217 protein-coding genes and 1 tRNA gene (2 of these 218 running past the window's edge) are annotated in these 222,057 nt (G+C 67.0%); 135 read left to right on the forward strand and 83 right to left on the reverse strand.

Annotation, left to right across the window (positions count from 1 at the left end; all coding sequences use genetic code 11):
- The 21 genes from AC07WJ_RS09940 to AC07WJ_RS10040 all read left to right on the forward strand — a co-directional run.
- Positions 1-98: the 3' end of a hypothetical protein gene (locus tag AC07WJ_RS09940; RefSeq protein ID WP_494934398.1), read on the forward strand. It extends 463 nt beyond the left edge of the window; the window shows 98 of its 561 coding nt (coding positions 464-561); the start codon falls outside the window, past its left edge; its stop codon occupies positions 96-98.
- Positions 99-151: 53 nt separating this feature from the next.
- Positions 152-364, forward strand: a complete 213-nt coding sequence (locus tag AC07WJ_RS09945; protein WP_494934399.1) for a hypothetical protein — start codon at positions 152-154, stop codon at positions 362-364.
- Positions 365-523: 159 nt separating this feature from the next.
- Positions 524-727, forward strand: coding sequence for a hypothetical protein (locus AC07WJ_RS09950; RefSeq protein ID WP_494934400.1), 204 nt, complete (start codon positions 524-526; stop codon positions 725-727).
- The gene (locus AC07WJ_RS09955; RefSeq protein ID WP_494934401.1) at positions 727-1,173 is read left to right on the forward strand and encodes a MucR family transcriptional regulator; all 447 of its coding nucleotides are present in this window, start codon (positions 727-729) and stop codon (positions 1,171-1,173) included. The genes AC07WJ_RS09950 and AC07WJ_RS09955 overlap by 1 nt, the downstream gene beginning before the upstream one ends.
- Complete coding sequence (locus AC07WJ_RS09960; protein WP_494934402.1) at positions 1,170-1,598, forward strand: hypothetical protein; 429 nt, start codon at positions 1,170-1,172, stop codon at positions 1,596-1,598. The genes AC07WJ_RS09955 and AC07WJ_RS09960 overlap by 4 nt, the downstream gene beginning before the upstream one ends.
- A 126-nt stretch (positions 1,599-1,724) precedes the next feature.
- The gene (locus tag AC07WJ_RS09965) at positions 1,725-2,201 is read left to right on the forward strand and encodes a helix-turn-helix domain-containing protein (RefSeq protein ID WP_494934403.1); all 477 of its coding nucleotides are present in this window, start codon (positions 1,725-1,727) and stop codon (positions 2,199-2,201) included.
- 70 nt (positions 2,202-2,271) lie between these two features.
- Positions 2,272-3,498 carry a hypothetical protein gene (locus AC07WJ_RS09970; protein ID WP_494934404.1) on the forward strand — a complete coding sequence of 409 codons (1,227 nt, stop codon included), beginning with the start codon at positions 2,272-2,274 and terminating at the stop codon, positions 3,496-3,498.
- A gap of 10 nt (positions 3,499-3,508) precedes the next feature.
- On the forward strand, positions 3,509-3,883 hold the full coding sequence (locus AC07WJ_RS09975) for a hypothetical protein (protein ID WP_494934405.1): 375 nt from the start codon (positions 3,509-3,511) through the stop codon (positions 3,881-3,883).
- Position 3,884: 1 nt separating this feature from the next.
- On the forward strand, positions 3,885-6,059 hold the full coding sequence (locus AC07WJ_RS09980) for a portal protein (protein WP_494934406.1): 2,175 nt from the start codon (positions 3,885-3,887) through the stop codon (positions 6,057-6,059).
- Positions 6,056-6,295 (forward strand): hypothetical protein, encoded by a 240-nt coding sequence (locus tag AC07WJ_RS09985; protein ID WP_494934407.1) that lies wholly within the window; start codon positions 6,056-6,058, stop codon positions 6,293-6,295. Before AC07WJ_RS09980 ends, AC07WJ_RS09985 begins: the two co-directional genes overlap by 4 nt.
- A gap of 31 nt (positions 6,296-6,326) precedes the next feature.
- A complete protein-coding gene (locus tag AC07WJ_RS09990; RefSeq protein WP_494934408.1) occupies positions 6,327-7,364 on the forward strand; it encodes a hypothetical protein in 1,038 nt (345 codons plus the stop codon).
- A 12-nt stretch (positions 7,365-7,376) separates the two neighbouring features.
- Entirely contained in the window at positions 7,377-8,336 is a 960-nt protein-coding gene (locus AC07WJ_RS09995; RefSeq protein WP_494934409.1) for a DUF5309 domain-containing protein, read from the forward strand.
- 78 nt (positions 8,337-8,414) lie between these two features.
- A complete protein-coding gene (locus AC07WJ_RS10000; RefSeq protein WP_494934410.1) occupies positions 8,415-8,855 on the forward strand; it encodes a hypothetical protein in 441 nt (146 codons plus the stop codon).
- Positions 8,855-9,160: a hypothetical protein gene (locus tag AC07WJ_RS10005; protein WP_494934411.1), complete on the forward strand. Its 306-nt coding sequence runs from the start codon at positions 8,855-8,857 to the stop codon at positions 9,158-9,160. The genes AC07WJ_RS10000 and AC07WJ_RS10005 overlap by 1 nt, the downstream gene beginning before the upstream one ends.
- Positions 9,160-9,768, forward strand: a complete 609-nt coding sequence (locus AC07WJ_RS10010; protein ID WP_494934412.1) for a phage adaptor protein — start codon at positions 9,160-9,162, stop codon at positions 9,766-9,768. Before AC07WJ_RS10005 ends, AC07WJ_RS10010 begins: the two co-directional genes overlap by 1 nt.
- Positions 9,765-10,421 carry a hypothetical protein gene (locus tag AC07WJ_RS10015; protein WP_494934413.1) on the forward strand — a complete coding sequence of 219 codons (657 nt, stop codon included), beginning with the start codon at positions 9,765-9,767 and terminating at the stop codon, positions 10,419-10,421. Before AC07WJ_RS10010 ends, AC07WJ_RS10015 begins: the two co-directional genes overlap by 4 nt.
- The gene (locus AC07WJ_RS10020; RefSeq protein ID WP_494934414.1) at positions 10,421-12,082 is read left to right on the forward strand and encodes a hypothetical protein; all 1,662 of its coding nucleotides are present in this window, start codon (positions 10,421-10,423) and stop codon (positions 12,080-12,082) included. Before AC07WJ_RS10015 ends, AC07WJ_RS10020 begins: the two co-directional genes overlap by 1 nt.
- Positions 12,079-12,492: a GNAT family N-acetyltransferase gene (locus AC07WJ_RS10025; protein WP_494934415.1), complete on the forward strand. Its 414-nt coding sequence runs from the start codon at positions 12,079-12,081 to the stop codon at positions 12,490-12,492. Before AC07WJ_RS10020 ends, AC07WJ_RS10025 begins: the two co-directional genes overlap by 4 nt.
- 219 nt (positions 12,493-12,711) lie before the next feature.
- Positions 12,712-13,731 carry a tail fiber domain-containing protein gene (locus AC07WJ_RS10030; protein ID WP_494934416.1) on the forward strand — a complete coding sequence of 340 codons (1,020 nt, stop codon included), beginning with the start codon at positions 12,712-12,714 and terminating at the stop codon, positions 13,729-13,731.
- A complete protein-coding gene (locus AC07WJ_RS10035; RefSeq protein WP_494934417.1) occupies positions 13,724-16,384 on the forward strand; it encodes a phage tail tip lysozyme in 2,661 nt (886 codons plus the stop codon). The genes AC07WJ_RS10030 and AC07WJ_RS10035 overlap by 8 nt, the downstream gene beginning before the upstream one ends.
- Positions 16,381-18,000 carry a hypothetical protein gene (locus AC07WJ_RS10040; protein ID WP_494934418.1) on the forward strand — a complete coding sequence of 540 codons (1,620 nt, stop codon included), beginning with the start codon at positions 16,381-16,383 and terminating at the stop codon, positions 17,998-18,000. The genes AC07WJ_RS10035 and AC07WJ_RS10040 overlap by 4 nt, the downstream gene beginning before the upstream one ends.
- Positions 18,001-18,125: 125 nt before the next feature.
- On the opposite strand, the gene AC07WJ_RS10045 is transcribed toward AC07WJ_RS10040, so the two are convergent.
- From AC07WJ_RS10045 to AC07WJ_RS10055, 3 genes are all read right to left on the reverse strand, one after another.
- Positions 18,126-18,446, reverse strand: coding sequence for a hypothetical protein (locus AC07WJ_RS10045; protein ID WP_494934419.1), 321 nt, complete (start codon positions 18,444-18,446; stop codon positions 18,126-18,128).
- Between the two features lie 330 nt (positions 18,447-18,776).
- Positions 18,777-18,917, reverse strand: a complete 141-nt coding sequence (locus AC07WJ_RS10050) for a hypothetical protein (protein WP_494934420.1) — start codon at positions 18,915-18,917, stop codon at positions 18,777-18,779.
- 73 nt (positions 18,918-18,990) lie between these two features.
- Positions 18,991-19,476, reverse strand: a complete 486-nt coding sequence (locus tag AC07WJ_RS10055; RefSeq protein WP_494934421.1) for an Arc family DNA-binding protein — start codon at positions 19,474-19,476, stop codon at positions 18,991-18,993.
- A 37-nt stretch (positions 19,477-19,513) separates the two neighbouring features.
- On the opposite strand from AC07WJ_RS10055, the gene AC07WJ_RS10060 reads away from it, so the two are divergent.
- From AC07WJ_RS10060 to AC07WJ_RS10120, 13 genes are all read left to right on the forward strand, one after another.
- The gene (locus AC07WJ_RS10060; RefSeq protein WP_494934422.1) at positions 19,514-19,690 is read left to right on the forward strand and encodes an Arc family DNA-binding protein; all 177 of its coding nucleotides are present in this window, start codon (positions 19,514-19,516) and stop codon (positions 19,688-19,690) included.
- A 142-nt stretch (positions 19,691-19,832) separates the two neighbouring features.
- Positions 19,833-20,099: a hypothetical protein gene (locus AC07WJ_RS10065; RefSeq protein WP_494934423.1), complete on the forward strand. Its 267-nt coding sequence runs from the start codon at positions 19,833-19,835 to the stop codon at positions 20,097-20,099.
- Between the two features lies 1 nt (position 20,100).
- Positions 20,101-20,430, forward strand: coding sequence for a hypothetical protein (locus tag AC07WJ_RS10070; protein WP_494934424.1), 330 nt, complete (start codon positions 20,101-20,103; stop codon positions 20,428-20,430).
- A 127-nt stretch (positions 20,431-20,557) separates the two neighbouring features.
- Positions 20,558-21,232, forward strand: a complete 675-nt coding sequence (locus tag AC07WJ_RS10075) for a hypothetical protein (RefSeq protein WP_494934425.1) — start codon at positions 20,558-20,560, stop codon at positions 21,230-21,232.
- Entirely contained in the window at positions 21,229-21,738 is a 510-nt protein-coding gene (locus AC07WJ_RS10080; RefSeq protein ID WP_494934426.1) for a hypothetical protein, read from the forward strand. Before AC07WJ_RS10075 ends, AC07WJ_RS10080 begins: the two co-directional genes overlap by 4 nt.
- A 466-nt stretch (positions 21,739-22,204) precedes the next feature.
- Positions 22,205-23,125 carry a phage tail protein gene (locus tag AC07WJ_RS10085; protein ID WP_494934427.1) on the forward strand — a complete coding sequence of 307 codons (921 nt, stop codon included), beginning with the start codon at positions 22,205-22,207 and terminating at the stop codon, positions 23,123-23,125.
- Positions 23,126-23,135: 10 nt separating this feature from the next.
- Positions 23,136-24,443, forward strand: coding sequence for a DUF2793 domain-containing protein (locus tag AC07WJ_RS10090; protein WP_494934428.1), 1,308 nt, complete (start codon positions 23,136-23,138; stop codon positions 24,441-24,443).
- Positions 24,444-24,456: 13 nt separating this feature from the next.
- On the forward strand, positions 24,457-25,035 hold the full coding sequence (locus tag AC07WJ_RS10095; protein WP_494934429.1) for a hypothetical protein: 579 nt from the start codon (positions 24,457-24,459) through the stop codon (positions 25,033-25,035).
- A gap of 92 nt (positions 25,036-25,127) precedes the next feature.
- Entirely contained in the window at positions 25,128-25,952 is an 825-nt protein-coding gene (locus AC07WJ_RS10100; protein WP_494934430.1) for a glycoside hydrolase family 19 protein, read from the forward strand.
- Positions 25,953-26,002: 50 nt separating this feature from the next.
- A complete protein-coding gene (locus AC07WJ_RS10105) occupies positions 26,003-26,500 on the forward strand; it encodes a hypothetical protein (protein WP_494934431.1) in 498 nt (165 codons plus the stop codon).
- The gene (locus tag AC07WJ_RS10110) at positions 26,497-26,781 is read left to right on the forward strand and encodes a hypothetical protein (protein ID WP_494934432.1); all 285 of its coding nucleotides are present in this window, start codon (positions 26,497-26,499) and stop codon (positions 26,779-26,781) included. The genes AC07WJ_RS10105 and AC07WJ_RS10110 overlap by 4 nt, the downstream gene beginning before the upstream one ends.
- A 238-nt stretch (positions 26,782-27,019) precedes the next feature.
- Positions 27,020-28,534: a glycosyltransferase family protein gene (locus AC07WJ_RS10115; protein WP_494934433.1), complete on the forward strand. Its 1,515-nt coding sequence runs from the start codon at positions 27,020-27,022 to the stop codon at positions 28,532-28,534.
- Between the two features lie 70 nt (positions 28,535-28,604).
- Positions 28,605-28,925, forward strand: coding sequence for a hypothetical protein (locus AC07WJ_RS10120; protein WP_494934434.1), 321 nt, complete (start codon positions 28,605-28,607; stop codon positions 28,923-28,925).
- Between the two features lie 255 nt (positions 28,926-29,180).
- Here the strand turns inward: AC07WJ_RS10120 and AC07WJ_RS10125 are convergent, their stop codons facing one another.
- Both AC07WJ_RS10125 and AC07WJ_RS10130 read right to left on the reverse strand, forming a co-directional pair.
- A complete protein-coding gene (locus AC07WJ_RS10125) occupies positions 29,181-29,504 on the reverse strand; it encodes a hypothetical protein (RefSeq protein WP_494934435.1) in 324 nt (107 codons plus the stop codon).
- Positions 29,505-29,515: 11 nt separating this feature from the next.
- Positions 29,516-29,728, reverse strand: coding sequence for a hypothetical protein (locus AC07WJ_RS10130; protein ID WP_494934436.1), 213 nt, complete (start codon positions 29,726-29,728; stop codon positions 29,516-29,518).
- Between the two features lie 94 nt (positions 29,729-29,822).
- Here AC07WJ_RS10130 and AC07WJ_RS10135 point away from each other — a divergent pair, with 94 nt between their 5' ends.
- The 7 genes from AC07WJ_RS10135 to AC07WJ_RS10165 all read left to right on the forward strand — a co-directional run bounded on the left by AC07WJ_RS10135 (position 29,823) and on the right by AC07WJ_RS10165 (position 37,905).
- Positions 29,823-30,074 (forward strand): hypothetical protein, encoded by a 252-nt coding sequence (locus tag AC07WJ_RS10135; protein ID WP_494934437.1) that lies wholly within the window; start codon positions 29,823-29,825, stop codon positions 30,072-30,074.
- Between the two features lie 46 nt (positions 30,075-30,120).
- The gene (locus AC07WJ_RS10140; protein WP_494934438.1) at positions 30,121-30,858 is read left to right on the forward strand and encodes an SOS response-associated peptidase family protein; all 738 of its coding nucleotides are present in this window, start codon (positions 30,121-30,123) and stop codon (positions 30,856-30,858) included.
- Between the two features lie 3 nt (positions 30,859-30,861).
- Positions 30,862-31,128 (forward strand): hypothetical protein, encoded by a 267-nt coding sequence (locus AC07WJ_RS10145; protein ID WP_494934439.1) that lies wholly within the window; start codon positions 30,862-30,864, stop codon positions 31,126-31,128.
- Positions 31,129-31,374: 246 nt separating this feature from the next.
- Complete coding sequence (locus tag AC07WJ_RS10150; RefSeq protein ID WP_494934440.1) at positions 31,375-32,859, forward strand: sigma-54-dependent transcriptional regulator; 1,485 nt, start codon at positions 31,375-31,377, stop codon at positions 32,857-32,859.
- Positions 32,860-32,980: 121 nt separating this feature from the next.
- On the forward strand, positions 32,981-34,660 hold the full coding sequence (locus AC07WJ_RS10155) for a L,D-transpeptidase family protein (protein WP_494934441.1): 1,680 nt from the start codon (positions 32,981-32,983) through the stop codon (positions 34,658-34,660).
- A 291-nt stretch (positions 34,661-34,951) separates the two neighbouring features.
- Positions 34,952-36,826: a peptidoglycan L,D-endopeptidase MepK gene (locus AC07WJ_RS10160; protein WP_494934442.1), complete on the forward strand. Its 1,875-nt coding sequence runs from the start codon at positions 34,952-34,954 to the stop codon at positions 36,824-36,826.
- Positions 36,827-37,014: 188 nt separating this feature from the next.
- Entirely contained in the window at positions 37,015-37,905 is an 891-nt protein-coding gene (locus tag AC07WJ_RS10165; protein ID WP_494934443.1) for a DMT family transporter, read from the forward strand.
- Positions 37,906-38,049: 144 nt separating this feature from the next.
- On the opposite strand, the gene AC07WJ_RS10170 is transcribed toward AC07WJ_RS10165, so the two are convergent.
- A complete protein-coding gene (locus AC07WJ_RS10170) occupies positions 38,050-38,295 on the reverse strand; it encodes a DUF2312 domain-containing protein (protein WP_494934444.1) in 246 nt (81 codons plus the stop codon).
- Positions 38,296-38,422: 127 nt separating this feature from the next.
- On the opposite strand from AC07WJ_RS10170, the gene AC07WJ_RS10175 reads away from it, so the two are divergent.
- The 9 genes from AC07WJ_RS10175 to AC07WJ_RS10215 all read left to right on the forward strand — a co-directional run bounded on the left by AC07WJ_RS10175 (position 38,423) and on the right by AC07WJ_RS10215 (position 45,210).
- Positions 38,423-39,313, forward strand: coding sequence for a DMT family transporter (locus AC07WJ_RS10175; protein ID WP_494934445.1), 891 nt, complete (start codon positions 38,423-38,425; stop codon positions 39,311-39,313).
- Between the two features lie 65 nt (positions 39,314-39,378).
- Positions 39,379-40,029: a DUF1036 domain-containing protein gene (locus tag AC07WJ_RS10180; protein WP_494934446.1), complete on the forward strand. Its 651-nt coding sequence runs from the start codon at positions 39,379-39,381 to the stop codon at positions 40,027-40,029.
- A gap of 107 nt (positions 40,030-40,136) precedes the next feature.
- Entirely contained in the window at positions 40,137-40,283 is a 147-nt protein-coding gene (locus AC07WJ_RS10185; protein ID WP_494934447.1) for an aa3-type cytochrome c oxidase subunit IV, read from the forward strand.
- 102 nt (positions 40,284-40,385) lie between these two features.
- Positions 40,386-41,609 carry a Re/Si-specific NAD(P)(+) transhydrogenase subunit alpha gene (locus tag AC07WJ_RS10190; protein WP_494934448.1) on the forward strand — a complete coding sequence of 408 codons (1,224 nt, stop codon included), beginning with the start codon at positions 40,386-40,388 and terminating at the stop codon, positions 41,607-41,609.
- 10 nt (positions 41,610-41,619) lie between these two features.
- The gene (locus AC07WJ_RS10195) at positions 41,620-42,102 is read left to right on the forward strand and encodes a proton-translocating transhydrogenase family protein (RefSeq protein ID WP_494934449.1); all 483 of its coding nucleotides are present in this window, start codon (positions 41,620-41,622) and stop codon (positions 42,100-42,102) included.
- A gap of 10 nt (positions 42,103-42,112) precedes the next feature.
- The gene (locus tag AC07WJ_RS10200; RefSeq protein ID WP_494934450.1) at positions 42,113-43,513 is read left to right on the forward strand and encodes an NAD(P)(+) transhydrogenase (Re/Si-specific) subunit beta; all 1,401 of its coding nucleotides are present in this window, start codon (positions 42,113-42,115) and stop codon (positions 43,511-43,513) included.
- A 72-nt stretch (positions 43,514-43,585) separates the two neighbouring features.
- Positions 43,586-43,879 (forward strand): DUF3303 domain-containing protein, encoded by a 294-nt coding sequence (locus tag AC07WJ_RS10205; RefSeq protein ID WP_494934451.1) that lies wholly within the window; start codon positions 43,586-43,588, stop codon positions 43,877-43,879.
- A gap of 11 nt (positions 43,880-43,890) precedes the next feature.
- Positions 43,891-44,373, forward strand: a complete 483-nt coding sequence (locus tag AC07WJ_RS10210; RefSeq protein ID WP_494934452.1) for a GNAT family N-acetyltransferase — start codon at positions 43,891-43,893, stop codon at positions 44,371-44,373.
- Between the two features lie 36 nt (positions 44,374-44,409).
- Positions 44,410-45,210: an alpha/beta hydrolase gene (locus AC07WJ_RS10215; protein ID WP_494934453.1), complete on the forward strand. Its 801-nt coding sequence runs from the start codon at positions 44,410-44,412 to the stop codon at positions 45,208-45,210.
- Positions 45,211-45,242: 32 nt separating this feature from the next.
- Here AC07WJ_RS10215 and AC07WJ_RS10220 read toward each other — a convergent pair whose 3' ends face one another.
- From AC07WJ_RS10220 to rpsU, 3 genes are all read right to left on the reverse strand, one after another.
- Complete coding sequence (locus tag AC07WJ_RS10220) at positions 45,243-45,626, reverse strand: hypothetical protein (RefSeq protein WP_494934454.1); 384 nt, start codon at positions 45,624-45,626, stop codon at positions 45,243-45,245.
- 156 nt (positions 45,627-45,782) lie between these two features.
- On the reverse strand, positions 45,783-46,661 hold the full coding sequence (locus AC07WJ_RS10225; RefSeq protein ID WP_494934455.1) for a tetratricopeptide repeat protein: 879 nt from the start codon (positions 46,659-46,661) through the stop codon (positions 45,783-45,785).
- A 220-nt stretch (positions 46,662-46,881) separates the two neighbouring features.
- On the reverse strand, positions 46,882-47,124 hold the full coding sequence (gene rpsU / locus AC07WJ_RS10230; RefSeq protein WP_494934456.1) for a 30S ribosomal protein S21: 243 nt from the start codon (positions 47,122-47,124) through the stop codon (positions 46,882-46,884).
- Positions 47,125-47,488: 364 nt separating this feature from the next.
- Between rpsU and AC07WJ_RS10235 the strand changes: the two genes are divergently transcribed.
- The 8 genes from AC07WJ_RS10235 to AC07WJ_RS10270 all read left to right on the forward strand — a co-directional run bounded on the left by AC07WJ_RS10235 (position 47,489) and on the right by AC07WJ_RS10270 (position 55,852).
- Positions 47,489-48,184 (forward strand): DUF1013 domain-containing protein, encoded by a 696-nt coding sequence (locus AC07WJ_RS10235; RefSeq protein ID WP_494934457.1) that lies wholly within the window; start codon positions 47,489-47,491, stop codon positions 48,182-48,184.
- Between the two features lie 129 nt (positions 48,185-48,313).
- Positions 48,314-48,970 (forward strand): histidine phosphotransferase ChpT, encoded by a 657-nt coding sequence (chpT, locus tag AC07WJ_RS10240; protein ID WP_494934458.1) that lies wholly within the window; start codon positions 48,314-48,316, stop codon positions 48,968-48,970.
- A gap of 180 nt (positions 48,971-49,150) precedes the next feature.
- Positions 49,151-51,853, forward strand: coding sequence for a hybrid sensor histidine kinase/response regulator (locus tag AC07WJ_RS10245; RefSeq protein ID WP_494934459.1), 2,703 nt, complete (start codon positions 49,151-49,153; stop codon positions 51,851-51,853).
- Between the two features lie 10 nt (positions 51,854-51,863).
- Complete coding sequence (locus tag AC07WJ_RS10250; protein WP_494934460.1) at positions 51,864-52,325, forward strand: chemotaxis protein CheW; 462 nt, start codon at positions 51,864-51,866, stop codon at positions 52,323-52,325.
- Between the two features lie 27 nt (positions 52,326-52,352).
- Entirely contained in the window at positions 52,353-52,718 is a 366-nt protein-coding gene (locus AC07WJ_RS10255) for a response regulator (protein WP_494934461.1), read from the forward strand.
- Positions 52,719-52,779: 61 nt separating this feature from the next.
- Complete coding sequence (locus AC07WJ_RS10260; RefSeq protein ID WP_494934462.1) at positions 52,780-53,970, forward strand: protein-glutamate methylesterase/protein-glutamine glutaminase; 1,191 nt, start codon at positions 52,780-52,782, stop codon at positions 53,968-53,970.
- Complete coding sequence (locus tag AC07WJ_RS10265) at positions 53,967-54,836, forward strand: CheR family methyltransferase (RefSeq protein ID WP_494934463.1); 870 nt, start codon at positions 53,967-53,969, stop codon at positions 54,834-54,836. The genes AC07WJ_RS10260 and AC07WJ_RS10265 overlap by 4 nt, the downstream gene beginning before the upstream one ends.
- Before the next feature lie 260 nt (positions 54,837-55,096).
- The gene (locus AC07WJ_RS10270) at positions 55,097-55,852 is read left to right on the forward strand and encodes a sulfite exporter TauE/SafE family protein (protein WP_494934464.1); all 756 of its coding nucleotides are present in this window, start codon (positions 55,097-55,099) and stop codon (positions 55,850-55,852) included.
- Positions 55,853-55,861: 9 nt separating this feature from the next.
- Here AC07WJ_RS10270 and AC07WJ_RS10275 read toward each other — a convergent pair whose 3' ends face one another.
- Both AC07WJ_RS10275 and AC07WJ_RS10280 read right to left on the reverse strand, forming a co-directional pair.
- The gene (locus AC07WJ_RS10275) at positions 55,862-56,719 is read right to left on the reverse strand and encodes an isocitrate lyase/PEP mutase family protein (RefSeq protein WP_494934465.1); all 858 of its coding nucleotides are present in this window, start codon (positions 56,717-56,719) and stop codon (positions 55,862-55,864) included.
- Between the two features lie 12 nt (positions 56,720-56,731).
- Positions 56,732-57,943, reverse strand: a complete 1,212-nt coding sequence (locus AC07WJ_RS10280) for a cytochrome P450 (RefSeq protein WP_494934466.1) — start codon at positions 57,941-57,943, stop codon at positions 56,732-56,734.
- Between the two features lie 114 nt (positions 57,944-58,057).
- Between AC07WJ_RS10280 and AC07WJ_RS10285 the strand changes: the two genes are divergently transcribed.
- Entirely contained in the window at positions 58,058-58,975 is a 918-nt protein-coding gene (locus AC07WJ_RS10285; RefSeq protein WP_494934467.1) for a LysR family transcriptional regulator, read from the forward strand.
- 99 nt (positions 58,976-59,074) lie between these two features.
- Here AC07WJ_RS10285 and AC07WJ_RS10290 read toward each other — a convergent pair whose 3' ends face one another.
- Positions 59,075-59,812: an outer membrane protein gene (locus AC07WJ_RS10290; RefSeq protein ID WP_494934468.1), complete on the reverse strand. Its 738-nt coding sequence runs from the start codon at positions 59,810-59,812 to the stop codon at positions 59,075-59,077.
- A gap of 436 nt (positions 59,813-60,248) precedes the next feature.
- Between AC07WJ_RS10290 and AC07WJ_RS10295 the strand changes: the two genes are divergently transcribed.
- Both AC07WJ_RS10295 and AC07WJ_RS10300 read left to right on the forward strand, forming a co-directional pair.
- Positions 60,249-61,871, forward strand: coding sequence for an acyl-CoA synthetase (locus AC07WJ_RS10295; protein ID WP_494934469.1), 1,623 nt, complete (start codon positions 60,249-60,251; stop codon positions 61,869-61,871).
- 146 nt (positions 61,872-62,017) lie between these two features.
- Positions 62,018-63,673: an FAD-binding dehydrogenase gene (locus tag AC07WJ_RS10300; protein ID WP_494934470.1), complete on the forward strand. Its 1,656-nt coding sequence runs from the start codon at positions 62,018-62,020 to the stop codon at positions 63,671-63,673.
- A 148-nt stretch (positions 63,674-63,821) separates the two neighbouring features.
- Here the strand turns inward: AC07WJ_RS10300 and cysK are convergent, their stop codons facing one another.
- From cysK to ctrA, 3 genes are all read right to left on the reverse strand, one after another.
- Complete coding sequence (gene cysK, locus AC07WJ_RS10305) at positions 63,822-64,799, reverse strand: cysteine synthase A (protein WP_494934471.1); 978 nt, start codon at positions 64,797-64,799, stop codon at positions 63,822-63,824.
- Between the two features lie 250 nt (positions 64,800-65,049).
- A complete protein-coding gene (locus AC07WJ_RS10310) occupies positions 65,050-65,448 on the reverse strand; it encodes a PaaI family thioesterase (protein WP_494934472.1) in 399 nt (132 codons plus the stop codon).
- Between the two features lie 261 nt (positions 65,449-65,709).
- Positions 65,710-66,411: a response regulator transcription factor CtrA gene (ctrA, locus tag AC07WJ_RS10315; protein ID WP_136958952.1), complete on the reverse strand. Its 702-nt coding sequence runs from the start codon at positions 66,409-66,411 to the stop codon at positions 65,710-65,712.
- Positions 66,412-67,190: 779 nt separating this feature from the next.
- On the opposite strand from ctrA, the gene fliI reads away from it, so the two are divergent.
- Both fliI and fliJ read left to right on the forward strand, forming a co-directional pair.
- The gene (gene fliI, locus AC07WJ_RS10320) at positions 67,191-68,516 is read left to right on the forward strand and encodes a flagellar protein export ATPase FliI (RefSeq protein ID WP_494934473.1); all 1,326 of its coding nucleotides are present in this window, start codon (positions 67,191-67,193) and stop codon (positions 68,514-68,516) included.
- 195 nt (positions 68,517-68,711) lie between these two features.
- Positions 68,712-69,131 carry a flagellar export protein FliJ gene (gene fliJ / locus AC07WJ_RS10325; protein WP_494934474.1) on the forward strand — a complete coding sequence of 140 codons (420 nt, stop codon included), beginning with the start codon at positions 68,712-68,714 and terminating at the stop codon, positions 69,129-69,131.
- A 173-nt stretch (positions 69,132-69,304) separates the two neighbouring features.
- Here fliJ and AC07WJ_RS10330 read toward each other — a convergent pair whose 3' ends face one another.
- Positions 69,305-70,162 (reverse strand): metallophosphoesterase family protein, encoded by an 858-nt coding sequence (locus tag AC07WJ_RS10330; protein WP_494934475.1) that lies wholly within the window; start codon positions 70,160-70,162, stop codon positions 69,305-69,307.
- Between the two features lie 186 nt (positions 70,163-70,348).
- On the opposite strand from AC07WJ_RS10330, the gene AC07WJ_RS10335 reads away from it, so the two are divergent.
- The 6 genes from AC07WJ_RS10335 (at position 70,349) to AC07WJ_RS10360 (ending at position 74,872) form a co-directional block, all read left to right on the forward strand.
- Complete coding sequence (locus tag AC07WJ_RS10335) at positions 70,349-71,464, forward strand: hypothetical protein (protein ID WP_494934476.1); 1,116 nt, start codon at positions 70,349-70,351, stop codon at positions 71,462-71,464.
- A 434-nt stretch (positions 71,465-71,898) separates the two neighbouring features.
- Positions 71,899-72,375 (forward strand): NUDIX domain-containing protein, encoded by a 477-nt coding sequence (locus tag AC07WJ_RS10340; RefSeq protein WP_494934477.1) that lies wholly within the window; start codon positions 71,899-71,901, stop codon positions 72,373-72,375.
- A gap of 97 nt (positions 72,376-72,472) precedes the next feature.
- Positions 72,473-73,321: an AraC family transcriptional regulator gene (locus AC07WJ_RS10345; protein ID WP_494934478.1), complete on the forward strand. Its 849-nt coding sequence runs from the start codon at positions 72,473-72,475 to the stop codon at positions 73,319-73,321.
- Between the two features lie 21 nt (positions 73,322-73,342).
- A complete protein-coding gene (locus AC07WJ_RS10350) occupies positions 73,343-73,783 on the forward strand; it encodes a hypothetical protein (RefSeq protein WP_494934479.1) in 441 nt (146 codons plus the stop codon).
- A 193-nt stretch (positions 73,784-73,976) separates the two neighbouring features.
- Positions 73,977-74,486: a GNAT family N-acetyltransferase gene (locus AC07WJ_RS10355; protein ID WP_494934480.1), complete on the forward strand. Its 510-nt coding sequence runs from the start codon at positions 73,977-73,979 to the stop codon at positions 74,484-74,486.
- 86 nt (positions 74,487-74,572) lie between these two features.
- Positions 74,573-74,872 (forward strand): peptide-binding protein, encoded by a 300-nt coding sequence (locus AC07WJ_RS10360; protein ID WP_494934481.1) that lies wholly within the window; start codon positions 74,573-74,575, stop codon positions 74,870-74,872.
- A gap of 25 nt (positions 74,873-74,897) precedes the next feature.
- On the opposite strand, the gene AC07WJ_RS10365 is transcribed toward AC07WJ_RS10360, so the two are convergent.
- Genes AC07WJ_RS10365 through AC07WJ_RS10380 form a run of 4 tightly spaced genes read right to left on the reverse strand, consistent with a single transcriptional unit; the run spans position 74,898 to position 81,789 of the window.
- Positions 74,898-76,979 carry a hypothetical protein gene (locus AC07WJ_RS10365; RefSeq protein WP_494934482.1) on the reverse strand — a complete coding sequence of 694 codons (2,082 nt, stop codon included), beginning with the start codon at positions 76,977-76,979 and terminating at the stop codon, positions 74,898-74,900.
- Positions 76,980-76,982: 3 nt separating this feature from the next.
- On the reverse strand, positions 76,983-79,835 hold the full coding sequence (locus AC07WJ_RS10370) for a DUF4159 domain-containing protein (protein WP_494934765.1): 2,853 nt from the start codon (positions 79,833-79,835) through the stop codon (positions 76,983-76,985).
- Positions 79,835-80,779, reverse strand: a complete 945-nt coding sequence (locus AC07WJ_RS10375; RefSeq protein WP_494934483.1) for a DUF58 domain-containing protein — start codon at positions 80,777-80,779, stop codon at positions 79,835-79,837. The genes AC07WJ_RS10370 and AC07WJ_RS10375 overlap by 1 nt, the downstream gene beginning before the upstream one ends.
- An 8-nt stretch (positions 80,780-80,787) precedes the next feature.
- Positions 80,788-81,789: an AAA family ATPase gene (locus tag AC07WJ_RS10380; protein ID WP_494934484.1), complete on the reverse strand. Its 1,002-nt coding sequence runs from the start codon at positions 81,787-81,789 to the stop codon at positions 80,788-80,790.
- Positions 81,790-81,941: 152 nt separating this feature from the next.
- On the opposite strand from AC07WJ_RS10380, the gene AC07WJ_RS10385 reads away from it, so the two are divergent.
- From AC07WJ_RS10385 to AC07WJ_RS10410, 6 genes are all read left to right on the forward strand, one after another.
- The gene (locus AC07WJ_RS10385) at positions 81,942-82,532 is read left to right on the forward strand and encodes a DUF1285 domain-containing protein (protein WP_494934485.1); all 591 of its coding nucleotides are present in this window, start codon (positions 81,942-81,944) and stop codon (positions 82,530-82,532) included.
- A complete protein-coding gene (locus AC07WJ_RS10390; protein WP_494934486.1) occupies positions 82,529-83,191 on the forward strand; it encodes a CoA pyrophosphatase in 663 nt (220 codons plus the stop codon). The genes AC07WJ_RS10385 and AC07WJ_RS10390 overlap by 4 nt, the downstream gene beginning before the upstream one ends.
- Positions 83,191-83,472, forward strand: coding sequence for a DUF6111 family protein (locus AC07WJ_RS10395; protein ID WP_494934487.1), 282 nt, complete (start codon positions 83,191-83,193; stop codon positions 83,470-83,472). Before AC07WJ_RS10390 ends, AC07WJ_RS10395 begins: the two co-directional genes overlap by 1 nt.
- Positions 83,469-84,707 (forward strand): CCA tRNA nucleotidyltransferase, encoded by a 1,239-nt coding sequence (locus AC07WJ_RS10400; RefSeq protein ID WP_494934488.1) that lies wholly within the window; start codon positions 83,469-83,471, stop codon positions 84,705-84,707. Before AC07WJ_RS10395 ends, AC07WJ_RS10400 begins: the two co-directional genes overlap by 4 nt.
- Positions 84,708-84,857: 150 nt before the next feature.
- Positions 84,858-87,167: a putative bifunctional diguanylate cyclase/phosphodiesterase gene (locus AC07WJ_RS10405; RefSeq protein WP_494934489.1), complete on the forward strand. Its 2,310-nt coding sequence runs from the start codon at positions 84,858-84,860 to the stop codon at positions 87,165-87,167.
- 468 nt (positions 87,168-87,635) lie between these two features.
- Positions 87,636-88,385, forward strand: coding sequence for an N-acyl amino acid synthase FeeM domain-containing protein (locus AC07WJ_RS10410; protein ID WP_494934490.1), 750 nt, complete (start codon positions 87,636-87,638; stop codon positions 88,383-88,385).
- Positions 88,386-88,427: 42 nt separating this feature from the next.
- Here AC07WJ_RS10410 and AC07WJ_RS10415 read toward each other — a convergent pair whose 3' ends face one another.
- Positions 88,428-90,716 carry a heavy metal translocating P-type ATPase gene (locus tag AC07WJ_RS10415; RefSeq protein WP_494934491.1) on the reverse strand — a complete coding sequence of 763 codons (2,289 nt, stop codon included), beginning with the start codon at positions 90,714-90,716 and terminating at the stop codon, positions 88,428-88,430.
- 205 nt (positions 90,717-90,921) lie between these two features.
- Here AC07WJ_RS10415 and AC07WJ_RS10420 point away from each other — a divergent pair, with 205 nt between their 5' ends.
- Positions 90,922-91,167: a hypothetical protein gene (locus tag AC07WJ_RS10420; RefSeq protein ID WP_494934492.1), complete on the forward strand. Its 246-nt coding sequence runs from the start codon at positions 90,922-90,924 to the stop codon at positions 91,165-91,167.
- A gap of 3 nt (positions 91,168-91,170) precedes the next feature.
- On the opposite strand, the gene AC07WJ_RS10425 is transcribed toward AC07WJ_RS10420, so the two are convergent.
- The gene (locus AC07WJ_RS10425; RefSeq protein WP_494934493.1) at positions 91,171-91,458 is read right to left on the reverse strand and encodes a YodC family protein; all 288 of its coding nucleotides are present in this window, start codon (positions 91,456-91,458) and stop codon (positions 91,171-91,173) included.
- 217 nt (positions 91,459-91,675) lie between these two features.
- Between AC07WJ_RS10425 and AC07WJ_RS10430 the strand changes: the two genes are divergently transcribed.
- The 6 genes from AC07WJ_RS10430 to AC07WJ_RS10455 all read left to right on the forward strand — a co-directional run bounded on the left by AC07WJ_RS10430 (position 91,676) and on the right by AC07WJ_RS10455 (position 98,424).
- Positions 91,676-91,960, forward strand: a complete 285-nt coding sequence (locus AC07WJ_RS10430; protein WP_494934494.1) for a hypothetical protein — start codon at positions 91,676-91,678, stop codon at positions 91,958-91,960.
- A gap of 307 nt (positions 91,961-92,267) precedes the next feature.
- Complete coding sequence (locus AC07WJ_RS10435) at positions 92,268-93,383, forward strand: C45 family autoproteolytic acyltransferase/hydrolase (protein ID WP_494934495.1); 1,116 nt, start codon at positions 92,268-92,270, stop codon at positions 93,381-93,383.
- Positions 93,380-94,957 carry an ABC transporter substrate-binding protein gene (locus AC07WJ_RS10440; protein WP_494934496.1) on the forward strand — a complete coding sequence of 526 codons (1,578 nt, stop codon included), beginning with the start codon at positions 93,380-93,382 and terminating at the stop codon, positions 94,955-94,957. Before AC07WJ_RS10435 ends, AC07WJ_RS10440 begins: the two co-directional genes overlap by 4 nt.
- Before the next feature lie 73 nt (positions 94,958-95,030).
- Positions 95,031-95,978, forward strand: a complete 948-nt coding sequence (locus AC07WJ_RS10445; RefSeq protein ID WP_494934497.1) for an ABC transporter permease — start codon at positions 95,031-95,033, stop codon at positions 95,976-95,978.
- Positions 95,979-95,983: 5 nt separating this feature from the next.
- Complete coding sequence (locus tag AC07WJ_RS10450; protein ID WP_494934498.1) at positions 95,984-96,799, forward strand: ABC transporter permease; 816 nt, start codon at positions 95,984-95,986, stop codon at positions 96,797-96,799.
- Positions 96,796-98,424: an ABC transporter ATP-binding protein gene (locus tag AC07WJ_RS10455; protein ID WP_494934499.1), complete on the forward strand. Its 1,629-nt coding sequence runs from the start codon at positions 96,796-96,798 to the stop codon at positions 98,422-98,424. The genes AC07WJ_RS10450 and AC07WJ_RS10455 overlap by 4 nt, the downstream gene beginning before the upstream one ends.
- Before the next feature lie 50 nt (positions 98,425-98,474).
- Here the strand turns inward: AC07WJ_RS10455 and AC07WJ_RS10460 are convergent, their stop codons facing one another.
- The 10 genes from AC07WJ_RS10460 to AC07WJ_RS10505 all read right to left on the reverse strand — a co-directional run bounded on the left by AC07WJ_RS10460 (position 98,475) and on the right by AC07WJ_RS10505 (position 108,074).
- Positions 98,475-100,061, reverse strand: a complete 1,587-nt coding sequence (locus AC07WJ_RS10460) for an ABC transporter substrate-binding protein (RefSeq protein WP_494934500.1) — start codon at positions 100,059-100,061, stop codon at positions 98,475-98,477.
- 38 nt (positions 100,062-100,099) lie between these two features.
- Positions 100,100-100,846 (reverse strand): polysaccharide deacetylase family protein, encoded by a 747-nt coding sequence (locus tag AC07WJ_RS10465; protein WP_494934501.1) that lies wholly within the window; start codon positions 100,844-100,846, stop codon positions 100,100-100,102.
- On the reverse strand, positions 100,843-101,715 hold the full coding sequence (locus tag AC07WJ_RS10470; protein ID WP_494934502.1) for a polysaccharide deacetylase family protein: 873 nt from the start codon (positions 101,713-101,715) through the stop codon (positions 100,843-100,845). Before AC07WJ_RS10470 ends, AC07WJ_RS10465 begins: the two co-directional genes overlap by 4 nt.
- Positions 101,666-102,664 (reverse strand): GntR family transcriptional regulator, encoded by a 999-nt coding sequence (locus tag AC07WJ_RS10475; protein ID WP_494934503.1) that lies wholly within the window; start codon positions 102,662-102,664, stop codon positions 101,666-101,668. Before AC07WJ_RS10475 ends, AC07WJ_RS10470 begins: the two co-directional genes overlap by 50 nt.
- 88 nt (positions 102,665-102,752) lie before the next feature.
- Entirely contained in the window at positions 102,753-103,223 is a 471-nt protein-coding gene (locus tag AC07WJ_RS10480) for a GFA family protein (protein WP_494934504.1), read from the reverse strand.
- A 111-nt stretch (positions 103,224-103,334) separates the two neighbouring features.
- On the reverse strand, positions 103,335-103,625 hold the full coding sequence (locus AC07WJ_RS10485) for a hypothetical protein (RefSeq protein ID WP_494934505.1): 291 nt from the start codon (positions 103,623-103,625) through the stop codon (positions 103,335-103,337).
- Between the two features lie 110 nt (positions 103,626-103,735).
- Positions 103,736-104,911 carry a fumarylacetoacetate hydrolase family protein gene (locus AC07WJ_RS10490; protein ID WP_494934506.1) on the reverse strand — a complete coding sequence of 392 codons (1,176 nt, stop codon included), beginning with the start codon at positions 104,909-104,911 and terminating at the stop codon, positions 103,736-103,738.
- Complete coding sequence (locus tag AC07WJ_RS10495) at positions 104,911-105,657, reverse strand: SDR family oxidoreductase (protein ID WP_494934507.1); 747 nt, start codon at positions 105,655-105,657, stop codon at positions 104,911-104,913. Before AC07WJ_RS10495 ends, AC07WJ_RS10490 begins: the two co-directional genes overlap by 1 nt.
- Before the next feature lie 35 nt (positions 105,658-105,692).
- Positions 105,693-107,168, reverse strand: coding sequence for an aldehyde dehydrogenase family protein (locus AC07WJ_RS10500; RefSeq protein WP_494934508.1), 1,476 nt, complete (start codon positions 107,166-107,168; stop codon positions 105,693-105,695).
- 147 nt (positions 107,169-107,315) lie between these two features.
- A complete protein-coding gene (locus AC07WJ_RS10505; RefSeq protein WP_494934509.1) occupies positions 107,316-108,074 on the reverse strand; it encodes a hypothetical protein in 759 nt (252 codons plus the stop codon).
- A gap of 369 nt (positions 108,075-108,443) precedes the next feature.
- On the opposite strand from AC07WJ_RS10505, the gene AC07WJ_RS10510 reads away from it, so the two are divergent.
- Entirely contained in the window at positions 108,444-109,871 is a 1,428-nt protein-coding gene (locus AC07WJ_RS10510; protein WP_494934510.1) for an outer membrane protein, read from the forward strand.
- 412 nt (positions 109,872-110,283) lie between these two features.
- Positions 110,284-110,997, forward strand: a complete 714-nt coding sequence (locus tag AC07WJ_RS10515; RefSeq protein ID WP_494934511.1) for an outer membrane protein — start codon at positions 110,284-110,286, stop codon at positions 110,995-110,997.
- Between the two features lie 59 nt (positions 110,998-111,056).
- On the opposite strand, the gene AC07WJ_RS10520 is transcribed toward AC07WJ_RS10515, so the two are convergent.
- Positions 111,057-111,524: a tRNA (cytidine(34)-2'-O)-methyltransferase gene (locus AC07WJ_RS10520; protein ID WP_494934512.1), complete on the reverse strand. Its 468-nt coding sequence runs from the start codon at positions 111,522-111,524 to the stop codon at positions 111,057-111,059.
- Between the two features lie 349 nt (positions 111,525-111,873).
- On the opposite strand from AC07WJ_RS10520, the gene petA reads away from it, so the two are divergent.
- The 4 genes from petA to AC07WJ_RS10540 all read left to right on the forward strand — a co-directional run bounded on the left by petA (position 111,874) and on the right by AC07WJ_RS10540 (position 115,595).
- Positions 111,874-112,428 (forward strand): ubiquinol-cytochrome c reductase iron-sulfur subunit, encoded by a 555-nt coding sequence (gene petA, locus AC07WJ_RS10525; RefSeq protein WP_494934513.1) that lies wholly within the window; start codon positions 111,874-111,876, stop codon positions 112,426-112,428.
- Between the two features lie 23 nt (positions 112,429-112,451).
- Complete coding sequence (locus AC07WJ_RS10530; RefSeq protein WP_494934514.1) at positions 112,452-113,765, forward strand: cytochrome b; 1,314 nt, start codon at positions 112,452-112,454, stop codon at positions 113,763-113,765.
- Between the two features lie 33 nt (positions 113,766-113,798).
- Positions 113,799-114,638, forward strand: a complete 840-nt coding sequence (locus AC07WJ_RS10535) for a cytochrome c1 (RefSeq protein WP_494934515.1) — start codon at positions 113,799-113,801, stop codon at positions 114,636-114,638.
- 87 nt (positions 114,639-114,725) lie between these two features.
- Positions 114,726-115,595: an S-methyl-5'-thioadenosine phosphorylase gene (locus tag AC07WJ_RS10540; protein ID WP_494934516.1), complete on the forward strand. Its 870-nt coding sequence runs from the start codon at positions 114,726-114,728 to the stop codon at positions 115,593-115,595.
- Positions 115,596-115,614: 19 nt separating this feature from the next.
- On the opposite strand, the gene AC07WJ_RS10545 is transcribed toward AC07WJ_RS10540, so the two are convergent.
- Positions 115,615-116,661: a helix-turn-helix domain-containing protein gene (locus tag AC07WJ_RS10545; RefSeq protein WP_494934517.1), complete on the reverse strand. Its 1,047-nt coding sequence runs from the start codon at positions 116,659-116,661 to the stop codon at positions 115,615-115,617.
- Between the two features lie 162 nt (positions 116,662-116,823).
- Between AC07WJ_RS10545 and AC07WJ_RS10550 the strand changes: the two genes are divergently transcribed.
- Positions 116,824-117,768, forward strand: a complete 945-nt coding sequence (locus tag AC07WJ_RS10550) for an antibiotic biosynthesis monooxygenase (protein WP_494934518.1) — start codon at positions 116,824-116,826, stop codon at positions 117,766-117,768.
- Positions 117,769-117,838: 70 nt separating this feature from the next.
- A complete protein-coding gene (locus AC07WJ_RS10555; RefSeq protein WP_494934519.1) occupies positions 117,839-118,321 on the forward strand; it encodes a nucleoside deaminase in 483 nt (160 codons plus the stop codon).
- A gap of 45 nt (positions 118,322-118,366) precedes the next feature.
- Here the strand turns inward: AC07WJ_RS10555 and AC07WJ_RS10560 are convergent, their stop codons facing one another.
- On the reverse strand, positions 118,367-119,290 hold the full coding sequence (locus tag AC07WJ_RS10560; protein ID WP_494934520.1) for an alpha/beta hydrolase: 924 nt from the start codon (positions 119,288-119,290) through the stop codon (positions 118,367-118,369).
- Positions 119,291-119,339: 49 nt separating this feature from the next.
- Complete coding sequence (locus AC07WJ_RS10565) at positions 119,340-120,515, reverse strand: MFS transporter (RefSeq protein ID WP_494934521.1); 1,176 nt, start codon at positions 120,513-120,515, stop codon at positions 119,340-119,342.
- Between the two features lie 120 nt (positions 120,516-120,635).
- Here AC07WJ_RS10565 and AC07WJ_RS10570 point away from each other — a divergent pair, with 120 nt between their 5' ends.
- Together AC07WJ_RS10570 and AC07WJ_RS10575 are read left to right on the forward strand one after the other, a co-directional pair.
- Positions 120,636-121,541: a LysR family transcriptional regulator gene (locus AC07WJ_RS10570; protein ID WP_494934522.1), complete on the forward strand. Its 906-nt coding sequence runs from the start codon at positions 120,636-120,638 to the stop codon at positions 121,539-121,541.
- 118 nt (positions 121,542-121,659) lie between these two features.
- On the forward strand, positions 121,660-122,205 hold the full coding sequence (locus AC07WJ_RS10575) for an adenine phosphoribosyltransferase (protein WP_494934523.1): 546 nt from the start codon (positions 121,660-121,662) through the stop codon (positions 122,203-122,205).
- On the opposite strand, the gene AC07WJ_RS10580 is transcribed toward AC07WJ_RS10575, so the two are convergent.
- The 8 genes from AC07WJ_RS10580 to AC07WJ_RS10615 all read right to left on the reverse strand — a co-directional run bounded on the left by AC07WJ_RS10580 (position 122,202) and on the right by AC07WJ_RS10615 (position 128,585).
- Positions 122,202-123,089, reverse strand: a complete 888-nt coding sequence (locus AC07WJ_RS10580) for an alpha/beta hydrolase family protein (RefSeq protein ID WP_494934524.1) — start codon at positions 123,087-123,089, stop codon at positions 122,202-122,204. The genes AC07WJ_RS10575 and AC07WJ_RS10580 overlap by 4 nt on opposite strands.
- A 301-nt stretch (positions 123,090-123,390) precedes the next feature.
- Complete coding sequence (locus tag AC07WJ_RS10585; RefSeq protein WP_494934525.1) at positions 123,391-123,816, reverse strand: hypothetical protein; 426 nt, start codon at positions 123,814-123,816, stop codon at positions 123,391-123,393.
- A 101-nt stretch (positions 123,817-123,917) separates the two neighbouring features.
- Positions 123,918-124,979 carry a LysR family transcriptional regulator gene (locus AC07WJ_RS10590; RefSeq protein ID WP_494934526.1) on the reverse strand — a complete coding sequence of 354 codons (1,062 nt, stop codon included), beginning with the start codon at positions 124,977-124,979 and terminating at the stop codon, positions 123,918-123,920.
- A gap of 114 nt (positions 124,980-125,093) precedes the next feature.
- Entirely contained in the window at positions 125,094-125,555 is a 462-nt protein-coding gene (locus AC07WJ_RS10595) for a MaoC family dehydratase (RefSeq protein ID WP_494934527.1), read from the reverse strand.
- On the reverse strand, positions 125,548-126,027 hold the full coding sequence (locus tag AC07WJ_RS10600; RefSeq protein WP_494934528.1) for a MaoC family dehydratase: 480 nt from the start codon (positions 126,025-126,027) through the stop codon (positions 125,548-125,550). Before AC07WJ_RS10600 ends, AC07WJ_RS10595 begins: the two co-directional genes overlap by 8 nt.
- Positions 126,028-126,035: 8 nt before the next feature.
- Positions 126,036-127,133, reverse strand: a complete 1,098-nt coding sequence (gene ychF / locus AC07WJ_RS10605) for a redox-regulated ATPase YchF (protein ID WP_494934529.1) — start codon at positions 127,131-127,133, stop codon at positions 126,036-126,038.
- A 67-nt stretch (positions 127,134-127,200) separates the two neighbouring features.
- A complete protein-coding gene (pth, locus tag AC07WJ_RS10610) occupies positions 127,201-127,812 on the reverse strand; it encodes an aminoacyl-tRNA hydrolase (RefSeq protein WP_494934530.1) in 612 nt (203 codons plus the stop codon).
- Between the two features lie 140 nt (positions 127,813-127,952).
- Positions 127,953-128,585 carry a 50S ribosomal protein L25/general stress protein Ctc gene (locus tag AC07WJ_RS10615; protein WP_494934531.1) on the reverse strand — a complete coding sequence of 211 codons (633 nt, stop codon included), beginning with the start codon at positions 128,583-128,585 and terminating at the stop codon, positions 127,953-127,955.
- 384 nt (positions 128,586-128,969) lie between these two features.
- Here AC07WJ_RS10615 and AC07WJ_RS10620 point away from each other — a divergent pair, with 384 nt between their 5' ends.
- Positions 128,970-130,271, forward strand: coding sequence for an MFS transporter (locus tag AC07WJ_RS10620; RefSeq protein ID WP_494934532.1), 1,302 nt, complete (start codon positions 128,970-128,972; stop codon positions 130,269-130,271).
- A gap of 83 nt (positions 130,272-130,354) precedes the next feature.
- Here AC07WJ_RS10620 and AC07WJ_RS10625 read toward each other — a convergent pair whose 3' ends face one another.
- A complete protein-coding gene (locus tag AC07WJ_RS10625; RefSeq protein WP_494934533.1) occupies positions 130,355-131,326 on the reverse strand; it encodes a GlxA family transcriptional regulator in 972 nt (323 codons plus the stop codon).
- 84 nt (positions 131,327-131,410) lie between these two features.
- On the opposite strand from AC07WJ_RS10625, the gene AC07WJ_RS10630 reads away from it, so the two are divergent.
- Complete coding sequence (locus AC07WJ_RS10630; RefSeq protein WP_494934534.1) at positions 131,411-132,115, forward strand: DJ-1/PfpI family protein; 705 nt, start codon at positions 131,411-131,413, stop codon at positions 132,113-132,115.
- Between the two features lie 97 nt (positions 132,116-132,212).
- Here AC07WJ_RS10630 and AC07WJ_RS10635 read toward each other — a convergent pair whose 3' ends face one another.
- The 3 genes from AC07WJ_RS10635 to AC07WJ_RS10645 form a co-directional block, all read right to left on the reverse strand.
- Positions 132,213-139,787: an autotransporter domain-containing protein gene (locus AC07WJ_RS10635; RefSeq protein ID WP_494934535.1), complete on the reverse strand. Its 7,575-nt coding sequence runs from the start codon at positions 139,785-139,787 to the stop codon at positions 132,213-132,215.
- A gap of 415 nt (positions 139,788-140,202) precedes the next feature.
- Positions 140,203-141,399, reverse strand: a complete 1,197-nt coding sequence (locus AC07WJ_RS10640) for a helix-turn-helix domain-containing protein (RefSeq protein ID WP_494934536.1) — start codon at positions 141,397-141,399, stop codon at positions 140,203-140,205.
- A 58-nt stretch (positions 141,400-141,457) separates the two neighbouring features.
- Positions 141,458-143,758 carry a YfhO family protein gene (locus tag AC07WJ_RS10645; RefSeq protein ID WP_494934537.1) on the reverse strand — a complete coding sequence of 767 codons (2,301 nt, stop codon included), beginning with the start codon at positions 143,756-143,758 and terminating at the stop codon, positions 141,458-141,460.
- A gap of 380 nt (positions 143,759-144,138) precedes the next feature.
- Here AC07WJ_RS10645 and AC07WJ_RS10650 point away from each other — a divergent pair, with 380 nt between their 5' ends.
- Positions 144,139-145,512: an ATP-binding protein gene (locus AC07WJ_RS10650; RefSeq protein ID WP_494934766.1), complete on the forward strand. Its 1,374-nt coding sequence runs from the start codon at positions 144,139-144,141 to the stop codon at positions 145,510-145,512.
- Positions 145,513-145,534: 22 nt separating this feature from the next.
- Here AC07WJ_RS10650 and AC07WJ_RS10655 read toward each other — a convergent pair whose 3' ends face one another.
- Positions 145,535-146,077, reverse strand: coding sequence for a hypothetical protein (locus AC07WJ_RS10655; protein ID WP_494934538.1), 543 nt, complete (start codon positions 146,075-146,077; stop codon positions 145,535-145,537).
- Positions 146,078-146,288: 211 nt separating this feature from the next.
- Here AC07WJ_RS10655 and AC07WJ_RS10660 point away from each other — a divergent pair, with 211 nt between their 5' ends.
- A complete protein-coding gene (locus AC07WJ_RS10660) occupies positions 146,289-146,708 on the forward strand; it encodes a nuclear transport factor 2 family protein (RefSeq protein ID WP_494934539.1) in 420 nt (139 codons plus the stop codon).
- Between the two features lie 42 nt (positions 146,709-146,750).
- On the opposite strand, the gene AC07WJ_RS10665 is transcribed toward AC07WJ_RS10660, so the two are convergent.
- The gene (locus AC07WJ_RS10665) at positions 146,751-147,053 is read right to left on the reverse strand and encodes a hypothetical protein (RefSeq protein WP_494934540.1); all 303 of its coding nucleotides are present in this window, start codon (positions 147,051-147,053) and stop codon (positions 146,751-146,753) included.
- A gap of 111 nt (positions 147,054-147,164) precedes the next feature.
- Positions 147,165-148,367, reverse strand: coding sequence for a pyridoxal phosphate-dependent aminotransferase (locus AC07WJ_RS10670; RefSeq protein ID WP_494934541.1), 1,203 nt, complete (start codon positions 148,365-148,367; stop codon positions 147,165-147,167).
- A 149-nt stretch (positions 148,368-148,516) separates the two neighbouring features.
- Between AC07WJ_RS10670 and AC07WJ_RS10675 the strand changes: the two genes are divergently transcribed.
- The 5 genes from AC07WJ_RS10675 (at position 148,517) to AC07WJ_RS10695 (ending at position 154,828) form a co-directional block, all read left to right on the forward strand.
- Positions 148,517-149,506 carry a Bug family tripartite tricarboxylate transporter substrate binding protein gene (locus tag AC07WJ_RS10675; protein WP_494934542.1) on the forward strand — a complete coding sequence of 330 codons (990 nt, stop codon included), beginning with the start codon at positions 148,517-148,519 and terminating at the stop codon, positions 149,504-149,506.
- Between the two features lie 85 nt (positions 149,507-149,591).
- On the forward strand, positions 149,592-150,815 hold the full coding sequence (locus tag AC07WJ_RS10680; protein WP_494934543.1) for a glycosyltransferase family 87 protein: 1,224 nt from the start codon (positions 149,592-149,594) through the stop codon (positions 150,813-150,815).
- A gap of 133 nt (positions 150,816-150,948) precedes the next feature.
- A complete protein-coding gene (locus AC07WJ_RS10685; protein ID WP_494934767.1) occupies positions 150,949-151,920 on the forward strand; it encodes a glycosyltransferase family 2 protein in 972 nt (323 codons plus the stop codon).
- 161 nt (positions 151,921-152,081) lie between these two features.
- Positions 152,082-154,157, forward strand: coding sequence for an O-linked N-acetylglucosamine transferase family protein (locus AC07WJ_RS10690; RefSeq protein WP_494934544.1), 2,076 nt, complete (start codon positions 152,082-152,084; stop codon positions 154,155-154,157).
- Between the two features lie 56 nt (positions 154,158-154,213).
- A complete protein-coding gene (locus AC07WJ_RS10695; protein WP_494934545.1) occupies positions 154,214-154,828 on the forward strand; it encodes a glutathione S-transferase family protein in 615 nt (204 codons plus the stop codon).
- Between the two features lie 30 nt (positions 154,829-154,858).
- Here the strand turns inward: AC07WJ_RS10695 and AC07WJ_RS10700 are convergent, their stop codons facing one another.
- Both AC07WJ_RS10700 and AC07WJ_RS10705 read right to left on the reverse strand, forming a co-directional pair.
- Positions 154,859-156,007, reverse strand: a complete 1,149-nt coding sequence (locus AC07WJ_RS10700) for a DUF1501 domain-containing protein (protein ID WP_494934768.1) — start codon at positions 156,005-156,007, stop codon at positions 154,859-154,861.
- A 134-nt stretch (positions 156,008-156,141) separates the two neighbouring features.
- Positions 156,142-157,716 (reverse strand): DUF1800 domain-containing protein, encoded by a 1,575-nt coding sequence (locus tag AC07WJ_RS10705; RefSeq protein ID WP_494934546.1) that lies wholly within the window; start codon positions 157,714-157,716, stop codon positions 156,142-156,144.
- A 58-nt stretch (positions 157,717-157,774) separates the two neighbouring features.
- On the opposite strand from AC07WJ_RS10705, the gene AC07WJ_RS10710 reads away from it, so the two are divergent.
- From AC07WJ_RS10710 to AC07WJ_RS10720, 3 genes are all read left to right on the forward strand, one after another.
- Positions 157,775-158,230 carry a molybdenum cofactor biosynthesis protein MoaE gene (locus AC07WJ_RS10710; RefSeq protein ID WP_494934547.1) on the forward strand — a complete coding sequence of 152 codons (456 nt, stop codon included), beginning with the start codon at positions 157,775-157,777 and terminating at the stop codon, positions 158,228-158,230.
- Between the two features lie 274 nt (positions 158,231-158,504).
- The gene (locus tag AC07WJ_RS10715) at positions 158,505-160,529 is read left to right on the forward strand and encodes a methyl-accepting chemotaxis protein (RefSeq protein ID WP_494934548.1); all 2,025 of its coding nucleotides are present in this window, start codon (positions 158,505-158,507) and stop codon (positions 160,527-160,529) included.
- A 138-nt stretch (positions 160,530-160,667) separates the two neighbouring features.
- The gene (locus tag AC07WJ_RS10720; protein ID WP_494934549.1) at positions 160,668-162,257 is read left to right on the forward strand and encodes an ABC transporter substrate-binding protein; all 1,590 of its coding nucleotides are present in this window, start codon (positions 160,668-160,670) and stop codon (positions 162,255-162,257) included.
- Positions 162,258-162,684: 427 nt separating this feature from the next.
- On the opposite strand, the gene AC07WJ_RS10725 is transcribed toward AC07WJ_RS10720, so the two are convergent.
- Positions 162,685-163,314: an FMN-dependent NADH-azoreductase gene (locus AC07WJ_RS10725; protein WP_494934550.1), complete on the reverse strand. Its 630-nt coding sequence runs from the start codon at positions 163,312-163,314 to the stop codon at positions 162,685-162,687.
- Positions 163,315-163,451: 137 nt separating this feature from the next.
- On the opposite strand from AC07WJ_RS10725, the gene AC07WJ_RS10730 reads away from it, so the two are divergent.
- The 5 genes from AC07WJ_RS10730 (at position 163,452) to AC07WJ_RS10750 (ending at position 170,349) form a co-directional block, all read left to right on the forward strand.
- Complete coding sequence (locus AC07WJ_RS10730; RefSeq protein WP_494934551.1) at positions 163,452-164,384, forward strand: LysR family transcriptional regulator; 933 nt, start codon at positions 163,452-163,454, stop codon at positions 164,382-164,384.
- 245 nt (positions 164,385-164,629) lie between these two features.
- The gene (locus AC07WJ_RS10735; RefSeq protein ID WP_494934552.1) at positions 164,630-165,388 is read left to right on the forward strand and encodes a DUF2189 domain-containing protein; all 759 of its coding nucleotides are present in this window, start codon (positions 164,630-164,632) and stop codon (positions 165,386-165,388) included.
- Between the two features lie 78 nt (positions 165,389-165,466).
- Positions 165,467-167,407 carry a DNA primase gene (gene dnaG / locus AC07WJ_RS10740; protein WP_494934553.1) on the forward strand — a complete coding sequence of 647 codons (1,941 nt, stop codon included), beginning with the start codon at positions 165,467-165,469 and terminating at the stop codon, positions 167,405-167,407.
- A gap of 224 nt (positions 167,408-167,631) precedes the next feature.
- On the forward strand, positions 167,632-169,626 hold the full coding sequence (gene rpoD, locus AC07WJ_RS10745; protein ID WP_494934554.1) for an RNA polymerase sigma factor RpoD: 1,995 nt from the start codon (positions 167,632-167,634) through the stop codon (positions 169,624-169,626).
- A gap of 330 nt (positions 169,627-169,956) precedes the next feature.
- A complete protein-coding gene (locus AC07WJ_RS10750) occupies positions 169,957-170,349 on the forward strand; it encodes a ribosomal maturation YjgA family protein (protein WP_494934555.1) in 393 nt (130 codons plus the stop codon).
- A 42-nt stretch (positions 170,350-170,391) separates the two neighbouring features.
- Here the strand turns inward: AC07WJ_RS10750 and AC07WJ_RS10755 are convergent, their stop codons facing one another.
- The gene (locus AC07WJ_RS10755) at positions 170,392-171,015 is read right to left on the reverse strand and encodes an SH3 domain-containing protein (RefSeq protein ID WP_494934556.1); all 624 of its coding nucleotides are present in this window, start codon (positions 171,013-171,015) and stop codon (positions 170,392-170,394) included.
- A 620-nt stretch (positions 171,016-171,635) separates the two neighbouring features.
- On the opposite strand from AC07WJ_RS10755, the gene AC07WJ_RS10760 reads away from it, so the two are divergent.
- The gene (locus tag AC07WJ_RS10760; RefSeq protein ID WP_494934557.1) at positions 171,636-172,280 is read left to right on the forward strand and encodes a PilZ domain-containing protein; all 645 of its coding nucleotides are present in this window, start codon (positions 171,636-171,638) and stop codon (positions 172,278-172,280) included.
- Between the two features lie 52 nt (positions 172,281-172,332).
- Here the strand turns inward: AC07WJ_RS10760 and AC07WJ_RS10765 are convergent, their stop codons facing one another.
- Positions 172,333-174,174 (reverse strand): ABC transporter ATP-binding protein, encoded by a 1,842-nt coding sequence (locus AC07WJ_RS10765; protein ID WP_494934558.1) that lies wholly within the window; start codon positions 174,172-174,174, stop codon positions 172,333-172,335.
- A 371-nt stretch (positions 174,175-174,545) separates the two neighbouring features.
- A complete protein-coding gene (locus tag AC07WJ_RS10770) occupies positions 174,546-175,847 on the reverse strand; it encodes a patatin-like phospholipase family protein (protein ID WP_494934559.1) in 1,302 nt (433 codons plus the stop codon).
- Between the two features lie 426 nt (positions 175,848-176,273).
- Here AC07WJ_RS10770 and AC07WJ_RS10775 point away from each other — a divergent pair, with 426 nt between their 5' ends.
- From AC07WJ_RS10775 to AC07WJ_RS10795, 5 genes are all read left to right on the forward strand, one after another.
- The gene (locus AC07WJ_RS10775; RefSeq protein WP_494934560.1) at positions 176,274-177,551 is read left to right on the forward strand and encodes an amidohydrolase family protein; all 1,278 of its coding nucleotides are present in this window, start codon (positions 176,274-176,276) and stop codon (positions 177,549-177,551) included.
- A gap of 147 nt (positions 177,552-177,698) precedes the next feature.
- Complete coding sequence (locus AC07WJ_RS10780; protein WP_494934561.1) at positions 177,699-177,989, forward strand: HlyU family transcriptional regulator; 291 nt, start codon at positions 177,699-177,701, stop codon at positions 177,987-177,989.
- Between the two features lie 379 nt (positions 177,990-178,368).
- The gene (locus AC07WJ_RS10785; RefSeq protein WP_494934562.1) at positions 178,369-178,980 is read left to right on the forward strand and encodes a hypothetical protein; all 612 of its coding nucleotides are present in this window, start codon (positions 178,369-178,371) and stop codon (positions 178,978-178,980) included.
- A 121-nt stretch (positions 178,981-179,101) separates the two neighbouring features.
- Positions 179,102-179,509 carry an acyl-CoA thioesterase gene (locus tag AC07WJ_RS10790; protein ID WP_494934563.1) on the forward strand — a complete coding sequence of 136 codons (408 nt, stop codon included), beginning with the start codon at positions 179,102-179,104 and terminating at the stop codon, positions 179,507-179,509.
- 2 nt (positions 179,510-179,511) lie between these two features.
- Complete coding sequence (locus tag AC07WJ_RS10795) at positions 179,512-179,865, forward strand: hypothetical protein (RefSeq protein WP_494934564.1); 354 nt, start codon at positions 179,512-179,514, stop codon at positions 179,863-179,865.
- Here AC07WJ_RS10795 and AC07WJ_RS10800 read toward each other — a convergent pair.
- Positions 179,754-180,344: a GNAT family N-acetyltransferase gene (locus AC07WJ_RS10800; protein WP_494934565.1), complete on the reverse strand. Its 591-nt coding sequence runs from the start codon at positions 180,342-180,344 to the stop codon at positions 179,754-179,756. The two genes, AC07WJ_RS10795 and AC07WJ_RS10800, sit on opposite strands and share 112 nt — an antisense overlap.
- A gap of 173 nt (positions 180,345-180,517) precedes the next feature.
- On the opposite strand from AC07WJ_RS10800, the gene AC07WJ_RS10805 reads away from it, so the two are divergent.
- Entirely contained in the window at positions 180,518-181,111 is a 594-nt protein-coding gene (locus AC07WJ_RS10805) for a TetR family transcriptional regulator C-terminal domain-containing protein (RefSeq protein ID WP_494934566.1), read from the forward strand.
- 28 nt (positions 181,112-181,139) lie between these two features.
- On the opposite strand, the gene AC07WJ_RS10810 is transcribed toward AC07WJ_RS10805, so the two are convergent.
- Positions 181,140-181,754, reverse strand: coding sequence for a TIGR02466 family protein (locus AC07WJ_RS10810; RefSeq protein WP_494934567.1), 615 nt, complete (start codon positions 181,752-181,754; stop codon positions 181,140-181,142).
- A gap of 210 nt (positions 181,755-181,964) precedes the next feature.
- On the opposite strand from AC07WJ_RS10810, the gene AC07WJ_RS10815 reads away from it, so the two are divergent.
- Complete coding sequence (locus AC07WJ_RS10815; RefSeq protein ID WP_494934568.1) at positions 181,965-183,749, forward strand: ABC transporter ATP-binding protein; 1,785 nt, start codon at positions 181,965-181,967, stop codon at positions 183,747-183,749.
- An 88-nt stretch (positions 183,750-183,837) separates the two neighbouring features.
- Here AC07WJ_RS10815 and AC07WJ_RS10820 read toward each other — a convergent pair whose 3' ends face one another.
- Positions 183,838-184,311, reverse strand: coding sequence for a VOC family protein (locus AC07WJ_RS10820; RefSeq protein ID WP_494934569.1), 474 nt, complete (start codon positions 184,309-184,311; stop codon positions 183,838-183,840).
- Between the two features lie 38 nt (positions 184,312-184,349).
- Positions 184,350-185,081, reverse strand: coding sequence for an SIMPL domain-containing protein (locus AC07WJ_RS10825; RefSeq protein ID WP_494934570.1), 732 nt, complete (start codon positions 185,079-185,081; stop codon positions 184,350-184,352).
- Positions 185,082-185,363: 282 nt separating this feature from the next.
- Between AC07WJ_RS10825 and AC07WJ_RS10830 the strand changes: the two genes are divergently transcribed.
- Together AC07WJ_RS10830 and AC07WJ_RS10835 are read left to right on the forward strand one after the other, a co-directional pair.
- Positions 185,364-186,134, forward strand: coding sequence for an outer membrane protein (locus AC07WJ_RS10830; RefSeq protein ID WP_494934571.1), 771 nt, complete (start codon positions 185,364-185,366; stop codon positions 186,132-186,134).
- Between the two features lie 292 nt (positions 186,135-186,426).
- Positions 186,427-186,502 (forward strand) — tRNA-Ile (locus AC07WJ_RS10835).
- Between the two features lie 277 nt (positions 186,503-186,779).
- On the opposite strand, the gene AC07WJ_RS10840 is transcribed toward AC07WJ_RS10835, so the two are convergent.
- From AC07WJ_RS10840 to AC07WJ_RS10850, 3 genes are all read right to left on the reverse strand, one after another.
- Positions 186,780-187,070, reverse strand: a complete 291-nt coding sequence (locus AC07WJ_RS10840; RefSeq protein WP_494934572.1) for a hypothetical protein — start codon at positions 187,068-187,070, stop codon at positions 186,780-186,782.
- Positions 187,067-188,563, reverse strand: coding sequence for a methyl-accepting chemotaxis protein (locus AC07WJ_RS10845; protein WP_494934769.1), 1,497 nt, complete (start codon positions 188,561-188,563; stop codon positions 187,067-187,069). The genes AC07WJ_RS10840 and AC07WJ_RS10845 overlap by 4 nt, the downstream gene beginning before the upstream one ends.
- A gap of 85 nt (positions 188,564-188,648) precedes the next feature.
- A complete protein-coding gene (locus AC07WJ_RS10850) occupies positions 188,649-189,977 on the reverse strand; it encodes a TadE/TadG family type IV pilus assembly protein (protein ID WP_494934573.1) in 1,329 nt (442 codons plus the stop codon).
- 795 nt (positions 189,978-190,772) lie between these two features.
- Here AC07WJ_RS10850 and AC07WJ_RS10855 point away from each other — a divergent pair.
- Positions 190,773-191,204: a helix-turn-helix domain-containing protein gene (locus tag AC07WJ_RS10855; RefSeq protein ID WP_494934574.1), complete on the forward strand. Its 432-nt coding sequence runs from the start codon at positions 190,773-190,775 to the stop codon at positions 191,202-191,204.
- A gap of 148 nt (positions 191,205-191,352) precedes the next feature.
- Here AC07WJ_RS10855 and AC07WJ_RS10860 read toward each other — a convergent pair whose 3' ends face one another.
- From AC07WJ_RS10860 to AC07WJ_RS10870, 3 genes are all read right to left on the reverse strand, one after another.
- Entirely contained in the window at positions 191,353-192,336 is a 984-nt protein-coding gene (locus tag AC07WJ_RS10860; protein ID WP_494934575.1) for a Bug family tripartite tricarboxylate transporter substrate binding protein, read from the reverse strand.
- Positions 192,337-192,455: 119 nt separating this feature from the next.
- On the reverse strand, positions 192,456-193,112 hold the full coding sequence (locus AC07WJ_RS10865; RefSeq protein ID WP_494934576.1) for a hypothetical protein: 657 nt from the start codon (positions 193,110-193,112) through the stop codon (positions 192,456-192,458).
- Positions 193,109-193,441 carry an NIPSNAP family protein gene (locus tag AC07WJ_RS10870; protein WP_494934577.1) on the reverse strand — a complete coding sequence of 111 codons (333 nt, stop codon included), beginning with the start codon at positions 193,439-193,441 and terminating at the stop codon, positions 193,109-193,111. The genes AC07WJ_RS10865 and AC07WJ_RS10870 overlap by 4 nt, the downstream gene beginning before the upstream one ends.
- A gap of 9 nt (positions 193,442-193,450) precedes the next feature.
- On the opposite strand from AC07WJ_RS10870, the gene AC07WJ_RS10875 reads away from it, so the two are divergent.
- The 6 genes from AC07WJ_RS10875 (at position 193,451) to AC07WJ_RS10900 (ending at position 200,195) form a co-directional block, all read left to right on the forward strand.
- On the forward strand, positions 193,451-194,467 hold the full coding sequence (locus AC07WJ_RS10875; protein ID WP_494934578.1) for a helix-turn-helix domain-containing protein: 1,017 nt from the start codon (positions 193,451-193,453) through the stop codon (positions 194,465-194,467).
- A gap of 188 nt (positions 194,468-194,655) precedes the next feature.
- Positions 194,656-194,922 (forward strand): hypothetical protein, encoded by a 267-nt coding sequence (locus AC07WJ_RS10880; RefSeq protein ID WP_494934579.1) that lies wholly within the window; start codon positions 194,656-194,658, stop codon positions 194,920-194,922.
- Positions 194,923-195,288: 366 nt separating this feature from the next.
- Positions 195,289-196,869 (forward strand): phosphoric/sulfuric ester hydrolase PehA, encoded by a 1,581-nt coding sequence (gene pehA, locus AC07WJ_RS10885; RefSeq protein WP_494934580.1) that lies wholly within the window; start codon positions 195,289-195,291, stop codon positions 196,867-196,869.
- Between the two features lie 65 nt (positions 196,870-196,934).
- Positions 196,935-198,578, forward strand: a complete 1,644-nt coding sequence (locus tag AC07WJ_RS10890) for an ABC transporter substrate-binding protein (RefSeq protein WP_494934581.1) — start codon at positions 196,935-196,937, stop codon at positions 198,576-198,578.
- A gap of 252 nt (positions 198,579-198,830) precedes the next feature.
- On the forward strand, positions 198,831-199,451 hold the full coding sequence (locus AC07WJ_RS10895) for an antibiotic biosynthesis monooxygenase family protein (RefSeq protein WP_494934582.1): 621 nt from the start codon (positions 198,831-198,833) through the stop codon (positions 199,449-199,451).
- A gap of 225 nt (positions 199,452-199,676) precedes the next feature.
- The gene (locus AC07WJ_RS10900; RefSeq protein WP_494934583.1) at positions 199,677-200,195 is read left to right on the forward strand and encodes a hypothetical protein; all 519 of its coding nucleotides are present in this window, start codon (positions 199,677-199,679) and stop codon (positions 200,193-200,195) included.
- A gap of 34 nt (positions 200,196-200,229) precedes the next feature.
- Here AC07WJ_RS10900 and AC07WJ_RS10905 read toward each other — a convergent pair whose 3' ends face one another.
- The 3 genes from AC07WJ_RS10905 to AC07WJ_RS10915 form a co-directional block, all read right to left on the reverse strand.
- Positions 200,230-201,024 carry an enoyl-CoA hydratase/isomerase family protein gene (locus AC07WJ_RS10905; RefSeq protein WP_494934584.1) on the reverse strand — a complete coding sequence of 265 codons (795 nt, stop codon included), beginning with the start codon at positions 201,022-201,024 and terminating at the stop codon, positions 200,230-200,232.
- A 110-nt stretch (positions 201,025-201,134) separates the two neighbouring features.
- Positions 201,135-202,211 (reverse strand): COG3904 family protein, encoded by a 1,077-nt coding sequence (locus AC07WJ_RS10910; protein WP_494934585.1) that lies wholly within the window; start codon positions 202,209-202,211, stop codon positions 201,135-201,137.
- 161 nt (positions 202,212-202,372) lie between these two features.
- Entirely contained in the window at positions 202,373-202,963 is a 591-nt protein-coding gene (locus AC07WJ_RS10915; RefSeq protein ID WP_494934586.1) for a helix-turn-helix domain-containing protein, read from the reverse strand.
- Positions 202,964-203,092: 129 nt separating this feature from the next.
- Here AC07WJ_RS10915 and AC07WJ_RS10920 point away from each other — a divergent pair, with 129 nt between their 5' ends.
- The 6 genes from AC07WJ_RS10920 to AC07WJ_RS10945 all read left to right on the forward strand — a co-directional run bounded on the left by AC07WJ_RS10920 (position 203,093) and on the right by AC07WJ_RS10945 (position 207,580).
- The gene (locus AC07WJ_RS10920) at positions 203,093-203,851 is read left to right on the forward strand and encodes an ABC transporter substrate-binding protein (protein ID WP_494934587.1); all 759 of its coding nucleotides are present in this window, start codon (positions 203,093-203,095) and stop codon (positions 203,849-203,851) included.
- A gap of 92 nt (positions 203,852-203,943) precedes the next feature.
- The gene (locus tag AC07WJ_RS10925; protein WP_494934588.1) at positions 203,944-204,597 is read left to right on the forward strand and encodes an amino acid ABC transporter permease; all 654 of its coding nucleotides are present in this window, start codon (positions 203,944-203,946) and stop codon (positions 204,595-204,597) included.
- Positions 204,598-204,607: 10 nt separating this feature from the next.
- Positions 204,608-205,339 carry an amino acid ABC transporter ATP-binding protein gene (locus tag AC07WJ_RS10930; protein WP_494934770.1) on the forward strand — a complete coding sequence of 244 codons (732 nt, stop codon included), beginning with the start codon at positions 204,608-204,610 and terminating at the stop codon, positions 205,337-205,339.
- Positions 205,340-205,352: 13 nt separating this feature from the next.
- Entirely contained in the window at positions 205,353-206,651 is a 1,299-nt protein-coding gene (locus tag AC07WJ_RS10935; RefSeq protein WP_494934589.1) for an NAD(P)/FAD-dependent oxidoreductase, read from the forward strand.
- Positions 206,652-206,855: 204 nt separating this feature from the next.
- Complete coding sequence (locus tag AC07WJ_RS10940; protein WP_494934590.1) at positions 206,856-207,200, forward strand: hypothetical protein; 345 nt, start codon at positions 206,856-206,858, stop codon at positions 207,198-207,200.
- Positions 207,201-207,337: 137 nt separating this feature from the next.
- Positions 207,338-207,580: a hypothetical protein gene (locus AC07WJ_RS10945; protein WP_494934591.1), complete on the forward strand. Its 243-nt coding sequence runs from the start codon at positions 207,338-207,340 to the stop codon at positions 207,578-207,580.
- Between the two features lie 33 nt (positions 207,581-207,613).
- Here AC07WJ_RS10945 and AC07WJ_RS10950 read toward each other — a convergent pair whose 3' ends face one another.
- The 4 genes from AC07WJ_RS10950 to groL form a co-directional block, all read right to left on the reverse strand.
- Positions 207,614-208,351, reverse strand: coding sequence for a hypothetical protein (locus AC07WJ_RS10950; protein ID WP_494934592.1), 738 nt, complete (start codon positions 208,349-208,351; stop codon positions 207,614-207,616).
- A 134-nt stretch (positions 208,352-208,485) separates the two neighbouring features.
- Positions 208,486-209,343, reverse strand: coding sequence for a transglutaminase-like domain-containing protein (locus AC07WJ_RS10955; RefSeq protein WP_494934593.1), 858 nt, complete (start codon positions 209,341-209,343; stop codon positions 208,486-208,488).
- Positions 209,344-209,424: 81 nt separating this feature from the next.
- Complete coding sequence (locus tag AC07WJ_RS10960; protein ID WP_494934594.1) at positions 209,425-209,703, reverse strand: hypothetical protein; 279 nt, start codon at positions 209,701-209,703, stop codon at positions 209,425-209,427.
- A gap of 103 nt (positions 209,704-209,806) precedes the next feature.
- Positions 209,807-211,432, reverse strand: coding sequence for a chaperonin GroEL (gene groL / locus AC07WJ_RS10965; protein WP_494934595.1), 1,626 nt, complete (start codon positions 211,430-211,432; stop codon positions 209,807-209,809).
- Positions 211,433-212,203: 771 nt separating this feature from the next.
- Between groL and AC07WJ_RS10970 the strand changes: the two genes are divergently transcribed.
- Both AC07WJ_RS10970 and AC07WJ_RS10975 read left to right on the forward strand, forming a co-directional pair.
- Entirely contained in the window at positions 212,204-212,530 is a 327-nt protein-coding gene (locus AC07WJ_RS10970; protein WP_494934596.1) for a hypothetical protein, read from the forward strand.
- Between the two features lie 97 nt (positions 212,531-212,627).
- Entirely contained in the window at positions 212,628-212,876 is a 249-nt protein-coding gene (locus tag AC07WJ_RS10975; RefSeq protein ID WP_494934597.1) for a hypothetical protein, read from the forward strand.
- 54 nt (positions 212,877-212,930) lie between these two features.
- Here the strand turns inward: AC07WJ_RS10975 and AC07WJ_RS10980 are convergent, their stop codons facing one another.
- The 9 genes from AC07WJ_RS10980 to AC07WJ_RS11020 all read right to left on the reverse strand — a co-directional run bounded on the left by AC07WJ_RS10980 (position 212,931) and on the right by AC07WJ_RS11020 (position 220,604).
- Complete coding sequence (locus AC07WJ_RS10980; RefSeq protein ID WP_494934598.1) at positions 212,931-213,068, reverse strand: hypothetical protein; 138 nt, start codon at positions 213,066-213,068, stop codon at positions 212,931-212,933.
- A 31-nt stretch (positions 213,069-213,099) separates the two neighbouring features.
- Positions 213,100-213,363, reverse strand: coding sequence for a DUF1488 family protein (locus AC07WJ_RS10985; protein WP_494934599.1), 264 nt, complete (start codon positions 213,361-213,363; stop codon positions 213,100-213,102).
- A gap of 41 nt (positions 213,364-213,404) precedes the next feature.
- Positions 213,405-213,671, reverse strand: coding sequence for a hypothetical protein (locus tag AC07WJ_RS10990; protein WP_494934600.1), 267 nt, complete (start codon positions 213,669-213,671; stop codon positions 213,405-213,407).
- 196 nt (positions 213,672-213,867) lie between these two features.
- Positions 213,868-214,581, reverse strand: coding sequence for a nitroreductase (locus tag AC07WJ_RS10995; protein WP_494934601.1), 714 nt, complete (start codon positions 214,579-214,581; stop codon positions 213,868-213,870).
- Positions 214,582-214,686: 105 nt separating this feature from the next.
- Complete coding sequence (locus AC07WJ_RS11000) at positions 214,687-215,925, reverse strand: ABC transporter substrate-binding protein (RefSeq protein ID WP_494934602.1); 1,239 nt, start codon at positions 215,923-215,925, stop codon at positions 214,687-214,689.
- Positions 215,926-216,000: 75 nt separating this feature from the next.
- The gene (locus AC07WJ_RS11005) at positions 216,001-217,233 is read right to left on the reverse strand and encodes an ABC transporter substrate-binding protein (protein ID WP_494934603.1); all 1,233 of its coding nucleotides are present in this window, start codon (positions 217,231-217,233) and stop codon (positions 216,001-216,003) included.
- 29 nt (positions 217,234-217,262) lie between these two features.
- Positions 217,263-218,501, reverse strand: a complete 1,239-nt coding sequence (locus tag AC07WJ_RS11010) for an ABC transporter substrate-binding protein (RefSeq protein ID WP_494934604.1) — start codon at positions 218,499-218,501, stop codon at positions 217,263-217,265.
- A gap of 30 nt (positions 218,502-218,531) precedes the next feature.
- A complete protein-coding gene (locus AC07WJ_RS11015; protein WP_494934605.1) occupies positions 218,532-219,773 on the reverse strand; it encodes an ABC transporter substrate-binding protein in 1,242 nt (413 codons plus the stop codon).
- Between the two features lie 45 nt (positions 219,774-219,818).
- The gene (locus AC07WJ_RS11020) at positions 219,819-220,604 is read right to left on the reverse strand and encodes an enoyl-CoA hydratase/isomerase family protein (RefSeq protein ID WP_494934606.1); all 786 of its coding nucleotides are present in this window, start codon (positions 220,602-220,604) and stop codon (positions 219,819-219,821) included.
- Positions 220,605-220,759: 155 nt separating this feature from the next.
- Here AC07WJ_RS11020 and AC07WJ_RS11025 point away from each other — a divergent pair, with 155 nt between their 5' ends.
- A protein-coding gene (locus tag AC07WJ_RS11025) for a long-chain-fatty-acid--CoA ligase (protein WP_494934607.1) crosses the window boundary here: on the forward strand, positions 220,760-222,057 show its 5' portion. The gene runs 259 nt beyond the window's last position; only the first 1,298 of its 1,557 coding nucleotides appear in the window; the start codon lies at positions 220,760-220,762; its stop codon lies beyond the right edge, outside the window.

Below are 222,057 nucleotides of genomic sequence, written 5' to 3' on the forward strand. Positions count from 1 at the left end.
ACGGCCGCGAGGCGCGCAACCTGCCGAACCTTGTGCGCGGGTTGGCCGTGCTGGCGTGGCATTTCGGGTTCGCCGAAGGGCGCCGGCAGGCCGGGTAGCACAATGCCAAGTGGGCACCCATATCCCGATCCGGCGGCAATGGAGCGGTCAGATGGCCAACACGGTGAAGGCATTCTCTTTCGGCAACGACATTGGTGGAGCATTTGTCTTGGCCACCAAGGAGCACCTTTGCCCGGGGTGCCTGAGCGACGCCGAGGTTGACGCACAGATTGCTCTCCTCAAGGCGGATCTCGATTCAGTAGCGAGACGAATGAAGGTCGCCATCCGAAAGCGGAATGAGGAACCATTGTTCGCGGGCAGGTGACGGCTCATCTCAGCGGCCCACATGGGTGCGCCGATGGGCGGAAACCGAGGCGTGATGAGGGGTTGTAACATTTCGTGAATTGCAATTGCGCCAAAATGGCGTAGTTTCAAACCCATGGACGACGGCATCAGGCCGCGTCCACCGGCAAGGAGCCGATCGATGAACATCTCGACCCTCAATGACGCCCGCACCGCTATCATCAACAGCGGTTGGCTCGACCGTTTCGAGCAGGATGAAACCGAGCGCGCCGCACGTTTCCTGCGCAAGGAGGCCAGCGGCGATCAGATCGAAGCCGAGGAATTCGACGCTCTGATGCAGCGTTTCGCGGTTGAGGTTGTCGGCTGGTCGACTGCGGATCTTTGATGGCGCAGCCGTTCACCTGCCGCGCCGACGTCGATGCCTATCTCGACAATGATCTGATCGAATGCCTGATCTGTGGCCGCCGGTTTCAGACGCTCAACCAGCACCTACCCCGCATTCACCAGATATCTGGCGAGCAGTATCGCGAGGAATGGAGGTTGCCGCGCGGTACGCCGTTGGCCGGACGGCTCTACCGGAACAGCCGTCGCGCCCTGCTGCGACAGTCCGTCGTCGAGGGGCGCCTGACCTATGACCATCTACCACGCGCAAACGAGGCGTCTCGGTCTGCCGAGAAATGGCCGCGGCCGAAGTGGCTGCTTGACGAACAACGCGACGTGGCCCGTGCCATCCCTCATGACGTGATCCAGGCCGGCGGCAAGCGCGCCGACGGGCGAGACGCGGAGCGCGCCCGCAACTATCAGCGCGAATATAGGAAACGCCGGAAATGAACGCCCTGCCAGCCGACGAACTGCAGTCCCTAGCGACATCGGCCTATGGCGATCGGTGGCAGTCGCAGCTATCTCGCGACATGGACATCGCGCTGCGCACCATCCAGCGCTGGGCCCGCGACGGTATCGACAAGGCGGCAACCGCCGAGGGCGTGCGGCGGTTCCTGGAGGAGCGCCGAGCGGGCGCCGGGGTCGCTGCGCCACCGGCTGGAACGACAATAGACGACGATCGAGACGACGCCTGCGCCGAAGCACTGGAGCCGGCCACCGCCGCGCTGGTCGCCAAGGCCGAGGCCGCAGGCTGGAGCCGGCCTGAGATCCTGACGGCGATGCTGTCGCTCGTGGTCAGCGATATGCGCGCCCATGCCGATGACACCGCTGTCCGCCAGACGCTCGCCGCGGCCATCCAGATGCTCGACGGATAGCCCAAACTTGACGCGCAACCCGATTTGCGTCATCTCTCGGGCAGATATTCAGGATGTGAGATCGCGCCCGGGGCCAAAAGCCGCCGGGTTTTTTCGTTGTGGGGTGGGCAATGGCTGCAGAGACCTATGCCGGCGCCTAAGGGGAATAAGTTCGCCGCCGGTAACAAGGGGGGCGGTCGCCCGTCAGCCTACAAGCCGGAGTTCGCCAGGGCAGCGGCGAAGATGTGCGACCTCGGGGCTGTCGATGCCGATTTGGCAGATGCGTTCGGCGTCAATATATCGACGATCAACGCGTGGAAGGCGGCGCACGAAGAGTTTTCCCAAGCCCTTAAAATGAAAGCGTCGGCTGACGATCGTGTCGAGCAGAGCCTGTACCAGCGCGCGGTCGGCTATTCCTATGACGCCGTGCACTTCAGCAGTTTCCAGGGCGTCGTGACCAAGACGGAATACCGCGAGCACTGCCCGCCGGACACCACGGCCGCCATCTTCTGGCTGAAGAACCGCCGGCCCGAGGAATGGCGCGACAAGCACGATCACCAGCACTCCGGCAATCTGACGGTGGAACTTGTCAAGTTCAGCGCCAAATCGAATCCGGATTCCTAACGGCTGGGAGCCGCGCTGGTATCAGCGCGACGTCTGGAATTACCTCGAGGAGGGCGGCAAGCGGGCGCTGATGGTCGCTCATCGCCGCTGGGGCAAGGATGACGTCGCCCTGCACCGGGCGGCGGCCGCCATGATCGAGCGGCCGGCGACCTATTGGCACATGCTGCCGGAATATGGCCAGGGCCGGAAGGCGATCTGGAACGCGATCAACCCGCATAGCGGCAAGCGGCGCATCGACGAGGCGTTTCCGCACGAGATCCGGAACCGCTCAAACGACAACGAGATGTTCATCGAGCTGGTGAACGGCGCGACCTGGCAGGTGGTTGGCTCCGATAGCTACGACAGCGTGGTGGGCTCTCCGCCCCTCGGCGTGACCTTCTCGGAATGGGCGCTCTCCGATCCCAGGGCCTGGGCCTATATCCAGCCCATCCTCGCCGAGAACGGCGGATGGGCGCTGTTCATTACGACACCACGCGGCAAGAACCACGTCGAGCGCATGGTCAAGGAGCATCAGAAGGACCCCGGCTGGTTCGTCGGTGTCCAGACCGTTGACGACACCAAGGCGATCAGCCGGGATGCCGTCGAGGAGGCCCGTCGCGGCTACCGGGCGCTGTTCGGCGATGACCAAGGCGACATGCTGATCGAGCAGGAATATTATTGCTCGTTCGATGCCGCGGTGATCGGCGCCTATTACGGCCGGCAGATCGCCACCATGCGCCGCGATCGTCGCATCGGCCGGGTGCCATACGATCCCGCGCTGCCGGTCTGGACGGCCTGGGATCTAGGCATGGATGACGCGACCTCGATCTGGTTCATCCAGGCCGCCGGCCGGGAATTCCATGCCATCGACTATTACGAGGCGACCGGCATGGACCTCGCCCATTACGTCAAGCTGGTGAAGGACAAGCCTTATCTCTATGGCGGCCATATCCTGCCGCATGACGTGAAGGCGCGCGAGCTCGGCACCGGCAAGAGCCGCGAGGAGGTGCTGAAGACCTTGGGGCTCGAAATCACCGTGTGCCCCGATCACCGTGTCGACGACGGAATCAACGCCGTCCGCCTGGCGCTCCCTAAATTCTGGATCGACGATGAGAAGTGCGAGCGCGGCATCGAGGCCCTGAGCCTCTACCGCGCCGATTACGACGAAAAGAACCAGGTCTTGAAACCCAAGCCGGTCCACGACTGGACCAGCCACCCGGCCGATGCGCTGCGGTATTTCGCGATGGGCATCGGCGACGCGCCGAATGCGCCGTCCGGCTCGCAGAACTGGAAAATGCCGACGCGCGTCGTCGCCTGAGGAGATCACCATGGCTGATGCAATGCTTGTCGCCGGCGGGCTGGATAGCTCGCTGGTGCCGCGCCCGTTCAAGGTCGATGCCGCCGGCGCGCTCACCACGACCTCCACGGTCACCCCGGTGCCGGCGGCATCGATCGCCACCGCTCAGGTGACCGTCGGCGTGACGGCGACCGTGATCGCCGCCGCGCGCGCCGGCCGCCGCTCCATCACGATCGTCAACGAGGGCACCACCGATGTCCGCATCGGCACGGCCGGGGTGACGACCGGCACCGGCGCGCTGCTCTCCGGCGTCAAGGGTCAGACCTTGACGATCGAAACCGCGGCGGCCGTCTCCGGCATCGTGGGCGCCGGCACGCAGCCAGTCAGCGTCATCGAGGCATTCTGATATGGCCGCAGACGCCGACCGGCCGATGACCGATGCCGAACTGCTCGCGCTGGTCGACGGCATGATGGCGCAGTGCGTTGCCTATGACGACAATGAGATGCGCGGCAACCGCGTCCGGGCGCTGGATTACTATCGCGGCGAGATGCGCGACCTGCCGGCGCCGGAAGGCCGGTCATCGGCGATCTCCAAAGACGTCCGCGCCGCAATGGCGAAGATCATGCCTTCGTTGATGCGCACCTTCGCCGGCGGCGACAAGGTCGTTGAATACGTCCCCCAGACGCCGGCCGACGAGCCCTTCGCCGAGCAGGCCACGGACTACGTGAATTACAAGTTCTGGACCCAATGGGGCGGCTATCGCGTGCTCAATTCGGCGTTCCAGGACGCGCTCCTGTTGCGCAACGGCGTGCTGAAGCACTGGTGGGACGAGCGGATCGACATCAAGACCGAATTCTACACCAGCCTGACCAGCCTGGACCTGGAGGGGCTGACCTCGGACCCGGCTGTCACCGTGATCGATCGCGCGGAATATCCGGAAACCGACCCCGCCGTGCTGGCGGTGATCCCGGATGCCATGCGCTATGACGTCAAGATCCGCCGGCGGCAGGTCAAAGCCGGCGTCCGGATCGCCGCCGTGCCTGGCGAGCAATTCCTCATCGACCCCGAGGCCGTCACGATCGAGGATGCGCGCATCACCGTGCACCGCTTCCCGGAGACCAGGTCGAATCTGATCGCACTCGGCTTCGACCGCGAGGTGGTGGACGCCATCCCGGCCTGGTCAGGTGATATCGAGAGCGATGTTCGCCGCGCCAGGCTCGGACGCAGCGGGGCCAGCTCCGAAAGCTATGACATCGGCGGCCCGGCCACGCAGGCGGTGGAATTCGCCGAATGCTATGTCCGTGTCGATTTCGATGGCGACGGGTTCGCGGAGCTGCGGAAGATCTGCATCGCGGGCTATACCGGTGCCCACCAGATCCTCTCCAACGAGGAATGGGACGAGGTTCCGTTCTCCGATCTGCCCGCCGAAATCGTTGCCCATCGCTGGCAGGGCATGAGCCTGTTCGACGACGTCGAGGACATCCAGAAGAAGAAGACCGCGCTCGTCAGGGGGATGCTGGACAACATCTATTGGCAGAATGCCCAGCAGCCGATCGTCGATGTCGGCGCCATCGAGGACCCGAGCGACATCACCAATCCGGAATTCGGCAAGCCGATCCGGCTGAAGTCTGGCCGCGATGCCCGCGCCGCGCTCGCCTACAACCAGGTGCCGTTCACTGCGGCCGCGAGCCTCGGCGCGCTCCAGTATCTGGACCAGGAAGCGACCGACCGCACCGGCATTTCGGATTCGTCTTCCACGATGGACCCCGGCGCCCTGCAAAACCAGACCGCGACGGCCGCCAACATCCTCCGGGACGCATCGACCGCGCGGGCCGAGATGACCGCCCGGACCTTCGCCGAGACCGGGCTGCGCAGCATGTTCGCGGCGATCCTGCGGCTGATCGTCAAACACCAGCCACAGGATGAGGTCATCAAGCTCCGTGACCAGTGGGTGACGTTCACGCCGAGCAAGTGGAATCCCGAGATGGACGCCAGCGTGAACACCGGCCTGGGCGCCGGCTCGCGCGAGCGGGACATGGCCGTGATGACCCAGGTCGGGACCATCCAGAAGGAGATCCTGGTCAGCATGGGGCCCGGTAATCCGCTGGTGACGATCAAGAACCTGTCGAACTCGCTGAACAAATTCTGCGCGGCAGCGGGACTTCGCTCGCCGGAGCTCTATTTCGGCTCGCCGACGCCGGAGCAGGTTCAGCAGTCGCAGGCGCCGAAGCCCGACCCGAAAGAGGCCGAAGCCCAGCTGAAGATGGCGCTGGAACAGCAGAAGCTCGCCGCCGAGGCAGCCAAGGATGCGGCCCGCATCAAGGCCGAGACCGAGCGTGATATCCTTCTCGCGCGCATCGAGGCCGACAACGCCCTCCAGCTGCAGCGCGAGCGCCTGGCCGCCGAGATGGACATGAAGAAGGCCGAGCTCGAAACCCAGATCGCGCTGGCCCAGGCCTCGGCGCTGCGGTCGGTGACGCCGGTCGAGGCGAAAAACCCCGCCGTGGTCGATGCCCTGGACGGTGTCACGGCCACGACGAACACCCTCTTGGGCAGCCCGACCAGCGAGCCGATCCAATGACGATGCCGACACCGGCCGAGGCTCGTTTCATCGCCGAACATCCGGCGCTGGTCATGGCTCTCGCCATGCTGGAGCATGATGCGGTCGAGCGGGCAATCTCCGCCGACCCCAAGGACGAAGAAATCATGCGCCTGGCCCTCGATGAGGCCCGCGCCATCAGAGCTTTGCGGTCTCGACTGGCAGCCCTTGGCCGACCAGCACCCGAGCCCGCCAAAGGCCCGTCACCTTACGCGTGATCGGCAAACCCTAGCCCCACAGGCACCCCACATGAGCAACGCAACCGGTGCAGGCTCTGCCTCGGCGGAGAACACTGACGCGCGTCCGATCGAAACCGCCCAGGATTTCGACGCCGAGCTGAACGGATACCTCGTCGACGGCGAAGACGCCGGACCGCCGGAGGTGCAAGCCGAACTGCAGGCGGCCGATGATCAGGCCTCGAATACGGACAAGGACGATTCCGCCGAAGACGATCCGGAAAATCTCTTCGGCAAGGCTGACAAGGACGCCGCCAAGACCTCGGACGCTGAAGCCCCGGCCGCCGCCAAGATCCGGCTGCCCGATGGGACCGAGGCGACCGCCGAGCAGGTCGCGGAATGGCGTGATGGTCAGTTCCGGACCGCCGATTACACCCGCAAGACCCAGGACCTCGCCGAACAGCGGAAAGTCCTGGAGGCCCGCACGGGTGAGGTCGCGGCCCATCAAGCCGCCGTTGCGCAGGCTCTCGACCGCGCGCTGGCGGTGGTGCAGGCCTATGTGCCCGTGCCCCCCTCAACCGATCTCGCACTTCAGGATCCCGCTCGTTACACGCAGGAGATGGCCATCTACCAGGCGGCCATGGCCCACGTGGAGGAGATCACCCGGCAACGGACCGAGCTGGCTGCCCAGGCGGACCAGCGGAGCCAGGCCCAAAGCCAGGCCCAGCGTGCCGAACTTCTCCAGACCGAGCGGGACCGGCTGTTCGCCGCCATCCCCGAATTGAGGAACGACGCCAAGCGTCAGGTCTTCAACCAGGAAATGGTCAAGGCGATCGAAGCCTATGGCTTCAGTCAGGCCGACTATGCCCAGATCATCGACCACCGGCTCATTCGCGTCCTCGCGGATGCCGCCCGGTACCAGAAGATCAAGGCGGCGTCGGCCGGCGGGAAGCCGCGCCAGGATGCGCCCCGCACCGCGCCCCAGCCTCCGGGCCGGCGCGTCACGGCGCCGACTGGCAGCGAGCTCGGGTCAGCGCTCCAGCAGGCCAAACGCAGCGGCAACAAAGCGGACACGGCGCGCGCCATCGACGCATGGCTCGCCGCCGACTGATAGGAGCCTTCCATGGCCCAAGTCACCAACACCTATGACACGTATGCCGTGAAGGGCATCCGTGAAGATCTCCGCGATCAGATCTACAACATCGCGCCGGAAGACGTGCCGGTGTCCTCGATGATCAAGAAGTCCGACATCGAGAACATCCGGCACGAATGGCAGACCGACACCATTCGGCAGCCGGCGGCGAACGCCCAGGTCGACGGCGACGAATACGCCTATAACGCGGTGACGCCGACCACCCGCGTGTCGAACATCTCGCAGATCATGCGCGAGACCTACATCATCTCGGGCACCACCGAGGCGGTGAAGAAGGCCGGCCGCAAATCCGAGCTCGCTTATCAGGGCAAGCTGAAGATGGCGGCGCTGAAGCGGGACCTGGAACGCGCCATCATCGGCGCCAACACGGCTTCGCTGCTGGGCAACTCGACCACGGCGCGCCTCATGGGCTCGCTGTCGTCCTGGCTGACGACCAACGTCGACCGCGGCGCCGGTGGCGCCAATGGCGGCTACAGCTCCGGCACCTCGCTGACGGTGGCCGCCACCGACGGCACCCAGCGCGCCTTCACCAAGGCGCTCCTGGATAGCGTCCACCAGGCTTGCTACACCGCCGGCGGCAATCCCTCCGTGCTGATGCTGCACCCGGTCCAGAAGCGCGTGTTCTCCGGCTTCTCGGGCATCGCGCAGCTCCGCAAGGACGTCGGCAACGGCAAGCAGGCGGAAATCGTCGGCGGCGCCAATATCTATGTCGGCGATTTCGGTGACCTCGCCGTCCAGGTCAACCGCTGGCAGCGCCAACGCGACGCCTGGCTGATCGACCCCGACTACCTCGAGCTCGGCTTCCTGCGTTCCTTCCAGAAGCAGACCCTGGCGAAGACCGGCGACGCGGAGAAGCGCGCCATCATCGTCGAGGCGACGCTGGTGGTGAAGAACGAGGCCGCCCTCGGTGTGGTGGCGGATCTGACCTAAGCCCTGCGCGGTTCGCCGCGAGGGAATTCCAGCAGGGGCGGCTCTCACGGGCCGCCCCTTTTCAATTTGGAGATCCACATGACCCGTGAAGAGATCCTGGCCGGTGACGAGGCCGCGCTGCGCGAGGCGATCCGCGTCCGCACCGGCGCCGGGCCGGTCGGCCGCCGCACACTGCAAGGATTGCAGGAGCTGACGGCGCGCGCCTATGAGGTCAGGCTGGATGCGCCTGTGCCGGACGCTGTCGGCGCCGATGCCCGGGCGACGAATTCGCCAACCGGGACCGCGTTCGATGAGCGCGGCGGTGTTCCGGTCATCGAATTCACCGGCGACCCGCCCGAAATGGTCGGTGTTGATGAAATCGAATCGCCGCCCCCGGCCGCTGGGCTGATCCGCGTCCGCGTCGCCCGCGACTATTGGCCGGCCGACGGCTCCGGCCGGACTCTGCCAGGAACCGTGCTCGACCTCCCGGAAGCCGAGGCCAAAACCGGCATCAGAAACGGCGTGTTGGAGTGGCTGTGATGGGCGACCGCGTGCTTGTCCATCACGACCCGATCCGGCGCATCTCGACCTACCATGAGGACATGGGTGACGGTACCGTCCTGCAGACCCGCGAGCAGGAGGTCGATGCCGTGCTCGCCGAGGCCAAGATGTTCCGCGAGGCCAACGAGGGTCGGTCCTGGGGCAATGGCCAGGTCGTCGCCGCCATCCCCGACACCATCTTCCATAAGCATTTCCGCGAACCGGTGATGCAGCACGATCGGGCCAAGATCCGCGCGCTGCTCAACGGCGAGTTCTCGGCCTTCAAGACCCGGGACAAGCTCTGATGGCCGCTTTCGCCGACTATTCCGAACTCGTCATCGCGGTCGGCGAATATCTCGATCGCGCCGATCTGGTCGACGTCATGCCGCGCTTCGTCGCCATGGCCGAGGCCAAGATCAATCGGCGGCTGCGCGATCGGCGCATGGTGGCGGCCGTGACCCTGACGCCCGATGCCAACGGCGTCTGCACGCTGCCGGCGGATTTCCTGGAGGTGGAGCGCGTGCTGGCCAACACGGCGCCGCCGCACGTCATTGAGGCCGCCGCCGGCCGTTACGCCGCGCAGTTCACGGTGTCGGGCTGCCCCTCGGTCTACACGATCGCCGGCGGTTCGCTGACGCTGGCGCCGATCTCCTCGGCAACCATCCTGCTGACCTATTTCCAGGCCGTGCCGGCGATCGAAACCGCCCCGGGCCAAACGAATTGGCTGATGGCCGCCTATCCCGACATCTACCTCTACGCCGTCGTGTTCGAGGCAGCGACCTATGCCCGCGACCAGGCCAGCGCGGGCGCGGCCGCCCAGCTATTTCAGGACGCCATGGAGGCGGCCGACCAGGACAGCCGGCGCGCTCGCTGGTCCAACGTCGGGTTCCGGAACATGGAGGCGAGCCCGTGAGCCTGCTGACCGTCTGCCAGAACGCCGCGACCATGTTGAACCTGCCGTCGATCACGTCGGTGATGACGTCGGCCGCCAGGACCCCCCAGGAATTTCTCGTGCAGGCGCTTCAGACCGGCCAGGAATTGCTGCGCCGGCATGACTGGGGCGCGCTGGTGAAAACAACCACCTATGGCGCCCTGCCGGCGAACGTGCCGGGTGATTACGAGCGCATGACCCAGGGCTCGCCGGTCCGATTGGGCACGGTGCCCATCCGCGGTGCGCTGTCGGATGCGGAGATGAACCTGAAGCGCGGCGCCGCGTCCACATCGCCGCCCCGGTTTCAGCTGCTCGGCACTTCGCTGGATGTCGCACCGGCGCCGGTCACGCCGGTCACGCTCGAATATGTCTCGGCCTATTGGATCCGGTCGGCCGATGCGACGCCGGTGTTCCGGGCAACCTTCGTCGCCGACACCGACACCTCGCTGATTCCGGAGGACATCCTGCTGCAGGGCCTGCTCTGGCGTTGGAAGCGTCAGAAGGGCTTGGCCTATCAGGACGAGCTCGACCAGTTCGAACAGGCCGTGGATTACCGGGCCCGGGCCGATCGCGCGCTGCGCCTGCCGGCTGAACAGGCGACGTCGACCGCCAAGCCGGCCAAGGTCACGAGCTGATGCTGACGCCGTCGCGCGAACGGGATCGCGTCGTCCAGCAGGCACAGCCCCGGTCACAGGCCGTGCCGCTGCTGGCCCCGACGAAAGGATGGTCGTCTGAGCAGAACCTCGCCACCATGGACCCCGACACCGCGCCGGTGTTGCAGAACTGGTATCCGGAGCCCGACGGCATCAGCCCGAGGCCGGGCTATGTCGTGCAGTCCACTGGCCTTGGCGCCGGCGCCGTCAACACGCTGATGAGCTATGTCAGCGGCTCGACGAAACGCATGTTCGGCGCGCGCGGCTCGGCCATCTACCGCGTCGACACGATCGGCCCGGTCGGCGCCGCGGTCTGGACCGGGGCCAGCAACGATCAGTGGCAGTGGACGAACTTCGCGACCTCGGGCGGGCAGTTCATTTCGGCCGTCAACGCCGCTGACCCGCCGATCCTGTTCAACGGCACCGTCTGGGGCACGACGCCGACCATCACGGGCGTGACCGGGGGTGCCCTCTGCAATGTGTTCTCCTCGCAATCCCGGCTCTGGTACTGCCAGGTCAATTCGAGCGACGTCTATTATCTCGGCGCTGCGGCGGTCGGCGGCCCGGCCACGGTGCTGCCGCTCGGCGCGCTGCTGACCAAGGGCGGGGCGATCGTCGCCGGTGGCACCTGGGCGACCGACAGCGGGTCGGGAATGTCCGATCTGACGGTGTTCGTGTCCTCGGAAGGCGAGGTCATCATCTACCAGGGGCCAGACCCGGCGGCGGCTGCGACCTGGCAGCTGAAGGGCCGCTACCAGGTCGGCAAGCCGCTGGGCTACCGCTGCCTGACCAAATTCGGCGGTGATCTGGCGATCCTGACCCAGGACGGCCTGATGTCGCTCGGCGCCGTCATGAAATTGGACCGCACCGCAGCCCAGCAGGGCGCGCTGACCCGCAATATCCGCCAGGCATACGCGGCAGCGGTCAAGGATGATGCGACGACTTTCGGATGGCAGACGATTGGCTTTGCCCGAGGCCAGAAGGTCTTCGTCAATGTGCCGCACTCGGCGACCGGGCTGACCCGGCAGTTCGTCATGAACACGCTGCATGGCGCCTGGTGCGAATATGTCGGCATCCAGGCCGCGTGCTGGGTCGAGCACAACGACGGGCTCTATTTCGGCGGCGCCGGCGGCATCGTCTATCAGGCCGAGCGCGGCTCGATCGACGACACGACGATCATCCAATGCTTCGGGCTCGGCGCATTCACCGATTTGGGCCAGCCCAACGCCTACAAATCGACCAACGTGCTGCGCGTCACCTATCGCGGTCGACCCGACATCCGGCCCTATCTCGCGATGGCCGCTGATTACGATATCAGCCCGGTTTTCGAGGAATTCGATTTAGAGAATTCGATCGGGGCCTTCGGAACCTGGGGCGTCTCGAAGTGGGGTCAATCCACCTGGGGTCGCGGCTCCGGAATCGGCCTCGCCGGCGGCGCGCTGGTCTGGAACCAAGGTCAATGGAACCAGAATGTCTGGGGCGGCGGTCTGGTCGTTGGCGATTACACCCAGAGCGTCACGGGATTCGGCCGCGCGCTCGCCCCGGCGTTTCGGCTCAACATCTATGACGGCTCGGCCGCGCTGGATGCGAGCTTCAAGATTTTGCGTTTCGACGTGAACACCGAGGCTGGCGCGACCCTGTGACCTGGACAATCGAGAGCGGCGAACCGGCGGTCGATTGGATCGCTGATCGCCTCGGCGTGTCGTTCCCCAAGGGATCGACAGCGCTGGCTCTGGCCCGGGGCGGCGAGCTGGTCGGCGGTGCCGTGTTCTGCGGCTTCACCGGCCGCGACGTCGAGGTGTCGGTGGCGGCGGGCCGGACGCTGGCCTGGCCGCGCGCCTTTCTCGCCCGTGTCGGCGCCTATGTCTTCGACGAACTCGGCTGCGCCCGCATGACGGTGCTGACCAAGACCACCAACCGCGCCGTCATCAGGATCGCACCGCGCCTCGGCGCCGTCCGTGAGGGCCTGAAGCGCAACTATTACGAGGACGGCGCCGATGCGCTGGTCTTCGGCATTTTGAGAGAGGACTGGCCGGATGGTTTCCACGCCTAGCCCGCCGACCCCGCCGGATCCGGCAGTCACCGAGCGTTTCGAATCGCAAATGTCGGCCAGCAACGAGCAGGACCGCGCCGCTCGCAGCCTTATGGCCATCCAAAAGGCGTTCGCCTGGGAGCCACCGCCGGTGACCTTCAGCGCTCCTGGTGCCGCCACGACCTTTGGCGCAGCCGACCAAGCGTCGGTGCCGTCCCCTGCGATCGACTGAGGCCTGCCATGGTATCGACACCCTCGCCCCCGACCCCGCCGGATCCGAAAGAGACGGCCGCGGCTCAGACCGCGATGAACCGGGAAACCGCGATCACCCAATACGGGTTGAACGCGACGAACCAGGTCACGCCAGATGGCTCGTTGAGCTATCGGCAGATCGGCACCTGGCCTGATGGCACGCCACGCTACGAGGCGACGCAGGCGCTCTCGGCGGCGAACCAGGGCATTTACGATACAAATCAGGCGACGAAACAGAATCTCGCCAACATCGGGCAACAGCAGTCCGGCCGCATCGGCGAGCTGCTCAACACGAATTTCGATGGGTCGAACGAGGCGACGGAAGCGCGGCTCAACCAGCTTGCCCGAGCCCGGCTCGATCCGCTGCAGGCGCAGCAGGAGGATGCGCTCCGGACCCGGCTCGCCAATCAGGGCATCCAGCCTGGATCAGCGGCCTTCGAGGCCGAGATGCGGTCGTTCAACAACAGCAAGAACGACGCCAACAATCAGCTCCTGTTGAACGGCAACCAGCAAGCATTTGCTCAGGCTCAGGCGATCCGCAACCAGCCGATCAACGAGATTTCGGCGTTGATGTCGGGCAGCCAGGTCAGTCAGCCGAACCTGACGCAGACGCCGCAGTCGAACGTCGCGAATGTGGATTACGGTGGCCTGGTCAATGCAAATTATCAGGGCCAACTCGCGAACTGGAACGCCCAGAACCAGTCCAACAACGCCATGATGGGCGGCCTGTTTGGCTTGGCCGGGACGCTGGGAGGCGGTCTTCTGAAAAATCCCGCGATGCTTTCTGACGAACGGGCCAAGGACGACATCAAACAGGTCGGCAAGCTCGACAACGGCCTTGGGGTCTTCCGGTTCACCTACAAGGGCGATGACACCCCGCAGATCGGACTGATGGCCCAGGACGTCCTCAAGTCGAACCCTGATGCAGTCGAATTTCGCCCGGATGGGCTGATGGCCGTTGATTATGACGCGGCGACGAAACCGAAGAAGGGGCGCCGGCATGGCTGAATCAGGCGGATTTATCTTCGGTGGCTCGACCGGCGAAACTCAGGGCTCGGCGGCTCGACGTCGACGACTGGCCGAAATCATGATGCGCGAGGGAAGCTCGGGCGAGCCGATCCGGTCGTGGACACAGGGCGCCAACCGCATGGCTCAGGGGCTCCTTGGGGGCTATGAAGCCGGGGTTGCGGAGCGAGACGAAAAGGCTGCGATCAACAACGCATTCGCCCGAGCGCAGGATTATCAAGCCAGCCAGTCTCTGACTGGCGCTTCGGCCGGAGCGCCGGCCGCGCAATCCCCCCTGACCGGGAGCGGTAGCAGCACCGGCGCAGCATCACCGGCAGCGACTGGCCCGGCGGCTGCCAGCGATGTCGCCTTCTTCAATTCGCGCGGTTGGACCCCGGTTCAGTCGGCGGCGATTGTCGGCGCCGGCATCATTCCGGAGAGCTCTGGCCGCACCAACGCCCGGAATCCGCGCGACGGCCGGGACGGGTCGGACAGCGTCGGCATGGTTCAATGGAATGGCCCCAGGGCAATTGCCTTGCAGCAGTTCGCTGCCCAGCGCGGCACGCCGTGGACCGATCGCGCCACGCAGCTCGCATTCATCGACGCGGAGTTGCGCGGGCAGGTCGCGGGGTCGAATGAAAGCCGCTGGGGCAACCAGCTTGCCGCGGCGCAGGATCCGCGGTCGGCGGCGCGCGCCGTCATTTCGTATCTTCGCCCCCAGGGGTGGACCGCTCAGAACCCGGAGGGCGGTCATAACTGGGCTCTCCGATACGGGACCGCAAGGTCGTTGGCCGGAGGCCAGGCCATGGCACCGCCGGCAGTCATGCCGGGGCTAACGCGGCAGCAGATTGCGAGCATTGACGCTCCCGCGGCGGTGGATAATGGCGTCGGGCGAGGTATTGCGCCCCAGGAATTCCAGACGGCCGTCGCCGACGAACTGCCGATCGTGAACCAGGGCCAGACCACAGCCACGACGGCCGGCGGCCCCGACGATTTCCAGATGACGGCGAGCATGGCCCCGTCACAGCCAACGCCAGCCGGTGACATGCTGGAACGGGCGCCCCAGGCTTCGCAGCCTATCGCCGGCGACGATGCAGTTTGGGCTGAACGTCAGCGCCTGGCCGCTGTCGAGGACGCCAAACAGCGCGGCCTGCCTTGGGCTCCCGACACCTATTCGGCCGCGCCGAGCCCGCCGATACAGGCTCCAGTTCCCGCCGCACGGCCGGGCATCCTGGACGCGATGCGCCAGGAGGGGCCCGGCGACATCATGAATATGGCGCAGGCCGCCCCGACCGGCACCACCACAGCACCGACCGAGGCACCAGTGCCCGTGCCCCGGCCGGCGGCGCTCGGCGCGGCGGTGCCGATGGCGCGGCCCGACAGTTTGCCCCCAGGTGCGACGCCCGCAGGCCCGGCGGCGCTTCCGCGTCAGGACATCGCTCGCGCCCTCGGACTTTCCGAAAGTGAGCGTTTGGCGCTGCTGCGCGACGAGCAGAGCCTGGCACCGGGCGAGGCCGACAGGCTGCGCGGCCAGGCGCCCGTCGAGATGTTGGCGCCGGCGGCTGCGGCCGCGCCTGGCCAGGGCCTCGCCGGTGTCGGCAACCGGCTCCGCGAACTGATTATGGGATCGGCGGCACCAACTCGGGCAGCCGCTCAGTCCAGCGCATCGGGGGCCGTCTCCCCAGTTGCGGGCGCACAGCCATCTCCCTCGGGGCAGGATAGCGCCCGGATGGCAATCACTCGCGCGTTGTTCGATCCTAACCTGCCGCCCGAGTACAAGGCCTATTTGCAGCAGATCATCCAGCCTCAGGCCCCAACGATCGTGCCGGAAGGAGCGCGCGTGATTGACCGGACCGGACGCGAATTGGTTGGTGCCCAGCCCAAGGAAACAGACGACATTCGCAACTACCGCTCCTACGTCCAGCAAGAGACCGCCGCCGGCCGCACGCCGCTGAGCCAGTTCCAATGGGGCCAGCAGCGCAGGCAGGCCGGAGCGACGAACGTCAATGTCGGGGGCGGCAGCGACGCGCAGGTCTTCACCGCGATGGATGAAGGCGCAAAGGCGGCTCGCTCGGCCGCGACAGGTATCAGTTCTATCCATGAAGCCAGGCGGGCGGTGGAGGGCGGCGCCATCCTGGGGGCCGGCGCGGATGCCCGTCTAGCGCTCCAGAAGATCGGCGCCAGCCTGGGCATCGCCGACGTGTCGAAGATCACCAACACCGAAACCTTCCGAAGCGCGATTGCGCCCCAGGTCGCAGCCATCATGAAGGCGACGGTCGGATCGACGCAGATCTCGAACGCCGATCGCGAGTTCGCCGAGAAGGCGGCCGGCGGCAGCATCGCGCTCGACCAGACCAGCATTCTGCGCATGCTCGACATCATGGAGCGCGGTAGTCGCGTCATCCTCGACCAGCACAATCAGCGGCTGGAGACGGTCTACCCCGACGCGACCACACATCGCCGGGAACGCTCACTGTTCTCCGTTCCGGTGCCGGGCGAATATCGGCCGGCAGCACCCCCAGCCGTCGCGGCGCCGCCGGGCGCGTCGGCTCCCTCTGCGCCGCTTCCCCGCGTCCGATCGGTCGACGAGGCCCGGCGACTGCCGAGCGGTTCGCGGTTCATCGACCCGAACGGCATCGAAAGGACCGTGCCATGAGCGAATGGGACCAGTTTCCGGCAGCGCCGGCCGCATCGCCCCCGGCGGCGGCGGCGCCATCTGACAATTGGGACGCCTTTCCTGTGGCGTCACCGGCCGCTTCCGCGCCACCCTCTGTTGCGGCCGACGTCGCAAAGTCCGCGGGCATAGGCGCTGTCGAAGGCGGGATCAATCTCGCCACCATCCCCGGTACCCTGACGAACGCGGCCCGCTCCGCTTCCGGCTTTCTGCTCGACCAGACCTTGGGGCGCATCGAAAATCGAATTCAGCACGGCCACTGGGGTGCCACGACGATCTCGGGACAGCACGCCGCGCGACAGAACACCGAGAACTCTTTCACGCCCGAGAAGGTGCAGGGCGCGATCGAAACCGTCACGGGCCCCTTTTATCAGCCTCAGACGCGTGAGGGCGAAATCGCCCGCACGGCTGGCCGCAACGTGCCGTTTGCGCTCGCCGGTCCGGGCGGCGTGGCCGCGAAGGTTGCAATGGTCGCTGTTCCAACCGCGACGGAAGAGGGAGCCGCGCAGATCGCCCGGCAGACCCTTCCTTCGCTGGAAGGCCCGGCCCGAGCGGTCGGTGCGGTTGTCGGCGGCCTTGGAACGCTCGGCGCCGTGCAGCGCGGCCAGGCGGCCGCGGCTCAGCGGTCCGTGATCCGAGAGGCGCCGACGCGTGCGAGCCTTGAGGAGGCTGGTCATCGCGCTTATCGGGAGGCGGATGCGCTGGGGGTGCAAATTGCGCAACCCGCCATGGAGCGTATCGCAGGGGAAATCTCGGATGCCTTGAAGGCCAAGGGCGCGATCCGCGGCGAGGGCAACATGCCGAAGCTGATGGCCGCCGGTGACGAGATGTTCAATCTTTCGCGCACGGCGCCGACACTTGGCGAGCTGGGCGTGCTTCGCCAGACGATCGGCGATGCGGCAGGCTCGGCCGACAAGGCTGAACGGCGTCTCGGCATGGTCATGCAGAGGCGACTGGACGATGCGCTTGGAAATCTTCGCGGGGCGGATGTCGTCTCTGGGGACGCGCAGCGCGCTTCGCAGCTCCTAGGTGAAGCGCGGGCGAATTGGGCAGCGGCGCAGCGCGGCAAGACGATCGAGGATGCCATTACGAAGGCTCGCCGAAGGGCGGAATCCTCGAATTCTGGTCAGAACGTTGACAACACGCTGCGCCAGTCGTTTCGGTCGCTCGCCGAGAGCGAAAGGAAGATGCGCGGGTTCGATGCGGGTGAGCGCGCGGCAGTCGAAGCGGTCGTTTCGGGTTCTCGCACCCAGAATGCCGGGCGTCTCGCCGGGAATCTGCTGGCCCCGACAAACCCAGTCAACATGATCGGCTTGCTTGAGGCGGCAAGGGCAACGGGCATCCCAGGTGCTGCTGCAGCTGCAGGGGCGGCCGGGTATGTTTCGAAAGCGATGGCGAACCGAGCCACCCAGCGAAATGCAGATTTCGCGAAGGCCCTCGTTCTGGCCCGCCCGGCCGAAACAAACGGGTCAGTCCGATCGCTTGTTGCCAATATGCCAGAAATCGGAGCGCGCCGGCAGGCTCTCCTGCGGGCTCTCCTCGGCCAGCACGCGGCGAGCGCGATAAGCGCGCCAACGGTCAATCCAGCCCGTCAATAGGCCCGTCAGGAAAAGGGCGAGTATCCAGCCGACGACACCCGCTGCCGCACTCTTCTCGCTCCAGCCATAGGCCTGAGCGTGTAGCACCACGGCCAAGATTACGGCGCCCTGGAAGACGTACCACATCAGTCGTCATCCTCATCCGCCTTGATTTGACGCTCTAACTCTTGTTGCCCGAGAAAGAGGACCGGATTCAGCCTGCGCGCCAGAACTGCCAGGCCATATGAAATGCCACCAAGCAAGAACATCGCGGCCGACAAGCCGGCGCGGTCGACGGTGTATGGTTCGACAGCGAGTGACGCAGCAACACCCAGCGCTCCTATCGCGCAGGTGTCAAAAATCGCAGGAATGTCGTCCCGCGCCAGATACAAGATGCCGGCCGCCAAGCCGACTAGGCTGAATATTACTACCCAATCCGGCAGACCACTATTCCAGCCATAGATCACGGCGCTACCACCCTGAAATGCCCCATCCTCAAACTATGCCCCACCCCAAAGGAGCCCGCAATGCGAGTGAACACCGCCAGGGACAGGTCGCTGTGAAGCTCGTAATGATCGAATGGGTCGACAGCGCTCAGCCCATTGCCGCATGGCAGTTCATGGCTGATCTACCCAAGCCTAAAGCCCACCGCTGCCAGACCGTCGGCCATTTGATCCATGATGGCGAGGATGCGAAGGTGATTGCGCTGAGCGTGGCCCGCGGTGCGAACGGAAAGAAATGGGACCAGGCGGCCGGCGTGACCGTGATCCCATCCCGCTCTGTAATCCGGATGGAGACTATTTCTTCTTGTCGGGCTTCTGCGTCAAAGCAGAAGCGGCGATCGTCTTAATCTCTTTTTTCGTCACCGAGGCCGGATCTTTCAGCGCCTTCGATGCAATTGACGCGACCTTTGTCGATGTCTTCTCGTTCTTCGGCATAACGCCCTCCCTAGTTTGGCAAGAGCATCCTTGCTGGGCCGCAACTGGGAGTCGAGTTCCGTAAAGCGCCGGATCAGGGCTTCAGGAGGCCTTGCCCAATCAGCCAGTCGCGCAGGGCGTAGCGGATCGCCCCCGCTTTGTTGAACCCGTTTTCCCCGGCGAACTGCTCGATGGCCGCAATCAGCGAAGCGTCATCCTCTTCGGTCGCTCCACCCACAAGCCGCAGTTCGGCATGCAACGCCCTCGCAACGTCGCCGGACGCTTCGACTGCCGCTTCAAGCCGCTGGATCAGGACCAGCATGCCAATCGGGTTTAAGTCCCCGGCCGCTTTTTCGAAGGTGACGTTGAGCCGAGCAATAATCTCGGCATTCATCGACCGGCCGCTTGCCTTTGCCGCGTCGGCGACGCGATCGCGCATCCCGTCTGGCATCCGGACAATGAACTTGTTTTGGTCTCTGGTTGGCACTGACATTCCTACAGCATAGTGGCAATTGGGCATATGGAAATGATGCCCAATGGGCACTAATGCCCTATTGCCATCATGATGCCCATGTGCCATATCATGCGGACTGAATGATCGGCATTGGGAGGCTCATATGACAGCACCAAGCCGGGAAACGGACAAGATCATGGTTCGTCTTCCCGAGGGGCTTCGGCAGAAACTCAAGGATCTCGCCCAGCGCAATCATCGCTCGGTGAATGGGGAAGTCGTTTTCCAGCTGGAGCGGGCTTTGAATACGGCGGACGAGGCAAGCGCGGTTCGCCCGAACTGATTTCAAAACAAACAGGCCGCTGCGCGAGTACCAGTCGCACAGCGGCCCTACCGAAACGCGATCCTTAGGAGATCAGCGAATGGCTACGGTCATCCCTATCACACGCCGAATTGCCGTTGGAGGGGGGCTCGCGGCTTCCGCCATGGCCATCACCGGCGGCGCGACGGCTGCGCCGCAATATCTCATCTCCCCGGCCTGCATGGAGTTCTTCCACAAGCTGATCGGTTTCATCGAGCGGGCGCCCCAGGGTTTCACGGCCTGCGTCGATTTCGACCGGAGCTTTTGGTACTACTGGGCCGACGATCTCTGCGAGGCGGACGCTTGGAAATATCCGAATGTCTGCGTCATGCGGCGGGAGATGCTGCCCAATCTGAGGGCCGCCATCTCTTCCGGCGTGTGGGAGGTCTGAGATGGGCCCGAGCACACGTCGGAACTTCATTGCAGGCGCCGCGGCGCTGGCCGTGCCGGTGGCCGCCGTGCCCGCAGAATTGGCCGCCCCGGCATCACCCTACGCGGCCGAGGTCGCTGAGATGCGGCGCATTCAGGTTGCCATCGATCAGGCGAACGACGAATGCAAATTCTATCAGGCAGAGACGCGCGGTCTGTCGCAGGACGATGACCCCAGGGTCATCGCCTGGAATGCTGCGACAGACCGCGTCAGGCAGTTGAGCATCGAATTCGACGACATCCGCTGGCGGGTAATCCGCGACCTCTGCAAGGCGGCGGGCGTCCCCTACTGACCCTCTGACATCCCGTAATTCGCCTCTGGCAGGGCGATGGCGCGAACCGAGCTTCACAGCGCCCGGTATCGCGAGAGCGAACCCGTGCGCCGGGCCTGCCAGGGCCGGGCGTTGTGGAGACTGAAAAATGGCAAAATCACCAACCAAGGAAGTCGGCATTGAACTGCCGGCGCTGAATATCGGGGTGATGGAAGTCGTCCTGATCGGCGATTCGCCGCTGATCGTCCACGCATGGAGCCGGAAAGCCCGGCTCGAAATGTTGGGCAAACAAATGAAACAGGCGCGCGGCGCCAAGGAGGCAAAGGACCCGCGCGCGGATTTCGAATCGTCGCTCTATCGCATGGGCGATGGCGGCTTCGGCTTCCCGTCCGTGGCGTTCAAGAACGCGGCAGTCACCGCTGGCACATCGGTGTCCGGCCTAACCAAGATCCAGGCGCGGCAGGCATTCCATGTGCTCGGCGAAGCTGTCGACGTCGAAGGAGCCTTTGACGGGGCTCGCTCGCGCGTCGATCTCGCGCGGATCATGGGCGCGGAACCCGCGATGCGCGAAGACATGGTTAGGGTCGGCATGGGCGTCGCCGACCTCCGGTATCGAGGCGAATTTGTCGACTGGCACGCCAAGATCCTCGTTCGGTTCAACGCCAACGTCCTGAGCGAAGCGCAGATCCTCAACTTGCTGAATACGGCAGGCTTCGCGGTCGGCGTCGGCGAATGGCGCCCGGAGAAGGACGGTCAATACGGCATGTTCCACGTCGCGACCGAGGTCGATCTGGCCGCGCTCAATCGGAGGATCGCAGCATGAGGGTCGCAGGCTTCGAATTCGCCGAAGGCGCTCGGTTCCAGCCCGGCGACCACCCCGATGCCAACGCCGTCGGCGCGCATATCGAATTGCTCCGCGCGCAGCAGCACGGCGAACTGACGCCGCAGGATATTCTTGCGGACGCCAGGAACCACAACAGCCCGCTGCACTCGTTTTTCGAATGGAATGATGGTGCGGCAGCCGAGCAATATCGCCTTCAACAGGCGCGCGGCCTGATCCGTGCCGTTGTGGCGATCTATGTCAGCGAGGCCAAGCCGGCGGTCAGGACGCGAGCCTACGTCCACATCGCAGAAGCCGGCGCGCCGCACTATCGCTCGGCGGATCATGCGATGAGCATGCAGAAGACCCGGGCGATGGTCCTGCAACGTGCTTGGCAGGAATTGCAGGCTTGGCGTAAAAGATATGCTGATCTCAAGGAATTCTCCGATCTGTTCGAGGTCGTGGACAAGACGGTTCCTCGCATCCCGCTGAAAAGCGGCAAGCATTGACGGCAGCGGTTACGGCGAGAGTTCCGTTATCAACCTCGCGACCTTCGGGTTTTCAGGGCAGTTGAGGCTAGGCGAGGCCTGGCGAGGTAAGGCAGCGCATGGCGGGGCGCCGCAAGGCAGGCATGGCCTGGCAAGTCGAGGTAAGGCGGGGCCACGCATGGCGTGGCTCGGCACGCTGAGGCCGGCAACGGAGTTACGGCGCGAGTTCTCCACTCAACCGCGCGCCCCTAGGGGTTTCGAGGCAGGCATGGCAAGTCAAGGCGACGCACGGCGCGTCGTGGCACGGTCAGGCAGGCAAGGCACGGCTAGTCTTGGCGGGGCGCGTCATGGCGCCACAAGGCAGGCATGGCCCGGTCGGGCAAGGCGGGCCGCGGCGGGGCATGGCTAGGCAGGCCCCGGCAGGCTCACCGATCAGCATCAATCAGGGCGGTCCTTCGGGGCCGCCCTTTTCTTATGGAGAGACCAATTGCCCAGAAATGGCAGCGGAATTTACTCGCCACCGCCAGGAACTTTGCTGACACCCAATACTCTGGCCGATGCGGCCGCGCTCGAAACGCGCCTTTCCGACATCGGTGCCGAGATCAGCGCGTCGATGCCCCTGAACGGCGTGCGCCCGATGACAGCGCCGCTGCTGGCCGTGCCCGGTTCTGCCGCCGCCCCCGGGCTTGGGTTCTCCGGCGATACCTCGAGCGGGCTGGCGCAGGTCGCCGGCCGGACGGCTCTGGTCAAAGGCGGTGTCGCCGGCATATCGTCTTCGGCCACGGACGTGCAGGCCCATCTGCCCATGACGGTTGGAACGCTCACGGTGACGACCGGCTTGACCGGCCCCGGCGTGGTTCCGCCTGGCGCCATGATGGAGTTCGGCGGGGCGGCGGCTCCGACTGGCTGGCTGTTCTGCGATGGCTCTGCGGTCTCGCGATCGACCTTCGCGGCCCTGTTCGCCGCGATCGGTGTCTTGCACGGTGCCGGCGACGGATCGACGACGTTCAACCTGCCTGACACCCGAGGATCCGTCACCGCGTCCCCGGACAACATGGGCGGCGTCAACGCCAACCGTATGACCTCCGCCGGCGCGCCCGCGACGACCGTTGGCGGGCGCTACGGCGCTGACACGCATACGTTGACCGGCGCGCAGACTGGCCCACACGCCCACACCGGCACGACCGATAGCGCGGGCGCCCATATCCACACTGTTCCGGCCACAGGGCCGACATCGAGCCTGGGCTTCGGGAGCAACATCGTGGCTGTGGCTGGCGGCGGCCCGAGCATGTCCACCGATAGTGCCGGCGCGCACGTCCACCCCTTCACGACCGCGTCGGCCGGCGGCGGCGCCGCGCACAACAACGTGCAGCCCACCCTGTTCATTCCCAAGATCATCAAGACCTGAGAGGTCCGCCATGACGGTCAATATCGGCCCGGCAGGGCGGTCCTACTCTCTCCCGGTGAACAGCTTCACGAATGCCGCGTCCGGGCAGGTCATCTCGCCGTCTGACGCGAATACGTCGCATGCCGACATCGCGGCGGGGCTCAACACCGCGCTGGCCTATGCCCAGATCGATGGCCAGCGTCGACGGATGGGCGTCCAGGCCTATACCGCCACGCCGCCGGGGTCTCCGCTGGATGGACAGGTCTGGCTCGTCAACACGGGCGGGACGGGAGTGTTTGCCGGCAAGGACAAGAAGTTCGCGGCGTTTCTTTCCGCATCCTGGTTCTTTTTCGATCCCGTAGCCGGCGATGAGGCGGTTATCGTCGCAACCCGACAGGGCTTTGTCTATGACGCGGCCGGTGTCTGGCAACCAGGGCCGGCGGTGCCGCTGTCGTCCACGACGGCCGGCCGGCTCGCGCGTTTCACCGACACGACGGGAGGGATCGGGCAGTCTCTGACGAGCGAGGATGCGAGCGGGAACCTAGGCGTGGGTGTCGCCGCGTCGGCCGCGGCGCGGCTGGATCTGCTCGCCAGCGCGAACGTCACTGCACGGTTTCTCTCGTCCGGCCTCTATTCCCAACTGCAGATCGGCCACACAGGTACGGGCGCTGTTACCTGGGCAATGTCGACCGGCGTCGGCAGTGGTACCAGCATTTTCGGCATTTCGAACATCACGGGAGGAATTACTCCCCTCGTCATAGACCCGGCCGGCAAAATCGGCCTCGGGGGCAATATCATCCCGGCCGCGATACTAGATGGGGGCGTGTCCGGAACGACGCAGACCTCCCCCATATTCTCAGCGCGTGGCCAGCCAAACTCATTCGAATGGGGTCATCAGAATGGGGCCGGATACGCGTGTACGTTCGGATTTTTCTCCGGGAGCGGACAGCCCTATATCGCGCTCAATGCCGAGGCCGGCACCACTGCAAACACGTTCAAAACGCGCGGCGTCGTCGGGCGCGTGCTGTTGGGCGACAATGCCGGTGGCCTGCAAATCGGCCGTGTCACGTCGGCGAACGCCGACAACCAAATCCTGACCGTTGATTTGACTATCGACGCGGCCGGGACCGTCCGCATCGGCAGCGCTAGCATTCGTCTGAAATCCTACACCGTCGCAACGCTGCCTGCTGCCTCGGCTGGCGACATCTGCTGGTGCAGCAACGCCCGCAAAAACGGCGAGGCCGCCGCCGCTGGCACCGGCTGCGAGGTGCGCTTCGACGGCACCGCCTGGCGCTCGCTCGACAATACCGCCGGTCGCTACATCACCGCCATCGCCTGATCTGGAGATCACCATGTCCTATCTCTACGAAATGCTGGTGCGCGGCAACGCGGCCGGGCTCGCCGGCGCGCATCAGGTGCGCGCGGTCGATGTCGTCGACCAGGTCAGCGGCCAGACCCGCACGACGATTTTCGACCCGACGCCGCTTGATCTGGCGGATGTCGGCGCCCTGCTCGGTACCGAGTTTGCGACGCTGGCCAACGACAATGCCGCGATCAAGGCGGCGCGCGATACCGCCATGGCCGAGCGGGACGCAGCCGTGCAGGCCAAGGCCGCCGCCGAGACTGCCGCCGCGTCGGCCGCCACCACGGCCGCAGCCCGCATCGCCGACCTCGAGGCGCAGATCGCGGCGCTCACCGCGCCGCCGGCGGTCGCCCGAACCTACAAATCCGACATCTGGCAGCGCGCCACCGACGACGAGGCCGAAATCATCCTCGCCGGTCTCAACGCCCAGCCGCTGCGGCTGCGCCGCATGTTCGACGACGCCCCCTATCTGGCTCACGACAACGAGCAGTTCTCCGCCTTGCAGGGGGCATTCGTCGCCGCCTTCGGCGAGGCCCGCGCCGCCGAGCTGCTGGCGCCGAGCGCCTGACCTGATCCGCATCGCCTGACATTCCGGCCTGGCGCCATTCGCGCCGGGCCGCGGCCGGCTGCGCCATCCCCTCACAACCGAGAGACCCTGCCATGACGATCATGGTCACCGCCGCGACGCTGCGGCGCATTTCGCCTGTGGCGAATGCCGGCATCATCGATCACCTTGGGCCGGCCTTGACCGCCGCCTTTCCGGCCGGGGGCATCACCACCGATCGGCGCGCCGCGCATTTCCTGGCCCAGGCCGCCCATGAGAGCGACGGCTTCAAAACCCTGGTCGAGTATGGCGGCTCCGGCTATTTCGACCGCTATGACGGCCGAAGCGATCTCGGCAATACCCAGCGTGGCGACGGCGCGCGCTATCGGGGCCGGGGCATCTTTCAGCTCACCGGCCGGGCCAATTACCGGCTGTTCGGCGCCAAGATCGGCGTCGACCTCGAGCGCTTGCCGGAGCGCGCGGCCGAGCCCGACATCAGCGCCAGGACGGCCATCGCCTATTGGGGCGCGCGGGGCCTCAACGCCTTCGCCGACAAGGACGATGTCAGGTCGATCACCAGGCGCATCAATGGCGGCTTCAACGGCCTTGCCGACCGACAGGCCAAGCTGATCCGCGCCAAGGCGGCGCTGCAGGGCCGCTCCGGCGCCGAGGCCGTGACCGAGATCCGGAGCGAGGCGACGGCCGCCAAGCGGTCCGCGGCCAGGACGGCCACGGGGGCCGCAGGTGCGGCGACGGCCGGCACCGGCGCGGTCGTTGCCCCCAAGCCGGAGGCGCCTGCCGACAGCTCGCCCATGGTCGCCGGCGTGGTCATCGCGCTGGTGTTCGGCGGCGCCTTCGCCTTCCTCGCCTGGCGCGCGTGGTCGCAGAACCGAGACGCCAAAGCCCTCACCCTCAACGCAGCCCAGGGAGCCGGAGAATGAGCAGCGTTTTCGACGACATCGCGAAAAAGATCGCCAGCGCGGGCGCCCCCATGCTCGGCGGCCTGATCGGCACCGCCATTGGTGGCCCGGCCGGTGCTCTGGCCGGCTCGCTCGCCGGCAAGGCAATGGAGGCCGTCGCGGAGAGCCTTGGCACCGATCCGACGCCAGCTGCGGTCGGCGCGGCGATCGACACCGACCCCGGCGCAGAAGCGAAACTGCAGGCGGCCGAAGCCCGCGCCGGCGAGATGGTCCGGCTGTGGCAGATGGAGGCGCAGCGGGTGAGCGATGCCCAAGCCGCGGAGATCGCCCAGGGCTTCACCGGCTGGCAGATCATGCGGATTTTCATCCAGGTCATCGTCTGGGGTGGCTGGACCGTCATCGGCCTCTGCGCGGTGTTCGGCGGCAATTGGGGTGTTCGGCCGCTCGTGCCGCTGTCCGAGATGATCAGCGCCTGGGGCACGGTCACGACCGTCTGGCTGATCGTCTTCCACGGCGGCCACACCGCGAAGGAGATTATCCCGGCCCTCAAATTCGGGAAGGCGCGATGAGACCGGTGCGGATCAATCCCGAGATCAACATCTGGTCGATCCTCGCGACGTTGGTCATGGCGGTCGGCATCGGGACATGGCTGCAGGCCGATGTCCGCGACCTCAAGGCGGAGGACGCCAGGATCATGACCGACATCCGCGACCGCGAGAGCCGGGTTACGCGCCGGCTCGACGCGGTCGAGGGCCGGCTCGACCGAACCACCGAGGATGTCGCCACCATCAAGGGCGACATCCGGGTGATCAGGCAGATCCTCGAGGGCAACCGATCGAGGCCGCCGTAACCGTCTCAGTGCAGTGCATGCCCCTTTGGGCGCTTCCTCCCACGCTGACCCGGCCGGTTCGGCCGGGTCTTTTTTGTCGATCGCCGCTGGGTTGCCTTGCCAGATCGCATTGCACGGATTTGTTGCGTGATGCTATCTCCCCAAAGGTAACGCGGCCTGGCGGGAGCTAACGATGTCTATAGCGAGGGCCAGTTCGGAACCGCGGCGACAGCTGGCGGCCTCGGCGGTACGGCCGCAAATGCTGATCGCGATCGGTCTTGCCGCTGTCTCAACCTATGCGGTCTTCTTCGCCCTGCCGGTTCTTGCTGGCCGTTTAGCTTTCCCGTTCTTCCTGGAGCAGGCGGAGGCGACGACGCACTACCTGGTCGCGCTCGTTCCGAGCCAGCCCATCTATCAATTCGTTCAACGGGCCGACGCCCTTTCGCAGACATCGACGATCTATCAGCCGGCGCTCTATTACCTGTTGCGGCTGCTGCCGCGCAGTTGGGCTGCCGACCCGACCGTCCTGCGAACGGTATCCTTCCTGCCGCCATTGGTGCTTTCAGCTATTCTTGTCGAGATCGCATTCAGGCGGCGGTTCCAGTTGACCTATGTCGGGCTCATCTGGGCGGTCATCTACCTGGCGCTATTTCCCATCCAGGCATGGATGGACCAGGCGCGAGCTGATGCCCTTGTCGTGTTGAGCGCTATCGTGGTGTTCTTCGCCACTTCCTTGGACGATAGCCGTTCCAAGTTCATCTGGGTCGGCGTCGCGGTTGCCTGCGCCTTTATGGTCAAGCAGCCAGGGATTGCCTTGATAGGTGTGCCCGCTGCGCTGGCGATCACGGATCGGCGATATATCCTGTCCGTGGCCGTCGCAACCCTCGGGATCGCACTATTTCTTTTGGGGATGGCGGGGCTCTATGGAGAGGCCTATTTTGTATGGGCGCTTCGGACACCGGCAACGACACCTTATCACTTGATTGATAGCCTTGTGAGCGCCCGCTGGTACCTTGCGCGTACGCCCACCGCAGCGGTCGGCCCGACGGTATTCCTGGTGAGCGCGTGGCTACACTCGCGCGACCAGATCGCCCGAGCCGCCCCGCTTCTTTTAGTCTGTGGCGCCGTGTTCGCGATGGCGTTCATTCCAGCCGGGAAGACCGGCGGTTGGCAGGGCAATTTCGCGATATTCACCTTGGTCGGGACGGTGCCAGCCGCCGCGCTATTACGCGCAGCACTAGGTGATGTCCGTTGGCGCGACGCTCTCGCCGGCACAATCATCTTGATCTCGCTGGCCTTCTGCATCTACCGCGCTGAGATCTCCGACCGGCGCGCCGAGAGCATGCCGCAGATCTCAGACGTTCGAGCTCGTGCGGAGTTGGCGCAGATCGCACTCGCTGTTCCCGGCGACTTCTGGACCACCACATGGCCGGAGGTCGACCGTCTGGCCGGCAAGATCCTGAAGGCCCCGCTTCAGCAAATCTGTGAGGGTACCCTTCGATGCCATCATGAGGTCGCCCCGCCTGAGACGACTCCTCCTCGAAGTGAGATTTGGGCGCGCGTAACTGCCCGCGAATTTGAGGCAATCGCTATGCCGTCGAACTTGAGAATTGAAGGCTTCTCCGCGGCACTGGCCAAAGCCTATCTGTTCTGCTTTTCGCTGCGCCAGCATCACCAGCTGCGAAACTTGCAGGGTGAACCGCTTTGGCCATCCGAGATCTGGACGGCCACGCAGGCGACCTGCGACGACCTTCGCCAGCGCTTCGGGTATTGATACTGTTCGGCGCGCGGGAACCCCTTCCGGCCTCGGCCAGTTGTCGATTCGCCCCGGCCGGAGTTGCGTGATGCCCTGGAGCGACCGACTGCCGCGTGAGATCCAGGTTGGAGACCAGCGGCTCGCCACCCTGCGCGATGCAGCCCAATATCTTCAGGCGCATTTCGCGACCGTCAGCCGCAACGCCATGCTTGAGGGCGCGATCGAGGATCTGATGCGCGCCGCCGAGAGCGGCAAGGCAGCCGATCGCCGGCAGGCAGCCGACCAGGTCGCGTCGTTCCTGGTGTCGGTGCGGCATTTGGACGAGCGACCCGCCGGCCGCCGATCAAGCGGCGATATCCCCCAGCGGATCGCCGCCATGCTCACCGGCAAGCGTAAGCGGCGGAATTAGCCCCGGAGCCGCGGTTTCACCGCCGCCCGAACTTCTCCGCCCGGGCTGGCTGGAACGACAGGTGATTGCCCCCGCACTGGCTGCAGCGGAGCCGCACCTTATAGGGCAGCAGCTCCAGATCATCGAGCATGCTCGCCCGCATCCGCCGCCAGGTGACGTAGGCAAGGTGTCGGCACCCGGTCGTGTTGCAATAGACCCAGGCGCCCTCCTGGCCTTCCGCCACGCAGTGCGAAACGGACATCCGGCGCCGGACCATCAGGGCCGCGCCATGCCGGGATATCGAGCGTGGCTCCAGTCCGGGAAAATATGGAATTGTCGGTTGCCGCAGACGGTGCAGCGGAACTTGAACAGCCGAGGGATGTCGACGAATGCCCAGTCGTCCTGGACCGGCAGCTCCTCCCAGCGGAGCTTCCTGACGTGCCTGCAGCGTTCGTTGCCGACGTACCCGTTGCAGATCACATCGAACCCAATGTGCCCTTCGGCGCGCATCTCGCCGATCGTGGGCCGCGGTCCGTCATATCGCGATTGCCGCCGGGCCCGATTGATCTCCCATTCGTGCGCCGGGGTCAGCCGATCCATGGCGGGCCCCATCACGCTGCGCGGCCAGGCGCCGGCGGCCGTCGCACGTAGCCGCTCGACGCCTGCCGCTCCAGATCGGCAGCCAGCGTGCGGATGTCGGCCAGCAGCGCTCCGATCGCCGCGCGGAGATCGCCGCCAAATTCGGCGATCACGGCGTCGACCTCATCCTCCGTCGGCCCATCATCTGCTTTGGGAACGGCTCCGCCGCCAGGCTGCTCGGCCATGGTTGTGATCCACAATTTGACTCTGATGTTCTATTTATGTTCTCATTTCCTGGTAGGACGCAAGTCCCATTCGAGCGATCCCCAGGAGGTGATCATGGCCAGGACGACCTATTACGTGATGCAGCCGTTTCGGCTGGTCGACGGCGAGACTGTGCCCGGCGAGCCGATCGAAAAGCGCAGCGCCGAATCCGCGCGGACCTCGGCGCGCCTGGCGGCCGCCGATGACGACGCCGGCGCCGTGGCGTTCGCGCGCAGCGGTGATCCCGACCTGGGTGATTTCGACGAGGCAATCATTCTCGCCAAATTCGGCATCGTGCCCGACGACCTGGCCATGGTGCAGGGCTGACGGGCCATCTTGTGCGAGCGCCGCGGTTCGCGGCAGAGTGCCGGGCATGTGCAACCTCTACAGCGTGACAACCAACATCGAGGCGATCCGGGCACTGGTGAAGGCCATGACGGTGGCGCCCGAGGCCGGCAATTTCCCGCCGATGCCGGCCGTGTTCCCCAATTACTTGGCGCCGATCGTCCGGAACAGGGATGGCATCCGCGAGCTGACCCGGGTTCAATGGGGTATGCCGACATCGTCGAAGGTGCAGTTTGACCTGGCGAAGGCCCGGGCGGCGAAGATAGCCAAGAAGCGGGGCGCTCCGATATCGGACGAGGAATTTACGGAACTCCTCCGCCTCGAGCCGGACACGGGCACGACGAACATCCGCAATATCGACAGCAAGCACTGGAAACGCTGGTTCGCTCCAGAATTCCGCTGCGTCGTGCCGTTCAATTCGTTCAGCGAATTCAGCAAGCCGCACGGCGGCGATATCTGGTTCGCCTTCGACGATTCGAGGCCGCTGGCATTTTTCGCAGGGCTGTGGTGTCCGCAGTGGACGAAGGCACTGACTTTGCGCGACGGCCCGATCACGACCGATCTATTCGGATTTCTGACGATCGACCCCAACGATGTGGTCAAACCTATCCACCGCTTGGCCATGCCCGTAATCCTCACGACGCCAGAGCAAATTGAGATCTGGATGACAGCTCCGTGGGAAGAGGCGGTGAAGTTGCGCCGGCCGCTGCCTGATGGGGTCCTGAAAGTCGTGGCGACCGGCGTCAAGAAAGACCCGGCGGACTGAGGCATGGCCAAATTCGAGCCGCCATGGCGCTACGCACACCACCCCGGATATGCCTTCGTCATCAAGGATGCGACCGGTCGGAAAATGTTCGCCGTCGAATATTCGCGCGACCAGGTCGCCAATCCCGATGCCCTGACCCGCGATGAGGCCGAGGGCCTGGCGAAGTGGATCGTCAGCACGCCGGAGCGATATGCAGAGGCGTGGAAGGCTGAGGCGGCGAAGTTGGGTGCGAGCGCCGTCAGCCGGAAGCGCGACGAACGGGGAGGGTAGGGCGGCCGGTCGAAGAGCCGCTTCTCCGATGCAGTGCTGTATACAGGGGCCGAAAAACAGAGCGAGAACGGGTTTTCAGCGTTCCTCACGGTTCCGCAAAGGTTCACATCTGTTCCGGTGGCCCCTGCAAACAGGCGCCCCAGCAATTCCAATACGTTAGGTTCGTCAGAAATTAACCCGACCTTAACGGCGGGTCTTCACCCTTTCCCGAATCGAGACATCGCGTCTGGAAGGCCGTGCAGTCCCATGACCACCATTCTCATTTGCGACGACGATCCCGTTCAGCGCCGCCTGATCGAGGCGATGGTGCGCAAATTCGGCTATGAGGTCCGGATCACCGAGAACGGCGAGCAGGCCATGCGGGTGCTGGCCGAGGACGCCGATGCCATCGATCTCCTGATCCTCGATCTGGTCATGCCCGAGCGCGACGGCATGGGCGTGCTCGCCGCCATGCGCGAGGAGGGCATCGCCAAGCCGGTGATCGTCCAGACCAGCCAGGGCGGCATCGATACGGTGGTCAATGCCATGCGGGCGGGGGCCTCCGACTTCGTGGTCAAGCCGGTTGGCGCCGAGCGCCTGTCGGTGTCGATCCGCAACGCGCTGAAGACCGAAGCCCTGGTCGCCGAGGTGCAGCGGCTGAAACGCAAGGCCGAAGGCACTCTCGGCTTCAAGGACATCGTCACCCGCTCGGCCCGCATGGGGCCGGTGCTGCGCATGGCCGAAAAGGCCGCCGGCTCGATGATCCCTGTCATGATCGAGGGCGAGAGCGGCGTCGGCAAGGAATTGCTGGCGCGGGCCATCGCCGGTTCCGGTGAGCGGCGTGCCAAGCCCTTCGTGGCGGTGAATTGCGGCGCGATTCCGCAAAACCTGGTCGAATCGATCCTGTTCGGCCACGAGAAGGGCGCCTTCACCGGCGCCACCGACAAGCATACCGGCAAGTTCGTCGAGGCCCATGGCGGCACGCTGTTCCTCGACGAGGTCGGCGAGCTGCCGCTCGAAACCCAGGTCAAGCTGCTCAGGGCGATCCAGGAGGGCGAGGTCGATCCGGTGGGCGCCAAGCGCAGCATCAAGGTCGATATCCGCATCATCTCGGCGACCAACCGCGACCTGATCAAGGCGGTGAAGGAAGGCCGGTTCCGCGAAGACCTCTATTACCGGCTCTGCGTGTTCCCGATGACGCTGCCGCCGCTGCGCGAACGCGCCGACGATATTCCCGATCTCGTCAGGCACTTCCTGGCGCGCCTCGCGGCCGAGGAGGGCAAACGCATTCGCGGCGTCCAGCCAGCCGTGCTCGGCCTGCTGCAGGCCTATTCCTGGCCCGGCAATGTCCGCCAGCTCGAGAACACCGTGTTCCGCGCCGTGGTGCTGTGCGACGGCGACGAATTGACGATCGCCGATTTCCCGCAGATCGCCGCCCAGGTCGAGGGCTACGAGGTGGTGGTCCCGCTCGCGCCGCCGGCGCCGCCGGCCCCGGTGGTGGCGACCCAGCAGGGCCATGTCGCGACGCCGGCGATGATCGTGCCGGGAGCCTCCGTCGGCCTGCTCGACGAGGCCGGCCATGTCCGGCCGATGGACGCGCTGGAAACCGAGGCGTTGAAATTCGCCATCGAGCATTATCGCGGGCAGATGTCGCAGGTCGCCCGGCGCCTGGGGATCGGCCGTTCGACGCTCTATCGCAAGCTCAAGGATCTGGGCATCGAACAGGGCGAAGCCGAGGCCGAAGGGGTGTGACCGCAAAGCCTCGGGTGCCCGGGAAACGCCTCGCAAACCCGCGCTCTCGCTTGATTTCTGCCGATTCACGTGTTCGAAAAAGTCATTGCTTGCGGCCGTAGCCGCGGTCCAGGGGATTCACATGCGGCTTCGGTCGACGGTCCTGTTGTTCGCCCTCCTGGGAGTGGGCTTTTCCGGGCCGTCGCGGGCCGAAGGCGTCGAGACGTTCCGGCTCGCCGACTGGGAGGTCGAGGCGGCGATCCCGCAGCCGGCGCTGGATGCCGTCGGGCCGCTCACCGCGGCCGATTTCGGACTGCAGGCCTTTCCGCCGTCGCCGCTGATCGGCGAGCATTCGCAGACCGATCCGGCCATTGCCGGCGTGCCGCTGGCCGATGACGAGCATCCGGACACGGCGCTGGCGCCGCCACCGGTCATTCCGGAGCCTTCTGCCGCGGAACTCGCCGCCATCCCCGACGACCCGCCGAGCCTGGTCGAGAACGGCCAGCCGGATCCGGCGATCACGGTCCAGCGCGTCGCGCAGGCCCTGCAGAACCTGCTGACCCGGGCCGGCCCCGAGCGGGCGGCGCAGCAGGCCTTCGCCACCTTCTATTCCGAGCGTCGCTACGAGCCGCTGTTCGTGCAGGACGGCGTCCTGTCGGCGCGCGGCCGGGCGGTGCTGACCCGTCTCGGCCAGGCCGGCGACGACGGTCTCGACCCGACCGCGTTCCGGATCGCGCTGCCCGAGGGCAGCCGCAATGCGGAAAGTGTCGCGCGGCTCGAAATCGCGCTGGCCCGGGCGGTCGCCCTCTATGCCGCCCAGGCTTCGGGCGGGCGGACCGATCCGGCCAAGCTGTCCGGCTATTTCGACGTTCACCCGCCGCGCATCGAGACGGCGCAGGCGCTCGGCGATCTCGCCAAGGCGACGGACGCGACCGCCGCGGTCGAGGCTTTCAATCCGCCGCACGAGGGCTTTCGCCGGCTGCGCGCCAAGCTGATCGAAATGCGCGGCGAGCGCCGCGAGATGACCGACACGCCGGTGGTCCGGCGGACCGTGCTGCGCGAGCGCGACGTGGTCGCCAACCTGGAGCGCTGGCGCTGGCTGCCACGCGATCTCGGCCAGGCCCATATCTGGGTCAACAGCCCGACCTACGCGGTCGACGTGGTGCAGAACGGCCGGGTCATCCATCACACCCGCGCGGTGATGGGCCGGGCCGAGACCCAGACGCCGATCTTCTCCGACGCGATGAGCCACATCGTGTTCAATCCCTATTGGCACGTGCCGCATTCGATCGTCCGGCGCAGCATGCTGAGCGGCGCCGCGCGCAATGGCGGCTATTTCGCCCGCCGCGGCATCCAGGTGGTGCAGGGCGGCCGGGTGGTGGACGCCTCCACCATCAATTGGGGCGCCGCCAATATCGGCCGCTACGCCTTCCGCCAGCCGCCGGGGGCGGCCAATGCGCTGGGCAAGATGAAATTCATGTTCCCCAACCGGCACGCCATCTATCTGCACGATACGCCGTCGCGGCAATATTTCGGGCAGAGCTACCGCGCCTTGTCCAATGGCTGCGTGCGGGTCCAGAATCCCGAGGCGCTGGCCGAGGTGCTGCTCAATCTCGGCCTGCCGGGCGAGACCTGGACCTCGGCGCGGATCCAGGGACTTTATGGCGCCAATGAGCGCACCGTGCGCTTCCGCCAGGCGGTGCCGATCCATCTGGTCTATTTCACGATGACAGTGGATAGCTCCGGCGCACTCGTTGAATACGACGATATCTACGGACACAATGCCCGCGTGCGGGCGGTTCTGGCCAGCGCTCGGGGGTGACTTCACGCAACCGTCGCTGATGGATGGCATCATGATCCGGCATGATTTCGCCACAGTCGGTGCTTACCGGTCACGCGTCCGTGAGCCGGGGCAAAGTGAGTCCCGGAACACGACTCAGGGTTCTTTAACCGTTCCCGACGATGATGTGTTCACCATGTGCCGGGCGATTCCGGCGGAGAGTTCATTCCTTCGTCCGCAGACAGAGCCCAGTTCAGTATCGTGAAACAATCCTCCCCAACCATCTCCGACTTCGTTTCTCAGCGTGTGCTGCGCACCGCATCAACGGTCGTGATGGGCTTCGGGTTCCTGCTCTTCGGCATCGGTCAGACCCAGACGGTCGTCGCCAATGGCGACACGCGGACGCTGCAGCTGGTCCATCGGCACACGGGCGAGGAATTGCTGATCACGTTCAAACGTGACGGCCGCTACGACCAGGAAGCGCTGAACAAGCTCAACTGGTTCCTGCGCGACTGGCGCACCGACCAGCCGACGCGCATGGACCCGGGCCTGTTCGACGTGATCTGGGAAGTCTATCGCGGCGTCGGCGGCCAGGCCCCGATCAACGTGCTCTCGGCGTTCCGCTCGGAAGGCACCAATGCCATGCTGCGCCGGCGTTCGCGCGCGGTCGCCCAGCACTCTCAGCATATCCAGGGCCGGGCGATGGATTTCTTCATCCCCGGCGTTTCCATGACCCGGGTTCGCGAGGTCGGCCTGCAGTTGCAGCGCGGCGGCGTCGGTTTCTATCCGGGCTCGGCCAACCACTTCATCCATCTCGACACCGGTTCGGTCCGTCATTGGCCGAAAGTGTCGCGTGATTATCTGGCCCGCCTGTTCCCGGATGGGCGTACCGTCCATATTCCGGCCGATGGCCGCCCGATGCCCGGCTTCGAGACGGCGCTCGCCATGGTCCAGGCGCGCGGCGGCACCGCGTCACGCTTCTACGATTCACGGGCCGACGAAGCCGGCGGCGCCGAGGAAAGCGAACCCGGCGGCGTGCTGCGTCAGCGCGGCGGCGGCATGGGCTTCTTCGCGGCCTTGTTCGGCGGCGGCCAGCAGCAGCAGCAGGCTCAGCAGCCGGTTCAGGCCCGCCAGACATTTGCCCAGCGTGGCTCCGGCCGCGTTTCCACCACAATTCGCCCGGCCGAGGCGGCCCCTGGCATTCCGGCGCGTGAACCGGTTGCGCCGGCGCCCGCCCAGACCCTGGTTGCCCAGGCCGCTCCGGCCCAACCTGCCGCCACCCGCGCCAGTGCGCCGGTCCAAATCGCCCCGCAGCCTCCGCGCATGCTGATTGCCATGGCGCCGGTGCCGCCGCGGGCGCCTTCGGCCGCCGAGCGGGCGCGCGCCCAGGATGAGGGCGAGCTGATGCAGCGGCTCGCCGCCGGCCCGATGCCGCTGGCCCGGCCTGTCGTTCCCGGCACGCCCGAGCCGGCGCCGGCCGCCGTCACTTTCGCTTCGCTCGCGCCGCCGATGCCGCAGCCCGTGCCTGAAGCGGCGCGCGCAGCCGAGCCCAATCGCCCGACGCCGCTGGCCGAGCCGGCGGCACCTACGGGTGACCGGATCGTCGTGGCGCAGGCGCCGATGCCGCCCTCGCGCCCGCAGATCATCGGCGGATCGATCGTCGCGGCGGCAGCGCTGCCGGCCTTGATCACCACCGGCGACCAGCGCGGCCAGTCGGCGCCGGCCGAAGCCGCGCCCGGTTTCGCACTCGCCTTCGCCTCGCCGTCCCAGCGCGTGAGCTTGCCCAATGCAGCGGCGACGCCGCAGCCGCGTGCCGCGGCACCTGCAGCCAGAGCCCATGCCGCGCCGCAGCCGGCGACGGCCCTCCCGGTCCCGGCGCCTCGGCCGGCCCATGAAACCCGGATCGCCCGCGCCGCGCCGGCCCCGCTGGTCGCGCCGAGCACCGCCGGTCATCGCGGCCGTGTCGTTTTCGTGCGCCAGACCACCGATCGGGAGGCGTCGGTTGCGACGCTGACCACGCCGGATCCGCGCCAGATGAAGCTGATCGAGGCGCCGTCGCATATGGTCGCCATGAGCTTCTCCCAGTCCACCGGCGCCACCATGCCGACCCAGCGTTTCGCCGGCCAGGCGGTCGCCACGCTGCGGACGCTGGACTTCTCGCAGCCCGAGCCGACGCCGCAGCGGCGCGCCTCGCTGGAGCCGCGCTGACCGCCGGGTGCGTGCCGGCCGTCATGGCCGGCCGATGGGGCCGCCGGGCCGGCTGCCGCCAACCACCGCTCACGCTGGACCGCTCTGCGTCCAATGCTCTTTCTGGCCGTGGAGCGATGTGATTTCATCGCTGCTGTCCTGGGTTCGGGGACGCAGCCGGGCCGAGGGCCCTGTCAGGTGGCCCTCGCATGAATGCCGTCCGCATTATCCCGCTCGCGCTTGCGTTCCTATGGGGGTTCAACTGGCCCGCGGTGAAGACCGCGCTTTCCGAGGTCCAGCCCTTTGGCCTGCGCATGGTCGGGCTCGGCGTGGGGGCCGTGCTGCTCGTTCTGGTCGCGGCGCTTGCCGGCCGGTCGCTGAAGGTGCCGCGCTCGTCCTGGGGGCCGCTGGCGATCGCCGGCCTCTTCAACATTGCCGGGTTCAACCTCGCGACGGTGTTCGCCCAGCTCAATACCTCGACCTCGCGCGCGGCGATCCTCACCTTCACCACGCCGCTCTGGGCGATCCTGATGGCCTACCTGTTTCTCGGCGAGCGGCTCGACCGGCCGAAGTCGATCGCGCTGGTCATCGGTGTCGTCGGGATCGCCGTGCTGGCGCTGCCGCTGCTCGGCGGGCAGAGCACGCTGCTCGGCTTGATGTTTCCGCTGATCGCGGCTTTGAGCTGGGCCGCCGGGACGGTCTACCAAAAGGCGCGGCCGATCGCGGGTGACCGCATGGTGGTCACGGCCTATCAGTTGCTGATCGCCTCGGTGGTGGCGGGCATCGGTTTCGGGCTCAGCGGCGAAACCCTGCCGGCCTCGGTGTCGCCCCGGGTGTGGACCGCCCTGGCGTTCCACGTCATCGGGGCCACAGCGATCGCCTATCTCCTGTGGTTCACGCTGCTCGACCGATTGTCGGTAGGGGCCGCTTCGCTCACCACTTTCGCCATTCCCGTGGTCGGCGTGCTCAGCGCCATGGCGCTGGTCGGCGACCGGCCGACGCCGCTCGACTTCGTCGGTTTCGCCGCGGTCCTGGCGGCCGCGGCGGTTGCCATGTTCGCCTCCGCGCCGCGGCGGATCCGGACGACACAGCAGGCCTGAGCCAAGAACGGTTACCCTACCGCGTCGGATCACCCAGCGCGGATGGCCTTCGGCCAGCCGCCGGCGCGACGGCTGCCGCGGTCGCGATCATCGCGGCCGCGCCAAGGCGGATCTCGATCCTGTCCGCGCGCGAGGCCCTGGGCCTCAGCCCATGCCGAGCGCCTGCTTGTAGAGCTCGAGAATGGCCTCTTCTTCCATCCGCTCGTCGCGGTCCTGCTTGCGGAGGGAAATGATCTTGCGCAGGATCTTGGTGTCGAAACCATTGGCCTTGGCCTCGGCATAGACGTCCTTGATATCGTCGGCGAGGGCCTTCTTTTCCTCTTCGAGACGCTCGATGCGCTCGATGATGGCCTTGAGTTGATCGGCTGCGACGCTTTGGGTTTCGACCATGGAATGCTCCAGCGGCGAGGGGGGAGGTTGAGCCGAACGGTTCGCGGAAACGGGCGGCTGGGTCAAGCTTCTTGCGCCTTGTCCACAGGGCCGCCGGCCCGCTAGAGAGGGGCCCTGCAAGGGTGCCATGACCGACAGAACAGCTCCGCGTCCCGCCTCCAGCCAGGCGACAGCCTTTGTCGCGCTGTTGTCCGGCGCGCTGGCGCTCGGCATATCGCCGGTTTTCGTGCGGCTGGCCGATGTCGGTCCCTTTGCCTCGGCCTTCTGGCGCACCGCGCTGGCGCTGCCGGTGCTTTTTGCCTGGATGCGGATCGAGGACCGGGGCGAACCGGGCCGCCCCGGGCCGCGCTGGCCGGTGGTGCTGGCCGGCCTGTTTTTCGCCGGCGACCTGTTCTTCTGGCACCTGTCGATCCTCAAGACGACCATCGCCAATTCGACCTTCCTGGCCACCACGGCGCCGATCTGGGTGGTGCTGGTGGCCTGGGCCTGGTTCAAGGAGAAAACTTCGGCGGCGACGCTCGCGGGCCTGGCGCTGTGCATCGCCGGCGGCGCGGCGCTGGTCGGCAACAGCATGCAGATCGATCCGGCGCGCCTGACCGGCGATCTCTACGGCGCCGCGACGGGCGTGTTTTTCGGGCTCTATTTCCACGCGGTGCGCACCGGCCGGCTCAGCCATGGCGCCGCCCGGCTGACCTTCCAGTCGACGGTCGTGACCACGCTCTGCCTGCTGGCGATCGCCCTTGTCCTGGAGCCGGCGATCATGCCGTCGAGCCTCAGGGGCTGGGCCGCGGTGCTGGCTCTCGGCATTGTGACCCATGCCGCGGGGCAGGGGCTGCTGGCGGTGGCGCTCGGCACGCTGCCGACGGTGTTTTCGTCGCTGGTCATCTTCATGGAAGCCGTCATCGCTGCGGTCTTCGCCTGGATCGCGCTCGGTGAGGCGCTGACCGTCGTCCAGGTCGCGGGCGGCTTGCTGATCATGCTGGGCATCTGGGTGGCCCGGCCGAGGCCATCGGCCTGAATTCGCCGCGTTGACACGGCCGATCGCATCAACGAAAAGCCAAAGATCGGTGTGACACTGGCTCAATGGTTCGATTCCCCACAAGCCGTCTTCTCCTTGCGCTCAGCCTCGTGGCCGGGACCGCCTTGCTGTCCATGACAGGGCCGGCGGCGGCCGATCTGCGGCTGTGCAACACCACCGGCAGCCGTGTCGGCGTGTCGATCGGCTACAAGGACGGCGAGGGCTGGACCACCGAAGGCTGGTGGAATGTCGCGGCGCGGACCTGCGAAACCATTCTGCGCGGCCCGCTGGTCGCCCGCTTCTATTATCTCTACGCGGTCGACTACGACCAGGGCGGCGAATGGTCGGGGCGGGCCTTCATGTGCAGCCGCGACAAGGAGTTCACCATTCGCGGCATCGAGGAATGCCTGGCGCGCGGCTATGACCGTGTCGGTTTCTTCGAGGTCGACACCCAGGACCAGCGCCTGTGGACGGTGCAGCTGACCGACGACCGGCCGCAGGCGCCGCCCGCCCAGCCGCAGCCGCCAATGGCGGCGCCGCTGCCGATGCCGGCACCGCGCGGCCGTGACAGCGCCAGCCAGACCGAGGTCCGCGAAGCTCCGCCGCGGCCGGGCAATCCCCGGCTGACGCCGCTGCCGGGCGGCCTGTTCGGCGCCGGCGGCGGATCAGGCGGCGGAGCGCCGCAAGGCGTTCCGGCCTTTACCGCGCCGCGCTGAGACGGCAGCCCGACGCTTGCTCTGCTGCGGCGCAATCGGCCGCGTTGCCAGACGCGCGTTCATGGGTTACGCCTCCTTGCGCTATTGCTTGTATCTGGAGATCCGCCATGGCTTCCGAGCCCCGCCTCGACGGCACCGCACCGATGGACTATGCCGAGCACGAGAAGACCTACGACCTGTTCATCAGCCTGACCAAATGGGGTTCGATCTCGGTGATCGTGATCCTGGTGCTGATGGCCTATTTCCTCGTCTGACGGCTTGAACGCGTCCGCCTGAGGGGGGCACCGGCCGCGTTCGAGAATCTTTCTGCGCCCCCCGGCGCGCCCGCCCAAGACGGGTCCACCGGAGGACTATTGATGCGCATTGCGATACCCAAAGAGACCGACGCCTCCGAGCAGCGCGTCGGCGGTACGCCGGATACGGTCAAGCGCCTCGTCGCGCTCGGCGCCGATCTGGTGGTGGAGCCCGGCGCAGGCCTCGGCTCCGGCATCGTCGACGCCGATTACCAGGCGGCCGGCGCGGTCCTCGCCAAGGATGCGGTCAAGGACGCCGATGTCGTCCTGAAGGTGCGCCGCCCCACCGCCGGCGAGCTGAAGGACTACAAGGCGGGTGCGCTGGTGCTCGCCACCATGGACCCCTACGGCAACGAAGCGGCGCTGGCCGACATGGCCAAGGCCGGCGTCGCCGGCTTCGCCATGGAACTGATGCCGCGCATCACCCGCGCCCAGGTCATGGACGTGCTGTCGTCGCAGGCCAACCTCGCCGGCTATCGCGCGGTCATCGATGCCTCCGCCGAGTTCGGCCGGGCGCTGCCGATGATGATGACCGCCGCCGGCACCGTGCCGGCTGCCCGCATCTTCGTGATGGGCGCCGGTGTCGCGGGCCTGCAGGCGATCGCCACGGCACGCCGGCTCGGCGCCGTCGTGACCGCGACCGATGTCCGGCCGGCGGCCAAGGAACAGGTCGAGAGCCTGGGCGCCAAGTTCGTCGCCGTCATGGACGACGAATTCAAGCAGGCCGAAACCGCGGCCGGTTATGCCAAGCCCATGTCGGCGGAATATCAGGCCAAGCAGGCCGCTCTGGTCGCCGAGCACATCACCAAGCAGGACATGGTCATCACCACGGCGCTGATCCCGGGCCGGCCGGCGCCGCGGCTGGTCACCGCCGCCATGGTCGCATCGATGCGGCCGGGTTCGGTGATCGTCGATCTCGCGGTCGAGCGCGGCGGCAATGTCGAGGGCGCCAAGCCCTGCCAGGTCGCCGTCACGGCCAATGGCGTGAAGATCGTCGGCCACCTGAACGTGGCGGGCCGGATCGCCGCCACGGCCTCGTCGCTTTATGCCAAGAACCTGTTCGCCTTCCTCGAGATCATGATCGACAAGGCGAGCAAGTCGCTGGTCGTGCCGTGGGACGACGAACTGGTCAAGTCGACGCTGCTGACCCGGGACGGCGCCGTCGTTCACCCGAGCTTCCAGGCTGCCGCCGCCGCGCCGGTGACGGTTGCCGCGGCAGAACCCACGCCATCGGAAGCGCCCCAGGCCGACAAGCCGAAGGCGCCGAAGAAGTCCAGCAAGGCCTGAGGGGGCATCAATGGCCAATCTTACTCCGGACCAGGCCCTCGACAGGGCTCGCGCGGCGGCCGAAGTCGCCCGCACCGCGGCTGAACAGGCACGGATCGCCGCCGAACAGGCAACCGCGGTCGCCGACCAGATCGCCACCGCGGCGGGTGCCGCGGCGCATGCGGTTTCCGGCGGGGCGATCGACCCCACGGTGTTCCGCTTCGCGATCTTCGTGCTCGCCGTATTCGTCGGCTATTACGTCGTCTGGTCGGTGACCCCGGCGCTGCATACGCCGCTGATGTCGGTGACCAACGCGATCTCGTCGGTCATCGTGGTCGGCGCGTTGCTCGCGGTGGGCGTCCAGGTGATGGACAGCGGCTCGATCTTCGCGCGCGCCTTCGGCTTCATCGGCCTCGTGCTCGCCTCCATCAACATCTTCGGCGGCTTCCTCGTCACGCAGCGCATGCTTGCGATGTACAAGGCCAAAGACAAGCCAGCGGCAAAGAAGGGCTGAGGGGAAAACGATGTCAGCCAATCTTGCAGCGCTTCTCTACCTCCTTTCGGGGGTTCTGTTCATCCTGAGCCTGCGCGGGCTGTCGAGCCCGCAGACCTCGCGCCAGGGCAACATGTTCGGCATGACCGGCATGGCGATCGCGATCGTCACGACGCTCGCCTCGCATCCGCCGGCCAGCGTCGGCGCCTGGATCCTGGTCCTGCTGGGCATCGGGCTCGGCGGCGGCATCGGCGCGGTGGTGGCCCGGCGCGTGCCGATGACCTCCATGCCGCAGCTGGTGGCCGCCTTTCACTCGGGCGTCGGCCTTGCCGCGGTGTTCGTCGCGGCCGCGGCGCTTTATGCGCCCGTCGCCTTCGATCTCGGCCAGCCCGGCACCATCAAGGGGGCCTCGCTGTTCGAGATGGTGCTCGGCGTCGCCATCGGCGCGGTTACGCTCACCGGCTCGATCATCGCCTTCCTGAAGCTGGACGGACGCATGAGCGGCAAGCCGATCATGCTGCCGCAGCGCCACCTGCTGAACATCGCCATCGCCGTGGCGATCGTCATCCTGATGGTGGTGTTCATCCGCACCGAGAGCCACCTGGCGTTCTGGCTGATCGTGCTCTTGTCCTTCGTCATCGGCGTGACGCTGATCATTCCGATCGGCGGCGCCGACATGCCGGTGGTGGTGTCGATGCTCAACTCCTATTCGGGTTGGGCCGCGGCCGGCATCGGCTTCACGCTCGGCAACACCGCGCTGATCATTACCGGCGCGCTGGTCGGCTCGTCGGGCGCGATCCTGTCCTACATCATGTGCAAGGCGATGAACCGCTCGTTCATCTCGGTCATTCTCGGCGGTTTCGGCGGCGAGACGACGGCCGCCGCCGGCGCGATCGAGACCCGTCCGGTCAAGCAGGGCTCGGCCGACGACGCGGCCTTCATCATGAAGAACGCCTCGAAGGTCATCATCGTGCCGGGCTACGGCATGGCGGTGGCCCAGGCGCAGCACGCGCTGCGCGAAATGGCGGACCTTCTGAAGAAGGAAGGCGTCGAGGTGAAATACGCGATCCATCCGGTCGCCGGCCGCATGCCCGGGCATATGAACGTGCTGCTGGCCGAAGCCAATGTGCCCTATGACGAGGTGTTCGAACTGGAGGACATCAATTCCGAGTTCGCCCAGGCCGACGTCGCCTTCGTCATCGGCGCCAATGACGTGACCAACCCGGCCGCCAAGACCGACAAGGCTTCGCCGATCTACGGCATGCCGATCCTCGACGTCGAGAAGGCCGGCACGGTGCTGTTCATCAAGCGCGGCATGGGCTCCGGTTATGCCGGCGTCGAGAACGAGCTGTTCTTCAAGGACAACACGATGATGCTGTTCGCCGACGCCAAGAAGATGGTCGAGAACATCGTCAAGGCGCTCGGTCATTGAGGCTGGGTGCATGCCACGGATAGAGTGCAAACGGGGCCTTGCGCCCCGTTTCGCTTGTTCGGGGCCGTTTCCATGCTGTTCATGATCATCGAGCGCTTTCCGAACCAGGACGCCGTGCCGGCCTATCGCCGCGTGCGCGACAGCGGCCGCGCGCTGCCCGACGGGCTGAACTATGTCGGCAGCTGGGTCGAGCCGAATTTCGACCGCTGTTTCCAACTGATGGAATGCGACGATCTCAGGCTGCTGCAGGAATGGGTGCTGAGCTGGCGCGGCTTCGGCATCACGTTCGAGATCGTGTCGGTCGTGCCGAGCCAGGAGACGCGCGAGGTAATCGCGCCCTTCCTCGGCACTCCGGGCCAGAGTTGAAGGCTGTTTCGATGTCGTTGCTCCTGCGTCCCTATGTCGAGGCCGACCGGCGGTTCGCCATTGCGCTGATCCATCAGCTGAATGTGTTCGAGGACGCGATCTCGGGCGACCGTGCCAAGGATCATGCCGCCGCGGAGGCCTGTCTCGATGCCGATCTCGATCGCGCGGCCCGGGACGGCGGCGCGGTGATCGTCGCGGCCGACGGGAGCGAGCTGGTCGGCATGATGGCCTGGCTGATCGACCGGCCCGAACCCTATCTGCGCAGCGATATCGGCCGGATCGCCGTCGTCGCCGAACTGGTGGTCGACGAGCGTTGCCGCGGCCAGGGCATCGGCACGGCGCTGCTCGAAGAGGCCGAACGGCTGGCCCATCTGCACCAGATCAGACGGCTGCGCATCGGCGTCATCGCCGGCAATTCGATCGCCCGGCGTGCCTATGAGCGCTTCGGCTTCCGCACTGCCGCCATCGAATTGACAAAGGACCTCGGCGATTAGGGAGGGCACGTGCGGCGCAGCGGGAAGGGCCCAGCGATGAAATGGCTTATGGCGATCGCCGTGCTTCTCGGCCTGGGCTATGCGGCGCTCTGCGCGACGATGTGGGGGGCGCAGCGCCGGTTGCTCTATTTCCCGGAAGGCGAGGTGGCCTCGCCGGCGGCGGTTGGCCTGAATGCAGAGGTCATCAGCCGCACCACCGAAGACGGCGTGGCGATCCGGATGTGGTGGATCGCGCCGCGTGGCGACCGGCCGGTGGTTATCCATATGCACGGCAATGGCGGCAACCTGTCCTATTGGGCGCCTGTCTTCGCCGACCTGTCGGCTGCCGGCTATGGCGTGCTGGCTCTGTCCTATCGCGGTTATGGCGGCTCGGCCGGATCACCCAGCGAAGCCGGCCTGATCGCCGACGCGCGAGCCGCCTATGCGACGGCCGGCGAACTCGCGCCGGGTGCCCGTATCGTGCTGTTCGGCGACTCGCTGGGCACCGGGGTCGCCACCGCGCTTGCCGTCGAACGGCCGATCGCGGCGCTGGTGCTCAACGCGCCCTTCACGGCGGTCGAGGATCGGGCGGCGGAGCTGTTCCGGTTCCTGCCGGTGCGCTGGCTGATCGCCGACCGCTTCCTGTCGCGCGAGCGGATCGCCAAGGTGACCGCGCCGATCCTGATCGTCCATGGCGATCAGGATATGACCGTGCCGATCGCGCATGGCCTGCAGCTGTTCGCGCTGGCGCCCGAACCCAAGCGCTTCCTGCGCATCGCCGGCGGCGGCCATAACGGCCTGTGGTCACAAGGCGGCAGCGAGGCCGTGCTCGCCTTCCTGGGCGAGGTCGTGCCGTGATCGCGGTCAGTCGGTGCGTGATCGCGCGCAGCTCAGCTCGGAATGTCCGGAATAGAGGGGGCTATTCTCGACTTTCCATCGGTTGCCCGCCGCGGGCTCTCCGAGGTTCTGCAGACGGCATGGACGGACAGGCCCCGTATCGATACGGGTCGGGTCATCGTCCAGCATGAGATCGAATCGTAACTTTCCTTGCGCCTGATATCGACGATCGAACGCCGGCCCAGATAGACGACCGCCGGCGCGAATGACGGTTCACCGCGGCAGGACAGCTGACGGACGACATAGCTCTCCAGCGCCTGCCATTCGGTCGAGCGCGCTTGAGCCGGCCGGGCGCCTGGTCGAGCGGAGACGGTACCGCCGCTCGCCAGGAGAAACAGGACGATGAAGAAACCCGCGCGGCCCATGACGACGTCCACTCCCGATGTCCAACCCGAGGCGAAGGTGTCGAAGCGGCGGAACTGGCAATAGTCCGGAAGAGTCCTTCATAATTGAATGTCGTCCCATTGCAGCCCCAGGTAGCGCGCGGGGCTGGAGCGGTCTGGACCTGTGGGCCGGCGAGACCGGCGCGGTCGTCAGTTGAACAGCCGGTAGCTCTGGCCCGAGCGGCCGCCGAGCCGGTTGAACGCCTCGCGGGCGCCGGCATGGTTTTCTTCGATGCTCATGGCCTTGGTGTAGGACCCGAGCGCGCGCTCGTTGTCGCCGGTCGCCTCCAGGGCCTGGCCGCGCGCCACCCAGATATCGGGCTGGCGCGGGTCGAACTGCACGGCCTCGTTGAAGTCGTCGAGCGCCGACTTGGCATCGCCGATCGCCTGGTAGCTCAGGCCGCGGCCGTAATAGGGCTCGGGATTGTTCGGCGCGAGACCAAGCGCGGTGGTGAAATCCTCGATCGCCTGGCGGTGATTGCCCTGGGCGGCATAGACGAGCGCGCGATTGTGATAGGCCTGGGCGTTGGAGCCCTGGATCTGGATCGCGCGGTTATAGTCCTGCAGGGCGTCGCCGTAGCGGCCCTGGGTGCGATAGATGTTGCCGCGGCCGATATAGGCGGCGGCATAATTGCCGTCGGCCTGGATCGCCCTGTTGTAGTCGGCCATCGCCAGGTCGACCCGGCCGGTCTGGCGATAGACCAGGGCACGGTTGGACAGGGCCTGCACGTAATTGCCGTCGAGCTGGATGGCGCGGGTGAAGTCGGCGACGGCCTCGGGCCGCCGGCCTGTGCGGGCGAGAACCGTGCCGCGCATGTTATAGGCCTGCGGGTCGCTGGGATTGCGCGCCACCACTTCGGACAAGGACGAAAGATTGGCGGTCGAGCCGATATACTGGGAATCGGCATCGTCGCCGCCGGTGACCGAGCCGACACCGCCGGTGGTTCCGCAGGCGCCGAGCACCGCGCTGCCGACGATCAGCGCCGTGCGCTGAAACAGCCGGATGGCCAAGGTGGTGGAGCCTGTCATCCCATTGTCCCCTAACAATAAGTCGAGGCGTTTGCGGAACGCTCCGGCTCTCGACCCTATCGCATTTTCTTTACGCGAACCGGTACCCATTTCGTTCGAAAATACTTGCCTTCGCACGCCATGATTCATCCGGAACGCATCGGCCAAAATGAACACGGCCCGCACGAAGGTTTCGTTGCGGGCCTGTCAAAATTACGGCGCGAACCGGTAAAAAAGCGTGTCAGCGGGCGCTGACCCGAGGCTTGACGGGTTTGGCGGGGATCAGGCCTTCGCGCTGGGCGCGCTTACGCGCCAGCTTGCGGGCGCGGCGGACGGCTTCCGCCTTCTCACGCGCCTTCTTCTCCGACGGCTTCTCGTAATGGCCTCGTAGCTTCATTTCGCGGAAGATGCCTTCGCGTTGCATCTTCTTCTTTAGTGCTTTGAGCGCCTGGTCGACATTATTGTCGCGAACGAGAACCTGCACGCCGTTGTTCCTTCAAGCCTGACTGGTTGAGCGGCCGACGCGAGAACACCCGCCGCGACGTTGCCGCTGCTCAAGAGAAAGACGCCGATACCAGAATCATAATGGCTTGTCCACGCCAAAACCGCCATATTCTGCGTGGCTGCGGCGGCCCGGATCCCTGCCGTTTCGCGGCGGCGATCGCGCGGGAATCGCAGGAGAATTGGAACCGGACTGGAACTCCCGGTTTGCGTCTTGATCTGTCCGGCGCTATATCCATGGGTGATTTCCCGATCCTCCGATCGTTATGAGGCACCCGCCTCGGCCCAGGCCCCTCAAGCCAGGGCACGGGATCGGTCACCCGCGATCGACGTAAACGAGGCCCGCCATGACCCAGTTGCTGATGCCCAAGGCCACCGCTGTGTGGCTCGTCGACAATACTGCGCTCTCCTTTGACCAGATTGCCGCCTTCTGCACGTTGCATCCGCTCGAAGTGAAAGCCATTGCCGACGGCGAGGCCGCGCAAGGCATCAAGGGTTCCGACCCGATCATCACCGGGCAGCTCACCCGCGAAGAAATCGGCAAGGCCGAGAAGGATCCAGCCTACCGGCTGAAGCTCGCGCCGCCGAAGGTCAAGCTGCCCGAGGTGAAGAGCAAGAAGGGGCCGCGCTATACTCCGGTGTCGCGCCGCCAGGACCGGCCGAATGCCATCCTCTGGCTGGTGCGCAACCATCCTGAGCTGAAGGACGCCGCGCTCATGCGGCTTGTCGGCACCACCAAGCCGACCATCGCCGCGATCCGCGACCGCACCCATTGGAATTCCCAGACGCTGACGCCGATGGATCCGGTGACGCTCGGCCTTTGCTCGCAGATCGACCTCGACTTCGAGGTCAACCGCGCGGCCAAGGAGAAGGGCCCGGTCGAGACGGTCGCCGAGCAGACCTTGCTGCCGGCCGACCAGACCACCCAGGCGCCGCCGAAATTCGACCCGTTCGAGCGTCCGGACGCGCCGAAGCGCGAGGAGCGCTATGACGCCGCCAAGGTCTTCGCCAATCTGAAGGCGACCAAGGAAGACGAGGAGTGACGCGTCCGGACCGGCGGACCGTGCCGCAGCTTTTCGCGCGGCTCTCTTTCCGATAAGCCCGCGACGTTGTACCTCGAAGCGCCCCGCCGTCGGCGGGGCGTTTGCGATTCGCCTTGCCGGAGAAGAATCATGGCCGATTCCGCCCGCAGCCCCGTCACGCTCGAAGGCCTCGATCTCGCGGCCCTGGTCGCCAGCCGTGTCTGCCACGACGTGATCTCGCCGGTCGGCGCCATCGTCAACGGGCTCGAACTGATGGAAGACGGTGCCGACGAGGCGACCGCCGAGCTGGCGCTCGATCTCATCCGCAAGAGCGCCAAGACCGCTTCGGCGCGCTTGCAGTTCTGCCGCATCGCCTTCGGCGCCGCCGGGTCCGCCGGTTCGGCCATCGACACCCGCGACGCGCAAATGGTGGCGACGAACTTCTTCAATGACGACCGTACCAATGTGGACTGGCAGGTGCCGGCCGCCTATCTGCCGAAGAACCGCGTCAAGCTGCTACTCAACCTCCTGATGCTGGCGGCAGCCGCGATCCCGCGTGGCGGCGTCATCCATGTCGCCACGGTGGGCGAGGGCGACGGCACCGGTTTCGACGTGACCGTGACCGGCCTCAACGCGCGGATCCCGCCGCACGCGGCCGAACTGCTGGCGGGCATTCCCGGCAATGAGCAGGGCACGATCGACGCGCATGCGATCCAGCCGTTCTACGCGGGCCTGCTGGCCCGCTCGGCGGGCATGACGGTGAGCATCGAGAAGGTCGAAGACCGGGTCGTGCTGCGCGCCGCCTGAGACGGCCAGGCCTCGCCGAGGCGCCGAGTTAATCCTTTAGAAATCAGCTATTTCGCGCCAGCGGCGCGCGAACTCTTCTGTCTCGACTTCAATAAGATTTAACCCTTTTCCCGGACACTTTGATCACAGGGTGGATCGCATCGTCGATCCGCCGATCTCCTACTGTCCGGGCCTGTCGACATGGATGACTTGCTGCGCGAATTCCTGACTGAAACCGGCGAGAGCCTTGACGTTGTCGACGTCGAGCTGGTCAGATTTGAACAGGACCCCAACAACGCAAGTATTCTCGGCAATATCTTCCGGCTGGTCCACACGATCAAGGGAACCTGCGGCTTCCTCGGCCTGCCGCGTCTCGAAGCCCTGGCTCATGCCGCCGAGACGCTGATGGGCAAATACCGTGACGGTTCGCCGGTGACCGGCGAAGGCGTCACGCTGATCCTCTTCACCATCGACCGGCTGAAGGAGATCCTCGGCGATCTCGAGGGCGCCGGCAACGAGCCGGAAGGCGACGACGGAGATCTGATCTCGCAGCTCGAAGCCATGTCGATGGCGGCCGCTGCCGCCCCGGCCAAGGCGGAAGAGCCGAAGGCCACGGCCGCAACGCCGGCGTCCCAGACGCTCGAGCGCGCGCTCAGGCCAGGCGAGGTTTCGCTGGATGAGCTGGAGCGGGCCTTCCGCGAAACGGAAGCCGAGATCATCGCGGTCCCTGAAGTCGCGGCGCCGTCGCTCGCGCCCGAGGTTCAGTCGAAGCCGGCGCCGAAGCTGGAGCCCAAGAAGCCGGCGCGCGGCGCCAAGGCGGCCGCGGCTCCGACCGCCGACGAGGACGACAAGGTCGAAGGCGTCAAGGGCGCCCAGACGCTGCGCGTCAATGTCGACACGCTCGAACAGCTGATGACCATGGTTTCGGAACTGGTGCTGACGCGCAACCAGCTCCTCGAGATCGTCCGGCGCCACGAGGATTCGGAATTCAAGGTGCCGTTGCAGCGCCTGTCCAATGTGACCGCCGAGCTGCAGGACGGCGTCATGAAGACGCGCATGCAGCCGATCGGCAATGCCTGGCAGAAACTGCCGCGCATCGTCCGCGACCTCGGCAACGAACTCAGCAAGCAGATCGAGCTCGAGATGCACGGCGCCGAGACCGAGCTCGATCGCCAGGTGCTGGACCTGATCAAGGACCCGCTGACCCATATGGTCCGCAACTCCGCCGATCATGGGCTGGAGAGCAGCGAAGAGCGCCGGCTCGCCGGCAAGCCCGAGAAGGGGACGATCCGGCTCGCCGCCTATCACGAGGGCGGCCATATCGTCATCGCCATTTCCGACGACGGGCGCGGCCTCAACACCGAGCGGATCAAGAAGAAGGCGCTGCAGAGCGGCATCGCGACCGAAGCCGACATCGACAAGCTGACCGAAGCCCAGATCCACAAATTTATCTTCGCGCCCGGCTTCTCGACGGCCGCCGCCGTGACCTCGGTCTCGGGCCGCGGCGTCGGCATGGACGTGGTGCGCACCAATATCGACCAGATCGGCGGCACGATCGACCTGAAGTCGACCCAGGGCGAAGGCACCACCGTCACCATCAAGATCCCGCTGACGCTCGCCATCGTCTCGGCGCTGATCGTCGAGAGCTCCGGCGATCGCTTCGCCATCCCGCAGCTGTCGGTGATCGAGCTGGTGCGGGCCCAGCAGAATTCCGAGCACCGGATCGAGCGGATCAAGGATACGCCGGTCCTGCGGCTGAGGAACAAGCTGCTGCCACTGATCCATCTCAAGCAGCTGCTCGGCATCCAGGACGGCCAGCCGCTGAACGAGGAAAACGGCTTCATCGTGGTGACGCAGGTCGGCAGCCAGACCTTCGGCATCGTCGTCGACCAGGTCTTCCACACCGAAGAAATCGTCGTGAAGCCGATGTCGACCAAGCTTCGGCACATCGCCATGTTCTCGGGCACGACCATTCTCGGCGACGGCTCGGTGATCATGATCATCGACCCGAACGGCATCGCCTCGGCGCTCGGCAGCGACATTTCGTCGGCCGCCAGCCAGGAAGAGACCGACGGCCGCCGCGGCTCCGAGCGCAACCTCATCTCCATGCTGGTGTTCCGCGCCGGCACGCCGGAACCGAAGGCGGTGCCGCTGTCGCTGGTCACCCGTCTGGAAGAGGTTTCGGTCGACAAGATCGAGATGTCCCATGGCCGCCACCTGGTCCAGTATCGCGGCGCGCTGATGCCGCTGATCCCGGTCAACGGCACGGTCAAGGTGCGCACCGAGGGCTCGCAGCCGCTGCTGGTGTTCTCCGATGCCGGCCGTTCCATGGGCCTCGTCGTCGACGAGATCGTCGATATCGTCGAGGACGCACTGACCATCGAGGTCGCCTCCGACGTCCCCGGCCTGCTCGGCTCGGCGGTCATCAAGGGCCAGGCCACCGAAATCCTCGACATCGGCCATTACCTGCCGCTGGCCTTCGAGGACTGGTTCAAGCGCAAGGAAATGCGCGCCGAGGCGCTGACCAAACGCCTGCTGTTCGTCGACGACTCGCCGTTCTTCCGCAACATGCTGACCCCGGTCCTAAAGGCCGCCGGCTACGACGTGACCACCGCGGCGGCGGGTCTCGAGGCACTCGACATGATGAAGCGCGGCGACCATTTCGACGTGGTCGTCTCGGATATCGAAATGCCCGAGATGAACGGTTTCGAATTCGCCGAGGCGCTGCGCGCCGACCTGCGGTTCAGGGAAACGCCCGTCATCGCGCTGTCGTCGATGACCAACCCCGCATCGATCGAGCGGGCGCGGGTGGCCGGCTTCCACGACTACGTCGCCAAATTCGACCGTCAGGGCCTGATCGCGGCTCTGAAGGAGACCGCCTTCGATTACGCCCACGCCGCGTGAGGACCAGCAGATGCAGAACACCACGACCGACGACGTCACCGAATATGTGACCGTGCTGATCGGCGGCCAGCTGTTCGGCCTGCCGATCTCGCGGGTGCAGGACGTGTTCATGCCGGACCGGATCACCCGCGTGCCGCTGGCGAGCCCGGAGATCGCCGGCGTGCTGAACCTGCGCGGCCGGATCGTCACCGCCATCGACATGCGCGTCCGACTCGGCATGACCATTGCCAAGGATGCAAAGCCGCCAATGGCGGTGGGTATCGAATCCAAGGGCGAAAGCTATGGCCTGCTGATCGACACCGTCGGCGAAGTGCTGAAGCTGTCGCCCGACAGCCGCGAACAGAACCCGATCAATCTCGATGCCCGCTGGACGCGGGTGTCGGCCGGCGTGCATCGGCTCGACGGCCAGCTGATGGTCATTCTCGACGTCGATTCCGTGCTCGCCATGGGTAGCGAAGCGCTGGCGGCGTAATTTCTCTCAATATTCAGGACCGATGTGATGAAAACCTGTCTCGTCGTCGACGATAGCTCGGTGATCCGCAAGGTGGCCCGCCGCATTCTCGAAGGGCTCGGCTTCACGATCGAAGAGGCCGAGGACGGCAAGAAGGCGCTGGATATCTGCTACGGCGCCATGCCCGAGGCGATCCTGCTCGACTGGAACATGCCGGTCATGGACGGCTACGAGTTCCTGCGCGAGCTGCGCAAGCTGCCGGGCGGCCAGGCGCCGAAAGTCGTGTTCTGCACCACCGAGAACGACGTCGCCCACATTGCGCGGGCGATGCATGCCGGCGCCAACGAATACATCATGAAGCCGTTCGACAAGGAAATCGTCGAAGCCAAATTCGCCGAAGTCGGCCTGCTCTGAGCCAAACCGCCGCGGCTCCGGCCGCATGATTCCGATGTCACGTGTGTTCGAGTAGCGGCGTATGAGTATCGCGTCTTTGACCGGTTCCCTCACGGGAACAGCAACTGTCCAGGCCGACCCGATCAAGGTCATGCTGGTCGACGATGCCGTGGTGGTCCGCGGCCTGGTCGGCCGCTGGATTTCCGACGAACCGGACATGACGCTGGTCGCGGCGCATCGATCCGCCCGCGACGCGGTCGCCGACATCACCAGGCAAAACCCCGACATCGTCATTCTCGACATCGAGATGCCCGACATGGACGGCATCACGGCGCTGCCGCTGATGATCGCGGCCAAGCGTGACCTGATGGTCATCATGGCTTCGACGCTGACCCGCCGCAATGCCGAGATCTCGTTGAAATGCCTGTCGCTGGGGGCCGCGGACTACGTGCCGAAGCCGGAATCGAACGCCGGTGTGACCACCTCGCCGGCGTTCAAGCGCGAGCTCATCGACAAGGTCAGGGCGCTCGGCCGGCGGCGCCGGATCAGCGCCCGTTTCGCCCACGCGCCGGTGGCGGCATCGGCCGCGACCACGACCGGCTCGGTCGCGCCGCGCGTCGCCGCGCCGTCGATCGTACCGCACCATCATGCGCCCCATGCCTTCAAGACCCGCGCACTCAACGCCGCCGCGCCCAAGGTCCTGCTGATCGGGTCGTCGACCGGCGGCCCGCAGGCCCTGACCACGGTGCTGCGCGGCCTCGGCGCCATTCTCGAGCGGGTGCCGGTGCTGATCACCCAGCATATGCCGCCGACCTTCACCACCATCCTCGCCGAACACACCGCCAAGGCCACCGGTCGGCCGGCGGCCGAGGCCAAGGACGGCGAGCCGATCCTGGCGGGGCACATCTATGTCGCGCCCGGCGGCCGCCACATGCTGGTCAAGCGCACCGGCACGACCCCGGTGATCCAGCTTGACGACGGGCCGCCGATCAATTTCTGCAAGCCGGCGGTCGACCCGCTGTTCAAGTCGGCGTCCCAGGTCTGGGGCGGCGCGGCGCTCGCCTGCGTGCTGACCGGCATGGGCTCGGACGGCGCCCATGGCGCGGGCGACATCGTCGCCGGCGGCGGCAATGTCATCGCCCAGGACGAGGCCACCAGCGTCGTCTGGGGCATGCCGGGCGCGGTCGCCATGGCCGGCCATGCCGCGGCGGTCCTGCCGCTCGATCAAATCGCTCCGAAGATTGTACGTCTGTTCTCGGGAGACCGGTCGTGACACCGCTCGATTATGACTATCTGCGCGGCTTCCTGAAAACGCGCTCCGGTCTCATGCTGTCCAACGACAAGCAATATCTGATCGAGAGCCGGTTGATGCCGATCGCCCGCAAGGAGGGCCTCGCCGGCATCAGCGAGATCGTCCAGAAGCTCAAGGGTCCCGGTTCGGAGCGGCTCGCCGCCAAGGTGACCGAGGCGATGACCACCAATGAGAGCTTCTTCTTTCGCGACAAGACGCCGTTCGATCACTTCAAGGACGTCATGATGCCGGCGCTCATGGCGGCGCGGGCGGCCAAGCGGCACATCCGCATCTGGTGCGCGGCGGCCTCGACCGGCCAGGAGCCCTATTCGCTGGCCATGCTGCTGAAGGAAATGGGGCCGGCGCTCGGCAGCTGGCGCATCGAGATCATCGGCACCGATCTGTCGGGCGACGTGCTGGAGCGGGCCAAGGCCGGCGTCTATACCCAGTTCGAGGTGCAACGCGGCCTGCCGATCCAGATGCTGCTGAAATATTTCAAGCAGAATGGCGACCAGTGGACCATCGCGCCGGAAATCCGCAGCATGGTGCATTATCGCACGCTCAATCTGCTGAATGATTTCTCGGCGCTCGGCCAGTTCGACATCATCTATTGCCGCAACGTGCTGATCTATTTCGATCAACCGACCAAGATCGGCGTGCTGAACCGCGCCGCCAAGCTGATGGCGCCGGACGGCTATCTGCTGCTCGGCGCGGCCGAGACGGTGGTCGGTCTCACCGACGCCTTCAAGCCGGTCGCCGACCGTCGCGGGCTCTATGTCCCGGCGGCGGGCGCGGCGGCCGCACCGGCGAAGCGCGTGTTCGCGGTCGCCGGGGGCCAGGTCGCCTGAGCCACCGCTGAGCCTGGCGGACCGGGTGTTGCGTCACTCGCCTCGCCCTGCGTGACGGCAGCGCAGCAATGCGCGATCGCCGGCGCCACCATGCGCTGATGGCCGCGCGGCCGCGCGTGATCCCTGTCATGGTGCGGCGCGCAGCCGCCGGGTCCTGGCCCAGGCCGTGCGGACTGAGCCGGGCCTCCGGGCGGACCCGGAGGCAGGGCGGGGCCTGAATTCAAGACGGGACCCGGGAACCAGTCCGTGCCGGCAATGCAATGATCACCGACCCGACCTTTTATGCCGCGGCCATTCCCGCGGTGACCCTCTACGGCTTGTCGAAGGGTGGTTTTTCCGGCGTGGCCATCCTGTCCATGCCCTTGCTGTCGCTGGTCATCTCGCCGGTCGCGGCCGCGGCGATCATCCTGCCGGTACTGATGGTCCAGGACGTCGTGACGGTCTGGAGCTATCGCAAGACCTGGGACGGCCGGACGCTGGCCTATCTGGCCCCGGGAGCGCTCGCCGGCATCGCCACGGGCTATGCCTTCGCCTCGGTGGTGGCGGAGCCGGCGGTGCGGGTCATTGTCGGCCTGATCGCGGTGATCTTCTGCCTGGATCGCTGGCTGCGGCCGGGAGCGGCGACCGCCGCGCCGAAACCCCATAACGGTTTCTCCGCGACGCTGCTCGGCTGGATCTCCGGCTATACCAGCTTCGTCATCCATGTCGGCGGACCGCCCTTCAACATGTATGCCATGCCGCGCGGGCTCAACCGCGACGTCTTCGTCGGCACCGCCGCGATGTTCTTCGCGGCGATCAACCTGGTCAAGGTCGCGCCCTTCATCGCGCTCGGCCAGATGACGCTCGAGAATCTCGGCACCGCCGCGGCGCTGTTCCCGGTCGCCATCCTCTCCAACATGGCCGGCATCTGGCTGGTCCGGCGGGTGCCGGCCGCAGCCTTCTATTCGATCATCTACGCCCTGACCTTCGTCGTCGGCGCCGTGCTGCTGATCGGCGGCATCAGGGCGCTGCTGTAGATCGCGGGGCTAGACGGCCCGCGCCCGGGCGAACAGGGCGTTGAGATCGGATCCGGAGATCTGCTGCGTGGTGAATCCGATGGTTCCGTGGTCGCGTAGTTCCTCCGCACAGTTCCGGACGAATCCGAGGGCCGAGCGGGCGATGCTGCCGCCGAGGCTGATGCGCTGCACGCCAGCGGCGAGCAGGCCATGGGCGTTGCCCTTGGTCGTGCCGAGCCCCATGACGACATTGATCGGTCCGGATATCGCGCGCACCAGCTCCGTCACCGTCTCGAGATCGGAGGCGCCCGGCACGTAGAGGCAATCGGCGCCGGCTTCGCGGTAGCGATTCGACCGGCGGATGCCGTCGGTCGCTCCCGCCTTGCCGACCAGGAGGATGGCATCGCTCCGCGCTGTCAGCACGAAGGCGCTGCCGCGCGCGTCGATCGCCGCGCGCGCCGCGGCAATGCGCTCGACCGCGAGCGCCTCGTCATAGAGGTGTGGGCGGCCCGGCACCTTGTCCTCGATATTGCCACCGGCGAGACCGGCCTCGATCGCCATGGTGATGGTCTCGGCCACGGCTTCCGGGCTGTCGCCATAACCGGCTTCGAGATCCGCATTGACCGGAACATCCACCGCCTGGACGATCCGCCGCATGTGCTCGAACATCTCTTCGCGTGGCACCGCAAGCGCTGCCGAGGTCACGCCGTAATCCTGCTTGGCGAGCGCGAATGCGATGCCGGCACTGGTCGTGGCGATGGCCGGGAAGCCTGCCGCCGCCAGCACGGCGGCGCTGCCGGCGTCCCAGGCGTTCGGCATGATGAAGCCGCCTGTCGTGGCATGCAGCGCCTTGAACAGGCGCGTGGCATCGTTGCGGTCGCTCGGCATATCGGCCTCCTCTCAGTCTTTGAACAAGGGCGTGCGGACATGGCCCGACGCGGCATAGGACAGTGACGATTCCAGGCGCTCCAGGGGCATGCCGCGGGTCAACAGATGATCGACGGCAATCTCGGCGATCAGCAGGACCACCTTGTCGGCCGGACAGACATGCGCGCCGGCGCCGAATTCGAGATATTTTCGATCGGCCCGGGCGATATCGAAGCGATCAGGGGCAGGGTTGAGCGCCGGATCGCGATTCGCCGCCGCGATCAGCACGATGATCATTTCGCCCCGACGCAGCTTTTGTCCGGCGATTTCGCCATCGCGTGCCATGAAACGGAACGTGCTGCTGGTGACCGGATCGAACCGCACGACCTCCCGAATGAGCGGACGCAGCAATGTCCGGTTGGTTTCGACCTCGGCGCACAGCGCCGGTCGTCGCGCCAGCGCCAGAAGCGTCGACCCGATCAACGAGGCCGTCGAGGCATGACCCTGGATCATGTAGCCGATGGCGTTGGCGACGATGTCGTTTTCGTCGGCGCATCCGGCGCGTTGGGCTTCGCGCAGCAGCGCCTCCAGCAGCGGGCCGCGCTGCCGATCGTCGGCCCTGATCGTGCGGACGAGATCGAGCAGCGCCCGCGCGCCGCGATGGCCGCGCGTGAGCAATTCGGAGGTGGGGACGGGGATGCCGGTCCCGGCAGCCGCCGCGGCGGCGGCGTAGTCGCCAAGCCATGCCGTCACGTCGTCGAAGCGCTCGCGTGGAATGCCGAGCAGGCAGGCGACGACCTGGACCGGCAGCGCGAATATGAACCGGGTGATGCCGGCCATATCGCGGACCGGGCCTGGCTCGCCGTCCAGTTCGGCCGCGCGCTTGCGCGTCAGCTCCGTGACCAGTCCAGGGTCGATGCCGCGCAATGCACCGGCCACCGCCTCCTTCAGCTTGCCGCGCGCCTCGTCGTCGCGCAGGCGCACCAGCCGGCCGAAGATGTCCGCGGCCGCGCCGTCGCGCAGCGCCGCGGGGATCGGCTGGTCGGCAGGGCGGGTGAGACAGATGTCGCTGGTCAGCACTTCGGTGACCGCGGCGGCGCTCGCCGCGACCCACCAGCCATTGGCATCGTCGCGGAAGAATTTTTGCTCTTGGGCGAGACGGCCGTAATAGGGGTAGGGATCGGGATGGGAGGGGGCAAGGCGAACATGCTCAGGTTCGGCCGCCGCCAATACCGTGGTCTTCATGTCGGGAGCTCCATTTGGCGCGCCGGCCTGGCGCTCTGGCCCTATCGATGTCGCTTGCGTTTCCATTTGTCGAAGTCATAATTTTTCTTCCCTCGATCAGTTTTTTGCATACCGATGGATAGCGAAGCGCTCCTGACTTTTGTCACCATCCATCAGGCCGGTGGGTTTTCCCGCGCCGCGGATCTGCTTGGCCGTTCGCAGCCTGCGATCAGCCGGCGCATCGCGCTGCTCGAGGAGGAGCTCGGCGTGCCGGTATTCGAACGGGCAGCCGGTGGCGTGGTGCTCAGCCAGGCGGGGCGCGCCTTATTACCCCATGCCGAACGGGTGCTGGCGGCGTTGCGCGACGCGACCAATGCGATCGAATCCCTGCGCATCGAAATGGCCGGACGCGTCTCGATCGTGGCGGTCGGAACGCTCGCCGGCACGAACCTGACCGGGGTGCTCAAGCGCTTCGTCGCCGACCATCCCAAGATCGACCTGTCGATCAGCACGGCCACCAGCGCCGAGGTGAGCGAACTGGTGCGGCGCGGCGAGGCGATGATCGGGCTGCGCTATCTGCTCGACACCGATCCCGACCTGGTCTGCGACCATATCGCGTCCGAGACCTTGGTCGTCGTCTGCGCGGCCGAGCATCCGTTCGCGGGCAGGACGCTCGAAACGCTGGCCCTGTTGAGCGGCGAACCCTGGTTCGCGTTCCGGATCGCCTATGATCAGCGCGAGACATTCGCGGACAATATCTTCGCGCAGTTTCAGGCGCGCGGCATCGCGACGATCCGTTGGACGCCGGTCGACAGCCTCAATGCGAAAAAGCGCCTGATCGAGGCTGGCCTCGGCATCGCGCTGCTGCCGGAAAGCGCTGTCGACGAGGAGTTGCGGGCGGGTTCCCTGGCGACCATTCGGCTGGCCGATCTCGATGTCGCCAATCCCGTCTACGCCGTGGTGCGGCGCGGTGGCTATCTCAGCCCCGCGACGCGCAATCTGCTTGCGCTGTTGCGCAGCGCACCGCGGCTTGCCGGGAAGCCGGTCCCGTAGCGGTCAGCCGGGCGAGAGGCTGAGGTACCGCTCCCGCCCAAACGAAAACGGGCCGCCCGAAGGCGGCCCGTTCGTCACGATCCGAGGATCGTAATCAGCTCAGTAGCGAGCAACCACGGCGCCCGGGCCGGTCGAGAACAGGTAGTTCACGCCCAGCTTGACGGTGTGGATGTTCTGCGAGAAGCGGTCGTTCGCCGTGAAGATGTTCGAACGGTCGCCGAAGCCGTAGTAGAGATACTCGATCTTGGCGGTCCAGTTCGGGGTGAAGGCGTACTCGAGACCGCCACCAACCGTGTAGCCGACGCGGGTCGACGACGACGAGAACGTCGCGCCAGCCGGAGCAACCGACGCATCGAAATACTTGTCGGAGAAGGTCGCGACACCGAGACCACCGGTGGCGTAGATCAAGGCGCGGTCGAAGGCGACGCCGGCGCGAACGCGCAGCGAGCCCAGGAACGGCACCGAGGTGCGGTAGCTGTCGCCGAACGTCGGGCTGCCGACGAGGGTATCAGTGGTGCGCTTGTTCAGGCCGCCGGCCGAAACGTCGCCCTCGACGCCGAGGACGAACTGGTTGATCTGCCAGTTGTAGCCGACCTGAGCGCCGCCGAAGACGCCGTTCGAGGTCAAGCTGCTGTTGAAGAACGTGCCGGTGTTGTCACGGTAGCTGGAACGAGCCGAACCCCAGCCCACGTGGGCGCCGACGTAGAAGCCGGTCCACGAGAACGACGGAGCGAGGATCGCGGCGGGAACGGCAACGCGCTGAACGCCGAGGTCGGCGGCCTGAGCGCCGGAAGCGAGAGCGGCGAGAGCAGCGCCCGCGAGGAGAAACTTCTTCATGAGGTCATTTCCTTTTTAACGTCGGCGGACCGTTTGCACGGGCCGTCATGCTTATCGATTTTCGAGGCAAGGCCAGCGGGGGGCCGACACATGTCCATCCATCACGTCTGACCTCTACCCGACGATGATGAGAAATCAACTAACAAGAGCGTCGTCGTAGCCCTCCCGTCGCCTTCGCGGGATTGTTTGCATGGTGCTGTGTCCCATGCATCACAGGTGACCTAACGGCATTAGAACATTGCTAACGCTGATCACATGGAGATTGAAATCTTGTTGCCCTCGATCTCTTGGCGCCGACATCCGCGCGGGCGGCCTGTGGATTGTCCGGGCGGGAATCGCATGCGGGCCCAGGCGCCGCCTCGCGCGTGCTGTGGTTGAACCGGCGGATCCAGGCTTCTAGGCTTCGGGGGCGAAGCGTGAAAACGGGGGAACGGCCATGAGTGTCTATGACAGCGACCTCCCGAAGCGCGAGGCGAATCATCAGCCGCTGACGCCGCTCTCGTTCCTCGAGCGTTCGGCACGGGTGTTTCCGGATCATGACGCCGTGATTCACGGCCGGATCCGGCGGAGCTATGCCGAATTCTATGCCCGCTCGCGGAAACTGGCCTCCGCGCTCACCCGGGCCGGCGTCGGCAAGGGCGACACGGTGGCGGCGCTGATCGCGAACACCCCGGCCATGCTCGAGTGCCACTACGGCGTGCCGATGAGCGGCGGCGTGCTGAACACGCTCAACACCCGGCTGGATGCACCGATCATCGCCTTCTCGCTCGATCACGGCGAGGCCAAGGTGTTCATCGTCGACCGGGAGTTCGCGAGCCTGGCGCGCGACGCGCTGGCGCAGGCCAAAGTGAAGCCGATCGTCGTCACCTATGACGACCCCGAATATGACGGTCCGGGCGAGCGCATCGGTGCGATCGAATATGAAGACTTCATCGCCGACGGCGATCCGGATTTCCCCTGGCGGCGGCCGGATGACGAATGGGATGCGATCGCGCTGAACTATACGTCCGGGACGACAGGCAATCCGAAGGGCGTGGTCTATCACCACCGCGGCGCCTACCTGCTCGGGCTCGGCAATATCGTCACCTGCGGCATGGCCAAGCATCCGGTCTATCTGTGGACCCTGCCGATGTTCCACTGCAACGGCTGGTGCTTCCCGTGGTCGATCTCGGCGGTCGCCGGCACCCATGTCTGCCTGCGCTGGGTGCGGGCCAAGGCGATGTATGACGCCATCGCCGATCACGGCGTGACCCATCTGTGCGGCGCGCCGATCGTCATGAGCCTGCTGCTCAACGCCCCGGCCGGCGAGAAACGGTCGATCGGGCACCAGGTGTCGTTCTTCACCGCCGCGGCGCCGCCGCCCGAGGCGGTGCTGGCCGAGATGAAGACGGCCGGCTTCGAGGTGACCCATCTCTACGGGCTGACCGAGACCTATGGCCCAGCTGTCATCAACGACTGGCATCGCGACTGGGACGCGCTCGGCAGTTCCGACTATGCCGCCCGCAAGGCGCGCCAGGGCGTGCCCTATACCGTGCTCGAAGACATGACCGTGATGGACCCGGAGACCATGACCCGCGTGCCGGCCGACGGCCAGACGCTGGGCGAGGTCATGTTCCGCGGCAATGTGGTGATGAAGGGCTATCTGAAGAACAAAGCCGCTTCGGACGAAGCCTTCGCCGGCGGCTGGTTCCATTCCGGCGATCTCGGCGTGCTCTATCCGGACGGCTATATCCAGCTGAAGGACCGCTCCAAGGACATCATCATTTCGGGCGGCGAGAACATCTCGTCGATCGAGGTCGAGGATGCCCTGTTCAAGCATCCGGCGGTGCAGGCGGCCGCGGTGGTCGCAAGGCCCGACGACAAATGGGGCGAGACGCCCTGCGCCTTCGTCGAGCTGAAGCCGGGAATGCAGGCGACGGCCGAGGAGATCATCGCCTGGTGCCGGCAACACCTGGCCGCATTCAAATGCCCGCGCACCGTGGTGTTCGCCGAATTGCCGAAGACCTCGACCGGCAAGGTCCAGAAGTTCCGGCTGCGCGAGATGGCCAGGGCACTCTGACACGGGAGCCCCGCGACGGTTCGTACCGATCCGGCAACCTGCGCTTGCGCTCGCGAAGGGCCCGGTCACAATGCCTGGAAACCGCGAGGGCGGACCAGGGACGCGCGGCCTGATCGCCGCGCGCATTCCGGCCGGGCAGGGGAGAAATGCGCATGGACGCGGATGTCATCGTCGTCGGCGGCGGCCTCGCCGGGTTGGTCGCGACCGCCGAACTGGCTGCCGCCGGCCGCAAGGTGATCCTGCTCGACCAGGAGGGCGAGCAGAATCTCGGCGGCCAGGCGTTCTGGTCATTTGGGGGATTGTTCTTCGTCGACAGTCCCGAGCAGCGCCGCATGGGCATCAAGGACACATTCGACCTGGCCTGGCAGGACTGGCAGGGCTCGGCCGGCTTCGACCGCGCCGAGGACGGCTGGGGGCGGCAATGGGCCGAGGCCTATGTCCACTTCGCCCATGGCGAAAAGCGCGCCTGGCTGCACCAACAGGGCATGCGCTGGTTCCCGCTGGTCGGCTGGGCCGAGCGCGGCGGCGGGCTCGCCACCGGCCATGGCAATTCGGTGCCGCGCTTCCATGTGACCTGGGGCACCGGACCCGGCGTGATCGCGCCGTTCGAGGCGAAAGTCAGGGCGGCGGCGGCGAGCGGCCTGGTGCAGCTGAAGTTCCGTCACAGGGTCAATGGTTTCACCACGTCGGGCGGGGTCATCGACGGCGTCGAGGGCGAGATCCTGGAGCCGACGACGGTGGCGCGCGGTCAATCGAGCTCGCGGGTCGCCACCGGCGCCTTCGCGCTGAAGGCCCAGGCGGTCCTGGTCACCTCGGGCGGCATCGGCGGCAATTTCGACCTGGTGCGCAAGAACTGGCCGGAGCGCCTGGGCACGCCGCCGGATTTCCTGGTCTCCGGCGTGCCTGCCCATGTCGACGGGCGCATGCAGCTGATCACCGAGGCGGCCGGCGGCCGCATCGTCAACCGCGACCGCATGTGGCATTACGTCGAGGGGGTCCGGAACTGGAACCCGATCTGGCCGAACCACGGCATCCGCATTCTGCCGGGGCCATCGTCGGTCTGGCTGGATGCCACCGGCAAGCGCCTGCCGGCACCGAATTTCCCCGGTTTCGATACGCTGGCGAGCCTCGAGCACATCATGAAGACGGGCCATGGCTACACCTGGTTCGTGCTGTCGCGGGCGATCATCAAGAAGGAGTTTGCCCTGTCGGGGTCCGAGCAGAACCCGGACCTGACCAATAAGAGCATCACCGGCATCCTGTCGCGGCTCGGCAAGGGCCTGCCGCCGCCGGTCCAGGCCTTCATGGACAAGGGCGCCGATTTCATCGTCGATACCGACATCAGGACGCTCGGCCGGCGCATGAACGAACTGGTCGGCACGTCGCTGATCGACCCCGAGGCGCTCGAGCGGGAGATCGCCGCGCGCGACCGCGAGATCGACAACGCCTTTTCCAAGGATGCCCAGGTGACCGCCATTCGCGGCGCCCGCAACTATCGCGGCGACAAGCTGATGCGGACCGCGCCGCCGCACCGGATCCTCGACCCGGCCAAGGGCCCGCTGATCGCCGTGAAGCTCAATATCCTGACGCGCAAGACGCTGGGCGGCCTGCAGACCGATCTCGACGGTCGGGTGCTGCGCGGCGACGGCCAGCCGCTCGGCAATGTCTATTCGGCGGGCGAGGTGGCGGGCTTCGGCGGCGGCGGCGTCCACGGCTATCGCTCGCTCGAGGGCACATTCCTCGGCGGCTGCATCTTTTCCGGCCGGACCGCGGGCCGGGCCGCGGCCAAGGCCGTCGGCTGACCCGTTCAGGAGGCCTTTGAAGCGCCCGGCCGTCCGGGCGTCCGGCTCGTCGGCCTGGGCCGAGGCAGAATGCCGGCCGCGATCGACGACTTCGCCGCGATCGTGGCCGGAAGGCGGGAGGACGCGCGATGGGCGCCCTCAGACTGTTTCACAGGCCCTCGAACAGCGCCGTCGACAGATAGCGCTCGGCGAAGCTCGGAATGATCACGACGATCGTCTTGCCGGCGTTTTCCGGCTTCTTGGCGATGTCGAGCGCGGCCTGGACGGCGGCACCCGAGGAGATGCCGACGGGAATGCCTTCGACGCGCGCCAGTTCGCGGGCGACGGCGAAAGCCTGGTCGTTGCTGACGGTGACGACCTCGTCGATCACGGCCCGGTCGAGGATGTCGGGCACGAAACCGGCGCCGATGCCCTGGATCTTGTGCGGGCCGGGATTGCCGCCGGACAGGACCGGCGAGTCGGTCGGCTCGACCGCGACGATCCGCACGCCGGGTTTCCTGGCCTTCAGCACCTGGCCGACGCCGGTAATGGTGCCGCCGGTGCCGACGCCCGAAACGAAAATGTCGACATTGCCGTCGGTGTCGTTCCAGATCTCCTCAGCGGTGGTCTGGCGATGAATTTCCGGATTGGCCGGGTTCTTGAACTGCTGCGGGATGATCGCGTGCGGGTTCTCCGCGGCCAGTTCCTCGGCCTTGGCGATAGCGCCCTTCATCCCCTTCGGGCCTTCGGTCAGCACCAGTTCGGCGCCGAGCAGCGCCAGCATCTTGCGCCGCTCGATCGACATGGTCTCCGGCATGACCAGGACAAGCTTGATGCCGCGGGCCGCCGCCGCGAAGGCGAGCGCGATGCCGGTATTGCCGGAGGTCGGCTCGATCAGCACTGTCTGCGGGCTGATCTTGCCGGCGCTCGCCAGGGCATCGAGCATGGCGACCCCGATGCGGTCCTTGACGCTGGCGATCGGGTTGAAGAACTCGAGCTTGGCCAGGATCGTCGCCTGGGCGCCATGAACCTTGCCGAGCCGGTCGAGCCGGACCAGCGGCGTGTCGCCGATCGTGTCGGTGATCGAAGCGTAGACGCGGCCGCGGCCGGGCTTGTGGGTCTTGGCGGGGGAAACGTGAGCGGTCATGACGGCACCCAGACTGGAAGGGAGGGCGGATGATGACGAGAGAGAAAGGAATTTTCTACGGAAATTCGAGTGCTTGGGCGAAATAAGAGAAGGTCTTTCTCAGTAATGACCGAAGAGGGAATATTTTTCCCGGAGGCGTGGAGAACGGAGAACGCTCGGCAGGCTTGCCGCGACCCACGCCGCTATCCCGCGCGGGCGGGCCGTCAGGCAGGCTGCCGGCGATCTGGCGACCGCGAGCGCGTGGCATGTGTCAAAGGATCAGCTGCGTCTGGGTCACCAGCGCGACCAGCTTGCCGTCCTCGCGCTCGATGCGGGTCTGCCAGACCTGGGTCCGGTTGCCGCGATGCACCGGCGTGGTCGTACCGGTCACCGTCGTGCCCGCCTTGGCCGCCGCGACGAAATTGGTCTTGCTCTCGAGCGTGGTGGTGCCCTTGGCGCCTTCCGGCAGGTTGACGATCGTTGCCGCGGCGCCGAGCGTGTCGGCAAAGGCCATGACGGCGCCGCCATGGATGGCGCTGCCGACGGTGCACAGGTCGTCGCGCACCAGAAGGCGGGCAACGATGCGATCCGGGCCGGCCTCGACATAATCGATGCCGAGCAAAGCGGCGAAGGGCAGCGGGAAGGATCTGATCTTGTCGAGCGCGGTCATGGGCGGCGTCCTGCGGCTGCGCGGCGATGGGGAGCCGGAGAGTGAGGCGCCGGCCGCCGGCCGGTCAAGGTCATGAAACCTGTGAGCCCATGCGATGGGCAGGCATGCGGGCAACAAAAAGCCCCGCTCGGTTTCCCGGCGGGGCCTCCGTCACCTGGCGGCATTTCATCCGTGCTCGCCAAGTGGTTGAGTGATGATATCGCAGAGGGGGATGACGGCGGTATGACGATTGGAAGGCCTTGATGTGGCCTCCCGCCGCATTCACGCGGGAATGCGTTCTTCCATTTCCGACGGCTCGCGCAGCACGTAGCCGCGGCCCCAGACCGTCTCGATATAATTCTTGCCGTCCGACGCGTTGGCGAGCTTCTTGCGCAGCTTGCAGATGAACACGTCGATGATCTTCAGCTCAGGCTCGTCCATGCCGCCATAGAGATGGTTGAGGAACATCTCCTTGGTCAGCGTCGTGCCTTTGCGCAGCGAGAGGAGTTCCAGCATCTGGTACTCCTTGCCGGTCAGATGAACACGCTGGCCGCCGACTTCGACCGTCTTCTGGTCGAGATTGACCAGGAGGTCGCCGGTCGTGATGACCGACTGGGCATGGCCCTTGGAGCGGCGCACAATCGCGTGGATGCGGGCAACCAGCTCGTCTTTGTGGAACGGCTTGGTCAGGTAGTCGTCGGCGCCGAAACCGAGGCCGCGCACCTTGTCCTCGATGCCGGCCAGACCCGACAGGATCAGGATGGGCGTCTTGACCTTGGCCACGCGCAGCGACTTCAGGACCTCGTAGCCGGACATGTCGGGCAAGTTGAGATCAAGAAGAATAATGTCGTAATCGTATAGTTTTCCGAGGTCGATGCCCTCTTCGCCGAGATCCGTCGTGTAAACGTTGAAACTCTCGGATTTGAGCATCAGCTCGATGCTCTTCGCAGTGGCGCTGTCATCTTCAATCAACAGAACGCGCATGCTCATCCCCTTCCGCTGGCCCCTGACCGGCAGCTTCGCCACATTGGACGAAACAGCCGTTCGGCATAGCGATCCCGATCCTCCACCGCCGCGCGGAGGGTTGGTGGGATCCGTCCCCGTTCACTGATTCGACGCTACGTCTTAATGGTTAACAAACTGTGATTCGCCGGGGCAAGAGTCTTCGCAAAAGATTTTTGCGACTCACTCCAACCCACTGCCGAATCGACCATTTCAGTCGTGTCGCCGGCGTCCTGGAACTGCCTTGCCTCGATCAGGGTCCGTGCGGGGCCTGTCCGCCCGAACCGTTAACGACCGCGGCTGCCTTTAATTGGCTGACAACCATCATTAACGGGCCGGGTTAAGGAAGGGTTACGGCGACCGACGGAATCCGGGCGCCATCTGGCTTTACTTGGAAATACGATCAGGCGCCCACGTTAAGGCGGGCCTGAAAATCCAGGCCCGCCGCGGCGGCAGCGGGCCTTTGACGGCTTTGACCGGGGAGGGGACCGGACGTGCCGCGATGGGCAGTTTCTACCGGCCATATGGTTAAGGCCTGGTAAACGCCGCAGCCGCTGTCGGCGAAAAATGCACGATCGGAGCCGGCTGAAGACGCCGGATCGGCAAAATCTGCCGGCAGCCGTTAACCGGCCGTTCAAATTAACCGTTCATTGACCAAATGGATCCAAGGCTCGGGATAGGTCTTAACGCGCGTCGCCGGTTCGCCGCCGGTTCGGCCCGGACGCCGTTGATCCCCTTTCTCGAATGCCGGACATGCCGTTATGCGGGCCCTCGCCGACCAGATCGCCGATATCGACGCGGTTACCATCTATGGCCGCGTCGCGGGCGTGCGCGGACTGATGGTGGAGGCGGCCGGACCGGTTCACGCCATGTCGGTGGGCGCGCGGGTGACGGTGGAGACAGGCCTGCGGCCGATCCCCTGCGAGGTGGTGGGATTCAACGGCGACCAGGCCCTGCTGATGCCGTTCGCCGGGCTGGAAGGCGTCAGGCGCGGCTGCAAGGCGCTGGTGTCGCTGGCGCCGGCGGCGATCCGGCCGAGCGCCGGCTGGCTTGGCCGGGTGGTCAATGCGCTGGGCGAGCCGATCGACGGCAAGGGGCCGCTGCCGCAAGGCGGCGACCCCATGCCGTTTCGCGCCTCGCCGCCGGCCGCCCATACCCGCCGGCGGGTCGGCAAGCCGCTCGACATGGGCGTGCGTGCGCTCAACACCTTCCTGACCTGCTGCCGCGGCCAGCGCATGGGCATCTTCGCCGGCTCCGGCGTCGGCAAGTCGGTCCTGCTGTCGATGATCGCGCGCAATGTCGATGCCGACGTCTCGGTGATCGGACTGATCGGCGAACGCGGCCGCGAGGTGCAGGAATTCCTGCAGGAAGATCTCGGCGACGACGGCCTGGCGCGTTCGGTGGTGGTGGTCGCGACCTCGGACGAGCCGGCGCTGATGCGCAAGCAGGCGGCCTATCTGTCGCTGTCGATCGCAGAATATTTCCGCGACCAGGACCAGCAGGTCATGCTGATGATGGATTCGGTCACGCGTTTCGCCATGGCGCAGCGCGAGATCGGCCTGTCGGCCGGCGAGCCGCCGACGGCAAAAGGTTATACCCCGACCGTCTTCTCGGAATTGCCGCGTCTGCTCGAGCGCGCCGGCCCGGGTTCGGGTGAAGGTGCGATCACCGCCATCTTCACCGTGCTGGTCGACGGCGACGATCACAACGAGCCGGTGGCCGACGCGGTGCGCGGCATCCTGGACGGCCATATCGTCATGGAGCGCGCCATCGCCGAGCGCGGCCGCTATCCCGCGATCAATGTGCTGAAGAGCGTCTCGCGCACCATGCCGCGCTCGGCGGACCCGGTCTATTGGCCGGTGATCCAGCGGGCCAAGCGGGTGCTGTCGACCTATAGCGACATGGAGGAACTGATCCGGCTCGGCGCTTATCGGCAGGGGTCGTCCGCCGAAGTGGACGAGGCGATCCGGCTGCAGCCGGCGCTCGAGGCCTTTCTCAGCCAGGGCAAGGACGAGGTCAGCGGATTGGCCGAGGGTTACGCCAAGCTGGCGGCCATTCTCGCCGAGAGTTCCACCGATGCCGGCTAAGGGCGCGCATGAGGCTTCGTCCTTATGCGCCTGCCGATTCAGACATTTTCAAGCTTTCTGGAAACGGAATCTCAACCTCAACGATGTTACATCTCGGCTCATGAGGAAGCTGGCATTCACGTTAATAATGCCGATTTCCCTCGCATTCCGTATGGTTGGAATGCGGGTAAGTGAGACTTCTGGGAGTATGTGTCGATGAAGTCGCGAGACACTCTGATCCGCCTGAAGCGCTTTCAGGTTGATGAGAAACGCCGTCAGGTCGCGCAGATCGAAATGATGATCGCCGAGTTCGAGCGCATGGCGACCGAACTCGATCGCGAGATTCTGACCGAACAGAACCGGGCGAACATCCACGACCCCGGCCATTACGCCTATCCGACCTATGCCAAGGCCGCCGGCCAGCGCCGCGACAACCTGCTGGGGTCGGCCAACGAGCTCAAAGGCCAGCTCGACGACGCCAAGGCCGCGCTTGCCGAGGCCTTTGAAGATCTGAAAAAGGTCGAGATCCTGGACGAGCGCGAAAGCGCGCGCGACAGAGCGGCGGATGCCGCGCGCGAACAGGCCGAGATGGATCGCATCGGGCTCTCCCGGCGGGGGTCCTATATCGGCGCCTAGGCCGCACCAATCCACATGACCTCTAGAAAGCGCGCGGCGGCCACCGCGCGCTTTTTGCGTTTGGGGGCAAGTGGCGAATGGGGGGAAGCGAAGACCACCCTGCGCGCAAACCCTCTCCCACGAAGACGTGAGCGAGGGTTTGCGCGCGACGGTTCTCGCTTCATTCCCGCTCGCTATTCGCCACTCGCCCGCCTGGTCTCGACCGTGATGCGCCAGTCCCCTGCTTGGCCGTCGATGCTGACCAGGTTCCAGGCGGCGGGTTCGGAGGTGCCGTCGCTGGCGGCCGAGGCGGAGGCGACGCCATGGACCGGGATCGGGCCGTGCGGGCCATCGAGCGTTCGCACCGAACCGACATGGGTGTGGCCATGCAGGATCAGTTCGGCGCCGGTCCGGCCCAGGGCCGCCGCCAGGGCGGCGTAATCGGTCAATTGCTTGTGCCAGCCAATGGCGAAGGGCGGATGGTGAATGAGCAGGACACGCGCCAATCCCTCCTGGCGCAGCGCCTCGAGCGTTTCGGCGAGCGCGGCGATCTGTCGCTCGCCGAGCGTTCCGGTGGCGAGGAAGGGCGGCTTGGGTTGGCCCGAATTGACCCCGATCAGCGCCACGCGGCCGCGCCGGCGAACGAAGGGAAAGGCCTCGGCGAGGCGGGGCGGCGGCGGCTCGTGGTCGCCGGTGAACCAGGGCGCCCACTGAGCGATGACGGCGGCTACGGTGGCGCGGACATAGGCGTCGTGGTTGCCGGGGGTGAGGCTGACACGGTCAGGCGGGCCAAGGCGCCCGAGCAGGATACGGGCCGGGCCGTATTCGGCGGCCAGCCCGAGATTGATCAGGTCTCCGGTCACGGCGACATGGTCGGGCCGGCTTGCGGCGATATCGGCCAGGATCCGCTCGAGCACCGGCATCCGGTGATGCTCCGCCCGGCCGCGCCGCCAGTTGAGATAACCGGTCAGGCGCTTGCCGGCGAGTTCGCGCCAGGTCGGGACGGGCAGGGGGCCGATGTGCAGATCGGACAGATGGGCGAGGCGGAACATGGTTCCGCTGTAGAAGGTTTTTGCGCGCCGTGGCAACGATCAACGGGCGCGTGGTGGCCTGCCTGGTTCGCCCTTGCGCGATCAGGCGGCCGCGACCCATGATCGCGCGCGGCCGGCTCTGCGCCGAACCGGGCGGTCCCGGCCGATCTGGCGCCGCTGACGCCCCTATGACCCGCGGAGCTTCACATGACAGCCTCGAACATGGCGACGCACTACCCCTGTCAGGTCCGGCTTGCCGATCATCCCGAGGACTATCGCCGGCTCGGTATCGCGCCGGTCGAGGTCGCGCCCTTCGAGGACGGACTGCGCATCGCCGATGGGCGGGGGACCTATGAATGGTGGTATTTCGACGCGCACCTGGATGACGGCACCAAGCTGGTGGTGATCTTCTATACGAAGCCGATCACCGAGCCGAAGAGCCTGCTGGCGCCGGTGATCACCATCAATCTCGACCTCGCCGACGGCCGCTCGATCGAGAAAATCCTGCATGCACCGCCGGTTTCGTTCCAGGCCTCGAAGGAGGGCTGCGATATCCGGATCGGCGAGAACCGTTTCGTCGGCGATCTTCATCGCTACCGCATCACGGCCGATATCGAGGACGTCTCGGTCGATATCGAGCTGGTAGGCGAAATCCGGCCCTGGCGGCCGAAGTCCGGCCATCTCTATTTTGGTCCGCCGGCCAAGCAACATCTCTTCGCCTGGCTGCCATCGGTTCCGCAGGGCCGCGCAACGGTGACCTACCGGATCGGGGCGCAGACGCATCGGGCCGAAGGCATCGGCTATCACGACCACAATTGGGGTGATGTGCCGATGACCGACCTGATGCATGACTGGTATTGGGGGCGGGCCAAGGTCGGCCCCTATACGGTCATCGCCGCCTATATCACTGCTTCGGAGGCCTATGGACATGCGGCCCAGACCGTCTTCATGCTGGCCAGGGACGGGGCGGTGATCGCCGATGACGACGGCAAGGTGACGTTCACGACCGACCGGGTGAGCACCGACGCGGTGACCGGCAAGCCCGTCGCCGATCTCACCCGCTACGATTATCGCGACAAGGATGAGCGCTATGTCGTGACGTTCGAGCGCGAGGCGACGATCCTGCAGGCGAAGTTCGTCGACCGACTGCCGCTGCTCAAGCGTTTCGCCGCCAGGCTGATCGGCTTCGATGGCGCCTATCTGCGCTTCACCGGCAAGCTGACGCTCGAGCGGTTCGTGGCCGACGCCCTGGTGGAAACCGTCACGGAAGAAGCGCTGTGGGAGCTGATGTATTTCGGCCGCGCCAGGCCGCCGGTGGCCTGAAGCCGCACCGCTGCCATGGAACGTCCCCGCCGCCGGTCGGCGCGGGATGCAAAAGGGCAGATGCACAAGAAAAGGGCGCCCGCGAGCCGAAGCTCAGCGGACGCCCAACCACAACCTTAGCCAGAGGGGAGGTTGGCTTCAGTCGCGGGAATAGATGCCGAGAGCGGCAGCGGTACGACCGTCCCGGATCTCGATGGCCGGCTGCCAGCGATATCCGGTGCGGCGCGAGAACAGCGTCGAGAACAGGGCGATCAGCATGGGAAACTCCCAAAAGGTTCGGCGTTGCCTGTTATTGCAGCGCAACATGAGCGATAGATAGGCAGCCGGGGCGGGGGCAGTAACCCCCTGTCTCACCTACCAGCCATGCATTTCTGATTAGTGTCCTTCATGGTTGTGCAACATTTCATCGGTTTCGTTGATGGGAAGAGTCGGCCATGATTTTCGCTGATCCCAACAAGCGTTCGCGGCTCGCTCCCCTGCTGCATCTCTATTGGCGGTTCGCGCGCGGCATGACGCTGGGTGTTCGGGCCTGCGTGGTCGACGGGGAAGGCCGGGTCCTGCTGGTCAAGCACAGCTACATGCCGGGCTGGTACTTCCCGGGCGGCGGGGTCGAGGTCGGGCAGACCATGGCCGATGCCCTGGCGACCGAATTGCGCGAGGAGGCCAATGTCGAGCTGACCGGACCGCCCGCGCTGATCGGACTCTACTTCAATTCACGCATCTCGAAGCGCGACCACGTGGCGCTCTACCGGGTCGACGCCTGGCGTCAGCCGGGCCCGCCCGTGCCGAATGCCGAGATCATCGCCCATGGCTTCTTCGGTCTCGACGCGCTTCCGGAGGACACGACGCGCGGCACCCGCGAGCGGCTCGCGGAGATCTTCGAAGGGCGGCCGGCGACGCCGGTCTGGTAGCGGAGCCACCGGTCGAGGCCACCGGCCGGCAACTCCGCAAGATTTGTCAAAATACCCCATGCTAGCGTCCCGCCATGATGAAAACGGGGCGGCCGTGATGCGAGACGATCGGGACTGGACCAGTTATGGCGACCGCCTCGAGCGGGTGACCGCCTATATCTACGATCACCTCGACGACGAGATCGACCTCGACAGGCTCGCCGAGGTCGCCTGCATGTCGGCTCATCACTGGCACCGCATCTATCACGCGGTGCATGGCGAAACGATCGCGGCGACCGTGAAGCGCCTGCGGCTGCACCGCGCGGCCGGCCTGCTCGCCCACACCACGATGCCGATCGCCGCGATCGCCGAGCGGTCCGGCTATCCCAACCTGCAATCGTTCACGCGCATCTTCCGCGCCTCCTACGGTATGCCGCCGGCGCAGTACCGCCGGCATGGCCAGCACAGTTTTTTCCAGAAATCCCCCGACGAGGTTTCAGCCATTTATGACGTCTCGATTGCCGATGTGCCTCCCCTGAAGGCCGTCGCCGTCAACCACACCGGCTCCTACATGGCGATCGGCCAGGCCTATGACCGGCTGTTCGGCTGGCTTGGTCCACGCCAGCTGATCCGGCCGGGAATGCGCATGCTGGGGGTCTATCTCGACGACCCCTCGGTGGTGCCGGAGGACAAGCTGCGGTCACGCGCCTGCGTGGTCGCCGACGGGCCGGTCGCGGTCGAGCCGCCGGTCGAAATGATCGAAATCGCCGGCGGCCCCTATGCCGTGCTGCGCCACAAGGGGCCCTATGCCACCATGAAGGCGGCCTATCAGTGGCTTTATGGCGACTGGCTGGTCAATTCGGGCCGCGAGGCGGCGGACGCCCCCTGTTTCGAGGACTATCTCAACAATCCCCGCGACACGGCGCCGGCCGAGCTCTTGACGGACATCTACCTGCCGCTGCGATAAAGGCGGATCCGGGAGGCGATGATGAAAGCGTTGGCATCCAGCCGGGGCAAATCCGGCAAGCGGAAGTCCTGGGCCGAAAAGGTCGCATCGGCACCGCCGCCGGTGGTCAAGCCGGTGCCGGTCGACATTGCCGGCATGAAGGCGGGGGAAACCATGCTGGTGCCGTCGCCAGCGGTGATCGCCGCCTTCATCGCCAGGATGCCGTTCGGCGCGGGAATGGACGTGAAGACCCTGCGCAGGCAACTGGCCGGCGAATTCCAGGCCGAGGTGACCTGCCCGATCACCACCGGCTTTCACCTGCGCGCGGTGGCGGAGGCGGCCTATGAAGCCTTCCGCGACGGCGCGGCGATCGACACGGTCACGCCGTTCTGGCGGGTGATCGACGAGACCTCGCCGACCGCCGCGAAGCTCGCCTGCGGCGTCGAGTTCATCCGCACGCAACGGCAGCGCGAAGGGCTCTAGGCGCCGGCCGCCCCGCCTCTCGTGGCCGGTCGCCGTCCCTGCCGAGAGACCCTAGTGACGACCTGCGCGCGCCATGCTATGCGCGCTTCATGACATGTTCGAGGTTCAGCTCCGCTGCGCGACGACGACGGCCGGTGTGAATTCCACCGCCCGTACCTTTCCGTTTGTCTTCGCGCCGTCGAGCCCCTAGCTGATGCCCGATCTGTCCCTCGATCTTCATCCCGAAAACCCGGCCGATAGCCCCGCCATCGAACGGCTTCACGAACGCGCCTTCGGGCCCGGCCGTTTCGCCCGCACCGCGTTCCGGCTGCGCGAGGGCGTCGAACCCTTCGCCGATCTCTGTTTCATCGCGCGTGTCGGTACCTTGCTGGTCGGCTCGATCCGTCTGTCGCCTGTCGTCATCGGCCAGGACGTCCAGGCGATCCTGCTCGGTCCGATCACCATCGATCCGGCATTCCAGAGCCGCGGTATCGGCGCCGCGCTGATGAAGCGCTCGCTCGATATCGCCAAGGCCAAGGGGCACCGGCTGGTCATCCTGGTCGGCGATGCGCCCTATTACAACCGCTTCGGTTTCAACGTCGTGCCGCATGGCCGGCTGACGCTGCCGGGGCCGGTCGATCCGGCGCGCCTGCTGGTCGCCGAGCTTGTCGACGGCGCCTTTGACGGCGTCAACGGGCCGGTGAAGGGCGCCAGGACCAACTGACGCGGGCGGGCCGGTCCGGCCGTTTGACCCGATGGCCTCGGCGTCGGATGATCCCGGCAGCCCGGTCAGCTCAAGGAGAGAGGCCCATGGCCCATGTCGCCCGCGTGCCTCTGGTCGTCGCGACGCTCGCCATCCCAATGCTGGCGTGGGCCGCGCCGGCCGTCGCGCAGTCCGATCGCTGCCGGGTGATGGATCCGACCGGCACACCGCTCAATATCCGCGACGCGCCGAATGGCGCGCTGCTCGGCACCGTGCGCAACGGCGTGCTGGTGACCAGCATCAGGACGGGCGAAGACGAGCGCGGCCGGGCTTGGGTCTATATTGCCGATCGCGCCAGCGGCAAGCCGATGGGCTGGGTCATCCGCGAGTTCATTGCCTGTTTCTGAGCCGGCAGGGGCTGGCCCTGGCGCGTCAGCGGCCCTCGCGCGCCCAGACCGCGGTCAGCGCGCCGAGCAGCAGGATCAGGCCGAGGACACCGGCGAAAGCCGGCAGGATGCCGATGCCGCGCACCACCGAGGCGTCGCGCTGGCGAATGCCCATCCAGTCGTCGCCGCGCATGGCACTGGCCGAACGGGTCGGAACGATGCGCGGCACGGTGAGATTGCCGTCCTCGGAGATGCGCCAGAGGCCGCCGCCGGTGGCCCGCACCAGCGGTTCGAGCACGCGCAGGGTCGAGGTGACATCGGTGAATTCACGCGGGTTCGGCGGTCCGACATTGACCAGGCGGGTCAATGGTCCGGCCTGGGCACGCCAGAGACCGAGTTCGGTGACGTCGACCTGGCCGCGCCAGAGCCCGGGCTCGGCATTCTGCATCGCGACCACCTGGGAACTGCCCGAGGGCGTCGTCAGCGTCACCTCGGCCGGCGTCTCCGCCATGGTCTGCAATTCGACGGCGAGCTGGCGGCCGCGCACAGCGAGCCTGAGGCTTTCCTCTTCCAGCTCGGGTTCCTTCATCAGCCAGTGCGACAGGCGGCGCAGCAGCTCGAGATGCGGCCCACCCCCTTCGTAGCCGCGGGCCCACAGCCAGATATGGTCGGAGAGCAGCAGCGCGACGCGACCTTCGCCCTGGCGCTGCAGCACCAGCACGGGGCGGTTGTCCGGCCCATCCATGACGGTGGCCGCACCCGCGCTCGGCTCGCGGCTCTCGATCAGCCGGAACCAGCGGCTCCATTGCGGCACACCCTCGAGGGCCGAGCCGGGCAGGGCCCTGGTCACCGGATGGCGGCGGCCGAGATCGGAGACGCGGGCATGATAAGGACGCTCCATCACGTCGCCGGTCGGCGCAGCCGGCAGAATGGTCTCCAGCGGGGTGTCGTTGATCGAAGCGGAGGTCGCGTGTTCCGGGCCGGCCGCGACCAGCAGGGCGCCGCCATTGCGGACGTAGCGGGCGATGTTCTCGAAATAGATCAGCGGCAGCACGCCCTGCTGGGCGTAGCGGTCGAAGATGATCAGGTCGAATTCGCGAATCTTGATCTGAAACAGCTCACGCGTCGGAAAGGCGATCAGCGACAATTCGTTGATCGGCGTGCCGTCCTGCTTTTCCGGTGGGCGCAAAATGGTGAAATGGACGAGGTCGACGCCGGCATCGGACTTCAGCAGGTTGCGCCAGGTGCGCTCGCCGGCATGCGGCTCGCCCGAGACCAGCAGCACGCGGAGCTTTTCGCGGATGCCCTCGATGATCACGACGGCGCGGTTGTTGATGGTGGTCAGCTCGCCGTCCAGGCCGTCGACCTCGACCTCGACGATATTGGCGCCGGCATGGGTTACCGGCACCTGGATCATGGTGGTCGCGCCGGTCGTCACGGTGCGGCGCTCGACCAGCTCGCCGTCGCGCTTGACGGTGACGGCCGCCTGGGCGACGCGGCCGCCGGTGCCGTTGTCCTCGATGCGGAAGCCGATGGTCTGAGCCTGGCCGACAATGCCGAAACGCGGCGTCTGGGTCAGCACCACCCGGCGGTCGCGGTCGGTCGAGCGGCCGGTGATCAGGGCATGGACGGGGGCTTGGAAGCCGATCGCCGCGGCCTGGGCCGGGACATCGTGAACCTGGCCGTCGGTGACCAGGATGGCGCCGCCGATGCGTTCGGCGGGAACGTCGGAGAGCAGGCCGCGCAGCGCCTCGAACAGATGGGTGCCGTCGGTCTGGCCGTCGGAGGCGCCGGCGTCGACATAACGCACCTCGAAGCCGGTGGAGCGGCCGAAATTGCGCTCGATTGCCGCCTTGGCCTCGTCGGTGATGCGCGTGCGATCGGCCAGCGACTGGCTGGCCGAACGGTCGAGCACCACGGCGACGATGGTCTTCAGGGGATCGCGGTCCTCCTGGGTGAAGACGGGATTGCCGAGCGCCAGCAGGGCGAGCGCCATGGCGCCGATGCGCCACCAGGCGCCACGGGTGCGCGAGACGAGCAGCAGGACGGCGAGCAGCAGCACGGCCATGGCGGCAACCGCCAGGGCGGGGAGCGGCAGGAGCGGCGACCAGACGATCCCGAAGGCCATGGTTCAGTTCCCCAGCCGTTCGAGCAAAGCCGGCACGTGGACCTGGTCGGTCTTGTAATTGCCGGTCAGCGCATACATCACGAGATTGACGCCGAACCGGTAGGCCAGCTCGCGCTGGCGCGCCTCGCCCTGCACCGGCAGCAGCGGATTGCCCTGGCGGTCGATCGCCCAGGCGGCGGCGAGATCGTTCGACGTGATGATGATCGGCGAGACTGAGTCGGAGGCGCGCGCCGGCCGGGCGGCCTCGTCGTCGCTGGCCGGCGGGATGGCCTCGACCCAGGTCTGCCCTTCCGAGTGGCGGCCGGGGAATTCACGCAGGATGAAGAAGGCGCGCGCCAGCACATGGTCGCGCGGCACCGGCTCGAGTTCGGGAATGTCGAGGCCGGCGAGGATGCGCCGCAGCGTCGCCTGGGCCGGGCTGGCCTGGCCGGGGCGCAAGGTCAGGGCATCGCGGGTGTCGAAGATCACCATGCCGCCCTGTTTCATATAGGCGTCGAGCTTCAGCAGCGCCTGCGGCGTCGGCTCGTCGGCGCCGGCCACGATCGGCCAGTAGAGCAGCGGAAAAAAAGCGATCTCGTCGCGGCCGATATCGACGGCTTGCGGCGTTGCCGGCTCGAGCGCGGTGCGCGCCGACAGGAAGCGCGTCAGGCCTTCCATGCCGGCGCGGCTGATGTCGTCGACCTCGCGCGAGCCGGTGACGATATAGGCGAGGCGGGTCGCCTGGGTGGCACGCACCGCGGCGTCATCGGCGGCATTGCCGGTGGAGATCGGCGGGCGGTCCTGGGCCCGGCGGGTCTGGGCGTCGGCCGGGCCGCCGAACGGCAGCAGGGGCAAGGCGGCGAGCGCCAGGATGACCGCGGCCGTCCGCGTGGCGCGGCCGCCGGTCAACCGGGCGAGGCCGCCGGCAATGATGAAGACGGCCAGGCCATCGGCCAGGAGCAGGATGAGTGCTGCGATCACGAGCGGGGATCTCAGGTCCACGGGTTCTCCAACCCGATAGCGTTCGATCGCGGCGCCGAGAGGGCTGAGATCGAGCGGTTTCAGGCGTTCGTCGGCAGCGAGCGCATTGACCGCGACGGTGGCGTCGGGCGGGCCGTAGAAACCCGGCGGATAATCTGATGTCGCCGGCTCGCGCCAGTCGGCCGGGATCGGCTTGGCGGTCGCCGGCGGCCGGATGAAGGCGCCGTATCCATCCAGGACCCGGCTCGGCGCGACGCGCTCGCTGGCGCGCGCCTGGCCGGGCAGGCCGGCAAGGCCTTCGGCCGCGGGCCGGCCGGCCGCCGACAGGCCGGCAATGCGCTTCAGCATCTCGACGAAAGCGCCCGACAGCGGCAGGTCGGACCAGGCGGTATCGGCGGTGATGTGGAACAGCACGAGCAGGCCGCGGCCGCGCTTCTCCGCGGTCACCAGCGGTGTGCCGTCCAGCAGCTGGGCCCAGGTCTTGTCGGCGAGCAGGCCGTCGGGTTCGGCCAGAACCTGGCGGCGGACCCGCACGTCGGCCGGCACGGTGATGTCGGCGAAGGGGCTGTCGCGGGTGAAGGCGGCGAGCGCCTGCGGCGTTTCCCAGGACAGGGCACCGCCGAGCTGGCGGCCGCCGCGCCGCAGCTTGACCGGCACCAGGTCGTCGTTCTGCGCGCCGGCCAGCCTGGTGCCGGCGAAGCGCAGCAGGATGCCGCCATTGTCGATGAAGCGATTGAGCGCGTCGCGCGCTTCCGCGGTCACCGTGCCGACATCGGTCAGCACGATCATCGGCACGCGGCCTTCGACGAAGCGGATGGCGACCTCCGAGGGCGAAGCGCCCTCGACGGTGCGGATATCGGCGAAGGGCTCGAGCGCCCGGCCGAGATAATAGGTCGGCGACAGCAGCGGCTGGGCGGTGTCGGCGGTGGCGCCCGAAATGACGCCGATGGTGCGGCGCTGCCAGCGGGCGTCGACCAGTTGCACGGCACCGGCCGAGCGCTCGCCAATGATGTCGAGGCGGGTGATGTCGTTGCGGATTTCCACCGGCAGGTCGAAGCGCACTTCGGCCTCGGTCTTGCCGGGCTCGAAGGCATAGGTGCTCTCGCCGATCGGCAGGCCGCGCGTGTCGAGGGCGCGGACCCGGCCGACCTGGGCCGGGCCGGGATCGGCGCGGATGACCTGGGCATTGAAGCCGCCACTGGTATTGGTGGCCCCCGTGAGCGCCAGCACCGGCGGCGTGCCGCCGTCGTAAACGGTCAGCACATGGTTGCCGACGGCTTCCTTGAGCTGGGTCAGGAAGGCCTGCGAGCGGCCGGTGTCGATGCCGTCGGTCAGCCAGATGATCTCGGCCTGCGGCTGGGCGGCGAGGAAGCGGCCGAGCGCCGGCAGGACGCCGGTGCGGTCGGGCGTATGCGGCGAGGGTTCGAGCGAGCGCAGCCGCTCGCGCACCGAGGACGGCGTCTCGATGCCGATCACGATGGCCGGCCGGGCGGTGGTGGCGAAGGCCACCGGCCGGCTGGCGCTTTCGGCGGAAGCAATGATCTGGTTGGCGACGCGCAGGCGCTGCTCGAAGGCGGCGGCGGACGGCCAGCCGTCGTCGATCAGCAGCAGGACCGGCCCGCGCGCGCCGCTGGTGGTGGCCGGCGGGTTCCATAGCGGTCCGGCCATGGCCAGGATGATGAGTGCGGCGAGCAGCAGCCTGAGCGCGGTCAGCCACCAGGGGCTGCGCGACGGCGTCTCTTCCTTCGGCGCGATGTCGATGAGGATCCGGGTCGGCGGGAATTGCACCCGGCGCGGCCTGGGCGGCACCAGGCGCAGCAGCCACCAGAGCGCCGGCAGGGCGGCCAGCGCGAACAGCACCAGGGGGGAGGCGAAGGCGAGCGGCAGGCCCAGCATCATCGCCTCGCAGTCTCGCGCGCGAAATCGCGCGATCCCGGGCCCATGCGCTGGTGCAGCGCCAGGATGGCGCCGGCGGGCGGCTGGTCGGTGCGGTGCAGGCCGAAGCTCCAGCCGCGCCGGTCGCATTCGCCGCGCAGGGCCGCCCGATGCGCGGCGAGCCGCGCGACATAGTCGTCGCGCCAGGTTTCGGCGCGGCCGGCGGTGATGGTCAGGCCGTCCTCCAGCTCCTCGAACTCGACCCGCCCGCGATAGGGAAAGGTCTCCTCGATCGGATCGTTGATCTCAAGGACATGGCCGCGCGAGCCGCCGACCGCCAGGCTTTTCACCTCGTCGGCGAAGGTCTCGACCGGCACCAGGCAGTCGGACAGGATCACCACTTCGGAAAGCCGTGAGACCGGTGCCTTGGGCGGCAGGTCGGACGGCCTGCCGGTGGCATCGGCCAGAATGGCATCGGCCATGCGCTCGATGATGGCGCGGCTGGCGCTCGGGCGCATCAGGCCGGGAATGCCGACCCGCTCGCCGCCGCGCACCATGATCTCGGCGAGCGCGAAAGCCAGCACCAGGCCACGGTCACGCTTGCTCTGCCGGGCGAGGGGCGAGACGAACTGCATGGAGGCCGAGCGGTCCGGCCAGATCCAGATCGTGTGGGCGGCTTCCCACTCGCGCTCGCGCACATAAAGATGCTGGTCGCGGGCGGAGCGGCGCCAGTCGACCCGGTTGGCCGGCTCGCCGTCGCTGAAGCGGCGGAACTGCCAGAAATTCTCGCCGGTGCCGGCGCGGCGCCGGCCGTGCAGCCCGTGCGCCACGGTCATGGCGACACGGCGCGCCTCGAGCACCAGGCGTGGCAGGCTGGCGGCCAGGATTGCGCCGTCGCGCGGAAGCTGGCGGCCCTGGTCGTCGGTGTTGCGGTTCTGGCGCAGCGTCTCGGCGAGGCCGAACATCGGCGCGGTTACCGGATCGGCTTGACCAGCGAGGCGATGGTGGCCTCCACGGTCAGGCCATCGGCGCGCGCGCCGTAAGACAATGCCATGCGATGTTTCAGGACCGGCTCGGCCAGAGCCACCACGTCATCGACCGAGGGCGCGAGCCGGCCGTCGAGCAGGGCGCGGGCACGGACCGCCAGCATCAGCGCCTGGGAGGCGCGTGGGCCGGGGCCCCAGGCGATGGCATTGGCGAGTTCGCCCTTGGCGGCGTCCGGGCGGGCCGAGCGGACCAGGGTGAGGATGGCGTCGACCACGGTTTCGCCGACCGGCAGGCGGCGCACGAGCCGCTGGGCCGCCTGCAGATCATCGCCGGACAGCGCCTGCCTCGGCCTGGTTTCTTCGGCGCCGGTGGTGTCGAACAGGATCTTCCGCTCGGCCTCCAGGTCGGGATAGTCGACGTCGACCTGCATCAGGAAGCGGTCGAGCTGGGCTTCGGGGAGCGGATAGGTGCCTTCCTGCTCCAGCGGGTTCTGGGTGGCCAGGACGTGGAAGGGCTTCGGCAGGTCGTGGCGTTCGCCGGCGACCGTCACGTGATATTCCTGCATGGCCTGCAGCAGGGCCGACTGGGTGCGCGGCGAGGCGCGGTTGATCTCGTCGGCCATCAGCAACTGGGCGAAGACCGGGCCCTTGATGAAGCGGAAGGCGCGCTTGCCCGACGCCGATTCCTCGAGCACCTCCGATCCCAGGATGTCCGAGGGCATCAGGTCCGGCGTGAACTGGACGCGCCGGGCATCGAGGCCGAGCACCACGCCCATGGTCTCGACCAGCTTGGTCTTGGCGAGACCGGGCAGGCCGACCAGCAGCGCGTGGCCGCCCGACAGCACGGTGATCAGGGCCTGGTCGATCACCGACTGCTGGCCGAAGATCACGGTCGAGATATTGGAACGGGCGAGACGCACCTGGGCGACGGTGGTCTCGGCGGCGCGAATGATCGCGTCTTCCATGCGTTCGGCGGTCTCGGCGGTCATGACGGCTCCCTTCGAGGCGCGGCTATCCTTCGCAGTGCATCATGTAGCATGCGTTGCGATCACGATAGCCGAGTCTTACGTTCGGTTCAGGCTCCGGCCAATCGTCCGGGGCGAAATGATCCGGGATTTCACTCAAACGTGAGGCTCATCGCGTGACCAGCGCAGCTCCGCCGCCAGGCGGCCTGGAAACCATCGCGTCGCAGGTCAAGGCCGTCAAAGGCCCGCCACCGGTGCATTTGTGGAACCCGCCCTTCTGCGGCGACCTGGACATGCGCATCGCGTCCGACGGCACATGGTTCTATATGAAGACCCCCATCGGCCGGCCGGCGCTGGTGCAGCTCTTCTCGTCCGTGCTGAAGCGCGAGGAGGGCCGGTATTACCTGGTGACGCCGGTGGAGAAGGTCGGCATCACCGTCGATGACGCGCCCTTCGCCGCGGTCGAAATGCGGGTTTCGGGCCTGGGCGAGGCGCGCCGGATCGCGTTCCGCACCCAGACCGAGGAATGGCTGGAGGTCGGTCCGGACCATGCCCTGCGGTTCGAGAAGGAAGCCGGCACCGACGGGCTGAAGCCCTATGTGCATGTTCGCCGCGATCTCTGGGCGAGGGTGTCGCGGGCGCTGTTCCATGATCTCGCCAGTCTCGGCGAGATCCGGCAGGGCGGGGAAACCGCCTGGTTCGGCCTCTATGCCGCCGGCACCTTCTACCCCATGGTGCCGGCCGCCGAGATCGAGGGCCTGATGTGATTCCCGTTTCGCCAGACCAGTTTACCGCCGCGGTGACCGGGCGCCTGACGCTCGACGTGCCGTCTTTCGTCCACGATCCCTTCGCGGCGGCGGCCGAGCGCGGCACGGATCCCGGCGATCCCACCATCAACGAAGGACCGCCGGCCCGGCCGGCGGCGGTGCTGATCCCGGTCGTCGCGCGGCCCGAGGCCACGGTGCTGCTGACCCAGCGCTCCTCGGACCTGTCAAATCACTCCGGCCAGATCGCCTTTCCCGGCGGCAAGATCGATCCTGGCGACGCGAGCCCGCTGGCGGCGGCGCTGCGCGAGGCGGAAGAGGAAATCGGCCTCGACCGCCGCCACGTGCACCCGCTCGGCTATCTCGCGCCGTTCCTGTCGCGCACCGGCTATCTGATCACGCCGGTGGTCGGCCTGGTCGAGCCGGGTTTCGACCTGACGCTCAACCCGGCCGAGGTCACCGATGCCTTCGAGGTGCCGCTGGCCTTCCTGATGGATCCCAGCAACCATCAGCGCCAATCGCGCGAATTGAACGGCCAGCGGCGCTATTTCTACGCGATGCCCTATGGCGAGCGGTATATCTGGGGCATCACGGCGGGGATCCTGCGCAATCTCTGGGAACGGCTGTCCGATCCGATCGCGGCGGCGAGCGAGCGAGCCTGATGCGCATCCTGATCGACCTCGCGCTCTTTGCCTTGCCCTTCCTGCTCTATGTCGGCTGGCTGCAGGTCAAGGAGCAGAATCCCTGGCTGAAGGAGCATTGGGACAAGCAACCGGCGGTCTGGGTCGGGCTTGCCGGCGTCGTTCTGGCGGGCGGCTATCTGCTCTATCTCGTGTCGATCCAGAGCCGGGACCCGACCGCGGTCTATGTACCGGCGCGCGTGGAAAACGGAGTTTTCTACCCCGCGCATCTGGATCCGCGTCCGTCGGGAGCACGACAATGAAGGACCGGGGCATTGCGCTGCCGGACTGGTTCAACCAGGGCCCGGCGGCGCGCCTGCTCGCCGTGCTGAACGCCGGGGCCGAGGAGGCTCGGCCGGTCGGCGGCGCCGTGCGCAACGCGCTGATCGGGCTGCCGCCCGGCGATGTCGACATCGCGACGACGGCATTGCCCGACGCGGTGGTGCGGGCGGTCAAGGTCGCCGGTTTCAAGTCCGTGCCCACCGGCATAGCCCATGGCACGGTGACCGTGGTGGTCGAGGGCAGGGGCTTCGAGGTCACCACGCTGCGCGAGGATGTCGAGACCGACGGGCGCCGCGCGGTGGTCCGCTTCGGCCGCGACTGGAAGGCGGATGCCAGCCGGCGCGACTTCACGGTCAACGCCATGAGCCTGACGCCGGACGGCATTTTGCATGACTATTTCGGCGGGGCGGCGGATCTCGCGGCCGGACGCATCCGGTTCATCGGCGATCCCGTCAGGCGCATTCGCGAGGACCGGCTGAGGATCCTGCGCTTCTTCCGCTTCCACGCGAGTTTCGCGCGTGGCGAGCCGGACACCGCGGCGCTCGAAGCCTGTATCGCGGAGCGCGCGGGGCTCGCCGAATTGTCGCGCGAGCGTCTGCGCATGGAGATGATGAAGCTGGTGGTCGCCGCACGGGCGGGCGAGACGTTGCAGGTGATGGCCGATGCCGGCCTGCTCGGCTCGCTCCTCGGCGGCGTGCCATTCTGTCGCGACCTCGCTCGTTTGGCCGATATCGAGCGGCGTCTGGGCCTCGAAACGGAGGCGCCGCGGCGGCTCGGCGCGCTCGCTGTCCTGATCCGCGAGGACGCGGACAGGTTGCGCGAGCGCCTGGCACTCTCCAATGAGGAGTATCGTCGCCTCGACGGCATCGGCCATGGCTGGCACGGGCTCGACCCGGCGACGGGAGAGCTTGCGGCAAAGGCTGCATTGTTCGCGGCGGGGCCGCGCGGCTACCGGGACCGCGTGCTGGTGGCCTTCGCCCGTTCCGGCGCCGCGCCCGACGACGCCGGCTGGCTGGCGCTGGCGGGATTGGCCGAGCGCTGGAAGGCGCCGGCCTTCCCGATCTCGGGAAATGACCTCGTGGCCCGCGGCATTCCGGCGGGACCGGAGCTGGGGTCGGCGCTTGCCCGGCTCAGGCAAGCCTGGATCGCCGCGGATTTTCCAACCTCGAACGGCGCGATCGCGAGCCTTATTACGCAACTGACTACTGGGCGTTGAAAATAAAAATCTATTGCGCGCTGAGGGCGGTGTCCGAGAAAGCCCTCCAGTGCTCGAGCCAATTAATTGATGCGCAAGGTTTTTTTGCTTGATTACGCTTGGTGGTTCTCGTGCGGGATCCGCCCGGTGGTGTTTGCAACGACTGTATCCATGAACATTCGTGCCGAGACGACGAACGAGACGAAGCGCGACTTTCCCGTCGAGATTTATATCGCGATGGTGGATGCGCTTTACGCCGACGTGCGGACTTTTCTGTTCGGGGCTCTGACCGCCTGGGTGGCGGCGCTCTATGCCGCCTATCTCACCCCGGTGATCATTCTCGACGGCTTCGCCGTCGCGCTCGGCCTGGTCAGCATCGCCCGCACGCTGCACATCATGTCGTACCGGCGGGCGCGGGCCGATGTCGTGACCTATGAGGCGGCGCGGCGCTGGGAGCGGGCCTATACCATTGGCGCCAACGCCTATGTCTTCATGCTCGGACTGTGGTGCTTCGCAAGCTTCGCCCTGACCTCCAGCGTGGTGGCGCAGCTGTTCAGCATGTCGCTGGTGCTGGCGCACATGGTCGGCGTCACCGGGCGTAATTTCGCCAATGGCCGTTTCGTCGACACCCAGATCGTCCTGCTGGCCGTGCCGGTCATTTCCGGGCTGCTGGTCACCGGCAATGTCGATCACATCGTGCTGGCGCTGTTCTTCGCCCCATTCTTCGTCAGCACGCGCAGCGTCGCGGCCCGGCTCAGGAATATTCTGCTCGACGCAGTCATCGCCAAGCGTGACGTCGAGCTGCTGGCCACCCGCTTCGACACCGCCCTGAACAACATGCCGCATGGCCTCGCCATGTTCGACGCGACCGGCCGGCTGGTCGTCGTCAACGCGCGCTGGGGCGAGATGCTGCATTGCGATCCCGCCTGCATTCGCTCGGGCGCGCGGGTCGATGCCATCGTGGCCAATTATGTCGAGAGCGGCGTGATCAATCCGCACGACGCCAGCCGCATCATGGAGATGGTCAGGCGGCGTGCCGGCGACCGGTCGATGAACCGGCTGGAGGTCGAGACCAGCGAGCGTCATATCGACGTGGCGTTCCAGCCGATGGAAAACGGCGGCCTGGTCATCGTCATCGAGGACATCACCGAGAAGCGCCGGACCGAGGCGCGCATGGCCCATATGGCGCGCCACGACGCGCTGACCGGCCTGCCCAACCGGATCCAGTTCCAGGAGCGTCTCGAACTGGCGCTGACCATGCGCACCGACAGCGACATGCTGGCGGTGCTGTTCGTCGACCTCGACAATTTCAAGCAGGTCAACGACACGCTGGGCCATCCGATCGGCGATACGCTGTTGATCGAGGTCGCCGACCGGCTGCGTTTCGTGGTCGGCGAAACCAATGTCGTGGCGCGTTTCGGCGCCGATGAATTCGTCGTGCTGCAGACCGGGGTCCGATCGGTCAACGAGGTCGCCAAGCAGGCCGGCCGGATCATCGAGAACCTGTCGGACATGGTTCAGATCGAAGGTTCGACGGTGGTCTGCGGCGCGTCGATCGGCATCGCGCTGGCGCCGCGCGACGGCACCGATCCGGATCAGCTGCTGAAATGCGCCGACATGGCGCTGGCGCGCGCCAAGGCCGGCGGCAAGGGCATCCTGCACTTCTACGAAGAGGAGATGGATCGCCAGGCCCAGGCCCGGCGCGCCACTGAACTCGACCTGCGCAAGGCGATCCACAACGAGGACCTGGCGGTCTATTTCCAGCCGCTGCTGAACCTGAAATCGCTGACCATCACCACCTGCGAGGCGCTGGTGCGCTGGCCGCATCCGACCCGCGGCATGATCTCGCCGGCCGAGTTCATCCCGATCGCCGAGGAAACCGGCCTGGTGGTGGAGCTCGGCCGCCAGGTGCTCAGAAAGGCCTGCGCCGCCTGCGCCGCCTGGCCGAACGACGTCCGGGTCGCGGTCAATCTGTCATCGGTGCAGTTCGACCGCGACGACGTGGTGGCATTGGTTCGCGAGACTCTCGAGGTCACGGGACTTAGCGCCGACCGGCTCGAACTGGAGATCACCGAGACCTTGCTGCTGCAGGACTCGGCCTCGATCCTGGCGACCCTCGAGACATTGCGCACCATGGGCGTCAGGATCGCGCTGGACGATTTCGGCACCGGCTATTCGAGCCTGAGCTATCTGCAGAAATTCCCGCTGCAGAAGGTCAAGATCGACCGGTCCTTCGTGCGCAACCTGGAAACCGACACACGCGCGGTCAAGTTGCTGCAAGGCGTCACCCGGCTCGGCGCCGATCTCGGCCTTGCGGTCGTCGTCGAGGGCGTCGAGACCTATGCCCAGATGAAGCTGATCGACGAGCCCGGCGTGGTGACCGAGATCCAGGGCTTCCTGCTCAGCCCGGCCATTCCCGACGAACAGCTGCGGATGCTGCTCTGCCGCTCGGGCGAGGGGCTCCTGAAAAAGGTCGCCTGACAGGCCGGCCTGACCATGCCCCTGCGGTATCCGTATTCTATCTGATCCTGGGGCTCCGTGATCCGGAGCTTTTCGCGTCGGGAGCCTATGACGGAGGTCGGCCACCGGAGCGTGGTGGCGTGCGTCGGGCTGTTGCGCGCCATGCGTGTGCGACGTGGTGGAAGGTTCGGGCCAGGCTTCCGCGAAATCGCGGAAAAGCGAAATTCTGCAATGTCTTGAACGGATCGGGGGCAGGGCTTCGCCGATCTGTATCATTGCCTGTGTTGTGCAATGCAACCGCCGCGCGAGACGGTGTCGCAGAAAAAACACATTGTTAACCATCCCGACAAGCAAGCTTTATGTTGTCAGCGCGGACCTCGCCTGCGCGTTAACGATATTTTAACCACGCGCTTTCCAATCGTTAAAATTTGATTAACATTGTCCTCAGTTCTGGCCGCGAAGACTGGCATTCAACGTGAGGCATGCGAGATGAATACGGTTAATCCGGCGAATTCTTTCGCAAATCACGTTATCGAGCTGCTGGGCCGCGTCGAATACCGGCTGGCCGAGACGAAGGAAGACAAGCAGGCGATTTATCGGCTGCGCTATGACTGCTACCTGCGCGAGGGCGCGATCCGGCCGAACAAGCGCGGCATCTTCAAGGACAGCTACGACAGCTCGCCGAATGTCTGGATCTTCGGCATGTATCTCGGCGACAAGCTGGTCAGCTCCATCCGAATTCATGCGGCGACGAAAGCCTGCCCGATTTCGCCGGGAATGGCGGTTTTCGGCGACGTGCTGGGCGCGCGCATCGAGGCCGGAGAAACCGTCATCGACCCGACGCGGCTGGTCGTCGACCACGAGCAGTCACGCGCCAATCCCGGGCTTGCCTATGCGACCGTCCGGCTCGGCTTCATGGCCTCGGAATTCTTCCGCGCCGATCTCGGCCTCGCCACGGTGAGGACCGAGCATCGGGCTTTCTACAAGCGGCTGTTCTTCATGGAGGCGATGGGCGAACCGCGCCACTATCCCGGCCTGAAGAAGCCGATCAACCTGATGGGCATCCACTATCCCTCGGTGCATCAGCGCATCGTCAGCCGCTATCCCTTCATGGCGTCCAGCGCGATCGAGCGGGATTTCCTGTTCGGCCGGAACCAGCCGGCCCATGCCGTGCCGGCGCGTATCGAGCCGAACCGTCGCGCCAAGCCGCCGATGCGCGGGCAGGCGGCGGCAGCCTGAGCAGGGGACGGGCAGGGGCGCGCTAGCCACTGCTTTTCTGCTTCAGGCCGGCCTCAGCAGCCGCATGGCATTGGCGGTGACCAGAACGGTGGCGCCGGTATCGGCGAGGATCGCCGGCCACAGGCCGGTAATGCCGGCGACGGTGGTGACCAGGAAGACCGCCTTCAGGCCGAGCGCGATGGTGATGTTCTGCCGGATATTGGCCATGGTCCGGCGCGACACGGCGACCATGGCCGCGACGTCGCCGACACGCCCGTGCAGCACCGCCGCATCCGCCGTCTCCAGCGCCACGTCGGCGGCACCGCCCATGGCGATCCCGACATCGGCGGCGGCCAGGGCCGGCGCGTCGTTGATGCCATCGCCGACCTTGCCGACCCGCTCGCCGGCCGCCTGCAGCTGTTCGACGATGCGCATCTTGTCCTCGGGCAGCAATTCGCCGCGCGGCTCGATGCCGACGAGCCGGCCGATGGCCTCCGCGGTCCGGCTGTTGTCGCCGGTCAGCATGATCGCCCTGATGCCGGCGGCGCGCAGCGCCTCCAGGCCCTCCCGCGCGTCGGCGCGCGGTTCGTCGCGCATGGCGATGAGGCCGGCGACCCGATCGCCCGCGGTGAGAACCGAGACGGTCTTGCCCTCGTCGTTGAGCGTCTGGATCCGCGCGGCGACATCGGCGTCGAGGCCGGTGCGTTCCGCTGCGGCCGAGGCCGAGCCCAGGAACAGGAACTGGCCATCGACCTTGCCGGTCACGCCCTTGCCGGCGACGGCGCCGAGATCGGTCGCCGGCGCGACGATGGCTCCCGCGGCCTCGGCGCGGGCCAGGATCGCCTTGGCGAGCGGATGGCTCGATCCGGTTTCGAGGGCCGCGGCGAGCGCCACGACGTCGGTATCGGTCCGTCCGAGGCCAACCACGTCGGTAACCTTCGGCTTGCCCTCGGTCAGGGTTCCGGTCTTGTCGAAGGCGACCACCGTCAGCGATCCCAGGCGCTCGAGCACGGCGCCGCCCTTCATGAGCAGGCCGCGCCGGGCGCCGGCCGAGAGGCTCGCGGCGATCGCGGCCGGGGTCGAGATGACCAGCGCGCAGGGGCAGCCGATCAGCAGGATGGCGAGGCCCTTATAGATCCATTCGGTCCAGGCGCCGCCCAGGGCCAGCGGCGGAACGACGGCGACGAGCGCGCCGACGACCAGCACGGCCGGGGTGTAGTAACGCGAGAAGCTGTCGATGAAGCGTTCGGTCGGCGCTTTCGACTCCTGGGCTTCCTCGACCAGCTTGACGACCCGGGCAATGGTGTTGTCGGCGGCCGCCGCGGTGACGCGCAATCTGAGCGCCGCCTCGCCATTGACCGTGCCGGCGAAGGCGGTGTCGCCGACGGTCTTGCGCTTCGGCGTGCTCTCGCCGGTCACCGGGGCCTCGTCGATGGCGCTGTCGCCGGAGACGATCACGCCGTCGGCCGGCACGCGGTCGCCGGGCCGGACCAGGATGACGGCGCCAATGGTCAGGCTGTCGGCCGGCACCTCGCGGGTCCGGCCCTCGGTTTCGACGAGCGCGGTCTTCGGCACGAGGTCGGCCAGGCCCTGGATGCTGGCGCGTGCCTTGGTGGCGGCAACCCCCTCGAGCAGCTCGCCGACCAGGAACAGGAACACCACGGTCGCGGCTTCCTCGGTGGCGCCGATGATCACCGCGCCGACCGCGGCGATCGTCATCAGCATTTCGATGGAGAAAGGCGTACCGGCCCGTGCGGCGGCGAAAGCGCGCCGGGCGATCGGCACCAGGCCGACGGCGAGCGCCAGGATGAAGACCCAATGGTCGATCGCCGGCACCAGCTTGCCGAGGCCATAGGCGGCGACCAGGGCCGCGCCGCAGGCCAGCGTCATGAGCCCCTTGCGGCTGCGCCACCAGGGGCCGGTCGCCGGGCCGTGATCGTGACCGTGAAGATCGCCGCTCCCGGCCGCGCCGGCCGGCCTTGCGGCCGCATGCGAATGATCCGCGTGGTCGTGATGGCCGTGCTCTTGGCCGGCGTGGTGATCATGGTCGTGGTCATGATGCGTGCCGGCGCAGGCGTGGCCGTGGCCGCCGTCATCGTGCTCGCGCGTGCCTGTCGCCGCCTGAGCGGTCTCGATCGCGGCGACCCCATAGCCGAGGCCGGTCACCCGGCTTTGAACCGCGGCGAGATCGCTCCCGAGGCGATGGGTCACGGTCATGCGGCCGGTCGTCGCCGAGACGCTGACGTCCTCGACGCCGGGCATGCGGCGCACCGCGGTGTCGATCTTGGCGGCGCAGGAGGCGCAATCCATGCCCTCGATGCGAAAGCGGCTCTGGCGAACGGCTGCGGTCATGACGATATTCCTGCTTGTCACGATCGTCATTAAATGTCGCCATGACGGTGCGGCAAGGCCAGGAGCGTCAAATCGGGCGAGAGCTATAACGTTACCTGCCGGGCGGGCACTGTATTGGGCGCCCCTTGCAGCGTAACCGCAAGTTTCAATAGGATGCTATAACAGAACGCTGCTATCTTCACCGGCGCCGATACAGAGGCCGTCCATGAGATCCGACAGCCGCAAGCCATTCGATGCCGTCAGGCGCGGCCCGCAGCCGGCCTCGCCACGAGCTTCGGACGGTTTCAAACGCGAGACCTTCACGTTGCCGCGCGAGGCTGCGCGGGCGAAAGCGCGTGAAATCCTCACGCGCTTTCCCAAGGCTGCCTATATGACCGAAGTCGAGACCTGGCGGGAGCTGGATGACGGACGCATCGAGTTCACGATGCGCCGCCTGCCGACCGCCGACTGAGCTTCAGGCGCGGATCTTTTCACGCTTCTCGGCGTGGTCATCCGCGTGATCTTCGGCATGATCCTCGTCTTCTTCGTCGTCGCCGTCCTCGGTCTCTTCCTGCTCGTCGTCCTGCTCTTCTTCCTCGTCGAGGTCGAGCGGCGACAGCGCGGCCACCGGGATCTTTTCGCGGAACAGGTCACCCTCTTCGCCGATCCAGATGCAGGTCACCTCGTCGGCCTCCACGGAGGCGACGGTCAGGGCCTGGCCGCCCGATTTCAGCATCACGACATCACCGGCATTGTAGGTCATGGCATCCTCCTGGGTTGGGAAACGCCAAGGGTCTAGCCGAGCCCGGTGACGGGATGATCACAAGCGGACGACGGGTCGACCCGTCGTGCCGGCCTGCGGCGCAGCCTGCGACGTTTCGTCCAGCCCTTCTACGTAATCGGCCGAATGACGCTGGATCCGCCAAAGCTTACATTTGCCTGACAATGTGAGATGGATGAGGCGACCGTCAGAGGTGAGGTTGGAACACGATCTGGATCAGACGCCGGAACTGCTTCTCGAGGTCGTCGACGAGTGCGTCCGCGCCGGCCGGCGCAAGAACGAGATCGCGGCCTTCCTGGCGCGCGAATATGGGCTCGACGCCGGCACCATCGCGCGCCTGATCGCCGATCACGGCGCGCGCCAGCCGCGGCGGAGCATGTCGACCGGACTGACGGCACTGACCGCGCTCTATCTGGCGGTCTTGTCCATGTTGCAACGCCAGGCGCAGGAACAGGGCGAATTGATGCCCCTGCTGCTGGTCTGAAATTCTCGCGCGACGGCCTGACGGCGGAGCCTCGGCGGATCTTTCCGCGCGATTGAGCTGATCTTCAAACATATGAAGCCGTGCCCGGGGCCGGCGGCGGTCGCCGTCGCCGGCCGCCCCGCTTGTCGCTGCCTGCCGGCCGTCCCTCCGGCGTCTTCGAAACAGCTTTGCCGGCCTCGATCGCGGGGCGAGGGCTGCGCGGCCCATCGACAAGGGGATCCCGACCAAAAAGTGCGCGTGACCTCTTGCCCACCTGATGTATTTTGAGATACCAAAATGCCAACGCGGTATTTTGGGATGCGCCGGCATGGAACCCTTTCCCCTGATCGAGCTTAGCGGCGATGCCGAAACGCGTGGCCGCCAGTACGGCCGGCAGGCGACCAAGCGCATCCGGCGCAGCATCGAGCATTATTCGGCGCAATTGACCGCGGGCGGGCACGGCACGGCGACGATCCGCGCCTGGGCGCGCGATTTCGTGCCGCGGATCGAGGCCTTCGATGCTGACTACGTCGCGGAGATGCGCGGCATCGCCGCCGGCGCCGATGTCGAATTCGAAGACATCGTGCTGATCAATGCGCGTACCGAGGTTCTGCAGCTCGGCAAGCGCGCCCAGCTCGCCGCCCAGGACCCCGACGGCTGCACCGGCGTGGTGGTGATGCCGGCCGCCTCGCGCACGGGCGAACTCATTCACGCCCAGAACTGGGACTGGAAATCCGAATGCGCCGAGACCGGCGTCGTGTTGCGCATCCGCCGGGACGGCGGGCCCGATATCCTGACCTTCGTCGAGGCCGGCGGCCTCGCCCGGGCCGGCCTGAACGCGGCCGGCATCGCAGTCACCGCCAACTACCTGGAGAGCGATCGGGACTATCGCGAACTCGGCGTGCCGCTGTCGCTGATCCGGCGCAAGGTGCTGGAACAGGAGTACCTCGCCCAGGCCTTTCACGCCGCCTATACCACGCGCAAATCCGCCTCCAACAACATCATCGTCAGCCATGCCGGCGGCATCGCCATCGACTTCGAATGCGCACCGGACGAGAGTTTCCAGGTGCTGCCGACCGACGGGCTGATCGTCCATGCCAACCACTGGCAAAGCCCGGTGGCGCTGGCCAAGCTGAAGGACACCGGCATCGCCAATACGCCCGACAGCCTGTATCGCGACCTCCGGGTGCGCGCGCTTCTGGAGGCCAGACGCGGGTCGCTCGACGTCGATGCGGTGCGCGACGCCTTGTTCGATGTCTACCAGTCGCCCTGGTCGGTCTGCCGGCCGCCACGGCTGAATTCCGGCGGCAATCTGTCGGCAACGGTCGCCATGCTGCTGATGCAGCCGGCGCAGGGCGTGCTCGACATCGCGCCTTTGCCCGCGCTCAACCGGGTGTTCACCCGTTACGAATTGTCGCCCGGCACCGCGACGAGGGCTGCATGAAGCAAGCGCTTGCTCTGGCCGCGACCGCCTGGCTGGCCATGCTGCCGATGGCGGCGTCGGCCCAGCCGGCCCAGTCCGCGCCGCCGCGCGGCAGCTATGGCCTGAGAGCCGCGCTCAACTCCGATATCCGCAGCACGCAGCCCGGCGTGAACCGGGATTTCAACACCGACACCGTGGTCCTGCACATGGTGGAGGGGCTGGTGGCGTTGCGCGAGAACGCCGCCATCGCGCCCATGCTTGCCGAGCGCATTGACCTCTCGGCCGATGGGCTGACCTACCGGTTCGCGCTGCGCCAGGGCGTGACTTTTCACAACGGCGCGCCGCTGACCTCGGCCGAGGTCGTCTGGAGCCTCAGGCGTTATCTCGATCCGGCCACCCAATGGCGCTGCCTGCCGGATTTCGACGGCCACGGCATCGCCAAGGTGGTCGATGTCGCGGCGCCCGACGCGGCGACCGTGACCATCACGCTGGAAAAGCCGACCGCCCTGTTTCTCAACACCATGGCGCGACCCGATTGTGGGGTGACGGCCATCGTTCACCCGGCTTCGCTGGGGCCCGACGGTGCCTGGCGCGCGCCCATCGGCACCGGTCCCTACCGGTTCGGCGAATGGCGCCGCGGCCAGTATATCGACCTCGTCCGTTTCGATGGCTATGTGCCGCTCACCGGTCCCCGCGATGGCCTGGCCGGTGCCAAGATCGCTTTCACGGCGCAGATCCGCTTCATGGTCATCCCGGATTCGTCCGCCGCCAAGGCGGCGCTGATCTCGGGCGCGGTCGACATCATGTCGGACGTCGCCTCGACCGAGCTCGGCGATCTGCGCGCGCGGCGCGACCTGAGCGTCGCCACGGCGCCGACCATGGGCCTGACCGGCTTCCTGTTCCAGACGCGCGACCCCTTGCTCAGGGATCCGCGCATCCGCCAGGCCCTGGCGCAGGCGATCGACATCGCACAGATCGTCCAGAGCGTGGTCGGCGACGACGCGCCCGACAATCCCTCGCCGATCCCCAGCTCCAGCGCCTACCATTCGGCGGCGCAGAGCGTCCGCCCCCGGCACGACATCGCCGCGGCCAGGCGGCTGCTGGCGGAGGCCGGCTATCGCGGCCAGCCGATCCGGATGATCACCAACCGCCGCTATCCCAATGTCTATGACGCGGCGGTCGCCGCCCAGGCCATGGCGGCGGATGCCGGCATCAAGATCGAGCTGGAGGTGCTGGACTGGGCGACCCAGCTCGACCGCTATACCCGCGGCGACTACCAGATGATGTCGTTCCTCTATTCGCCCCGGCTCGACCCGTCATTGTCCTATGAAATGCTGTCGGGCCCGAAGGACACCCAGCCGCGCAAGCTCTGGGAGGATCCGGAGGCGCTGGCGCTCATCCGGCGCTCCTTCGAGGTGGTGGAGCCGGTCGAGCGCCAGGCGCTCTTCGACGACCTGTTCCGCCGCTTCATGGCCCAGACCCCGGCGATCATCCTGTTCAACCAGCCGGACTATCTCGCCTATCGCAACGGCCTCGACGGCGTCGCCTCCTGGCCCGCCGCCCAGACCAGGCTCTGGGGCGTGTCCAGACGCTGAACCAGAAGACACTGAACCAGAAGACACTGAACCAGAAGACACTGAACCAGAACGGGGAGGGGAGGTCGCCGACATGACGTTTGCCTATGCCTTGAAGCGGCTCCTGCTGGCGCTGCCCACACTGCTGCTGGTCTCGGTCGCGGTGTTCACCATGATCCGGCTGGTGCCGGGAGATCCGGCCCAATTGATGCTGGGCGACGCGGCCGATGCCCAGCAACTGGCCGCGCTGCAGGATGCCATGGGGCTGAACCGGCCCTTGCCGGTGCAATTCCTCACCTGGCTCGGCCACGGCCTGAGCGGGGATCTCGGCCGCTCCATCTCGAATGGCGAGCCGGTGCTGCCCTTGATCCTCGAGCGCTTCCAGGTGACCGCGCCGATCGTGCTGGCGGCGGTCGCGCTGGCCGGCCTGTTCGCCGTGCCGCTCGGCACCATTGCCGCCTGGAAGCAGGACAAGGGGCTGGACCTCGCGGTGGTCGCCGGCGCCACCTTGCTGCTGTCGATCCCGGCCTTCTGGCTGGGCCTGCTGATGCTCCTGTTCTTCGGCCTGAAGCTGGGCTGGGTACCGGTGGTCGGCTATGTGCCGTTCACCGAGAATGCCTGGCAGGCGCTGCGCTATATCGCGCTGCCGATCGTCACGCTGACCTTGATCGAGACCGGCGTGCTGACGCGCATGGCGCGCAGCGCCACCATCGACGTGCTGCGGCTGGAATATGTCGCCCATGCCCGCTCCAAGGGCCTGCGCGAATCCACCGTGCTGCGCAAGCATGTGCTGCCCAATGCCTTCGCGCCGACGCTCACGCTGATGGGCATCGTGCTCGGCAACCTGCTCGGCGGCATCGCGGTCATCGAGACGGTGTTCACCTTGCCCGGGCTCGGGCGGTTGCTGGTCGACGGCATCTATGCCCGCGACTATCCGGTGGTGCAGGGCGTGATCCTGTTCATCGCCTGCATCTATGTGCTGGTGAACCTGATGGTCGATCTGCTCTACCCCTTGTTCGACCCACGCGTCGCGGCGGAGTGAGGCTGATGATGCGCCTGCGCCTCAACGCGATGCTCGGTGGGCTGCTGATCGCAGCGGTCCTCACCATGGCGGCCGTCTCGACCGTCTGGACACCCTTCAACCCGCTCGGCGTCAACCTGCGGGCCCGGCTCGCCGCCCCCTCCGCCCTGCACTGGCTGGGCACCGACGAGGTCGGCCGCGACGTGCTGAGCCGCCTGATGGCCGGCGCCGGCACATCCTGCCTGGTCGCCGCGCTCACCGTGCTGGTGGCCGTCCTGCTCGGCAGTTTCATCGGCCTCGTCGCCGGCTTTGCCCGCGGCTGGGTGGACCGGGGCCTGATGCTCATCAACGACACGCTGCTGGCCTTTCCGGGCATCCTCCTGGCGCTCGGCCTGATGGCCATCATCGGCGCCAGCAAGTGGGGCATCGTGGCCGCCCTCGGCCTTGCCTATGCCCCGACGGTCGCCCGCATCGTGCGCGGTTCGGTGCTGTCGATCCGCGAACGCGAGTTCATCGAGGCGTCGCGGGCGATCGGCAATTCCGAGCTCTACACCCTGTGGCGGCATGTCCTGCCGAGCACCGCCTCGCCGGTCATCGTGCTGGCGACCGGCATGTTCGGCTGGGCGATCCTGGCCGAGAGCGCGCTGAGCTTTCTCGGCCTCGGCGTGCCGCCGCCGGCACCGACCTGGGGCAATATGCTGGCCGCCGCCCGTCCCTATATGGAATCGGCGACCTGGCTCAGCCTCTGTCCCGGTTTCTGCATCGCCATGACGCTGCTCGGCATCAACCTGATGGGCGATGCGCTGCGCGACCACCTGGATCCGCGAAGGGAGCAGCAATGACCGAGGCAACCGTCAGGCCGCTCCTCTCCGTCCGGGGCCTCAGCGTCGGGACGGGCCCTTTCGTCGCCGTCAACGACGTCTCCTTCGACATTCAGCCCGGCGAGATGCTGGCGCTGGTGGGCGAGTCGGGCAGCGGCAAGACCGCCACCGGCCGGGCCATTCTCGGTCTCCTGCCGCCGGGCCTGAAGCGCCTGGCCGGCAGCATCGCCATCGAGGGCGAGGACCTGACCACGGTCACGCCGGCACGGCTGCGCGAATTGCGCGGCGGCTCGATCGGCATGGTGTTTCAGGAGCCGATGGTCTCGCTCAACCCGGCGCTCAGCATCGGGGCCCAGCTCGGCGAGGCGCTGGCCCTGCACAGTCCGATGAGCCCGGAGGAGCAGCACGCGGCCTGCCTCGCCATGCTCCGGCGGATCCAGATCCCCGACCCGGAAGGCTGCCTGCGCGCCTATCCGCACGAATTCTCCGGCGGCATGCGGCAGAGGATCATGCTGGCGGCGGTCATGCTGCCGGCGCCGAAGCTGCTGATCGCCGACGAGCCGACCACCGCGCTCGACAATCTGGTCCAGGCCGAGATCCTCAACCTGATGGTCGAACTCGCCAGGGATCGCGGCACCGCGGTGCTGCTGGTCACCCATAATCTCGGCCTGGTCGCCCGTTATGCCGACCGCGCCCTGGTGATGCAGCGCGGCAAGGTGGTGGAGGAGGGCAGGGCCGGAGAGCTTCTGCGCAACCCGCGCCACTCCTATACGCGCGACCTGGTCGCGGCCATGCCGCGCCGGACGCCACGGCCAAGGCGCGTCGCCGCGTCCGAGCCGCTGCTGGAAGTGCGTGGTTTCACCGTCGACTATCCCGGCAGCCGCGGCCTGTTCCGGCGCGGCACCGCCAAGCGCGCGGTCGACGGCGTCGACCTGACCATCGCGCTCGGCGAGACCGTGGCACTGGTCGGCGGCAGCGGTTGCGGCAAGACCACGCTCGGTCGCGCCATGCTCCGGCTGATCACGGCGAGCGGCGGCCAATTGCTGTTTCGCGGCCGTGACGTCACGGCCGCGCGCGGCCCGGCGCTGCGGGATTTCCGACTGGCCTGCCAGATCGTCTTCCAGGATCCCTATTCGTCGCTCGACCCGCGGATGCGGGTCGGCGAGATTGTCGCCGAGCCGCTGCGCCACGAGACCGGCCTCGATGCGGCCGCCAAGGCGGCGCGGGTGGCCGAGACCTTCGAGGCGGTCGGGCTGCCCGGCATGGCCGACCGCTTCCCGCACCAGCTCTCCGGCGGCCAGCGCCAGCGTGTCGCCATTGCCCGCGCCATCGTCCGCCGGCCTGCGCTGGTGGTGGCCGACGAGCCGGTCAGCGCGCTCGACATGACCGTGCAGAAGCAGATCCTCGACCTGATCCGGCGCCTGCAGGAGGAACGGGGTTTCGCCTGCCTGTTCATCTCGCACGATCTCGGCGCGGTCGCCGAGGTCGCCGATCGGGTGGTGGTGATGCAGGCGGGCCGGATCGTCGAGCAGGGGTCGCGCGACGAAGTGTTCGACCATCCGCGCCACCCCTATACGCGCGCGCTGCTGGACGCGACGCCGCGCATCGACGCGGAGCTGGTGGTGGCGGAGGTCGCGGAGGTTTGACCCGCATGGACCCCTCGCCGCTTGCGGGTGGGGGGGGCTTATGCGCCCTTCTATTGTCCCAGGGTGACGTTCCAGAACCGCGGCTTCAGGCCGGCCCAGGGCTCGAAACCCTGCACCCCGGTGCTGACGCCGGAGATCGTCGCGCGGTTGATCCAGATGCTCAGCGGCGCGTCGGCGAGGAACAGCCGGTGCAATTCGTCGAAGATCGGCTGGCGGGCCGCGGGGTCGCCGAGCGTGAACAGCCGGGCGAGCAGGTCATTGGCCGCCGCGCTGCGCCAGACCTTGTCGGGCGAGGCGTCGGGGCCGCCGACGAAACGATCGAACGAGAAGATCGGGTCGAGATAGGGCGTGACGTTCCAGATCATCACCTGGTAGCGGCCCTTGAAATAGCGGTCGAGCTGGGCGCCGAACTCGATCGTCTCGACCTCGGCGTTGATGCCCACCGCCTGCAGCATGGCCTGCAGCAGGATGGCGGTGTCCTTCATCAGCCCGAACTGGCTGTTGGTGGTAATGACGACCGGCCGGCCGGCATAGCCGCCCTCGCGCAGCAGCCGGCGCGCCTTGGCGAGATCGTGGCCGAAGCCCTGCTGCTGGACCGGGCCGTAGTTACGGCTGGTCGACGGCACCAGCGAGGTGCCGGGGCGGCCGTAGCCGGCATAAAGTCCCTCGCGCAGGCCGTCGGTGTCGATGGCGATCGCAATGGCCTGGCGCACCCGCGCATCGGCGAGCACGGGGTCGCGCGACTGCATCAGGATGGCGTTGAGCCCCGCCGTCGGTGCGTCGAGCACTTTCAGGCCGCGCGCGCCGCGCAGTTCCGTCGCCATGGTCGGATCGACCTCGGGCCAGACGTCGAGATTGCCGGACTGCAGGGCGACCTTGGCGGTGCTCGGGTCGGGGATCAGGGTGAAGCGGATCCGGTCGAGGCCGGCGCGCTTGGCGCCGGACAGGCCGTCGGTCGGCTCGCTGCGCGAGGCATAGGCGGCGAAGCGGGCGAGCTGGACATATTGGCCCTTGCGCCACTCCTCCAGCATGAACGGCCCGGTGCCGATGGCCTTGACCCAGCGGCCTTCGGCATCGACGGAATCGGGATGGGCGATGCCGGTGCTGTCGCAATCGGAGCGCGCCATCATGCTGAGGAAGACGCCGCTCGGCTCGGCCAGGTGGAAGGCCACGCGCCGCTCGTCCAGCGCCTCGATGCCGGTGATCCTGATCTGCCGCGTGCCGTCGAAATTGGTGCGGCATTGCCACGGCTGTTTCGGGTCGAGAAAGCGCTGCCAGGTCCAGACCACTTCGCGCGAGGTCAGCGGCTGGCCGTTGTGGAAGCTGACACCCTGGCGCAGCGTGAACGTGACCGTGCGTCCATCGGCCGAGGTGTCGATCGTCTCGGCCAGCATCGGCGCCACCGTGCCGTCGGCACGCCAGGCGACCAGGCCCTCGTAGATCTGCTGCAGCACGGCGCCGGTGGCGACATCGGGGCTGGTGCCCGGCATCAGGCCGCGAATGTCGGAACTGACCATGGTCCGCAGCATGGTTTCGGCCGCGGCCGAGCGCGCGAGCGGCGCGGCGGTGGCGACCAGCGCCGCGACGAGCGACAGCAGGGTCCGCCGCCGGAGCCGGGAATGGGAGAATGGAAGCATCGGGGCGGTCCTTGTCGTGACGGGCAGGCGGGACGGGGTCAGACGAGATCGCGGCAGCGGCGAAGCGTCGCGCCGGCATCGCGGGCGCGGGCGATCAGCCGCTCGAGGATCGGCAGCCGCGAGGCGCGCGCCAGGCCGATATCGGCGCGCGGATGCACGGTCAGGCAGGCATAGCCGGCGACCGGCAGCAGCGCATCGAGTTCCTCGGTGAGGAAGGCTTCGGCGCGGTCCTGGGTCAGCCGCCGGCGGAAATGAGTGGCGTCGGTCAGTCCCTCGCTCCACGGCAGCTCGACCATGTCGGCGCCGCCGTCGGCATCCAGGGCATAGGGCGCGTCGTCGTCGAGAAAGCTCGAATCGTAGCGATAGCCGAGGCGGCCGAGCAGGCCGATGGTGGCCGCCGAGAGCGTGCCGGTGGGGCTGCGAAAACCGGTCGGCGCGACGCCGGCGAGCCTTGTCAGCGTGTCGCGCGCCTCGCCCAGGATGTCGGCTTCCTCGGCCGGGGCGAGCGCCGCATGGTCCTCGAAGGCGCGGCCGTGGCTGGCGATCTCATGACCGTCCCGCAGGCACTGTTCGAGCAAGGCGGGCATGCGCGACGCTTCGCCCGAGGGCCAGAACAGGGTTGCCGGCGCCTGCAGCCGCCGCAGCGTCTCCAGCAGCCGGGCCATGCCGATGCGATAGGCATAGGCGCCATGGGCGAAACGGCCGTGGAGTTCGGTGCCGGGTGCTTCGGCCGCCTCCGGGCCGAGGCCATGGACATTGACCGTGATCAGCAAGGTCCTGGTCATGCGCGCGGGTTCCGCCAGGTGGCAGGCGCCGCCAGGCAATGATCGGCGAGGTCGCGCAGGGTGACGAAACGCACACCCGGCATGACCTTGGCGGCGCCGAGGAAACGATCGAAGGCAGCCGAGCGCGCGGGCGTGCCCGAGCCGTAGCCGGCACGCGGATGCACGGTGAAATGGACGTAGCCGTCGCCGGCCGCGATGGTTTCGAGCTCCTCGATCCAGTTGTCGAAGGCTTCGGCCGCGGTGGCCTGGCCCTGGACATAGAGCGGGGCGTCGTCGAGCGAGACGGTGTTGTTCGGCAGGATGACGAAGTCGTCGACCTGCCGCCCGTCGATCGTGGCGAGATAGGGCAGGTCCTCGTCCTTCTCGCTGGCGTCATAGCGATAGCCGAGCCGCTTCAGGGTCGGCAGGGTCAGCCGGCTCTTGCGGCCCGAGGGCGAGCACCATCCGACCGGCGTTTCGCCGACGCAGTCGCTCAGGATCGCGTGGGTCTTCTCCAGCAGCGCCGGTTCGTCGTCGCCGAGGTCCCAGCCCTCGTGCTGATAGCCGTGGGCGGCGATCTCGTGGCCGGCGCCATGCACCTCGCGCATGAGCTCCGGATAAAGTTCGGCATCGTAGCCGCACATGAAGAAGGTGGCGGCAATGCCGTGACGCGCCAGGATGTCGAGGCTGCGCGGCACACCGCGCCTGGCGGCATAACGGCCGCGCGAATGAAGGCCGAGATGGTTCTGGCCGCGCCCGGCCTCGACCGCCGGCCCGTCCATGTGAACGGTGACGCAGACGACGAAACCGGCGCCGTGCGGCCAGCGCGACGCGCCTTTGTTACCGGGTCCGGCGCTTGCGGGGGCTCTGTCGGGCGGGGGAGTGATCAACGTCGGGTCCATCCGTTGCGTCACCCATGAATGCACTATGTGGCACCGAAGTGCAATCCTTTGGCCCCTGGAATGTCAGCGCGGCGGCGCCGGCCAGGTGCTGGCGCATCAGCTCCGCCGCCCCCTGGCGGTCGCCCGCGGCAAGCGCGTCGAGAATGGCGAGATGCTCGCGCACCGACACCACGACCCGTTCCGGTCCGCGCTGCCAGGCATAGTTCGACAGGAGGCGCAGGCGGTTCTGCTGGGCGATCACGGGGGCGAAGAAACGGTTGCCGGAGGCCTCGGCCAGTCCGGCATGGAAGGCCGCATTGGTCTCGAAAAAGGCGACCGCGTCGTCCGCCGTCCAGGGGCGATCGAGAAAGCGGGCGTGCTCGGCCCGCATCCGCGCCTCGAAACCCGGCGGCAGGGCGAAGTTGGGCTCGAGCAGCGCGGCCGGTTCCAGCAGCATGCGGAAACGATAGGAGGCGGCACGATCCTCGGCGGAAGCGAAGCCCTGGGTGAAGCTCCAGCCATGGCCGCGGTTGCGGGTGACCACGCCGGCCTCGGCCAATTGCCGGAGCGCATGGGCGACCGTGGTGCGGCCGGCGCTGAAATGCTGGGCCAGATGCCGCTCGGACACCTCGTCGGGCAGGCTGCCGTCGCGGCGTTCCCGGGAGATGCCGACCAGCAGGCGGGCGATGCCGGTATCGTCGCCGGTCGCGGCAAGGCTGGAGGCGTCGCGATCGAGATCGACGACACGGACCGAGCGGCCCTCGATCGCAACGATGCCCATCTCCTCGAGCAGCACAACCGCGCCATTGACCGGCGTGCGGGAGACGCCGAGCGCCTCGGCCAGCGCGACCCGGCTCAGCCGGTCGCCGCTGACGGCGCCGCGGCCGCGCAGCAGGTCGAGAATGCCGCGCGCCAGGTCTCGTTGCAGCGGGCTGACGGTGGGGGCCGCCTTGGTCATGGTTCCTGTCTTGCCTGAGGAGTGCATTTTGAGATACCAAAATTCCAATTGCGGCGCCAGACGATACGATCGGGCCGGCAAGCTTCAATCATCGTGCGATGTCGGTTTTCCACCAAGCGGGGCATCTGTCTTCAAACGCGTGAAAGACCGGACGGAGCTCCGGCATGTCCTGGGCATCGAAGCTTCCGGTCACCAGCGCAATGGTAGGATTATCGTCGACGGCGCCCAATGTGCTGCCGCAACGCGGACAGAAGGAGCGGCTGGAGACATCCGACGATCGATAGAGCGTGGGTCTTCCACCCGCACCGATCCATGCGACGGCCTCCTTTGGGAACTCCACCCAGCACAGTGTCGGCGCGCCCGAATGTTTCTGGCAAAGCGTGCAGGAGCATGCATGAGGATTGGACGGCTCGCCGGTCGCCCTGAACCGTATGTCGCCACAAAGGCAGCCGCCCAGATAGTGCCTGGTCTTCACTCGCAACTCCTTCGATCCCTGGCCGGCGCATGTCGTCATATTGCGGCGCGCGGCCTCCCCCGGTCGCCGTCGGAACGCAGGCATCGCTGCAAGCGAAGCAAACCTGGAACGCCGCGCGGAACTGGCCGGTTGTCCAGCGGTGAAAATGCGGCAGCCACAAGGTCTGCCGGCGCCGCGGCGGCCTCCTGCCGCGCCTCACCGCCTGGCTGCGCGCAGCCCTTGCAGCCAGCGCCGGATCGGGTTGGGTGCGACAAGCTTGCCGATGGCGAAATCATTGTCGTCCCACGCGCTATAGGAGCGGATATCCCCGGGCAGGCTGTCGATCACCGCGGCCGGACCCTCGACATCCCAGCTGATGACGCAGCAATAGCAGCCCTTGTCGATGAAGGCGGTGAGCGAAGGTTTGTGCAACGCCAGCCATGCTTCGGCCGCCGCGACACGATCCTCGTCCCGGATATCTACGATGATGGTCGCGCGCTTCGTCATGGCTCTGTCCTGAAGGGACATCGGCGGAATGTCCAACCCGGGCCGGCGACCATCGCCGCGAACGCGCCGCCAGGCGGTCCGTTCGCGGTGACCGGGGCAGGCTGCCCATGTCAGCGGCCGCGCCGGGCGGCCAGATCCGCCATCAGTTGGCGCAAGCCATAGGTCCAGGGCTTGCACTCCGTCGACAGCCGCACCCGGTTGGTCAGGCTGCCGAGTTCGGCGCTGGCGATCGTCACCACGTCGCCGAGTTTGTGGGTGAAGCCCTTGCCCGGCGCCTCGCGATCCTGGATCGGCGCGAACAGCGTGCCGCAATAGAGCACGAGGCCATCGGGATATTGGTGATGCGGGCCGATGGCCTGGGCGGCGAGGTCTTCGACATCCCTGGAGATCGCCGCCATGTCGCTCCTGCCGTCCATGACGAAGCCGTCCTCGCCCGTCACGGTGAGCGACACCTTCATGGCGCGCACCTGGTCGACGCCGAAGCTCGCGTCGAACAGGCGTACGAAGGGGCCGAGCGAAGCCGAGGCATTGTTGTCCTTGGCCTTGCCGAGCAGCAGGGCCGAGCGGCCCTCGACATCCCTGAGGTTGACGTCGTTGCCGAGCGTGGCGCCGACGATCCGGCCGGCCGCGGAAATGACCAGCACGACCTCCGGCTCCGGATTGTTCCAGGTCGAGATCGGATGCAGGCCGACATCGGCACCGGTGCCGACCGACGACAGCACCGGGGCCTTGGTGAAGATCTCGGCGTCCGGGCCAATGCCGACCTCGAGATATTGCGACCAGAGCCCGCGCTCGATCAGGTGGGCTTTCAGCGCCTGGGCCGCCGGCGAGCCGGGCTTCAGGCCCCTCAACTCGCCGCCGATGATCTCGCCGATCTCGGCGCGGATGGCGCTGGCCCGTTCCGGTACGCCTTTGGCCTGTTCCTCGATCACCCGCTCGACCATGGAGAGGGCGAAGGTGACGCCGGCGGCCTTCACCGCCTGGACGTCGATCGGCGAGAGCAGGGCGGGTTTGCCCGGATCCTGCGTCGCCGAGGCCGCGTTGGCGAGGATGTCGGCGAGATCGCCGATGCGCTCGCCGGCGACCGCCTTGAGCGCCGCCGCCGGGTCCGGTCGGTCGAACAGGTCGGCGGTGGTCGCAAAGCTCGCGGTGACATCGAACACGCCGCCGTCGCGGATGGCGACGACGGAGGCCCCGAGGCCGGGGCGGTGAACGCGGCCGACAAGCGTGCCGGCCGTGCCGTCACGCGGCAGGACCGAAGCGGGATCGAGCGCCAGCCGTGCCATCAGATGCACCGGCCGCCGTCGACTTCCAGCACCACGCCGGTGAGGAAATTCCCCGGGTCGGCGGCCAGGAACAGCGCGGCATCGGCAATGTCCTTGGGCGTCGAAAGCCGGCCCATGGGGATGGAGGCGATGAACTTCTTGCGCATCTCCGGCGTGTCCTCGCCCATGAAGGTGCCGAGCAGCGGCGTGTCGCCGGCGACCGGCGCCAGGGCGCAGACGCGGATCTTGTCGGGGGCGAGTTCGACCGCCATCGATTTCGACAGGAGGTTCACCGCACCCTTCGAAGCGTTGTACCAGGCCAGGCCCGGACGCGGCCTGAGGCCCGCGGTCGAGCCGACATTGATGATGCAGCCGCCGCCATTGCCGCGCATCAAGGGCACGACGGCGTGGGCGAAGTGGAAGATCGACTTCACGTTGACGTCGAAGACGCGATCGAAGGTCGCCTCGTCGACATCGAGCATCGGCTGGTTGCGATGCGAGGTGCCGGCATTGTTGATGAGGATATCGACCTTGCCGAAGCGGTCGACCACCTTGGCCACCGCGCGCTGCACGTCCTTGGCCTTGGACACGTCGCATTTGACGCCCATCGCCTTGCGGCCGATGGCCTTGGCGACGTCCTTGGCGCCGTCCTCGTTGAGGTCGAACACCGCCACCTTGCAGCCTTCGGCGGCGAAGGTCTCCGCGATGCCCTTGCCGAAGCCCTGAGCGCCGCCGGTGACGATGGCGACCTTATCCTTGAGACGCATGGTCTCCCCTCCCTTGAAAGCAGCGATGCTTGTTGTCAGCCGTGGTTGATGACGACGGTTTTCGACGCCGAGAATTCGTAGAGCGCCTCGAAGCCCTTCTCGCGGCCGTGGCCCGACTTCTTGACCCCGCCGAACGGCAGCTCGATGCCGCCGCCGGCGCCGTAGCCGTTGACGAAGACCTGGCCGCAGCGCATCGCCCGGGCGACCCGCATCGAGCGCTTGGCCTCGCGGCTCCAGACGCCGGCCACCAGGCCGAAATCGGTGCCGTTGGCGAGCCGGACGGCGTCGGCCTCGTCGTCGAAGGGGATCGCCGAAAGCACGGGGCCGAAGACCTCGTCGCAGGCCAGCCGGTTGGAACGCGGCACCGGGCCGAACAAAGCCGGCGCGACATAGAAGCCGCCGGCCGGTACGCCGTCGGCGATGGCGCCTTCGGCCAGCACCGGGATGCCGTCAGCGCGGGCGCGCTCGACAAAACCTTCGACCCGCTTCTTCTGGCCGGCATTGATCATCGGGCCGCAGTCGAGATCCATGTCCCAGCTGCCGACGCGCACGGTCTTGAAGCGTTCGGCGACCCGGCCGACCAGTTCGTCATAGGCCTTGCGTTCGATCAGCATGCGCGAACCCGCAGAACAGGTCTGGCCGCCGTTCTGGACGATGGCATTGACCAGCACCGGCACGGCCGCGTCGAAATCGGCATCGGCGAACAGAACCTGCGGGCTCTTGCCGCCGAGTTCGAGGGTGCAGCCGATATGGTTCCTGGCCGCCGCCGTCTGGATCAGCGTGCCGACCTCGGGCGAGCCGGTGAATGAAATGAAGTCGATGCCGCGATGGCTGGACAAGGCCGCGCCGGCCTCTTCGCCGAGCCCGGCGAGGAGATTGATGACGCCGGGCGGGAAGCCGACCTCCAGCGCCAGCTCGCAGATGCGGATCAGCGACAGACAGGCGTCCTCGGCCGGCTTGACCACGCAGGTATTGCCGCAGGCGAGCGAGGCCGCCACCGAGCGGCCGAAGATCTGCGCGGGATAGTTCCAGGGCACGATATGGCCGGTGACGCCGTGCGGGTCGCGCACCACGGCGACGGTATAGCCGTTGAGGAAAGGAATGGTCTCGCCGTGAACCTTGTCGGCGGCGGTGCCGTAAAATTCGAAATAGCGGGCGGTCGCCGTGATGTCGGCCTTGCCCTGCTTGAACGGCTTGCCGGTGTCCATGCTCTCGAGGATCGACAGTTCCTCGTGATGGGCCAGGATGGCTTCGCCGAGCTTGACCAGCAGGCGCCCGCGCTCGGTCGCCGTCATGCGGCCCCAGGGACCGTCCTCGAAGGCGCGGCGGGCGGCGGCGACCGCGCGGTCGACGTCCGCCGCGCCGGAACGCGGCATGAGGGCGATGACCTTGCCGTCGGACGGGCCGATCGCCTCGATGGTGCGGCCGTCGGCGGCCTCGCTGGACCCGCCGTCGATGACGTTGAACACCTTGCGGATGGTGGTGGCGGGTTCGGCGGCGGCGATGCTCATGGTGATCTCCTCAGGAAGGGCGGCCGCGTCACGGCTGGGTTGGACCGAACCTAGCGGCGCGGCGATGCCGCAGAAAGGGGGCCTGCGCATGGGAGCCACACCCCGCAGTAGCCCGGGCGCCGGCTTTCGGCGCGATGGGGACCGGCGTCAGCCTCGGGCCGCGATCTGGGCGAAGACGAGGATCGCGCCGACGCCGATGCCGATGCCGATGAGAAACACCACGAAAGCCCCGAGGCCGCTGAAGCGCACGCCCTGGCGTGCTTCGCTCGCCGGCGGCGCCTGCGGTGTCGGCTCAGGCTGGGGCGCGGGCGGCGGCGCGGCGGACGCAAGGGCCTGGACCGGTGTCTGGTCCGGCTGCTTCGTCGCCAGCTGTCCGGCGATCGGTTCCGCCGGCACGGCGGTCGTCAGCGCTGGCGGCATCTCGGCGCGTGGCATGGCTGCCGCCGCGCCTGCTTCCCCGCCCGTCATGCCGCTCGCCGCCCGCGGCGCGCCGAGCATGCGCTCGCGCTCGATCAGGCGCTGCGCCACATAAGCGGTGATGCTGTCGGCGACGGTATCGGCATTATCGCTTTCGAGGATGATGGAGCGGCCGAGCCGGCTGTCCTGGAGGAAACGAAAGGTGCGCTTGTCGCGCGCCATTTCGACAAAGGAGATCATGTCGATCCACAGGCGCGGCGGATCGCCCGGGATCAGGCCGGTGTCGAACAGGTCGATATGATCGGGCACCTGGGCGAAGACCGGCTTGAGCTTGTCGCCGAGGATTTCCAGGCGCGCGAGCTCGGCGTCGCGCAAGGCGACGATCACGCCGGTCCGCTCGGCCTCCTGGATGCGCAGCCGGCGCATCGCGTCCTTCAGCGATCTCTCGTAGAGCGCGCCGGCGGCGGCGCCTGCCTGCTTCTCGTCCATGACCTGTCCTCGGGCGGCACCGATCCGCGGACCGGATCGCCGCACCCCCTCCATATTTAATCACGCAGCGGCGTCTTCCCAAGCGCCGTTCGCGCTCCGTCCACGATTGCGTGCCGGTCTGGCCGGGCGTTCCGGCCGTGCTGGTCCATGGCCTGTGCTGTGTCGGCTACTGTCTGTGATGCATCGGCCACAGGTCCACAGAAAGCGGTATGATTCGACCGTTTGCGCTGACCCAGCGGCAGCCCGGCGCTTGCGGGGGTCACCGGCGCGTGGCAACGATTGCCGAGATGAATTCATACAACCTTGCAAAGGCAGCGGTCCGATCGGACCGGTGGATGCAAGGCGAAAACGGTCAAAAAGGGGGGCATCATGAAAAAATATGCTTTGGCGGCGGCGCTTGCGGCTGTTGCTACCGGCGCTCAGGCTGCCGATCTCGGTGTCCAGAGGATCGCCGTTCCCTCGGCCATTGTCTCGACCGGCCATGACTGGACCGGCTTCTATGCCGGTCTGCACGCCGGCTACGGCTGGGGTACGACCAAGGTCGACCAGTCGCTTCTGGGCGGCTTTCCGGGCGTGGGCATTCCCGACATCCGGTCGCAGGGCGCGCTGATCGGCGGCCAGTTCGGCTGGAACTATCAGATCGGCCAGTTCGTGCTCGGCCTGGAAGCAACGCTCGCCTGGGCGTCGCTGTCCGGCTCGATCACCGACGGAACCGGTACGCTGGCGATCAGGTCCCGGACCAACTGGATCGCGACCATGGGGCCGAGGCTGGGCTTCGCCTTCGACCGCGCCCTGATCTATGCCAAGGCCGGCTTGGCCACCGCCGGTCTCGAGACGCGGGTATCCCTCGGCGGCGGCGGCCCGGGCGGCGGCGACATCTCCGGTTCGCATGTGCGCGGCGGCTGGTTCGTCGGTGCCGGCGTCGAATATGCGCTGAGCCCGAACTGGAGCGTCAAGCTCGAGTATAACTACATCGACCTCGGCGGCGGCTTCGGGATGCTGGCCATTCCGGGCGTGCCCGCCGCCATCGGCATTGGATCGAGCCGCACCATCCATACCGTTACCGCCGGCTTCAACTATCTGTTCCCGGTAAGCCGCCAGGCTGCCATCCGGTCGGCGTCGGCCGCCGAGGGCGGCTTCGACTGGACCGGTTTCTATCTCGGCGTTCATGCCGGTTATGGCCGGGGCTCGACGAATTTCGATCCGGCGCTCGCCGGTCTCGGTGGCGGTCTCGGCGGCTTTTCCATCAACCACACGGAGAGCGGCGTCCTGCTCGGTGGCCAGTTCGGTTGGAACTACCAGATCAATCGCTTCGTGCTGGGTCTTGAAACGACCGCATCGTGGGCGGGCCTGTCGGGCTCGGCAGCGGTGCCGGGCGCACCGGGCGGACCGGCGATCGGCGCGTTCCGAAGCCAGGTGAACTGGTTGGCGACCATGGGGCCGAGGGTCGGCTTCACCTTTGACCGCGCCCTGATCTACGGCAAGGGCGGTATTGCCTTCGCCGGGTTGAACACCAGCGCGGATGCCATCGGCGGTGGCGGCGGCCTCGGCATCGGCTCGTCGGCGCGTAGCGCGCGGGTCGGCTGGTTCCTGGGCGCCGGTGCGGAATATGCCTTCGCGCCGAACTGGTCCGCCAAGGTCGAATATAACTACCACAACTTCTCGTCCGGCTACTGGACGGCATCGTTTGGCCCGATCGCGTTCGGGCTGCGCGCCAAGCAGGATGTCCACACCGTCTCGCTCGGTGTGAACTACCTGTTCACCTCCGGTCCCTCGGCCGTGGTCGCCCGCTACTGAGCGGATCTCACCCGCCATCCATCCGACGGGCCGCCCATGGGCGGCCCGTTGTGATTCCGGGGGTATCGAGGGCGGCCGTTTCGCGGCGGTGCCGGCCGATCTGCCTTCGATGAAGGGCGCTGAAGCCATGCCGAGGCGGCGCAGCGGCGAGCCTGCCGCTTTCCAACTGTGGCTGTGGCGTCACAACCGGGCTCAAAACCACATCGATTCGCCTGTTCTTGTGGCTTCTGCGCCTGTCGCCGATTGATCGGTCGGTGGTGCCATGCCACCGTCCACGTCAACGCCTTCATTTGTCTTGAGGCTCTTCCTGCCACGGGCATTCGAAGCGTCATTGTCAAGCAGGGGCGCGGCCCCGGGTCCAGGTGACGGCCGACCATCAAGCGTCGTCAGGCATTGATAACGGGAAGGCGTCATGAAGAAGCTCATCATCGCAGCCGCGGCCCTTGCAGGTCTTGCCTCCGGCGCCCAGGCCGCCGATCTGGGCGTCCAGCGCGTCGCGGTTCCGGCCGCGATCCTGGCGCCGGTGTTCAACTGGACCGGCTTCTATGTCGGTCTCAATGCCGGTGTCGGCATCGCCAACACCAATCTGGGCACCGTTTCGGGTGGTGCCTTGCCCGGCAGCGGCACCGGTTTCGTCGGCGGCGCCCAGGTCGGCTATAACTACCAGATCAACAATTTCGTCCTCGGCGTCGAAGGCGATTTCGGCTATTTCGGGGTTCGCCGCAGCTTCAATACGGGCCTCGGCGTCGGTCTCTTCTCGGCCTATTGGAAAACCAGCTGGGACGCCTCGGTCCGGGCGCGTGCCGGTGTCGCCATCGACCGCCTGCTGCTCTATGTCACGGGTGGCGTTGCCTTCGCCGACTTCGGGGCCGGCACCAGCTTTGGCGGTGTGGCCCTGCTCGTCAATTCCACCAGCCAGACCCGCGTCGGCTGGACCATCGGTGGCGGTGCCGAATATGCCTTCACGCCGAATTGGACGGTGCGCGGCGAATATCTCTATTCGAACTACGGCAACAAAGACATTTTTGGCCCGGGTTCGAGCGTTCGCCTGGAGACCCACAAGTTCCGCCTCGGCGTGAACTATCTGTTCTCGACCGGCCCGGGCGCCATCGTCGCGCGCTACTGATCCCGGTCGTTTCACACTGGAGATATGCACAGGCCGCCTTCGGGCGGCCTGTTTGCGTTTCACGGGGATGCGGCGAAGCCGCCGATCTGGCGAAGCGCCTCACCGGCGACCATCGCCACCGACACCGCGACATTGAGCGAACGCAGGCCGGCCCGCATCGGGATGACGATGCGGCCGTCGGCCGCCATGTGCACCGCGTCGGGAACGCCGGATGATTCGCGGCCGGCGAGCAGGATGTCATCGGCCTGATAGGCAAAGCCGGCATAGGGGAGGGCGGCCTTGGTGGTCATCAGGATCAGCCGGCGGTTTTCGCGCCGTCTGGTCGCTTCGAAGGCTGCGAAATCATCGTGCCGGCGCCAGTCGACATGGTCGAGATAATCCATGCCGGCCCGGCGGAACGCCCGGTCGGAAACCGGAAAGCCCGAGGGTTCGACAATGTCGATGCCGAGGCCGAGACAGGCGGCAAGCCGCATGATGGTGCCGGCGTTCTGGGCGATGTCGGGCTGATAGAGCGCGATGCGGATCATGGCGATGCAGATGGCCGTCGCGGCGGCAGCCCGTCAAGCCGGCCGAAACCCGGAAACCACGGCGATATTCCCATCCGACGAAGGTGCCATGCGTTCCATGGACACGTTCTAAACGGTGCACTGGACATCCCGTGGCAACGATGCGAATAAGCCAACGCCGACAAAGGTTCCCGCGCGGATTCCTGGCTCTTGGTTTCGAGGGCTCGGGTTTCGAGGCCTTGCCGGCGCGAGTGGACCGCCCTGGGCGACCCCGCGCCAGGCGCACTGCCATCGCAGCGGGTGCTTTCCAAGGGGCTTTTGGGCTCTCCGGCGCGATCGAGGTCCGCGACGGACCCAGGACGAAAGGACGATGACAGTGGCAAGTGTTGATCACGCCGCAGAGGGCAACCGCCGCGACTTCCTGTTTCTTGCGACCGGTGCCGCGGCCGCGGTGGGAGCCGCCGCGACTGTGTGGCCGTTCATCAGCCAGCTTGCTCCCGATGCCGGAACGATCGCGGCCGGCGCGCCGGTCGAACTCGACCTGGCATCGATCGCCGCCGGCGCGCAGATCAAGGTTCTGTGGCGCGGCCGGCCCTATTTCGTGCGCAACCGGACCGAGGCCGAAATCAAGGCCGCCCGCGATGTCGACATCAAGACGCTGCGCGATCCCGAGACCGATCAGCATCGCGTCAAGAGCGGCCACGAGAAGTGGCTGATCGTCTCGGCCAATTGCACCCATCTCGGCTGCGTTCCGCTCGGCAATCAGGGCGAGTTCGGCGGCTGGCTCTGCCCGTGCCACGGCTCGGATTTCGACACGTCGGGCCGCATCCGCAAGGGCCCCGCGCCGACCAACCTGCCCGTGCCGCAATATACCTTTGTGTCGGATACCCGCATCCGCATCACCGGCGCCGCCGCGACCGCCTGACGATCCAATAGAGGTTGAAGACCATGCAGGGTCATTCGCAATACGTTCCCACATCGGGCTTCGGGAAATGGATCGACGCGCGCCTTCCGCTGCCGCGGCTCGTCTATGACTCGTTCATCGCCTATCCGGTGCCGAAGAATCTGAACTATTTCTGGACCTTCGGCGGCATCCTCTCGATCATGCTGGTGGCCCAGATCCTCACCGGCGTCGTGCTGGCGATGCATTACACCGCTCATGTCGACATGGCGTTCAACTCGGTTGAGCACATCATGCGCGACGTGAACTACGGCTGGATGCTGCGCTACCTGCATGCGACCGGCGCCTCGATGTTCTTCATCGCGGTCTATATCCACATGTATCGGGGGCTTTATTACGGCTCCTACAAGGCGCCGCGCGAGGTCCTGTGGATTCTCGGCGTCATCATCTACCTGCTGATGATGGCGACCGCCTTCATGGGCTACGTCCTGCCCTGGGGCCAGATGTCGATGTGGGGCGCGGTGGTCATCACCAACCTGTTCTCCGCCATTCCGCTGGTCGGCCCGACGGTGGTCGAGTTCCTGTGGGGCGGCTACGCGGTCGACAATCCGACCCTGAACCGCTTCTTCTCGCTGCACTACCTGCTGCCCTTCATGATCGCCGGCGTCGTCGTGCTGCACGTCTGGGCGCTGCATGTGACGGGCCAGAACAACCCGACCGGCGTCGAGGTGAAGGACGTCAAGAAGGACACCGTGGCCTTCACGCCCTATGCGACCATCAAGGACGCCTTCGGCATGGCCGTGTTCTTCATCATGTTCATGTTCTTCACCTTCTTCCAGCCGAACTATCTCGGCCACGCGGTGAACTACGTGCCGGCCGATCCGCTGGTGACGCCGGCCCATATCGTTCCGGAATGGTATTTCCTGCCGTTCTACGCGATCCTTCGCGCCATCACCTTCGACGTCAACCTGGTGATCGTCACCATCCCGTCCAAGCTCGCCGGCGTGCTGACCATGTTCGCGGCGATCGCGGTCCTGGCCTTCCTGCCCTGGCTCGACACCTCGAAGGTCAAGTCGACGGCCTATCGCCCGCTGCACAAGCAGTTCTTCTGGGCCTTCGTCATCGTCTGCATCATGCTCGGCTGGCTCGGCTCGAAGCCGCCGGAGGGCATTTTCCCGATGCTGTCGCTGATGTTCACCGGGCTCTATTTCGCCTATTTCCTGGTGGCACTGCCGCTTCTCGGCCTGTTCGAGACGCCGAAGCCGCTGCCGGCCTCGATCGCCGACTCGGTGCTCGGCAAGGCCAAGGCCGGCGCCCCGGTGACGGTCGGCGCCAATGCCGCGCCCCAGGTCAAGGGCTGAGCGGACGCTGAGAGAGAACAAGGATCGATGACGATGAAATTCACCTCTCTGCGTCTTGCCGCGGCAGCCGGCCTGATCGGGCTCAGCCTCGGCCTGGCCGCACCGGCCTCGGCCGCCGAGCAGCTCAACCCGCCGCGCGCCACCTGGTCGTTCTCCGGGCCGTTCGGCATGTTCGACCGTGCCCAGCTGCAGCGCGGCTTCCAGGTCTACAAGGAAGTCTGCTCGGCCTGCCACGCGATCAACCAGATCTCGTTCCGCAACCTGGCGCAGCCGGGCGGACCGGAATTCCCGGTCGACCAGGCGACCCAGATTGCCATCGACTGGCAGCAGAAGGTCCGTGAGATCGGTGACGACGGCCAGCCGGCCGAGCGCACGCCGCGGCTCGCCGACCGGATTCCCGGCCCCTTCGCCAACGTCAAGGCGGCGGAAGCCGCCCATAACGGCAAGGCTCCGCCGGACCTGTCGCTGATGGCCAAGGCGCGCTCCTACGAGCGTGGTTTCCCCTGGTTCCTGGTCGACATCTTCACGCTGTACCAGGAGCACGGCGTCGACTACGTGAAGGCCTTCCTGACCGGCTACGAGACCGGCCACGACGTGCCCGCCGGGTCGAACTACAACAAATATTTCCCGGGCAACGCGGTGGCCATGCCGAACATCCTGCAGGATGGCATGGTGACCTATTCGGACGGCTCGCCGGCAACCGCCCAGCAATATGCCGCCGACGTCACGGCCTTCCTGATGTGGACGGCTGAGCCGCATCTCGAGCAGCGCAAGCGCATCGGCGTTCAGGTCCTGCTGTTCCTGGTGATCTTCTCGATCCTGCTCTACTTCACCAAGAAGCGGGTCTGGTCGCGGGTCGAAGGCCACGCCTGATCGCCCGCCGGTCGGGCGCAATCGAAACCAAAGCTTGACGAAGGGCCGCCCACGCGGCCCTTTTTCACATCCGGCACGGGAGGCGACATGACCAAGGCGGTGCTCGGCATCATCGGCGGCTCCGGGATCTACGACCTGCCGGGGCTGGAGGCGATCGAGGAGATCAAGGTCGCCTCGCCCTGGGGCGAGCCGTCAGACCTCGTCCGCCGCGGGCGCATCGGCACGACCGATATCGTCTTCCTGCCACGCCACGGCCGGGGGCATGCCTTGAGCCCCTCCGACATCAACTACCGCGCCAATATCGACGTGCTGAAGCGAATGGGGGTGACCGACCTGGTCTCGCTGTCGGCGGTCGGCTCGTTCAAGGGCGACATGCCGCCGGGCACCTTCGTGCTGGCCGACCAGTTCGTCGACCGCACCTTCAAGCGGGAGCCGAGCTTCTTCGGCGCGGGCTGCGTCGCGCATGTGGCCTTTTCCCACCCGGTCGCGCCGCTGCTGCAGAAGCGCGTGGCGGCGGCGGCCGAAGCCGAGGCGATCGACCATGCGGTCGGCGGCACCGCGGTCTGCATGGAAGGGCCGGCCTTCTCGACGCTCGCCGAAAGCCTGTTCCACAAGGCGCAGGGCTGGGACCTGATCGGCATGACCTCGATGCCCGAGGCCAAGCTCGCGCGCGAGGCCGAGATTTCCTATTGCTTCGTCGGCATGGTCACCGATTTCGATGCCTGGCACGAAGAGGTCGGGCCGGTCGACGTGGCGCAGGTGGTCCACCACCTCCACGCCAATGCGGACAAGGGCCGGCGTCTGGTCGCGCGGCTGGCGCGCGACTTCCCGCGGGAACACGAGGCCTGTCCCATCGGGTCCGACCGGGCGCTGGAGTTCGCCGTCATCACGGCGCGGGAGCATCGGGATCCGGCTTTGCTCGCCAAGCTGGACGCGGTCGCCGGGCGGGTGCTTTAGCGCGCCGCGCTGGCCGCGGTCATGACCGGTGGTCGCCGGCCGGATCGGCCACCGCCATGCGGGCCGCATCCAGCGGCGTCGTGCCGTAGCGGCGCTTGAACATGCGATTGAAGGTCGGCTGATCGACGAAGCCGCTGCGGCGCGCGATCTCGCCGGCGCGCAGGTTGCGATGCTCGGGCGAGGTGAGCATGGCATGGGCGCGCTCGATCCGGGCGGCCCAGATGGCGGCGGCGACGCTGTCGTCGCGCGCGGCGAAGAGCCGGTAGAGTGTCGCCCGCGAGCAGCCGATGGCGGTCGCCACGGCCAGGGGGCTCAATTCGGGGTCATGGCAATCGCGGCGGATGGCGAGCAGGGCCGCCTGGTAGAAGCCGGCCGGGAAACGCTCCTCGTCCCGACGAGAACCGAGTTCCGCCTGCAGGGCCGCGAGCGCCATCTCGACGGCCGAGGACAGGGCCAGCGTGCGCTGCGCGGGTGAAAGCCGCTGCATCTCCTGCGACATGAGTCGCATGTGAGAGCGCAGCAGCGCGGTTATCCCGCGGCGCGGAAGCCGCCGTCCGGCAAGCGCGGGAAGATCCGCGCCGAGCAGTGCCGAAAGCCGCTGGCGCGAGCAGATCAGGCTGACGTCATGGTGCCGGGGACGCAGGATCTCCATCGGCTGGGCATAGTCCATGACATAGACGTCGCCGCCCCGCAGCCGATGCTCGCCGCGGTGGATCAGGCCGGCCGGCCGCTGCGAGGCGAGCAGGCTGATGCTGATGTCGTCGCAGCCGTCGCGGCGCAGGCGCTGGACATCGCGCCGGGCAGTGACGGCGTCGGAGACATGCTCGACGAAATCGGCATCGGGTCCGGCGACATGCACCAGTCGGGCCTGAAACCGCCGCTGCTCCACCGCCGGACCCAGGGCCTCGATCCGCCGCAAGACCGCCTCGCGCCAATAGGCGAGGCCCCGGCCGGCCTCCACCGCATCGGTCGTGCGGAGCTCCAGGCGGCCCAGGGGGGCGAGGCTGCGGCGGCCGATGTCGAGCGGAGACGCTCGATCAACAATCTCGTGTCGCGGCTGAGACACCAAACCTACCACCTCTCCGGCCGGCTGTTTTACCAAGACGGCCGCGGCGGCTCGTCCCGTCGCCGAACGATCGAACCTGGACCACGCATGCAGTGCACTTCGCAGACCGGCTCGACGTCGCGCTCGCACGGTACAGCGCCGCCCGAACAGGGACAATGCGACATGAGCGAGCGCGCCTTCGGCGGCGCGAGCGCAATGGTGACCAAGGTCACGCTCGATGCCGGTGCCGGGCCGGGTTTCGCCGACTGGCAATCGGCCCTGGTGCGCGCCGCGTCGGCGATGCCGGGCTTCGCAAGCCTGGAGCTGATGGCGACCTTCGCCGGCTCGGCCGAATGGCAGATCATTCAGCGGTTCGGCTCGTCCTCCGCGCTCGATGCGTGGCGAAAATCGCCGATGCGCGCCGCGTTGTTCGTCACGCTTCGCGACCTGTGCGCGCCCGGCGCCCCGCCGCCTGCCGACGAGGCCACGCCCGATCTTCATGCGGCGTCATTCGTGACCGAGATCATCACGACCGTCGTGGAGCCGGGCAAGGAGGCGGCATTCTGGGCCTGGGCCGAGACGATGCAGGCACAGCAGGCGCGTTTCCCCGGCTATATGGGCACGCTGGTGCAGGCCCCGGTTTCGGAGAAGCTGCCCTACTGGACGGCGCTGGTCAGGTTCTCGACGGCCGGACAGCTCGACGCCTGGCTGGCCTCGGCCGAGCGGCAGGCGCTGCTGGCGAGCGCCGACCCGTCAATGTCGACCTGGAAGAGCCGGCGTATGGACAATGCCTTTGCCGGCTGGTTTCCCGAGACCAGCGATCGCGCCTCGCCGCCGGCTTGGAAGCAGACGGCTCTCGTGCTGCTCGTGCTGTTCCCGGTGGTGATGCTGGAGATCAGGTTCCTCAGCCCGCATCTCGTCGGGCTGAACGGACCGGTCGCCACCTTCATCGGCAATGCCATCAGCGTCAGCCTGGTGTCCTGGCCTTTGATGGCGATCGCCATCCGCTGCCTGAACTGGTGGCTGCGGCCCCCGCCCGCGCGCCGCTGGCGCGTCGAACTGCTTGGAGCCGCCACTGTGCTCGGGCTCTACGCGCTCGAGATCCTCGCCTTCACGCTGGTGTCGTGAGCGGGGCCACATTCAACCGTCGCGACCAAGGACCCATCCCGAGCGACGCAGGACGAAGAGGAGACAGACGATGACTGACGACGATATCAGGTTCATGAAGCGGGCGATCGAACTGTCGGAGAAGACGTCGCTCATCGACAGCGCCGGAGGCGTCTTCGGCAGCGTCATCGTCCGCGACGGCGAAATCCTCGGCGAGGGCGCCAATCGGGTGGTCGCCGAGAACGATCCGACCTGGCACGGCGAGATGGAGGCGATCCGCAAGGCCTGCAAGAAGACCGGCAGCTTCAAGCTGCGCGGCGCCACGCTCTACACCAGCGCCGAGCCTTGCCCGATGTGCATGGCGGCGGTCTATTGGGCCGGCATCGAGCGGGTCTATTACGGCGCGACCAATGCGGATGCGCTGGAATATGGCGATTTCGACGACAGCATGATCTATGGCGAACTGAAGAAGCCGGTATCGCAGCGCTCGATCAAGTGCACCCAGATCATGCAGGAGGAAGCGGTCGAGGTGTGGAAGAAGTACAAGAACAAGGCGGACCGCGTGCCGTATTGAACGGGGGCCGCGGGCGGCGGGAGGCCGATCCCGCCGCGCGCCGTCTCAGGCGAGAGCCGCGCGAAGCGCCTTGGCGGCTTCCTTCAGCGCGATATCGGCGTCGTCGATGTCGCCCTGCATGAGCAGGAAGGCATGCACCTGGCCCGGCCAGCGCTTCAGCGTGACGGCGACGCCCGCCTTGGCCAGCGCCGCCGCATAGGCTTCGGCCTCGTCGCGCAGAACGTCATATTCGGCGGTGAAGATGGTGGCCGACGGGATGTTGCCGAGATCGGTCTGGCGCAGCGGCGAGGCGCGTGGGTCGCGCGCCACGGCCGGGTCGGGCAGATATTGGCGCCAGGCCCAGCGCATCATGTCCCGGCTGAGGAAAGGGTCGCCGGCATTGGCCTCGTAGGAGGGCGTGTCGAAGGCGCAGTCGAGCACGGGATAGAACAACAATTGGTGGCGCACCGGCGGGCCGCCGCGGCGCGTCTCCTGCGCCAGTACCGCTGCGATATTGCCGCCGGCGCTGTCGCCGGCGACCGCGATGCGGGTGGCGTCGCCACCCATCGCGCCGGCGTGATCATGGACCCAGCGCAGAGCCGCGTGGGCATCCTCGATCGCCGCCGGGAACGGCGCCTCCGGAGCCAGGCTATAATCGACCGAGACGATCAGCGTTTCGCCGTCACGGGCCAGCGTCCGGCATAACCCATCGGTCAGGTCGGGGCTGCCGAGGACGAAGGCGCTGCCATGGAAATAGAGGGTGATGGGGAAGGGCCCGGCGCCCTCCGGCGTGTAGAGCCGCACCGCCATGGGACCGCGGCTGCCCGGGATCATCCGGTCCTCCACCTTGGGCAGGACGACCGGCGGAGCCGAGGGCGAGGGCGGGACGAAACGGGCTCGCAGCTGCGCGCCGGTGATCGTGGCGTAGTCGATCGGCGCGGCGGCACCGGCGGCATCGATGACGGCTTGTACCTGGGGATGGAGCGGCATGACTGATCCAAGCGTTGCTGAGGCGGGGATGTGATCGGACGACCGGGGGTCAGCGACATTCGGGTGCGATCGCGAGCCGGGGCTCTTCCAGCCGCCGGCTGGCGAGCGCGATGGCCAGCGCGATCAGCGGCGCCAGCGCCGCGACCCAGGGCAGGGCCGCGAGCCCCGGCCCGTGATCGATCACCGCGCCGCCGAGCCAGGCGCCAATGGCATTGCCGAGGTTGAAGGCGGCGATGTTCAGGCTGGAGGCGAGGCTCTGGCCTGCGCCCTCGGCCTTTTGCAGCAGCCACATCTGCAAGGGCGGGACGGTGGCGAAGGCGGCGATCCCGAGCAGGCCGACAAAGATCACGCCGGCGACCTTGTCATGCATGGCGAAGGTCATCAGCACGAGCACGACGGCAAGCAGCGCCAGCGTGCCGAGCACGGAGGGCATCAGCCAGCGATCGGCGAGCTTGCCGCCGCCGAGATTGCCGACGACCAGGCCGGCGCCGAAGACCAGCAGGATCGGGGATACCGCGGCATCGGCGAAACCGGTGATGCCGGTGAGGATCGGCGCGATATAGGTGAACACGGCGAAGACGCCGATCCAGCCGAACACGGTCATGGCGAGGCCGAGCAGCACCTGCGGACGGGCGAACACCGCGAGGTCGTCGCGGAGGCTGCCGGAAGCCTCGGGCTTGTCGTCGCGCGGCACGGCCAAGGCAATCACCGCGACCGCAACGAGGCCGACCAGGGTCACCGCCCAGAAGGTCGAGCGCCAGCCGAGCGCCTGCCCGAGCCAGGTGCCGAACGGCACGCCCAGGATATTGGCGACGGTCAAGCCGGTGAACATGATGGCGATGGCCGAGGCCTTCTTGTTCGGTGCCACCAGGCCGGTCGCGACCACCGAGCCGACGCCGAAGAAGGTGCCATGGGCAAAGGCGGTCACCACCCGGGCCGCCATCAGCGACCAGTAGTCGGGCGCCAGAGCGCAGGCGAGATTGCCGAGCGTGAAGACGATCATCAGGCTGACCAGCACGGTCTTGCGGCGCCAGCGGGCGGTCAGCCCGGTCATCAGGGGCGCGCCGACCACGACGCCGAGCGCATAACCCGAGATCAGCAGGCCGGCGGCCGAGATCGACACGCCGAGATCGGCGCCGACCTGGATCAGCAGGCCCATGATGACAAATTCGGTGACGCCGATACCGAAGGCGCCGGCGGTGAGGGCATAGAGGGCAAGGGGCATGGGGGATCCGGCCAGGTGCGAGGGCTGCCGGCGGCTCGCCGGCGTTGTCCTGCATGTGGACGCGCCGGCATTGGTGAACTAGCATGCCCTTCGGACTAGAACTTGTGAGTTCAATTCACCATGGGCCGACAGGACATCAACCGTTCCGGCGAAATGGAGGTTTTCGTCCGGGTGACCGAACTCGGTGGCTTCTCGGCGGCCGCACGCGCCTGCCGGATGACGCCGTCGGCGGTGAGCAAATTGATCGCCAGGCTGGAGGCCCGGATCGGGGTCCGGCTGATCAACCGCTCCACCCGCAGCCTGCAACTGACCGCAGAAGGCGCGGTCTTCTACGAGCGGGCGGTGCAGATCCTCGGCGACCTCGACACCGCGGAACGGGAGGCGGCCGCCGGCGCCAGCCCGCGCGGGCGGCTGAGGGTCAATGCCAATGTCGCTTTCGGCCGGCGCTACCTGGTGCCGCTGGTTCCGGACTTCCTTGCCCGCTACCCGCAGGTCTCGCTCGACCTGGTGCTGACCGACACGGTGGTGGATCTGCTGGAGCAGCGCGCCGACGTGGCGATCCGCGTCGGCCCTTTGCGCGAATCGCGCCTGGTGGCCCGCAAGCTCGGCGTCAGCCGGGTCGCGGTGGTGGCTTCGCCCGCCTATCTGGCGCGCCATGGCCTGCCGGAGACGCCGGCGGATCTGGCGCAGCACAACCTGCTCGGCTTCGGCTTCACGCGGCTCGTCGAGGGATGGCGGTTTCGCGACGAGGCCGGCGGCATCGTCACGGTGTCGCCGGAAGGCAATACGCTGGCGAGCGACGGCGAGACCATGCTCGGGCTGGTGCTCGCCGGTGTCGGCCTGGCCCGGCTGTCGATCATGCAGACCCGCGACGATATCGCGGCCGGCCGGCTGGTGCCGGTGCTGGAGCGCTACAATCCCGGCGACACCGAAGACATCAGCGCCATCTTCGTCGGCCAGGGTGGACACCTGCCGGCGCGGGTGCGCGCCTTCCTCGACTATCTCGTCGAGACGATCCGGCTGTGACCATGCCGGGGTTCGAGCGCTTATCCGTCGCCGGCTTTCCTTGAGGCGCGCCGGCGGCCTATGAAGGGAGACATCGCATCCTCGCGCGAGGATCGGATGGAGCGGCCCGGAGACCAGCATGGCGAGCGGATTGGAAGACGAACTCAGACGCGCGGTCCGCACCATTCCCGACTATCCCAAGCCCGGTATCCTGTTCCGGGACATCACGACCTTGCTCGGCGACGCCCGCGCCTTCCGCCGCGCCGTCGATGCGCTGGTCCAACCCTGGGCGGGCGGCAAGATCGACAAGGTCGCCGGCATGGAAGCCCGTGGCTTCATTCTCGGCGGCGCGGTCGCCCACCAGCTCTCCGCCGGCTTCGTGCCGATCCGCAAGAAGGGCAAGCTGCCCTACAAGACCATGCGCATGGCCTACGAACTGGAATATGGCACCGACGAGATGGAGATCCATGTCGACGCGGTGAGGCCGGGCGAGCGGGTCATTCTGGTCGACGACCTCATCGCCACGGGCGGTACGGCCGAAGGCGCGGTGAAGCTGCTGCGCGAGGCGGGCGCGGTGGTCGAGGCCGCCTGTTTCATCATCGACCTGCCGGACCTCGGCGGGGCCGACAAGCTCCGGGCCATGAACGTCGCGGTGCGGACGCTGGTTGCCTTCGAGGGGCACTAGGGGGCCGACGGGGGCGCGCCGACGATCATCCCGAGTTGTTCAAGGGCCACCGGCTCAAGCAGAATATTGTGCTCGAGACCGGGAGCGACCGTAACCGCGACGGGCAAGCCGTTTCGCCGCAACGCCTCGGCATAGCCGAGCGTCAGGGCCGGTGGCGTGACCCGGTCATTGCTGCCGACCAGCAGCGAGATCCGGGTCGCGGCGGCAATGCCGTCGATCAGTGCCAGTGGCGACAGCGAGCGGACCGGACGTTCCCAGATCGCGCTGCCCTGGACCTGCTGCATATGCCTGCGCCAGGCGCCGAGATCGCAAGGGCAGGACACCAGCAGCGCGGCGTCGGCGGCCGCCTTGTGGCGGCCCAGCAGGTTGGCCATGATCGCGGCACCGCCGGAGTGCCCGACCAGGATCACCTGGCGCGGGCGGTAGCGGGCTCGCAATTCGGTTATCGCAGTGGCAACCGCATCGACCACCTCGGGGGTATAATTGTCGCCTGTTGTTTCGCCGCGGACGCCGTCGGAGCGATCGACGCCGTCGCTGTAGCCGGGCCGGAGGATCGCCGCGGCCACGCTGTCCGGGACCGCCGCCGCGACGGTCTCGGCAAACCGATACTGATAGGTCGGCGGCCCGGACGGCGAATCGCCATGGGCAATGACGATCAGGACCGGGTGTTCCGACAGGGCGGCGCTTTCGTAGACCCGCGTCTTGAGGCGCTGGGTCGTCGTTACCCAGACTGTTGAGCCCGCGGTCGATGACGGTGTCTGCGGGCCGGGCGCCAATTGGGCGAGAGCCGTCGACATGGTTCCGGCCAGAGCCCAGAACAACATGACCCAGGCGGTGGGAAGCATAGCCCTGGCGGGGCCGAAACGCGCGCTGTGAACAGCCATTGGGACACTGACCTCCATGCCGGATCGCAAACGGCAGTCGCCGGGGTCAGATAGTGCCGCTTCAAACCAGGTCGCAAGTATGACAGGGGCCGTCGGTGCCGCGGGAGAACCAAGGGGGCTGCCCCTCGCCGAAAAGCAGAAGGCCATGAACCGGCTCGCGCCGGCTCATGGCCTCCGACGGGCATTGGAGCCGAAGCTCCAAGTCCCGGTTGGCGCGCCGTCGGGGGGGCGTGGGGGTCAGCGCGCCACTTCTGTGAAGCCCGCCGGTGACGCCTGCGCGTCGATCGGACGGGTTCGAACTCTACCGGCAGGCCACCGCCGGATTGCTGCCGGCCGCGCAGCTGCGGCCGAAATTGCGGCCGGTGCCGTACCACGAGCCGTCGCGATGCCGCTCCCAGCCGGAGCCGAAATTCGAGCCGGTGCCGACGACGCGGTTGCGCTCGACGTCATAGCCGCCGCCGAAGCGGGTGCCGGTGCCGGTAATGCGGTTGCCGCGCTGCTCGTAGCCGCCGCCGAAATTGCGGCCTGTGCCGGTATAGGTGGTGGTCCGGCTGCGACGCGAGCGGCTGACGTCGTAGCCATGGCCGAAACGATTGCCCTCGCCGGTGAGATTACCGCGCCGGTCCTGGACATATTGGGCCTGCTCCAGGCGATGCCCGGCCGGCGGCGGCGCCATGCCTGTTGTCGTCAGGTTGCCGGCCAGCAGCAGCGAAAGTGCGAGGCTCATGCCGTCGTCTCCCCGAGGTCGTTGGGGCGGACTGTGGTGCGGCGGTGTTTCAGTCCTGTGGCGGCGGCCGGGCCCGACTGCTGCCGGGCCGGAGCCCGCTGTTACACTTGCCCGAGGCTCTTGCCAAAGCGTGCCGTGATGAAATCCAGGAAGACACGCACCTTGGGCAATCGTTGCCGGCCGGGCGGGAAGACCAGATGCATCGGCACCGGCTCGGCGACGTGCTCGGCCTCGAACAGCGCCACGAGACGGCCTTCGCGGAGTGATCCCGCCACGATGACGTCAGCGACGCGGGCAATGCCGAGACCGCCGAGCGCCAGGGCATGCAGGCTCGCGGCGTCGTCGACGGTTATCGTGCCGCGGACCTCGATCAGATGGGTGTCGGTTCCTTGTCGAAATGGCCAGAACGCCAGGTTCGGCGCGTTCGACGGCGTGATGCAGGTATGTCGTGGCAGATCGGCCGGGGAGAGCGGCAGGCCGCGACGTTCGAGATAGGCGGGGGAGGCGACGATGACGCGCCGGACTTCGGCGAAGCGCCGGCCGACCAGCCTTTCGTCGCCGACCGGCCCGGTGCGAATGCCGATGTCGAGATTCTCGGCCAGGATATCGACGGTGCGGTCGGTGACGCCGAGCTCAACGGTCACCTCCGGGCAGGCTTCGGTGAAATCGGCGAGAACAGGGGCGAGCAGGTTCGTTGCGAAAGCCACGCCGGACGTGATCCGCAGCGTGCCGCGCGGCTTGCCGCGGCTCTCCATGACGCCGGCCTCGGCGTCGTCGATCGCGCCGATGATCTTGCGGGCGGCATCGTAGAAGGCGCGGCCTTCGGCGGTCAGCGCGATTCGTCGGGTGGTGCGCTCGAGCAGCTTGACGCCCAGCCGTTCCTCCAGCCGGGTTATGGCCTTGGAGACGGCGGAGGGCGTCAGATCGAGTCTTTCGGCAGCCGCGGTGAGCCCGCCGTGATCGACCGACGCGACCAGGATTTCCATTTCCGCCGCGCGATCCATTTGTGCCTGCGGTTCACTGCAATGCTGAATTCTAGCATGATTTTTGAACGAACAGAAAAAGATAGATTGCCGCGGCGGATCGGAGGGCCCGATCCGTCGAGAGGCTCGACATGACCCAGTGGATCGACCGCCGCCGCCACTATTCCTATGCCGAGGCACGCAGGCTCGCGGCTCATGAACGGGCTGAGGTCATCCGGCTGATCGGCGGAATGATCAAGACGCGCGTTGCCGGCTGGCTTAGGGGACATGCCGGTCCGTCGGGGCCGACGGATTTCAGCGCGGCAGGAACACTGAACCCTCGAAGGAAAACACCAGGTCGCCGTGCTGGTTGACGCCGGTATTGCGGCTCAGCACCACGCCCCAGCCGGGCCGCGAGGTCAGCAGGCGCTTGGTGGTGAATTCGGAGGCATAGGTCACGGTGTCGCCGGCATAGACCGGCTTGGACCAGGCGAGATTGCTGAAACCGCCGGAGGGACCGTTCTGCTGCGGCGCCAGGCCCTGGGCCGCCCGTTCGGCGGCGATCGCCTTCCAGCGCTCGACGCGCAGCCGCATCCAGACGCCGCCGGTATGCCAGCCCGAGGCGATCAGCCCGCCGAAATGACTGCGCCTGGCCGCCGCTTCGTCGATGTGGAAGGGCTGCGGGTCGTATTTGCGGGCGAAGGCGATGATGGCTTCAGCCGTGAAGGTGTGCGAGCCGAGCTCTTCGCGCTCGCCGATGACGATGTCGTCATACATGGCTGGCTCCCTGGGCAGCACCCGCTTCGCGCCGGCCGAACATGATCGGGTTGATCTGAACCAGCACCACCTCGCCTCTCTGGTTCAGCAGTTCGAAACGGAACCGGACGATGCCGCGGTCCGGCTTGGAGGCCGAGGGCCGCGCCTCCAGGATCGCGCGGCGGACCGACAGCACGTCGCCGGGGAAGACCGGCTTCAGCCACTTCATTTCGTCGATGCCGGGGCCGCCCATGGAGGTGGAATCGGTGATGAAGTGATCGCAGTTCAGCCGCATCAGGATGGCGCAGGAATGCCAGCCGGACGCGGCAAGCCCGCCGAGCAGGGATGTCCGGCCGGCCTCGTCGTCGAGATGGAACGGCTGCGGGTCGAATTCGCTGGCATAGTCGATCACCTCCTGGCGGGTGACCGGATAGGCGCCGTAGCTGTCGACCTGGCCGGCGACGAAATCCTCGAAGGCGATGCGCGGCGCCATGGCGGGCCTCAGTTGGCGAAGCGGAAATGCAGCACGTCGCCATCGGCGACGACATAGTCCTTGCCTTCGAGACGCAGCCTGCCGGCATCACGCGCGCCGGCTTCGCCGTTCAGCGCGGTATAGTCGGCAAAGGCGATGGTCTCGGCGCGGATGAAACCCTTCTCGAAGTCGGTGTGGATGACGCCGGCCGCCTGGGGCGCCTTGGTGCCCTTGGTGATGGTCCAGGCGCGCGCCTCCTTCGGCCCGACGGTGAAATAGGTGACCAGCGCCAGGAGCTCGTAACCGGCGCGGATCACCCGGTTGAGGCCGGGCTCGGCCAGGCCGACCGCATCGAGGAAGTCCTTCTGCTCGTCGGCCGCCATGACGGCGATCTCGCTTTCGATCTGCGCGGAGACGACGACCGCCTTGGCGCCTTCCGCCTTGGCCCGCTCGAACACCTTGGCCGAGAAGGCATTGCCCTGGTCGGCCGAGGCCTCCTCGACATTGCAGACGTAAAGAACGGGCTTGCTGGTCAGCAGGTTCAGCATGTCGAAGGCCTTCTGCTCCTCCGGCTTCACCTCGGTGACGCGGGCCGGGCGGCCGTCGCGCAGGTGCACCAGCGCGCGGTTGATCAGGTCGACGGCTTCCTTGGCCTCCTTGTCGCCGGCCTTGGCCTTCTTCTCCAGGCCGACGACGCGCTTTTCCAGGCTGTCGAGATCGGCGAGCATCAGTTCGGTCTCGATCGTCTCGATATCGGCGATCGGGTCGATCTTGCCTTCGACATGGGTGATGTCGCCATCCTCGAAGCAACGCACCACATGGGCGATGGCGTCGACCTCGCGGATATTGGCCAGGAACTGGTTGCCCAGGCCCTCGCCCTTGGAGGCGCCGCGGACGATGCCGGCGATATCGACGAAGGTGATGCGGGTCGGAATGATCTGCTGCGACTTGCCGATGCTGGCGAGCTGGTCGAGGCGCGGGTCGGGCACCGCGACATCGCCGACATTCGGCTCGATCGTGCAGAAGGGATAATTGGCGGCCTGCGCCGCAGCGGTCTGCGTCAGGGCGTTGAAGAGGGTCGACTTGCCGACGTTCGGCAGGCCGACGATGCCGCATTTGAAGCCCATGGCGATCAGATCCGTTGGTTGGTTGGGCGCCTTGTCGAGCGCCGGGGGCAGGGTGTCAACCCTCGCGTCATGCCTTGGCTTCGCCGATGCGTTTCACCTCGCCCCAGCCGCGGCCGTCCATGGCGAGATGGACGCGGTTCTGGAAGGTGGTGTCGTCGCCGGCGGCAATGAGATCGGCCGCGTCGGCGACCGCCGTGCAGAGGTCCTCGACCCATGGCTGTTCGCTCTTGGCGAAGTCGTTCAGGACATAGGCATGAACCAGCGCCTTGTCGCCGGGATGGCCGATGCCCATGCGGACGCGGCGATAGTCGTTGCCGCATTGCGCCGTGATCGAGCGAAGGCCGTTATGGCCGGCATTGCCGCCGCCGGTCTTCACCCGGAGCTTGGCCGGCGGCAGGTCGAGCTCGTCATGGAACACGACGACGCCGGAGAGTTCGATCTTGAAGAAGCGCATGGCTTCGCCGACCGAGCGGCCGCTCTCGTTCATATAGGTGCCGGGCATGACCAGCAGCACCTTCTCGGTGCCAATGGTGCCTTCGGCGGCCAAGCCCTGGAAACGCTGGCGCCAGGGGGAAAAACGATGCCGCCGGTGGATCGCCTCCGCCGCCATGAAGCCGATATTGTGCCGGTTGCCGGCATATTTGGCCCCGGGGTTGCCGAGGCCGGCCATGAGGATCATCACATGCCTCTTCGCGTGGCCCTCGGTTGCCGGATGGTCGGCCGATGCCAGTGTGTCTCAGTGTATCGAAACGAAAAAGGCCCTCTCGCGAGAGAGGGCCCCGATCGATCGAGCAAGCGGGGCAGGAAGCCCCGCAAGGCTCACTTCTTGGCGGCCGGAGCGGCTGCCGCGGGCGCTGCCTCGGCAGCGGCTGCCTCAGGCTCGGCAAAGCCCGACGGCGCGACGATCGACAGAAGCGTCGGGTTGTCCTTGGTGGTGGCGCGGGCGCCAGCCGGGAGAACCACGTCGTTCAGGTGGACCGAAGAACCGAGATTGAGTTCGGAGACGTCGATATCGACGGCCTCGGGGATCGAGTCGGCCTTGCAGAGCAGGGTGATCGAGTGCTCGACCAGGTTGATCGTGCCGCCGCGCTTGATGCCGGGCGAAACGTCGGCGCCCTTCACGTGGATCGGAATGTCGACCGAAATCTCGGCGCCTTCGCCAAGCCGCAGGAAGTCGACATGGATCGGGAAATCCTTGACGGGGTCCAGCTGATAGTCGCGCGGGATGACGCGATGCTTCTGGCCTTCGACTTCGAGTTCGAACACGGTCGAGAGGAAGTGACCGGCATAGATGCGCTGGTGCAGGGTCTTGTAGTCGAGCGAGATCAGCACGGGGGACTTCTTGTCCCCGTAGATGACGCCGGGCACGCGGCCCTCACGACGTTCGGCGCGTGCGGCCCCCTTGCCGCCGTTCGCGCGGACCGTCGCCGACATCTGTTTGATGGCAGCCATGGTCTTAGTCTCCAAATGAAAAGACCCGCGGCCAATGCCTCCAGGGGTGCGGAGATATGCCACGGGACGGGCGGGCTATAGCCGAAACGGCGGCGCGGGGCAACGGTGAAGCGCGGATGGCGCCGCTTCGCCGTCGGAGTGCCGGCCGCGGTATCGCGGATGTCTGTTCGCCGGCAATCTATTCGATCTGCACATATGTCGCCACGTCATGGCTCTCCAGGCTCGTGTTCCGGCCAAGGCGAGGAGCTGTCGCAGCAGGGGGGCTCGAACCCATGCGGTGAGCCAATGGCTGTCATGGCTTTGGGTCATGGTGTTGCGCTGCACCATGCGGTAAACGACAGCAAAATTCGCAGATGTCGTGCTAAATTTCAGGATTGTTACTTCATGACCGCTATTGCCGCCAACCGTCCCTTGACCAAGGGCGACGCGAAAACGCTTGCACTTGCCTCGCTGGGCGGTGCGCTCGAATTCTACGACTTCATCATCTATGTGTTTTTCGCGGCCGTCATCGGCAAGCTTTTCTTTCCGCCGGACATGCCGGAATGGTTGGAGCAGATCCAGACCTTCGGAATTTTCGCGGCTGGTTATCTGGCGCGTCCGCTCGGCGGCATCATCATGGCGCATTTCGGCGACAAGACCGGCCGAAAGCGCATGTTCACCCTGTCCATCTTCATGATGGCCGTGCCGACCTTGCTGATCGGCCTGATGCCGACCTATGCCAACATCGGTTATGCCGCGCCGGTCCTGCTGCTGGTCATGCGCATCTTCCAGGGTGCGGCCATCGGCGGCGAAGCCCCGGGCGCCTGGGTCTTCGTCTCCGAGCATGTCGCGGAGAACCGCGTCGGTCTCGCCTGCGGGCTTTTGACCGGAGGGCTGACCGGCGGCATCCTGCTGGGATCGCTGATGGCGACCGCCATCAACTATGTCTATTCGCCGGCGGCCATTCACGACTGGGCCTGGCGCGTGCCGTTCCTGGTCGGCGGCGTCTTCGGCTTCATCGCGATGTATCTGCGCCGGTGGCTGTCGGAAACGCCGGTGTTCGAGGCCATGCGCGCCCGCAAGGCGACGGTTCAGGACATGCCGATGAAGCAGGTGCTGTCCGGCCATGGCCCGGCGGTCGTCGTTTCCATGCTGGCGACCTGGATGCTCACCGCCATCGTGGTGGTGGTCATCCTGACCACGCCGACCCTGATGCAGCGGCTGCATGGCATCGCGCCCCTGACCACGCTGCTCGGCAGCGTCGCCGCGACGCTCGCCATCACGGTCTCCGCCGTCGTCGTCGGCGTGCTGATCGACCGCTTCGGCGTGCTGGCGGTCAGTCTCGTCACCGGCCCGCTGATGATCGCGGCGACCTATGGCCTGTTCGTCGGCACTGCCGCCAATCCCGCCAATCTGGTGCCGCTCTATGCCCTGGCCGGCCTTGCCGCGGGAATGATCACCATCGTGCCCGTCATCATGGTGCGCGCCTTTCCGGGGCCGGTGCGCTTCTCCGGCGTGTCGTTCTCCTACAACATCGCCTATGCGGTGTTCGGCGGCCTCACGCCCATTGCCGTGCAGGTGCTGCTGACCTCGGACAAGCTCGGCCCGGCGCATTACGTCGCGGGCGCGACCGTCATCGGCATGATCGCGGCTCTTGCCAATGCCCGGCGCATGGCCGCCCCAGCGGTGGTGACGCCGGCTGAATGAGGGGAGGGCGATCGCGCGCGGCGCGCCGAATGCAGGCGCGGCCTCGGCCGTGCCGGTGAGTTCTCCCAAGGCCCCTTCCGGGGCTATTCTCCGGCGCCCGCCGCACCGCTTGCCGCCCGCGCGACGCGGCGGATCGCCTGGGGTGGTTGGCCGAAGGCGCGGACGAAGGCCCGGCGCATGCGTTCGGGATCGGTGAAGCCGACATCGCGCGCGATGTCCTCGATCGGCTGCCGGCCGGCTTCGATGCGGGCGCGCGCGGCCTCGGCCCGCAGCCGCTCCACCGCCTTGGCCGGCGTCTGGCCGGTCTCCGCCAGGAAGGCACGGCCGAACTGGCGCGGGCTGAGGCAGGCGACGTCGGCGAGGCGCTCGACATTCAAGGTCTCGTGCAGGTGATCGCGGGCATAGGTCAGCGCCTCGCGGATCCGGCTCGACGGCGGATCGAGTTCCAAAAGCGTCGAAAACTGCGACTGGCCCCCCGGCCGGCGGTGATAGACCACGAGGTGGCGGGCGATGGCACGTGCGATATCGAGGCCGAGATCCTCCTCGACAAGCGCCAAAGCCAGGTCGATGCCCGAACTGACGCCGGCCGAAGTCCAGATCGGCCCGTCCTTGGTGAAGATCCGGTCGGCGTCGACGCGGATGCGTGGATTGTGCCGCTGCAGCGAGGCCGCATAGTGCCAGTGGGTGGTGGCGCGGCGCCCGTCCAGCAGGCCGGCCGCCGCCATGATGAAGGCGCCGGTACAGACACTGGCGACGCGCCGGCAGCGTGGCGGCGCGGCGCGCAGGAAACCAAGGAGGCCGCCGCTCCTGGCCGCCTCGCGCGTGCCGGCGCCGCCGGCGACGATCAGCGTGTCGAGCGGCTGGTCGTCAAACGCCTGGGTCATCACCTCCAGGCCGGAGGAACTGGTGACCAGCCCGCCATGCTCGGACAGAACGGTCAGGCGATAGGGGGCCATCGCGAGCGCGCGGGCCGGCGCGTCGAACACCGCCAAGGGACCGGTCAGGTCGAGGATCTGGAAGGACGGGAAGACGAGAAAGCCGATCGCTTTGGTCATGTCGTAAATTGAGGGAACAAAGTCATTCAAGTCAAGCTGGTGACCTGCGAGACTTTATCGGTCAACACTCCCTGGAGGCTTCCGATGACCACGCCCATCTCCATGGTCTTCCCGCTTTACGCCGGCATGACCCATCTCGATTTTACCGGCCCCCACCAGTTTCTGTCGCGTCTGCCCGGCGCCACGCTGACGGTCGCCTCGGTCGGCGGCTTGCCGGTCAAGGCGGACGGCCTGACCTTCGCCGATCTCGCATGCCTGGAGGAGATCGAGCGCTGCGACGTCCTGTGTGTGCCGGGCGGCAGCGGTTGCACCCATGCCATGCAGGATCCGGTTTTCATGGCGGCGATCCGGCGCCTGGCGACCGGCGCACGTTATGTCACGTCGGTCTGCACGGGCTCATTGATCCTGGGCGCCGCCGGTCTGCTGGAAGGCCGGCGCGCGGCCTGCCACTGGGCCTGGCGCGAGTTCCTGCCCCTGTTCGGCGCCATTCCGGATCGGGGCAGGGTGGTCCGTGACGGCGATCTGATCACCGGTGGCGGCGTCACCGCCGGTATCGATTTCGCCATCACGCTCGCGGCCGAGCTGGCCGATGCCGGCGTCGCGCAGGCCATTCAGCTCGGCCTCGAATATGCACCGGCGCCGCCGTTCAACGCCGGTCATCCGGATACCGCGCCGACCGAGATCTACGCGATGGTGGCGTCGATCAGTGGAGCGAACAACAAGGTACGGCGGGCCCAGGTGGAGCAGGCGGCGGAAGCCTATGCCGCGGGAAAGCGCGCGGCGGCCTGAGGGCGGGCGAGGCCATGCACCGGGGCGTGGTCGCGGCCGTCCTGCTCGGCGGCCTAGGCTGCTGCCGAAGCGGGCGCCGCGACGCTTCGCACCCGGTTCAGAAGCGGACCGCCAGGTTGGCCTTGAACCCGTGCTGCTGGGCCTCGCTGGCGATCTGGCCGGAATAGGACAGGCCGAAGGTCGCCGCTGGCGACAGGGCGAGATCGAGGCCCGCCTCCACGACGGCGGCGTTTTTGGCGATCGGCACGCCGGCGACCGTGAAGGCGCTGCTGCCGGCAAAGGCCAGGGTGGCCAGCGGGTTGATGTCGCCGAAGGCATGGCGCCAGCCGAGCGTTGCCCGCGCGGTGGCGCGAACGCCGGCGAGGTCGAAGCTGGAGGCGGCGCGCAGGCCGAGCGTGGTGAAGGTCGCCTGTGTCGTCTGGCCGGAACCGCTGAGCGCCGCCGCGCCGCCCCGCTCGGTGAAGCCGGAGCTCGCCAGGCTGACATGGGCAATGTTGGCGAAGGGCTCCAGGGCCGCGGCCGCGAGCAGCTCGACCCGGTAGCCGAGTTCGCCGAAGGCCTGGAAGGTGCCGGCGTTGTAACTGGCCTTCAGGCTGTCGTTGAAGCCGGGAATGAGGACGCTGCGACCGGTCGAGACGGCGTGCCACGTATAGGCGAGACCCGAGCGGAAGCCGAGCTGGCCCCATTGGGTGCCGGCATAGAGACCGAGATGGTAGTTGTCGCTGCCGCCCGACGACGCGCGGTCGCGCGCGGCGAAGGTGGCACGGCTATAGCCGGCGAGCAGGCCGACCCGCCAGATGTCGAAAACCGGCGCGTCGGCGCCGAGGAAAAAGCCGCCGGTGGAGCGATCGAGGCGGGCGGCATTGCCGTCGCTCTTGATGTGGCCCCAGGCGCCGAAGCCCTGGCCCCAGACGGCCAGGCGATCGGTCGTGGCCGCCACTGGTATCGGGTCGCCTCCGGCATAGGCCATGACAGGGAAGGTGACGGCGGCCACCGCGCCGAAGGCCGCGCGCAGCCGGTCGGTCGCCGCCTCGCGGACGAAGCGGCTGTCCTCGACCAGCGCCGTCTTGGCCGAGGCGTGGATCTCGCCCGAGAGCTGGTCGAAACTCCGGCGCACGATCTCCTGGCGGGTCGACAGCGCGATTGCGCGCCAGACGGGCGAGGTGTTGGGCAGCGTCTCGACCGCGGTACCGGTGGCGATTTGGTTGCGGGTCGCGCCGGCGCCGGCGAAGGTCAGGTCGTTGCGCGTCAGCTGCAGCGTCACGTCATTGCCGTCGCCGCCGGCATAATTCAGGCGCGGATCGAGGAAGATCAGGTTGCTGGTGATCGTTGCGAAGGTGCCGGTGACCGCGCCGGCGCTCTGCTTGTCGATGATGGTGAAGGGACCGTTGACGATGCTCCAGCTCGTGGCGGTCATGGGGGACAGCACGAGGTCGAGGGTGGCGCCCGCGACGTCGACGCTGCCGGCGACGACGATCTTGTCGGTCTGGGTGGGCGTGCCTTCGACGCGCAGTGTGCCGTGATTGGCATAGTTGCCGGCAATGGTCTGGGTACCGATGGAATTGCCCGGCGAATGGATGCCGCCGGCGGCGATGGTGACGGTGGAGCCGGCGCCGCCGAGCGTACCGATGCCGCCGAGCAAGCCACCGGCGGCGGCGATGATCGATCCGCCGAGCGCCCCACCCGAGGCATCTCCGACGCTGAGCGCACCACCGCTGATGGTGGTCAGGCCGGCAAAACCCGAACTGTCGCCGGTCAGCAGCACATGGCCGGTCCCGGTCTTGGCAAGACGACCGGAGCCCGAGACGATGCCGGCATAGGTGCCGTTGCTGGCTTGCTCGAAGCCGAACGCCCCGGGAGCGGCAATGGCGACATTGCCGCCAAAGCGGCTCGTGGCCGAGGTCAGCCCGCCGCTTTCCACCGACCAGTCGAGGACGGAATTTCCCGTCAGCGTCAGCGTTCCCGCGCCGCGCTTGACCATCGCGCCGGCATGGCCGGATAGGCCGGTGATGTCGCCGGCGAAGCCGGCATTGGGGGCCTGGTCGAACACCACCGTGCCGGCCGTGCCGATATTGCCGCCGATCGAGGCGGCATTGCCGATCAGCGTGCCGGCCTGAACCAGGGTATTGCGGTAACCGTTGGCCCCGGTCAGCTCCAGCGTGCCGGCGCCCTGCTTGACCAGATCGCCGGGGCCGGAGACCGTGCCGGAGAGCCTCAGCGTGGTTGCCGCCCCGACATCGAAGCCGCCGCCACCCGCGCCGAGCGTGACCGCGCGCGCCGTGTCGAAGCTTGCCGTCGTGGCGAGCGCGCCGCCGTTGACGGCGAGCCCGCCCGCGGCCGCACCGAGATTGGCATCGGCGGCAACCGACAAAACACCGGCATTGATCGTGGTGCCGCCGGAATAGGTGTTGGCGCCGGTCAGCGTCAGCGTGCCGGCACCGGTCTTGGTCAGGCCGTTGCCCGTGCCGTCCGCCAGCACCGAGCCGATCGTGACGCCGACGCCGTTGTCGACCAGGATCGTCGCGGTCGTGCCGGATGCGGGATTGAGGGCGAGCGTGCCGCCGCTCAGGCGATAGCCGTCGGTCGAGAACTGCAGCGTGTCGAAACCCTGGATGCCCGAGACGGTGACGGTTCCGGCCGCGCCCGCGAAGATGCCGACCGAGCCGCTCCAGGGGCCGTTGATACCGGCCGCGCCGGGCTGGCCGGTCCAGTTGGCGGCCGAGCCCCAGGTGCCGGTGCCGCCATCGACGGCTCCGTTGCCCACCGTCTCCGTCCCATCCCAGAACTGCATGGTCTGGCCGGCGCCGAGCACCCACAGGTTGACCTGGCCGGCAATGCCATATTGCACCTGATGGCCGGCGACGGTGAAGCCGGCCCGGCTCGAGGTCACGGTTTCCGCGTCGAAGCCGCTGCCGGACGCCAGGGTGCCGTAGTCGAACAGCCGGTAATAGCCGGCCGAGGCAACATGGGCTTCGAGCGTCCCGCCGAGCGTCAGGGTGCCGCCGACCTTGATCAGGTCGTTGCCGCTGGCCGGGCCCGAGCCGCCGACGATACCTGCCGTGTTCAGCTCGAACAGGCTCCGCGAGCCGCCGGCGAGCGTCAGGTTACCGGTCAAGGTCAGCGTGCCCGGGCTGTTGCCTGAAGCCAGCGTGCCGCCATTATTGACGGTCACGGCGCCGCCAATGGTTCCGGTGCCCGACAGCGTGGCCCCGGCATTGACCGCGACGGCGGTGGCGCCGAGCGAGCCGTTGACGCGCAACTCACCGCCATTGACGTTGGTATTGCCGGTATAGCTGCTGGTGCCGGAGAGCGTCATCACCCCCGTGCCCGTCTTGGTCAGCGCCAACCGGGCACCAAATACGCCGACGCCATCCTGCATCGCTCCGGCATAGTCGGTCGACCGGTTGTCGCCGCCAGTGGTCAGGGTCGAGGATATGGTGGCGAAGGTGCGGACAAGGGCACCGGCGGCGCCGGCGAGCGAGCCTATTTCCTGATCGGAGCCGCCGAGACTGAGCATTGTGCCGCCCGCTAGGACAAGCGCGCTCGCCGGGCTGAGTGCGTTTGCGTTGCCGCCGATCAATGTCCCGGCATTGACCATGGTGGCGCCGAAGTAAGTATTGGTGCCCGTCAGAACCCAGTCCCCGGTGCCGTCCTTGGTCAGTGAGATGGCACCGTTCACGCCGTCGACATAGCCCAAGCCATGGCCACCCAGCGTCAGGTCGTGGGCGCCGCTTATCCCGCCGGTCAACCGCAACGTGTCGCTGTCGGAATTGATCCGGGTTGCCGCGGTCAGGGTAATCGCGCCGGCATAGGTGTTGTGCCCCGAGACATTGCGCAGTGCACCACCGTTGTTGATGCCGCTGCCGGCGAGGCTCAGAGTCTCGCCCGCGATCGCCATGAAGGTGGTGTTCTCCAATTCGAGCGCGGCACCGCTCGTCACCACCGTTCCGGCTACGATCGAACCCAGCGCGCCGCTGTTCTGGATGTTGAGGACACCGGCATTCACCGTGGTGACGCCGGTATAGCCGCTGGCGCCGGTCAGCGTCAGTCTTCCCGTACCGGTCTTGGTCAGCGACAGCGCGCCGCCCGATGGAATGGGGCCAGGTGGAAATGGATTGCCGCCACCGCCCTGGATGGTTCCGGCGTAAACGGTCGAGCTGTTGTCCCGGCCCGTCGTCAAGGTGGCGTTGCGATTGCCGTTCGTGACGACGGCGCCAGCGTCGCCGGCGAGCGAGCCGATCTCCTGATCGTAACCGTCGAGTTTGAGCGTGGCGCCGTTGGCCAGGATATGCGCGCTCGCGGCGCTGAACGCATTGGCGCCATAGCCAATGAGCGCGCCGGCGATGATGGTGGTGGCGCCGCTGTAACTGTTCGCGCCATACAGCGTCCAGTATCCGCCTCCGTCCTTGGTCAGGGCGGTCACATTGGTCACGCCGGTGACAAAACCAGCGCTTGCGCCGCCCAGCGTCAGGTCGTGCGCGCCGCTGATGCCGCCGGTCAACCGCAACGTGCCGCTGTCGGAATTGATCCGGGTCGCCGCCGCCAAGGTGATCGCGCCGGCATAGGTGTTGTCACCTTCAATACTGCGCAGCGCGCCGCCATTGTTGATGCCGCTTCCGGCGAGGCTCAGAGCCTCGCCGGCGATCGTCAGAAAACCAAGGGCGCCCGAGGGGGCCACCAGTTCGAGCGCGGCGCCGCTCGCCACCATCGTTCCGCCGGCGCTCGTTCCCAGCGCGCTGCCGTTCTGGATGTTCAGCACGCCGGCGTTCACCGTGGTGACGCCGGAATAGCTGTTGGCGCCGGTCAGCGTCAGCGTGCCGGCGCCGGTCTTGGCCAGGCTGTTGCCGGCGCCATCGGTCAGGACCGAGCCGATCGTGGCGCCGACACCGCTGTCGACCCGGATCGTCGCGGTTGAACCGGAAGCAGGATTAAAGGCGAGCGTGCCGCCACTGAGGCGATAGCCATCGGTCGAGAACTGCAGCGTGTCGAAATTCTGCGTGCCCGAAACGGTGACGGTTCCGGCCGCGCCCATGAACACGCCGACCGAGCCGCCCCAGGTGCCGTTGATGTTTGCCTGTCCGGGCTGGCCCGTCCAGTTGGAAGCCGATCCCCAGGTGCCGCTGCCGCCATCGACGGCTCCGTTGCCCACGGTGTCCGCGCCGTCCCAGAACTGCATGGTCTGGCCAGTACCCAGCACCGACAGATTGACCTGATTGGGAATGCCGTACTGGACCTGATGGCTGGCGACGGTGAAGCCGGCCCGGCTCGAGGTGACGGTTTCCGCGGCGAAGGTGCTGCCCGCCGTCCGCGTGCCGTAGTCGAACAGCCGATAATAGCCGGCCGAGGCGACATGGGCTTCGAGCGTGCCGCCGAGGCTGAGATTACCGCCGACCTTGACGAGGTCGTTGCCGGTGGTCAGGCCCGAGCCGCCGGCGATGCCCGGCGTATTCAGCTCGAACACGGTCCGCGCGCCGCTGTTGAGCGTCAGGCTGCCGGCAAAGGTCAATGTGCCGGGGCTGTTGCCGGCCGAAAGCGTGCCATCGACCGTGACGGTGCCGGTGAGTGTGCCCGCGCCGCCGAGCGTGCCGCCGCTGGCGACATTGACGATGCCGCCGAGCGTGCCGCCCGTCGCATCGCCGACCAGCAGCGTGCCGCCCGTGACCGTCGTCGTGCCGGCAAAGCCCGCGCTATCGCCGGTGAGCAGCGTCGTGCCGGCCAGATGCGACACTGTATGGAGGCCGGTTCCCGCACTCACCAAGTTGGGCGCGAAACGATAACCGGTATCGGTATGGTTGAAGACGAGCTTGGCCGTCCCGGCGCCGAACCGTATCTCGGCGGCTTCCAGCGAGCCGGCCGCCGCGCCGCCCGATGCCGTGCCGATGGTCAGCGTTCCCACTGAATCGCGCGCATAGCTCAGATGGACGAGGCCGGAACCGGCCGCGCTCGAAACCGTCCCGCCATCGGCGATGGTCAGGCTGCCTTGACCCTCCTGACCGACAAAGAGGTCGCCGGAATTGTCCCAGCGCCCGTCCGCGCCCGCCACCGTGACCGTGCCGACGCCGGCCGCCATCCTGCCGATGGTGACGGCCCCATTGGTGACGGTCCCGCCTGCGCCAATGGTCAGTGTGCCTTGGCCAAACCGGCCGATGGTGAGGCCGCCGGAATTGGTCCAGGTCGCGCCCAGCCCCTCCACAGTGACTACGCCGACGCCACCCGCGGCAGCGCCGATAGTACCGAACCCATTGGTGACGGCACCGCCTGCGCCGATGCCCAGCGTGCCGTGGCCCGAATAGCCGACCGTGAGTTCGTTGGCATTGGTCCAGCGCGCGCCCGCTCCGGCCACCGTCACCGTGCCGACCGCCGTCGCGTCAAAGCCGACATGAGCGAACGCGTTGGCGACGGCACCGCCCGCGCCGATGCTCAGCGTGCCCTGGCCGCCAAAGCCGACAATGAGATTGCCGGCATTGGTCCAGGCCGCGCCCTCCACCGTCACCGTGCCGACCGAGCCATTGTCATAGCCGATAGCGCCACCCCCATTGGTGACGGTTCCCCCCGCGCCGATGCCCAGCGTGCCTTCGCCGCCTCGGCCGACTATGATGTCGCTGGAATTGGCCCAACGTGCGTTCGTTCCGGCCACCGCGACCTTGCCGACCGAGCCAATGTCATAGCCGATAGCGCCGCCCCCATTGGTGACGGTTCCATCCGTGCCGATGGTCAGTGTGCCTTGGCCGGACCGGCCGATGGTGAGGTTGCCGGAATTGGTCCAGGTCGCGCCCAGCCCCTCCACCGTGACCGCGCCGACCGCGTTGGCGACAGCACCGATCATGCCGGCCCCATTGGTGACGGTTCCGCCCGCGCCGATGGTCAGCGAGCCCCGGCCGGAATTGCCGACAGTGAGGTCGCCGGAATTGGCCCAGGTCGCGCCCAGCCCCTCCACCGTGACCGTGCCGACCGCGCTGGCGACGGAGCCGATCGTGCCGCCCCCGTTGGTGACGGTTCCACCGGCACCGATGGTCAGCATGCCTCGGCCGGAATTGCCGATGGTGAGGTCGCCGGAGTTTTCCCAGCGCGCGCCGGTTCCGGCCACCGTCGCCGTGCCGATCGAGCCGGCGTTGGCGCCGATAGTGCCGCCATATCTGTTGGTGACCGTCCCGGCTGCGCCGATTGACAATGTGCCTTGACCGTCAAGGCCGACGGCGAGGCCGTAGTAATTTTCCCAGCGCGCGCCCGCTCCGGCCACACTGACCGTGCCGACCGCATGAGCGCCATAGCCGATAGCGCCTTCCCCGTTGGTGACGAACCCGTCCGCGCCGATGATCAGAGCGCCTCGGCCGCCATCGCCGACGGCGAGGTTGCCGAGATTGAGCCAGAGCGCGCCCGCTCCGGCCACCGTGACGGTGCCGGCGGAGCCGTCAATGAGGCCGATATGGCCGCTCAAATTGGTGACGGTTCCGCCCGCGCCGATGGTCAGCGCGCCTCGGCCGCTTTGGCCGATATGGAGATCCAATCCGTTGAAGCTCCACCTCGTCGGATGGGGTGACGACGGCGAGACGTCGGTGTCGGTCGCATCGATGGCGACGCCTGGAGGGATCGACTGCGCAACCGCCGGAGAGGTTGCACCCAGCAGCAACGCGATCAGCGAGCAGGAGCCAAGCAGATTGGCCCGGCCCATGCTCCCATGCGGCGCGGACGCGCCGGCGTCCCGCACACGCCTCGAAGCTCCGGCTTTCCCCAGTGCGATCAATCGCCCCCCAATCGTTCGCCCCACTTCGCGGCCCAGGAGTTCGGTAGAACCGGAACACAGTCGAAAATGGCGTCCTGGCCGCCTTATTCGGTCCAAGCGGAGAGAACGAGCGCAGGTTCGAACTCCTGCGGGTCACAGGCATCGTCGCGCGCACGAAATTGCGCATCCGCCCGGACGCGAATGCCTCTCGCATTTCACTTTGAGGTTCAAAACGGGGCGTTTGCCAGAGAAACGGTGGTGGCCCCCGCAAATTTGGCAATGGGCGCAAAATTTTCGTCTGCCACTGCAAACGCGGCCGGACGAGGTTCCGTCCTGGCGGTTCTTCGAATCACCGACACCGGCGTCAGCGCAGGTGCCGCATCCAATCCCACATGCTGCGCGCGTTGCGGCGTCCGGTGACGTCACCCTGCCTGCCTTCGGCGGCGAAGGCCCGCATCTCGCGCGGGCTCATCCCGAAGGCACGGCGAAAGACGCGGCTGAAATTGGTCGGGTCCGAAAAGCCGAAATCGCCGGCGATCTCGGCGATCGACAAGTGCCGCAAGATCGGCGCGACGATCGCGGCCTTGGCGCGGCGTAGTCTCACCTCCTGAATATAGGCCGCGACGCCGCCATGGGCGCCCATCAGATAATAGAGCTTGCGCTGGGACATGCCGAAGGCGGCCGCGATCCTGGCCGCGGCCAAGTCGGGTTCCAGGGCATGATCCTCGATGTAACGGCAGATCCGCGCCGTCAGCGCCGATTGCAAGGTGGCGGACTGGCCGTCATGCGCGCTTCCATTGATCGCCGCCGCGGCAAGATCGAGCGTCGGGCGAATGACGGCGCGCGCGGCCTCCGGGCTCAGGTCCGGCGTGGCCTGGTACAGCGCATAGAGGTGGCTGCGGAACAGCGATACCAGCGGGTTCCTGCCGGAAATGACCTGTGCATTGTGCTCGTCCGGCGCGCTGAGCAGCGGCGCCAGAACCGGCCGGGGAACCACGAGAAAGAGATCGTCCTGGCCATTGAGCCAGGACGAGCTTGTCTGCGTCTGGTCGAGGATCAGCAGGTCCCCCGGCTCGATCTCTCGATAAGGGCCGTTGTCCCGCGAAATGCCACACGCCCGGGCGTGGAAATGCAGCGTGTAGCTGTCCAGGCCGTCGCGCGCGGCTTGCGCGCGCGAACGGCCCACCTGCTGCTTCACCCGGACTTCCAGCGAGCCGAAGATGAAGCTGTCGAAGTGCGACGCGCGCGAACGAATATGGATGGGTCGTTCCGGCTGGTTGTGCAACTTGATATTGTACATGCTGCCCAAACCTTCCTGCCAGGCTTCGATGCCGGCTTTGACAGGAAGCTCAGTCAGGTCGAAGTTGGACTGCGGGATATTCTGGCTCAAAATGTTCGCCGCCCCGTTCGTCGCCAAGGTTCGCTCGCGTCGCTGCACCGCAATCTTTGATTGCCGCCGGCGAAAAGGCAAATGAAGAGTCGCGCGATCTTGCCCGGGCGCAGGCTCGTCGGCGGCGGCTCGCTTCAGGCCGCAAAGGTCTCGGCGCGCGGAGCCGCGCATCGACGATTTCGGCTCGTGATCGCGCCGCGCGGCATGCCGCCGCGCCTGTCCGCCGGGCTCAGCCCTGCTCGCCGAAAATGGTCTCGAAGGCGGCCGTGAGGTTTTCCAGCGACAGCGGCCGATAGGTGAACACCACCTTGCGGGCGCCGGCCGGCACTTCGACGCCGCGAAACAGCACGTCGGTCCGCAGCAGCGGGCGCCGTTGGCCGTCGACCTCGACCTCCCAGCCCGGATACCAGGGCGCGTGTAGGGTCAGGATCGCGGTGGCGCGGGTCTCCACCGCGATCTCGACCCGGTCGGGCGCGGAAGCGACGATCTCGGCCTTGCCTGGCGTCTGGTTGCGCGCCTGCGCATAGGTTTGCGACAGGTCGTCATTGTCGTCGACCAGCACTTCCGAGGGCGTCACGATGGTCGGGAAACGGCCGGCATCGATGAATTCGTCGGCGCTTGCGACCCGCACGACATTGGCGAGTTCGACCCGCGGCGCCACGTCGGGCAGCCGGTAGATCCAGGCGCTCGGCCCGGCCATGACGACCTCGGCGACGGTACGCCCGCGCAGATGCGGCATCGCCTCGATCGGCCGGTCGAGCACGACATATTCGAGGCCGAGCAGCTTGCCGAGCGCGCAGTCATAGCCCGGGAAAGAGGACGGGAAACGGCGATGCAGCGCGGTATAGGGGCTCTCGCCCGGCGAGACCAGGCGGTCATAGGGACCGATGCGCAGCGGATTGTAGCCATTGGTCGCCTCCAGGCCGAACACCATCGCGGCGTTCTGCCACGGGCCGCCGAGACCGACGATCTCGACCCTGGGGCGGGCCGCGCCGGTCGAGCGGCTGGCGATCTCGCGCTGGATGGTCGCGATGATGCGGGCGGTCTCGCCGGTCGGCTGCTCGAGGAAAGCGTAATAGGCCTTGGGCTCGGCGTTGAGCGAGGAGGCGGCATTGCGCAGCACCAGTTCGCCCGATGTGAAGGCGACCGCGACGCTCGCCGCGACCAGGCGGCCGCGGGCCGAGCGGGCGAGCATCAGCAGGGCGATCAATCCGCCATAGATCGGCAAGGTCTTGGCGATCTCGAAGGCCGCGGCCAGGCCCTTGGACGACTGCATGGAGAAGACGATGGCCCAGCCGAGCAAGGCGGCGGCGAGACCGGCAACCGCGATAAGCAGCCAGGCCGGCGGTGCCGGCAGGCCCTTGCGAACATAGTCCGACAGGAGGTGGCCACTGAGATAGGCCAGCGCCAGGACCAGGATGAAGGCGCCGCCGACCGGACGGCGGAACAGCGCGATGCCCGGAAAATACTCGAACATCATGGGGAAGAACGGCGAATAGCGGCCGATCGCGTAGAGCACCGAGAGGATCGCGATGGTGGCGAACAGGCGCCGGCCGGGGACGATCAGCCGGCCGCCGGCAATGCCGTGCCAGAGCACCAGGAGCGCGGTCAGGCTGCCGGCGAACAGGTAGTTGAACGAACGGTCGGTGGCATCGAGCCCGGGCCGCGTGCCATGGCTGGGGCCCCAGTCGCCGAGGCTCGACGGCTCGAGCGAACCGAAGATGTTGGGCACCAGGAAATTGGCGAAATTGACCGGATAGAGCGACGACAGCAGCGCCAGGTCGAGCCCGACATGCGGGCGGTTGGAAAAGCCCGCGAATTGCAAGGTCAGCAGCATGGGCACGGTAACCAGCGCCGCGCCGGTCAAGGCCATGACCAGGAGCACCGGCAGCCGGCTGGCGAGATAGCGCAGCGGCGCCGGTTGCACGGTGATGTGGCGCAGCGCCAGGGCGACGAGGACGACCGACAGCAGCAGCGGCGTCTGGGTGCGGCCGAGCACGACCAGGGCAGCCGTCGCCCCGAAACCCGTTGCGGCGAGCCAGGAACGCCGGTCGAAGGCGATTTCCATCAGCAGCAGCGCCAGGGGGAACAGTCCGATGGAAATGATGATGCCGACATGGTTGAGCCGGCCGGAGACCACGCCGCCGAGCATGAAGACCGAAGCGGCCAGGATCGAGGCCGCGGCCGGCCAGCCGTGGCGATGGCCGTAGCCGACGAAGGCGAGGCCGCCGATCAGGAGATGGGCGAAGACCAGGAGATCGAAAGCGACGAGCGAGGGCGCGGGATCGACCAAGGCCCAGGCTACGAAGAGCGGCGAGAAGATCAGCGACTGCGGGTCGGCGATGCTCGGGTGGCCGGCGTAATGGTAGGGGTTCCAGAACGGCGTCGCCCCGTCATGGATCGCCTGGGCCATGAAGCGGAAGAAGGCATAGAACTGGTTCTTGGAATCCCAGGGGACGACGACATCGTTCAGTGGCCACTGCACCGCGGCCACCGCCCAGATGGCGCACACGGTCAGAAGGGCGGCCAATAAACCGCCGCGCTTCGTCGACAAGGCAGGGGAGATGCTCGACCAGACAAGCTCTAGGACAGGTGTAGGCTGACGCACGCAAGTATTCCAGGCGCGGACAACCAGCCCTCCGGCCAAACGGCTTCCCCTGGAACGGCTTTCTGCGAAGCCTTGGTGGGAAACAAAATGAAACTGTTCCATCGACGGAATTCAAGCCGATTGTATTGTTGAGAAGACCTTTGGCCGCCCGGATTTCGACAAGTCCGGCAAGTGCGGCCGATCGGCAACACTTGGCCCCCAGACGACCCGTGCGCCAACCCGCCCGATGTCGCGGCGGCGGCGAGCCGTGGTAAGCTCGCGCCATGGCCAGTTACGATCAGACACGATCGACCTATGGCGGCATGCGCGGATTGATCGCCAATGCGGCGACATGGCTGCGCGGCTTCGGCGAGGTCGGCGCCAAGCGCTTCAACGAGATGATGCCGAAGGGGCTCTACGCCCGTTCGCTGATCATCGTCATCGCGCCGATCGTCATTTTGCAGTCGGTGGTCGCCTATATCTTCATGGAGCGGCACTGGCAGCTGGTGACCTATCGGCTGTCGGCGGCGGTGACCCAGGACATCGCCGCGCTCATCGACATCCACAAGACCTATCCGCAGGACCGCGATTTCGAGACGCTGCGCCGCATCGCGCGCGACCGGCTGAACCTGATGATCGAGATCCTGCCGCCCGAGCCGCTGCCGGCGGCCGGCCCACGGCCGTTCTTCGACGTGCTGGACGCCGCCCTGTCGCGCGAGATCGCGCTGCAGATCGGCCGCCCGTTCTGGATCGACACGGTGGGAAATTCGGCGCTGATCGAGATCCGTGTCCAGCTCGAGACCGGCCAGATCCTCAAGGTCTTCGCCCGCCGCGGCATGGCCTATGCGTCCAACAGCCATATTTTCCTGGTCTGGATGGTGATCGCCTCACTGGTGCTGCTGGCCATCGCCATCCTGTTCCTGAGGAACCAGATCCGGCCGATCCAGGCGCTGGCGGCGGCGGCCGAGGAGTTCGGCAAGGGCCGCGAGGTGATCGGGTTCAGGCCGCGCGGGGCGAGCGAGGTGCGGGCGGCGGCGCTCGCCTTCATCGAGATGAAGCGGCGCATCGAACGGCAGATCGACCAGCGCACCACCATGCTGGCCGGCGTCAGCCACGACCTGCGCACCGTGCTGACCCGCTTCAAGCTGGAGCTGGCACTGCTGCCCGACGATCCGGAGATCGAGGCGATGCGCCGCGACGTCGATGAAATGGGCCGCATGCTGGAGGCCTATCTGGCCTTCGCGCGCGGCGACATGGGCGAATTGCCGGAGCCGACCGACATGCAGGCCTTCCTGGAGGAGCTGCGCGCCGACGCCGAGCGCTCCGGCCACAAGGCGACCGTCAGCTTCCACGGCGAACCGATCGTCAAGGTCCGGCCGGATGCATTCCGCCGCTGCCTGGCCAATCTCGTCAGCAATGCCGCGCGCTATGCCGATACCATCGCCATTTCGGGCCATCGCGATCATCGCTGGCTGACCGTGACGGTCGACGATGACGGGCCGGGCATTCCCCAGGAACGGCGCGACGACGTGTTCAAGCCGTTCCTCCGGCTCGACGACGCGCGCAATGTCGACGAGGGCGGCACCGGCCTCGGCCTGGCGATCGCCCGCGACATCGCCCGTTCGCACGGCGGCGAGATCAATCTGTCGGACAGTGCGCTCGGCGGCCTGCGCGCCACCGTCCGCGTGCCGGTCTGAGAGGCGGGCCGGCGGGCTGTTCTCAGGCGGTGGCCGCCTGCGATCCTCGCCAGCGGGCGACGCCCCACAGCACGATGTCATGGGCGATGAGCGACAGGTGGCTGCCGGTGACGACCACCGAGAGCGCCATGCCGAGCAGCCAATAGGCCGGCATCGACGACAGCGTGGTCGAGGTCGACGGCATCTGGCTCGCCATGTCCAGGATCGGCCGGGCGACGTGGGCGAGCAGCAGCAGGCCGGCAAGTCCGCCGAGCACCACCGCGCTCGAGCGGATATTGGCGAGCGGCCGGCTCGGGCCGACCAGCGGCCGGATGAGGCCGATCACCACCAGCGTGCAGAGCACCGCCCATGACGCGACATGGGCGCCGGCATAGACCATGGCCTCGAACGGGCGGCCGGCGTGGGCGAGGGCATCGAGCCGGGCTTCGAGGGTTTCCCGGGCCATCCACAGGATCGACAGGCGATAGCCGGGCACCGCCTCGATCAGGCCGTGGCCGGTTGTCGCCGCGGCGAGCGCGACTGCGGCGAGATAGATGCCGCAAAAGGTGACGATCAGGCGTTTCACGCCGCCACTCCCATCCTGGTCCCACGAGACCCTAGGAGCTTGCGCCTGCCGCCCGCAACGAAATGGTAAAGAAAGGGTTAACGCGACGCGCCAGCCCGACACTGCCCTGCGGCAAGGGACGGCGCGCCATCCGGTCGCAGACCTGCTTTCCCATGACCGCGACTTGCCGTTAGGCTGGCACGACCCAAGCGCCGCCAACCCGGGAAAAGCCATGACCGCCAAAGCCAGCCGTACCGTGCCGGAGACCATCGCGGCCTGGCACCGGATCGTCGAGGCCCGCGACCCTGGAGGGCTGGGCGCGCTGCTGGCCGAGGACGTGGTGTTCCTCTCGCCGGTGGTGCACACGCCGCAGGCCGGCAAGAGGGTCACGACGGGCTACCTGACGGCGGCGCTGCATGTGCTCAATAACGGCCGGTTCCGCTATCTCGGCGAGTGGTACGGCGAGACTTCGGCGGTGCTGGAATTCGAGACCGTGGTCGACGGCATCGTGATCAACGGCGTCGACATGATCGCCTGGAACGAGGCCGGCCGGATCACCGAATTCAAGGTGATGGTGCGGCCGCTGAAGGCGATCAACCTGCTGCACCAGCTGATGGGGGCGATGCTGGAGACGATGAAGGGCAAGGGGTGAGCGCCGGCTGTTCGCGGCGAGGATTTGCGGCCCGTCGCAGCCCTAGGCCCGCGGCGTCCGTCCGCAGGCCCGGGTGACGCGCGCGCCCTGGTCGCGCGGCACGAATTTGAGCACGACCCGGCCGGCCAGCATGCCGCCACTCGGCAGCCATGCGCCCGGTACGCTCATTTGCGGCGGGGTATCGTCGCACAGGCAGCCCGAGCAATAGGTGACCTCGGCGGGCGCCGTCGGTCGGGCGGGCTCGGTCGGTCGGGCCCCGGCGTCGGCGGGCAAGAAGAAGCCCGCCGCGACCAGGGTCACGGCGGGCAGGAGCCTGCTGAACGGCATTGCGATCGCTGTCGCCAAGATCGGGCTCCACCAGCCGGCTCACCAGCGGCCGAATCGGCCGCGACTTGAACCATGGGTGGCATGCCGGGCGGGAACGGTTCAATCCGTTCCGCCGCCGGTTCGATCAGCTCAGCGCAGTTCGGCGCAGAACTTCTGGATCTTCTCGCAGGCAGCGGTCAGCGTTTCCGTCGATTCCGCATAGGACAGGCGGAACGCCGGGCCGAGGCCAAAGGCCGAGCCGTGGACCACGGCGACGCCCTCGCTCTCGACCAGCTCGAGCGCGAAATCCTCGTCGGTCTCGATCACCTTGCCCGAGGCGGTCTTCTTGCCGATCGCTTCCTTGATCGAGGGATAGACGTAGAAGGCGCCTTCCGGCGTCGGGCAGCTCAGGCCCTTGGCCTGGTTCAGCATGGAGACGACCAGGTCGCGGCGCTGCTCGAAGGCCTTGCGGCGGACCGGAATGAAGTCCTGCGGACCGTTGAGCGCTTCCACCGCCGCCCACTGGGCGACCGACGAGGCGGCCGAGGTCTGCTGGCCCTGGACCAGGTCCATCGCCTTGATCAGGGTCTCGGGGCCGGCGGCATAACCGATGCGCCAGCCGGTCATGGCATAGGCCTTGGATACGCCGTTCATGGTCAGCGTGCGCTCATAGAGCGCCGGCTCGACCTGGGCCGGAGTGGTGAAGGTGAAGTCGCCATAGACGAGATGCTCGTACATGTCGTCGGTCAGGATCCAGACCTGCGGATGGCGCACCAGCACGTCGGTCAGCGCCTTCAGCTCGGCATGGGTATAGGCGGCGCCCGTCGGGTTCGACGGCGAATTGAAGATGAACCACTTGGTCTTCGGCGTGATGACCCGCTCGAGCGCCTCGGCGGTCAGCTTGTAATTGGTCTCCGGCCCGGCGCTGACCGGCACCGGCGTGCCGCCGCACAAAGCCACCATTTCCGGATAGCTGACCCAATAGGGCGCCGGGATGACCACTTCGTCGCCGGGGTTCAGGGTGGCCAGGAAGGCGTTGAACAGCACCTGCTTGCCGCCGGTGCAGACGATCGCCTGCTGCCATTTGTAGTCCAGGCCGTTCTCGCGCTTGAACTTCGCGACGATGGCCTGGCGCAGCTCGGTGATGCCGGCGACCGGGGTATATTTGGTCTTGCCCTCGGCGATGGCGCGGACCGCCGCCATCTTGATATTGTCGGGCGTATCGAAGTCCGGCTCACCGGCGGACAGCGAAATGACTTTCTTGCCCTGCGCGTTCAAATCGCGCGCCTTCTGCGCCATGGCGATGGTGGCGGAAGGCTTCACGCGCTTCAGGGCGTCGGCAAGGAAGGCCATCTGGGGCTCCGTCTGGTTTTATTTTCTCCGCCAAGCCGCTAAGACCACACCCGAACTGCTTGGCAATCCGGGCGCGAGCTTTAGTCGTGCTATCAGGAGCGAACAAGCGAAAATCCCTGATGGGAGACATCATTTTGGGAGGCACCTCGATGACGACCCGCCGCACCGTTCTTTCTTTCGTGGGCTCGGCGCTCGCCGCCCCGGCCTTTCTGCGCCAGGCTTCGGCGCAGCAGGGCTGGGCGCCGTCGCGGCCGATCCGGATGATCGTCGCCTATCCCGCCGGCGGCCCGACCGACGGCATCGCCCGCATCGTCGCCCAGGACATCGGCGGCCCGCTCGGCCAGGCCGTGGTGGTGGAAAATGTCGGCGGCGCCTCCGGCGCGATCGGCACGCGCCAGGTCGCCAAAGGCGATCCCGACGGCCACCTGATCACCTTCGGCAACAACCAGACGCACGGCAACAACATGTTCCTGATGCGCGAGCCGGGTTATGACGCGCTCAAGGATTTCGCGCCGCTGGCCGGCGCCGGCGCCTTCGAGCACGTCTTCGTGGTCAAGAACGACCTGCCGGTGAAGACCATTCCCGAACTGATCGCGCTCGCCAAGTCGAAGCCGGGGGAACTGAACTACGGCTCGACCGGCATCGGCTCCGGCTCGCATCTCTCCACCGAATTGTTCATGGTGCGCACCGGCATCCAGATGACCCACGTGCCCTATCGCGGCGCGGCGCCGCTGGTGCAGGACGTGGTCGGCGGCCGCATCGACGTCGCCAATTCGACCATGGCGAGCGTGTTCACCCAGATCCAGGGCGGCAGTCTCAGGGGCATCGCCATCGGCAGCCCGAAGCGCAATGCCCAGCTGCCGGACGTGCCGACGCTGCGCGAGCAGGGCGTGACCAATGCCGATGCCGAGAGCTGGACCGGCTTCTTCGCACCGGTGGCGACACCGCGCCCGGCGCTCGATCGGTTGTCCAAGGAGATCCTGGCCTCGCTCGCCAAGCCCAGCGTGGTCGAGGCCATCACCAAGCTCGGCTTTACCATCACCGCGCGCGATCCCGAGGCCTTCCGGCCCTATCACGAGCAGGAAATGCGCACCTGGGCCGAGGTGATCAAGGCGGCGAACATCAAGCCGGAGGGCTGAGACCGTCGCCGGATCGGGCCACGCGGGATAACCTTTTCTTCGCGCCTCGGTGACATGCTGCCTGGTCTTTGATGGCGAGGCAGTGATGCTCGAAGCGATCCGAACCGGATCCTGGCTCACGCGGGAGCGTGCGCGTGTCTATCCCACGATGGTCGCGTGTTTCGGCTTCGTGGCGCTGATCTTCGTCTGGAGCACCGGCGGCGCGATGACCGATCGCCTCGGACGGCCGATCGGGACTGACTTCTCCGGGGTCTGGACGGCCGGCCGCATGCTGCTGGCGGGAGATGCCGCCGGATTGTTCGATCCGGCGACCCATTTCGCGTTCCAGCGGCAGGTCTTCGCCAATCCGGCGATCGACGTGTTCGGCTGGCACTATCCGCCGTTCTTCCTCGGGGTAGCCGCGGTTCTGGCGCTGATGCCCTATGTACCGGCCCTGATCGTCTGGCAGGCCTCCACCTTCGGCCTCTATCTGGCGGCGGTCCGCGCCATCGCGCCACCCGTGCCGGGCGTGACGATGGTGGCCATCGGCTTTCCGGCGGTGCTGGTGACGCTCGGCCACGGTCACAATTCCTTCCTGAGCGCCGGCCTCATCGGTTTCGGCCTCGTCCTGCTCGATCGGCGGCCGGTCGTCGCCGGTGTCCTGATCGGGCTTCTCACGTTCAAGCCGCAATTCGGCCTGGTGCTGCCGGTGGTGCTGGTGCTGGGCGGCCATTGGCGGGCGGCGCTGTCGGCCGCGGCGACCGTGCTCGCCCTGGTGGCGGCAGCCACCGGCTGCCTCGGCTTCGAGGTCTGGACCGCCTTCCTGAAGGGGGCGGCATTCACGCGCGAGGTGATCCTCGAACAGGGCAATACCGGCTGGTACAAGATCCAGTCGAGCTTCTCGGCGCTCAGGTCGTTCGGCGCGCCGCTGCCATTGGCTTATGCTGGCCAGTTCGTGGTCACCGGCGCGGTGCTGTCGACGCTGGCGCTCATGGCCCTGCGCGGTGCGGACAAGCGGCTGACGGCGGCGATGACCGCGGTCGGCGCCCTGCTGGCGACGCCCTATTGCCTGGACTACGACATGGCGCTTTTGGCACCGGCCATCGCCTTCACCGTGGCGCATGGCGTCGACCGGGGCTTCGCGCCCTACGAGAAGAGCCTGCTGGCGCTGGTCTGGCTGGTGCCGCTGCTGGCGCGGCCGGTGATGATGACGACAGGCCTGCCGCTCGGCGTGCTGGTCATGGCGGCCTTCTTCGTCTTCCTCGCTGCGCGGGCGGTTGCCGCCAAGCCGGAAATCCTGCCTCGACATTGGAGTTTTGCCCGTGGCTGAACGCGCGGTTGCCAAGCCTGCGTCCAAGGTGCCGGCCAAGCCCGGGGCCAAGCCCGCCGGCAAAGTCTTGCCCGCGCCGTCGGCCACGCATGCGCCCGAGGCGCGTCCAGCGTCCAGCCCGGCGCGCGCGCTGCTGGACGACCTGGCCCGCCGGCTCGCGGCCGAGCCGGGTCATGCACCCGTCCTCGCGGTGCTGCTGCCCTGCTACAACGAAGCGGCTACGGTCGCGGAAACGGTGCGGGCCTTCCAGGCGGCGCTGCCGTCGGCGACCGTCTATGTCTATGACAACAATTCGACCGACGGCACCGCCGAGGTGGCGCTGTCGGCCGGTGCGGTCGTTCGCCACGAGCCCTATCAAGGCAAAGGCAATGTCGTGCGGCGGATGTTCGCCGACATCGATGCCGACGTCTATGTGATGGCCGATGGCGACATGACCTATGACCCGACGGCCGCGCCGGAGCTTGTCGAACGGCTGATCGCCGGTCAGCTCGACATGGTGGTCGGCGCTCGCGTCGAGACCGCCGATGCCGCCTATCGGCGCGGTCACCGGCTCGGCAACCGCCTGTTCAACCGGATGACCTGGGCGATGTTTCACTCGCCGTTCAAGGACATCTTTTCCGGCTATCGGGTGTTTTCACGGCGTTTCGCCAAGTCGTTTCCGGCTTCGTCCTCCGGCTTCGAGATCGAGGCGGAGCTGACCGTCCACGCGCTCGACCTGAAACTGCGCACCGACGAGGTGCCCTTGCCTTATGGCAAGCGTCCGGACAATTCGCACTCCAAGCTCAGGACCTATCGCGACGGCGCACGCATCCTGTGGACCCTGGTGAACATGTTCCGCACGGTGCATCCGTTCCGCTTCTACGGCCTGATCGCCGGCGGGCTGACGCTCACCAGCATCGGGCTCGCCGCGCCGATCGTGCAGACCTGGCTGGCGACCGGCCTGGTCCCGCGCTTTCCGACTGCCATCCTGTCGGCGGCGATCATGCAGCTCGCTTTCCTCATGCTGGTCTGCGGGCTGGTGGTCGATTCGATCTCGGACGCGCGCCGCGAGATCAAGCGCATGCGCTATCTCGACCTGAGCGCCGCCGGCGACGGCCGGCCCTGAGGCGGGCAAAGTCGAGCGTATCGACAGGTCGCGTCAGTGCGTATGTCGCGCGCTCGCATTTTCATCTAAACACCGCCGACCATGGTGGGCTGCCGAGACGGAGCGGCGGCTGCCGCGGCCTGCGGGGATGTGCCTTGTCTCGTCCGAATGATCATCTCGCCATGCTGGAACGTGCACATGAGCTCCATCAGGCCGGCGACTGGCATGCGGCGCTCGATGCCTGTGCGCCGCTGACGGCGGCCGGACGTGTCGACGTCGATGCGCTGCTGCTCTCGGGCATCATCTGGCTCGAGCAAGGTGCGACCGACAAGGGCCTGGGCCTTGTGAGGGCCGCATCGAAGGCGCGCCCCGCGGATCCGACCATCACGCTCAACCTGGGCGTCGCCTATCGCAGGCTCGGGCGTCACGGTGAGGCCGTCCAGGTCCTCAAGGAAGCGCTTGGCCGGGCCCCGCGTGACCTTGGCCTGATCGTCAATCTTGCTCAGGCGCAACTGGCGTCGAAGGATTTCAACGGCGCCGACCGGGTGATCGCCAGGGCGCTCCGGCTGTTTCCCGACCATGGTGCATTGCTGCTGCTCAATATCCGGCTGCTGCGTGAACAGGGCTTGCTGAAAGAAGCCGAACTGCTTGCGCTGCGCTGCCGGGCGGCATTTCCGCAAGCGCCGGATTTCGAGGTCGAACTCGCCTTTCTCGACGTGCTGAGCGGCCTCGCCGAGGTCGCGCTTGCCCGGGTGAAGCCGATCCTGGCGCGCGAACCGGGCTTCGTTCCGGCCCTGGTGGCCGCCGCCCAGGCGAACGAGAAGCTGAAGAACTATGAGGAACTGCTCGCCTGCCGGGACGCGCTGCCGGTGGGCGAGCCGATGCGCCTGCTGGTGGATGACCTGTGTGTCGGTGCCGAACTCGTGGGATGCGAGTGGCAGGCGATCAACGGGCGCCTGGCCGCCACCGGCAAGCCCGGAAGCCAGCTGACGCTGGAGCGATCGCCCTTCACCATCACTCATCTGGTCGATGATCCCGCCGCCGTTCTGACCGCCGCCAACTGCATGCTGGAGGGCGCGCCGTTGCGGCCGCGACAGCGCCCCAGGACGGCGAAGGTCCGGTCGGACGCCAGGATCCGCGTCGGTTATCTCTCCAGTGATTTCAACCAGCATCCGGTCGGCTTTCTGCTGACCGACCTGATCTCCCTGCACGACCGTTCGGCCTTCGAGGTCATCGGGCTGTCGATCGGCGTCGACGACAAGAGTCCGGTTCGCCGTCACTATGAGCGGACGTTCGACAGCTTCGTCGATCTGGTCGGCAAGACGCTGGAGCAGGCCGTTGCCCTGGTCAAGGCGCTGGAACTCGACATTCTCGTCGATCTGAACGGCCACACGGTTGGCCGCGCGCGTGGAATTTCCGGAGCCTATGCGGCAGGGGTGCAAGTCACCTGGCTCGGCTATCCCGGCACGTTCGGCGGCCCGATTTTCGATTACACCATTGCCGATCCCTACACGGTTCCGGAGCTGGACCTGCCGCAGTTTTCCGAGAAGATCGTGCGGCTGCCCGACACCTATCAGTGCAATGTGCCGCGTCGGCCTTCCGGACGCGTCATGACGCGGGCCGACTGTGGGCTGCCCGAAAACGCTTTCGTGTTCTGCTCCTTCAACGACCCGCGCAAGATCACCCGGCCGATGGTCGCGCTGTGGTGCCGTATCCTGAAGGACGTCCCGGATGGCGTCTTCTGGGTGCATGCCAACAACAGGCTGGCGGAAAAGAACATCCGGCGGGCCGCAGCGGAAGAAGGCATTGCCGCGGAACGCATCATCATCGCGCCGGTCCTGCCGCTCGCCGATCACTTTCAGAGATTGGGCCTGGCCGACCTGTTCCTCGACACCTTCCCCTATTCCGGCCACACGACCTGTTCGGATGCGCTCGCCATGGGACTTCCGGTCCTCACCTTGCCCGGCCGGGGCATGGGCTCGCGGGTGGCGGCGAGCCTGGTGACGCTGCACGGTTTTCCGGAACTGGTGGCGGCCGATGCCGAGGACTACGTCGCCAAGGCGAAGGCCTATGCCGCCGACCGCGCCGGCTCGGCCGATCTGAAGCGCCGGATCAAGGCGGCGGTGCCGACATCGAAGCTTTATGATTCCAGCCGTTTCGCCCGGCACATGGAACAGGCCTTCAGGACCATGGTCGACATCCACCGCAGCGGCGAGCCGCCGCGCTCCTTCGATGTGGCGCCGCTGCCGGCCGCTTGACCCATCCGGCGATTTCGCGCCGGACTTCCGCCACAACGTTCGGTATATCGAACGTCATGACCTTGACCCTCCATGCCATGCAGCGCTCGGCCAATTGCTACAAAGTGCGCCTCGCGCTCGCCCATCTTGGCCAGGCTTTCGTCCTGAAGGACGTCGATATCCGCCGCGGCGATACCCGCACGCCGGAATTCCTGACCTTGAACCCGCGGGGGCGGGTGCCGGTGCTGCAACTGGACGACGGCACCGTGCTGATCGAATCGAATGCCATCCTGCTGTTCCTGGGTGAGGGCACGCGGTTCGTTCCGGAAGACAAGATCGCCCGCGCCCGCATGATGCAGTGGATGTTTTTCGAGCAGAACTCGCATCATCCCTCGATCGGGGAAGCCCGTTTCTGGATGACGCTGATCCCGGGTGGACGCGAACTGAAGCGCGACCTGATCGACGACTGGATGGAACAGGCGGAAGGCGCGCTGGCGCGCATGGAGGACCAGCTCCGGCGCCATCCCTTCATCGCCGGCGACAGTTTCACGCTCGCCGACATCGCGCTCTACGCCAACACGCATCTGGCCGAGGAGGCCGACCTCAACCTGCAGGCCTTTCCGGCGGTCGCCGCCTGGATCGGCAGGATCGCGGCCATGCCCGGCCATGTCGACATGGACTGGCGCCCCTGAGGCAGGCTGCCGTGAAGCCGGCGTCCCGGATCAGCCGATCAGGCCGTCCATCGGCCTGACCGCCAGGCTGCCGGGAAACACGATTTCGGCAAGCTGCCTGGGATCGGCGGCGAGATGGTCCCTGAGCACGCCCTTGAGCACGGCGCGCAGATCGGTGGTGGCCTTGAGGTCGCGGCCTTCATGCAGATCGGCGGGGGCCAGGCCCGGCCAGTCGGCGATCACTCGTCCGCCCTTGACCGCGCCGCCGGCGAGCAGCGCGACGGTGGCCGTGCCGTGGTCGGTCCCCTCGGTGCCGTTGACCCGCGCGGTGCGGCCGAATTCGGTGATGAAGGCGATGGCGGTTTCGTTCCAGGCCGGGCCCAGCGTGGTCCTGGCCTCGCCCAATGCCTGGTCGATGGCGGCGAGCCGGTTGGCGAGCTGGCCGGTGGCGCCGCCTTCATTGGCATGGGTGTCGAAGCCGTCGAGCGCCAGCGCGCCGACCCGCGGCCCGTCGGGCCGGGCGAGAAAGGACGCGGCGCCGCCGATCGCCTGGACGACATAGGCGGCCTGCCGGCGCGCGCCGTCGGTGGTGACCTTGCCGATATCGCGATCGGCGCGCCGCTCCAGGATTTCGGCAAGCGCCGGGTCGGTGTGGCGATAGAGCGCGATCAGCCGGTTGCTCAGATCGTCGCCGGCCGGCGGCAGCGTCTGGGGCTGCCAGGCCATGACCGGGGCCCGGCCGCGTGCGACCAGCGGCACCAGGGGGCCGATGCCGACAGCCGGCCGCCTGATGATGCGATCGCCCGGCGCCAGCGTCTCCAGCGCGCGGTTCAGCCAGCCGGATTCATGGAAGCCGAGCTTTTCGGTGCCGCTTTCCAGCAGATCCTGGCCGTCGAAATGCGACCTTTCGCGATAGGGGCTCGCCACCGCATGAACGATGAGCGCCTGTTTCGCCTGATAGAGCGCATGCAGTTGCGGCATGGCCGGATGCAGGGCGAAGAAGCCGTCGAGCGGGCGCGCCGCATTGTCGCCCGCGGCCTGAAGCGCGATGGCGCCGCGCAGACCCGCATAGGCGGGGTCGGCGAGGGGAGCCGCGAAGGACAATCCGTCGAGCGCGCCGCGCAGCACGACGACGAGCAGGCGTGGATCGCGGCCTTCTGCGCGCGCCAGCTTCGGCGCGGCGGCCCAGGCGAACAGCATGCCGGTGGTGCCGAGAAAGGCGCGCCGGGACAGGTCCAGGCGGCTCTCGCAATGGTGATGGGCGTCAAGCGGCGAGGCCGCACGGTCGTCGCCCGTGCTGCCGCCGGACCGGATCGAAAACGCCTTGGGCATCGTCACCTCCGCAGGAATTCCGGCGACATGAGCGCGATGGTCAGCCCCTGCTGGGGCGTCTCGGCGCGCTGGATCGCCTCGCGGGTCTCCGGGCTCATGGCGGGACCGAGCAGCAGCTCGGCGATCGGGACCGGCGAGCCGCCGACCTGCGCCGCGCGGACGAACAGATGCGCGATATCGACGCGCTGCACGAGGCCATCCATCCAGGGCGCGCTTTCCGTCGCGAAACCTTGCGGCGAGGGCACACGCCAGGTCGGCTGGCCGAGGACGGTCAGCGCGCGCTGGAAACGCTGCAGGTCGGGCGCGAGCCCGAGGCCGCGATGCAAGGCGACGACCCATTCGAACGGCTGGCGCAGCTTGGTGGCGGGCATCTCCAGGGCTTCGGGCGTTTCGATCAGCGCGCGCATGGTCGCCGGCAGGTCGCCGCCACTGGCAAGGAAGGCCTGCTCGACCTTGGCGACGACCTCCGCCGGCGGCTCGTCGGCGAGGAAGTGGCGGGTGAGCTTGGCCGCGATGTGGCGCGCGGTCGCCGGATGGCGCGCGAGATCGTCGAGCAGGCGCAGGCCGCCTTCCTCGCCTTCCGGGTAGCTCTTGCCGAGCACGGTCTTGGCGCCGGGCTCATGGGTGCGCGGATTGAAGCGGAACCGGAACGGCAAGGCATCCGGGTCGCCTGGATTGCCCATGGTCCAGCCGGTCAGGACATTGGCGAAGGCGGTGACGTCGTCCTGGCTGTAGCCGGTGCGCACGCCGAGCGTATGCAGCTCCAGGATTTCGCGGGCGAGATTCTCGTTCAGGCCCCGCTGTTGTCGCTTGCCGGCCGGCGAGTTCGGACCGATCGAGCGTCCGTTGTCGAGATAGACGAGCATGGCGGGATGGCGCACCGAGCCCATCAGCATGGAGGCGAAATTGCCGTCCAGGTGCCGCCGGATGGTCTCTCGTTCATAGGCGCCGGCCATGGCGCGGACCATGCCGCCCTTGTCCATGGAAATGCAGAAATGGTTCGACCAGAACCAGACGAGCCGCTCGCGCAGGCCAAGGACAGGCTCGCAGGCGCGCAGATAGCGGGCGGTGAATTCGGCGCGGATCAGCAACTCCAGCGGTGTCGGCGCGACCGGAGGCGTGGCGGCGGGCGGGCCCGCGGGCATCGGCGCCGCGCCGCCGGTTGCGGGCGGCGCGGGTGTCGCGGCCATCGGCGGGGCCGGATTGGCCGCGGGAGCCTGCGCGGCGCGCGCCTGTTGGCGCTCGGCCTGTATGGCGCGCAGGATCGCTCCCGCCTCGTCGGAGGTCTTGAGGTCTCCGGCGAGCGGCCGCTCGGGAGCCGCCAGGTCGGCGATCAGCGCCCCGCGCGGGTCGCGCGCAATGGCGTTCAGGTCTGCCTGGCTCTGGCCGGCGGAAATGCCGAGGCCGAAGCGCGCCAAAGCCAGGCGGGCAGGATCAAGACGCGGTATCGCCATTAGCGGCTCCCCTGAGTCCGGCCTGGTTCGATGTCCCGGTTCATCATAAGCGAGACTAACTGTCTGATGCCTGAACGACGGCATCATGACCAGAGCACGTTCCGCCGCCTTGCCGAATTCCACTCTGCTCTCGCGGAACCGGCTCCGGCTTGCTACGTGAAGGAAGCCCAAGGAGATGCCGATGGCCGTCAGGGTCCAGCGCGAGGATTTCGATCAGGGAGCGGAGGTCAGGCGGCTCACTGCGGGCCGCCCGGATGTCGGCGCGGTGGTCACCTTCGCCGGGCTTTGCCGCGGCACGACTGGCGCGGAGACGATCGGCGCCATGACCATCGAGACCTACGAGGCCATGGCGCTGGCGGAACTGTCGCGCATCGAGGCGGAGGCGCGCGACCGCTGGCCGCTGCAGGACGTGCTGATCATCCATCGCCACGGCCGGATGGAGCCGGGCGACAATATCGTCCTGGTGGTGACCTTGTCGGTGCATCGCGAGGCGGCCTTCCGGGCGGCCGAGTTCCTGATGGACTACCTGAAGACCCGGGCGCCGTTCTGGAAATTCGAGGAAAAGGCGTCGGGTGCCGGCTGGGTCGCGGCCAAGGCGGATGACGACGGTGCCGCGGGGCGCTGGACCGCAGGTTAGGCTGGCGCGCCGCTACGATATCGGCACATCGCTGCCGTGCATGAGGCGCAATGCGGATGCCCCGAAAAGAACCCGCGGATGCCGAAACTGCCCAGCGCCTGAGCAAAGTCCGTTCGGTGATGCCGCTGAATGCGCCGTCGTTGCCGGAGGCCCGCATGCGTCGCGTTTCGGCGCTGCGGCGTTAGCGAAATATTCACGCTGACATCCAAGTCTGCGGCCGAGGCGGTCGGCTTCTGCCGGCCTTGCCGCAAGCCCGCTGGCGAGATTCCCGGACATGATGAAATTCCGTATCGGTACCAAGCTCATGGCTTTGTCCGGGCTGGGCGTCCTGTTGGTCGGCGGCCTGATCCTGAACCAGCGGATCAGCAATGGCGCGATCGCCGAATTGCAGGCTGTCGCCGACAAGCAGCAGTCGCTGACCGTCGCGGCGCTCGGCGTCGATTCCGACATCCGGCGGACGCAGGTCGCGGTGCGTGATGTACGGCTGAGCCGGACCGCCGACGAGTTCGAGACATCGGTCAAGCGACTGGAAACCGTCCTGACCGAGAGCCTGGCGGATATCGACGCAACGTTGAGGACGGCAACGGCGCCGGAAAGCCAGGACGCATTCGCCAAGCTGAAGGCCGCCTATGCGACCTATGCCGGCTCGGTGCGCGAGATGGTGACCGTGCAAAGGGGCAATCTGGCCGAGATCGCCTTGCGCAACGAGGGAACGACGACCTGGCAGCGGACCTATGACAGGCTTCTGGCCTCGCCTGCCTTCACCGCCATGACCGACAGCACCGAGGCGGAGATCGATCTGCGCGCCGCCAATTCGGCATTCGACGCGGCGCGCGCGGCCTCCTGGCGTTTCATCGCGACCGGCGAGGTCGCGCAGCAGATGGCGATGACCCGTGCGTCGCTGCGCATCGTCGCCTCCGCGCGCGAGGCGCGCAACCGGGCCACCGAGAAATCCGTCGCCGACGCGGTCGACGTGCTGATCGCCGCGGCAAATCGTTTCATCGCCCATACCAAGGCCGCGACCACCGCCGAGGATACCAAGAACAAGATCATCGCCGAGCGCACCACGCCGCAAGGCATCGCCGCAGCCGAACTGGTCGCCACGACGGTCGGCGTGCTCCAGCAGTCGGCGGCCGCGGCCAAGCAGGATGCCGAGGCCCAAGCGGCGCAGGCCGCCGCGATCGGTCTCGGGCTGGGGCTGTTCGTTGTCCTCGTGCTGGTCGGGACGACAGTCTATTCCTCCCTCGGTGTGATCAGGCCGATCAACGGCATGACCGGCGCCATGGAGACGCTCGCCCATGGCGACACCTCGGTCGTGGTGCCCGGCACCGGGCGGGTCGACGAGATCGGCCGCATGGCTTCGGCGGTCCAGGTGTTCAAGGACAACGCGCTGGCCAAGCAGGCCCTGGAACGGGAGCAGGCAGCCGCCAAGGCGCGGGCGGAGGCCGACAAGTCGGTGATGATGTCCGCCATGGCCGACACGTTCGAGGCTGCCGTCGGCGGTATCGTCACCGCGGTTTCGTCGGCGGCGACCCAGCTGCAGTCGGCGGCCCAGACCATGTCGGCCGCGGCTGAGGAAACCTCCAACCAGTCGGTGGTCGTGGCCAATGCGTCGGAAGAGGCCTCGGCCAATGTCCGGTCGGTGTCGGCCGCCACCGATCAGTTGTCCGGTTCGGTCGAGGAGATCAGCCGGCAGGTGTCGGATTCGGCGCGGATCGCGGCGGAGGCCGAAACCAGCGCCAAGGCGACCACCGCCAAGGTCGAGCGGCTGGCGCAGGCGGCGACCAAGATCGGCGCCATTGTCGAACTGATCAGCAGCATCGCCGGCCAGACCAATCTCCTGGCGCTCAACGCCACGATCGAGGCGGCCCGCGCGGGCGAGGCCGGCCGCGGCTTCGCGGTGGTCGCCGCCGAGGTCAAGAACCTCGCCGAGCAGACCGCCAAGGCGACCAGCGAGATCGGGGCGCAGATCGCGGATATCCAGACCTCGACCAGCGATTCCGCCACGGCGATCGCCGAGATCGCCGGCATCATCCAGCGGATGAACACGATTGCCGCCGGCATCGCCTCCGCGGTCGAGGAGCAGGGCGCCGCCACCCGCGAGATCGCCCGCAACGTCCAGCAGGCGGCCTATGGGACCCAGGAGGTCTCTTCGAACATTGCCGGTGTGACCCGCGCCGCCGGAGAATCGAGCGTGGCCTCGAGCGAGGTTCTGGGATCGGCAGGCGAATTGTCCAGGCAGAGCGGGATCCTGCGCGGCGAGGTCGACAAATTCCTGGCCACTGTGCGCGCGGCCTGAAGACCCGGGCGGGCGCGGCCGTGGCTCGGTCGTGCTCGCCTGAAGGGGGCGCGGCGGCTTGTCGGCTTTACAAGTCCGCCGCCGCACCACCACTGTTGACCGTACCGGATTGAAACGGATCGCCGAGGGGAGCGCCGCATGGCCGTCACGACTTTGAACCGCCGTCATTTGCTGGGCAGCGCCGCGGCGCTGCTGGCGGCACCGGCCGTCGGCCTCGCGCAAGGCGCCAATGTGCTGAAATTCGTACCGCAGACCGATGTCGCGGTGCTCGACCCGGTCTGGACCACGACCTATCCGACGCGCGACCACGGCTTCCTGGTGTTCGACACGCTGTTCGGCATGGACGGCCAGTATCGCATGTCGCTGCAGATGCTGGAAGGCGCCCTGACCGGCGATGACGGCAAGCTGTGGACCCTGACGCTGCGCGCCGGCCTGAAATTCCATGACGGCTCGGCGGTGCTGGCGCGCGACTGCGTCGCGAGCATCAGGCGCTGGGGTGCGCGCGACGCCTTCGGCCAGGCGTTGATGGCGGCGACCGACGAGCTGTCGGCGCCCGACGACAAGACCATCCGGTTCCGGCTGAAATATCCGTTCCCCTTGCTGCCCGACGCGCTCGGCAAGTCCTCGCCCAGCATGTGCGCGATCATGCCCGAGCGGCTGGCGGTGACCTCGCCGACCGAGCGGATCACCGAAATGGTCGGTTCCGGGCCCTATAAATTCCTCACCGCCGAACGGGTGCCCGGGGCGCTGATGGCCTATCAGCGTTTCGCCGAATACGTGCCGCGCGCGACGGGGACGCCGGACTGGTCGGCCGGCCCGAAGGTCGCCCATTTCGAGCGCGTCGAATGGCGCATCATGCCGGATCCCAACACGGTGCTGGGGGCCATCCGCAACGGCGAGATCGACTGGTGGTACACACCCGACGCCGATCTGCTCCCGGCCGTCAGGCGCTTGCGCGACGTCACCACCAAGGTGATCGATCCGACCGGCTGGATCTCGACCATGCGGCTCAACCACCTGGTGCCGCCGTTCGACAATCCCGCACTGCGCCGGGCGGTGCTGAGCTTCACCTCGCAGGCCGAGTTCATGCAGGGCCAGACCAGCGAACGCGATCTCTGGAAGGACGGTGTCGGCATCTTCTGCCCGGGCACGCCGCTGGCCAATGACGCCGGCATGGAGGTGCTGACCCGGCCGCGCGACATCGGCCAGGCCAAGCAGGCGATCGCCGCGGCCGGCTACAAGGGTGAGAAGGTCGTGGTCCTCGGTGCTTCCGACATCGCGGCCTCCAGGGCCCTCTCCGATATCGGCGTCGACCTGTTGCAGAAGATGGGCTTCAATGTCGATTACCAACTGAGCGACTGGGGCACGCTGGTGCAGCGGCGCGCCAAGACCGAACCGGTCGAGCAGGGTGGCTGGAACGTCTATCACACGTTCTGGAGCGGCACCGACATGTTCACGCCGGCGGGCCATGCCTTCCTGCGCGCCAATGGCCGCTCCGCCGGACCGGGCTGGCCGACCGTCCCCGGGCTCGAGACCTTGCGCGACGACTGGTTCAGGGCGCCGGATCTCGCCGCGCAGCAGGACATCGCGCGGCGTATCCAGACGCTGGCCTTCCAGGAGGTGCCCTATGTGCCGCTCGGCCAGCGGTTCTTCCCGACGTCGTTCCGCAGCAACCTGACCGGCGTGCTGAACGGCAATCCGGTATTCTGGAACGTCAAGCGGGGTTGAGGCGAGGGGGCGTGACGGTTTTGGAGTGCCGGGCTGTCACGCCTGGGCAGGCGCCAACTCTCGGCTTCGCCCCGGTTCGGAGAGCCGCTTGAAGCGCCACTCTTACCTCCCCCAGCGGGGAGGTCGCCGCGTCAGCGGCGGGAGAGGGGGATTTGAGTGTCCAGAACAAGCTTTTGTGCGCTTCGCATGGCGACTTCTCAGCGAGCGCGGCACCCCCTCTCCCGACCTTTCGCTGCGCTCAAGGTCGACCTCTCCCCGCCGGGGCGAGGTGGGGCGGTGGTTCTCCCGCGAGGTGTCGAAGACCGCGGGGCGGCCGCGCAAGCAATTGAATGCACGGTCATTTTTCAGATGCGCGCATCCGACGCCCCCGGGAGGGGGAGGTGGCGCTCTTTTACATCGGTTCAGCGAAAGGGACTTCCGCTCTTGATCACGCCGCCTGCGGCAGGGCGATCGGGCGCTGGGCGATGTCGCGCTCGGCGGCGGCGATCGCTTCCTGCTTCTTCTCCGGGCTGATATTGACGCCCTCGGCGCGGACGAACTCGAGGTCGGTGACGCCGAAGAAGCCGAAGATCGTGCGCAGGTAGTTCTCCTGGTGATCGAGGGCCGCCGCGGGCGAGCCGGCGCTGTAGATGCCGCCGCGCGAAGAGGCGACGATGACCTTCTTGGCACCGGCGAGGCCCTCGGGGCCCTTCTCGGTGTAGCGGAAGGTCTTGCCGGATACGGCGACGCGGTCGAGCCAGGCCTTCAACTGCGAGGGAATGGCGAAATTGTACATGGGCGCGCCGACCACGACGATGTCGGCGGCGAGGAACTCCTCGAGCGCGCGGCCACCGGCGGCCAAGTCCTTCTGCAGGTCGGCGCCGTGCTGGCTCGGGTCGACCGACTGGGCCGACAGATAGGCCCCCGACAGGTGCGCGATCGGATCGGCGGCGAGATCGCGATAGGTGACCTCGAGGCCCGGATGCTCGGTCTTGAGGCGCTGGACCAACGCGGCGGTCAGGCGGCGCGAGACGGAATAGTCGCCGAGAATGCCGGAATCGATGTGCAGGAGCTTCATGGCAGGTGTCCTTGTGGCGGTAAGACGTTGGACACCCGATATATATTGAGAACAAAAATGCTGAAGTCGGCGAAATTCGAACTGATCGTTTCGATTTGGAAACGCTGAGCAGCCATTGAAACGCGGAGCCCAGGCCCATGCAGGACTTGAACGATCTCTACCTGTTTGCCGCGGTGGTCCAGCACAAGGGCTTTTCGCCGGCCGGCCGGATCCTCGGCATTCCCAAGTCCAAGCTGAGCAAACATGTCGCGCGGCTCGAGGCGCGGCTCGGCGTCCGGCTGATCGAGCGTTCGACCCGGCGGTTTCAGGTCACCGATCTCGGCCAGGAATTCTACGAGCAATGCCAGCAGGTGCTGGCCGGCGTCGAGGTTGCCGAAGCGCTGGTCGCCAAGGCGCGCGCCGAGCCGCGCGGCACCGTCAGACTGGCCTGCCCGCCGGATGTCGCCCAGGGCCTGATGGCGCGGATGCTGCCGGCCTTCCTGAAGCGCTATCCGGACGTAAGGGTGCAGATGCTCGTGTCCAATCGACGGGTCGACCTGATCGAAGAGCGCGTCGATATCGCCTTGCGGGTCCGGACCCGGCTCGACACCGACCCGAACCTGACCATGCGGGTGCTCGGCCAGAGCCGGCTGGTGCTGGTGGCGAGCCCGGATTTCATCGCGCGCCATGGCGGCGGCATCGGCATCGACAGGCTGGGTCAGGTGCCGACGCTGTCGTCGACCGAGCAGGTCGTCCAGGACAGCTGGCATCTGACCGGGCCGGACGGGCGCACGGTCCAGGTCGACCATGAGCCGCGCATCAGCAGTTCCAGCTTCATGGTGCTGAAACATGCCGCGATCGACGGCATCGGTGTCGCCCTGCTGCCGGAACAGGTGGCCGACGACGCCATCAGCGCCGGTACGCTGACCCGCATCCTGCCCGATTGGACCGCGCCGATGGGCACGATCCACCTGGTGTTCACGACCCGCCAGGGCCTGTTGCCGGCGGTGCGGGCGCTGATCGACCACATCGTCAAGGAATATCCGCGCCTGATGAGGGAGTGCACGGAAGTCCTGCAGGCGACGGGCTGAGCCGGGCCGAGCTCAGGCATCGTGTGCTCTCCGGAGGCGACAAGCGCCGCGTGTCGGTGTACAACCCGTGATACCGAGTTCAGGCTCGACGCTGGCGGCAGCGGATATGAATGACCGCATCGCCAGAGTGCAGGAACGGCCTGAACGGCCTCCAGATCGGGTGATGCAACATGGCTAGAGCACGTGCACTTACTCCGAAATCCCTGCGTCCGCGGGCCGATGGCGGCCCCGCGCCGGTTATTGCCTTGGCAGCGCCGCCGACCATTCTCCATATCGGCCCGGCGGATCTGAAAGACGCCCTCAGGAAGGGGCTGGACGATTTCTGGGCCATGCCCAGCCATCTTCTGTTCCTGTGCCTGATCTATCCCATTGCCGGCCTTTATCTCGGCCGGCTGGCGGTCGGCTTCGACGTCTTGCCGATGCTGTTTCCGCTGGCGGCCGGCTTCGCGCTGATCGGTCCCTTCGCGGCGATCGGCCTCTATGAGATCAGCCGGCGGCGCGAGCAGGGGCTCGACACCTCCTGGCGGCACGCCTTCGACGTGCTGCATTCGCCGTCGCGGGCGGCGATCGCCGAGCTCGGCGGGGTGCTGATGGTGCTGTTCCTGGTCTGGCTCGGCGTGGCGCTGATTCTCTATCGCAGCATGTTCGGCGACGAGGTGCCGCGCGATCCGATCGATTTCTTCCGCGAGATCTTCACCAGCCGGACCGGCTGGACGCTCATCGTGATCGGCAACGCCATCGGTTTCGTCTTTGCCGTGGTCACCTTGATGATCGGGGTGATCTCCTTCCCCTTGCTGCTCGATCGCAATGTCGACGCCACCACCGCCATACGCACCTCGTTGCAGGCGGTGAAGGCCAATCCGGGCACGATGGCGCTCTGGGGGCTGATCGTCGCCGGCCTCCTGGTGCTCGGCTCGATCCCGGCACTGGTCGGCCTGGCCATCGTCATGCCGGTGCTCGGCCATGCCACCTGGCACCTCTACCGCAAGGTGATCGCGCGCTGAGGCCGCCTGTCGGCGGTTCCGAGGCGGCCTTTTTCAAAGGCCGCTTCGTTTCGGCGCGAGAGGTGCTAAGACACGCCCATGCGTTTTCCGCCGTCATTCCTGGACGAGATCCGGCAACGCCTCCCCGTGTCGGAGGTGGTGGGAAAACGCGTCAAATTGAAGAAGCAGGGACGCGAATGGCGTGGGCTCTCGCCGTTCAACGCCGAGAAGACGCCGTCCTTTTATGTCAATGATCAGAAGGGCTTCTATCACTGCTTCTCGTCCGGCAAGCATGGCGACCAGTTCAGCTTCGTGATCGAGACCGAGGGGCTGTCCTTTCCCGAGGCGGTCGAGCAACTGGCGTCGCTTGCCGGCGTGCCCATGCCGAAGGTGACGGTCGAGGAGGTCCAGCGCGCCGAGAAGGCCAAGAGCCTCTACGAGGTGCTGGAGCTCGCCGCGAAATTCTTCGAGGCGCAGCTGCAGGATCGCCTGGGGGCCAAGGCGCGCGGCTATCTCGCCGGCCGGGCCCTGGGGCCGCAGACCCAGGTGAAGTTCCGCATCGGCTATGCACCGGCGGAGCGCTTCGCGCTGAAGGAACATCTTGGCGCCAAGGGCGTGCCGGTCAACGACATGATCGCGGCGGGCCTGCTGGTGCACGGCGACGACATTCCGGTTCCATGGGACCGGTTCCGCGACCGCGTGATGTTCCCGATCACCGACCTGCGCGGCCGGGTGGTGGCTTTTGGCGGCCGCGCCATGGAAAAGGATGTCCCGGCGAAATATCTGAACTCGCCGGAAACCGACCTCTTCCACAAGGGTTCGCTGCTCTACAACGCCTACGGTGCCCGCGAGCCGAGCCACAAGACCAACCGGGTCATCGCGGTCGAGGGTTATGTCGACGTCATCGCCATGGTCATGGCGGGCCTCGGCGAGACGGTGGCGCCGCTCGGCACGGCACTGACCGAAGGCCAGCTCGAGCTCCTGTGGCGCATGGCGCCGGAGCCGATCCTGCTGTTCGACGGCGACAAGGCCGGCCGGCGCGCCGCCTATCGCGCCGTCGATATCGCGCTGCCGCATCTCAAACCCGGCCGCAGCCTGATGTTCGCCAGCCTGCCCGAGGGCCAGGATCCCGACGACCTGATCCGCTCGTCCGGCCGCGAGGCGATCGATGCCGTGCTGGAGCGGGCCTTGCCTCTCGCCTCGGTGCTGTGGCAGCGCGAGACCGAGGCGGGCGTGTTCGGCACGCCGGAGAAGCGCGCCGCTCTGGAGGCGCGCTTTACCGAGGTGGTCGCCACCATTGGCGACGAGAACGTCCGGCGGCACTATCGCGACGACGTGTTCGGCCGGCTGTCCGACCTGTTCCGGCCGCAGCAGCGCGACCGGCGCGGACCGGCCAAGGGCGGATCGCAGAACGGTTTTCGCGGGCAGGGCGGGTTCGGCGGGAAGGGCGGCTTCGGCCAGGGCGGTTTCGCGGTGCCCGACCATCGGCCGTCGCCCTCGCTCGCCAATTCGGCGCTGGTGCGCGGTCCCAGGGCGTCGATGCCGCTGCGCGAGTCGCTGATCCTGACCGCGCTCATCAACCATCCCTGGTTGATCGACGGCGCGGAAGAGGATATTGCCGCGCTCGATTTCCGTCATCCGCAGGCGGAAAGCCTCAAAGTTGCCTTGTTGGAAGTGCATGCGCACGGCGTCGAGGGAGAGCAGGTAGCCTATGCATCTGCGCTGATGGCACGCGGGCATGCCACGCTAATCCAGCAAATCCGCGCCATTGTGACCACCGGGGCCGTCTGGGGCGCCATGCCGGGCGCGGCAAGAATCGACGTCGAAGTCACCTTCGGCCAACTCCTGACCTTGCATCGCAAGATGCAAGCGCTAATTAAGGAAATCAGGGATGCCGAGCGTGCCTTCGGCGAGGACCCCACCGAAGCGAATGAGCGCTGGCTGATCGACGTCAAACGTCGTGAAGCGGAGCTCTCCGGCACCGAAGCCCTGATCGAGGGGTTCGGCCATTCGTCCGGACGGGGAAATCGGTCGGGATGAGCAAGCGTGCATGCAAGAGGACGGGCAGGACCGCGCAGCGGAGACGAGGCGGCGGGTCATGGTTCATGAGGGCTTAAGGACAGAGGCCTTAAGGGTAGCGAATCACTAGCGGTCGGGGCGCGCTCCAGGCGAGCGCCGCCCCTTTTTTGGCGTTGCGGCGGGCCTTGAACCCACCCCGACGCGCCATGCGGGGTCAGCACCCCCGGCGAGCGATGGACGACGAAATGGCAACGAAGGCAACCGAGAAAACGGAAGGCGCGGATCAGGAGACCGAGGCTCCCGACAGCCCGCTCCTCGATCTCTCCGATGCCGGTGTCCGTGCGATGATCAAGCGCGCCAAGAAGCGCGGCTATGTGACCATCGACGAAATCAACGCGGTGATGCCTGCTGCCTCGTTCACCTCGGACCAGATCGAGGACATGAATGCGATGCTCAGTGAGATGGGCATCAATGTCGTCGACAATGAGGACAATGCCGAGGAAGGCGAGGGCGAGGCGCCGGCGGCCGACGAGGCCGACGAAGCCGATACCGAGATGACGGAAGCCTCGTCGCGGGCGGTCGTCAAGTCCGAACGCGCCTCCGAGCCGCTCGACCGCACCGACGATCCGGTGCGCATGTACCTGCGCGAAATGGGCTCGGTGGAGCTGTTGTCGCGCGAAGGCGAAATCGCCATCGCCAAGCGCATCGAGGCCGGCCGCGAGGCCATGATCGCTGGCCTGTGCGAGAGCCCGCTGACCTTCCAGGCCATCATCATCTGGCGCGACGAGCTGAACGAAGGCAAGATCTACCTTCGCGACATCATCGATCTCGAAGCGACCTATGCCGGACCGGATGCCAAGAACGCGCCGGTCGTGACCGAGGGCGAAGCTCCGATCGCGCCGGAAGGCGAGGTCGACGGCCTGCCGCCGGGCGTCACCGAGAGCGATCTCGACGAAGACGACATGGAAAATGCCGTGTCGCTCGCCGCCATGGAAGCGGAACTGAAGCCGAAGGTCCTCGAGATCTTCGACATGATCGCCGACGAGTACAAGAAGCTGCGCCGGCTGCAGGACCAGAACGTCGAGAACCGGCTGAACGACACCAAGCTGTCGCCGAGCCAGGAACGCCGGGCCAAGAAGCTCTCGGAAGACCTGGTGCTGCACGTCAAGTCGCTGTCCCTCAACCAGGCGCGCATCGACGCGCTGGTCGAGCAGCTCTACGACATCAACAAGCGGTTGGTCGGTTATGAGGGCAGGCTCCTGCGCCTGGCCGAGAGCTATGGCGTCGACCGCCTGTCGTTCTTGAAGGAATATCAGGGCTCGGAACTCGATCCGAACTGGATCCGCCGCGTCGCTTCGCTCGGCGCCCGCGGCTGGAAGGACTTCGTCGCCTCCGAGAAGGACACGGTGAAGGAGATCCGCGCCGAGATTCAGGCGCTGGCGACCGAAACCGCCCTGGAGATCGGCGAGTTCCGCAAGATCGTCCAGATGGTGCAGAAGGGCGAGCGCGAGGCGCGCCAGGCCAAGAAGGAAATGGTCGAGGCCAACCTGCGCCTGGTCATCTCGATCGCCAAGAAATACACCAATCGCGGCCTGCAGTTCCTGGATCTGATCCAGGAGGGCAATATCGGCCTGATGAAGGCGGTCGATAAGTTCGAATATCGCCGCGGCTACAAGTTCTCGACCTATGCCACCTGGTGGATCCGGCAGGCGATCACCCGATCGATCGCCGATCAGGCCCGCACCATCCGCATTCCCGTGCACATGATCGAGACGATCAACAAGATCGTCCGCACCTCGCGCCAGATGCTGCACGAGATCGGCCGCGAGCCGACCCCGGAGGAGCTGGCCGAAAAGCTCGGCATGCCCCTGGAAAAGGTGCGCAAGGTCCTGAAGATCGCCAAGGAACCGATCAGCCTGGAGACGCCGATCGGCGACGAGGAGGATTCGCATCTCGGCGATTTCATCGAGGACAAGAACGCCATACTGCCGATCGACGCGGCCATTCAGTCGAACCTGCGTGAAACCACCACGCGGGTTCTGGCCTCGCTCACCCCGCGCGAGGAGCGCGTGCTGCGCATGCGCTTCGGCATCGGCATGAACACCGACCACACCCTCGAAGAGGTCGGCCAGCAGTTCTCGGTGACCCGCGAGCGTATCCGCCAGATCGAGGCCAAGGCGCTCAGGAAGCTGAAGCACCCCTCGCGCTCGCGCAAGCTCAGGTCGTTCCTCGACAACTGACCGGCGCTGCGCTTCACCGGGGTTTTCCCGGCGCCTGTCCATTTCCCAATGCCCGGCCCTCGTGCCGGGCATTGTCTTATGCCGGATCCGCGCGGCCCGAGGCCGGTGCGCGCCTGGGGTGAGGCTATCGCGCCGGCTCGTTTCCTGCGCGACTTCAGGCCAAGGGATCGCGGCGAGGCGGTCGCGGCGCCGGTCGCAGGCCAGGTCGCCGATCTCGATATGTGGCGGGCTGAGCCGGACTTCGCCGTCCGGTGACCATGGTTTCAATCCAAGACACCACGACGCGGCCGTGGTCTCACGCAGGACCCGGCGCGCTTTCGTGACCCGGAGATGTCATTGCTTCGCTCGCCGCGCCTTCTCTACGCCGCCCTGGCCATCGTGACGATCGCGGCCGGGCTCGCCTGCCGCTCGCCGATGCTCGGCCTGTCGCCGTTCTACGCCAAATATGCCGGCTCGATCCTGTGGGGTGGCATGGTCTATTGGCTCGTCGCCATGCTCACGCCGAAAGCGCATCCGGCGGTTGCGGCCGGGTTGGCCGCCCTGGTGGCGATCGGCGGGGAATTCAGCCAGTTGATCCATATCGGCTGGCTCGACCAGTTTCGCAGCACGCGGATCGGCGTGCTGCTGCTCGGGCGCTACTTCGCCTGGGCCGACATTGCCGCCTATCTCATCGGCATCGCGCCGGCGGCCGTGCTGGATCGCCTTGTTGTGCGACGGGCGTAAAAAAGCGCGCGGCCGGAACCAAGGTTCCGGCCGCGCCTATCGTCAATTCTGCTGCGGCCGCTGGCCGGTGAAGCTGCCCGGCATGGGCAGGCGCTGCCCGCCACCCTGCGGCGGCCTCACCACCGGAGGCTGGACGACCGGCGGGCGTCCGCCGCCACCGGGCGGCTGAACGATCGGCGGACGTCCACCGCCACCCGGCGGACGCTCCCAGCCCGGCGGTCTGCCGCCACCCGGCGGACGTTCCCAGCCCGGCGGCCTGCCGCCACCCGGCGGACGTTCCCAGCCCGGCGGCCTGCCGCCCCCTGGCGGACGCTCCCAGCCCGGCGGCCTGCCGCCCCCTGGCGGACGCTCCCAACCCGGTGGCCGGCCCGGCGGCCGTTCCCAACCCGGCGGACGCGGCGGCGGCCGATGCCAATGCGGCGGCCGCTGATAGACCGGCCCGGGGATATAGACCGGCGGGGCGATATAGACCGGTGGTGGTTCATAGACCGGCGGCGCGATCTCGGGAGCCCCGTCCAGGCCCGCCAGATAGCTGCCGGAGACCCAGCCGACGATGCCGCGATAGACCACCCGGCACCAACTGCCGTTGCAGCCCTGGACGTCGACGCCGGCACCCTCGGGAAGTGTGGCGACCCGCCCGAAATTGGTTCCGGGGCCGGCTCGCATATTGACATCCGCCGTCGTGACGGCCTCGGCCGCCTGGGCAGCGGCTGGGAACAACAGTGCGGCGAACAATGCGCCGGCGACAGCTATTCCGAGCTGTCGACGTCTTGTCTGTCGCAATCGCATGGGCATGCTTCCTTTCACTGCCCGGCGCCGGGCGGGGCGCCGCTACGGCATCTTAGCCGGAACCGGCGTCGCGAACCACTGTCGGGCATGCCGCAGGGGATGCGAGGTCTCGCTTCGGTCCACGCATTGCCGCGCCCGGGCGAAACAGCCGCCGGTGGGGCGGGGGCGAATAAATCAGAACTTCAATGCCTGGTTGTGGCCATTCGTCTTGCGGTTCCTCAGCGTCATCTATCGATGGTGGCAAGACATGGCCAGTGCAAGGATGATGTCACCGGATTGTTTTATCGGTTGTTCTGTGCGGTGACGAGATACCGCAGGCCGATTCGTGCGGCAATGCCTTGGATCGCCGACAGGGTTGTTCACCCCGGACGGGTTTTTGCGGGGTAATTCCGCAATTGATTAAAAAGCGGTGTTCTTCGTTAGCCGCGGCAAAAGTGATTCCAATTAGACGAGAATGCGCCCGATCACATCTGCCGACGCCAGTCCGAGCCCGCCCGATGTCCTCCGCCGCCATGCAGCATCGTCGATTCGCCGAGGTGGTCGATTTCGAGCGCCGACGGGATGTCCGGGTCATCACCAATATCGTCGGACGCTACATGCTGGGATCGAAACGCGACGATTTCGGCAATCGCCGCGAGTTCGCCTGCCGGGCCCTCAACATCTCGTCGCAGGGCATGCTGCTGGCGGCGCCGGTGAGCGGGGCGGTCGGCGAGCGGGTGATCGCCTATTTCGCCCAGTTCGGAAAGCTCGAAGGCGCGATCGCGCGGCTGATGGAGCGTGGCTTCGTCATGACGATTTCCGGCACGCCGACCGAACGGGCGCGGCTGGCGGCAAAGCTCGCCTGGCTCGAGGATCACAAGAACCACGATATTCCGGATTCCCGGCAATATCAGCGGATCGTGCCGCGCCGGCCCTATTCGACCCTGACGCTGGTCGACGGCACGACATCGACCTGCCTGGTCATCGACATGTCGATTTCGGGGGTCGCCGTGTCGGCCGACCTGCTGCCGCCGATCGGCACGCCGATCGCGGTCGGCATGGTGGTCGGCCGGGTCCGGCGTCATTTCGCCGAGGGTTTCGCCATCGAATTCGCCGAGACCCAGGACATCGAAACCCTGCCGCATCGGCTGATCAGGCTGTGAGGCGGCCCGGCGGCTTGCGCCGGACCGCTTCGATTTGCCGCGCGGCCTCGCCTCATTCGGCCGCTTCGTCCTCGCCGACCGGCACGGTGTCGTCCGGCTCGACGCCGAACATATCCGTGCCGGACTGGCGCTCGAACAGGCGGCGATAGATGCCGTCCGTGCCGGCGAGCAGGCTGTCATGGGTGCCCTGCTCGACGATGCGGCCATGATCGAACACCAGGATGCGGTCGAGCGTCCGCACCGTCGACAGCCTGTGGGCGATGACGATGGCGGTCCGCCCGCGCATCAGCCGCTCCATGGCCTCCTGGATCAGCGCCTCCGATTCCGAATCGAGGCTCGATGTCGCCTCGTCCAGGATCAGGATCGGCGCATCCGCCAGGAAGGCGCGGGCGAGCGCCACGCGCTGCCTTTCGCCGCCGGAGAGCTTCACGCCGCGCTCGCCGACCAGCGTGCCGTAGCCGTCGGGCAGGCGCTCGATGAAGCCATGGGCATTGGCGAGCATGGCCGCCCGCTCGATCTCCTGCATCGACGCGCCGGGCCTGGCATAGGCGATGTTCTCGGCGAGCGAGCGGTGGAACAGCACCGGCTCCTGCTGCACGATGGCGATCTGCGAGCGCAGCGACGCCTGGGTCACGCCGGCCAGGTCCTGGCCGTCGATGATCACCCGGCCGCCCTGCACGTCGTAGAGCCGCTGGATCAGCTTGACGAAGGTGGTCTTGCCCGAGCCGGAATGGCCGACCAGGCCGACCCGTTCACCGGCCGCGATGGTCAGCGACAGGTGATCGTAGAGCGGCGTGGCGTGATGGCCATAGTGGAAGGTCACGTCGTCGAACCTGACTTCGCCGGCGGCGATCCGGATCGGCACCGCGTCGGCGCGATCGGCGACGCCGAGCGGCTGGTCGTGGATCGCCACCAGCTCCTCCATCTCGTTGACCGAGCGCTGCAGGTGGTTGATGTGCATGCCGATGTCGCGCAGGTAGCCGTGCACGACGAAATAAGTGGTCAGCACATAGGTCACCTCGCCGGGCGTCGCCTTGCCGTTCCACCACAGCCACAGCGCGATGGCCGTGACCGCGGTGCGGATGACCAGCAGCGCCACCAATTGCACCGTGCCGCTCACCGTGTAGCGGGTCCAGGTGCGCGCGGTGCGGCCGCGCCAGCGGGTGACGGCGCGCGCCAGCCGACGGTCCTCGCGCGCCTCGGCGCCGAAGGCCTTGACCACCGCGTTGCAGGCGAGCGCATCGGCCAGCACGCCGCCGAGCTTGGTGTCCATGGCGTTCGAGCGCTTGGCCACCGGTGCGATGTAGCGGGTCGAGAAGATGATGGTCATGGTGACATAGGCGATGGTGCCCACCGCGATGACCAGGCCCAGCACCGGCCAGTGCAGGCCGAGCAGCAGCATGGTGCCGACCAGCACCACCACCGAGGGTAGCAGCGCCAGCAGCAGGGTGTCGTCGATCATGTCGAGCGCCCACATGCCGCGAGTGATCTGGCGCACCACCGAGCCGGCGAAGCTGTTGGCGTGCCAGTCGGTCGACAGGCGCTGGACCCGGTGAAAGCCGTTCTGCACCAGCCGCGACATGATGCGCAGGGTCAGCGGAATGACCCAGCTCCAGGCGATATGGCGCAGCGTCACCATGGCGGCGCCGAGCGCTGCCATGGTCAGGAAGGCCGAGATCGCGGCGTCGCGCGCCTGCTCGCGGCTCAGGGCGGCATTCGATAGGGCGTCGACCAGCCGGCCGGCGAACAGCGGCAGGAAGACGTCGGCAAGCGTCGCCAGCGTGATCATGCCGGCGATGCTGGCGACCAGCAGTTTCTCCTGGCGCCAGTGGCGGAAGACGAAAGGCAGGACGGTCCGGAGGGCATCCGGCCGACGGTTCGAATTGGCGGACATGCTGTGTTCCGACGCCCGGGGCGTCGGCTCCATGGACGGAAGGCGCGCGGCTCAGGCCGGGCGCGCCATTCGATCAGGGAAGAAGAGCCGCGATCGGCGGCTCGGCTCACGAAGACCTTTTGAGGGCAGGCCGGTCCTGCGCGGACCGGCGGGTCACCGACCTAACGAGATCGGGCCACAAGGTCAGGGATGAAGAGCAGAGGCATTGGCAACATGCAGATCTCCCTGGTTCGAGGTGCCGACGTGAGATTGCCTGAATAACAGGCAAAGCCGCCGCGGACAACCGGGCAAAGCGAACGCGATGTCGCAGTGTGGCTTTTCGGTCATCGTGGATCAGCGGGCCGGATCGCCGGCCATGCCGCGCGACGCCGTCACCGCGGCCTGGCCGCCTGCCTCCGCAGGGCGTCGCGCACGGTCGCGAGCCCACCCGAGGGGGGCGGCGGGGCGGTCGCCAGGACGGGGGTCGCCGGCGCGCCCGTCATCCAGGCGCCGGAAAGTCCGGCTTGATAACCGGTCTCGAACAGCCGGCGCATATAGGCCCTGTCGAATTCCGACGCGGGCCTGAAATGGAAGTCCGGCGGAATGGCCGTGTAGACCAGCCGGGCGTGCCCGATCTGCGCCAGGCGCTCCAACCGGTTGAGATCGGCGACCCCCTGATATTTCGCCAAGGTGTCGATCGAACGCCGGGCCACCGCCAGGGTGTTTTCCTGGGTCACGTCATAGGCCGGTTGCAGCCGGCCGTTGCGGATCACGTAGAGGATCCTCGTCCTGACCCGTCCGAACGTGGCCTGTTCGTAGTCGGCCAGCCGGACCTGCGGCGGCGCGAAAAAGACCTGGGCCACGACGCCGCCGTCGACGTGAAGCTCGTCGTAATGGCGCCCGTCATCGGCCAGGACATTGATGTGGACCGGCGGAAAGATCGCGGGAATGGCCGTCGAGGCGAGCAGGATATCGACGACCAGATCGCGGCGATCCGGCCGGGCGCTGGCCGAGATCGCGGAAAGATCCCAGATCACCGGCCGCTGGGCGTCGATATTGGTCGTCTGGACCAGCAGGCGCCGGCCCAGGCGATATTCGGCGGCGATCGCATCGAGCACAGGCTCGGTCATGTAGTGCCGGATGAGGCCGCGCAGCGGCGCCGGATCATAGAGCCCATTGCCGGCGAGCCCGAGCACCCCACGGTCGGTGAAAATATCCCGGTCGCCATAGGCGGTATAGATCTGGGTGAGCTGCGGATCATAGGCCGGCCCCAGGAAGGCGAATGGCGCGGCCAGTGCCCCGGTGCTGACACCGGTGACGACTTCGAAGGCCGGGCGATCTCCCCGCCTGCTCCATCCGGTGAGCACCCCGGCGGCGAAGGCGCCGTCCGCGCCGCCTCCCGAGATGGCGAGGAAGTCGGCCTTGCCGGTGGATCCGACGCGGATGCCCGCCCGTGCCGCCGCCCTGACCTGCTGGTATTGCGCGGTAATCGCCGCCCGGATCTCGGGGGTTACCTCGTCGCCCCAGGCCCGGGCGTTGCGCAGGCCGTCGAGACGGGCGGACGACAGCAATCCTTCGGGCATCACGGCGCGTGGCGCGGCGGTTACGCAGCCGGCCTGGAGCGCCGCGGCCGCAAGGCCCAAGGCCGCCCACATCGCCCGGATCGTCCGGCCTCTGCCTGGCACATCACGCATGCCGCTCTCCCGGTCGAGAGTTACAGCACCGAATGGCGGGCGCTGCTCGCGTGTCCCGCCGCTTGCCGGGACATATGGGGGCGCTCGGCCGGATCGGCTAGCCGGACGCGGCATGGCGCTGACGCGGGCCTTGCCCATCGACGGGAAAGCCGGGGCCCCTCAGGCGATCCGGTCCGCCCTGGCCGGCACGGAGGTGTCTTCGCACCGAGCGCGCCGCCAAGGGGAATGCCGCGCGGGCGGCGGGCATTGGCCCGGCCCGGTGCTCATCCCGGCCATGCCGTCCGCATCATTGCCTGGCGGCCGAGCCCGGCGCATGCTCGCCCGGCGCGATCATTGAGCCGTCCCTTGGAACAAGCCGGACGACGAGCCGGCACCCGAGCGATGCGATCGCCAGAGGGAAACGTCGTTCGGGATCGGGGGCAGGCCATGGGCCGGATATCGCGTCGTGCTTTCGTGCAGACAGCCGTTGCTGCTGGCGCCTTCGCCGCCGGACCGGCACGGGCGGCCATGGGGCCGAACGACAAGTTCGACCTGGTGATCAAGGGCGGCGAAGTGATCGACCCGAGCCAGTCGCTGCGTGGCAAGCGCGACATCGGCATTCGCTTCGGCGTGGTCGAGGCGGTGGAGGCCGAGATCCCGGCGGCGCGGACGAGCCGGGTGATCGATGCCTCGGGCAAGCTGGTGACGCCGGGCCTCGTCGACCTGCACGCCCATGTCTTCCCTTATGGCTCGGCGATCGGCATTCCCGCCGACGAATTGGTGCCGCACCAATGCACCACCACGGTGGTTTCGGCGGGCGATGCCGGCGCCAACAATATCGCGGCGCTCAGGCGCTTCATCGTGGCGCAGACGCGCACCCGCATCCACGCCTTCATTCACATCGCCAATATGGGGCTTTCGGCCTTCCCGGTGCCGGAGCTCTACAATATCGATTTCGCCCAGGTCGATGCCTGCGCCATGGCGATCGCCGAGAATCCGGATTTCGTGCTGGGCACCAAGGTCAGGATGTCCGAGAACGTCATCGCCAGGAACGGCCTGGAGCCGCTGAAGCGGGCGATCCTGGCCTGCGAGCGCTCGGGCCGCCCGGCCAAGATGATGGTCCATATCGGCGGGGTCGAGACGCCCGCGCTGATGACCGGGATCCTCGACCTGCTGCGTCCGGGCGACGTCCTGACCCATGCCTTTTCGGGTGCCCCCAACATTGCCGGGGCCTTCACCAATATCGTCCAGGACGGCCGGATCCTGCCGGCGGCGCTCGAGGCCAAAAGGCGCGGCGTGGTCTTCGATGTCGGCCATGGCGGCGGTTCGTTCGATTTCACCGTCTGCGAGGCGGCGATCCGCCAGGGCTGCCCGCCCGACACCATCTCGTCCGACATTCACGTCTGGTCCGGCAACACGCCGGGCATGCCGTTCCTGCCCTGGGTGATGAGCAAGTTCCTCACCCTCGGCTATACGCTCGAGCAGGTCGTCGCCATGGCGACCGCCGCGCCGGCACGGGTCATCGACGTGAGCAGCAAGGTCGGCACGCTGGCGGTCGGCGCGCCGGGTGACGTCGCGATCATGGAGCTGGTCGAGGGGCCGGTTTCCTTCGTCGACACCCGCAACAACAGCCGCACCGGCCAGGCCTTTCTCAAGCCGCTACAGACGGTGATCAACGGCGTGCCCTTCGGCCGGCCCTATCAGCCGCCGTTCTCGGTCCGCTGATCTCGGCGGCCCGCACGATCCCCGGCCATTGCCAGGGTGCGGATCTGCCGCGGGGATTTCGCCGGCGGCCGATTTCACTTGGCCGCGGTCCGCGCTATTTTGCCGGGAACCGTCAATGTCGACGATACCATCAGTCCGGGTGCTGCCATGTCCTTCCTCAAATCCCTGTTCGGCCGCCGCGCCGCGAGCGAAGAGGCCAAGGCGCCCGATCCGGCCCATGCGATGGAGCATAAGGGCTTCGTCATCCGGGCGGCGCCGTTCAAGAACGAGGGCCAGTTCCAGACCGCCGGCACGATCGAGAAGGAGATCGACGGCGTCAGGCAGGAGCACAAGTTCCTGCGCGCCGACCGCCATGCCAGCTTCGAGGACGCGGTCGCCTTCACGCTGCGCAAGGGTTGCCAGATCATCGACGAGCAGGGCGAGAAGGTGTTTCGCTAGGGGGCGAATGGCGAATGGCGAGTGGGGGCGCCGAGCGCCGCGTATCAACCCTCGCCCGCGCCTTCGTGGGAGAGGGGGGCGACGGAGCCGCCGGGTGAGGGTGGTTGCGTCGGCGCAAGACGTGCATTCCGCCTCGAATTGATCGGCAGCCCCCTTCAAACCCTCATCGGGCGCCTCATAGCATCGAGCGAACGCGAGATGCGTTCGCACTCGCTATGCGGCGCCACCGTCCCTAGCGGGCGAGGGTTTACACGCGCTGCGCATCTCGCTTCATCCCCATTCCCCATTCCCCATTCGCCATTCGCTCACGCGCTCGTGTCCGGCGCTGCCTGCGATGGCGGGATAGCCTTGCGCTCCCGTTCCCGGCGAGGCTTTGGCCATGATGCTCGACAGGCGTGCCGTTCTCTCGATCCTCGCGGCGCTCGGCGCCGCGCCCGCGGCCTGGGCCCAGGCCGCGCCGCCGATGCGCATTCGCGGCCGGATCGTCGCGTTCGAAGGTTCAATGCTGACGGTGACCGGCCGTGACGGCGCGCGGCTGGAGATCAGGCTCGCCGATGCGGCGACGGTCGGCGCGCTGCGCCGCATGGAGCTCTCCGCCATCGCGCCCGGCAGTTTCATCGGCACGGCGGCGGAGCCCGGGCCCGACGGCCAGTTGCAGGCGCTCGAAGTGCTGGTCTTCCCCGAGGCCCTGCGCGGCACCGGCGAGGGCCACTATCCCTGGGATCTCGCTCCCAACAGCAGCATGACCAATGCCACCGTCGAGGCGGTGGTGACCAAGACCGCCGGGCGCGACCTGAACCTGGTGTTCCAGGGCCGCACGGTCGTCGTCCACGTGCCGCCGACCGTGCCGGTGGTCACGCCGATCCCGGCCTCGCGCGCCGATCTGGTGCCGGGCGCCGCGGTGTTCCTGTCGGCGACCCGCGATAGCGAGGGCAAGCTGTCCGCCGCGCGGGTGACGGTCGAGAAGGACGGAGTCGCGCCGCCGATGTGACGATGGCGACCCGCGGCGAGACGCGGCGGCCCGGCGACCGGGGCCGGCCGGCCGAATTGCCAAGCCTGCGAATCCCTGCCTCACTGCGGCGCCGTTGTCCCGTGCGGAAGTCCTGAAACCGATGCCTCATCCGATCCTGACCACAGACGGCCAGCCGCGTGGCGAACTCACCGTGCGCATCAGCACCATGCCGGCCGATACCAATGCCAATGGCGATATTTTCGGCGGCTGGGTGATGGCGCGCATGGACCAGGCCGGCGGCATGGCCGGTGTCGACCGTGCCCAGGGCCGGGTCGTGACCATTGCCGTCGAAGCCATGACCTTCATTCGGCCGATGCGGGTCGGCGACATCCTGGAAGTCTATACCGAGGTGTTCCATGTCGGCCGCACCTCGATGAAGATCCATATCGAGGCCTGGGCGCAGCGCTTCCGCACCAATATCCGCGAGAAGGTGACGGAGGCGACTTTCGCCTTCGTCGCCATCGACGAGGATGGCCGGCCGCGGCCGGTGCCGCCGCTGCCGGAATGACCATGTATTACGAGCGCCGCCACGAGCCGCTGGCGCCGCGCCGCGTCTTTCTGTCGCGGGTGGTGCGTGCCTGCCTCATCGCGCTGGCGCTGATCGTGGCGATGATGCTGGTCGGCATGGCCGGCTATGCCTTGCTCGAGGGCATGAACGCGGTCGACGCCTTCGTCAACGCGGCGATGATCCTGTCCGGGATGGGGCCGATGGGCGAGCTCAAGACCTCCGCCGGCAAGATCTTCGCCGGCTTTTACGCGCTGGCGTCGGGCCTGGTCATCGTGGCGGCGACCGGCCTGGTGCTGGCGCCGCTGTTCCACCGCTGGCTGCACGCCTTCCATATCGACGACAACAAGGGCAAGTGAGAGCCCGTCAGGGCCTTGCAGGGCCTTGCAGGGCCGGCATCGGCGTCTGGTACGCGCCGCATGTCGACGACCTCCAGGGGCCGGCCCTCGTCGTCCGCCGGCTTGCGTGCCGTTTCGACAAAACCGCAGCGGCGATAGAAAGCCAGGGCCTTGGCGTTGTCGGCATAGACGCTGACGGTCAGCGGTCCCAGGCGCGCGCCGGCGTGCGCGATCAGCGCCCGGCCGAACCCGGACCCATGGGCCCGCGGATCGACGAACAGGCCGCCGATGAAGCTGTCGATCAGGCCGATAAAGGCTTGCGCCCGTCCGTCGATCTCGGCGACCCAATTGTCCGCCATCGGCAAATAGATGTCGCGGACCTTGGCCTGCTGCTCGCTGAGCGTCGCCTCGCCGAGGAAGCCATGGCCGACCCGCGAGGCATCGAGCCAGATGTCGAGGAGGCGGTCCCGGTCGGCGGGCTGATAGGGGCGGATCTGCACGGCAAGTCTCCTCGAGGCGTTGCGGCCGTCACGGCTTTGTGCCGCGTCGAGGCGGCGACGCCAGCGGCAACCAAAGGCCGGGGTGGCCAGTGGTCGCGATTAAATTGAGCATCTGTTCAAATTGGACATATGCTCAGAATTGTGATTGGTCAAGCCGGGTTGGAGGAGGGGCGATGGCCTATCTGAACCGTGTCGATCGCCGCGCCACGATCCTGGAAGCCGCCATCGCCGTGATGCTGCGCGACGGTTTCGCGCCGCTGACCACGCGCGCGGTCGCCGCCGAGCTCGGAGCAGCCAACGGCATCATCCATCACCACTTCGCGTCGGCCCAGGCCCTGCGCCGCGAGGCCTTCGCGCGCTTCTATGAGACCGAATGCGCCGGCTTCGACGCGCGTTGCCGGGATCTGCCGGCCGCCGAGGTGCTGCGGCTGTTTCTGGCCGACCCGCTCACCGATACCGAAAGGCGGATGCGTCTGTGGGTCGGAGCCTGGAACGAGGCGCAACACGACGCGGAATTCGCTGTCGTCTATGCCGCCGCCCTGCGCGACAGCCATCGGCGCCTGGCGACGCTGATCGGGGCCTGCGCACCGGCCGGTGAGGCGGGCGCCGGGGTCGATGCCGCTGCCGTGGCCTGGCGCCTGCAGGCGATCGGCCTCGGGCTTGCCTGCATTGCCGCGACGCCGGCCGGCCTGCTCACGCCGGAGGCCTTCCGCAAACTCATGGCCGACGCGGTGCGCGGCGAGCTCGGGATCGAACTCGTGCCGTGAGCCGCGGTTCCGCCGAGGCTCGCCGCGGTCAGCCCCAGTTGTAGTTGAAGCTGATGCTGATCCGCTCGTCCTCGGCGCGGTTCACCGGAACCTCGTGACGCAGGAAGCTCTCCCACAGCAGCACCGTGCCCGGCTGCGGCTCGACCGAGACGAAGGCCTGCAGCTCGCGTGGCGCCGATTTCTTGCGCGGGGGCGCCGCCATCATCATGGCATGGCGCGGGTCTTCCAGCTTCAGCGCGGCCGCGCCCTTGGGCATGGTGACGTAATAGGTGCCGGAAATGACGCTGTGCGGATGGATATGGGCGGAGTGGAAGCCGCCCTCGGGCAGGACGTTCACCCACAGGCTGTCCAGCGTCAGCTTCTTGCCGGAGAGATCGAAGGCCAGGTCCTTGGCGAAGGCCGCGACATGGCGGTCGAGCTGCTTGGCGAGCGCCTTGAATACCGGAAAGCGCCAGGGCAGGTCGTTCAGCGAGGCGTAGCTGGTATAACCGGGATAGTCGTGCTTGGCGCACCAGCGGATTCCGGCCGTGTCGTCCAAGGCGAGCGACCGGCAGGCCTGTTCCAGCTCATCGGCGAAGCCGTCCTGAGCGTCGATCTCGGCGCGATAGAGCTTGGTGACGAAAAGTGTTTCGAGTGTCGGCATGGGCGGGTTGTGACATTGCCCGTGGCTCGCCGCAAGCCGGCTCGATGCCGCCATCGTGATCACGCGGAAATGACTTGGCCGGCCTTGGTGCGGATCTCGCATTCGTCCAGATACATCTGGAAAAGCGGCCGACCTTGGTCTTGCGGGACAAACCTGTTATTCGCGCACAAACATCGCCATTATAACCAGTCACATGAGCGCCGCCCCCCGATGAGGCTTTCAAGCCTGTTCCTGAAATCCGATGCCCAGCGCGGCGAGACCTTGAAGCGTCTCGTAGCGGAAAGCCTGCATGCCTATGCCTGGCGCTATGTCCTGGCCTTCATCGCCATGGCGGTCGTGGCGGCCTGTACGGCGCTGTCCGCCTGGATCATGCGCGACCTGATCAACGGCGTGTTCCAGAACCGCGATTTCGGCCTGGCTGTCTGGTTCGGCATCACCGTCTTCTCGGTGTTCCTGATCAAGGGGGTGGCCGCCTATGCGTCGAACGTCATCCTGTCGCGCATCGGCAATGCCATCGTCGCGGCCCAGCAGACCCGGATCTTCCGCCACCTGCTCGGCCAGGGCGTCGACTTCTACCAGCAGCATGCCTCAGCCGACCTGGTCACCCGCGTCACCCACAATGCCCAGGCGGCCCGCGACGTCTTGCAGAACATCGTCACGACGGTCGGACGCGACCTCCTGACGGTGGTCGGCCTGATCGGCGTCATGCTCTGGTCCGATCCGCTCATGTTCGTCGTCTCGGGCCTGGTCATGCCGTTTGCCGTGCTCGGCGTGAACCGGCTGCGCCGGCGGGTCCGGCGGCTCGCCAACAGCGAGTTCGCCTCGCTCTCCTCCATGGTCGGTGTGGTCCAGGAAACCGTCCAGGGCGTGCGCATCGTCAAGTCCTTCGGCATGGAGGACAGGATGCAGAGCCGCATGGACGCGACCATCGATGCGGTGCGCCAGCGCGCCGACAAGATCGCCACCCTCGGCGCGCGCACCGCGCCGCTGATGGAGACGCTCGGCGGCCTGGCGATCGCCGCGGCCATCGTCTACGGCGCCTGGCGGGTCATTCACCAGGGCGTCGATGCCGGCTCCTTCTTCGCTTTCATTACCGCGCTGCTGCTCGCCTATGATCCGGCCAAGCGGCTCGCCCGCCTCGGCGTCGAGGTCGAGAAGGGGCTGGTCGGCGTCCGCCTGATGTACGAGCTGCTCGACACCGAGCCGACACTGACCGAAAAGCCCGATGCCGGCGCGCTCGCCATCAAGGCGGGAACCGTCGCCTTCGAAGGCGTGACCTTCGGCTATCGCGACAACGAGCCGGTGCTGAAGGACCTGTCCTTCGTGGCGGCCGGCGGCAAGATGACCGCGCTGGTCGGCCCTTCGGGCGGTGGCAAGTCGACGGTCATCGCCCTGGTGCAGCGCTTCTTCGACGTGCGCCTCGGCCGCGTCCTGGTCGACGGCCAGGACGTGCGCGACGTGACCTTCTCGTCGCTGCGTGGCCACATGGCCTTTGTCAGCCAGGACGTCTTCCTGTTCCAGGGCACGGTGCGTGAGAATATCGCGGTCGGCCGGCCCGGCGCCAGCGAAGAGGACATCGTCGCCGCGGCCCGGGCAGCGCATGCCCACGACTTCATCCTGGATCTGCCGGAAGGCTACCAGACGCTGGTCGGAGAGCATGGCCAGGGCCTGTCCGGCGGCCAGCGCCAGCGCGTCGCCATTGCCCGCGCCATCCTGAAGAACGCGCCGATCATGCTGCTCGACGAGGCGACCTCGGCGCTCGATTCGGAGAGCGAATACGAGGTGCAGCGGGCGCTCGACGAATTGATGACCGGGCGCACCTCTCTGGTCATCGCGCACCGGCTGTCCACCGTCATGCGCGCCGACAAGATCCTGGTGGTCGATGGCGGCCGGGTGGTCGAGACCGGCACCCATGCCGAGCTGATCGCGCGCAACGGGCTCTACGCCCACTATGTCTCGATCCAGTTCGGCGACCGCAGCGCCGCGGCCGAATAGGCCACGGCGCGTTTCGTCATTCGCCCGAGCGCCGCAAGGACCGGTGCCAAGCGTCGGCACGCTCCGTGATCGCCTCGACGGATGAGCGTCAGCCGCGCCGCGCCGCGGTGATCGCGGCGACGTCGATCTTGGTCATGCCCATCATCGCTTCAAATGCGCGCTTTGCCTCATCGCCGCCGATCGCCATTGCCTCGGACAGCACGCGCGGCGTGATCTGCCAGGAGACACCCCATTTGTCTTTGCACCAGCCGCAGGCACTCTCCTGGCCGCCATTGCCGACGATGGCGTTCCAGTAACGGTCGGTCTCGTTCTGATCGTCGGTGGCGATCTGGAACGAGAAGGCTTCGCTCTGCTTGAACGCGGGGCCGCCGTTGAGGCCGAGACAAGGGATGCCGGCAACGGTGAATTCGACCGTCAGCACGTCGCCCTGCTTGCCGGACGGGTAGTCGCTGGGGGCGCGGTGGATGGCACCCACCGCGCTGTCGGGAAAGGTCGCGGCGTAGAAACGGGCCGCAGCCTCGGCATCCTTGTCGTACCAGATGCAAATCGTGTTCTTCGCCATGACCTGTCCTTTCACCTCGAAGCCGAAATCCGGCCGTCCTAGTCGACCAGTTCCCAGGTCACCGTCACCGACATCTGGAAGTTCTGGTCACCGGTCGCCACCGGCACCGCATCGGAGCGCGCGGCGGCGGCCGCCATGCGCGGCATGGGGCGGGGCGGGGCGGCCCCCTGTTCCTCGATATGCATGACACGGCCGATGCGGGCGCCGGCGGCGGCCGCCAGGATGCCGGCCTTGCGCTTGGCGTCGGCAATGGCCGCGGCGCGCGCCTCGTCGACCTTCTTCGACCAGTCCGAGACGGTCAGTTCCAGGCCGTCGACCTGGTTGGCGCCGGCGGTGACCATGCGGTCGAGCACGTCGCCGAGCTTGGCGAGATCGCGGACGCGAATGGTCAGCTGGTGGCCCGCGGTATAGCCGACGACGCGCGGCCGGTTGGTGTTCTGCTGGTATTCGATGGTCGGCCGGAGCGACAGCGCCGAGGTCGTGACGTCGCGCTCCTCGATGCCGACCTCGCGCAGCGCCTGCTGGACGGCGCGCATGACGCGCGAATTGCCTTCCATGGCCTCGCGCGCGGTGCGCGACTGGATCTGCGTGCCGCCGGTGACCACGGCGAGATCGGGGCTTGCTCCCGCCTGACCTTCGCCCTGCAGGGTGATCGAGCGCGTCGGTGCCGGCGCGGTTGCGGCCTGCTGGGCAAGCGCCGGCTGGGCGAGCGTCACCAGGCCGCTCAGCGAGATGGCGAGCGCGCGGCTGGCGCGGGAGGGAAGCGACATGGAGACCTGTTCCTTGTTCTTGACGTCATCGGGCGGTGATCGCGGGCCCGAGGCCCACAATCGCCGGGAGTGAGGATAGCACCATCCGACCATGCCGGCGGCACGGCCGATTTGCAGCGATTTCGCGGCATCCGTGTGGGGATGGATCCAGGCTGTGTTGTATCAGCGCAACAGTTGCAGGAACGCACGTGCGGCGTTGCGCGCGCGCCACAATTCAGAAACATGACGGACCTCCTGTAACGTCATCCAGTGCGGCAGATCAGAGTTTCGGGAGGGTTCGACATGAAACGCATTGTTCTCGCAGGCGTCGCTTCGGTCCTGATGGCATCGGCAGCGCATTCGGCCGATCTCGGCATGCAGCGGGTCGCCGTTCCCGCGGCGATCATCGTCCAGTCCTATGATTGGACGGGCTTCTACATCGGCGCCCACGCCGGATATGGCTGGGGAACGGCCAATTACGGCTTCAATACCAGCGGGCACTACAACAACGCGATCGGCGACAGGTTCAGCCATTCGACTAGCGGGTTCCTCGGCGGCGGCCAGCTCGGCTATAACTGGCAATCGGGCAATCTGGTCCTGGGTCTGGAGGGCTCGCTGACCTGGTCCGACGTCCGTCGGACCAATGTCGTCAGCCCGTTCTTCCCCACCTCCGATCGTTTCACCGGCAGCGTCGGCTGGCTCGGCACGGTCACCCCGCGCATCGGCTTCGCCGCCAATAGCTGGCTGTTCTATGCCAAGGGTGGCCTCGCTTTCGGCCAGGTCCGCACCCGCATCCAGGATAATTTCGACTTCACGGCAGCCTCTTCCACCCGTCTCGGCTGGACGGTGGGTCTCGGCGCCGAATACGCCATCAATCAGAATTGGAGCGTTGGTCTCGAGGCCAATTATTACGATTTCGGATCGTTCCGGGTCAGCCAGGAATCGACCTCGCTTGGCGGCGGCCCGGCCGGTGTGTTCAGCGACCACAACGTCAAGACCACCATGTGGTCGGCGCTGGCGCGCGTGAACTACCGCTTCTCGACCGGCGGCGGCGCGATTTCGGCGCGCTACTGACCGCGACATCGGCCGCTGGCCTCATCGACATGGCAATGACAGGCCGCCCCAGGGTGGCCTGTTTCGCGTCCGGCGCCCGGAAGACAGGTGCCGGCGTGACGGCGGCCGAACGAAGCAGACCAGCGGCTTGTGAACAGCCGGTCTTCCGGGGCCGCCCAGCGGCCCCTGCCAGTTGTCGGGCCCTGGCGGCTCGGCTATTGCTGTGGCGCCTGCCGATCCCCGCCACTTGCCGTGGCGATCCGGGATCCAACGGCATCCGGGGAAGGCGCGAGACTTTGGCTGAAATCCGGAAGGGCCTGTAGCTCAATGGTTAGAGCCGACCGCTCATAACGGTCTGGTTGCAGGTTCGAGTCCTGCCGGGCCCACCAACTCGCCGTCGCTGCTTCTCACCATCGCGACGCCGGCCGCGATCCGCGACTGATCGGCTGGTCCGATTGCCGCGCTTGCGCAAAGCCTTCCTCGGCGATGAGGCGTCCGCCCGCCGGCAACCGGGACGATCCGCGCATGCGGTGCGACGGAATCTGTCGACATCGCCATCCTTGATGCCGCGCCGGCGCGCCGGTCTTGTCCGACCGGGGCCTCATGAACCGAGCCGCCTGGCGGATCCGATGCCGCCAGACGCCTGCCGATCGGGGCGACCCTTCGTTATTTCCGCGCGACCCGATCCAGCAAGAATGCCACCAGGATATTGTTCGCGGAAAATGCGGCAACCGACGACCGCATGATATCGATGCCGATGGCCGCTTTTGTTTTTTCATCCAGGTTCGATCTCAGCACGAGCGTGTTCACCGACTGGAACTGATCGATGAGCCGGCTGAATGCGCTCAACAGTTCGTCGCTATGGACGCCCTCCGGATGGGGCGTTCGCGTCGGGTGCAACGCGACGATGCTCGCCGTGGCCGATCGGGTTCTTCCCCTCGAGGTCGCGTCGGTCATGCGATGGACCGCGAGGCTTCACGCACCTTGCGCGCCGCCACGTCGATGTCGGCGGATGACTGGGCTATGGCCCCCATATTGGCGGAAATCGCCGCCACGCCGTCGGCGGCGACGCGCATATTCGTCGACATTTCCGCGGTCACCGAGCTCTGCTCCTCGACGGCGGCGGCGATGGCGCTCGCAATGTTGCTGATGGTCGAGATGGTGGTGGAGATCGAGCCGATCGCGGTGACGGCATTGCCGGTCGATGCCTGGACGGACGCGATCTGCGCGCCGATCTCTTCGGTCGCCTTTGACGTCTGCGTCGCCAGGCTCTTCACTTCCGACGCGACGACGGCGAAACCCTTGCCCGCCTCTCCGGCGCGCGCAGCCTCGATGGTCGCGTTCAGGGCGAGCAGATTGGTCTGCGCGGCAATGCTGTTGATCAATTGGACGACATCGCCGATGCGCTGGGCCGAGGCCGACAATCCGGCCACGATATCGTTTGTCCAGGTCGCCTCCTGCACCGCCTTGCTGGTGACCTCCCGGGAATAGATCACCTGGCGGCCGATCTCGGCCACGGAAGACGACAGCTCCTCCGCGCCCGCCGCGACGGCCTGCACATTGACCGAGGTCTGTTGTGAGGCGGCCGCCGCTTCGGTCGCCTCGTGGGTGGCGCTCGAAACCGCCTCGGCAATATTCGTCAGATCGAGGTCGATGGCTTTTTGAATGGTTTGACGGCGGCCCTGTTCGACGATTGCCGCGGTGACGTCGGTCGCGAACTTCACCACCTTGAACGGCCGTCCGGCCATGTCGAAAATCGGATTATAGGTGGCCTGAATCCAAACCTCGCGGCCATCCTTGCCGATGCGCCGGTACTGGCCGGCCTGGAACTCGCCACGCCCGAGCGCCGCCCAGAAATCACGATAGGCGACGGTATCGCGGTCTTCCGCCGCGACAAAAATCCGATGATGCCGGCCGGTGATCTCATCCAGGCGATAGCCAAGCGCCGAGAGGAAGTTTCCGTTGGCGTCCAGGACGCTTCCCTCGAGGTCGAACGAGATCACGGCCTGAGCCTTGTGGATGGCCGCGAGCTGCCCGTGCGTGTCCGCATTCCTCAGCTTTTGCGCGGTGATGTCGGTGGCGATCTTGACGATCCGCTCGACGCGATTTCCCACGTAGCGGACAGGGTTGTACGAGGCCTGGATCCAGACATCCTCTCCCTCGCGCGTTACCCTGCGAAATTCGCCCGCCTGATATTGCCCGCGTCTCAGCTCCTCCCAGAACCGAAGGTAGTCGGGCGCGTTCCGGTCGGATTCATGCACAAAAATGCGATGGTGCTTGCCCAGGATTTCGGCGGCCTCGTAGCCGGTCAGAGCCAGAAAATTATGATTTGCTCCGATCACCGTTCCATCCGGGGCGAATGAAATCATCGCCTGGCTCTGGCCAAACGCCGCGAGCGTGCCGGCCGCCTGCCCATTGGGCCGCACGAACGAACGTAATTTTCCAAACATGCCCACGTGTGTCTCTCCTCGTTTCGTTGAACGTTGCAAGTGCCGTCCGAAACACCCGACCCGGCGAATGCTTCGGCCCTCGGGTTCATGAGGTCAGGCGCACCAGGGCGATCACCTTCTGGAACAGCGCGATCATCGCCTCCTCGATGCCCTGCGTCGGGGTAACCTCGAAGAAGAAGCCCGGCGAAGCGCATGCCCGCATCTTTGCCGACATGCCGGGGCGAAACGTTTCCATCTTGAGCCTGTCGTAGGTCTCATCCCCGATCAGGGGCATGTAGGTGGTATAGAGAACGGCCACGGTGACACCCCGTTGCTTCAATGCATTGCATTCCTTCGGATCAATTGGCTCGACGCAGCGGTTGGCTTCGCGCATGACTTCAAGGCAAATGGCCTGATAGCCGCGATCGACATTGGTCATGCCGTCGGACACAAAAAACAGGACCTTTTGGGCGGTCGCGCTCGTCTGCCCGTCGCCGGCAACCGGAATTCTGCTCGACATCAGTTGCAGGACCTTGCGGTGGTCGGTGCAGCGCGTGTTCGCAGTTGTCGTCGTCGGCGTCGTCATCAGTTGCACCGCCTCGGCAGCGGATCGCGCAGCACCGAGATTGACCGTCAGCGGCGAGACTTCGTTGAGCTGGGCGGGTGAACAGCGCTGGCCATAGTCGTAGATGGCGGCCCGGAACTGATCGGGGATGAGCGCCGTCGCGGCAGCCGTGTCCAACAGGCGCTGGGTGGCGCGTCGCGCGACGTCGACGCGGGTCGCGATGCCGTTATTGCGAGCGAGAGCCAGGCGGTCCTCCTGCGGCTGATGGCACGCGAAGGCGCAGTTGGGGAAGGTTCTGCTCTTCGCGGTGAGGAGCCGCATTCTGTCGATGCCGGCCTGCGTGGCGGCCAGGCCCATGGACGGCGTGTTGTCCAGCAGGAGATAGAAATCGATGAAAACCGGCCGGCGGCTGGCAGCCGTCGATCGTCCGGCAATTCGCATGGTCGAGACGCTTGCGAGCTGCATGAAGACTGTCTCGATGACAGCCTCGTAGGTCAGTGTTGCCTCGCGCTGGCCATCCTTGTCAGTAATGGCGACCTTGATAGCCGTCACCCTGGCATCGAGGCTCGTCTTTTGCTGGGCTTGAAAAGTCCGAATTGCGGCGGCCTCTGCCGCCGCCGTCGGCGCGTTGAATTGCTCTGTCCGCACGGCCGCGAGCACCGCGGTGTCGGCGATGCCGTCCAAATGGGCTTTTGCGGCCGCCCAGCGGGAATAATCGACGGCAGCACCGACGCACAGCATGATTGCGAGTGCGGAAAAGCCGAAGATCACCGCAATGGTCCCGTCGTCTCGTACGCCGAACTCGTGGAATCGGCGGCCAAAAGGAACCAGGCTGCGCAGGGTGGCGGTTTTTTCCCCGTCCTTCCACATCCCATCCATCCTTTCGATGCGCAAAGGCGCGCGATCCGAGCGCGACTTGCCGCTGCGAAATGCAAGTGAATACGTGCCGCACGTGCCTTGCAGTTCCGGCGAATGAGTTGATTTATTTGGATAATGGTTGTTAATTTTCAGTTAATCTGCGAATTGGATTAAATAGACTTGTTCGATTTCTCGCCTGAATACATATTTCAATACTTATTCTCGTGAGGAGTGTGTGCGTTAAATATTATCGGATGCCCGCCGCGCCGGACGCTCGTGCGACGAAGGGGCCGCGACGAAACGGCTGCTGAAACCGCGATTTGGCCAATGGCGAGAAAAAGGTGCGATGGGACGCGCAGACCGCCGGGATCTCATCGGCAGGTCGCGCAAGGGGCGGGTCCTGGCTCGCGGCCTCCCCGATGAGCCGGATTGTCCCGCCGCGTCGGACGGTATGAGGAACCAGCCTCGGGGGGCTTCAGAAGAGATGCCCGGCAGCGCGCAATTTCCGGACGATAGTTCGGTTGTTCGAACGATTATTCAATACGATCCGGTCAGTGCGTGAGACCGTCGGCCAATGGGGCGCTGAATTGAGCGATCCGTGCGGTTCGATCGCTTGAATTTTCGAAACCGCGCCTGTGCCACGTTGCGTACGCCCGATCGAAGGGTCCGATCGGCGGGAAGAGTGTCATCGCTGCCTTGCGCGCAACCGAGGCTGCCCGAAACCGGCACATCGTATCGCGCGTGGGCGTTTCTCCATTGTGCAGCGACGGTCTCCGCTTGACCGCCGCAACAACTAGATGTTGTTCCATGAGCAAGGCAGTTCTCGACCGGACGCATCGGGTCGACGTCCACATCGGCCATCATATTCGCCTTGTCCGCCAGATGCGCAGAATGACGCAGAGCCAACTGGCGGCGCATATCGATCTGACATTTCAGCAAGTGCAGAAATACGAGCGCGGCAGCAACCGGGTCTCGGCGTCGACGCTTGTGCTCATCGCGGAGGCCCTCGCTGTTCCCGTGAGCGATTTCTTCAACGGATTGCGATCCTATGATGTTGTCGGCGCGACCAAAAAGGCCACCTTGTCGGCTGAAGGATGGGAGGTTGCGGCAATCGTTACCAGCATGACACGGGGAGGATTTCGGCGGCGCCTGCTGTCCGTTGCGCGTGAAATGGCTGCGGCCGACAGCGAACTGAACAATGTGCCGGCGCCCCCGCGGGACGCTATGGCTCTGGATTGACGCTGGCGGCCTTGCGGCATGCCGGAGAGAAAGCGCCTCCAGCGTCGCCACCTTTCATCCGGCGGCGGCCACCGCCCCCTGCGCGGGGACGGGCTTGGTCGGAGCGCGAGGCGGCTTCATCGGTCCATGCCGCAATTCCCGTCGCCACTCACTCGGGCTTGATGTTGTTGGCGCGGATGATGTCGCCCCACTTCTTCGCCTCGGCGTTCATGAATACGCGCAGTTCCGCAGGCGTCGAGGTTGCCGGCTCCGCGCCGACCTCGACGATGCGCCGGCGTGTCGCCGGATCGGACATGGCCTTCATGTAGGCGGCATGCAGGCGCGCGATCATCGGTGCCGGCGTGTTCTTCGGCGCCAGCATGGCGAACCAGCCATAGGCCTCGTAGCCGCTCATGCCGACCTCGGCGACCGTCGGGACGCTGGGGAGAACCTCGGAGCGCTTGTTGGCGGTGATCGCCAGCGGCCTGAGCTGTCCGCCCTGGATCTGGCCGAGCACATTCGGGATGAGCTGGAAGCTCACCTGCAGCTGGCCGCCGACCAGATCGCTCACGAGTTGTCCCGTCACGCGATAGGGCACGTGGGTCATCCGCGTGCCCGTGACCTGCTCGAAATAGGCCGCGGCCAGGTGCTGCGAACTGCCATTGCCGATGCTGCCATAGTTCAGCGTGCCCGGCGCCCGCTTCGCCGCCGCGATCAGGTCAGAGACCGACCGCACCGGCTGGTTGGAATTGACCACGATGACATTGGGAAGGGTTGCGATCAGCGAGATCGGCTCGAAGTCGGTCAGCGGGTCGTAGCCGATATTGGGGAAGAGCGACTGGTTGACCGCCAGGGGGCCGGAGGCCGAGACGAGGATGGTGTAGCCGTCCGGCTCGGCGCGGGCGACGGCCGCCGTCCCCAGGTTTCCGCTCGCGCCGGCCTGGTTCTCGACCACGAAACGGTGGCCGAGGTCGTCGGCCATGGTTTCGAGGACAATGCGGCCGACGATGTCCGACGCGCTGCCTGCCGCGAAGGGCACGATCACGCGGATCGGGCGTTCCGGATAGGCGGCCTGCGCCTTCGCGGCCGTGCCGGCGAGGCAGGCGGCGATCATCGCCATGCCGGCGAGAGCGATCCTCGGTTGGATGAGCATGACATTTCCTCCTGTGTCGTCTTGTTGTTTGGCGAGCCGGCCGGCCAGGACGATGGCGCGGTCGCGTTCGCCCTGCCGCATGCCCGGCATGCGCGGTTTCGGTGCAGCGTGGGCAGGTGTCAGATGTCGATCAACTGGTCGACGAAACCCTTGTAGACCTGCGATTTCGGCTTCTCGCGATCCTCGGCATTGACATAGGCGATCGAGCTGCGCCCGAGCAGTGCCGCCGGCAGCACCATCACCCTGATGAACCGGCTGGCGCGGTCTGCCGCCTGGGCGAAGACCGGATCGGGACCGCTCTCGAACCAGGCGGCGCCGGGCCCATAGCTCGCCGAATGACCCAGTGCGTCGATCCTGATCCCGCCGTCGATCAGGCAGCGGATGCCGGGCCCCTGATGCGTGTGGAGATAGGCGCAGCCGCCGGGCGGAAAGGACACGCTGTCGGCGCGGATCAGGACACGGTCGGCGACGGGCCAGGCGATCTTCTGGCGCAGCTTCTCGCGCGTGACGCCGTCGCGCGGCGCCAGGACCAGGGCAGGGGCCGCTTCCGGCGCCAGTTCAAAGCGCCAGACCGTCGCCCCGCACGCCGCCGCCGTCAGCTCCGCGGCGCGCGAGACGCCGATGGCATGATCGTCGCGGATCCTGGCATCGCCGGAAGCAATCTCACCATGAACGACGTAGCAGATCCGGTGCACGCCGTCGTTCGGCAGCGCGAGTCGGCCGCCCGCCGCGATGACATCCTCGACAAGTCTCAGTTCCATGGCGGGAGTGGTCATGCGGTGGCCTCGTCGATCGGATTCGGAGAGAAGGGCGCGGGGATCAGGAGCTTGTTCTCCTGGTTCACCACCCAGGGGCGGACCTTGGCCACATAGGCCTGCCAGCCGGCATCGGCCGCGAGTCTGTGTCGCCGTGCCTCGCGGTCGGCGAGATCGCGATAGGCCCACAGATGCACGATCTGATTCAGTTGCCCGAACTCCGTCGAGAAATAGCCGACCATCGTTCCGAGTATTTCCCGCTGGATGGCCAGTCCTTCCGTTTCGTACATTTTGAGATAGGCGGGGACTTTCCCCGCCATCAACGTATAGATTCTTTCCTCGACGATCATGCTGGCACGGTGTCTCCGCCTTGTAGACATCACGGCGATGCTCCTTGCTGGAGGACTGGCATCGCTTTTCGGCAGGGATCGTACAGGCCCATCGCCGCGGCGGCTTACCGCCATGTCCGGCGACTTACCTTTTCGTCCGATTTAGTGGAGGATAGGGCCGAAGCTTGCCCCATGAGCGCGAGCACGGGAGGAAAGATGACCGGCGTTCTCGGCGTCCATCAGGGGCTTTTCGGTCGTGTCGCCCTGTTCCGGACCAATCAGCCCGTTCATGTCCATGCCCACCCGCATGTCCATGCGCTCATCAAGGTGGAGGGGCAGGACGGTGCCTATGAGGTCGACGGGGCACTCTGCCCGATCACCGACGACCGGATGGTGCTGATCAATCCGTGGGTTCCGCATGCCAATTGGCGGGATGTGAACGATCCGCCGATCACCATCCTCGCGCTCTATGTCGAAGCCGGCTGGCTCGTCCGCGGCGGCCGCGGCACGATCGCGCGGCGGCCTTTCAATCGGCAGTCGGCGAGCGTCGACCCGCGGATGCGGGCCATCGTCGGCAAGATCGCGGCCACGATCACCGACGCCACCACGCCGACCGCGGACGTGGAGCTGGAAGCCGATATCCTCGGCCTGCTGCAGCAGGTTCTCACCGCGAACTCCTCGGCCGAGCTTGCGCCGATCGCCGCGCGCCCGGTCGATCATCGCATCAGAAAGGCGATCAACCTGATGCGCGCCGAGCCGAGCAAGCCGCAGAGCCTGGACAGCCTCGCCCAATCGGTCGGCCTGTCGCGTTCGCGTTTCTTCGAGCAGTTCAGCGCCAGCACGGGCATGACGCCAAGCGTCTACAACGATACCCTTCGTGTCGAATATGCGATCGAGCAATTGATCGGCAGCGATCGGCCGGCGAGCGATATCGCGTTGGACCTGGGCTTCTCCGCGCCGGGGCATTTTTCCCGCTTCTTCAAAAGCAAGATCGGCTTCACCCCGCGCGAATACCGCCGGGTCGCGCATGACGCATTCCCGGATTGAAAGGCGCGGCCTTCATTCCGCGCGCATGGGCGTGCATTCCCCGCGCATGAGCGCGTCCTGGCCGGCGAAAGGCTGGTCGATCTGCCGCAAAAAAAATCGGCCTCGGCGCCTGAACCTTTTGGCGGCCCGCCACCACCCATGGAGGACCGGGGCGCTGGAGCCCCTCTGGACACCGACAGGAGCCGACCATGACCCGCTTCAAGACCCTCGCCCTTGCCGCCCTCGCCGTCTCGGCGCTGACTTTCGCCTCCGCCCCGCAAGCCGAAGCCCGCGGCCGCGGCGTCGGCTTCGGCCTCGGCGCGCTCGCCGCCGGCGTGGTGGTCGGTGGCGCCGCCCTCGCCATCGCCAATTCCAACGCTTACGCCGCGCCGGCCTATGGCGACTGCTACATGACCCGCCAGTGGGTCGATACGCCCTACGGCCCGGTGCGTCGCACGGTCCGCGTCTGCGATTGATCCAAAGCCGCCTCCAACCTCTCCTGATATGCCTCGAACCCTGGCTCCGGCCGGGGTTCTTGGCATTGGGGCTCTTGGTATCGGGGCTTTTGGTATCGGGGCTCTTGGCATCGGGGCTCTTGGCATCGGGGCTCTTGGCATCGGGGTTGCCGGGCCTCCGGCCCTGGCGTTTCGGTCTCGCCCGTGCGCTTGGCCGCCCATGATCGACAAGGCCGTCAAGGCGCCGGGTGTCCAGGTGACGGCGCGGCCGATGGGCGTCGGGCCCGGCCATGCCGCTTCCGCCGCATTCGTCGCCGGGGCCATCCCACCTGTCATCCGCCCGTTGTGAAGTCGCCCTAGCTGGTCGGCCTCGACGTGGAGGGCATCTTGGGCCGACGGAACGTATTACTCATCGTGGTCGATCAATGGCGGGCGGATTTCGTGCCCGAGCTGATGCGCAGCAAGGGCAGGGAGCCGTTTCTGCGCACGCCTCATCTCGATCGTTTGTGCCGGGAAGGCGTGACCTTCGAGAACCACGTCACCACCGCGGTGCCCTGCGGTCCGGCGCGGGCGAGCCTGTTGACCGGCCTCTATCTGATGAACCACCGGGCGGTGCAGAACACCGTTCCCTTGGACGCCAGGCATTTCAACCTCGGCAAGGCGCTGCGCGAGCTCGGTTATGACCCGGCCTTGATCGGCTACACGACGACAGCGCCGGATCCGCGCACGACGTCGCCGAACGATCCGCGCTTCCTGGTGCTCGGCGACCTGATGGATGGCTTCCGTTCGGTCGGCGCCTTCGAGCCGAACATGGACGGCTATTTCGGCTGGGTCGAGCAGCAGGGCTTCGAGCTGCCGGCGCGGCGCGAAGAGATCTGGTTGCCGGAAGGCGAGGACTCGGTTCCCGGCGCCACCGAACGGCCCTCGCGGCTGCCGAAGGAATATTCGGATTCCTCGTTCTTCACCGAGCGCGCGCTGACCTATCTCAAAGGGCGCAACGGCAAGCCGTTCTTCCTGCATCTGGGCTATTACCGGCCGCACCCGCCTTTCGTCGCGCCGGCGCCCTATCACGCCATGTACCGGCCGGAAAACATGCCGGCGCCGGTGCGCGGTAAGACCTGGGCGGAGGACGCGGCCCAGCATCCCCTTTTGAAATTCTACGTCGAAAATATCGGCAAAGGCTCGTTTTTCGAGGGCGCGGAGGGCCAGGGCCATACGCTCAGCGAAGCCGAGCTGCGCCAGATGCGCGCCACCTATTGCGGCCTGATGACCGAGATCGACGACTGCCTCGGCCGGGTCTTCGCCTATCTCGACGAGACCAAGCAATGGGACGACACGCTGGTCGTCTTCACCAGCGACCATGGCGAGCAGCTCGGCGACCATCACCTGCTCGGCAAGCTCGGCTTCTATGACGAGAGCTTCCGCATTCCTTTCGTCGTCAAGGCGCCGGACATGGCCGCCAAGGGCGGGCGGATCGAAAACGCCTTCACCGAAAGCGTCGACGTCATGCCGACGATCATCGACTGGCTCGGCGGCGAACCGCCGCGCGCCTGCGACGGCCGCTCGGTGCTGCCGCTGGTCCATGGCGAAAGGCCGGCCGACTGGCGCACCGAACTGCATTACGAATATGACTTTCGCGACGTCCATTATTCGGCGGCGCAGACCAGCACCGAACTGCACATGGACGAGGCGAGCCTCTGCGTCGTGCAGGACGCCAACTACAAATACGTCCACTTCGCGGCCTTGCCGCCGCTGTTCTTCGACCTCAAGGCCGATCCGCACGAGTTCAACAATCTCGCCGGCGACCCGGCCTATGCCGGCCTGATGCTCGGCTTCGCCCAGAAGATGCTGTCCTGGCGGATGATCCATGCCGACAAGACGCTGACCCACTATCGCGCGACGCCGCACGGCCTGGAGCGGCGCGATCCCGAGACCGGCGTCCCGGTCCGGCTGCGCACGATCGCCTGACACGTTCGAGCCTTCCGAAACCGGCCCAGGCCGGCGACATCCCTCATTCGACCCAGGAGACAATGATGCCCATCATGACCCGTCGAAGCGCTCTCGGTTACGCCGCCGGTGGCGCCGGAGCCCTTGTCCTGCCGCGCTTTGCCATCGGCCAGCCTGACAACCGGCCCTCGATCACCATCGCGGTGCAGAAGGTGTCCAATTCCAATACGCTGGACGTGCTGCGCGAGCAGTCCAATGTCGGCGAGCGGATCTTCTTCTCGTCCCTGTGGGAGGGCCTCATCGACCGCGCCTGGACGGCTAAGCTCGAGGCCGTCCCGTCGCTGGCGACCGACTGGAAACGCCTCGACGACAAGACCATCGAGCTGAACCTGCGCCGCGGCGTCAAGTTCCACAACGGCGACGAGATGACCGCCGAGGACGTGGCCTTCAGCTTCGGCAAGGAGCGCATGTTCGGCGACAGCCAGCCGTCGGCGGGCACCACGATCTCGATCACCGAGCAGGCGCCGAACAGCCGCTCGGGCAAGGAACTGCCGCCGGAGATTCCGGCGGTCGCGCGGCGCGGCTGGCCGGCCTTGCTCGGCGTCCAGGTGGTCGACAAATATACCGTCCGCTTCATCAACGGCACGCCCGACATCACGCTCGAAGGCCGCATTTCCCGCTACGGCAGCCAGATCACCAGCCGCCGCGCCTGGGCCGAGGCGCAGTCCTATCTGGACTGGGCGCGCAAGCCGGTCACCACAGGCCCCTATAAGGTGGTGGAGTTCAAGGCCGACAACATGCTGGTCCTCGAGGCCCATGACGAATATTGGGGCGGCCGCCCGCCGCTGAAGCGCATCCGCTTCCTCGAAATTCCGGAGGTCGCCTCGCGCATCAACGGTCTGCTCTCGGGCGAATTCCAGTTCGCCTGCGACATTCCGCCGGACCAGATCGAGCAGATCGAAAAGAACCGCGCCTTCGAGGTTCAGGGCGGCACCATCCTCAATCACCGCCTGACCGTGTTCGACAAGAACCATCCGCAGCTGGCCAATCCGCTGATTCGCCGCGCCATGACCCATGCCATCGACCGCGAGGCAATCGTCGCGGCCTTGTGGTCGGGCCGCACCGTGGTGCCGCGCGGCCTGCAGTGGGACTATTACGCCGACATGTTCATCGCCGACTGGAAAGTGCCGGACTTCGACGTCAAGCTGGCGCGCGATCTGGTCAAGCAGGCCGGCTACAAGGGCGATCCGATCCCCTATCGCCTGCTCAACAATTATTACACCAACCAGGCGGCGACCTCGCAGGTGCTGGTCGAGATGTGGCGCGCGGCCGGTCTCAACATCGAGATCCAGATGAAGGAAAACTGGGCGCAGATCCTCGAGAAGACCCCCTCGCGCGCGGTCCGCGACTGGTCGAACTCGGCGCCGTTCAACGATCCGGTGTCGTCGCTGGTGGCCCAGCACGGCCCCAACGGCCAGCAGCAGCAGGTCGGCGAGTGGACCAATGCCGAAATGAACACGCTGTCGGTCGGCCTCGAATCGAGCATGGACCAGGCTCAGCGCAAGGTGATGTTCCGGCGCATGCTGGAAATCTGCGAGCGCGAAGACCCCGCCTATACCGTGCTGCATCAGAACGCGACCTTCACCGCCAAGCCGAAGTCGATCCAGTGGAAGGCCTCGCCGGCTTTCGCGATGGATTTCCGCGAAGGCAATTGGGGCGGCCGGAGCTGAGCGGGCAGAAGCCGCCGGCCAGGATCTGACCGGCGGCCTGCCGGCCCGTCCACGGGGAGGAGAGCGTTGGCGGCCGGTGCCGCCGACGCGTGTCGGCCGGATCGACCAATCGAACGCGCCCGACGGCCTTGTCCGTGAAGGGCGGATCATGGGCGCCCGGCGGATCCGGCCGGTGACGGCCGTCGCAAACCATGGCATTGCCTTGTCCAGCCATTGATCCCGGCGGCAATGGCTTTGCCTGGGGAGCCACGGATGATCGGACTGTTTTTCGAGGTCACGCCCAGGCCGGGCCATGAACAGGCCTATTTCGACATCGCGGCCGGCCTGCGGCCCGAACTCGACAAGAACCCGGGGCTCCTGTTCATCGACCGGTTCAAGAGCCTGACCACGCCGCGCATCATCCTGTCGCACTCGCATTGGCGCGACGAGGCGAGCCTCGCCGGCTGGCGCACCCAGGCCAAACATCACGTCGCCCAGGTCGCGGGGCGGCAGCAGCATTTCGAGGACTATCGCCTCAGGATCGCCCAGCGGATCTGGGAATGGCGTCCCGATGCGGGCATCGGCCGCGGCAGCACGGACAACAGCTACAACGATCCGCAGCTGCAGCCGGAACGGTTCCTGATCGCCGCCACGGCGACGTCGGAAGCCGCCTGCGGGCGTGACGGCGAGGTGCTTTCCAGCGTCTATCGCGACAATGAATTCATCCTGCTGAAGGCGGCGGCGAGCCTCGCGGAAGGGCTCGTGCTGGCCGAGGCGCTGTCGGCGGCCGGACAGATGACCTCGGTTCGCCTGTTCCTGGTCTCGCGCGACTACGGCATGTACGACCGGCGCGAGGCGCCGCAATATTATCCGCCGGTGGCCAGGGATCGTTGACGATGGGCCGGCGGCACCTCCTCGCGTTTCGGGCGCGAGGGTCGCCTCCCACTTTCGCCCGCGGGTCGAAATCAAGCCCCGGTCGCCGGGGCTTCGTGTCGCGGGGAACCGGCTTGCCCTTTGTCAGGAACACTTTACCTCTCGGTCATGGCAATGTTCCGACGGTTCGTTATCGCTGGTGTTTTCTCCCTTGGGCTCGCGTCGACCGGGCTGGCGCAGGACGACATGCCCGCCGCCTTGCGCCGCTGCTCATCGATCACTGAAGACCTGACCCGGCTGGCCTGTTTCGACGCGGTGGCGCGCTCGGTCGCGCCGGCGGCACCGTCGGCCGGCGAGGCCAGGGGGACCTGGGACATTCAGACGCGGCCGGGCTCGGTGGTCGCCAGCCAGCGTCCGGCCGGGCCGCCGAGCGAGGACGATATCAGCCTCGTCGTCGGCTGCACCGGCGGGGTGACCAGCGTGTCGGTTCGCCGGCAACCGGTCGTCGCCCGCAGCGCCTCGACGCTCGTGACCGTCCATGTCAACGACCGGCTGCTGGACAGCGACCTGTGGACGACCTCGGCCGACCTTCGATCGGCATCCATGCCCGGGGACGCTGCGGCCTTCCTGCGCGGGCTGCCGAGCGAAGGCGAACTGATGATCCGGCTCGAAGGCTCGCGCGGCTTTCGCTTCGAGGGAACATTCGCGTTGCGCGGCCTCGATCAGGTCCGTCGCGCCGTCGGCCAGGCCTGCCGGTGGCCGTGAGGCGCGGGCAACCCGGCGGAGGCGCCGGACGAGATCACCGGCCGGTCCATTTGGCGTCGCGCTTCTCCAGGAAGGACGCGACGCCTTCGGCATAGTCCTGGCCGGTCATCGCCAGCAGATACTGGTCGCGGTCGAGCCCGCTGGTCGCCTGCGCCAGGGCATTGGCATAGAGGTCGATGCCCTGCTTGCACATGCGCACCGAGACCGGCGGCAGGCTCGCCGCGCGGCGCGCGAATGTGGTGGCGACGGCAACGGCCTGGCCGTCATCGGCGACCTCGTCGGCGAGGCCCCAGGAGACCGCGCGGGCCGCGTCGATCCGCTCGGCCAGGACGACGATGCGCTTGGCCTTGGCCGGGCCGACCACATTGACCATGCGCGGCAGCGAGCCCCAGCTCATGTTCATGCCGCGCTCGATCTCGGGCACGTAGAGGGTCGCGCCGCGGCCGACCACGCGCAGGTCGAGCGAGACCGCGAGCGCCACGCCGCCACCGACGCACCAGCCTTCGATCGCCGCGACGGTGAAAGCCTCGATCTCGGCCCAGGCCCGGCACATGCGCGGGCCGATCGAAACCAGCTCGCGCCGTTCGGCCAGCCCGGCATCGAGCCGGTCGCCGGCCGCCTTGAGGTCGAAGCCGAGCGAGAAACGATCGGGCCGCCCGGTGAGCACCACGGCCGTCACGTCGCGGTCGCGCTGCAGGCCGAGAGCGCAGTCGTGCAGAGCCTGCATCGCCTCGATCGACAAGGCGTTGGCCGCGGTTCCGGTGTCGAAGACGACATGGGCCAGGCGGCCGTTGTCGGAGCGGGTTACGGCGACGGGATCGATGACCATGGACGGCGTTCCCTCGATTGTGCTGGTGCGCCGGGATGAGAGGGCGCCGGGCGGGCGAATGCAAGGACGGAGGTCGGCCCGACCTTCCGGCCTATCGCCGGCGCATGCGATCAGCGGCTGGTGGCCCGTTGCTCGATCGTGACGCTGTTCTCCGAGACGATCAGGCCGTTCGGCGTGGTGAAGTCGACGCGCATGTTGATACGCGAGGCTCCCTGCGACGACGCGCCGCGCTGGCCATTCGCGGTTATCCAGTCGACGACGGCGGTGAAGTCGCAGATATCGCCACTGCAGGCGATGCTTTCGGGCTCGCCACGGACCGCGTAACGGCGGCTCGGCCAGCGCTCGATGAAAATCACATTGGTGATGACGACCTGGGCCCGGCTCTTGATTTCGCCGAAATAGTCGACGCTGCCGCCATAGACCGAGCGGACATAGTCGATCGCCGCTTCATTGTTGTTGTTGCTGGACATGGCGCTGAAGTGATTCTGGATGAAATAGCGCGTCCGTGTCCGCAGGTCGCTCCTATAGGCCTCGGGTGGCAAGGCCGGCCGCTCGGCGGGGGCCGGACCGGCGCCGCGGGGCGGTGGCGCGGGGGTCGGTGCGGGTGGCGCGGCGGCGGTCTGCGGCTGCTGGGTCTCGTCGAAATGCCGGACGTCGATCTGATGACGCCGGGCGTCTTCGAAGGTCAGCCAGGCCATGTCACCCGGGTCCGGCCGCGTGATGTAGACCACAGCGGCCGTCGGCAAGCCGAGATGATTCAGGTAGGAACCGATCAAGGCATTGCCGACCGAGGTGATGTTGCGTCGCTCATCGGACGCGGCGTGAAATCCGACCCTGGCGGAGGTCGTCATGATGCGCGGATTGCCGGCAAGCCAGGCCAGGCCACAGGCGGACGCGCAGAGCGCGCCATCGCCGACGAAAGTTCCGAACCCTTTCAGCCTAATGGCCTTGCCGATTTCCAGGCCGGCGTCGAGGCTGCCGCCGCGGCTCTCGAGCACGACGACCGCACGTCGGAGCGGCAGCACGGTGTCGATGAATTTCTTCTGGTCGCCGAACTCGAAATCGCCGGTGACGTGAACCAGCGTCAGATCCGGGCTGATCGCTTCGAGCTCGATGGTCGCGCCCTGGCTCGCCGTGGCCCAAAGGCAGGCCGCGATGCAGATGAGAACACGTCCCAAGGAGCTCATGTCGACCCGTCCAAGCCTCGCCTCATCGCGGCGGCCGCGAAAAATCTAGCATAGGTTGCGCCGCGATCAATCCGGCCGCCGATGCGCCGGCGTCGGGCCGGCGGCGCAATCTCGAAGCACCTTTGCGGCAAGGCCGGCGCGCGGGCTGCGCCGATCAGCTCTCAGGTCCGGGCATTGACCCAGACGACCCGGGCCTCGCCGTCGCCGGCATTGGCGAAACGGTGCGGCCGCGCGCTCTCGAAGCGGAAGCTGTCGCCGGCCTTGAGCGTCCAGCTGCGCGCGTCGACGGTCAGCGTGATCGCGCCCTCCAGCACGAGACCGGCTTCTTCGCCGCGGTGGCTGTAGGGCTCGTCGCCGGTCGAGGCGCCGGGCGCCAGGATGATGAGAAACACGTTCAGCACTGCATCGGGGCCATCAGGGGTGAGCAACTGCTTGACGATGCCCGAGCGCCAGAGCTGCAGGACGCTGCGCTCATCGGCATGGACGACGATGGTGCCGGCCTCGTCGGACGGCGTGCGCGCCTCGAACAGGCCGGCGATCGGCAGGCCCAGCGCGTCGGCGAGCGAGGCCAGCGCCTTCAGCGAAGGCGACGAAAGGCCACGCTCGATCTGGCTGAGGAAACCGATCGACAGGCCGGCCGTGCCGGCCACCGTATCGAGCGACAGGCCCTTGGCCTGGCGCAGCGCGCGAATGCGGGCGCCCACCTCGCGGTCGACCGTTGCGGGCAAAGGCAGGATCGAAGGCGAGGTCATCGGCGCTTCCGGGCATGTGGCGTCGGCTATTTCATATTGGTGAAATCAGCTTGCCAGCAAGTCTGGATCGTGCACAGATTTTCACGATCATGAAAATGCGGCAGAAGCCGCAGTGAGGGGAAACCAGCCATGAAGCGCCGTACATTCCTGACATCAGCCGGTGCCGGCCTCGCGGTCGCCGCCATCCGGCCGTCTTATGCCCAGACCCCGACGCTGCGCGTCGGCTCCACCGCAACGGGCATTCCCTTCACCTTCCTCGACACCGCGACCAATTCGATCCAAGGCATCATGGTCGATCTCATCACCGAGGTCGGCAAGGATGCCGGGTTCAACGTCGCGGTCGAGGCGATGCAGTTCTCGGCGCTGATCGGCGCGCTCACCTCCAACCGCATCGACATCATCTCGGCCGCCATGTTCGCGACCGCCGCGCGCAAGGAGGTCATCGATTTCTCCGACACGGTCTATACCTATGGCGAGGGCCTGTTCGTGCCGAAGGCCGACGGCACCAATTACACCGCGATCGCCGAGCTCAAGGGCAAGGTCGCCGGGGTCCAGGCCGGCACCGCCTTTGTCGAGCCGCTGAAGAACGCCGGCGTGTTCTCCGACGTCCGCATCTACGAGACCATCCCGGACATCATGCGCGACGTGAACAATGGCCGCCTCGGCGCCGGTTTCGCCGACTTCCCGATCGTCGCCTACAATCTGCAGCTCGGCCGTTTCCCCGAGGTCCGGCTGGTGCGCAGCTACAAGCCGACCATTCCAGGCTCGGTCGCCTTCGGCGTGCGCAAGAGCGACGGCGAGCTGGTCAGGCGGCTCAACACGTCGCTCGCCAAATTGCAGGCCAACGGCACCGTCAAGCGGGTGCTGGCCAAATGGGGGCAGGAATAGGCGAAAGCGCGAAGGCCCGGGTCTAGCCTGCCTGACCGCTCCGGCGGGCCGGATAAGCCCCGCTTCGTCTCCCGTCACGACCAGGATCGTTCATGCAGACCTTTCTCCGGCAAGCCACGGAATTCCTGCCGATCCTGGCCCAGGGCCTCTGGCTGACCGTTTTGGTGACGGTCGGTTCGCTCGTCCTGTCGACCGTGCTCGGCCTGGTGTGGGCGATGATGCGGGTGTCGGGCATCAGGCCGCTGGCGATGACCGCCGCGACCATCGTCAACGTCATTCGCGGCATCCCGATCATCGTGCAGCTGTTCTGGATCTATTTCGTGCTGCCCGATCTCGGCATCACGCTGACCGCACTGCAGGCGGCGATCATCGGGCTCGGCGTCGCCTATTCCGCCTATCACGCGGAGAATTTCCGCGCCGGTATCGAGGCGATCGATCCCGGCCAGATCGAGGCGGCGCAGACCATCGGCATGGGCTGGTGGATGACCATGCGCCGGGTGGTGCTGCCGCAGGCGTTCAAGATCATTCTGCCGCCCTACGGCAACATCATGGTGATGATGCTGAAGGATTCCTCGCAGGCCTCCACCATCACGGTGGCGGAGCTTGCCCAGCAGGGCCGGCTGATCGCCGCCTCGACCTTTCAGAACAGTACGGTCTTCACGCTGGTCGCCATGCTCTATCTCGCCATGTGCCTGCCGCTGATCGGGCTGGTGTCATGGCTCGAAAAGAAGTTCGGGCGGAAGTAGCGTCATGGCCATGATCGAACTCGTCGACGTCGAGAAGAGCTTCGGCCAGAACCACGTGGTGCGCGGCTTCACCGCGCGGGTCGACAAGGGTGAGGTGGTCTGCATCATCGGCCCCTCGGGCTCGGGCAAATCGACCATCCTGCGCTGCATGAACGGGCTGGAAAGCTATGATGCCGGCTCGATCACCATCGAGGGCGTGAAGGTCGAGCGCGGCCAGCGCTCGATCCAGGCGATCCGCCAGCAGGTGTCGATGGTGTTCCAGCGCTTCAACCTGTTTCCGCACCGCACGGCCCTGGAAAACGTCATCGAGGGACCGATCTTCGTCAAGGGCGAGCCGCCGGCGGCCGCGGCCGAGCGGGGCAGGGCACTGCTCGCGCGCGTCGGGCTCGCCGACAAGGAGGCGGCCTATCCCGCCCAGCTCTCGGGCGGCCAACAGCAGCGTGTGGCGATCGCCCGCGCGCTCGCCATGCAGCCGAAGGCGATCCTGTTCGACGAGCCGACCTCGGCGCTCGACCCGGAACTGGTCGGCGACGTGCTCGGCGTGATGCGCAGCCTCGCCGACGAGGGATTGACCATGGTGGTGGTCACCCATGAGATGGGTTTTGCCCGCGAGGTCGCCGACCGCGTCATCTTCATCGACGGCGGGGTGATCGTCGAACAAGGGCCGGCCGCGGCGGTTCTCGGCAGCCCCAGAGAGCCGCGCACGCAGGATTTCCTGCGCCGCGTGCTGCGCCCGATCTGAAGGAATAGCATCCTTGGCCGTACCGTTTCCGCTCGCTCCCTCGCTTTGGGCCACCACCGCGCCGGCGGCCGCGCCGACCCCGCCGCTCGACCAGTCGATCGCGGTCGAAGCCTGCATCATCGGCGGTGGTTATGCCGGCCTGTCGACGGCGCTGAGACTGGCCGAACGCGGCATCGCGGCAGCCGTATTGGAAGCGCGCGAGCCCGGCTGGGGCGCCTCCGGCCGCAATGGCGGCCAGGTCATTCCGGGCGTCAAATATGATCCGAGCGAGCTGAGCGCCAAATATGGCACCGCCGGCGGCGAGGCGTTGACACGTTTCGTCGGATCGACCGCCGACCGGGTTTTCGACCTGATCGCGCGCCATCAGATGGACGTGCCCTTCGTGCGCGCCGGCTGGATCCAGGGCGCCCATACCCAGGCGATGGTCGAGACGGTCAAGCGGCGGGCCGGCGAATGGGCCGCGCGCGGCGTTTCGACGAGGTTTCTCGACCGCGACGCCATGCGCGAGGCGGTCGGCGCCGCGCAATATCTCGCGGGCTGGGAGGACGGCCGCGCCGGCTCTATCCAGCCGCTCGCTTATGCCCGCGGCCTGGTCCGGGCCGCGCTGAAGGCCGGGGCGCAGATCCATGGGGACACGCGCGTCACCGGCATCGTCAAGCGTGGCGAGGTGTTCGAGATCCGGACCACCCAGGGGCCGACGGTGACCGCGCGCCGCGTCGTCGTCGCCACCGGCGGCTATCCGGACGGCCTGATCCCGCGGCTGAACCGGACCATCATCGCACCGAACTCCTTCATCGCCGCCACCGAGCCGCTCAGCGACACTATCGCCAAGACGATCCTGCCCGGCGGCCAGGTGATTTCCGACACGCGCCAGCTGCTGTTCTATTATCGGCGCGATCACACCAACCGCTTCCTGATGGGTGGACGCGGGCCGTTCCGCGAGCCGAAATCGGCCGATGACTGGGCGCATCTGGAGCGCGCGGCGGCGCGGATCTATCCGCAGCTCACCGGGGTGAAGTTCGACCATCGCTGGTGCGGACGGGTGTCGCTGACCCGCGATTTCCTGCCGCATATTCACGAGCCCGAGCCGGGTCTGGTGGTCGATATCGGCTGCATGGGGCGCGGTGTCGGGCTGCAGACCGCCATGGGCGAGGCGCTGGCCGACTATGTCGCAACCGGCGACAAGGCGGCTCTGCCGTTTCCGGTGGTGCCGGTCACGCCGCTGCCGCTGCACGCGCTGCACAAGCTCTATGTCTCGGCGATCATCACCTGGTACCGCATGACCGACGGCGGCCTGAAGGCCTCCGCCTGACCGGCGAGAACGGGCGCCGGGCGTCATCGGAAATCAAGGTCCAGTAATTGCTCAATCATAACGCGATCAAAATGCCGGCTCCGGCCCAATTTTTATTTTGCGGATGGCGGCTTTTACAAGAATAAAACGCGGGCCTGGACCAGCTTGTGCTACGGTCGTGAATTATCGAGATCGATTTCGATTTTGATATCCGAGGATTTCGCGATGAAAACCCCTGATTGGCTGAAGCCAGGACTTTACGGCGCGGTCTGCGGCGCGGCGGCTCTCGCCATTGTCGGCTTCTCGTGGGCCGGCTGGATGACCAAGGGCGGCGCCCGGCAGAATGCTTTCGAACGCTCGCAGACGGATGTGGTCGCGGCGCTGGCCTCGATCTGTGTCGACCAGGCCAAGCGTGATCCGAAGAACGCCGAACGGGTGGCGGCGCTCAAGGCGGCATCGTCCTGGACGCGTGGCGACATGGTCGTGCAGAACGGCTGGGCGACCATGCCGGGCAAGACCGAGGCGGATCGCATGGTGGCGAATGCCTGCGCCGATATCGTCGGCACCTGAACCGCGACAGGGGCGTGCCCCGACTGCGGCGACACGGCGCACGGCCGAGCGGCGCAGGCTGCCGGCCGTGGTCCCGCTCCCGAGGCCGCGGCGAGGCAGGCGCTCTCCTGCAAGCTCATTGGCGAGGACAATACGCCATGCCGGGTGACACCAAGCACATCAAGAACCTGCACGGCCTGCGCGAGCGCTATGTCGAGAACCGGCGGGCGACGATCCGGGACATGCTCGCGGCTTTCGACGACCGCTCCCGCCGCTCCTCGCTGCAGGACAATCTCAGGCTGGTCGACGACCAGCTCCGGATGATCGACGTGGCGCTGGCCGACGAAATCCGGCTGGGCGAGCTACCGGTCGAACAGGCGCCCTCGCTCGCCGGCGAGTGAGCGGCGCGTTCCGATCCGGCGCGGCTCGCGACGTCAGTGAAAGACGCTGGCGTCGTAGACGAACCCCGCCGCGCGGCCGCGCGGATCGGTGACCGAAAGCGCGGTCCAGTCCTCGTCGGCCTCGAAACCCAGATCGATCATCTCGCTCTGGTGCAGGGCGGTGACGCGATAGGCGCCGCTGGCGGCGGCGGTGCAGCCATTGGTGCGCAGAGCGGCGGTGAAGGCGGCTTTCTGGCGCGCGACGGGGGCGGAGCGGCGCTTGGCCTCGGTGATGGCCGCGACCACCTTCATGGCGGCCTCCGGGCTGGGGCAGACATGGCCGCGCCGGGCGCGGGCGGCAATGGTCAGCGTGCCGCCCGGCGCATTGGACGCCAGCCAGCGGGTGAAGGGCGTGCGCGGATGCTGGTTGTTGCCGCGCTCGTTGACCAGCCCGATGACCTTCTGGCCGTCCTGCATGGTGCCGCGGTAAAGCATATAGGTCGCCGGCGTGCCGAATTCGATCATGTCCTGCCGCCTGAGCACCTCGACGATGCGGATCGGTCCGGTATTTTCGACCCGGGCCCGGCAACCGGTCGCGCGATAGCCTGCCTGCATCTGGTTGTGCTGGAGATAATCGACCAGCATGGTCGCGGCGGCGGCTTCGGTCGGGCAGAGATAGGTGGCGTAGTCCTCGGCGATCTCGGGCTGTTCGGGAAGCGGCAGGGCCTGTCCGAGCGCGGGGGCGGCCAGGGACAGGGTCAGCAGGCCAAGCACTGCGCCGAGAGATTTCATCGTCCGGTCCTGTTCATGTCGTCCTGGCGAGCATGTGACCGGCGAAGCGGGCGAAATCTGGGCGGCGTCAGGGAATGGGGCGCGGCTCGCCATGGGCGCGCCGTCGCGCCGCGGAAGGCCGTGTCGCGGTGGCTTCAGCCGGCCACGGGGGGCGGCGAACCGGTCTCGGTCGCGTCATCGAGCGGCAGGCCGGTCACATCATAGGCCCAGACCCGGAACGATTTGAGCACATGCGGGCCGAAGGAGTTGATCAGCGGAATGTCGGCGGCGTCCCGGCCGCGGGCGACCAGGATCCGGCCGATGCGGGGAACATTGTTGCGCGGGTCGAAGGTGACCCATCCGCCGTCGAGATAGACCTCGATCCAGGCGCTGAAATCCATGGGGTCGACGATCGGCACGCCGATATCGCCGAGATAGCCGTTCACATAGCGCGCCGGAATGTTCATGCAGCGGCACAGCGCGATGGCGAGATGGGCGTAGTCGCGGCAGACGCCGATGCGCTCGCCATAGGCCTCATAGGCCGTGCGCGTCGAGCGGGCGTCGAGATAGCCGAATGTGATGTGGCCATGGACGAAGTCGCAGATCGCCTGAACGCGGGCCCAGCCCGGCCGCGACCGGCCGAACATGTCCCAGGCGATCTGGCTGAGCCTGTCGGTCTCGCAATAGCGGCTGCCGAGCAGATAGACGAGGCAGTCGTCCGGCAGCGCGGCGATCGGCACTTCCATCGCCATGGCGTGGATCGGATCACGTTCGCCCGAGACTTCGATCGTGCCGTCGCCCCAGAGCTGGAGGTCGCCGGCCGGCGCGACGAAGCGCCGGCAGTGATTGCCGAACAGATCCCGATAGGTGCTGCTCGGTATCGGTGGCGTGGTGACCAGGGTCTCGGCCTTGCGCAGATCGGCGGCGTGGTCGTCATGCACGGTCAGGAGGCCGACCATGGGGGTCGGCTCGGTGCAGGTGACCGTGATGTCGTAGCCGTAGCGGATCAGCATGATGGTGCAGCTCTCGTTGCCAAGGCGGTCGCAAGGGTCCGATCGCGGCCAGGCCTGATCGCCCGAGGACGCGTCATCGGCTCAGGACGCGACCTTGGTCTTGGCCTTGCGCGCGGCCTTGGCGTTGGCGGCACCCGCGAGCTTCTTGGCGGCGGCCTGTTCGGCCGCCAGTTGGGCGTCGACGGCTTCCTTGGCCTCGCGCAGCGCCTTCAGCCGTTGCATCTTGGCGCCGACGGCATCGCGTGTCGCCTGCTGCGCGGCAACGGTCTTGGCGGACTCGCGCTTGCGCTGCTCGACGGTGTCGAAGCTCGACTGCGCCTTCTGCTTGATCTCGTCGACGGAGAGGCCTCGAAATACCATGGGAACGGCTCCTGGCTGTTGTGATGCGGCGGGTTCCCGCCTGCTGGGGGTAGGGGGCGAGGCGCCGTGGATGCGGCGCCCCGCGTCTGGTCGGTGCCGGGGCTCAGTAGCCGCCCATGCCGGCCGGCGGGCCGGCGGGCGAATCCTTGCCCGGCAGTTCGGCGATCATCGCGCCGGTGGTGATCAGCAGGCCGGCGACCGAGCCGGCATCCTGCAGCGCCGTGCGCACGACCTTGGCGGGGTCGATGATGCCGGCCTCGATCATGTTGACGTAGCGCTCGGTCTGGGCGTCGAAACCGGCATTGGGATCATTGGCTTCCAGGAGCTTGCCGACGACGATCGAACCTTCGACGCCGGCATTCTCGACGATCTGGCGGATCGGCGCTTCGAGCGCGCGCAGCACGATGGAAATGCCGGCCTGTTCGTCGGCGTTCAGGCCCTTGAGCTTCAGGAGCGCGGCCTTGGCGCGCAGCAGCGCGACGCCGCCGCCGGGCACGATACCCTCCTGAACCGCCGCGCGCGTGGCATTCAGCGCATCGTCGATCCGGTCCTTCTTTTCCTTGACCTCGATCTCGGTCGCACCGCCGACCCGGATCACCGCGACGCCGCCGGACAGCTTGGCCAGGCGCTCCTGCAGTTTCTCCTTGTCGTAGTCGGAGGTGGTCTCCTCGATCTGCGCCTTGATCTGGCCGATGCGGGCGTCGATGTCCTTCTTCTTGCCGGCGCCGTCGACGATCGTGGTGGTTTCCTTGTCGATCATCACGCGCTTGGCCCGGCCGAGCATGTCGAGCGTGACGTTCTCGAGCTTGATGCCGAGATCTTCCGAGATCACCTGGCCGCCGGTCAGCGCGGCGATGTCCTCGAGCATGGCCTTGCGGCGATCGCCGAAGCCCGGCGCCTTGACGGCCGCCACCTTCAGGCCGCCGCGCAGCTTGTTGACCACCAGGGTGGCGATGGCCTCGCCTTCGACGTCCTCGGAAATGATCAGCAGCGCCTTGCCGGCCTGGACCACCGCTTCGAGCACCGGCAGCAGCGGCTGCAGGCCGGTCAGCTTCTTCTCGTGGATCAGCAGGTAGGGGTCGTCGAGGTCCACCGACATCTTTTCGGCATTGGTGATGAAATAGGGCGAGAGATAACCGCGGTCGAACTGCATGCCCTCGACGACGTCGAGCTCGGTGTCGGCGCTCTTGGCCTCCTCGACCGTGATGACGCCCTCGTTGCCGACCTTCTTCATCGCCTTTGCGATCATGTCGCCGATGGTCTTGTCGCCATTGGCGGCGATGGTGCCGACCTGGGCGATTTCCTGGGACGACTGGACCTTCTTGGCGCGGCCCTCGATATCCTTGACCACGGTCAGGACGGCGGCGTCGACGCCGCGCTTCAGATCCATCGGGTTCATGCCGGCGGCGACCAGCTTGGTGCCCTCGCGGATGATCGCGGCGGCGAGAACCGTCGCGGTGGTGGTGCCGTCGCCGGCGAGATCGTTGGTCTTGGAGGCGACCTCGCGGACCATTTGCGCGCCCATGTTCTCGAACCGGTCGGCGAGTTCGATTTCCTTGGCGACGGTCACGCCGTCCTTGGTGATGCGCGGGGCGCCGTAGGAGCGCTCGATGATGACATTGCGGCCCTTGGGCCCCAGGGTCACCTTGACCGCGTTGTTGAGGATTTCGACGCCGCGCAGCATGCGGTCGGTCGCGTCATGGGAGAATCTAACGTCCTTGGCGGCCACGGTTCGGTACTCCAGGGTATCGGTTCAAATGGGTGATGAAAGCAAAGGGTCGGGAAAGGCAGGTGCCAGCGATCGGCTGGCCTGGATCGTGCGGGCCATGATCAGGGTGTCGGACCCGGCCATGGTCGAAAAGCCGTTGGCGACCGATCGGAATTGACGGGTCGGACATGTCTCCGTGGGAACGGTCTCGCCGGCGCGCGAGATGCGCGCCGCGGCCGCTCGGGATGCAGGGACCGGGCGTCGTTCAGGACGCCGATGATCCAAGGCGCCCAAACATCTTCAAGGTGCCCAAGCATCTTCAAGGTGCCCAAGCATCTCCAAGGCGCCCATGCATCTCCTTCGCCACATCCGGGAGCTGATCCCACCCCTGGATCCAGACCTGGCCGTCGCGGCATGGGCACGACCCTGGGGCATGTGGGCGGAATGTCGCGCCGGTTCTTTCTGGTTGGGCACGAGAACCTGTTTCGTCAATATAGAGCCTTTGGCACTCCAATGATAGGAGTGACAAAATATATTCGGTGCGACCGATTTGGTTTTTCGGCGCCTTTTTTAGCGGGCCTCAAGATTTTTTCGCGGAAATCCGATCGAGAAATTTGGTGGACGATCGACAGTGGCGGCACAATATTGTCGAGAATTACATTCCATAGAGGCAGGTTTGGCGATAATCTGATGGCGGTTGCGACGCGCTCGGCGCGGTAGCCGGCCGCTGCCGGATCGGCGGCGCCAGGGTAGGCCGTCCCCGATCGGCTCCGGACAGATGGCGGTTTCGCGATGGTTGAAAAGACGACGGATCTCGACGGGCGTCGTGGCATGGCGGCGCAAAAGGCGACCGAATTGCGCCGATTGCGGATCGAGGTGGAGAATGACCAGGCCGCCTTGCGCGGGCGCCAGGCGGCGCTCGAGAAGTCGCTCGCCGCGGCCCCTGCCGGCGGCTGGCCGGAGGCGGCCGAGAAGGCGCGTTATCTGATCGGGCTGTTCGCCGAGACGCTGGCGGCCGAAGATCCCCGACGCCAGCTTCTGATCAAGTCGCTCTATGCCGATTTCGATCGGCTCCTGGCCGCCCAGGGCCATGACAACGACGACCGCGCGCCGGAGTGAGCGGGCCGTTCGGGCCTTTGCACGCAGGCGAGCTTTGAAAGACGGCGAAGCATTTCGCACCGCCGTTCATCCCGTCGATCATTCAGTCAGGAAGCCAATGGCCCGCGAGACGATCCACGTCGTCCAAGCATATCATGCCAGCAAGAGGGGGGCGCTGAAAGCCGAAACCCCGATCCCCTGCCGGTCGGCGGAGGCGGCGCTGAGAGCTGCCGAACGGCTGGCGCCGCTTCGGCTGGGGGTCGTCGCCTTCACCACGTCGGGCGACGCCGAAATGGGGGATTACGACGACGAGCCGAGCATCATCTTCAAGGCCGGCACCTTGCCGCCGCCGTTCAACGAGGCATGATCGACCGGCCGGCGGGGCCGCAGCGAAGGCCGCGGCCCGCGCGCTCGTCGGGGATTACTTCTTGCGGGCGTTGGCGGTCTCCATCGCCTTCTTCTGCACCGCCGCGAAGCTGCTCACGGCCACCGGCTCGGCGGCCTTCGGCTTCTTCGGTTTCTTGGCTTCGCGATTGCCCTTTTTGTCGCCTCTGGCCATGGCCGTTCTCCGGTTTGCGTGAAGTCAGATGTCAGATGTCTGAGGCGGCGAGCCGATAGGAGCTCTGGCGGCCGCGGCCATAGGCCACGCCCGCCGCCGCCTGGATGCGGCCGCGATTGGCGTCGAACACGCCGAGCATCGAGGATTCGTCGCCGCGAATGTCCGGATTGAGGCTGCGCAGCGCATCCTCGCCAATATGAAACGTGAATTCGAAGGTGGAATCATAACCCCAGAACGAGATGCTGCGTCGCGCCGCATCGAAACTGCGACTGGTATTGGGGAAGGAAATGGCCATCGGTGGTCCCTTCATGGACAGGTCGCCGTGACGGGCGGCAGTCAGATGGTTTCGTCGGTATCCCTCAGAAAGGCCCGGTCGAAGTCGGCGCGGTCGATGGCGACATGTTGGGCTGTCGCCTGCGATGCCGCGATCGCCGGAAGGCGCAGCCGGGTGGCGACGCGCCGATAAGCGAGCCGCGATATCCCCTCGATCAATTCTTCATCCGTGTCGACGATATACTGGCCTGAGGGCTGAATTTCGTCGACGTTGCTCAGTTTGAACGGCTTCGTAAACGTGTAAGTCTCGCTTGTCGTTCGGATCGTCACGGAATGACACCTTGGGTGAACCGTGTGGATTCACTTCTCATATGGCGCTCGCTCACGAAAATATTAGGCCGCCGCCGCGGTTTATTTTTTGCGCGCAAGAAAAATGGTGGTCGGAGCGAAGGCGTCGAGCGGTCGCGACGGACAGGGTTCTCGGTGCGTTTGGCGGTTGAGCGGGCCTCTCTCAGGGCCGCCAGCCCTATTCCTCCACGAACCTCACCGCCTCTTCCACCGCCGCCCGGCTGGTGCGGAAGCCGTTGACCGGGTGGGTCTCGTCGGCGAAGCCGAAGGAGATGCCGCAGACCACCAGGCGATCGTCGGTTATGCCGAAATGGCCGCGCAGGAACTCGGAATGGTGGGCGAGCGCGGCCTGGGCGATGGCGCCGATGTCGCAGGCCTGGGCGGCGGCGAGGAAATTGGCGACATAGGCGCCGCAGTCGAGCGCGCCATAGGTGCCGAGCGCTTCGTCCGAGGTGATCAGCGCCAGATGCGGCGCGCCGAACAGGCGGAAATTCTCCAGAACCTGGCGCTGCCGCGCTTCCATGTCGGTTCGGCCGATGCCGAGCGCCTCATAGAGCGCGAAGCCGGTCTCGCGGCGGCGCTCGAGATAGACGCCGCGATATTCGCGTGGCCAGGGCAGGTCCGACCCGCTGGGCGCATCCTCGGTTGCCCGGCGATAGAGCGCGGCGCGCAGCCGCTCGGTCGCCGGCGGCATGGTGACGGTCACCTGCCAGGGCTGGGTGTTGCACCAGGTGGCCGTGCGCTGGGCAATGTCGAGAATGCGCCGGATGGTGGCGCGCGGCACCGGCTCCGGCCGGAAGGCGCGGCAGCTGAAACGTGCCTTGAGCAACTGCTCGAGCATCACGTCGGGCGTCGGATGCGGCCCGCCGCCGGTCGTCGTCTCACGGGTCATCGCGACCTCCCCTCGCCACGCCTCATCCTATGCCGGCGGCGCTGCCCCCGGTCATAGGGCTTTGGTCATAAGGCTTTGGCCATGGGACGCGATCACGGGACGCGATCACGGGGCCTTCACGAAGGCCTCGGGATAGACCACCTGGAGTGTCGCATCGCGGGTCCACTGGACCATGAGGGCGGAGGAATCCCGGGTCAGCCGGTCCTCGGCGAAGGCGAGGCCGTTCTGCCGCGGCATGATCATCGCCGGATGGCCGAAGGGCAGGTTGATGGCCTGGATCGCGCTCGCGATGCGCGCGCGGTCGGTGGAGCCGGCCGCCTCCAGGGCTTCCTTGATGACCAGCGCGGATTGCGCGGCGAACATCGAGAACTGGCCGAAGGAGCGCTTCAATTGGGCATTGCGCACGACGTCGTCGATGAACGCGTTGGTCGGGCCGGGCAGGCCCGGGGCGAACAGAGCCAGGCTGTAATAGTCGCGGGTCAGCACGTCGGCGGCGATGTCGCGGCCGAGCTCGTGCCAGAGCGAGGGATCGGCGGCGCCGGTGCTGCCGATGAAGATGGCGCCGCGATACTGGGTGTCGTAGCGCGCCCGGTGCAGCTTGACGATGTCGCCCTGGGTGTTGAAGCCGATGACCGCATCGGGCCGGAGCGAGCGGATCTTCAGCATGGCCGCGGTATGGTCCTGCGCCCTGAGGTCGAGCGGCACGTCGCCGGCGATCGTATAACCGGCCTCCTTCAGCCGCTCGGTGGCCAGCCGGGTGAATTTCTGACCAGCTTCGTAGTTCGACGAGGCGGTGACGATGGAATTGATCTTGCGGCCGCGCTTGCCGCCGATGAAGTCGATGAAGCCCTTCATCGATTGGACATAGCCGCGGTCATTGTGCAGGCCGAGCGAGAACAGGTAGGGCGAGGCGCTTTCCGAGGCCATGAAGGTGAGCATCGGGCATTGATGCGCATCCAGCACCGGGCCGATGGCCAGCGCCTCCGAGGTCAGCACGAAGCCGGTCAGGAGCGAGACGTTTTCCTGGGTGATCAGGCGCAAGGCCTCGGCCGCCGCGCGCGCCGGCTGGCCGGTGGAATCGGCCAGCACGATTTCGATCCTGGCGCCGCCGAGGCTCTTGATGCCACCGGCCGCGTTGATCTTCTGAACGAGATATTCGATGACCGGCTGGGTTTCCTGGCCATAGGCCGAGGTCGCGCCCGACAACGGCTGGATCACCCCGATCCTGACCACCCCGGGTGTCTGCGCGCGCGCTCCGCGGAGCGAGGCGAGGCCGCCAATGGCTCCGGAAATGAGGGCGGCGGCCTGTCTGCGGGTCGGGTTCATGGCACGGGTCTTTCTCATGTGATCTTGTGGTGAAGCCGGCGGCGGTCCGCGGGATCGCTCGGATGCATGTGGTCGGGCCGAACCCGCCCGGGCTCAAGCCGTCCGGGCGCGCGCCTCGGCGCCGGCGAAATCGGTGGGGTAGACGACGTCCTGGCCCTTGTCGGCGCGCCACTGGGCGATGACGCCATAGCTCTGGGTCAGCATGCGGTCCTCGCCGAAACGCATGCCGTCAGGGCAGGCGAGATAGAGATTGGCGTCGCCGCGCGGCAGGTGGAATCTGGCGAGCGCCTGGTAGATGGCGGCGGGTTCGGGCGCATCGGCGGTTTCCAGCACGGCTTCCAGCACGCGGCCGGCCTGGGCGGTCTGCAGCGCCGCCGTGCTCAGGTGCAGGTTCGGCTGGCGCTGGATGTCGGCGACCAGGCGCCTGAGCGCCGGCAGGCGGGCCCCGGTGGAGACGCCGACCAGGGCGAACAGGTTGCGGGTCAGCACGGTGTCGCCAATGGCGCTGCCGAGGTCGTGCCAGAAGCTGATGTCGCCATAACCGGGCGACAGGAATATCGGTTCGTGGACCGCCAGGCTGTGGCGGGCCTGCTGCAGCAGCACGCCGTCGCGCGGCAGGATCAGGCCGGCGACCAGATCGGGCTTGCGCGAGCGGATGCGCACCATGGCCGGCGTCAGGTCCTGCGCGCGGGTGTCGAGCGGTACCTCGTCGATCACCTCGATGCCATGGGCCTTCAGGCGGGGCTTGAGGAAATTATTGACCTGCTGGCCGGCCTCGTAATTGGAAAAGGCCATGACCGCGGTCTTGATCTTGTAGTCGCGCTCGCGGTTCAGATAGGCGGCGAAATCGGCGATCGGCTGGGCATAACCGCGGTCGAAGGCCAGCCCGAGCGAATAGAGGTAATTGGCGCGCGCCGTGCCGGCCCAGATAGCGATGGTCGGCATTTTCAGCTCGTCGATAACAGGGGCGAGCGCCAGGCTCTGCGGCGTGGTGATCGTGCCCATCAGCAGGGCGACGCGCTCCTGGGTGATCAGCCGGCGCGCCTCGGTCGCGCTGCGCCCGGGCTGGCTGGCGTCATCGGCCAGCACAAGCTCGATCGGCGCGCCGCCGAACTTCTTGATGCCGCCCGCCGTATTGATCTGGCCGACGACATAGTCGAGCGCCGGCTGGCCCTGCAGGCCGTAATTGGACAGGGCGCCGCTCATCGGCTGGATCATGCCGATGCGGATCGGCCGCGGCTGGGCGCGGATGGCGGGCGCGGCCAAGGCCGCGGCGGTGGCACCGGTCGCGGTCTTCAGGAGCAGGCGGCGGGTCAGGATGGTCATGGCGGATCTCCGCGAAAGGGGCTGTCGGTTCAGCGTGCCGCGCGTGGCCTGGGCGTGGCGCCGGCGAAGGCCGCGGGGTAGACGACGTCCTGGCCCTGGTCGGGACGCCATTGGACCATCACGCTATAGGGCGTGGTCATCATACGGTCGGCGCCGAAGCGGATGCCGTCAGGGCTTGCCAGGTAGAGGTGCGGGTCGCCGGGCTGCAGATGAACACGCGCCAAGGCCTGGTGGATCGCCTCGGGCTCCGGTGCCTCCGCCGCCTCGAGCGCGACCTGCATCACCCGCGCGGCCTGGGCGGCGAGCAGGGCCAAGGAGGTCATCTGAACCTGCGGCTGGCGGCCGAGATCGGCGATCAGAGCCTGGAGCGCCGGGATCTTGGTGTCGGGGCTGATGCTGACGAGGGCGAACAGGTTGCGGGTCAGCACGGCCTGACCGACCTCGGGACTGAGGTCGTGCCAGAAGCTGATATCGCCATAGCCGGGCGAGAAGAAGACCGGGTCGTGATAGGCGAGGCTGTGACGGGCCTGCTGCAGCAGCACGCCGTCACGCGGCAGGATGAAGCCGATCACCAGGTCCGGGCGCTTGGCGCGGATGCGCAGCATGGCGGCCGTATGGTCCTGGCCGCGGGTGTCGAGGGCGACCTCATCGAGGATTTCGACGCCGATCTCCTTCAGCCGCGGTTTGAGCATCGTATTGATCTGTTGGCCGGCTTCGTAATTGGAGAAGGCCATGACCGCAGTCTTCATGGCGAAGCCGCGGTCGCGGTTCAGATAGGCGATGAAATCGGCCGTCGGCTGGGCGTAGCCACGCTCGAACGGCAGGCCGAGCGAATACTGGTAGTTCGCTTTGATCACACCGGCTCCGATCGAGAGCGCCGGAACCTTCAGTTCGTCGACGACCGGCGCGAGCGCCAGGCTCGCCGGGGTGTGCAGCAGCCCCGACAGCACGGCCACGCGCTCCTGGGTGATCAGGCGGCGGGCCTCGGTCGCGGTGCGCCCCGGCTGGGTGGCGTCATCGGCCAGCACCAGTTCGACGGGGGCGCCGCCGAACTTCCTGATGCCGCCGGAGGCATTGATCAGCCTGACCACATGTTCGAAGGCCGGTTGGCCCTGCTTGCCGGCCGTGGACATGCCGCCGCTCATCGGCTGGAGCATGCCGATCTTGATCGGCCGCGGCTGGGCGCGGATGGCCGGCGCGGCGACAAACGCCAGCGAGGCCCCGGTGGCTGCATGCAGCAGGGTCCGGCGCGTGAAGCGACGTGTCATCTCTTCATCTCCTCGAGCGTCGCTCTGTGATCAGCGCGCGGTGACGACGGGCGCGCGCGTGGCGAATTGCGCGGGGTGAACCACCTGCAGGACCTTGTCGGCATCCCATTGCACCACCAGGGTCGAGGCGTCGCGGGCGAGCCGGTCCTCGGCGAAGGCGACGCCGCCGGCGCGCGGCAGGATCATGGCGGGATGGCCATAGGGCAGTTCGAGTTGTCCGAGCGTATCCGTCAGCTTCTGCGGATCGACGGAAGCCGCCTTTTCCAGCGTCTCCTTGATCACCAGCATGGCCTGGGCGGCGAAGATCGAGAACTGGCCGAGACCGTGTTTCAGGCGCGGCAACTGCTTCGCCTGGTCGGCGATCGCGGTCAGCGCCTCGATCTTCAGGCTGGGCGCATAAAGCGCCAGGCCGAACGTGTTGCGGGGCAGCACCCTGGCGGCGATGTCCGGCCCGAGATCGGTCCAGACCGAGGGATCCGACACGCCGAGATTGCTGACGAAGATGCCGTCGAAATATTGCAGGTCGAAGCGGGCGCGCTGCAACAGCAGCAATTCGCGCTGGGTCTGCAGGCCGACCACCACGTCGGGCCGGAGTGAGCGGATCTTCAGCATGGCGGCGCCGAGATCCTGCGCCTTCGTGTCGAGCGGCACGTCGCCGACCACTTCGAAGCCACGGGCTTTCAGCTTGGCGGTGAGGAAGCCGGTAATCTGCTGGCCGGCCTCGTAGTTCGACGAGGCGGTGACCACGCGCTGCGTCTTGGCGCCGTGGTCTTTGCGCAAGGCTTCCAGGAACTGCACCATGGTCTCAGCATAACCGCGGTCATAAGGCAGGCCGAAAGAGAACAAATAGGGCGAGCGGCTGGTGCCCGAGACGAACGAGATCATCGGCACTTTCAGCTCGTCGAGCGCCGGGCTGACGGCAAGCGCCTCATGGGTGATGATGGCGCCGGCCAGGATCGCCACCTTCTCCTGGGTGACCAGCCGGCGGGCTTCGTTGGCGGCGCGCGCCGGCGAGCCGCTATTGTCGGCCAGCACGACCTCAAGTTTCGCGCCGCCGAGGCTCTTGATGCCGCCGGCCGCGTTGATATTGCCGGCGATCATCTCGACCACCGGCTGGGTTTCCTGGCCATAGGCCGAGAGCGGTCCGCTCATCGGCTGGATCAGACCGATGCGCACGGCCGGCCCCTGGGCCCGGACGGCGGGCGCGGCCAACGGCACCAGGGCCGCGGCGGCGCTCATCTTGAGAGCGGTTCGACGGGTCGTCAGAATCACGGATCAGTCCTCCCATGGACGGCAGGGGCCTCTGCGGGCCCTCTGTCAGATCGCTGCGAAATTCGGTTTTCGTTTCTCCAGGAACGCCTGGACACCCTCGGCGAATTCGGTGCCGCCGAAGGCAATGGCCTGGGCCATGGCTTCCTTTTCCAGGAAAGCCGGGAAGGTCGGGCCCATGGCCTCGTTGAGCAGCATCTTGGTCAGGCCGAGCGAGAGGGCGGGGCCGGCGGCGATCTGTTCGGCCATCGCCATGGCCTCGTCGCGCAGGCCGGCCGGGGGAACGCTGCGCAGGGCGAGCCCGAGCGTCACGGCCTCTGCCGCCGTGACGCGGCGATTGGTCAGCAGCAGTTCGCGCGCCCGCTGCATGCCGATCACCCGCGGCAAGGTGAAGGCAAGGCCGAGATCGGGCGCGGCGCCGATATTGGGGAAGCCGGCGCGAAACGAGGCTTCTTCCGAAACCAGCACCAGATCGCACAGCATGGCGAGCGAAAAGCCGGCGCCGGCCGCGGCCCCGTTGACCGCGGCGATGACAGGCGTCTTGCCGGTGACGAGCTGCTCGACCCAGGCATAGCTCTGCTGCATGCGGGCGAACACCGAGGGGGCGCGCCGGTCGGTCATGTTGCGCAGGTCGCCGCCGGCGCAAAAGGCGTTGCCGGTGCCGGTAATGACCAGGCAGCGCACCGCGGGATCGGCGGTCAGCGCCGGGATATGGGCGCTCAGGCCGGCTTTGATGTCGGGACTGATCGCATTCATCGTTTCAGGCTGATTGAGCCGGACGAGCGCCACCGCGCCGCGCTTTTCGACCACCACCGCGTCCACGGCAATCTCCATATGCAGAAATCGATTTTGCATCGTCACCGATGTCCGCCACACTGTCCATCGGTCGAAAGGCCATAATTGCAAAATTCGATTTCGCATTGCGGTACGAAGGGGCCTGTGAAATCATGGCCTCAATCAAAACAATAGGTTCGGGAGATGCGCCAATCATGGGTCTGACGCAGTGGCTAACGCATGGCGGCCGGCAGCGCGCCGACGAGACTGCCCTGGTCTTCGGCGACAAGCGCTATAGCTGGCGGCAGTTCGAGGACCGGGTGAGCCGGCTGGCCGCGGTGCTGCGCGACAGCGGGGTCGGCGCCGGCGACCGGGTGGCGATGCTCGCCAACAGCAGCCATCGCTATATCGAATATTACTACGCCGCGCTCTGGGCCGGCGGCATCATGGTGCCCTTGAACACCCGGCTGGCGCTACCCGAAATCATCGAGCAGGCGCGCGATTCCGAACCGGTCGTGCTGATCGTCGACGAGAGTTTCACGGCCCAGGCCGGCCCGCTGACGGCCGCCGCGCCGTCGTTCCGCCATGTCATCTACGCTGGCGACGATCCGGCGCCGGCGGGCATGATCGGCTATGAGGCGGCGCTGGCCGCGGCGATCCCCATGGCCGATGCCGGGCGCGGCGGCGACGACGTCGCCTGCCTGTTTTATACCGGCGGCACCACCGGCCGGGCCAAGGGCGTGATGCTCAGCCATGCCAACCTGATCGCCAATGCCCGGAACACCCTGACGCTGACCGGTTTCGACGAAACCCTGGTGCACCTGCATGCCGGGCCCTTGTTCCACCTCGCCGCCGGCGGCCGGGTGTTCGCCACCACCATTGCCGGTGGACGCCACGTGGTGGCGCCGCGCTTCACGCCGGAGGACGCACTGCAGATCATCCAGCGCGAGCGCATCACCACCGCCACCTTCGTGCCGACCATGCTCGGCATGATCCTGCAAATGCCCGATTTCGACAGCTACGACCTGTCGAGCCTCAACCGCATCACCTATGGCGCCTCGCCCATGCCGGAAGCGCTGCTGCGCGAGGGTCTGGCGCGCTTTCCCGGCGTCGCCTTCGCCCAGTCCTACGGCATGACCGAGCTGTCGCCGATGGCGACCTTCCTGCCGCCGGAGGAGCATCGGCTCGACGGCGATACCAAGCGGCTGCGCTCGGCCGGCCGTGCCGTGCCCGGCGTCGAGGTGAGAGTGGTCGACGAGGCCGACAATTCCTTGCCGGTCGGCAAGGTCGGCGAGATCGTGGCGCGCGGGCCGACCGTCATGAAGGGATATTGGCGCCAGCCCGAACTGACCGCCATCGCGCTGCGCGGCGGCTGGATGCATACCGGCGATGCCGGCTATTTCGACGAGGATGGTTTTCTCTATGTCGTCGACCGGACCAAGGACATGATCGTCTCGGGTGGCGAGAACGTCTATTCGACCGAGGTCGAGAATGCCATTTGCCGGCATCCGGC

Source organism: Phreatobacter sp. GW821-FHT04C01 (assembly GCF_059420385.1).

Excerpts from the sequence above, each read along its gene's own strand:
- AC07WJ_RS09945 (WP_494934399.1), top strand. The coding sequence starts at position 152 with ATGGCCAACACGGTGAAGGCATTCTCTTTCGGCAACGACATTGGTGGA.
- AC07WJ_RS09950 (WP_494934400.1), top strand. The coding sequence starts at position 524 with ATGAACATCTCGACCCTCAATGACGCCCGCACCGCTATCATCAACAGC.
- AC07WJ_RS09955 (WP_494934401.1), top strand. The coding sequence starts at position 727 with ATGGCGCAGCCGTTCACCTGCCGCGCCGACGTCGATGCCTATCTCGAC.
- AC07WJ_RS09960 (WP_494934402.1), top strand. The coding sequence starts at position 1,170 with ATGAACGCCCTGCCAGCCGACGAACTGCAGTCCCTAGCGACATCGGCC.
- AC07WJ_RS09965 (WP_494934403.1), top strand. The coding sequence starts at position 1,725 with ATGCCGGCGCCTAAGGGGAATAAGTTCGCCGCCGGTAACAAGGGGGGC.
- AC07WJ_RS09970 (WP_494934404.1), top strand. The coding sequence starts at position 2,272 with ATGGTCGCTCATCGCCGCTGGGGCAAGGATGACGTCGCCCTGCACCGG.
- AC07WJ_RS09975 (WP_494934405.1), top strand. The coding sequence starts at position 3,509 with ATGGCTGATGCAATGCTTGTCGCCGGCGGGCTGGATAGCTCGCTGGTG.
- AC07WJ_RS09980 (WP_494934406.1), top strand. The coding sequence starts at position 3,885 with ATGGCCGCAGACGCCGACCGGCCGATGACCGATGCCGAACTGCTCGCG.
- AC07WJ_RS09985 (WP_494934407.1), top strand. The coding sequence starts at position 6,056 with ATGACGATGCCGACACCGGCCGAGGCTCGTTTCATCGCCGAACATCCG.
- AC07WJ_RS09990 (WP_494934408.1), top strand. The coding sequence starts at position 6,327 with ATGAGCAACGCAACCGGTGCAGGCTCTGCCTCGGCGGAGAACACTGAC.
- AC07WJ_RS09995 (WP_494934409.1), top strand. The coding sequence starts at position 7,377 with ATGGCCCAAGTCACCAACACCTATGACACGTATGCCGTGAAGGGCATC.
- AC07WJ_RS10000 (WP_494934410.1), top strand. The coding sequence starts at position 8,415 with ATGACCCGTGAAGAGATCCTGGCCGGTGACGAGGCCGCGCTGCGCGAG.
- AC07WJ_RS10005 (WP_494934411.1), top strand. The coding sequence starts at position 8,855 with ATGGGCGACCGCGTGCTTGTCCATCACGACCCGATCCGGCGCATCTCG.
- AC07WJ_RS10010 (WP_494934412.1), top strand. The coding sequence starts at position 9,160 with ATGGCCGCTTTCGCCGACTATTCCGAACTCGTCATCGCGGTCGGCGAA.
- AC07WJ_RS10020 (WP_494934414.1), top strand. The coding sequence starts at position 10,421 with ATGCTGACGCCGTCGCGCGAACGGGATCGCGTCGTCCAGCAGGCACAG.
- AC07WJ_RS10030 (WP_494934416.1), top strand. The coding sequence starts at position 12,712 with ATGGTATCGACACCCTCGCCCCCGACCCCGCCGGATCCGAAAGAGACG.
- AC07WJ_RS10035 (WP_494934417.1), top strand. The coding sequence starts at position 13,724 with ATGGCTGAATCAGGCGGATTTATCTTCGGTGGCTCGACCGGCGAAACT.
- AC07WJ_RS10040 (WP_494934418.1), top strand. The coding sequence starts at position 16,381 with ATGAGCGAATGGGACCAGTTTCCGGCAGCGCCGGCCGCATCGCCCCCG.
- AC07WJ_RS10050 (WP_494934420.1), bottom strand. The coding sequence starts at position 18,917 with ATGCCGAAGAACGAGAAGACATCGACAAAGGTCGCGTCAATTGCATCG.
- AC07WJ_RS10055 (WP_494934421.1), bottom strand. The coding sequence starts at position 19,476 with ATGGCACATGGGCATCATGATGGCAATAGGGCATTAGTGCCCATTGGG.
- AC07WJ_RS10060 (WP_494934422.1), top strand. The coding sequence starts at position 19,514 with ATGACAGCACCAAGCCGGGAAACGGACAAGATCATGGTTCGTCTTCCC.
- AC07WJ_RS10065 (WP_494934423.1), top strand. The coding sequence starts at position 19,833 with ATGGCCATCACCGGCGGCGCGACGGCTGCGCCGCAATATCTCATCTCC.
- AC07WJ_RS10070 (WP_494934424.1), top strand. The coding sequence starts at position 20,101 with ATGGGCCCGAGCACACGTCGGAACTTCATTGCAGGCGCCGCGGCGCTG.
- AC07WJ_RS10075 (WP_494934425.1), top strand. The coding sequence starts at position 20,558 with ATGGCAAAATCACCAACCAAGGAAGTCGGCATTGAACTGCCGGCGCTG.
- AC07WJ_RS10080 (WP_494934426.1), top strand. The coding sequence starts at position 21,229 with ATGAGGGTCGCAGGCTTCGAATTCGCCGAAGGCGCTCGGTTCCAGCCC.
- AC07WJ_RS10090 (WP_494934428.1), top strand. The coding sequence starts at position 23,136 with ATGACGGTCAATATCGGCCCGGCAGGGCGGTCCTACTCTCTCCCGGTG.
- AC07WJ_RS10095 (WP_494934429.1), top strand. The coding sequence starts at position 24,457 with ATGTCCTATCTCTACGAAATGCTGGTGCGCGGCAACGCGGCCGGGCTC.
- AC07WJ_RS10100 (WP_494934430.1), top strand. The coding sequence starts at position 25,128 with ATGACGATCATGGTCACCGCCGCGACGCTGCGGCGCATTTCGCCTGTG.
- AC07WJ_RS10105 (WP_494934431.1), top strand. The coding sequence starts at position 26,003 with ATGCTCGGCGGCCTGATCGGCACCGCCATTGGTGGCCCGGCCGGTGCT.
- AC07WJ_RS10110 (WP_494934432.1), top strand. The coding sequence starts at position 26,497 with ATGAGACCGGTGCGGATCAATCCCGAGATCAACATCTGGTCGATCCTC.
- AC07WJ_RS10115 (WP_494934433.1), top strand. The coding sequence starts at position 27,020 with ATGCTGATCGCGATCGGTCTTGCCGCTGTCTCAACCTATGCGGTCTTC.
- AC07WJ_RS10120 (WP_494934434.1), top strand. The coding sequence starts at position 28,605 with ATGCCCTGGAGCGACCGACTGCCGCGTGAGATCCAGGTTGGAGACCAG.
- AC07WJ_RS10125 (WP_494934435.1), bottom strand. The coding sequence starts at position 29,504 with ATGGATCGGCTGACCCCGGCGCACGAATGGGAGATCAATCGGGCCCGG.
- AC07WJ_RS10130 (WP_494934436.1), bottom strand. The coding sequence starts at position 29,728 with ATGGCCGAGCAGCCTGGCGGCGGAGCCGTTCCCAAAGCAGATGATGGG.
- AC07WJ_RS10135 (WP_494934437.1), top strand. The coding sequence starts at position 29,823 with ATGGCCAGGACGACCTATTACGTGATGCAGCCGTTTCGGCTGGTCGAC.
- AC07WJ_RS10140 (WP_494934438.1), top strand. The coding sequence starts at position 30,121 with ATGTGCAACCTCTACAGCGTGACAACCAACATCGAGGCGATCCGGGCA.
- AC07WJ_RS10145 (WP_494934439.1), top strand. The coding sequence starts at position 30,862 with ATGGCCAAATTCGAGCCGCCATGGCGCTACGCACACCACCCCGGATAT.
- AC07WJ_RS10150 (WP_494934440.1), top strand. The coding sequence starts at position 31,375 with ATGACCACCATTCTCATTTGCGACGACGATCCCGTTCAGCGCCGCCTG.
- AC07WJ_RS10155 (WP_494934441.1), top strand. The coding sequence starts at position 32,981 with ATGCGGCTTCGGTCGACGGTCCTGTTGTTCGCCCTCCTGGGAGTGGGC.
- AC07WJ_RS10160 (WP_494934442.1), top strand. The coding sequence starts at position 34,952 with ATGGGCTTCGGGTTCCTGCTCTTCGGCATCGGTCAGACCCAGACGGTC.
- AC07WJ_RS10165 (WP_494934443.1), top strand. The coding sequence starts at position 37,015 with ATGAATGCCGTCCGCATTATCCCGCTCGCGCTTGCGTTCCTATGGGGG.
- AC07WJ_RS10170 (WP_494934444.1), bottom strand. The coding sequence starts at position 38,295 with ATGGTCGAAACCCAAAGCGTCGCAGCCGATCAACTCAAGGCCATCATC.
- AC07WJ_RS10175 (WP_494934445.1), top strand. The coding sequence starts at position 38,423 with ATGACCGACAGAACAGCTCCGCGTCCCGCCTCCAGCCAGGCGACAGCC.
- AC07WJ_RS10180 (WP_494934446.1), top strand. The coding sequence starts at position 39,379 with ATGGTTCGATTCCCCACAAGCCGTCTTCTCCTTGCGCTCAGCCTCGTG.
- AC07WJ_RS10185 (WP_494934447.1), top strand. The coding sequence starts at position 40,137 with ATGGCTTCCGAGCCCCGCCTCGACGGCACCGCACCGATGGACTATGCC.
- AC07WJ_RS10190 (WP_494934448.1), top strand. The coding sequence starts at position 40,386 with ATGCGCATTGCGATACCCAAAGAGACCGACGCCTCCGAGCAGCGCGTC.
- AC07WJ_RS10195 (WP_494934449.1), top strand. The coding sequence starts at position 41,620 with ATGGCCAATCTTACTCCGGACCAGGCCCTCGACAGGGCTCGCGCGGCG.
- AC07WJ_RS10200 (WP_494934450.1), top strand. The coding sequence starts at position 42,113 with ATGTCAGCCAATCTTGCAGCGCTTCTCTACCTCCTTTCGGGGGTTCTG.
- AC07WJ_RS10205 (WP_494934451.1), top strand. The coding sequence starts at position 43,586 with ATGCTGTTCATGATCATCGAGCGCTTTCCGAACCAGGACGCCGTGCCG.
- AC07WJ_RS10210 (WP_494934452.1), top strand. The coding sequence starts at position 43,891 with ATGTCGTTGCTCCTGCGTCCCTATGTCGAGGCCGACCGGCGGTTCGCC.
- AC07WJ_RS10215 (WP_494934453.1), top strand. The coding sequence starts at position 44,410 with ATGAAATGGCTTATGGCGATCGCCGTGCTTCTCGGCCTGGGCTATGCG.
- AC07WJ_RS10225 (WP_494934455.1), bottom strand. The coding sequence starts at position 46,661 with ATGACAGGCTCCACCACCTTGGCCATCCGGCTGTTTCAGCGCACGGCG.
- AC07WJ_RS10235 (WP_494934457.1), top strand. The coding sequence starts at position 47,489 with ATGACCCAGTTGCTGATGCCCAAGGCCACCGCTGTGTGGCTCGTCGAC.
- chpT (WP_494934458.1), top strand. The coding sequence starts at position 48,314 with ATGGCCGATTCCGCCCGCAGCCCCGTCACGCTCGAAGGCCTCGATCTC.
- AC07WJ_RS10245 (WP_494934459.1), top strand. The coding sequence starts at position 49,151 with ATGGATGACTTGCTGCGCGAATTCCTGACTGAAACCGGCGAGAGCCTT.
- AC07WJ_RS10250 (WP_494934460.1), top strand. The coding sequence starts at position 51,864 with ATGCAGAACACCACGACCGACGACGTCACCGAATATGTGACCGTGCTG.
- AC07WJ_RS10255 (WP_494934461.1), top strand. The coding sequence starts at position 52,353 with ATGAAAACCTGTCTCGTCGTCGACGATAGCTCGGTGATCCGCAAGGTG.
- AC07WJ_RS10260 (WP_494934462.1), top strand. The coding sequence starts at position 52,780 with ATGAGTATCGCGTCTTTGACCGGTTCCCTCACGGGAACAGCAACTGTC.
- AC07WJ_RS10270 (WP_494934464.1), top strand. The coding sequence starts at position 55,097 with ATGATCACCGACCCGACCTTTTATGCCGCGGCCATTCCCGCGGTGACC.
- AC07WJ_RS10275 (WP_494934465.1), bottom strand. The coding sequence starts at position 56,719 with ATGCCGAGCGACCGCAACGATGCCACGCGCCTGTTCAAGGCGCTGCAT.
- AC07WJ_RS10280 (WP_494934466.1), bottom strand. The coding sequence starts at position 57,943 with ATGAAGACCACGGTATTGGCGGCGGCCGAACCTGAGCATGTTCGCCTT.
- AC07WJ_RS10285 (WP_494934467.1), top strand. The coding sequence starts at position 58,058 with ATGGATAGCGAAGCGCTCCTGACTTTTGTCACCATCCATCAGGCCGGT.
- AC07WJ_RS10290 (WP_494934468.1), bottom strand. The coding sequence starts at position 59,812 with ATGAAGAAGTTTCTCCTCGCGGGCGCTGCTCTCGCCGCTCTCGCTTCC.
- AC07WJ_RS10295 (WP_494934469.1), top strand. The coding sequence starts at position 60,249 with ATGAGTGTCTATGACAGCGACCTCCCGAAGCGCGAGGCGAATCATCAG.
- AC07WJ_RS10300 (WP_494934470.1), top strand. The coding sequence starts at position 62,018 with ATGCGCATGGACGCGGATGTCATCGTCGTCGGCGGCGGCCTCGCCGGG.
- cysK (WP_494934471.1), bottom strand. The coding sequence starts at position 64,799 with ATGACCGCTCACGTTTCCCCCGCCAAGACCCACAAGCCCGGCCGCGGC.
- AC07WJ_RS10310 (WP_494934472.1), bottom strand. The coding sequence starts at position 65,448 with ATGACCGCGCTCGACAAGATCAGATCCTTCCCGCTGCCCTTCGCCGCT.
- ctrA (WP_136958952.1), bottom strand. The coding sequence starts at position 66,411 with ATGCGCGTTCTGTTGATTGAAGATGACAGCGCCACTGCGAAGAGCATC.
- fliI (WP_494934473.1), top strand. The coding sequence starts at position 67,191 with ATGCGGGCCCTCGCCGACCAGATCGCCGATATCGACGCGGTTACCATC.
- fliJ (WP_494934474.1), top strand. The coding sequence starts at position 68,712 with ATGAAGTCGCGAGACACTCTGATCCGCCTGAAGCGCTTTCAGGTTGAT.
- AC07WJ_RS10330 (WP_494934475.1), bottom strand. The coding sequence starts at position 70,162 with ATGTTCCGCCTCGCCCATCTGTCCGATCTGCACATCGGCCCCCTGCCC.
- AC07WJ_RS10335 (WP_494934476.1), top strand. The coding sequence starts at position 70,349 with ATGACAGCCTCGAACATGGCGACGCACTACCCCTGTCAGGTCCGGCTT.
- AC07WJ_RS10340 (WP_494934477.1), top strand. The coding sequence starts at position 71,899 with ATGATTTTCGCTGATCCCAACAAGCGTTCGCGGCTCGCTCCCCTGCTG.
- AC07WJ_RS10345 (WP_494934478.1), top strand. The coding sequence starts at position 72,473 with ATGCGAGACGATCGGGACTGGACCAGTTATGGCGACCGCCTCGAGCGG.
- AC07WJ_RS10350 (WP_494934479.1), top strand. The coding sequence starts at position 73,343 with ATGAAAGCGTTGGCATCCAGCCGGGGCAAATCCGGCAAGCGGAAGTCC.
- AC07WJ_RS10355 (WP_494934480.1), top strand. The coding sequence starts at position 73,977 with ATGCCCGATCTGTCCCTCGATCTTCATCCCGAAAACCCGGCCGATAGC.
- AC07WJ_RS10360 (WP_494934481.1), top strand. The coding sequence starts at position 74,573 with ATGGCCCATGTCGCCCGCGTGCCTCTGGTCGTCGCGACGCTCGCCATC.
- AC07WJ_RS10365 (WP_494934482.1), bottom strand. The coding sequence starts at position 76,979 with ATGGCCTTCGGGATCGTCTGGTCGCCGCTCCTGCCGCTCCCCGCCCTG.
- AC07WJ_RS10370 (WP_494934765.1), bottom strand. The coding sequence starts at position 79,835 with ATGCTGGGCCTGCCGCTCGCCTTCGCCTCCCCCCTGGTGCTGTTCGCG.
- AC07WJ_RS10375 (WP_494934483.1), bottom strand. The coding sequence starts at position 80,779 with ATGTTCGGCCTCGCCGAGACGCTGCGCCAGAACCGCAACACCGACGAC.
- AC07WJ_RS10380 (WP_494934484.1), bottom strand. The coding sequence starts at position 81,789 with ATGACCGCCGAGACCGCCGAACGCATGGAAGACGCGATCATTCGCGCC.
- AC07WJ_RS10395 (WP_494934487.1), top strand. The coding sequence starts at position 83,191 with ATGCGCATCCTGATCGACCTCGCGCTCTTTGCCTTGCCCTTCCTGCTC.
- AC07WJ_RS10400 (WP_494934488.1), top strand. The coding sequence starts at position 83,469 with ATGAAGGACCGGGGCATTGCGCTGCCGGACTGGTTCAACCAGGGCCCG.
- AC07WJ_RS10405 (WP_494934489.1), top strand. The coding sequence starts at position 84,858 with ATGAACATTCGTGCCGAGACGACGAACGAGACGAAGCGCGACTTTCCC.
- AC07WJ_RS10410 (WP_494934490.1), top strand. The coding sequence starts at position 87,636 with ATGAATACGGTTAATCCGGCGAATTCTTTCGCAAATCACGTTATCGAG.
- AC07WJ_RS10415 (WP_494934491.1), bottom strand. The coding sequence starts at position 90,716 with ATGACCGCAGCCGTTCGCCAGAGCCGCTTTCGCATCGAGGGCATGGAT.
- AC07WJ_RS10420 (WP_494934492.1), top strand. The coding sequence starts at position 90,922 with ATGAGATCCGACAGCCGCAAGCCATTCGATGCCGTCAGGCGCGGCCCG.
- AC07WJ_RS10425 (WP_494934493.1), bottom strand. The coding sequence starts at position 91,458 with ATGACCTACAATGCCGGTGATGTCGTGATGCTGAAATCGGGCGGCCAG.
- AC07WJ_RS10435 (WP_494934495.1), top strand. The coding sequence starts at position 92,268 with ATGGAACCCTTTCCCCTGATCGAGCTTAGCGGCGATGCCGAAACGCGT.
- AC07WJ_RS10440 (WP_494934496.1), top strand. The coding sequence starts at position 93,380 with ATGAAGCAAGCGCTTGCTCTGGCCGCGACCGCCTGGCTGGCCATGCTG.
- AC07WJ_RS10445 (WP_494934497.1), top strand. The coding sequence starts at position 95,031 with ATGACGTTTGCCTATGCCTTGAAGCGGCTCCTGCTGGCGCTGCCCACA.
- AC07WJ_RS10450 (WP_494934498.1), top strand. The coding sequence starts at position 95,984 with ATGATGCGCCTGCGCCTCAACGCGATGCTCGGTGGGCTGCTGATCGCA.
- AC07WJ_RS10455 (WP_494934499.1), top strand. The coding sequence starts at position 96,796 with ATGACCGAGGCAACCGTCAGGCCGCTCCTCTCCGTCCGGGGCCTCAGC.
- AC07WJ_RS10460 (WP_494934500.1), bottom strand. The coding sequence starts at position 100,061 with ATGCTTCCATTCTCCCATTCCCGGCTCCGGCGGCGGACCCTGCTGTCG.
- AC07WJ_RS10465 (WP_494934501.1), bottom strand. The coding sequence starts at position 100,846 with ATGACCAGGACCTTGCTGATCACGGTCAATGTCCATGGCCTCGGCCCG.
- AC07WJ_RS10475 (WP_494934503.1), bottom strand. The coding sequence starts at position 102,664 with ATGACCAAGGCGGCCCCCACCGTCAGCCCGCTGCAACGAGACCTGGCG.
- AC07WJ_RS10480 (WP_494934504.1), bottom strand. The coding sequence starts at position 103,223 with ATGCCTGCGTTCCGACGGCGACCGGGGGAGGCCGCGCGCCGCAATATG.
- AC07WJ_RS10485 (WP_494934505.1), bottom strand. The coding sequence starts at position 103,625 with ATGACGAAGCGCGCGACCATCATCGTAGATATCCGGGACGAGGATCGT.
- AC07WJ_RS10490 (WP_494934506.1), bottom strand. The coding sequence starts at position 104,911 with ATGGCACGGCTGGCGCTCGATCCCGCTTCGGTCCTGCCGCGTGACGGC.
- AC07WJ_RS10495 (WP_494934507.1), bottom strand. The coding sequence starts at position 105,657 with ATGCGTCTCAAGGATAAGGTCGCCATCGTCACCGGCGGCGCTCAGGGC.
- AC07WJ_RS10500 (WP_494934508.1), bottom strand. The coding sequence starts at position 107,168 with ATGAGCATCGCCGCCGCCGAACCCGCCACCACCATCCGCAAGGTGTTC.
- AC07WJ_RS10505 (WP_494934509.1), bottom strand. The coding sequence starts at position 108,074 with ATGGACGAGAAGCAGGCAGGCGCCGCCGCCGGCGCGCTCTACGAGAGA.
- AC07WJ_RS10510 (WP_494934510.1), top strand. The coding sequence starts at position 108,444 with ATGAAAAAATATGCTTTGGCGGCGGCGCTTGCGGCTGTTGCTACCGGC.
- AC07WJ_RS10515 (WP_494934511.1), top strand. The coding sequence starts at position 110,284 with ATGAAGAAGCTCATCATCGCAGCCGCGGCCCTTGCAGGTCTTGCCTCC.
- AC07WJ_RS10520 (WP_494934512.1), bottom strand. The coding sequence starts at position 111,524 with ATGATCCGCATCGCGCTCTATCAGCCCGACATCGCCCAGAACGCCGGC.
- petA (WP_494934513.1), top strand. The coding sequence starts at position 111,874 with ATGACAGTGGCAAGTGTTGATCACGCCGCAGAGGGCAACCGCCGCGAC.
- AC07WJ_RS10530 (WP_494934514.1), top strand. The coding sequence starts at position 112,452 with ATGCAGGGTCATTCGCAATACGTTCCCACATCGGGCTTCGGGAAATGG.
- AC07WJ_RS10535 (WP_494934515.1), top strand. The coding sequence starts at position 113,799 with ATGAAATTCACCTCTCTGCGTCTTGCCGCGGCAGCCGGCCTGATCGGG.
- AC07WJ_RS10540 (WP_494934516.1), top strand. The coding sequence starts at position 114,726 with ATGACCAAGGCGGTGCTCGGCATCATCGGCGGCTCCGGGATCTACGAC.
- AC07WJ_RS10550 (WP_494934518.1), top strand. The coding sequence starts at position 116,824 with ATGAGCGAGCGCGCCTTCGGCGGCGCGAGCGCAATGGTGACCAAGGTC.
- AC07WJ_RS10555 (WP_494934519.1), top strand. The coding sequence starts at position 117,839 with ATGACTGACGACGATATCAGGTTCATGAAGCGGGCGATCGAACTGTCG.
- AC07WJ_RS10560 (WP_494934520.1), bottom strand. The coding sequence starts at position 119,290 with ATGCCGCTCCATCCCCAGGTACAAGCCGTCATCGATGCCGCCGGTGCC.
- AC07WJ_RS10565 (WP_494934521.1), bottom strand. The coding sequence starts at position 120,515 with ATGCCCCTTGCCCTCTATGCCCTCACCGCCGGCGCCTTCGGTATCGGC.
- AC07WJ_RS10570 (WP_494934522.1), top strand. The coding sequence starts at position 120,636 with ATGGGCCGACAGGACATCAACCGTTCCGGCGAAATGGAGGTTTTCGTC.
- AC07WJ_RS10575 (WP_494934523.1), top strand. The coding sequence starts at position 121,660 with ATGGCGAGCGGATTGGAAGACGAACTCAGACGCGCGGTCCGCACCATT.
- AC07WJ_RS10580 (WP_494934524.1), bottom strand. The coding sequence starts at position 123,089 with ATGGCTGTTCACAGCGCGCGTTTCGGCCCCGCCAGGGCTATGCTTCCC.
- AC07WJ_RS10585 (WP_494934525.1), bottom strand. The coding sequence starts at position 123,816 with ATGAGCCTCGCACTTTCGCTGCTGCTGGCCGGCAACCTGACGACAACA.
- AC07WJ_RS10595 (WP_494934527.1), bottom strand. The coding sequence starts at position 125,555 with ATGTATGACGACATCGTCATCGGCGAGCGCGAAGAGCTCGGCTCGCAC.
- AC07WJ_RS10600 (WP_494934528.1), bottom strand. The coding sequence starts at position 126,027 with ATGGCGCCGCGCATCGCCTTCGAGGATTTCGTCGCCGGCCAGGTCGAC.
- ychF (WP_494934529.1), bottom strand. The coding sequence starts at position 127,133 with ATGGGCTTCAAATGCGGCATCGTCGGCCTGCCGAACGTCGGCAAGTCG.
- pth (WP_494934530.1), bottom strand. The coding sequence starts at position 127,812 with ATGATCCTCATGGCCGGCCTCGGCAACCCCGGGGCCAAATATGCCGGC.
- AC07WJ_RS10615 (WP_494934531.1), bottom strand. The coding sequence starts at position 128,585 with ATGGCTGCCATCAAACAGATGTCGGCGACGGTCCGCGCGAACGGCGGC.
- AC07WJ_RS10620 (WP_494934532.1), top strand. The coding sequence starts at position 128,970 with ATGACCGCTATTGCCGCCAACCGTCCCTTGACCAAGGGCGACGCGAAA.
- AC07WJ_RS10625 (WP_494934533.1), bottom strand. The coding sequence starts at position 131,326 with ATGACCAAAGCGATCGGCTTTCTCGTCTTCCCGTCCTTCCAGATCCTC.
- AC07WJ_RS10630 (WP_494934534.1), top strand. The coding sequence starts at position 131,411 with ATGACCACGCCCATCTCCATGGTCTTCCCGCTTTACGCCGGCATGACC.
- AC07WJ_RS10635 (WP_494934535.1), bottom strand. The coding sequence starts at position 139,787 with ATGGGCCGGGCCAATCTGCTTGGCTCCTGCTCGCTGATCGCGTTGCTG.
- AC07WJ_RS10640 (WP_494934536.1), bottom strand. The coding sequence starts at position 141,399 with ATGCGCGGCTCCGCGCGCCGAGACCTTTGCGGCCTGAAGCGAGCCGCC.
- AC07WJ_RS10650 (WP_494934766.1), top strand. The coding sequence starts at position 144,139 with ATGCGCGGATTGATCGCCAATGCGGCGACATGGCTGCGCGGCTTCGGC.
- AC07WJ_RS10660 (WP_494934539.1), top strand. The coding sequence starts at position 146,289 with ATGACCGCCAAAGCCAGCCGTACCGTGCCGGAGACCATCGCGGCCTGG.
- AC07WJ_RS10670 (WP_494934541.1), bottom strand. The coding sequence starts at position 148,367 with ATGGCCTTCCTTGCCGACGCCCTGAAGCGCGTGAAGCCTTCCGCCACC.
- AC07WJ_RS10675 (WP_494934542.1), top strand. The coding sequence starts at position 148,517 with ATGACGACCCGCCGCACCGTTCTTTCTTTCGTGGGCTCGGCGCTCGCC.
- AC07WJ_RS10680 (WP_494934543.1), top strand. The coding sequence starts at position 149,592 with ATGCTCGAAGCGATCCGAACCGGATCCTGGCTCACGCGGGAGCGTGCG.
- AC07WJ_RS10690 (WP_494934544.1), top strand. The coding sequence starts at position 152,082 with ATGCTGGAACGTGCACATGAGCTCCATCAGGCCGGCGACTGGCATGCG.
- AC07WJ_RS10695 (WP_494934545.1), top strand. The coding sequence starts at position 154,214 with ATGACCTTGACCCTCCATGCCATGCAGCGCTCGGCCAATTGCTACAAA.
- AC07WJ_RS10700 (WP_494934768.1), bottom strand. The coding sequence starts at position 156,007 with ATGCTGTTCGCCTGGGCCGCCGCGCCGAAGCTGGCGCGCGCAGAAGGC.
- AC07WJ_RS10710 (WP_494934547.1), top strand. The coding sequence starts at position 157,775 with ATGGCCGTCAGGGTCCAGCGCGAGGATTTCGATCAGGGAGCGGAGGTC.
- AC07WJ_RS10715 (WP_494934548.1), top strand. The coding sequence starts at position 158,505 with ATGATGAAATTCCGTATCGGTACCAAGCTCATGGCTTTGTCCGGGCTG.
- AC07WJ_RS10720 (WP_494934549.1), top strand. The coding sequence starts at position 160,668 with ATGGCCGTCACGACTTTGAACCGCCGTCATTTGCTGGGCAGCGCCGCG.
- AC07WJ_RS10725 (WP_494934550.1), bottom strand. The coding sequence starts at position 163,314 with ATGAAGCTCCTGCACATCGATTCCGGCATTCTCGGCGACTATTCCGTC.
- AC07WJ_RS10730 (WP_494934551.1), top strand. The coding sequence starts at position 163,452 with ATGCAGGACTTGAACGATCTCTACCTGTTTGCCGCGGTGGTCCAGCAC.
- dnaG (WP_494934553.1), top strand. The coding sequence starts at position 165,467 with ATGCGTTTTCCGCCGTCATTCCTGGACGAGATCCGGCAACGCCTCCCC.
- rpoD (WP_494934554.1), top strand. The coding sequence starts at position 167,632 with ATGGCAACGAAGGCAACCGAGAAAACGGAAGGCGCGGATCAGGAGACC.
- AC07WJ_RS10750 (WP_494934555.1), top strand. The coding sequence starts at position 169,957 with ATGTCATTGCTTCGCTCGCCGCGCCTTCTCTACGCCGCCCTGGCCATC.
- AC07WJ_RS10755 (WP_494934556.1), bottom strand. The coding sequence starts at position 171,015 with ATGCGAGCCGGCCCCGGAACCAATTTCGGGCGGGTCGCCACACTTCCC.
- AC07WJ_RS10760 (WP_494934557.1), top strand. The coding sequence starts at position 171,636 with ATGTCCTCCGCCGCCATGCAGCATCGTCGATTCGCCGAGGTGGTCGAT.
- AC07WJ_RS10765 (WP_494934558.1), bottom strand. The coding sequence starts at position 174,174 with ATGTCCGCCAATTCGAACCGTCGGCCGGATGCCCTCCGGACCGTCCTG.
- AC07WJ_RS10770 (WP_494934559.1), bottom strand. The coding sequence starts at position 175,847 with ATGCGTGATGTGCCAGGCAGAGGCCGGACGATCCGGGCGATGTGGGCG.
- AC07WJ_RS10775 (WP_494934560.1), top strand. The coding sequence starts at position 176,274 with ATGGGCCGGATATCGCGTCGTGCTTTCGTGCAGACAGCCGTTGCTGCT.
- AC07WJ_RS10780 (WP_494934561.1), top strand. The coding sequence starts at position 177,699 with ATGTCCTTCCTCAAATCCCTGTTCGGCCGCCGCGCCGCGAGCGAAGAG.
- AC07WJ_RS10785 (WP_494934562.1), top strand. The coding sequence starts at position 178,369 with ATGATGCTCGACAGGCGTGCCGTTCTCTCGATCCTCGCGGCGCTCGGC.
- AC07WJ_RS10790 (WP_494934563.1), top strand. The coding sequence starts at position 179,102 with ATGCCTCATCCGATCCTGACCACAGACGGCCAGCCGCGTGGCGAACTC.
- AC07WJ_RS10795 (WP_494934564.1), top strand. The coding sequence starts at position 179,512 with ATGTATTACGAGCGCCGCCACGAGCCGCTGGCGCCGCGCCGCGTCTTT.
- AC07WJ_RS10805 (WP_494934566.1), top strand. The coding sequence starts at position 180,518 with ATGGCCTATCTGAACCGTGTCGATCGCCGCGCCACGATCCTGGAAGCC.
- AC07WJ_RS10810 (WP_494934567.1), bottom strand. The coding sequence starts at position 181,754 with ATGCCGACACTCGAAACACTTTTCGTCACCAAGCTCTATCGCGCCGAG.
- AC07WJ_RS10815 (WP_494934568.1), top strand. The coding sequence starts at position 181,965 with ATGAGGCTTTCAAGCCTGTTCCTGAAATCCGATGCCCAGCGCGGCGAG.
- AC07WJ_RS10820 (WP_494934569.1), bottom strand. The coding sequence starts at position 184,311 with ATGGCGAAGAACACGATTTGCATCTGGTACGACAAGGATGCCGAGGCT.
- AC07WJ_RS10825 (WP_494934570.1), bottom strand. The coding sequence starts at position 185,081 with ATGTCGCTTCCCTCCCGCGCCAGCCGCGCGCTCGCCATCTCGCTGAGC.
- AC07WJ_RS10830 (WP_494934571.1), top strand. The coding sequence starts at position 185,364 with ATGAAACGCATTGTTCTCGCAGGCGTCGCTTCGGTCCTGATGGCATCG.
- AC07WJ_RS10840 (WP_494934572.1), bottom strand. The coding sequence starts at position 187,070 with ATGACCGACGCGACCTCGAGGGGAAGAACCCGATCGGCCACGGCGAGC.
- AC07WJ_RS10845 (WP_494934769.1), bottom strand. The coding sequence starts at position 188,563 with ATGTTTGGAAAATTACGTTCGTTCGTGCGGCCCAATGGGCAGGCGGCC.
- AC07WJ_RS10850 (WP_494934573.1), bottom strand. The coding sequence starts at position 189,977 with ATGTGGAAGGACGGGGAAAAAACCGCCACCCTGCGCAGCCTGGTTCCT.
- AC07WJ_RS10855 (WP_494934574.1), top strand. The coding sequence starts at position 190,773 with ATGAGCAAGGCAGTTCTCGACCGGACGCATCGGGTCGACGTCCACATC.
- AC07WJ_RS10860 (WP_494934575.1), bottom strand. The coding sequence starts at position 192,336 with ATGCTCATCCAACCGAGGATCGCTCTCGCCGGCATGGCGATGATCGCC.
- AC07WJ_RS10865 (WP_494934576.1), bottom strand. The coding sequence starts at position 193,112 with ATGACCACTCCCGCCATGGAACTGAGACTTGTCGAGGATGTCATCGCG.
- AC07WJ_RS10870 (WP_494934577.1), bottom strand. The coding sequence starts at position 193,441 with ATGATCGTCGAGGAAAGAATCTATACGTTGATGGCGGGGAAAGTCCCC.
- AC07WJ_RS10880 (WP_494934579.1), top strand. The coding sequence starts at position 194,656 with ATGACCCGCTTCAAGACCCTCGCCCTTGCCGCCCTCGCCGTCTCGGCG.
- AC07WJ_RS10890 (WP_494934581.1), top strand. The coding sequence starts at position 196,935 with ATGCCCATCATGACCCGTCGAAGCGCTCTCGGTTACGCCGCCGGTGGC.
- AC07WJ_RS10895 (WP_494934582.1), top strand. The coding sequence starts at position 198,831 with ATGATCGGACTGTTTTTCGAGGTCACGCCCAGGCCGGGCCATGAACAG.
- AC07WJ_RS10900 (WP_494934583.1), top strand. The coding sequence starts at position 199,677 with ATGCCCGCCGCCTTGCGCCGCTGCTCATCGATCACTGAAGACCTGACC.
- AC07WJ_RS10905 (WP_494934584.1), bottom strand. The coding sequence starts at position 201,024 with ATGGTCATCGATCCCGTCGCCGTAACCCGCTCCGACAACGGCCGCCTG.
- AC07WJ_RS10910 (WP_494934585.1), bottom strand. The coding sequence starts at position 202,211 with ATGAGCTCCTTGGGACGTGTTCTCATCTGCATCGCGGCCTGCCTTTGG.
- AC07WJ_RS10915 (WP_494934586.1), bottom strand. The coding sequence starts at position 202,963 with ATGACCTCGCCTTCGATCCTGCCTTTGCCCGCAACGGTCGACCGCGAG.
- AC07WJ_RS10920 (WP_494934587.1), top strand. The coding sequence starts at position 203,093 with ATGAAGCGCCGTACATTCCTGACATCAGCCGGTGCCGGCCTCGCGGTC.
- AC07WJ_RS10925 (WP_494934588.1), top strand. The coding sequence starts at position 203,944 with ATGCAGACCTTTCTCCGGCAAGCCACGGAATTCCTGCCGATCCTGGCC.
- AC07WJ_RS10930 (WP_494934770.1), top strand. The coding sequence starts at position 204,608 with ATGATCGAACTCGTCGACGTCGAGAAGAGCTTCGGCCAGAACCACGTG.
- AC07WJ_RS10940 (WP_494934590.1), top strand. The coding sequence starts at position 206,856 with ATGAAAACCCCTGATTGGCTGAAGCCAGGACTTTACGGCGCGGTCTGC.
- AC07WJ_RS10945 (WP_494934591.1), top strand. The coding sequence starts at position 207,338 with ATGCCGGGTGACACCAAGCACATCAAGAACCTGCACGGCCTGCGCGAG.
- AC07WJ_RS10950 (WP_494934592.1), bottom strand. The coding sequence starts at position 208,351 with ATGAAATCTCTCGGCGCAGTGCTTGGCCTGCTGACCCTGTCCCTGGCC.
- AC07WJ_RS10955 (WP_494934593.1), bottom strand. The coding sequence starts at position 209,343 with ATGCTGATCCGCTACGGCTACGACATCACGGTCACCTGCACCGAGCCG.
- AC07WJ_RS10960 (WP_494934594.1), bottom strand. The coding sequence starts at position 209,703 with ATGGTATTTCGAGGCCTCTCCGTCGACGAGATCAAGCAGAAGGCGCAG.
- AC07WJ_RS10970 (WP_494934596.1), top strand. The coding sequence starts at position 212,204 with ATGGTTGAAAAGACGACGGATCTCGACGGGCGTCGTGGCATGGCGGCG.
- AC07WJ_RS10975 (WP_494934597.1), top strand. The coding sequence starts at position 212,628 with ATGGCCCGCGAGACGATCCACGTCGTCCAAGCATATCATGCCAGCAAG.
- AC07WJ_RS10980 (WP_494934598.1), bottom strand. The coding sequence starts at position 213,068 with ATGGCCAGAGGCGACAAAAAGGGCAATCGCGAAGCCAAGAAACCGAAG.
- AC07WJ_RS10985 (WP_494934599.1), bottom strand. The coding sequence starts at position 213,363 with ATGGCCATTTCCTTCCCCAATACCAGTCGCAGTTTCGATGCGGCGCGA.
- AC07WJ_RS10995 (WP_494934601.1), bottom strand. The coding sequence starts at position 214,581 with ATGACCCGTGAGACGACGACCGGCGGCGGGCCGCATCCGACGCCCGAC.
- AC07WJ_RS11000 (WP_494934602.1), bottom strand. The coding sequence starts at position 215,925 with ATGAGAAAGACCCGTGCCATGAACCCGACCCGCAGACAGGCCGCCGCC.
- AC07WJ_RS11005 (WP_494934603.1), bottom strand. The coding sequence starts at position 217,233 with ATGACCATCCTGACCCGCCGCCTGCTCCTGAAGACCGCGACCGGTGCC.
- AC07WJ_RS11010 (WP_494934604.1), bottom strand. The coding sequence starts at position 218,501 with ATGACACGTCGCTTCACGCGCCGGACCCTGCTGCATGCAGCCACCGGG.
- AC07WJ_RS11020 (WP_494934606.1), bottom strand. The coding sequence starts at position 220,604 with ATGGAGATTGCCGTGGACGCGGTGGTGGTCGAAAAGCGCGGCGCGGTG.